The organism is Mycobacterium appelbergii, assembly GCF_032883035.1.
GTDB classification, from domain to species: domain Bacteria; phylum Actinomycetota; class Actinomycetes; order Mycobacteriales; family Mycobacteriaceae; genus Mycobacterium; species Mycobacterium appelbergii.
Window position 1 is genome coordinate 1 of sequence record NZ_JAMQTH010000003.1, and the last position, 230686, is coordinate 230686.

The following is a 230686-nucleotide window of genomic DNA, read 5'->3' on the forward strand; positions in this document are numbered from 1 at the left end:
TGCTGCCCTGAACACGAAACGCCATCGAACAACACCCCTAAACAAATCAGGTGTTGCAGCGACCGCTTGATTCTGCGCTCCGATTTTGTCCCTCTGTGCAGTCTCGGCGAACTACGGCGAGGGCGAGCCCATCGATACGGGAGGCGGGAACACCGGCGTCTCCACGGGCGGCCAGGCCGCAAGGTCATCGCGCGCGGTGGACACCGCGATCAACGCATACACCAGCGCCGCGATCGCGGCCGGAAACAACAGTGTCGCCGCGATCTGCAACGGGGTATGCCCGAAAAAGACCGGCGGCGCCTCCACGACGTAATGCACCCGGTGTTCAGGTGTGACGGGGGCGCCCGCCACGTCAATGCTGCCGAAACGCCAGTGCGCCAACGCCGCACCCACCCCGGTCGCCGCCGCTGCGGCCGCCGCACTCCCCACGGCCAGTGCCCCTACCAGCACCGGACCGCGGTGCGCCTGCCACTGCCACAACGCCACGCCCGAAATCACCGCGAGCACCGCCAGCAACCCGACCAACATGAACGCCGCAGTGAAGAAGTGATCGGACTCGCTGCCGAGGTAGACGTGCACGCGTTCACCGCTGCGCGTCAGCGCCACCACACCGTGAATCGGCGGCGCCAGCCATGACCACAGTGCGCCGACAACCGCGCCGGCCACCGCCAGTGCCGCTACCACGATGAGCGCCGCACGGAAGCGTGAAATACGCGGCCCGGCCACAACATTGACGTGAGCCGACCCGAGGTCGGGTGTGTTCTGCTCTTCGCCCGAGAGGCTCATCGGGGCATTCTGCTCTTCGCCCGAGAGGCTCATCGCCGCACATCCAGGTCCGTCGAATCCACCTGACCATGCCGCGAGCACTTCGCCCACCACCCGGTGGGACGCACCTGCACGATCATCCTGCGGCCGCACTCGGCGCAGTACCTCGGCGGCTCCAGGCCGAGCTGCGCCGCGGTCGGCACCGTGCTGCCTGCCGGACCGCCGGTATAGACGTTGTAGGCACCGGCACCGACGGGTGCGGGCAACGCCGGCATTTCGCTAATCATCACCACCTGTTCTACAGGGTGGCGTTGAGTGCCTTGATCGGCATCTGCAGATCATCGAGCAACTCCAGGTCCGCCTCGGCCGGGCGACCCAGCGTGGTCAGGTAGTTCCCGACGATGACAGCGTTTATACCGCCCAGAATGCCCTGCTTGGCACCCAGATCGCCCAGCGTGATCTCACGACCACCGGCAAATCGCAGCATGGTCCGCGGCAGCGCCAGCCGGAAACCGGCGACGGCTTTGAGCGCTTCCGAGGCGGGCAGCACCTCGAGATCGCCGAACGGAGTGCCGGGCCGCGGATTGAGGAAGTTCAGGGGAACCTCGTGGGGATCGAGTTCGGCCAGGTTCGCGGCGAACTCCGCGCGCTGCTCCAGCGTCTCCCCCATACCGAGGATCCCGCCGCAACACACCTCCATGCCGGCCTCGCGAACCATGCGCAGCGTGTCCCAGCGCTCTTCCCAGCTGTGGGTGGTCACCACATTGGTGAAGAACGAGCGGGCCGTCTCCAAGTTGTGGTTGTAGCGGTGCACGCCCATTGCCGACAACCGCTCGACCTGATCCTCGGTGAGCATGCCCAGCGAGCAGGCGATCTGGATGTCGACCTCGTTGCGGATGGCTTCGATGCCTGCCGCGACCTGAGCCAGCAGCCGCTCGTCGGGCCCGCGGACCGCCGCCACGATGCAGAACTCGGTGGCCCCTGTCTTGGCGGTCTGCTTGGCGGCCTCCACCAGGCTCGGGATATCCAGCCAGGCACTGCGCACCGGTGAGGCGAAAAGACCTGACTGCGAACAGAAGTGGCAATCCTCGGGGCAGCCGCCGGTCTTGAGGCTGATGATGCCCTCGACCTCGACGTCCGGACCGCACCACTTCATTCGGACCTCGTGCGCCAGCGACAGCAGTTCGTCGAGCCGGTCGTCCGACAGCTGCAGCACCTGAAACGTCTGGTCCTGGTCGAGGCCGACGCCGCGCTCCAGAACCTGTTCGCGGGCCACACCCAGAATGTCGCTCACCCGTGCTCCTCCGTGTCGTCTGTTCGTCGAACAAGCGCCGACAATTGAACACCGTTCAGGTTAGGGTAAGGGCGTGCAACTCCACAAACCCGACGTGGTGGACGCGGCGATGACGATCCTGGACAACTACGGCATCGGCGATCTGACCATGCGGCGGCTGGGCCGCGAACTCAAGGTCAGCCCCGGAGCGCTGTATTGGCACTTCGCCAACAAGCAGGAACTGCTCGGCGCCGTGGCGGACCGGATTCTGGAGCCTGCGGGGGCCCCCGGCACTGCCTCGGGGTGGCGTGACCGTATCCACGCGATCTGCACGACGCTGCGCGATGCGCTGCTGTCCTATACCGACGGTGCCGAACTGGTGTCCTCGAGCCTGGCGGCCGGGCAGTCCGAATCTGCGACGAGAATCGTCGGTCTGCTCGCGGCGGCGGCCACCGATGCGGGCGTGCACACCGAAGACGCCGAACTCGCCGCGCGCACCGTCATCTACTACGTGCTCGGCTTCACTGTCGACGAACAGTCCCGGCTGCAGTGGGATGCCGCCGGTGCGCTGGGCGACGACCAGTCCGTGCTGATCAGCGACACCTCCCGCCAGTTCGCCTTCGGGTTGCGGCTTCTCGTGGATGGGCTCGCCGCGCAGGGCCGGACCGGGCATGCGGCGGTACGCGAGGAGTCGCCGAAACCTCGCTCCTGAGTTCATGTTCGACGCGCGATGAGATGTTCGGCGCGCTTGTCGCCCTCCCAACGGCGGAGTCCGACGATACTGCCGACGATCTCCGCCGGACGGCCCGCGATCCGCATCGCCGTCGCGAGGTGCCCGGGGGCTATCCGGCGGGCCAGGGTGACGTGCGGGGTCCACTGACCGGGCGCCGTGTGCGGCATGGCCGCCGGTGTCGACAAGGGCAGCACCAGTCGATGCACGTCGGCCTGCACAGCGAGCAGCTCGGCCGTCGGCATCAACAGTCGCGCCAGCACCCCGGCGGAGCGACCGAAGACCAGTGTGGCGCCGAGCCTGCACGGCAACGGGAAACGGTCGAGCACCGGTGCCAGCACCGAGTCGGCCCCGGCATCAATGTGCTCTGCGACGGTCAGTGTCGCGTGCGGCCGACTGGCCGGCGCCTGGCTGGGTATCCCGGCCTCGCGCAACGCATCCCAGAGGTGCCGGACGGCCGCCTCGGTGTCCGCGTCGAAGACGAGCTCGACCGAGTGCACCATTTTCAGAGGCCTTCGATCCAACCGCGGTCGAACGCTTCGGCGCTCATCACCTCGAAGTCAGCCGCGCTGCGGACGGCCGCGCCGGCCGGCAGGACCGCACGCACCGGCGCCAGCTCGGCCAGCGCCGAACGGTTGCCCTGCTCGGCGACACCCGGCTCATCCGGCCACGCGCCGATCACCAGGCCGGCACACGGAACGCCGTGCGCAGCAAGTGCTTCCAACGTCAATTCGGTATGATTCAGCGTGCCCAACCCGGCCGAGACCACCACCAATACCGGGGCGGGGAGTTCTGCCGCGACGTCGCGCAACGTCACGCCGTCAGTCCCCATTTTCACGAGCAGACCACCGGCACCCTCCACCAGCGTCAGTCGCCGGGGTGTGTCCACCGTCCGCAGCGACGCCACCAACTCGGCGCGGGTGGGCAGCGCCATCCCCGCGCGGGCCGCGGCCGCGACGGGCGCAAGTGGTTCGGGATAACGCCAGCCGCCGTGCAGTTCGGTCACGCCGGACAATCGGCGCACCTCGCCGAGATCGTTGTCACCGTCGATGGTTCCGGTCTGCACAGGCTTGCACACTGCCACGTCGCGACCTGCCGACCTGGCCGCACAGGCCACCGCCGCGGTCGTCACCGTCTTACCGACGCCCGTGTCCGTGCCCGTCACGACCAGGACGGTCATGCGCGGGCCGTGGCGAGCACTTCGGTCAGCACGCGGCGGGCCAGCTCCATCTCGTCACCGGTCAACGATGCCCGGGCGGTCAGGCGCAGGCGCGACGTTCCGGCGGGCACAGTCGGCGGCCGGAAGCAGCCCACCCGCACACCGCGATCGAGGCAGTCCGCGGCCGCAGCCACGGCAACATCTGGTTCACCGAGTATCACCGACACCACGGCAGATTCGGGTTGTGCTGTGACACCGCACATTTCGGCAAGGGCGGCGGCGTGACCGAGCACAGCTTGAGCCCGGTTCGGCTCGGCGATCAACACCCGCAGTGCCGCCGAGGCGGCACCGACCGCCGCCGGTGCCAAACCGGTATCGAAGATGAACGGCCGGGCAGCGTCGATCAGGTGTGCGCGGACCGCCTCCGGCCCCAGCACCACACCGCCCTGACTGCCCAGCGCCTTGGACAGCGTCGTCGTCATCACCACATCCGGCGCGCCCGCCAGGCCGACCTCATGAAGCAGGCCCTGCCCGCCGACGCCACGCACCCCGAGACCGTGCGCCTCGTCCACCACCAGCAGCGCGCCGTGGCGCCGGCACACCGCGTGCAGCTCCACCAGCGGCGCCAGGACGCCGTCGGCGCTGAACACCGATTCGGTCACCACCACTGCACGTTCCTCGGTGCGCCCGCTCAGCGCAGCCTCCACGGCGGCGATGTCGCGGTGCGGGGTGACGGCAACCCGAGCTCGTGACAACCGGCAGGCATCGACGAGCGACGCGTGCGTCAGTGCGTCGGACACCACCAGCGAGCCCGGACCCGACAGCGCTACCACCGCCCCCATGTTCGCGGTATAGCCCGACGAGAACACCAGGGCCGACTCGGCGCCGACAAATGCGGCCAACGTCCGCTCGAAGGACTCGTGCAACTCGGTGTTGCCGGTGACCAGGCGCGAGCCGCCGGCGCCCGCACCCCAGGTACGCAGCGCTTCGACGCCCCCGTCGAGCACATCCCGGTGTTGCGACAGGCCCAGGTAGTCGTTGGACGCCAGGTCCAGCTCTGTGCCCACCGGCGGGCGCGCGCGCAGTTCACGGCGCAGCCCGGCCTCACGACGCCGCTGTTCGACACCGGCCAGCCAGGCCAGTGGTGAAAGACCGGTACGTGTCACGGGTGCTCCTGCCGGGTCAATAGTGAAGGCTCGGCGAACTGACGCCGAGTATTGAACACGTCGGCGGTGCCGACAATTGAACACCGTTCAGGTTAGTGCACGGGCCACGCCGACCATCGCGGCGGTGATCTGTGCGATCTCGTCAGGCGTGCAGATGTACGGCGGCATGGCGTAGATGAGCTTGCCGAACGGGCGCAGCCAGACGCGGTGGCGCAGGGCGGCGGCCGTCGCCACCCGCATGTCGACGGGTCGTTCCATCTCGATGACGCCGATCGCACCGAGAACCCGCACATCGGCGACCCCCGGCAGGTCCCCGGCCGGTTCCAGGCCCGCCCGTAGCCCGGCCTCGATCGTGCGCACCTGGGTACGCCAGTCGCTGTTCACCAGCAGTTCGACAGCCGCCACGCCGACCGCGCAGGCCAGCGCGTTGGCCATGAACGTGGGTCCGTGCATCAGTGCGCCCGGATCCCCCGCGCTGATGGTCGAAGCGATGCTGGCCGTGCACAAGGTCGCGGCCAGCGTGATGTAGCCGCCGGTGAGTGCCTTGCCGACGCACATGATGTCCGGGCTGACCCCGGCATGGTCAGCGGCAAAGAGCTCACCGGTGCGACCGAAGCCGGTGGCGATCTCGTCGAAGATCAGCAGCACGTCGTGACGATCGCAGGCCGCGCGCAGGTCCGACAGATAACGCGGATCGTGGAACCGCATTCCCCCGGCACCCTGCACCACGGGTTCGACGATCACTGCGGCCAGTTCGTCGGCATGCTCGGCCAGCTGCCGCTCGAACGCGGCGCTGTATGCCGGGTCGTAGCCGCCGGGCACCTGCGGGGCGAATTCCTGGGCCACCAGCACATCGGTCCACAGTGCGTGCATGCCACCGTCGGGGTCACACACGCTCATCGGGGTGAACGTGTCGCCGTGATATCCGCCACGCCAGGTCATCAGGCGGTGCTTGCTTTCGCGCCCCGAACTGCGCCAGTACTGCAGCGCCATCTTGACCGCCACCTCGACCGACACCGAGCCGGAGTCGCTGAAGAAGACGGTTTCCAAACCGGCCGGCGTCAGCTCGACGAGCAACTGCGCAAGACGCGCCGCCGGTTCGTGCGTCAATCCGCCGAACATGACGTGGTTCATGGTGGCCAGCTGGCGGTTGATGGCACGGTCCAGGACCGGATGCCCATGCCCGTGTACTGCCGTCCACCAAGACGCCATCGCGTCCAGCACCGGTATCTCCGCGTCGGCGCCGCTGCTCACGGGGTCGATCACGGTCAGCCACGCACCCTTGGCCCCGACCGCAACCACCGGTGGCAGCGCTTCAGCTCCGATGGTGCTGTAGGGGTGCCAGACGTGGGCGGTATCGATGGCACTGATCTGCGCTGGGGTCAGCTCCGCCACAGACGGGCAGCCTAGCCCTTTGCTCACAGACACCGCCGAAGGCATCCAGAATGTGAGCTTGGCAGGGTTCTTAGGTAAATTGACCTCCGACCATGATGACCCTCGCCCCTGCCCGGCCGGCGCCAGTCACCGATAATTCGCCCGCCGCCCCTGCCGCCATGGGGACCCGTAGTTCGGGTTTCTACAGGCATGACCTCGACGGCCTCCGCGGTATCGCTATCGCGCTGGTGGCGGTGTTTCACGTCTGGTTTGGCCGGGTTTCCGGTGGCGTCGATGTCTTCCTGGCGTTGTCGGGGTTCTTCTTCGGCGGCAAGTTGCTGCGCGCCGCGCTGACTCCGGGAGCCTCGCTACGGCCGGTTCCCGAGGTGCTCCGGTTGGTCCGGCGATTGTTGCCGGCGCTCGTCGTCGTGCTTGCCGCTGCCGCCGTGCTGACCATCCTGATCCAACCGGAAACGCGGTGGGAAGCGTTTGCTGACCAGAGCCTGGCGAGCCTCGGCTACTACCAGAACTGGGAGCTTGCCAACACTGCCGCCGATTACCTTCGCGCCGGTGAGGCAGTCAGCCCGTTGCAGCACATCTGGTCGATGTCTGTGCAAGGGCAGTTCTATATCGCGTTTCTTGCCCTGATCTTCGGTTTCGCGATCTTGGCCCGCAAGCTGTTCGGCCGGCATCTGCGGTCCGCGTTCATCGTGGTGCTGGGCGCGCTCACCATCGCGTCGTTCGTGTACGCGATCGTCGCGCACAACACCGATCAGGCCACCGCGTACTACAACAGTTTCGCCCGCGCCTGGGAATTGCTGCTCGGCGCACTCATCGGCGCTCTGGTGCCGTTCGTGCGATGGCCGAATTGGTTGCGCAACATCGTTGCGGTGGTGGCACTGGCGGCGATCGTGTCGTGCGGCGCGCTGATCGACGGCGTCAAGGAGTTCCCGGGGCCGTGGACGCTCGTTCCGGTCGGCGCCACGATCCTGTTCATCCTGTCCGCTGCGAACCGGATGTCCGACCCGGGCACCGCGCAGCGACTACCGCTGCCCAACCGCCTACTCGCCACCGCACCGTTCGTGTCATTGGGCGCGATGGCCTACTCGCTGTACCTGTGGCACTGGCCATTGCTCATCTTCTGGCTGTCGTACTCGGGGCATTCGAATGCCAACTTCCTCGAGGGTGCGATCGTCCTGCTGGTGTCGGGCGTGTTGGCCTGGCTGACAACGCGCTACATCGAGGAGCCGCTGCGGGTGCAGAAGCTGGCCGCACCGGTGGCCGCCGTCCCGTTGCGGGTCCGGCTACGCCGACCGACCATCGTGCTCGGTTCGGTGGTGGCCCTGCTCGGCGTGGCGTTGACGGCCACCTCGTTCACCTGGCGGGAGCACGTCACCGTGCAACGGGCCAGCGGCAAGGAACTCTCCGGGCTCTCGGCACGTGACTATCCCGGAGCCCGTGCGCTGATCAACCATGTGCGCGTCCCCAAGCTGCCGATGCGACCGACCGTGCTGGAGGCCAAGAATGACGTTCCAGCCTCCACGACCGAGGGATGCATCAGCGATTTCGCTGATGTGAGCGTGATCAACTGCACCTACGGCGACAAGGCCGCGACGCGCACCATCGCGCTTGCCGGTGGCTCCCACGCCGAACACTGGATCACCGCACTGGATCTGCTCGGCCGGCTGCACAACTTCAAGGTGGTCACTTACCTGAAGATGGGTTGCCCGCTGACCACCGAAGAAGTGCCTCTGGTGATGGGCGACAACCGTCCGTACCCCAAGTGTCACCAGTGGAACAACGTGGTGATGGCCAAACTGATCGCCGACCATCCCGATTATGTGTTCACCACGTCCACCCGCCCGTGGAACATCAAGCCGGGCGATGTCATGCCGGGAACGTACCTGGGGATCTGGGAGCAGCTGTCCGAGAACAACATTCCGATTCTTGCCATGCGTGACACGCCATGGTTGGTACGCAACGGCAAGCCGTACTTCCCGGCGGACTGCCTGGCCAACGGCGGGGACGCCGTCTCGTGCGGCATCGACCGGTCCAAGGTACTCTCCGACCACAACCCCACACTGGATTTCGTCGCGCGGTTCCCACTACTGAAGCCACTCGACATGAGTGATGCGGTCTGCCGTAAGGACTACTGCCGCGTGGTGGAGGGAAATGTGTTGCTGTATCACGACTCTCACCATCTGTCCACGACTTACATGCGCACCATGACCAATGAGCTCGGCCGGCAAATGGCCGCAACCACCGGCTGGTGGTGAGGCCATGACGTCCCAGTCCTCCCCGACCTCCAGAACTCTGTCGACGGTATGGCCGGGTGAGGCTTATCCCCTGGGTTCAACCTACGACGGTGCAGGCACCAACTTCTCGCTGTTCTCCGAGGTCGCCGAACGGGTCGAGCTGTGCCTGATCGCCAAAGACGGCACCGAAGAGCGGATCAACCTCGACGAGGTCGACGGTTACGTGTGGCATGCCTATCTGCCGACGGTTACGCCGGGCCAACGGTACGGGTACCGCGTGCACGGCCCGTGGGATCCCGGTGCCGGGCACCGCTGCGATCCGAGCAAGTTGTTGCTCGACCCGTACGGCAAGTCGTTCCACGGCGACTTCGACTTCGGCCAGGCGCTGTTCTCCTACGACATGGACGCGGAGCCACCGGGGAGCGGAACGCCACCGCAGGTCGACTCGCTGGGTCACACCATGACCAGCGTGGTGATCAACCCGTTCTTTCAGTGGGGTTCCGACCGCGCGCCCAAAACCCCCTACCACGACACCGTCATCTATGAGGCGCACGTCAAGGGCATGACCCAGACCCATCCGGGGATTCCCGACGAGCTCCGCGGCACCTATGCCGGCCTGGGTCATCCGCTGATCATCGAGCACCTCAAGTCGCTGAACGTCACCGCGATCGAGTTGATGCCGGTGCATCAGTTCATGCACGACCACCGACTACTGGACCTGGGACTGCGGAACTATTGGGGCTACAACTCCGTCGGCTTCTTCGCGCCGCACTTTCAGTACGCCGCGAACAGGCATGCGGGCGGTGCCGTCGCCGAGTTCAAGACCATGGTCAAGGCATTTCACGACGCCGGCATCGAGGTGATCCTCGACGTCGTCTACAACCACACCGCCGAAGGCAACCACCTCGGGCCCACCATCAACTTCCGCGGTATCGACAACGCCGCCTACTACCGTCTGCTCGACGGTCAGCTTGAGTTCTACAAGGACTTCACCGGGACCGGCAACAGCCTCAATGCGCGGCACCCCCACACCCTGCAGCTGATCATGGATTCCCTGCGGTACTGGGTACTGGAGATGCATGTCGACGGATTCCGCTTCGACCTGGCCTCCACCCTGGCCCGCGAGTTCTACGACGTGGATCGGCTGTCGGCATTCTTCGATCTCGTACAGCAGGATCCCGTGGTCAGCCAGGTGAAGCTGATCGCCGAACCGTGGGATGTCGGCGAGGGGGGCTACCAGGTCGGCAACTTCCCAGGTTTGTGGACCGAGTGGAACGGGAAGTATCGCGATACTGTGCGCGATTACTGGCGGGGCGAGCCCGCGACCCTGGGCGAGTTCGCCTCCCGGTTGACCGGGTCGTCGGACCTCTACGAGGCGACCGGACGCCGGCCCTCTGCGAGCATCAACTTCGTCACCTGCCACGACGGGTTCACGCTCAACGACCTGGTGTCGTACAACGAGAAACACAATGAGGCCAACGGCGAGGACAACCACGACGGGGAAAGTCACAACCGGTCCTGGAACTGCGGTGTGGAGGGTCCCAGCGATGACCCGGACATCCTGGCGTTACGGGCCAAACAGATGCGCAACATCATGGGCACGTTGATGCTGTCCCAGGGCACCCCGATGATCGCCCACGGCGACGAGATGGGCCGCACCCAGCTGGGAAACAACAATGTGTACTGCCAGGATTCAGAACTGTCCTGGATGGATTGGTCGCTGTGCGAGACGAACGCGGATCTGCTCGCGTTCACCCGCAAGGTGATCGAGTTCCGCAAGCACCATCCGGTCTTCCAGCGCAGGCGGTTCTTCGAAGGCAAGCCGATCCGCAGCGGCGACCAGGTCCGCGACATCGCCTGGCTGACCCCGGCCGGGATCGAGATGACGCCGGAGGACTGGGGCACCGGACTGGGCAACTGCGTGGCAGTGTTCCTCAACGGTGAAGCGATCCCCACCCCTGATGCCCGCGGCGAACGCGTGGTCGACGACTCGTTCCTGTTGTGCTTCAACTCAAATGACCACCCACAGGATTTCGTCACACCCAACGGCGACTATGCGACCGAATGGACCGGCGCCCTGGACACCGCCGACCCGACGGGCGACACCGAACTCGTGGTCGCCGCCGGCGAGAAGCTCAACCTGCAGGCCCGTTCGCTGCTCGTGCTCCGCAAGACGGCCTGACATGACCAGCCCGGTGCTCGCGACCTACCGGCTGCAGATGCGCGCGGACTGCTGCACTTTCGACGATGCGCTGAACCTTGTGGATTACCTCGACGATCTCGGGGTGTCGCATCTGTACCTGTCGCCGATTCTCACTGCCGCGGCAGGATCCACCCACGGCTACGATGTCACCGATCCCACCACCGTCTCGGCGGCCCTCGGCGGACCTGAAGGACTGCAGAGGCTTTCAACTGCCGCACGCGCCCGTGGCATGGGTTTGATCGTTGATATCGTGCCCAACCACGTCGGCGTCGCGGATCCGCGGCAGAACGACTGGTGGTGGGACCTGCTCACCCACGGCCGGCGCTCGTCATACTCCTCCTTTTTTGACATCGACTGGGACCTCGACGACGGCCGAATCGTGTTGCCGGTTCTCGGTTCCGACGACGATGTCGAAGACCTCACCGTCGACGGTGACGTACTCCGACTGGGTGATCTGGTGCTGCCGATCGCGCCGGGGACCGGGGTGGGCACCGGCTCTGAGGTACACGACCGGCAGCATTACCGGTTGATCGGATGGCGCCGCGGCATCTGTGGCTACCGTCGGTTCTTCTCCATCACCTCGCTGGCTGCCCTGCGCCAGGAGGACCGCGCTGTTTTCGATGCGACACACGTCGAGGTCAAACGCTGGTTCGACGAGGGGCTGGTCGACGGAGTCCGTATCGACCATCCGGACGGATTGTCCGATCCCGGTGGTTATCTGAAGTGGCTGCGCGAGCTGGTCGGACCGTCGGCATGGATCGTGGTGGAAAAGATTCTCGCCGCCGACGAAGCGCTGGATGCCTCGCTTCCGGTGGACGGCACCACCGGTTACGACGCACTGCGCGAAATCGGCGGACTGTTCGTCGACCCGGCGGGTAGGCACGTGCTCACTCAACTCTGCGACGACGTCGATCCCGGCGATGAACGAGACCTGAAAGCGTCCACGGTCACCCGCACTCTGGGCAGCGAACTGGACAGACTGTGCCGGGTGATCTCCGCTGCGACCACGTCGGAGGATCCGCGCCTTCCCGCCGCCGTGGCCGCCCTGGTGAGCCGGATCGGGGTGTACCGCTGCGACTACCCTGCGCTGGCCACCATCCTTCCGCTTGCGCTGGCCGAAACCGCTACCGCAGCACCGGAGTTGAGCGACACGTTGGCGATCGTCGCCGGTGCGCTGTCCACCGAACCGGAATCGATGGCACGGTTCAATCAGTTGTGCGGTGCGGCCACCGCAAAGACGGTCGAGGACTGCCTGTTCTATCGGGACCCACGGCTGGTCTCGCTCAACGAAGTCGGCGGCGAACCTGCGCGATTCGGCGTCAGCCCGGCAGAGTTTCATCAGCGGGCCGCGTCCCGGGAACGCTGGTGGCCACGGGCGATGACAACGCTATCGACGCACGACACCAAGCGTGGTGAGGATGTGCGGGCGCGCGTCGGTGTGCTGTCCCAGGTGCCGAAGTTGTGGGCCGAGTCCGTCGGACAGTGGATGAAACTCACCCCCGCACCGGACACCGCAACCACATTGTTCCTGTTGCAGAACATATTCGGCGTATGGCCTGCCGACGGTACGGTGACCGCCGAGCTCCGCGACCGGCTGCACGCGTATGCCGAGAAGGCCATCAGGGAAGCAGCCACCCACACCTCGTGGAACGAGCCCGACACCACCTTCGAGGACGCCGTGCACGGCTGGCTGGACTCAGTACTGGATGGACCGGTCGCCGCCGAGCTGACCGCGCTGGTCGACCGCCTCGGCCCGCACGCACGCAACGACAGCCTGGGCCAGAAGCTGCTCCACATGACCGCCCCCGGGGTGCCGGACGTCTACCAGGGCACCGAATTACCCGAAGACAGTCTGGTCGACCCTGACAACCGGCGGCCCGTGGATTACGGCGCCCGCCGTATCGCCCTGCGGGAGTTGACCGATCCGAAAATGCGGGTGACCGCTGCCGCACTCCGACTGCGCCGCAGACACCCGCACACTTTCCTGAGCGGCGGGTACACACCGCTGCCGGCCGGCGGCACCGCCGCAGCCCACCTGATCTCCTACCGTCGCGGCCCCGACGTCGTGGTGGCCGCCACCCGGTTGAGCGTCTCGCTGGCCGAAACCGGCTGGGCCGATACGGCACTGGCCCTGCCCGACGGACAATGGACCGACCGGCTCACCGACCGCCACTGGCGCGGAACGGTATCGGCCGTCGACTTGTTCCGTGAGCTTCCGGTCGCGCTGCTGGAGCGCAACCGTGACTGAATTCGCGGTTTGGGCCCCCGAGCCCGAACGGGTGCGGGTCGACGTGGACGCGACATTGCATGACATGAGCCGATCTGATGACGGCTGGTGGCACGCGCAACTGGACTGCCCCGCCGACGCCCGGTACGGATTCGTACTGGACGACGATCCGCAGGTGCTGCCGGACCCGCGCTCAGCCCGCCAGCCCGACGGCGTCCACGAACGCTCACAGCTGTGGAGTCCGGCCCCGGGCGCCTGGACCGACGCCGACTGGGCCGGCCGCTCCGTCGCAGGCGCGGTGATCTACGAATTGCACATCGGGACCTTCACCACGGAGGGCACGTTTGACTCCGCCATTGAAAAGCTCGACTATCTGGTCGGTCTGGGCGTGGACTTCGTCGAGTTGATGCCGGTCAACGCATTCAGCGGACAGTACGGCTGGGGCTATGACGGGGTGCTGTGGTACGCGGTACACGAACCCTACGGCGGCCCCGACGGGCTCATCCGGCTGATCGATGCGTGCCACGCGCGCGGACTCGGCGTGTTGATCGATGCGGTGTTCAACCACCTGGGCCCGTCCGGCAATTATCTGCCCCGCTTCGGCCCGTACCTGTCGGCCGGCACCAATCCGTGGGGCGCCTCGATCAATCTGTCCGACCCCGACGCCGACGAAGTACGCACCTACATCATCGAGTGTGCGTTGCGCTGGATGCGGGATTTCCACGCCGACGGCCTCCGCCTGGATGCCGTGCACGCGCTCATGGACAACACGGCGATTCACATTCTGGAGGAGCTCGCCACCGCCACCGATGCGCTGGCCGCCCAACTCGGCAGACCGCTGTCCTTGATCGCCGAGAGCGATCTCAACGATCCGAGATTGATCACCCCCCGAGACTGCGGCGGTTACGGATTGACCGCCCAATGGGACGACGACATCCACCACGCGATCCACACCGCGGTGTCCGGCGAAAGACAGGGGTACTACGCTGATTTCGGCTCGCTGGAAACACTCGCCACCACTCTGCGGCACGGCTTCTTCCACGCCGGCACCTATTCGTCGTTCCGGCACCGCAGGCACGGCAGGCCACTGGACACCGCCACGATCCCCGCGACCCGCCTGCTGGCGTACACCCTGACCCACGACCAGGTGGGCAATCGCGCCGTGGGCGACCGTCCTTCGCAGCGGCTGGATTTCGGTCAACTCGCCGTCAAAGCTGCACTGGCCCTCGGGTCGCCCTATACCGCAATGCTTTTCATGGGTGAGGAGTGGGGTTCTTCATCGCCGTTCCAGTTCTTCAGCTCCCACCCCGAGCCCGAGTTGGCCCGCGCCACGGCCGAAGGCCGCAAAGCCGAATTCGCCGAGCACGGTTGGGATGCCGACGAGATCCCCGATCCGCAGGACCCGGCGACATTTCAGCGGTCCAAGCTGAATTGGGATGAGGTCGAAGGGGGCGAACACGGTCAACTGCTGCAGACCTACCGAAGTCTGATCGAGCTGCGGCGCAACGAGCCCGACCTGGCCGATCCGTGGCTGGACCACCTGCGAATCGACTTCGACGAGCAGGCAGGCTGGATAGTGATGCACCGCGGCGCGTTCGACATCGTGTGCAACCTCGGTGAGACTGCCGTCTCCGTCCCGGTCACCGGCGAGCTGGTGCTGGCCTGGGATTCACCCGACATAGGTCCCGGCGCAACGACACTGGCCGCGCATTCTTTCGCAATTCTGCGTGGTGTCAATCCGCTGTCCACAGGATCGGGGCCTGTGGATAACGCATTACCCGGATAGCCGGATTCGTGCTCATGATGCGGTGATGAATCGTGATGAGCACCCACCCATCCCGCCGATCGAATCGGCCACCGACCCGGTGCGCTCCGCGGCCGACATGCGCGAGCGGTGGCGCGCCCTGATGGGCGAATTGAGGTTCGGCGAGCGGTTGCTGTGGGTCGGTTTCGTCGGTGCCGACGGCCGCATGTACAAAACCATGAGTCAGGTTCCGTTGCGGACCAAACCTCAGCCGGGCCTCACCGAGTACGTCATGTCGCGGCTGACCCGGGTGTTGGCCGGACTGGGTCCCGGCACTACAGTGGCGCTGCTCCTCACTCGCCCGGGGCATGGTCCGGTGTCGAATCTGGACCGAGACTGGGTGTCGCTGCTGGCGCGGGTCGCAGGAGAATACGGCGTGCCACTGCAACCCATCTTCCGCGCCAACGACGACGCAGTGATCGAGGTCGAGCCCAAGCTCAAGCTTGCAGGCTGACGTTGTGTCGGTATCTTCGACGGATGCCGATCGTCGAGGTCACCTACCGCCCGGGCATCCCCACAGAGACGTTGCGAGCTCTGGCCGCGCAATTGCCGAATGAGGTCTCGGTGGCAGTGGCCAGCGAAGTTGAGCCATATGACGGCAATCTGCAGCCCGGTGATGTCGAGGTGCGCTTCCGCGAACTCGGACCAATGGACGTCTCCGGTATGGACGTCGTCGTCGAGATCCGCTCGAAGCTCGCCGTCGACCGCGAACGCGATGCGCAAGCGCGCATCGACAGGCTCTGCACGCGACTGGTCGAAATCACGCGGCTGCACCGCGTCGGTGTCTACCTCACGATGCCCGCAGCAGTGTGGTCACAGACCTGATCGGCGCGGCTCCCCTACGTCAGATACCGGTAGGTCGGCGAACCGGGTTCGAGCAACTCGACGTGAATGTCGGACTGTTCCATGCGGGCCAGTAGGCCCTCCAGATCCGCCGCCGAACTCAGCTGCACGCCGCACAACGCCTCGCCGGTCTCGCGGTTGTTGCGCTTGACGTACTCGAACAAGGTGATGTCGTCACCCGGCCCGAGGACCTCGTCTAGGAACCGGCGCAGTGCCCCCGGTTCCTGCGGGAAGTCGACCAGGAAGTAGTGCTTGAGGCCCAGGTGCACCAGGGACCGCTCGACGACCTCGTTGTATCTGGAGACGTCGTTGTTGCCACCGGAGATCAGGCACACCACGGTGGAGCCCGGTTCGATATCGGCCTCCAGCAGGGCCGCCACCGACAGGGCGCCGGCCGGCTCGGCGATGATGCCTTCGTTCTGGTACAGGTCGAGCATCGCGGTGCACACTGCGCCCTCGTCGGCCGTGGTGATCGACACCATGTTCCCCGCCGCGGCCAGGGCGGCATACGGCCGGGCGCCGGCACGGGCCACCGCCGCACCGTCGACGAACTGGTCGACGTGCTCCAACGTCACCGGCTCGCCCGCGGCCAGTGCGGCGATCATCGATGCCGCACCGGCAGGCTCCACGCCGAGCACGGAGGTGTTGGTGGTGCGTTCGGCAAGGTAGGTGGTGATCCCCGCGATGCAGCCACCGCCGCCGACCGGGACGATCACCAGGTCGGGCTCGTTGTCGAGCTGGTCAAGCAGCTCGGCTGCAATGGTGCCCTGCCCTGCCATCGTGCGTGGATCGTCATAGGGCGGAACCAGCGTGGCGCCCGTGCGGGCAACGTCATCGAGGGCGGCGGCGGCGGCCAGGTCATAGGTGGCCCCGACCGCGATGAGCTCGATGAACTCGCGACCGTGATAGCGGATCCGGTCGCGCTTCTGTTTGGGCGTCTTGGCCGGCACATACACGCGACCGTGGATTCCCATCGACCGGCAGGCCAACGCAAAGCCCTGGGCGTGGTTGCCCGCCGAGGAACACACCACACCGGCGGCTTTTTCCTCCGCCGACAGCTGAGCCATCAGATTGAACGCACCGCGCAGCTTGTAGGACCGCACTGCCTGCAGGTCTTCGCGCTTGAGATAGACCGTGGCCCCGGTGGCTTCGGACAACCGCTCGCAGATCTGCAGCGGGCTGCGGGTGACCACCCCGGAAATTCGCCCAGCAGCCTCATCGATGTCTGCCGCGCACAGCGGCATCGATGTGTGGGGGCTAAGTTCGGCAGTCACCGATCAATGGTGCCACCGGCCAGCGCTTTCACTTCACCGGGGTCAGCACAAACACCGGGATCGGCCGGTCGGTCTTGGTCTGATACTCGGCGTAGTCGGGAAACGCCGCGACTGCCCGCTCCCACCAGGACGCCTTCTCCTCGCCGAACACCTCACGCGCCTCATAATCCCCGGCTGCGGCCCCGTCCTGGAGCTCCACCCGGGGATTCTTCTTGACGTTGTAGTACCAGACCGGGTTCTTGGGGGCGCCACCCAGCGACGCCACCACCGCATACTCGCCGCCATGCTCGACGCGCATCAACGGTGTCTTGCGGATCTTGCCGGTCTTGGCGCCGACGGTCGTCAACAGGATCACCGGCCGACCGTTCAGCTCGGTGCCCTCGGTGCCACCGGACTTCATATAGGTCTCGGCATTCTCCCGGGCCCAGTCCGACGTGCTTGGCTCATAGTCTCCGGTCAACGGCATAACGTCAGCGTAGAACGCCGGTGGCCCGCCGGGCGGTGATTAGCCGGGACCGGTAGGGGGAACATAGTGGTATGTACCACCGTGCACGGCGAGTGTGGTCATCAGCGTTGATTCTGATGCTCGTCGTGTCCGCCTGCTCCACTACCAACGGAGACCTGCTCAACACCAACACCGTCGAGGTCACCCTCAACGGTGAACAGGTGCCGATCGACAACGGCGTCCAGTGCCACCAGTTGGAGTGGATGTGGACCATCGAAAGCGTCCAGCAGGAGCCCGGCTTCACCGCCATCGTCGAAACCGGTGATTCGCTGACCGGGAAGATCGTGCGTTTGCGCGGCCTGGATGGATTCACCGGCAGCGCCATCGGAGACTCCGGCGATGACATCAAGGTCGACATCGACGGGTTCACCTACATCATCAGCGGCACAGCACATGGCTCCTATGCGGATCATCCCGTCAAACAGACCACAGCGGACTTCCGGATCCGCGCTGATTGCTGAGCCGTATCCGGTGTTTCGGGTAGCCGAAATCTTTCTTGCGAGCTATCGTTAACACATGACCACCGCCGGAAACTTTCGCTCGACCGTTTCCCGGGCTGAGCATGGCATTCCCATCGCCGGGGTGCCCTGGCCGGCATACAAGCTGATCGCGCTGGCGATCGGCGTCTTGGTCCTGCTCATCGTCGGCGTTGCGACCATGAGCATCGCTCCGGCGGTATTGTCGGGGGCCGCAGCCGCGACGATCGCATGGCTGGTGCTCGGCACGGCGTCCTCATCGCACTCTTCGGACCGTTAGACCCCGGCCACCACGCTCCGCAATCTCTCCAGATCCGCGGTGACTGCTGCCGCGTCCGCCTCGAATTCATCGTCGGTCATGCCTGGTCGTTGTCGAATGGTGAAGACGACTTCGCAGTTCGCGACACCACTGGGAATCACCCGCATCGGGTTGTACACCGCATCCCCGGAAGGCAGCCGGACCACGTGGTCGAGTACTCCGAACGGGTTCACCTCAGTGAACTCGACACCAACCTGCCCCATGGGCGAATCTGCCACCCAACCCTGGGGCGTCTCGCGTACCGCGCCCTCGGCCAGTCCCGCGGCCCAGTCGGCCAGGTGACGTGGGTCGGCGGCGTACGAGTACACCGCTTCTGCGGAGGCTTCGATCCAGACACTGACATGGCGGCTGCGCACAACTGCCAGGGTAGGCGATTCCGCACCGAGGTTCGCCTCTGTCTCGTGATCGCAAGGGCGGTAAACGTTTTGGGCGAAACGTTCAGCCTCTGAGCAGGAGTATGGTCTGGCCCATGGGCATTTCGGCAAGCGGGTTGACCCCCGTCGAGGAGACCGCGTTCCTCACCTTGTACGCCCGCGCTCTGGACAGCCGCTGGGCACGTCCGATCCTCGGTGACAATCTCGCTGACCAGGTCGTCGGCGCCGTGGACTACGACTTCGCCGGCCTGGGTGTGCAAACGAGCGTGACGTGCCAAACGGCGTTGCGCGCCAAGATGCTCGACGACCGGGTGCGGGCATTCAGCCAGACGCATGCAGATGCCGTGGTGGTCGACCTCGGCGGCGGCCTGGACAGCGGGTTCTACCGCGTCGACCCGCCAGACACCGTGGACTGGTACAGCGTCGACCTGCCGGGGATCAGCGCGCTGCGCGAACGAACGCTGCCCGCACATCCGCGGTCCCACACAGTGGCGGCGTCGCTGACAGATCCGGACTGGACCGCGGAGATTCCCTCCGACCGCCCCACCATTCTGATCGCCGATGGATTGTTCGCCTTCCTGTCCGAGCCGATGATCGTCGGGATCCTCACCCGGATCACCGAGCACTTCCACAGCGGGGAACTGGCTTTCAACGACTACGGGCGGATCGGCTGGGTGAGCCGGGCAGCGATCAAGCTCTACCCGCAGAAGATGTTCAAAGACGTCGGTAGCCAATGGGGCTACCCCGGTTTCGAGGATGCACATCATCCCGAGAGCTGGAATCCGCGGCTGCGGCTGATCGAGGAAGCCAGCCTCACCCACGCGCCGGAAGTCGATCGCTTTCCCGGCTGGGTGCGGATCGCCAGCCGGTTGAGCGGGCTCACCAAGGCCACCGCCCGCAAGGCCCGGATCCTGCGTTACAGCTTCTGAGGACGTCACGATGCCCGACCTCGTCCCTCGGATCGGCGCACCTGACCCCCATCCGGGCGTGCTGGCCGAAGAACTGCTCCCGGCGTTGACTCAGGCAGGTAACGCCTGGTGAATCCCGCAGGTACAGGCGTCGATCGACGGGCATGTGCAGCGCATACCCCATTGGATGATCTCCCTGGCCCGGGCCAGCGAATCCATCTGGGCGTCGATCTCGGTGAGCTTGGTTTCCGCCAGCGCCCGCGCCGCGGGCCTGCCCGGGCGGTCATCGCCTATCAGGACCGTGATCTCCTCGAGCGTGAATCCCGCGGCCTTACACAACCGGATCACTTCCAGCCGCACCAGAATCGATTCCTGGTAGCGGCGTTGACCGCCCAGCCGCTCCGGCGGCGGCAACAGCCCGACCTGCTCGTAGTACCGCAGCGTCGTCTGCGCAACGCCGGCCCGGCGCGCCACGTCACCGATGGTCAACCGTGTGGTCAACGCCGCCTCCTGATCCGAGACTTGACTTAGAGCCAACTCTAAGTCGTTGACTGGACCCATGCCACTCACCGAAGCCGAGCTCGAGCCGCTGCGCCGCTCCCGTTACGCGATGCTGCGCACCTACCGCCGTGACGGCACACCGGTCGACACACCGATCTGGTTTGTGCTGGAGGACCGAACCGCACTGTTTCGCACGAAGGTCGGACCAAAGACCCGCAGGCTCCTTACACGACCCGACGTTGAACTCGTCGCATGCGACTACCGCGGCAGGGTCCGCGACGCAACAACCGTGACCGGCCGGGCCACGGTGCTCTCCGGTGATGACGCGCAGCGCGCCGACCGCGCACTGCATCGCCGGTACAGATGGCAGTGGAACATCGTGCCGCTACTGAAGATTCCCGGCGTCACGAATGTGCACCGGGATCTCCCGCTGCGTGAGAAGCTGCGACGCGCCGTGGCCCGCGATCTCTGGCCCGACAGCGCGATCGTGCGCATCGACCTCGATGACGAACCCCGCCCCCACGGCGATCAGCCCAGGCAGCCCGGGCCCAGCAACGCCTTGAGATCACCCATCAACGCCGACGATGGTGTCACCCGCAGCGACTGATCCAATTCCAGCGTCGTGATCCGTTCGCCGCTGATGAGCCGCAAATGCACCTGCGAGGTTCCCGGATGGTTGGCGAGCACCGATTTGAGTGCACTGACCTTGTCGATCGTGCATTGCCGGGTCGGCAAGCTCACCGCCAAGGGGCGGTCCACCTGGGCACTGGAGAAGTCCGGCACCACGAGTTCGTGGGCGATGAGCGCAATCCGATCGTCGCGTGCGGCGACCTTCGCCTTGACCAGCACCACCACGTCGTCGGCGATCTCGCCGCCGAACAACGAATAGGTCTGCGGGAAGAACAGCACTTCGATGCCACCGGTGAGGTCTTCCAATTGCGCTGAAGCCCAGGGCAACCCGTTCTTGTTGACCCGCCGGTTCACCGACGCCAGGATGCCGCCGACGAGCACCTGGGCATCGTTGGCGACATCGCCGTCGAGAATCGCCGGAATCTGGGTGTCGACCTGGGCGGCCAGCAGATGTGCGATGCCATTGAGCGGATGGCCGGACACATACAGGCCGAGCATCTCACGCTCGAGCGCAAGCTTGTGCTTGTCCTCCCACTCCTCCTCGGGCACCTTGATGGTGAATGCAGAATCCGCGGCGTTCTCGTCGCCGCCATCTCCCCCACCGAACAGGTCGAACTGGCCCATCGCCTCGGCCTTCTTGGTGCCGAGCACCGAGTCGACCGCATCGGTGTGCACCAGGAACAGCCCCTTACGCGGATGCCCCAGGGAATCGAACGCGCCCGCTTTGACCAGCGACTCGGTGACCTTCTTGTTGCAGGCCGCGATGTCGATCTTATTGAGGTAGTCCGAGAAGTCGGTGTACTTACCTTTCTCGGTACGCGAATTGATCAGCGACGAAACCACATTGGCGCCGACGTTGCGCACAGCGCCCAACCCGAACCGGATGTCGGTACCGACAGAGGCGAAGTTCAGTACGGACTCGTTCACATCGGGCGGGAGCACCGTGATCCCGAGCCGGCGGCAGTCGGCCAGGTAGACCGCTGCCTTGTCCTTGTCGTCACCGACCGAGGTCAACAGCCCGGCCATGTACTCGGCCGGGTAATTCGCCTTGAGATAGGCGGTCCAGTACGACACCAGCCCGTAGCCCGCCGCGTGCGACTTGTTGAACGCGTAGCCGGCGAACGGAAGAATGGTGTCCCACAAGGCCTTCACCGCAGCCTCGGAGAACCCGTTGGCGGTCATGCCCTCTTTGAAGCCCTTGTACTCGGCCTCCAGCACTTCCAGTTTCTTCTTGCCCATGGCCTTACGCAACGCATCGGCCTTACCCATCGAGTAGGAGGCGACCTTCTGCGCGATGAGCATGATCTGCTCTTGGTAGACGATCAGGCCGTAGGTCTCCGACAAGATTTCCTTGAGCGGCTCCTCCAGTTGGGGGTGGATCGGCTTGATCGCCTGGCGCGCATTCTTCCGATCGGCGTAGTCGTTGTGCGCGTTCATGCCCATGGGGCCGGGCCGGTACAGCGCGAGCACCGCCACGATGTCGTTGAACCCGGTGGGCTGCATGCGACGCAGCAGGTCGCGCATCGGCCCGCCGTCGAGCTGGAACACCCCGAGCGTGTCACCGCGGGACAGCAACTCGTAGGCGGCCGGATCGTCGAGCGGCAGTGTCTCCAGGTCGAGGTCGATACCCCGGTTGGCTTTGATGTTCTCCAGGCAGTCGCCGATGATGGTCAGGTTGCGCAGGCCCAGGAAGTCCATCTTCAGCAGGCCGATGGCCTCACACGACGGATAGTCCCAGCCGGTGATGATCGCGCCGTCCTGGGGCCTGCGCCACAGCGGGATGGAGTCGACGAGCGGTTCGGAGCTCATGATCACCGCGCAGGCGTGCACGCCCGCGTTGCGGACCAGGCCCTCCAGCCCGAGCGCGGTCTGGTAGATGGTGCGCACGTCGGGATCGGTGTCGATCAGCGTGCGGACCTCGGCGGCCTCCTTGTACCGCTCGTGGTTCGGGTCGGTGATACCCGAGACCGGGATGTCTTTGGCCATGATCGGCGGCGGCAGCGCCTTGGTGATCCGGTCGGCCATCGCGAACCCGGGCTGCCCGTAGTGCACACGAGCCGAGTCTTTCAGCGCCGCTTTGGTTTTGATCGTGCCGAAGGTGATGACCTGGGCGACCCGGTCACTGCCCCACTTGTTGGCCGCATACCGCAGCATCTCGCCGCGGCGGCGGTCGTCGAAGTCGATGTCGATATCGGGAGCCGACGGTCGTTCCGGGTTCAGGAAGCGCTCGAACAGCAGCCCGTGCGGGATGGGATCGATGTTGGTGATGCCAAGGGCGTAGGCGACCAGGGACCCCGCCGCCGAGCCACGGCCAGGGCCGACCCGGATCTCGACCGAACGCGCGTAGTTGATCAGATCGGCGACGATGAGGAAGTAGGACGGAAAACCCTTGTCGCAGATGACCTTGATCTCGTACGCCGCACGCTCGGTGTACTCGGTGGGCACGTCCGCACCACGGAAGCGCCGCTCAAGTCCCGCCTGCACCTCGTGAGCCAGCCACGAACCCTGGTCGTGTCCGTCCGGCACCGGGAAGATCGGCATCCGGTCCCGCGGTTCCCACACGTCGGCGTAGGACTGCACCCGCTCGGCGATCAGCAGCGTGGAATCGCAGGCTCCGGGGACCTGGTCGTCCCACAGTGCCCGCATCTCCTGCGCAGTCTTGATGAAGTAACCGTCACCGTCGAACTTGAACCGGTTCGGGTCCGAGAGCGTCTTGCCGGTCTGGATGCACAGCAGTGCCTCGTGGTTCTGCGAGGCCTCGCGCGTCACGTAGTGGCAGTCGTTGGTCGCCAACGGGGGGATACCGAGCTTCTGACCGATCTCCAGCAAACCGGCGCGGACCCGGCGCTCGATATCGAGACCGTGGTCCATGAGTTCGAGGAAGAAGTTCTCCGGTCCGAAGATCTCCCGCCACTTCGCGGCCGCCTCCAGTGCCTCTTGGTCATGGCCGAGCCGCAGGCGCGTCTGCACCTCACCGGACGGGCAGCCGGTCGTCGCGATGATGCCCTCGGCATGTTCGGCGATGATCTCGGCGTCCATCCGCGACCATTTGCCGAGCTGCCCCTCGAACGAGGCCAGCGAGGACAACTTGAAGAGGTTGCGCAGTCCGGTCGCGTTCTCGGCGACCATCGTCATGTGGGTGTAGGCGCCGCTACCCGAGACGTCGTCGCCCTTCTGGCTCGGGTCGCCCCACTGGATCCGCTTGGTGTCAAAGCGGGACGCAGGGGCAATGTACGCCTCCACCCCGATGATCGGTTTGATGCCGACCTTGGTCGCCGAGTTGTAGAACTCGCTGGCACCGAACATATTGCCGTGGTCTGTCATGCCGATCGCCGGCATCTCCAGCCGCTGCGCCTCGGCCAGCATCGGAGTGATCTTCGCGGCACCGTCCAGCATCGAATATTCGGTGTGGTTATGCAGGTGTACGAAGGAGGCGCTCATAGGTTGGCCAGTCTATTGCGACCCGCTGACACTCCCCCGGCGTGTCGAAGCGCGTGTCTCCGGACCGGCTGTCGGGCGGGGGCCCGGCGCCGTAGATGTGGTCACCGCGATGACGATTCGGGCCCGATCAGATCGACAGTCTGCGGAGACGATTTCCCCGTCTTCTTCCGGAGGGCGGCAACCGTCATGATGACCAGCGCGACCCAGATCAGGGCGAAGCCGATCCAACGCCCCACCGGCATCGGTTCGTGCCCGATGAACACACCCCAGGCCATCTGCAGACCGGGGTTCAGGTAGAACAACAGCCCCAGCGTCACCAACGGCAAACGTTGCGCCGCCGTGGCGAACAGCAGCAGGGGCACCGCGGTCACCGGGCCGGCCAACAGCAACAACGTCGTGTGCCAGGGCCCCTGATCGAGGAAATGTCCCCGGCCGAGCACCTCGAGCGTGATGACATAGCCCGCGGCCAACGGCAATGCGAGCAACGTCTCGACCGCCACACTGACCCGCGGGTCTGCCTGAACCACCTTCTTGATCAGTCCGTAGACGCCGAAGGACAGTGCCAGGACGAGCGCGATATAGGGCGGTTCACCGACCTCCGCGGTCAGGATCGCCGCAGCGACCACCGCGATGACGAGCGCGACCGCCTGCCACCGGTTGATGCGCTCCCGGAACACCAGCACGCCGAGTGCCACGCTGACCAACGGGTTGATGAAATAGCCGAGCGCCGCGTCCACGACATGGCCGGTGGTCACGGCGAAAATGTAGGTACCCCAGTTGATGGAGATGAGCGCCGCCGCGGCCGCCAGCTGCAGCCAGGTGCGCAGCGTCAGCCGCCGCAGATCACCCAGGCGACGTGCCACCGCCAGCACGAGCAGCAGGAACACCGCACTCCAGACGATGCGGTGCGCCAGGATCTCCACGGCACCCGCAGGCATGAGCAGCAGGAAGAATCCCGGGCACAGGCCCCACCAGATGTACGCGCCTGCGCCGTAGAGCACTCCGGACCGGTACGCGCTCACGACTAGTGTCTGCGCAGCACGTCGAGTGCGGCTTGCAGATCGGCCGGGTACGGACTGGTGATCTCGACCCGACGCCCGTCGGCAGGATGGGTGAACGCCAACGACCGCGCATGCAACCATTGGCGTTCCAGCCCAAGCCTTTTCGACAAGGTCGGATCCGCCCCGTAGGTCGGGTCGCCGCAACACGGGTGGTGCAACGCCGCGAAGTGCACCCGGATCTGGTGCGTGCGCCCGGTTTCCAGCGTGACATCGAGCAGGCTGGCCGCCTGGAACGCCTCAAGCGTGTCGTAATGGGTGATGCTGTGCCTGCCATCCTCGACGACCGCGAACTTCCAGTCATGCCCCCGATGACGTCCGATGGGCGCGTCGATCGTGCCGCTGGACGGGTCCGGGTGCCCCTGCACCAGCGCGTGGTAGCGCTTGTCGACCGTCCGCTGCTTGAACGCGCGCTTGAGCACCGTGTACGCCCGCTCCGACAGCGCCACCACCATGACCCCGGAGGTGCCGACGTCCAACCGGTGCACGATGCCCTGCCGTTCGTGAATCCCGGACGTGCTGATCCGGAATCCGGCAGCGGCCAGTCCACCCAGAACCGTCGGACCGTGCCAGCCGACGGTGGCGTGCGCCGCGACACCAGGCGGCTTGTCGACCGCGACGATGTCGTCGTCGGCGTACAGGATGTCCATGCCCTCGATGTCCACCGGCGTGTTCTCCACGGGCGCCGGAGGTGGAGGCAACCGCACCTCCAGCCAGGCTCCGGCGACCAGCTTGTCGGATTTGCCCGCCGGTGCGCCGTCGAGATCCACGCAACCGTCCTCGGCCAGCGCCGCCGCCGCGGTGCGGGACAAGCCCAGAAGCCGCGCCAATCCAGCGTCAACCCGCATTTCCGCCAGTCCTTCGGGGACCGGCATCGACCGCGTGGTCACTATGACGGATCGGCTTTACGGCCGACCGTGCTCGTTTCGTCGGAGTCCCCGGCCGGCGCCGGCTTCTCGGCCGACTCCTCCTGCGCGGGGTCCGCCGCCGGTGCGTCGGGCGTTTCCGTGTCCCCCCGGCCGCCTGCGGGCGACGGTGTCTCCGGCCTGCGCCGGCCGACGGTATCGAAGTCGAAGCCGAACAACGACAACGCCACCAACAGGATCGCGCCACCCACCACCGACGGATCGGCCACATTGAACACCGGCCACCAGCCGACGGAGAAGAAATCCACCACGTGGCCGCGCAGTGGGCCGGGTGCGCGGAAGAACCGGTCGACCAGGTTGCCGGTCGCACCGCCGAGAATCATGCCCAGACCGATGGCCCACCAGGGAGACACCAGCCGGCGACCCATCCAGATGATGCCGATCACCACCCCGGTCGCGACGAGCGTCAACATCCACGTGTAGCCGGTCGCCATCGAGAAGGCTGCACCGGAGTTGCGTACCAGGGTCCAGGTGACGGTGTCGCCGATGATCGATACCGGCTGGCCCGGCGTCAGCAGCCGCACCGCGAGCACTTTCGTCACGATGTCGACGAGCAGCACCACACCGGCGACCGTGAGCAGCAGACGTAGCCGGCGCCGGGTTGGGGCCGGGGATTTTGCGTCCCCTGTGGCGTCGGTTACCGGCTGCGCCGGGGTGGGCGTTTCATCAGTCACTCCCCCATCATCCCAAAGTGCCCATGCGGGACAATCTCGCAGGTGAGTCCAACTCCGAACCGGCCCGTGCGGCTCGTCGTGATCTCCACCGGCGGCACCATCGCGACCAGCACCGACAGCACCGGCGTCCGCCGCCCGACCCGTAGCGCGGCAGACCTCACCGCAGGCCTCGACGTCGACGCCGATCTGCAGGTCGTCGACCTGATGGCGGCCGACAGTGCCGAGCTGACCCCCGCCGACTGGGTCCGCATCTCCGCAGCCGCCGCGACGGCCGCGGAGAGGGCCGACGGTGTGGTGATCACCCACGGCACCGACACGATGGAAGAAACCGCGCTGTGGTTGGAGCTCTCCTACTCCGGCGCGACGCCCGTCGTCCTGACGGGGTCTCAACGCAGCTCGGATTCACCCGATGCCGACGGCCCACGCAACCTGCGCGACGCGCTGGCCGTCGCGGCCGACGGGCGAGCCCGTGAGCTCGGGGTACTGGTGTGCTTCGCCGGCACGGTGTGGCAGCCACTGGGGTTGCGTAAAGCGTCCACGGTCGACCTCACGGGTTTCACCGGGACGGCACTCGGCGCGGTCACCGCAGGCGGGTTCGAGGCCCGGACCCCCAAGACGCGGCCTACCGTCGGGGCGCTCACCGCGACGGACCCGCCCCGCGTCGACATCGTCTCCGCGTACCCGGGCAGTGACGCCGTCGCGTTGGATGCGTCCGTGAGGGTCGGGGCTCGGGCGATCGTGGTGGAGGCGATGGGCGCGGGCAACGCGGGCGCCGCACTGATCGACGGCGTGCGCAGGCACTGCGCGGACGGGGTGGTCATCGCGGTCTCCAGCCGGGTTCCCGAGGGTCCGGTCAGCGCCGGCTACGGTCCGGGACAGCACTTGGTGGAGGCCGGTGCGGTGCTGTTGCCGCGGCTGCGACCGGCCCAGGCCCGCGTGCTGTTGATGGCCGCGCTGGCATCCGGGCGACCGGTGCGCGACGTCGTCTATCAGTACGGTTGACGCATTCGGTTCAATGGGAAGCATGCTGTACCGCACCGCACTGGCCATCGCGGCAGGCGCACTGGCTCTGACCGCCGCCGCGCCCGCGGCTGCCGAGCCGCCGGCAGGCGCCGACGACATCGACGCATATCCCATCGCTGCGGGCCACTACACCTCACCGACCGACTTCTACGGCATCTTCTTCAAGACCCCGGACGGCCGGTCGTGCGGAATCGGGCCCAACGGTGGCCCGGTCGGCTGCGATGCGGTGCCGGTCGACGCCCCGCCTGGCACCAACCAGACGGTCGTCAACAGCGGCACCCCGGCCACCTACCGCCACTCCGACACCGAGTCGTTCACCCGCGACGTCGATGTGCTTCCCGAGGGCCACCGGTTGGAGAACTGGGGCGCGACGTGCGGTGTCGGACACCAGGGCACGGTCACCTGCAAGACATACGGGCAGCACGGCTTCACTCTCTCAAGCGTCTACGGCGTGCTCTGGTAGTCGGCCAGCTCTTCGAGATAGTCCGCCCAGTCCAGGCTGTCGACCGGGTTGCCGCGCAGCATGCCCGCCGTATCCGCCGGGAACGTCCGTGCCACACCGGGTCCGGTGGCCCGTGTCTCGAACCGCACGGTCATCACGCCGTGACCGGCCCCTTGGATCCAGCCGTGCCCGAGGTCTGGATGCACCACATCGTCGCCGATCCGCCACATCGTCGGCGTCACGGTGGCGGCATCGACCTTCCGGTCCGCTTCTGATATCTCGTGGAGCTGCTCGACGTCCTGCAGCTGTTCCAAATCGGGAAACAGCGACTCCTGCCGGGTATCGGACAATCCGGAAAAGCCCACGCCCACAAGACGAATGGGACCCACTTCGACAGGGTCGAGCAGCAAGCGACGGGCGGTGCCGATGAGTGTGGCGGCCTCGGTGGTGGCGTACGCCAGGGTGGCCGACCGGGTCAAGGTGCTCATGTCGGACTTCTTGAGCTTGACGGTCACCGTGCGCGCGCCGCGCCCGTCTTTCTCCAACCGTCGATGCGCATGTTCTCCGATCGGACCGATCGCGTCCTGCAACTGGGCCAGGGTGGTCAGATCTTCGGCGAACGTCGACTCGGCGCTGATCTGCTTGGCTTCGGCACGCTCGGCTACCGGCCGGTCGTCGATACCGCGAGCCAGTTGGTGCAGCGCAGGTCCGACGGTGGCGCCGAGCACGCTCGCGACTTCGGTCTCCGACAACGCCGCGAAGGCGCCGACCGTCTCGATACCCAACCGGTGCAGCTTCTCCTCGGCCACCGGCCCGATGCCCCACAGCCGACGGACCGGGAGCCCATGGAGCAACACGGACTCCTCCGCACGGCGCACCACGCGGATCCCGTCGGGTTTGGCCAGCCCAGAGGCGATCTTGGCGATCTGCTTGCCCGAGCCTGCGCCGACCGACGCCACCAGCCCCGTCTGCTCCCGCACCTTGGCCCGCAGCTGTTGGCAGAACACCTCGACGTCGGCAGCCGTGGCGCCGACGAGTTCGGCGGGCTCACCGAAGGCCTCGTCGAAGGACAGCTGCTCGAGCAGCGGCACGACACTGCGCACGGTGTCCAGCGCCCGACGGCTGGCCAACCCGTAGACCACACCACGCGGCGGCAACACCACGGCGGAGGCTCCGACCAGCCTGCGGGCCTGATGCATCGGCATCGCCGAGCGGGCACCGTAGCGGCGTGCCTCGTAGCTGGCCCCGGCCACCACACCGCGGCCTCCGAGCCCACCGACGAGGACCGGACGGCCACGCAGGGTGGGACGGGTCAGCTGTTCGACGGAGGCGAAGAACGCGTCCATGTCGAGATGCAGCACCCAGCGCACACTGAAGATGCTATTGGCCGTGACATCCTGGACAGATGGCGACGCAGGTGAATGAGGTACCGATCAGAGATGCTTCGATCCGGCTCGGCCAGTTTCTCAAGTTGGCCGACCTGATCGACACCGGCGCGGATGCCAAGTCGGTGATCGCCGAGGGCCTGGTGACGGTCAACGGGGAAGTCGACGAACGCCGGGGTCGCCAACTGCAGCCCGGTGACGAGGTTTCGCTGGCCGGTCGCACCGCACGGGTCGTGAGTCAGGTCCCACGCCGAACGTGAGCTCGTGTTCGAAACAGACGTGACATCTCGCCATCGTGCTCACGTTCGACGCAGCTCAGGCCTTGGCGATCGCCACCCGCACGCCGTCACCGATCTCGGCCCCATCCGCCACCTCGGTGAATTCGAAACTGGTGGCCAGGATTTCGCCTGCGATGAGGTCACGGTGTGTGCGGGCCCATTGCTCGTACTGCGTCGGTACGGCGATCTGCACATCGATCCGGTCGGAGACCTCCAGTCCGGTGGATTTACGCAACTCCTGCAACTCGCGGATGCGGTCCTTGGCCCAGCCTTCGGCTTCCAACTCCTCGGTGACCGCACCGTCGAGCACCACCAGACCGGCGCCGTCGGGCAGCGCCGCGGTCCATTCGGGATCCGCCGCGACCAGCTTCGACGTGTACTCCTGCGGCTGCAGCACCGCGGGCCCCGCGCTCAGCGTGCCGTCGGGATTGACCACGCCGTCTCCCGCTTTGACCGCCTTGATCGCCGCCTGCACATCCTTGCCCAGCCGCGGCCCGGCGACCCTGGCATTGACAGCCAGGTCGAACCTGCCGTAGCGCGCGATATCGCCGGTGAGCTCCACCTGCTTGACGTTGAGTTCATCGGCAACCAGATCGGTGAAGGGCGCGAGAGTCCCCGGATTTTCCACTGCCACCGTCAGTTTCGGCAACGGCAGCCGGACCCGCAGCTTCTTCGCCTTGCGCAGCGAAGAACCCACCGAGCACACTTCCCGCACCTGATCCATAGCGGCCACCAGCTCGGGGTCCTTCGGCAGCACACCGGCCTCGGGCCAGTCGGTGAGGTGCACCGAACGCTCACCGGTCAGGCCGCGCCAGATCACCTCGGTGACCAGCGGCAGCAGCGGCGCCGCCAGCCTGCTCGTCACCTCCAGCACCGTGTGCATTGTGTCGATGGCATCGAGGTCTTCCTCCCAGAACCGCGAACGTGACCGCCGCACATACCAATTGGTGAGCGCTTCGGTGAACTGGCGCAGCTCGTCGCAGGCTCCCGAAATGTCACAGGCGTCCAGTGATGCCGTCAGGTCGTCGCGCAGCTGGGCCAGTTTGGCCAAGATGTAGCGGTCCAGCACATTGGCAGAATCGGTACGCCAGGTGCCCTTCTTCGGCGCGTAGAGGGCCAGGAAGCTGTAGGCGTTCCACAACGGCAGCAGCACCTGCCGCACGCCTTCACGGATGCTCTGCTCGGTCACGACGAGGTTGCCGCCGCGCAGGATGGGCGAGGCCATCAGGAACCAGCGCATGGCATCGGAACCGTCGCGGTCGAACACCTCGGTCACATCCGGGTAGTTGCGCAGCGACTTGCTCATCTTCTGGCCGTCGTTGCCCAGCACGATGCCGTGGGCCACACAGGTTTTGAATGCCGGACGGTCGAACAGCGCGGTGGCCAGCACGTGCATCGTGTAGAACCAGCCACGGGTCTGGCCGATGTACTCGACGATGAAATCACCGGGGAAATGGGTGTCGAACCACTCCGTGTTCTCGAACGGGTAGTGCACCTGGGCGTACGGCATGGATCCGGAGTCGAACCACACATCGAAGATGTCCTCGATGCGACGCATCGTCGAGCGACCGGTCGGGTCGTCGGGGTTGGGCCGGGTCAACTCGTCGATGTAGGGCCGGTGCAGGTCATCGGGCCGCACACCGAAATCACGCTCCAGCTCGTCGAGGCTGCCGTACACATCGACGCGCGGGTATTGGGGGTCATCGGATTTCCACACCGGGATAGGGGTGCCCCAGTACCGGTTTCGTGACACCGACCAGTCCCGCGCATTGGACAGCCATTTACCGAACTGCCCGTCCTTGACGTGCTCGGGGTACCAGGTGATCTGCTGGTTGAGTTCGACCATCCGGTCGCGGAACTCGGTGACTTTCACGAACCACGACGACACCGCACGGTAGATCAGCGGATTCCGGCACCGCCAGCAGTGCGGATAAGAGTGCTCATAGGTTTCGTGGCGCAGCAGGACGGAACCGTTGGCCGCTGCGGGTCCGTCGCCGTTCTTGAGGTCGCGGATGATCTGCGGGTTGGCCTCGAAGACATGCTGACCTTCATAGTCGGGCACCGTCGCGTCGAATCGGCCCTTCGAGTCCACCGGGGTGACGGCGACAATGTCAGCTGCATCGGCGGTCGCCTTGTCGTCCTCGCCGTAGGCCGGGGCCATGTGCACCATGCCGGTACCGTCTTCGGTGCTGACGAAGTCGGCGGGCAACACCTGGAAAGCGTTGTGGGAGTCCATGAAATACGGGAATGGCGGCAGATACCGCGTCCCCAGCAGGTCACGGCCGGTGTAGGTGCCGACCACCTCGGGCTCCTCCCCGAGTTCACGGGCGTAGGCACCCAGCCGGGCCTGCGCCAGGACGTACCGGCGCCCGTCGACACCCTTGACCTGGACGTAGGTGACGTCAGGGTTGACCGCGACGGCCTGGTTCGACGGGAGCGTCCACGGCGTCGTGGTCCAGATCAGCAGATGGGCTCCCTTGACCGGCCCGTCGGTCGCGGTGAATCCGACCGTCAATGCCGGATCCTGCCGGCTCTGGTAGACGTCGTCATCCATGCGCAGCTCGTGGTTGGACAGCGGGGTCTCGTCGTTCCAGCAGTACGGCAACACGCGATTGCCCTCGTAGGCCAGCCCCTTGTCCCACAACTGCTTGAACGCCCAGATGACGGACTCCATGAAGCTGAGATCCAGTGTCTTGTAGTCGTTGTCGAAATCGACCCACCGGGCCTGCCGGGTGACATACGCCCGCCATTCGTTGGTGTACCTCAATACCGAGGATCGGCAGGCATCGTTGAACTTCTCGATGCCCATCTCTTCGATCTGCGCCTTGTCGAGGATGCCGAGTTGTCGCTGCACTTCGAGCTCGGCCGGCAGGCCGTGAGTGTCCCAGCCGAAGCGGCGCTCGACTTTGTACCCGCGCATGGTCCGGTATCGCGGCACGATGTCCTTGACGTAGCCGGTGAGCAGATGCCCGTAGTGAGGCAGGCCGTTCGCGAAGGGCGGGCCGTCATAGAAGACGTACTCCTCGGCGCCTTCGCGGTGGGCGATGCTGGCCCGGAAGGTGTCGTCGGAGGCCCAATAGTCCAGTACCTCGAGCTCGCGCTCGGGAAAATTCGGGGCGGCCGGCTTGGGATAGGCGGTCACTGCTGTCGTCTCCTGTGCCTAGATCGCGGCCCCGGTATCCGGAACCACAGCTGTTCAGGCACGGGGACGACGTCGCGCCGGTGCGCGAGCGCCGCGGTACCACCCCGCTTGCACGCAGCGTCTGCGTGCCGCTCAACTCTCAGGCGATGACGGGCCCACCCGTTCGGTTCTACTGGGCTCCGGAGAAATCCGTCAGCCGTTCTTCCGAAGACTCCCCGGTGATGGCCGGATCAGCGCCGATACGACAAGTCTAATAAGTCGTGCAAATCAGTACGGTCGCGCTACCCGGAGGTCACCTCGATCAGAGCGAGCGGGAACTGCTCGCTCAACTCTTCGACGGTGTTCCAGTCGAAGCTGCGGGCGTCGAAGGTCCAGTCGAGGCGTATCCCGGCGACCGGTCCCGCGTCTGTGTAGGCGTACAGGGACAGCGGGTGTGCGCCATCCTCGGCCGGACGGGCGGCCGACTTCTGATAGGAGAACCGCACGTCAGCGCGCGGACATTCGACGTGCCCGCGGGCATCGACCGCGTCGCGCGTCGCCGCCAGCAGCTCCGGACCCGAGAGGTCGCGTCGAGAATCGCAGCGCAGGCCGACCCGGAAACCTTCATTGTCCGGTGTGTTGTCGACATCGACCGTGAGAACTCCGTTGCCCATCGTCCGCGCGACGCTGCGCGCCAGCGCGGCCAACAGGATTTCTTCGGCCGTGGCTCCCATCGCCTCCTGCGCGCCGGCGAGTTCGGCGGCGAGTACGTCGTCCAGTTTGCTGGACAGCCTCGCGATATCGGTCGGCCGAGCCGGTGTGACAGCCGAGTAATCGGCGAACCAGCAGGTCACACAGGAGGAATCCGCCAGCACGGGAGCAGCCATGAACCAACGATAGCGACTGTGTCCCAGAATTGGGAGAACAGTCCCAAAAGTCTGACACGCATGTCAATTAAGGAATGGCATCCTTTAGATCAATGAGTGAGGCCCAAACCGGACATTCAGGTTTATGGTGTGACAGTGCCACGTACCGATGAGAACGGCAGGCAGCTCAAAGCACTACTCGACTACCTGCTCGACGGTGAGATCGACGCCAAGACGATCTACTCTGCCCTCGGCGTGTCCAGCAGTACCTATTACCGGCGCATCAAGGAAGTCGACTATCCCAATGCCGAAGAATTACGGCAGGTGGCCGATCGCTTCCACCTGAGCTATCCGGATCTGCAGATCCGGTTCGGGTTGATGAGCCGCCAAGAGGTCTGGCACTACATGGAGTCGGCTCCAGTGACGGTGGCGGCCGTCGATACCACCACCCGGGTCAGCCGACCGAAGAAGCTCTCCGAGCTCAGCCCCCGCCTCGATACCCCACCACTTTGATCCCATGTCCGTAGCAATACTCATCGCCATCACCCTGGGCTGCGTCCTCTGGAGCCTGTGGATCCGGCGCGTCACCTGGAGTTGCCGGTGGGAGGTGGCGGCGACCCTCAACGTCGCCCTGCAGGGCCTGGCCGTGCTGCTCATGTCACCGCTGGCATCCGAGACCATCGGGCCCGTCTTGTACCACCTGACCGGCAAATGGAACCTCGAGGACTACATCGGACACGACTGCTACATCGTGGCGGCCTCGGCTGTGGTCTACAACGCGCTCGGCCGGTTGCAGGACGACAACAGCCTGCAGCGCTCGTTCAAGCAGTACGTCGAGCTTCCCGCCACGGTGTGCATCCCGCTGCTGCTGGCGGCCTTCTGGCTGGGTAACGGTGCTGCGGTCTACCGCGCGGACTTCTTCCAGGTGCCCACCGATTTCTGGCTCGCCGTCTATTGGACCCTGCTCTGCGGCACTCTGGTCTATCTGCTCGGCTACGGCATGCGAGCCATGCTGATCCTGCGCAGGGATCCGAGATCCCGGCGCATCGCCAACATCTATCTGTTCGCCTCCATCGCAGGCATCCTGGCGTGCACCGTGCGCATCGTCACGGCGTTTGTGCCTGCGCTACAACCGATCGAGAACGGGCGGCTGGTCTGGATCCTCGCCTGCACCTGCGGCGCCGTGTTCGCACTGGCCTCCGCACATTCCTGGCGCATCAAAACCCGGTGGCTCACGCCGACGCGGCGCTGAGGGGCTTTTGCGCAAATACGATCATCGGGTGTTCAGGAATCTGACGAAGGTCGCGGCGACCGCTTGCGTGCACGTCGGCGCCGTTCTGCTCATCGCGTCCGCGGGATTCCTGACGAACCAACCTGTGGCGTACGCGGATTCGTGCCCTGACGTCGAGGTCGTGTTCGCTCGCGGGACCGGCGGTCCGCCCGGCGTCGGCGCCGCCGGGCAGGCTTTCGTCGATTCGCTGCGGGAGCAGGTGCCGACCAAGACCATCGGGGTCTACGCGGTCGACTATCCCGCCGGCATCGATTTCAACAATTCCTCGACCTTGGGCGCCGATGATGCGCGCGCACACCTGCAGGCCATGGTGGCCGACTGTCCCGATACCGAATTGGTGCTCGGCGGGTTCTCACAGGGAGCAAACGTGATCGAACTCGTCACCGGCACCGAGAGCGCCGCGTGGGGTTACGCCGCACCCCTGTCCCCCGCAATCGCCGATCATGTTGCCGCGGTCGTGTTGCTCGGCAATCCATCCCGCAAATCCGGTGGCCCGTTCACGCAACGGAACCCGCTCTACGGACCCAAGAGCGTCGACCTCTGCGCGCTCGGGGATCCCATCTGCTCGAACGGTGTCAACATCCCGATACACGGTGCGTACGTACAGGTGGGTGCGACGACGAAAGCAGCGACGTTCGTCGCCGACCGGCTGTAGGCAGACCACCCACAAGCAGAGAGCCTCCGTCTGCGCATCGGGCAACCGGTAAGCTCCGTTCTGCCTACGCTCGGCTACTGGAGTTTCCGGGCAGCAGCTTTTCGAGAGGGCGCCAATGAGTCAGTCATCCATCCCAGCCGTGTTGCGTGAGCGGGCGAGTCTGCAACCCAACGACGTCGCCTTTACCTTCCTCGACTACGAGCAGGACTGGAACGGCGTCGAAGAGACGGTCACCTGGGCCCAGCTGTACCGAAGGACTCTGAACCTGGCCCAGGTTCTCGGCGCCAAGGCCACCGTCGGGGACCGCGCGGTGATCCTGGCGCCCCAGAGCCTCGACTACCTCATCGCTTTCCTGGCCTCGCTGGAGGCAGGCATCATCGCGGTGCCGCTCTCGGTGCCACACGGCGGGGCCCACGACGAGCGCACCACGTCGGTGATCGAAGACACTGTCCCGACGGTCGTCCTGACCACTTCCTCGGTATCGGCAGCAGTTAGCGAGTATGCCAACGCAAACGGCAATCAGTCCGTCGTGATCGAGGTGGACAAACTCGACCTCGATCAGAAAGGGGCGCGCCCCGCCCGGGTACGGCGCCCCGAGACCGCCTACCTGCAGTACACGTCCGGCTCGACACGCCGCCCCGCCGGAGTGGAGATCTCCCACGGCAACCTGTCGACGAACTTCGAGCAGATGATGGCCGGATTCTTCGCCGAACACGGCAACGTCGCCCCGCCGGACACTACGTTCGTATCCTGGTTGCCCTTCTATCACGACATGGGCCTGATGCTCGGCATCTGTGTGCCTATCCTCGGTGGCATTCGCACGGTTCTGACCAGCCCGGTCGCCTTCCTGCAGCGGCCGGCCCGCTGGATGCAGCTACTCGCGTCTCATCCCCGAACCGTCTCTGCCGGACCGAATTTCGCATTCGAGTTGGCGCTCGGACGCACCTCGGACGAGGACATGGCCGGTCTGGATCTCGGCAACGTGATGTATCTGCTGAGCGGCGCGGAACGGGTCCACGCGGCGACCGTACATCGCTTCACCGAACGCTTTGCCTCCCTGAAATTCCCCGCCGCGGCCATCCGGCCGTCATACGGTCTCGCCGAGGCTGTGGTGTACGTGGCGACGCGCAAACAGAACGAACCACCACACATCGTCAATTTCGATCCGGACAAATTGTCCGCAGGCCAGGCTGTTGCCACCGGAAACTCAAGTGGCAGTCCGCTTGTCGCTTACGGCACACCCACGTCCCCGGTGGTCCGGGTCGTCGACCCGGACACCCGAACCGAACGACCGGATGGTGCCACGGGTGAGATCTGGGTGCACGGCAACAATGTGGCACTCGGCTATTGGCAGAAACCCGACGACAGTGACCGCCTGTTCCGGGCCACCATCGAAAACCCCTCTGAGGGAACACCGGAAGGTCCGTGGTTGCGCACCGGCGACCTGGGTTTCGTCGCCGACGGCGAGCTCTACATCATGGGTCGCATCAAGGATCTGTTGATCGTGTACGGCCGCAATCATTCTCCCGATGACATCGAGGCGACGGTACAGGAGATCAGCCGTGGCCGGGTGGCGGCCATCTCCGTGCCGGATGACCGGACAGAACACCTGGTCGTCATCATCGAACACAAGAAGCGCGGAGACTCCGATGTGGAAGTGCTGGAACGACTCGATTCCGTCAAACGTGAAGTGACTTCGGCGATTTCGAAGTCGCACGGCCTCAAAGTCACCGACCTGGTGATGGTCCCGCCCGGGTCCATCCCGATCACCACCAGCGGCAAGGTGCGACGCGCGTCGTGCGTCGAGCAGTACCGCCAGGATCAGTTCGCACGGCTGGACGCCTGAGACGAGCGGGGCGCGTTCCCGGAGAATTCAGCTAGACGGCGACGTTCTGCGTGTGGGCAGCGCCCTGCCTGCCATCGGCGACGCGGACATACACCGAGCGCATGGCCTCGATGTACTTGCCGACTGATTCTCGGGCCTCCGTGTTCCCTGGGAACAACGCGGTCACCACGGTTTCATTCTGCAGTCGCGTCACCCACATCGAAACCTGGTGTGACGCACGGCCTTCGTTGTAGATCTGGAAGTTCAGATCAGAGCTGGCGACGGTGGACAGTGGTGCGATGCTGGCATCCAGGAACGACATCACGAAATTGCCTGGACGCGGGCTCTTGACACCCAGATCGGGTGGTGCCAACTGGATGACCTTGTCGAACGGCACCTTCGCGAGCCGGGTATCCGAATCGAACGAATCCTGCGCGGCCCGGGCCGCGTCACTGAACGACGTCGACGGGACCGGAACGCTGACCGGGACAAGGCCTGTGAACCAGCCGGTGGTGACCAGTTCCGTCGGAGTCCGGCGGGTGTCGGTGGGGGTGATCACAGAGAAGGAGTCCGAGCCGGTGAGTTCCCGTTTGGCCAGTGCTGCACACGCGAACACGCCGCCACTGAAGCGGGCGCCGCCCGCAACACATGCGGATTCGAACCGCTCGGTCTGGTGCGCGTCGAGCAATGTGGCGGTCAACGTGTCACCGTCACATGGCACCGACAGGTCGCCGAGTGACAACGGAAATGCCGGCAGGGTCCCGTCATTGTTCGCCGCGAAGTCGAGCCACGCCTGAATCTCCGGCGACTCCGCCGTCAGCGCTGCCGTGTATTCGCGTTGCTGCACGCAGTATTCCTCGTAGCTGCCCGCCTGCGGCAGTTGCACGGGCGCGGCGCCCTGCACCAGCGCGCCGTACATCAGGTAGATCTCGCCGAACAGGACGCCCATGATCATCGGATCGATGTACAGGTGCGCGATGCTGGCGTAGAAGGCGAAGTGGTCCTCACGCTGGATCACCCCGAAGCGGAAGCCGTCCCAGTGCCGCGGATCCGGTGTCGCGAGAATGTGTTCACGCAGTTCGGCCGCGCTCAGTTCACCGTGCCGCTGCGGTGCCACCGCGATGTCCGCGGGATCGGCGATGGTGCGCCGGACGATGCGCTCGGGATCCTCGAAGTCGAACCAACTGCGGTAGGTGTCGTGGCGGCGCAGGTGGGAGTTGAGGACGTACGTCATCGCCCGAATGTCGCACTTGCCGGGCACTTCCCAGGTGAAGATCATCAGCCGGGACATGTCTTGGCCACGCGCGGCATGGTCAGCGAATCTGCGCAGGTGCTGGGTCTGCTGATAGCTGGGTGGGACGACACTGACCGGCGCCTGTTTCGCCTTGGCGCAGGACGCCGGTTTGGCGTGCCAGCACACCACGGCACCCGTGGCCGGTTCCCACTCGCCAATGGTCGCTATCCCAAACACACATCCTCCTTCGAACACTCGTCCGTTCGAGCGGCGCACCAGCTTGCTGAATCCGCGGCCGTCCCCCGGGACGTGAGGCACTCACTGTGTCACACCTAACCAGAGGACCACCGGAGTTCGGAACGTACCGACTGGGTCTCAGGCCGAAGGCGGGCATGCTGCCAATACCGTTTCGCCGCAGGGTCAGGTGGGCAGACCCTGGTTCGCGGCATCGACACGGTAGAGGTTGGCCCACTCATCGGAGCGGCCATCGGCCTGGGCTTCCAACGCCGGTCCCGGCGCCAGCTGTGGATCCAGCTGCAGAGCCGACATGATGGCACCGGTCACGCCCGTGAAATCGCTGCATAGCACGGGATACGCGACCTCGATGGGGGTGATGTCCTCCTCGACGAACCAGCTGCGCCAACCTTCCTCCTGCGCCCGCAACATGCGCACCAGGTGAGCGATCGCCCCGGCGTGATACTGCGCGTGTGCGTCGCGGATGGGCTCTGGCTTGCCACGCCACACCTGCGTCTGCACCGCACGCCAGAAAGACACGGCCTGCGACACCACATCGGGCCGATGCACATGCACGTAAACCGGTTCCTCGCCGATCACATCGCGAATCGCCGCCCGCAAGCCGTCGCCGGACCGATCCGGAAGATCCTTGGCGCGGTTGAGAAGCAACGCGGTCTGATTCCACATCAGCTTGCCGCCCCAGACACCGTTTGGTGTTCTACCCACCGTCCGGACGTAATCACGCCAGATCTGGGCCGGGGCAAGGTCTGGCGTCCCCGGATCGAACGGGTCGAGCAGACGCAGGATCGAGTCGTCTTCGACGCCGGCGAACCATTCGCGTGGTTGTGGGGCCCGACTGGTCCACGGCTGATACTGAAAGAACTCCGCAGGTTCACCGGCAAGCCCGGTGGAGCGCAGCGACTCGACGAGCAGGGTGCTGCCGCTGCGTTGGGAGGCCAGAACCAGATATGCCGTAGGGCTATCCGCCACAACGAACCACTACAACCGGGTGGGTGACGTCCATCGTTCCACGATCGTCGTCGCCGACATCAATGCGCGATATGCACAGGTCTTCGCCGAACACTCGTCTCCTCCGTCCGCATCGGCACCGTGCGCGCCTCCCCCGCAAGCGCGAGGGACGAACCGCAAGACAGTAACCTAGGCCAGCCGCCGCGGTGTTCTCTACCCCCGAGAGCAGATGTTCCGCCATCACTATCCGCGCGGCCGACACGTCGCGGACACCGAATCGGAATTCTCGAAGGCACTCCGGCAGCGTCGCGGAGGGACGAGGGTACCGTGCTTGCTCATGTGGGTCACGGTGCTGGTCATGGCCATCGCGGTGATCTTTGAGCCGATTCGGATCGGACTCGCTGTGCTGATGCTCAATCGGCCGCGGCCACTGCTGCAACTCCTGGCATTCCTGTGCGGTGGTTTCACCATGGGCATGGGTGTAGGCCTCATAGTGTTGTTCATCCTGCGCTCAACACCGCTGGCGTCAGGGCGTTTCACCGTTCCCTCGGTGCAGATCACCGTTGGCGTGATCGCCCTGCTCATCGCGGCCGCAATGGCTTCGGCTCCGTCGGTACACAAGCTTCTGCGGCGACGGGTGCCTGCCGCCGCAGAGCCGGCCGCGATGGCGTGCGAGGCGAATTCGACGCCGCCCCGCGACACCATCTCGATCCGAACTCGTCGCATCCTGCAGGGAGACTCGCTGTGGATCGCGTGGGCCAGCGGTCTCGGAACAGCTTTGCCCTCAGCCAATTTCATGGGCGCGATGGCCGTGATCCTGGCATCTGGTGAAGCCCCCATCGCCCAGGCCCAGGCACTGCTGCTGTTCAACGTCGTTGCCTTCACCCTGGTCGAGATTCCATTGGTCGGATACCTCGCCGCGCCCCAGAGAACCCAGGCTCTGCTGTCCTCCCTCCACGAATGGCTGCAGAAGCGACCGCGGCGCGATATGGCTCTGATCGTCGCCGCGGGAGGATTTCTGATGCTGGCGATAGGGATTGTGCAGATGTGACAGGCGTTGTCAGATCCGGCGCGCAGCTGCGCTACTCGGGCGGACGATGTCGACGAAGGCTCGATCCTGGCGCCCGCACGGGTTACGATCACGGGTGAGAATTCCGGGCGATGCACCTGCCCGCAGCCAGGAGGATGCGTGAACAAACTGTTCGTCGCCGCCGTCGCCGCCGGCATGGTTGGCTCGGTGACCGCGTTCGGCAGTGGGGTGGCCTCTGCCGAGACCGCATTCATCGTCCCGGGAACAGCACCGTCGCCGTATCCGGCGTTGCGGGCGCTGTACCACTTCGACCCGGCGACGCGAACAGCCATCGGCGCCAACTATTACGACAGCGCCGCCGCGACCCGCGAAGTGGTTCCATACCCGGGCAGCCTGTGGCCGATCACCGGTGAGAACTCCTTGACTCTCGGGCAGTCGGTCGACCAGGGCACCAACAATCTCGACGCCCGAATCCGAAGCACCGACGGCAATGTCACTGCGAGCGGGTTGTCGCAAGGCGTGCTGGCTCTCAACGCCGAGCAGGCGCGCCTCGCCAACGACCCCACCGCTCCGCCGCCGGACGAGCTGACCTTCGTCAAGGCCGGAAACCCTGATCACCTGTTCACCAAATGGTTCCGGCCAGGTACCACCGTCCCCGTCCTCGGTTACACCGTCCCGGCGCAGGTCGACAGTCAATACGACACGGTCGATGTCGTGGCGCAGTACGACATCTTCAGCGATCCGTTGGATCGACCGGGAAACCTCCTGGCACTGGCGAATGCGATCGTGGCCGGCGGCTCGGGCCATACCGCGACCGCGTTCTCCGACCCTGCCGGTATCGCGCCGCAGAACGTCACGGTGAGCACCAACAGCAGAGGCGCGACCACCACCACATATTTCATTCCGGCAGAGCAACTTCCGCTGGTCGAATACTTGAGCGAGGGTGGAATGTCGCCCGAGATGGCCGGCGCCCTCAACCGGTATCTGACGCCGATGGTCAACCGTGCCTACGGTCCGCCGCCCCCTCCCGTCCAGCCGGGACTGCGACTGCCGGACATCAACGGTTTCAACGCGATTCCGATCTCCGCTCCGCTGAACGCCGTTTCCACCGCAGCCAACGCCGTCAACATCGCCGGCCAGGTCCGTCGTCTGCTGCCCAAAAAGGGGATTCAGCTACCGAAGAACGGGATCCCGCTACTGCCGAAGGGCAAGAAGAAGCGGTAACGCGGGACCGCGGATCAGGTCTTGGCCACGCTGTCGTGGCCCGATGTGGCGACCTCCTGTCGTGATGGCCACCAGTTGGCATCACCCACCAGCGTCGCTGCGGCGGGAACCGTGATCGTCCGTACCAGAAATGTGTCGATCAGCAGCCCCACGCCGACCACGAAGCCCGATTGCACCATGGTGCTGATACTGCTGAACACAAGACCGAACATGGTGGCCGCGAAGATCAGCCCGGCCGCGGTGATCACCCCGCCGGTGGCCCCTACCGTTCTGATCACGCCGAGTCGGATACCTGGTCCAGATTCTTCCCGGATCCGCGATATCAACAGCATGTTGTAGTCGGCTCCGACGGCCACCAGAATGATGAACGTCAAACCCGGTACGCTCCAATGTAATTCCTGCCCCAATAGGAACTGGAAGAAGAGCGCGCCGATTCCCAGGGCCGCCAGGTAGGAAATCACGACCGACATGATCAGATAGATCGGTGCGATGATCGCCCGCAGCAGCGTCACCAGGATCAGCAACACCACCAGGATGGTCACCACCACGATGAAGCGGATGTCGTGGTTGTAATAGTCGCGGGTGTCTCGAAGTACGACAGGGAACCCGACCACCGACACCGAGGCATCCGCAAGTTCGGTATTCGGTTGGGCATCGCGGGCGGTGTCCATGATGTCGTTCACCTGATCCATCGCCTCGACGCTGAACGGATTCAAATCGGTCTGCAGGAGGTAGCGCACCGAATGCCCGTCGGGTGAGATGAACAGCTTCGCGGCTTTCTTGAAATCTTCGATACCGAAAGACGATGGCGGGACGTAGAAGCCGGCCATGGCCGGCGTCGCGGCATCCTGCTTGAGCGACATCAGGAAGGCCGAGGCCTCCGCCAGTCCGCCACCCATCTTCAGCGTCTCGTCCACCAACTGCCCGACGCCGTCGGCAACCTGTCTGCCGGCGTCGGCCAACTTGTCGGCGCCGTCTTGCACGCTGTCGAGTCGAGACTGGAGTCCGGTCGTGTTGAGCCCAAGCGAACGCATCGCGCTGGATGTCGTGTCGATCGCCCGGCGCAACCCCGCCGTCGTCGATGCCAACGACTGGGCGGCCTGTGTGGACTGCAGCTGCCGGCCCAGCTCAGCCAGCCGATCGAAGGTTCCGTCGGTGCGCGCCACCGACAATCGCACCAATTGGTCGCGCGCAGTCACACAACCGGGGTCGGCATTGCATACGGGACTCTGGTTCAACGCGTTGAGCACCGGTAACATCCAGTCGAGATTCCTGGACAGGTTTGTCACGTTCAACCCGACCGACTCACCGAGCTCCCGCATACTCGCGACGAACTTGGTCGCGTTGTCGATATCCTCGAGCGTCTTGCTACCGCCCACCGTGTTCTGGACGGCCGAGAGCGTGTTGAGAAGCCCCTGCGCCCTGTTGATCGCCTGACTGACCTGACCGCGGACAGTGCTGAGATTGTCGGCCAGTGCGTCTGCGCCGGCGTTGAGTCTGTTGAGATCGCTGGTCCGCTCGACGATCTGCTGCGATCCTGTGCCGAGCTGCTTGCCCACCTCGCCGGCTTGATAGGACACTTTCGCCTGCTCCAGCGGCGCCCCCGTCGGACGGGTGATGCCCCGGACAGGACCCATGCTCGGTAACTGGCTGACCCGCTGGGCCATCTGTTCGAGGTCGGCGAGCGCCTGGGGTTCGCGAAGATCTTTGGTGGAACTGATGACCAGGTACTGCGGAATGATCGAGTTCAGCGGAAAGTGCTGTTCGAGGGCCGCATATCCTTGCGAGCTGGTTGCGTTGGCGGGCAATGCCTTACGGTCATCGTAGTTGTACTTCGTCACCAGGACAAACCCCGACAGTATGGCCAGGATGACCAGGCTCGCCACCAGGTGGATCGCAGGCCTGCGCACGATCCGGATTCCGGAACGGCGCCAGAAACGGCTGGTGAGGTCGCGTCGCGGCGCAATCCAACCGCGGCGGCCGACGATCACCAGGACCGCGGGAAGCAGCGTGACCGCGCCCAGGAACGCCACCGTGATCGCGATCGCCAGGGCGGGCCCGACCGATGAGAACAACCCGAGCTTGGTGAAGGACATGCCGAGGAACGTCACCGCGACAGTCGCCGCGGATGCCGCGATCACCTTGCCGATCGATGTCAGGGCCTTCCGGACCGCTTCGTCGGATACATCGCCGAGGCGTAGATAGTCGTGGTAGCGACTGATCAGGAAGACGGCGTAATCGGTTCCGGCGCCGACCATCATGCCACTCATGAACACGATCGTCTGGTTGGCGATACCCAGACCCAACAAGGCGGCGCCTGCCACCACGGCCTGTGCCACCACCACCGCGACGCCGATCGACACCAGTGGCACCACCATGGTCACCGGGTTGCGATAGATCATCAGCAGGATGAACAGCACCAAGACGGTGATCGCGAATTCGATCACCTTGAGATCGCGCGCCCCCACCACATTCAGATCGGCCACCGTCGCCGCGGGCCCGGTCATGTGCGGTGTCAGCGTGGTGTTGACGACCTCGCGGTCGACCACCTCGGCGACCCGCGCATACGCCTCCTTGGACTGGGGTGTTCCCAGAGTGCCGGGCAAGGTGATCGGCAGCAACCAGGCCTTGTTGTCCTTGCTCGTCATCACCTCGCGCAGCGGTGGTGCGCTCAAGAAGTCCTGCAGTTTGGCCACGTCACCGGTGTCGCGGTGCAGTGCCTCCACCAGGTTCCGGTACATCGCCTCGTCGGAGGGGTTCAAACCGTCCTCGTTGCTCAGCACCACCACAACGAAGCTGTCAGTACCCGCCTGTTGGAAGGCGGTCAGCATCTGCTTGCTGGCGACCATTGCCGGCGCGTCATCGGGAAGGATTGCCACCGGCCGTCTTTCGGCCATCTCCTTCAACGTCGGAAATACGGCGGGCAGGCAGACTGCCATCGCGAGCCACAGCGCGATCACCACCCATGGAAAGCGCACGATGACGTCGCCGAGCCGGGCGAAGACATTGCTGTCGGCGCCGACCGTGTCCGATCGCCGCGGATATCGAAACCGCCTGGTAACCGTGCTGACTCTCAAAATAGTTCGCCGACGCGCCGTTTCACACAGTCGCCCCGTCAGCGGACGGATTGCAGGGCGGGATCACGTCGATTACTGGACAACATCCACTCTGGATCGCCGGTGACGCGGTCACAGACTTGTCTGAGCGCGCTCACGTACCGTCCGACGGATTGTCGGGCCACCGGATTCTTGGGGAACACGACAGTCGCGAACGTCTCGGCGAACCGCCCGACGAGTGTGCTCAGTGGGTATGTCACCCGACCATCGCTGAGCGTGGCAATCTTGACGCCGTCCTGGAGATTGGTGAGCAGCGGGGCCATCGGACCCGAACTCGCGTCGAAGAAGTTCAGCATCGGGAAGAGCGGCTGCGGCGGAACGAGTCCCGGTGCCAGCTCTGCGACGCGCTCGAACGGCACGAGTGCGGCCGATCTGCCCGAGTCGAAGTCATGTTGTGCTGCGCGGATGCTGTCGGTGAACGAAGCGCCTGCCGCGGGCACGACGACGGGTATCAGGCCGGTGAACCAACCCTGGGTCGTCAATTCCTCCGGGGTTCGGGTGTCGATCGGTGTCAGTCCGTGGTAGGTCTCGAGCCCGGTCAGTTCGTACAGGGCGTGAGCCACCAACGCGAACAGGCCGCCGATGAACCGTGATCCGGCAGCCACACAGATGTCTTCGAACCGCTCGGTCTGCTGTTCATCCATCAGCTTGACCGAGATGAGATCACCGCCGACCGAATCAGATCCGTCATCGAGCGGCAGTGGGAACACCGGGAATGTGCCGTTGTTGTGCTCGGCAAAGGACAACCAAGTCTGCACTTCTGGTGTATCGATGGTCAGTGACGAGGCGAACTCACGCTGCCGCACGCAGTACTGGTCGTAACTGCCCGGCTCTGGCAGTTGCAGCGGCGGGGCGCCGGACACCAGTGTCGAGTACATCGCCTGGAACTCCAGCAGGCCCACACCGACGAACTGTCCGTCGACGTGGAGGTGGTCGATGCTCGACCAGAACGTGAAGCTGCCCTCACGTTGGATGACGCCGAACCGAAAGCAGTCCCACTGCAACGAGTCCGGGGTGGCCACGACCTGGCGGCGCAGCTCATCGGCGTCTGCCGAACCGTGGCGCCGTGGCGCGAATTCGATCTCGGCGGCATCGGTCATGGTGTGCCGCACGATGGTGTCCGCATCCTGGTAGTCGAACCAGCTCCGATACGTACTGTGCCTGCGCAGATGAGCATTGATCACATACGTCATCGCCCGGATATCGCAACGGCCCGGCATATCGCAGGCCGCGATGAACAGTCGCGAGTGGTCGACACCCCGGCCGGCCTGCTGGACGAAACTCCGCAGGTGCCGGGCCTGGATGTAGCTGGCAGGCACGGCACTCTCCGGCGCCTCCCCCGCCTTGGCCAGTGCTGCGTCAGACGGCTGCCAGGTGACCAGGGATCCCGGTGCGGGCGCCCACTCTTCGATCGATGCAATCTCTACTGGACCTAACAGCACGTTCTTCTCCTGAGGGTCGGTCCCGGCCGAAGGACCGCCCTGGATTCTCTGGCGGCGTGGATCATGATGCCGCCATGGCGGATTCGTGGTCAGTCAGCTTCTCACACAGGTGATCGGCCAATCCCCTGATGGTGGTGATATCCATCGAGTTGATGCGGACACCGGTCTGCGCCTCGATGCGGGTACGCAGTTCGAGGTTGCCCAGCGAGTCCAAACCGTATTCCGGCAGCGGACGGTCGGGATCCACCCCGCGACGGAGCAACAGACTCACCTGCTCGGAGATCACCCGCCGAAGGTGAGTCGGCCATTCCTCCGCCGGCATGGCGTTGAGCTCCGCACGCAGTTTGGACCCCTGCGGACCGGCCTTCGCCGACGACTTGAACATCTCGGCGAACGGTGTCCGTTCAGCGAACGCCACCAGCCACGGAGCTCCCATGATCGGCGCGTATCCGGTGTACCCACGCCGGTAGCGCAGCAATGTCTCGAAGGCATAGGCCCCCTCGTCGGGCGCGATCGAATTGTCTCCCGCGGCCATCACGACACCACGGCCGATCTCGGCCCACGCGCCCCAGGCGATCGTCGTGGCGGGCAGACCCTGCGACCTGCGCCAGTAGGTGAACGCGTCCACCCAGCTGTTGGCCGCGGCATAGGCACCCTGCCCGGGCGAACCGACAAGCGGCGCCGCCGAGGAGAACATGCAGAACCAGTCGAGCGGTTGGGAAGCGGTGGCCGTGTGCAGATTCCACGCGCCGTACACCTTGGGTGCCCAGTCCCGTTCGATGATGTCGTCGGTGATGTTGGTCAGGGTGGCGTCTTCGACCACCGCGGCCGCATGAACGACACCGCGCAGCGGTAGCCCGGTGGCCGTTGCAGCCTGGACGAGGCGTTCCGCCGTGCCGTCCTCGGCGATATCCCCGGATGCAACCACGATGTCGCCGCCGGAGGCGCGAATCAACTCGATGATCTCGAGCGCATCGGTGCCCGGCTCGCTGCGCGAGTTGAGAACGATTCGACCGCAGCCTGCCGCCGCCATCTTCTCGGCGAGGAACAGCCCCAGACCACCGAGACCGCCCGTGAGGATATAGGCACCGTCGGCCCGGAACACCGGAACCTCCTGAGGCAGAACGACGACGTCGCTCTGCCCGGCGCGGGGAACGTCGAGCAGCAGCTTGCCGGTGTGCTGTGCACCGCCCATCGCGCGGATCGCGGTGGCGGCATCGGCGAGCGGATAGTGGGTACTGCGCGGCATCGGCAGGTGGCCGTCCGCGGTCAACTGGAAAACCTTCTCCAGCAGCGCCGACATGATGGCGGGATGCGTCACCGACATCAACGCCAGATCGACCCCGTAGAAGGTCAGATTGCGCCGGAACGGGAACAGACCGACCCTGGTGTCGCCGTAGATATCCCGCTTTCCGATCTCGACAAACCGGCCGTTGAAGGCCAGCAGTTCGATGCCCGCGCGCTGCAATGGACCGACCACGGAATTGAGCACGATGTCGACGCCGTATCCGTCGGTGTCACGACGGATCTCTTCAGCGAACGAGACCGACCGCGAGTCGTAGACATGCTCGATTCCCCAGTCGCGCAGCAACTGCCGACGCTGATCGCTGCCGGCGGTGGCATAGATCTCGGCGCCGGCCGCCTTCGCGATCGCGATCGCGGCCTGCCCGACGCCACCGGTGCCCGAATGAATCAGCACCTTGTCGGCCGCGGTGATGCGCGCCAGATCGTGCAGGCCGTACCACGCGGTGGCCGCTGCCGTGGCCACCGCCGCTGCCTGAGCCTCTGTCAAGGCGTCGGGAAGGGTGACGGCCAGATCGGCATCGCAGGTGACAAACGTGCCCCAACAGCCGTTTCCGGACACACCGCCGACGCGGTCGCCGACTTTGTGCCTGGTCACGCCAGGGCCGACCGCCGTCACCACGCCCGCGAAATCGGTGCCCAGCTCCGGCAGGCGCCCTTCGAAGCTCGGACACTGCCCGAATGCGACGAGAACGTCGGCGAAGTTGATGCTGGACGTGCTGACCGCCACTTCGATCTGGTCAGGGCCGGGCTCTTCCCGATCGAACGACACCAACTCGAGCGACTCGAGGTCACCCGGGTTGCGGACATGCAACCGCATACCCGCCCGGTCGTTGTCGATCACCTTGTTCAGGCGCTCGTCGGCCTGCAGCGGCGCCGGGCACAGCCGCGCGACATACGACTTCCCGTTCCGCCAGGCGGTTTCGTCCTCTGCAGAATCACTGAGCACCTGCTTGGCGACCAGGTCGGCATCGGTCTCGGCGTCGATGTCGACCTGGGTGACCCGACTGTGCGGGTACTCCATCGCAATGACGCGCACCAGTCCGCGCAGGGGTGCCTGGTCCATGTTGACGAGGTCGCCATCGGTCACGTGCTGTGCATTGCGGGTCAGTACGACCAGTCGAGGCAGCTCATCGTGGGCATTGACCAGCGACTGCGCGATGTGCACGAGATCGTGCACCGACTGCCGGCCGCGACGGCATGCCTGCCCGTCGACCGCCACCGAGGCCGGGCCCGCCAGGATCACCACACCGGCCAGAGGCTGCTCCAGCAGTGCGGTGAGCCGGCTTACGGTCTCCTGCCGCCCGGCAGCGGTCCACGACGCCACGGTGCACTCGGCGCCATTTGTTTTCAGCGCCGCAGCAATATCGGCGCTCAACGGATCTCCGTCACCTCGGTCGATCAGCAACCACGCACCCGCCTCGGCAGGTTCGGGATGTTTCAGATCCCGCTGGAGCCAGTCGATCGCCAGCAACCGTTCGTTGAGCACCTGAGAAGCGCGTCCCCCCTCTGACATTCCTGTACCGAGAAGCAGGCCGTCGACCTCGACCAGGACCGTGCCGAACTCGTCGAGAACCTCGAGATCGGCCTCCACGCCGGAGGGGTCGACGCTCGTCACCCGAATGAGGCAGAACGCCGCGTGCCGGGTTGTGTTGTGCAGCCGCAGCCGACGTGCTCCGAGCGGCAACAACAAGCCGCCGTTGGCCACCGCCTGCACGCCTGCATCAGCCACCACCGCCTGGAAGCACGCGTCCAGTACCGCCGGGTGCGCACCGTAGCCGCCCTGTTGAGAACGCAGCGGACCTGGCAGCGCGACCTCGGCGAAAACGGTTCCGCTGCCGCTCACGTGAGCCACCGAGAGCCCCGCGAACGCCGCACCGTGGTGGACACCGGCTGCCGCGAAAGCGGACCGAAGATCCTCACCCTCAACGGAATTGGGGTGAGCGGCCCGCAGGCTCTCGACATCGCGGACCGGCGCTTCACCAGCAGTGCCCGCATGCAGGCTCGCGGTCGCGCGTTTGGTGAGCTCACCGGCGCGGTAGGTCTGCACGGCAAGCTCGACCACGCCTTCGGAGATCACGGTCGCGGCGGCGGACACCGGCGTCTCCTCGTCCAGCAGCAGCATTTCCTCGAAGGTGATGTCGTGGACTTCACCGGCGTCGCCGAGCACCGTGTGCGCGGCCGCCAAGGCCATCTCGCAGTATGCGGCGCCAGGCAGGACCGCGATGTTGTGCACCTGGTGGTCACCGAGCCACGGCTGAGCGTCGGTACCGACCTCGCCCTGCCACACATGGCGTTCGGGCTCTTCGGGCAGCACGACGTGCGAGCCCAACAGCGGATGCACCACCACGCTGGCGGATCCACGGCCCTTCTCCAGGTTGCCGCGATCCAGCAACAGCGTGCGATGGGTCCACGTGGGAAGCGGCGCATCGGTCACCCGACCGGTCGGGTACAGGACCGAGAAATCGATCGCCGCGCCCGCGCAGTGCAGGTCCGAGAGCAATCCGCGCATCCCGAACGGGAGATCCTGTTCACGCCGCATCGCGGCGAGCACCGTCAGTGGAGTATCGAGGCTGCGGGCGGTCTGGTCGACCGCGTGGTTGAGAACGGGATGCGGTGACAGCTCGGCGAATACGCGATGTCCGTCCTCGAGTGCGGCCTGGACTGCGGCCGCGAATCGCACGGTGTGGCGCAGGTTGTCGGCCCAGTACCAGCCATCCAGTTCGCTGACGTCGCGCGGGTCGTAGGACGTCGCCGAGTAATACGGCACCGTGGGCGCGCCCGGGCTGAGCTCCTCCAACTGCTCGGCCAACTCGTCGAGTATGGGATCGACCTGAGCAGAGTGCGACGCCACATCGACGGCGATCTCGCGCGCCATCACGTCGCGTTCCGCCCAGGCGGCGACGAGCTTACGGATCGACTCCGCATCGCCGCCGAGGACCGTCGACTGCGGTGATGCGACCACCGCGAGGCTCACATCAGCGATTCCGCGTGCCGCAAGTTCGGAAAGGACCTGCGCCGCAGGCAATTCGACTGACGCCATGGCGCCGCCGCCGGCCAGCGTCAGCATCAGCTTCGAGCGGCGGCAGATGACGCGAACGCCGTCTTCCATCGACAAGGCACCGGATACGACCGCGGCCGCCACCTCGCCCATGGAGTGTCCGATGACGGCGCCCGGCACGACGCCGTAGGCCCTCATGGTCATGGCGAGGGCGACCTGCATGGCGAAGATCGTGGGCTGGATGCGATCGATGCCCTTGACCATGTCCGCGGCCGACATCGCTTCGGTGACCGAGAATCCGGATTCGCCCTCGATGAGCGGTTCGAGTTGCGCGACGGTAGCCGCGAAGACGGGTTCCTTCGCGAGCAGTTCGCCCCCCATGCCCGCCCACTGGGAGCCCTGCCCGGAGAAGACCCACACCGGTCCACGGTCATCCTGCCCGACCGCCGGCGCAGACACGGAGTTTCCGTCCGCAATCTCGTTCAGTGCGGCCATCAGGTCGGCCGCCCCGGCGGCGTTGACGACGGCACGCACCGCGCGATGTCCACGGCGGCGGGACAACGTGTAGCCCAGATCGGCCAGCGCAGGGCCGTTTTCGCGACCGACGCCCTCGGCTTTTGCCCAGTCCGCCAGCAGTCGCGCGGTGCGCTGCAGCTCGTCGGCGGAACTTGCCGACAGTGGGAAGACCATCGGTTCGACGGTCTCCGGCGCAGTGTGAGCAGTCTCTGCCGGGGACTGTTCCGGAGCCTGTTCGACGATGGCGTGCACGTTGGTACCGGACAGACCGTAGGACGATACCGCCGCGCGGCGCGGCCGGCCGTCGGTGGCCGGCCATTGCGTGGCTGCCTGCGGGATGAACAGGTCGGTCTTGATCGCGGCCATTTCGTCGGGCAGCGCGGTGAAGTGCAGATTCTGCGGCACGATGCCGTGTTGGACCGCCAGCACCGCCTTGATCAAACCCAAAGTGCCTGCAGCGGACTGCAAGTGTCCGAAGTTCGATTTGATCGAGGTCAGGGCACACGGTCCGGCTGTCCCGTATACCGCTGCGACACCGGCATATTCGAGTGGATCACCGACAGGTGTTCCGGTGCCGTGGGCCTCCACCATGCCGACGGTCGCCGCATCGATGTCGGCGATCTCCAGGGCTGCCCGGTAGACACGCTCCTGCGCGTCCCGCGACGGGGTCGCGATGTTGACCGTGCGACCGTCCTGATTGCTCGCGGTGCCGCGGATCACGCCCAGGACCCGGTCGCCGTCGCGCTGGGCATCCGACAACCGTTTGAGCACCACGACGACGGAGCCCTCGGAAGAGACGAACCCGTCGGCGCCTATGTCGAACGCGCGGCACCGCCCGGTCGGCGACAACATGCCCGCCGCCGAACCGGAAGCCGCTTTACGTGGCTCCAGCAACACCGAGACTCCGCCTGCCAGGGCCAGGTCACTCTCCCCGACGAGCAGGCTGTTGCAGGCCAGATGCACCGCGGTCAATCCAGACGAACATGCGGTGTCGACGGTCACCGCGGGCCCGTGGGCCCCCAGCGCATACGCGATCCGCCCCGAGGCCAGGGAAAAGCTCGTGCCCGTGAAGCCGTACGGACCCTCCAGCGATCCGGTATCGGCTGCGAGGTACGCGTAGTCGTTGTGCGTCACACCGGCGAACACGCCAGTTTTGGAACCGGCCAACGACGTGGGAGCGAAACCGGCACGCTCGACGGCCTCCCAGGCGGTCTCCAGTAGGAGTCGGTGCTGGGGATCGATGGCGAGGGCCTCGCGCTCGGCGATCCCGAAGAACTCGGCATCGAAGCCGCCGACATCGTCGAGGAAGGCGCCCCACTTCGATACCGAACGACCAGCCACGCCGGGTTCCGGGTCGTAGTACTGCTCGGCGTCCCACCTGTCCCGCGGGACTTCGGTGACCAGGTCATCACCCCGTAGGAGCGCGTCCCACAGCTGCTCCGGTGAGGTGATCCCGCCGGGAAGCCGGCAGGCCATGCCGATCACGGCAATCGGGGTGGCTGAAGGATCGGCCAAGTCGGCTCACCTCTCTCAATCTGGTCGATGGGCAAAGCATCGATCAATAAACAAAAGCGCGACGATGAATAGGCACTGGGTCAACGTCGATGCACGCTACCGGATCCCCGCGTCCGATCGGAGTCGTTGCTAACTCGCGTCGGTAGCGTAGTGCTTCGACCAACGACGATGTTGGAAACATTCGATCGCAGAAAAGCGCCCGACCGCTTACCACAGCGTTCATTTCCGTGATGCAGCGCGGCGCCCGAATCAAAACCCCAGCCGCGCAAAGCTTGCCGCCTACCGTCTTCACTACGGCGAAAAGGCTTGTCAGACAACATTATAAAGCCTCTCGATATCGATGCGTGGACCTTCGTCCAGCTGCACCCACGATCAGCATCCCGCCCGCTTCGCGACAATACCCGCTGTGGGCGCGCAATTGTTGCCCAGCTTCGGCCACCATTTCCGGCCCTGTCCGCAGCATCTTCATAGTCATTCGATAGATAGTTAGCTGGCCAATGGTGCGCAAACGTCGTGGTACGTCGGGAAAATCGCAACGACATTCAACTGAACCGTCATTTCATTAAGCCGACGAATCAATCCGATGCGTCCCTACAGCTAATTCGACGCACGGAGTCCCAGTGACATGACCTGTAGACATCCGACACCTTCCGCGCGGTTCGCTACCCGGTGCAGCATTGCCGGTTCCGGGTGCGCCTGCCACCCATGCCGACCGGTCCGTTCGCAGACCACGCTGCGGATCCAGTCGCCAGGTTCAGAATTGACGCCAACGGCAAATTGAACACGATTAACGAGACGCCCGTCCGATTTGGTTTCAGCAATCCAGCCCACGCCGGCCGGCCAACGTGACGCAGATCACATTGTCCCATCGCCGGATGGCATCCAGCGCGCTTCGAAAAGTTGCTGAAAGTGGCCGATGGTGCGCTATTTGCTATCCGACAGCAGGGCTGGGGAGCCCGTACGGGGGTGCGCCCAGATCAGGGACCGACTCGAAGCCACGGCGGCGGGCGCGGGCGATATCGCGGCGGATCAGGGCGTGGAGTCCGACGAACGCGGCCATGTCGAGCACCATGGGGGTCAGTAGACGGTTGTGGACGAATCCGATGGCCAGACCACTGGCCGGGTCCGCCCAGCCGACCGAACCGCCCAGCCCGACGTGGCCGAAGCCTGCCATCACCCCGAACGGCACGGAGTGGTATCCGAGATGGAACGCCAACGGCACTACCAGGTTTCGGTCAGGGCGGAGCTGCGGCCGACCTGTCAGGCCTGCGGCGGTCTCAGGACGCAAGAACTCGGCACCGCCCAGCACTCCCTTGTTGGCGATCGCCCCGTACATCCGGGCCAATCCCCGGGCGGTTGCCACCCCGTTGACGGCGGGCGCCTCGGCGTCCAGGAACGGGGTGTCGCCCTGCACCAGGGACATCGCCCCGGGGAAGTACATCGAGCCGAACGCACCGGAGAACTCCCACGCCGCCACCTTCGGCGCGACGAAGTCGAACAGCTGGTTGGGCCAGGTGCGCTGCGGTGCCAGAATCTGCGCGGGCCGGGTCGCGGCATCTGCCGGCGGCCGACCCAGATGAATGCCGTCCGTGCCCAGCGGCTCCGCCAACTCCGTGCGGAACAACTTGCGCATGTCCTGGCCGGTCACGGCGCGGGCCAGACCCGACAGCAGCCAGCCGTAGGTCAAAGCGTGGTAGGCAGGTTTACCGAACAGCAGCGAACTCACCGGGGCGGCCGCGACGCGGGCCTCCATCGACCGGTGGTCCATGAGGTCGGCTTTTCCGACGCCGTTGAGCTGCGACAAGCCGGCCTCGTGCGCCATCATCTGGCGAACCGTGATGCCGGCCTTGCCGTTGGCCCCGAACTCGGGCCAGTACGCACAGACCGGGGTGTCGTAGTCGATCAGGCCGCGGTCGACCAGCCGGTGAATGACCGTGGACGCCATTCCCTTGGTCGCCGAGAACACCATTGCAGCGGTATCTGCCGTCCAGTACTCGGTTCCGGCCCGGTCGCGGTAACCGGTCCACACGTCGACAACCGGCTCCCCATCGAGGTAGATCGCCATGGCGCCACCGCCGAACCGGCGCCCCGGAAAGAGCTGAGAGAATCCGCGCAGGGTGCAGGCGAAGCCGGCGCCGGCGGCGCCTTGGACACCATGCGGAAGCGCCGCGCTGCGGTTCCGTCCGGGTACGACTGTCACAGATTTGAATTTACCTGGAACCCCGGCAAATTATCCCTGCGTTATCTATCTGTTAGCTCCGGCCGGAGCTCACCCGAGCGGCTTCTCGTCCACCTTGAAGTCGACATTGACCCTGGCGTCTGTACCGGAACCCTCCACCGCCCTGACCGTCGCGGTAACCCCGATCTTGCTGCCGTCCTTGGCTGTAAGTACGCACCGCTGTGTGGTGCCGACTTTGCCGGCAATACCGTCCTTGCAGTCCACCGACTTGGCCTTCTTGCCCGCCGCGGCTTCCAGCTTCTGCTTAGCCAGGGTTTGCAACTTTGCCTTGGCAACGGTGGGCTGGCTACCAACGTCCGCCTGGCTGCCACAGCCGGTCAGCACTGCGCCGGCGACCACTGCACAGGCAGCGAGACGGTGCACCTTCGACTTCACCTCCGCCATGAGAAACCGTTGCCTTTCGGTTATCAGTTGGCCGCGTCCAGAATCTGTTGCGCGGCCAAGGCAGGGGTGAGTTCCCCGTCGCGGACGCGGCGCTCGACCTCGTCGCGGACCCTGCGGACCTCGGGGTGCGACAGTAACCGGTCCAGGACGGTGTCGCGCACCATCGACCAGGTCCACTCCACCTGCTGGGCACGTCGTCTGGCCTCGAACTCCCCCGCCTCGGTCAGCACTTCCCGATGCTTGAGCACTGTCTGCCACAGCTCGGCCAGGCCGCTTCCCTCCAGCGCGCTCATTGTGAGAACCGGTGGACGCCAGAGAGTTTCACGCGGATAGATCAGCCGGATCGCACCTGCCAGCTCCCGTGCAGCCTTCTTGGCCTCCGTCGCGTGCTCGCCGTCGGCCTTGTTGACGACCACGATGTCGGCAAGCTCCAGGACGCCCTTCTTGATGCCCTGCAGCTGGTCTCCGGTGCGTGCCAGTGTGAGGAATACGAAGGTATCCACCATGTTGGACACCGCGACCTCGGACTGTCCCACCCCGACCGTCTCGACCAGGATGATGTCGTAACCCGCGGCTTCGAGTAGCACGATCGTCTCGCGCGTGGCCTTGGCCACCCCGCCGAGAGTGCCTGAGGTCGGCGACGGCCGGATGTAGGCATCCGGGTGCACCGCCAGGCGGGACATCCGCGTCTTGTCGCCGAGGATCGACCCTCCGGTTCGGGTCGAGGACGGGTCGACCGCGAGCACCGCGACGCGGTGTCCCGCCTCGATGAGGTGCATCCCGAGCGCTTCGATCGTGGTCGACTTGCCAACTCCCGGGACCCCGGTGATACCGACGTGCATCGCCTGTGGTCGGCCTCCGGCCTCCGGCGACCTGCCTGCACCGGGCATCAGCTCCAGCAGCAGCGCCTGCGCCTGATCCCGATGGTCGGCCCGGGTCGACTCCACCATCGTGATGGCCCGCGCCAGGGCGGCACGATCGCCTGCGCGGATGGCCGACGCGATTTCTCCGACGGTGGCGGCCACTAGCTCAGCTGGTATCCGAGCCGCTGCGCCAACGTGTGCAGCAGACCGATCGCGGCGTCGGCGATCACCGTGCCGGGCGGGAAGATCGCCGTCGCCCCGGCCGCATAGAGCTCATCGAAATCGCCGGGTGGGATGACGCCGCCGACCACGATCGTGATGTCGGGGCGGCCCACCGCCGCCAGCGCATCGCGCAGGGCGGGCACCAGGGTCAGGTGCCCGGCAGCCAGGGAGGACACCCCGACAACGTGCACATCGTTGTCGGCGGCCTGCCGCGCCACCTCTTCCGGGGTGGAGAACAACGAGCCCACGTCCACGTCGAAGCCGATGTCGGCGAACGCGGTGGCGATCACCTTCTGCCCGCGGTCGTGCCCGTCCTGACCCATCTTGGCCACCAGGATGCGGGGCCGACGGCCGTCCGCCTCGGCGAACTTGCTCACAAGCTCCGTCGCACTTGCGATATTGCTGCCCTTTCCCACTTCGTCGCGGTAGACCCCCGAGATGGTACGGATCTCAGCCTGGTGGCGCCCGTAGACCTTCTCCAACGCATCGGAGATCTCCCCGACGGTGGCCTTGGCCCGTGCCGCGTTGATGGCCAGGGCCAGCAGATTGTTGCCGAGCCCATCCTCTCCTGCGGGGCCGGTCGCCTCGGCAGCGCGGCTCAACTCGGCGAGCGCGTCCTGCGTGGCGGCTTCGTCGCGATCGGCCCGCAGTTGCTCGAGTTTGGCGAGCTGCTCGGCACGCACCCGGCTGTTCTCGACCTTGAGGACCTCGATCTCCTGGTCCTCGGCGACCTGATACCGGTTGACGCCGATCACCGTCTGCGCCCCGGAGTCGATACGCGCCTGGGTCCGTGCGGCCGCCTCCTCGATGCGCAACTTGGGGATGCCGTCGCTGATGGCCTGCGCCATCCCGCCGTGCTCGGCGACCTCGGCGATGTGAGCGCGAGCCCGCTGCGCGAGTTGATGGGTGAGCCATTCGACGTAGTACGAACCGCCCCACGGGTCGATCGGGCGGGTCGTGCCCGACTCCTGCTGCAGCAACAACTGGGTGTTGCGCGCGATCCGGGCCGAGAAGTCCGTCGGCAGCGCGAGCGCCTCGTCGAGCGCGTTGGTGTGCAACGACTGGGTGTGCCCCTGAGTCGCGGCCATCGCCTCGATGCAGGTGCGGGCCACGTTGTTGAACGGATCCTGTGCCGTCAGCGACCAACCCGAGGTCTGGGAGTGGGTACGCAGTGACAGCGACTTCTCGTTCTCGGGCTCGAACTGCGCGACGAGCTCACTCCACAGCAGCCGACCCGCGCGCAGCTTGGCCACCTCCATGAAGAAGTTCATGCCGATCCCCCAGAAGAAGGACAGCCGAGGCGCGAACTTGTCGATGTCCAGACCCGCGGCCAGGCCCGCCCTGATGTACTCGACACCATCGGCCAACGTGTAGGCGAGCTCCAAATCTGCTGTGGCACCGGCCTCTTGGATGTGGTAGCCGGAGATCGAGATGGAGTTGAACTTCGGCATCTTGGTACTCGTGTAGCCGAAGATGTCGGAGATCACCCGCATCGACGGCTTGGGCGGATAGATGTAGGTGTTGCGGACCATGAACTCTTTGAGGATGTCGTTCTGGATGGTGCCCGCGAGCTTCTCCGGCGGCACCCCCTGCTCCTCGGCCGCCACCACGTAGAGGGCCAGGATGGGCAGCACCGCACCATTCATCGTCATCGACACCGACACCGTCGACAGGTCGATCCCGTCGAACAGTTGCCGCATGTCCAGAATCGAATCGATGGCCACCCCGGCCATGCCGACATCGCCTGCCACCCGCGGATGGTCCGAGTCGTAGCCGCGGTGGGTGGCGAGGTCGAACGCCACGGACAGGCCCTTCTGGCCTGCGGCGAGGTTACGTCGGTAGAACGCGTTGGATTCCGCGGCGGTGGAGAATCCGGCGTACTGGCGGATGGTCCACGGCTGGTTGACATACATCGTGGGATACGGCCCGCGGACGAACGGTGGCGCACCGGGAAAGCTGTCCAGCGGATATCCCTCGTCGAGGGCGGTGTCGCGGTCGGCGCCGATGTAGACCGGCTTGACGTCGATGCCCTCCGGTGTGGCCCAGTCCAGTTGGTCGGGGGTGTAACCGTGGGCCGCGGCCGCGGCGGAGACGTGTTCCTCGACCTGGGCCGCCGTCGGGGGCGCTACCGCGCTGTCTGGTTTCAGCGGCACGTCCGCGAAACTCGTGATCTCAATTCCTGCTGTTGCGGTCATATCAGGCTCCCAGTCCGGTAAGCAGGTTCGACAGGGCTTCCACTGCATTGATTTTGGCGGTCAGGTAACCATCTGGTTTCGAATCTACATCTGCCACAGCCTTTTCGGGTCCGGCCAGCAGAACCTCGCCGATACCCGCGGCACGTGCCGCTGCGATCACGTTCGAGCTGTCGGTGCCGTAGCGGGCATCGGTGCCGCACAGCACCGCGACGGCCGGTGAGCCGGCCTCGGATACCGCTTCGGCGACATCGGCAGCACCGACCGGTCCGGGGTTGACCGCCTCGATACCGCCTGAGGCCAGCAGGTTGGCCGCGAAGGTGGTGCGGATGTTGTGCTCGGCCAGCGGACCCAGCGGCAGCAGCAGCACCCGCGGGCGGGCTCCGGTGCTGGCCAGGAAGGCATCCGAACGATCGCGGAGCTCTTCGAAGCCGGTGGCGTACCGGGCGACCGGGCGATCGGCACCATTGGGCGGCAGAGGCTTCTCGGCAAGATTCGGGTACTCGTTGACACCGGTGACGGCCGTGCGGCGGTGCGCAATGTCGTCGGCACGGCGTTGGGCGACCTCGGCGATCTGAGCGGTGACATGGTCACGGGCCGCCAGGAAACCCCCGCGCGACTCGATCTCCTGAAAATGCGACCAGGCCTGCTGTGCCAATTGCGCGGTGAGATCCTCGGCGAACCACGATCCGCCTGCCGGGTCCAACACCTCCCCGATGTGGGACTCCTCCAACAGCAACAGTTGGGTGTTACGGGCGATCCGCCGCGCGAAACTCGCTGACGTGCCCTCCAATCCGCCCGGAATCGCCACATCGAACGGCAGCACCTGCACGGTGTCGGCGCCGCCGACGCCCGCGGAGAACGCGGCCAGGGTGGTGCGCAGCATGTTCACCCAGGGGTCACGCTGCGTCATCATCGGCAGCGAGGTCACTGCGTGCACGGTGGCACCGCCGGCATCACGAGCGCTCGGTCCACCGGCCACCTCGGCCACCCGCGCCCACAGTTGACGTGCTGCGCGCAGCTTCGCGATCGTGATGAACTGCTCATCATCTGCGGCGTACCGGAAACTGATCTGCCGCAACGCATCCGGAACCGACAGGCCGCCGCCCACGAGGGTGCGCAGGTAGGCAACGCCCGCCGCGGTCGACGCCGCAAGCTCCCAGGCCGCGCCGGCACCCAGGTTGTGGAAGGCCAGGCCGTCGACGGTGATGGTCCGCACGCCGCCGGCATAGCCGGTCAGCTTTTTCGCAGTGGCGACCAGATCCGCGTCTTCGGGCGCCGACCCGCCTGACAGCGGGGCGGTCAACGGATCCGCACCGAGGTCGACGGACAACCGCGAGCGCTGATCGGCGTCGAGGTCTGCCAGCAGTGCCAGCACCGCATCGGCAGTGGCACCGAAATCGGATGAGTCGCCGGTGTTCTCGATGATCACCGGCACCAGATCCAGGAACACGCCGTCGAACACGCGGTCCAGATCCGCCGGCGCGACTCCCCCGTCACCTCCGACGCGGAGCGTGAGCGCGCTGACCCCCTCGGTCAGCGCCACCAGTACGGCACCGTTGACGGTATCGGCGCGCGAGCCGGGGACGACCGGGAACCCCTCGACCACTTTCCATCCGGACTTGACGTCGCGCAGGGCGTCGCCGCCACGTACGTACGGCCACCGGCCGGGCAGTGGCGGCTCCGGCTGTGCATCCAAGCTGGTGTACAGCGGCCGGATCGCGAAACCCTCGTAGGTGGCGGAATCGAGCAGTCGCTCCGGTTCGTCCGGCAGCTCCGCCGGATCGCGTCGACTGCTCTTGGCCAGAACCCCGGCGACAGCCCTGCGCCATTGCTGACGGTCTGATTCGACCGCACTGGACCCCTGTAAGGACACCGGCATCTCCTGTTATCGCAGCGTGTGACCTACCCACTCGACCCTCAGGCTAAATGATCGCCATCACGGCGTCGGTCGCCGGGCGGCCGACTTGCGTACTGACGGAAAGAAGCTGTTAACCGACTGCCCGTAGTCTTGCTAAGCGTGAAACCCGTCGTCAGCACGCTGCGTACGGTGCGCGCTGCGGTAATCGCAACGGCATCGCAGCTCCCTGCGCGCCGGATCGTGGCCATCCTGACCGGGATTGTGATTCTCCTCGCAGTTGCGTTACTGATCCCGCTGCCGTCGGCGATGCAGTTGCGCGATTGGGCCACTTCGGTGGGCCCGTGGTTTCCCCTGGCATTCCTGGCAGCTCACACCGTGGTGACCGTCTTCCCGTTCCCCCGCACCGCGTTCACCCTGGCGGCGGGCCTGCTGTTCGGACCGGCGCTTGGCGTGACGATCGCAGTGGTGGCCAGCACCATCAGTGCGGTGATCGCGCTGCTGCTGATCCGTGCGGCCGGCTGGCAGCTCAACCGTCTGGTGCGTCATCCCCGCGTCGATTCGCTCGACACCCGGCTACGCCAACGCGGCTGGCCGGTGATCCTGTCAACACGGATGATCCCGGCCGTTCCGTTCTCGGTACTCAACTATGCCGCCGGTGCGACCGCCGTCCGGGTGGTGCCCTACACCCTGGCCACGGCCGCGGGCCTGCTGCCGGGGACCGCCGCGGTGGTCATCCTCGGCGATGCGTTGACCGGCAACATCAGCCCGCTGCTGTTCGTGGTGTCGTTGTGCACGGCGGCCCTCGGGATCGCAGGCCTGATCTTCGAGGTGCGCAGCCATCGCCGCGACGAGCGCGCGAACCGGGCCGACGACACCACCGAAGAACCCGTAATCACCAGCTGAGCCCCCATTCGGCAGCACCCGGACCTTCAGGGTTGCGAGATGTAAACATCTGTTTACAATAGTAAACGTGAGTTCACCTCTCGATGATCGGACAGCACGGGCACGGATCCGCGACGAAGCGCTGCGACTGTTCGCCGAACACGGCGCCGACGCCGTCACGATGCGAGACATCGCAGCCGCCGCCGACGTGTCCCCCGCGCTGGTGGTGCGGCACTACGGCTCCAAGGACGGGCTCGTGGCGGCCGTCGACGACCACGCGGTGCGGACCCTCGAAGCAGTGCTGACCGCGGTGACCGAGCAGACCGCGGTGGTCGGCCTTGGACCGTCGGCGGTGCCGACGATGCTCGAGGGGCTGGCCAGCCACCTCCCACCCGACTCCCCCGTCCCGGGTTACCTCGGCCGGTTGCTGACCACGGGCGGCCCGGTCGGATCGGCAGTGTTCGACCGGCTGTACGGCATCAGCCGCACAGCGCTGGACGCCATGGTCGCAGCGGGTGTCGCCAGCCCCGGCGAGGATCCGGCCATGCGGGCCGCATTCCTGCTGGTCAACGATCTGGCGGTGCTGACGCTGCGGGCGCGCCTCACCGAGACCCTCGGCGTCGACCCCCTCTCGGACGCCGGCATGAAGCGCTGGGCCACAGAGGTTTTCGCGATCTATCGCGATGGACTCAAGTCATGATGAAAGGAGATCCACATGTCCGCTGAAAACACATTCGCCGACATCGGCGCGCGAATCCTGCGCAACCGATGGCTCATGCGCGCACCGATCTGGCTCTACCGCGCCGGGGCCGGCGCGCTGCTAGGCTCCCGGGTGCTCATGCTCGAGCACATCGGCCGCAAGTCCGGCACGCGCCGTTATGTCGTCCTGGAGGTCATCGACCATCCGACGCCTGACACCTACGTCGTCGCCTCCGGATTCGGCAGTCGAGCACAATGGTTCCGCAACATCGAGGCCGACCCGCACATCCGGGTCTGGGCGGCAAGCCGTAAACCCCGCCATGGCACCGCACGCATCCTGTCCCAGGACGAAGCCGATCGCACGCTCGCCGTCTACCGCAACCGGCGCCCGAAGGCCTGGGAACAGTTCAAGCCCATCCTCGAAGACACTCTCGGACAACCGATCACCGACACCGACACCCCGCTGCCGATGGTCGCGCTGCAACTGAGCTGATGATCCCTCCGACGCTGGCCTGGCTGCCGGTGCTGCTGTTCATCAAGATCCTGGTCTGTTTTCTGCTGCCGGAGCGATCAACCGCCGCACCTGGTGCAGCAGTTGGCGGATTTCGGTGATCGAGGGTTGCAGCTCGTAGGCGTGGTGGTGGCAGGCACGGCTCAGGTCATGCCACGCCCGTTTCGCATGTTCACCCGTCTCGGGACCCCGTAATGCACCGAGCACCACCAGTTTCGACCGCGTCGTCGGCCGCGGCCCGGGTGTGCCCGACCACGGGGCACTCTGATCGTCCAGCCAGTCCTCGAGGGCGCAGCGGGTGAGCAGGGCCGCGGTGCGGGCACCGCGCGCGCCGAGGTTGATCGAACCGTCGAGCAGTTGGCCTGCATAGTCGAGAAGTTCGGACCGGTGCGTCACGGCAGCACCTTGCGTAGATCCTCGACGGCCAACCGGGCCTGCTTCACGGCGAGTTTGAAGTCCGCCAGGCCGCGGTGGATGCCTTTGGTGACGATCACCATCGTCGCCTTGCGGGCCGTGCCGCCCGTGAGCCATTTGTCCAACGCCGCGCTGTCGGAAGGGTTCAGCGCCAACAGGAGGCGTTGGCGGGTACTGGTGGCCTCATCCCAGGCCGCCTCGACCGCGCCGGGTGTCTGGCCGACGGCGAGTGACTTGGCGGCGAACACATCCCACGCGGTATGTTCCAGTGCTTCGCGACACAACACCGGGATGGCGGCACGTTTGATCGCGTCTGGCACAGCATCGTCGGCCGCGATGACATACGCGTCTTCCAGCAGGCGCGTGGCCGGGCGGCTCGCCTCGGCCACGGTGACCGCCGATTCTGCTCCGCGGGTGACGGCGATGATGTGGGCAGGCGCCCGGGACCGCCGGATCGCGGCGGGCAACCGATCGTCGTGGGTAAACACAATCACCTGCCGATCGGCAGCCAACTCGGTGAGTACCTGCAGGAACCCCTCGATCTTCGACGGGTCCATCGCCTGAATCGGGTCATCGAGCACCAGGAAGCGGAACGGGCTCTCGGGTGACGTCGCCCTCGGGATGAAGATCGCCAACGCCAGCGCCTGCAGTTCGCCCTGACTCATCACGCCGAACGCCTCGGTGTCCGAGCCGTCAACGGCGGCTTCCAGAATCACCCGGCGGCTGGTCTTCTGGCCCTCCAGCCGGATCTTGCCTAGTCCCACATTGCTCTCCTGGCGCAGTGTCGACCAGATCTGCCTGGCCTGATCGGCCAGGGGCGCGATGCGCTGGTTGCGGAGCTCACCGGCGTTGGCCTGCAACCACTTCTGTGCCTCGGTCACGATCTTGAGTTGTGGATCGGCCTTGGCGGCCGCCTCGGCTTTGGTCACCCAGTCGGCGAGTTGAACGGCGATCGGCACCCAGGCGTCGTCACGGGCCCGGATCAGGGTCGATGCCTCGTGCCGCAGCGCGGCATACGCTTCGCGCAGCGGTGGCAGGTGCTTCCTCACGTGGTCGGCCAGGGCCAGGTCACCATCGGCGGGCATCGCGGCGAATCGTTGGTGTGCCTTCTGCGCGGCGGCCAGCATGGTCAGTTCGGCGGCGCTTGCCGGCGGTGTTCCGATATTGTGCACGGCGGTGACGACCGCTGACCGGGCCTGACGAGTGGCCGCACGCGCTGCGGTGAGAGCCCGGGCGGCACTCTGGTCGCGCTCCAAGGCAGCGCGCGCAGCCGCCGCCCACTTCTCGTCGAGGGTGCCGTGGGTACACACCGGACAGGGCTGGGAGCCATGGCGGTTACGGAACTGCAGCCCCTGCTCAAGAAGTCGGGCGCGGTCGGCGACGAGGGCATCCGCGCGGGCAGCCTCGGACCGCTCCCTGGACGCCGCCGAACGCAGTGCAGCGCAGTGAAGTTCGAGTTGCTCGCCGGTCGGCACGGTCAGCTGGGCCGCTTGCCGCCACGCCGGTGCCACCGCGATCGACGAGCCCTGTGCGATCAGTGGGCGGACCGCGTCAAGGTCCGGCTTGGCCTTCTTCAACTGGGTCAAAGCCTTCGCCGCGCGCTCGTCATCGTGCTGCTCGAGTCTGGATCTGAGGGCGTCCTTGGCTTTCTTCACCTCGGCGCCGGGTTGCTTGAGGCGTTTCACCTCGACATCCAGTCGGGCCACCGCCTCCGTCAACTGTTCGAGTCCGAGCAACTTGTAGAGCTGGTCATAGAAGTCGCTGGGCCTGCCCTCCAGGATCCCGCCGAGTTCGTCGTAACTCAGCAGCGGCCGGTACATCTCCAGCGCCGCAGCCCATCCCAACGCCCCGACGTCCTCGCGCTTCTGACCGTTGCGCTGCACCCACTGCTGTAGTTGGTCCACCTCGACTTCGGCACCGGGGGGCCAGTCCACCCCGATGGTCGACGTTCCCGCACCCTGCTCGGTCAGCCCGACCCGAATCTCGGCGGGATCGCCGACGTGCAGATTGCGCCAATTGCTGGACCACACCGCGGCTTTGCCGTGCCATCGGGAATTCCTTCCGGTCAGGGCCAACTCGAGTGCCTCGGCCAGTGTCGATTTTCCGGATCCGTTCCGTCCGGCGATGACGACGAGGCCCGGGCCGGGCGGGATCGGCAGCCTCGCCCTTGGTCCGATCCCGCGAAAGCCCTGCACCGTGATGTCTTTCAGATACGCACCGACCGGTTCGACGCCGGCATCGTGGGCAGTGGTCAGCGACGCGATCACTGTCGGGGACGTCTCATGGTCCCCGAGCACGTCGGTGAGATCGCCCGCACTTTCCAGGGCCGCGAGGACGACCAGACGAGCCTGCTCACTCAGTGCGACGTCTGCGTCGGCACGGGCCAGGACATAGTTCTTCAGCCGGTCGTCAGGCATGTTGCTTCTTTCGGGCGCGATCGTTGCAATCAGTAGAACTTGATTTCGACGTCCGCGTCAGCGAAATGTGAGAACGACCGACAACACATCGACACCCGACAGCACCCATCGGGCTGCAACGGCCGACCGTGGGCCGTGAGCTGGTCTGCATTTTGTTCTCCGTTCGCAGTGCGGAACGGGACAACGTAGCGCGGACCTATGACAAAGCTGAACCCGGCGCCCGGGTATCAACCGCTACGGCGCGCGGTGCACCCCACCTTGCAGCTCATTCGGCAGTGGTGCGCCCAATTCCGGTGCGGCCGGCTGGGATCCGAGCGGCGGAGTGGTCGAGCGCGCCTCAGCCTCGGCCTTCGCCACCGCCCTCGCGATCTCCGGATCGGTCTCGGTGTTGAACCAGTCGGCGACCTCGTCCGAGTCGTCCTCAGGCTTCGGCAGGTCCTCCTCCACCGGCGACGGGGTGTAGCGGAACACGCCGTCCTCGCCGGGAGCACCCAGCATCCTGGTGAAGCCCTGCAGCGCCGACCCGAAGTCGCTGGGCACCAGCCACACCTTGTTGGCCTCGCCCTTGGCCATCTGGGGCAGTGTCTGCAGGTACTGGTAGGCCAGCATCTCCGGGGTCGGACGGCCCGCCTTGATCGCGGCGAACGTCTTCTCGATGGCCTTGGCCTGGCCCTGGGCCTGCAGGTACTGGGCGGCCCGCTCACCCTGGGCGCGCAGCATCCGGGACTGCCGGTCGGCCTCGGCGGACAGGATCGCGGCCTGCTTGGCGCCCTCGGCCGCCAGGATCTGTGACTGCTTCTGGCCTTCGGCCTGCTTGATCGACGACTCGCGGACACCTTCTGCGGTCAGGATCATGGCCCGTTTCTCGCGGTCGGCCTTCATCTGCTTTTCCATCGACTCCTGGATCGACGGCGGCGGGTCGATGCTGCGTAGTTCGACCCGCGCCACCCGTAGACCCCAGCGGCCGGTCGCCTCGTCGAGCACGCCCCGCAATTGACCGTTGATCGAGTCGCGCGAGGTCAGTGTCTGCTCCAGCGTCATGCCGCCGACCACGTTGCGCAGGGTGGTTGTGGTCAACTGCTCCACACCCACGATGTAGTTGCTGATCGAGTACACCGCCGCCTGCGGGTTGGTGACCTGGAAATAGACCACGGTGTCGATGTTGAGCGTCAGGTTGTCCTCGGTGATCACCGGCTGCGGCGGAAAGGACACCACCCGCTCACGCAGGTCGACGCGGGCACGGACCCGGTCGATGAACGGTATGAGCAACGTCAACTGACCGCTCACGGTCCGGCTGTAGCGGCCCAGGCGCTCGATGACCGCGGCCTCGGCCTGCGGTATCAGAGCAACCGACTTGGCCACCACCACAATCGCGAACAGCACCAGCACGGCGAGCAGGACGAGGCCGGCTACGGCACCTTCCATCACGGATCTCCTAGCGTCAGGGGGTTCGCCACACCACCGCGGTGGCGCCGTCAATGCGCATCACGGTGACATGTTCGCCCGGTTCGAAAACATCGTCGTCGTTCATCGGCCGCGCCGTCCAGACTTCGCCGTCGAGCTTGACCTGCCCCTCGTGGCGGGCCACCCGGTCGAGAACCAGGGCAGGCTTGCCCTCAAGTGCCTTGATCGGCTCGGGAAGGCCCTTGCCGGCTTCGAATCGCCGCCGCAGCGCGGGCCTGACCAGGATCAGCAGCAGCACCGAGACCACGAGGAACACCGCCCCGTCGGCCCAGATCGGCCAGTCCAGCAGCCAACTGGAGCCCGTGGCAGCCAGCGCCCCGCCCGCCAACATCAGCAGGAACATGTCGCCGGTCAGCGCCTCGGCCCCGGCAAGCCCCAGTGCCAGGATGAGCCAGATCAGCGGGACGGGCATACGCACCACCCTAGCGAATACGGCCCCATCGGCGGCTGACAACTACACTGCCAGCATTATGTGGTGTCCAAGTGCAACGTTGGCGGTATGGGCGAACTCCTGGCTCGCTGGCGCCGCCGCGCCCGACGATGTTCTCGACGCGCTATCGCAGTGGGCGCCAATGCATTCTGTGACCGCATACGACTCGGTCGCTGCGACGCGCACGGGGTTGCCATGGCCCGAGTTGGAGGATTCCGGCTCGATGTCGCTGCTGCAGACACTGCGTACGGCGGTCGGGAGGTCGAGGACCACGCCGTCGATCACCGTCGTGCAGCCGGTTCCCGGTGATGTCCGTGGGTTGCCCGCCGGCACCCAGTTCCAGCGGGACGCAGTGACCGTCGGCGAGGCGGTGATGGTGACACATGAGGCATTGGACGGGGTCGGGCTGGTCCCCGAGCTCGAGTACTACGAACTCGACGAGGACGAAGAGGACTCGACGTTCGATCCCGAGCCGCGGGCACTGTCATGGACGGTGTACTCGGTGCCCACCACGCCCGCGGTCGAGCACATCGACCTCGGCGCTGCGGAATACGAGCTGCGTGCGGCTGTCCGCTCAGCCGCCGATGCACTCGGCAGGCTTCGGGCCGGGGCAAGTTTCGACATCGACGATCCCCGCGGAATGGTCGAGCAGATACTCGACACCACCCGGTTGCACCGCATCCCCGATCATGCGCCTGCCCGCGCGGTTCGGGTGCTGGAGAACGCGGCACATGTCGACGCGATCATCACCGTGAGCGCCGGGCTGATGCCGATCGGCCTGCAGACGTCATCGGAAGTCCAGCTCGCCGGGGACACCCTGCGGCCGCTGGCTCAGGTGGTGCGCTCGGCACGGTTGGCCGCGCTCGGGGCGATCCTGCGCTCAGCCTGGCCCCAATAGCGGTGGCCCGGTGGTTCAGACGGTGGTGTTCTCGCCGCAGCACCGTGGCGAGCACAGCGCGCCGTTCACACTGAACCCGTAGCCGGGCACCGGATTCGGCCCCGCGACGCGCTGCGGCTCGGCGCCCGTACGCAGTTCGTCGATCAACCCGGCCGCCAGCCTGGCGAACCGAGGATCCGCGTTCGGGGTGGTGGCCCTGGCGAGGGTCACGCCGGCCTGCTCCGCCTGCAGCCGTAGCTCGTAGTCCAGATCCCACACCACTTCGATGTGATCGGCGACGAACCCGATCGGACACACGATGACCGCACGGGTCCCTTGACCGCCGAGTGCGTCGAGGTGATCGGCGATGTCGGGCTCCAACCAGGGAATCTGTGGCGGACCCGAGCGGGACTGCCACACCTGATCGAAGTCGTCGTATCCCGCGGCGGCAGCGACCAACCGCGTCGCGTAGTCGACCTGGCGGCTGTAGAGACGCGGTCCGTGCCGCTCGTCGGCCGCGATCGGCACCGAATGAGCGGTGAACACCAAGCGTGCGTCGGCCCGCACGTCGGCGGGCAGTGTCTGGGCAGCCGCGCCGATCGCATCGGCGAACATCTCCACCAGTAGGGGATGGTCGAAGTACTGCCGTAGCTTGACCAACTCGGGTGCATCCGCACCGGCTGCGGCCCGGGCGCGGGCGATGTCTTCCACGTACTGGGTGCAACTGGAGTAGCCGCCCCAGGCCGATGTGGTGAAGACCGCTGCACGACGAATCCCGTTGTCACGCATGGTTGCAACCGCATCCTCGACGTACGGGACCCAGTTCCGGTTGCCGAAGTACACCGGGAGCTCAGGCAACTCGGCACGCAACTGCTCGATCAGCGCCCGGTTGATGCCGTTGATCGGCGACACTCCCCCGAAATGCAGGTAGTGCCCGGCCACCTCATCGAGGCGTTCGGGCGGTATCCCGCGGCCTCGGGTGACATTCTCCAGAAACGGTCGCACCTGCTCCGGGCCTTCCGGACCCCCGAACGACAGCAGCAGGACGGCGTCGAAATCCATCAGCTCGCCTCCCCTCTACCGCGAAACCGCATTCCAGCAGGGTTTGTGCGAGTGCACACCTGCCGGAATGCGGTTTCGGCGAAAAACACGTCAGAGCAACTGCGTGCTGGCGCCACCGTCGGCGTAGATGATCGAGCCGGTGGTGGCGGGCAGCCAGTCCGAGAGCAGTGCGCACACCGTCTTGGCGACCGGTGTCGGATCCTTCATGTTCCAGCCGATCGGCGCACGCTGATCCCAGCCCTCTTCGAGCAGCTGCATCTGCGCACCGGCCTCGTCCCCGAGCGCGCCACCGACGATCGCACTCATCGCCAGGGTGCGGATCGGGCCTGCGGCAACGAGATTCGAACGGACACCGAACTGGCCGGCCTCACGGGCGACGAACCGGTTGACGGATTCGAGCGCGCTCTTGGCGACGGTCATCCAGTTGTAGGCAGGCATGGCGCGGGTCGGATCGAAGTCCATGCCGACGATGCCGCCGCCCGGGTTCATGATCGGCAGCAGCGCCTTGGCGAGCGATGCGTAGGAGTAGGCCGAGATGTGGATGCCCTTGGCGACATCGGCATACGGCGCGTCGAAGAACGGGTTGACCCCCATACCGGTCTGCGGCATGAAGCCGATCGAGTGCACCACACCGTCGAGCTTGTTGCCCTCACCGATGGTTTCGGTGACGCGGCCGGCCAGTGTCGACAGGTGCTCTTCGTTCTGCACGTCGAGTTCCAACAGCGGAGCCGGGTTGGGCAGTCGATCGGCGATACGCTGGATCAGCTTCATCCGGTCGAAGCCCGTCAGCACCAGCTCGGCGCCGGCTTCCTGGGCCTGCTTGGCGATGTGGAACGCGATCGACGAGTCGGTGATGATCCCGGTGACCAGGATGCGCTTACCGTCGAGAATGCCTGCCATGTGTGGTTTCTCCTCTAGCCGTGTCTTGTTAGTGGCCCATGCCCATGCCGCCGTCGACCGGAATGACCGCGCCGGCGATATAGCTCGCATCCTCGGAAGCCAGGAAGCTGACCGCCCCGGCGACCTCGGCGGCGGTACCGACCCGCTTGGCCGGGATGAAGTCCAAGGCTCCCTGCTGGATCCGCTCATCGAGTGCCCTGGTCATCTCGGTGTCGATGTAGCCGGGGGCGACGACGTTCGCGGTGACACCCGCCTTGGACAGTTCGCGCGAGATCGAGCGGGCCATGCCGATCAGACCGGCCTTGGCGGCCGCGTAGTTGGCCTGGTTGCCGATTCCCCACATACCGGACACCGATCCGATGAAGATGATGCGGCCGAATCGCTTGCGCTGCATGCTGCGCGAGGCCCGCTGGGCCACCCGGAAGGCACCGGTGAGGTTGGCGTTGATGACGTTCTCGAACCGCTCCTCGGTCATCCGCATCAGGAACGCGTCCTGCGAGATCCCCGCGTTGGACACCAGCACCTCGACCGGCCCCTGGTGCTCCTCAACCTCGGTGAAGGCGCGATCGACGGCAGCACTGTCGGTGACGTCGCACTGGACACCGAACAGGCCCTCAGGTGCGCCCGAGCCGCGGTGGGTGACGGCCACCTTGTGGCCGTCGGCGGCCAGACGCTGGGCGATGGACAGGCCGATGCCCCGGTTTCCACCGGTCACGAGCACCGAACGGGATACGAAAGCAGGCTTGCCCACATTGGCCTCGACGGCCGCGTCCGCAGTCATGTCCGCCAACTTAACGTGTCGCCTGCGATTCGCCGAAATCGACACCAGGGCTGTAGGGCGGGCGAATATGCGACCCTGGCGTAGATTTCGGCGCTCACTCAGCCAGGCAGCCTGCGGTTGATCAAGAGCGCGGCGCCCCCGGCCAGCGCCAGCACCAGCGCGCCGAGACGCAACCAGCCCATGCTGGCGTCGCCCTTGATCGTCTCGTACCCGATCTGCTGTTGCAGCGAGGTGAAAACCGCCTTGAGCTGCTCCAGGCTGTTCGCGGTGAAGGCATCACCACCGGAGAGTTGCGCGATCTTCTTCAGCATGTCGTCGTCGACCGGGACGGGCTGCCGCTGATCGTTGATCTCGACGTAGCCGTATGGCGTACCGAACGACACGGTCGAGATCGGCACCCCCTGATCGTGTGCGGTCCGCGCAGCGGTGAATGCGCCCTTGGGGTTGTCCGGATTCGACGGCACGGTCTCCTTGCCGTCCGACATCAGCACGATGCGCGCAGGGGGCGGCTCGTCACCGCCGCCGATCACCGCGCCGACGGTGGCGATCGCCTGCAACGCGGTGAAGATGCCCTCACCGGTGGCGGTGCGATCGGCCAGCTGCAGCTTGTCCAGGCCGTTCTTGGTCGCCTCACGGTTCGTGGTGGGTTGCACGAGCACGGTCGCGGTGCCGGCGTAGGCGATCAGCCCGAGGTTGATGCCCGGAGTCAACTGATCGGCGAATTGCTTGGCCGCTTCCTGGGCTGCCACGAGGCGGCTGGGCTCCACATCGGTGGCTCGCATCGACTGAGACACGTCGATCACCAGCATCACCACCGCGCGGTTGCGGGGAATCCGGACGTCATTGGTGGGGCCCGCCATGGCGATCGTCAGCAGCACCATCGAGGCAACCAGCAGAATCGCAGGCAGATGCCGCCAGCGGGTGGGCTGTTTGGGCGCCACACTCTCCAGCAGCTCCATGTTGGCGAACCGCAGGATCCGCTGCTTGCGCGCACGCTGTACTGCGATGTAGAGGCCGATCAGGCCCACCACGACAAGGAGGAAAAGGAACCACCACGCGTGCGCAAAGCCCGACAGGCTCATGGGTCCGAGTAACGGTAAAGTCATGTGCTACTTATCATTTCAGTTGCTGTCGTCATCGCACTACATTGGCTTCGCGCAAGCGTTCATCGGGCAATACCGTCCTACCGGCCCGCCATGGCGCCGCGCCGACGGCTCGCGACGAACCGCACCACATCGGCGATCCAGTCCCGGTCGGTGCGCAGGCTCAACAACGGCGCGCCGCAACGCCGCAGGGTACGTGCCACTTCTGCTCGATGCGCCGCGGCGGCCTGCTCGAAATCACTACGCAGTTGCGCGTCAACGGTGAACTCACGGGTCACGCCGGTCTCGGTGTCCTGCAAGATCACGTCGCCGACCTCGGGCAACTCGACATCCCGCGGATCGAGCACCTCGATGCCGAGCACCTCGTGCCGCCCGGCGATCGCCCGCAGCGGACGCATCCAGTTGATCGGGCCGAGGAAGTCGCTGATGATCACCGCCATACCCCGTCTGCGCTCGGGGCGTCGAAGCGCATCGATCGCCCCGGCGAGATCACCACGCACGCCCATCGGGGCCCGCGGCGTGGTGGCAATCGCCCGCAACAGTTCCTGCTCGTGCACCCGGCCGCTCAAAGCCGGGACCCGTTTCATCGACTCTCCGTTGGAGATCAGCGCTCCGAGCCGGTTACCGCCACCGCTGTTGAGGAACGCGATCGCCGCGGCCGCGGCCACCGCAAGGTCCCGCTTCTCGCAACCGGTGGTGCCGAAGTCCAGGCTTGCCGACATGTCGACCACCAGCCAGGTCTCCAACTCGCGGTCGGCGATCATCTGCCGGACGTGCGGATGGGTGGTGCGCGCGGTGACCGACCAGTCCATCCGGCGCACGTCGTCACCGGGTTGGTACATCCGCGATTCGCCCGGCTCCGACCCCGGACCGGGCATCAGGCCGAGATGGTCCCCGTGCAGCACACCGTCGAGCTTGCGGCGGACCGTGAGCTCAAGCTTGCGCAACGCGGCAGACAGCGCGGGGTCACGGATCTCGCCGCGCTTCAACGAGGGCAGATCGACTGCGCGGCCTCCGGTGCCGGTCACCGACCGCTGGCCGCCGCCGCGGCCGGCACCACGGGCGGTACCGAATGCCCTTGCTGCGGAAGCGCACTCACCTGCGGCAGCGCCACCGTCTGCATGATCCGGTTGATCACGGTCTCCGCGGTGATCTCATCGGCGAGAGCGTCGTAGGTGAGCACCAGGCGGTGTCGCAGCACATCGGGGATCACCTCGACGACATCCTGAGGAACGACGTAGTCGCGGCCGCGCACCAGCGCGAGCGCCCGGGCAGCCGCGATGATGCCCAGCGATGCGCGCGGGGACGCACCGTAGGCAATCCACGCCTTGGCGTCGGGCATACCGAATTTGTCCGGCTCGCGGGTGGCGGTGACGATGCGCACCACATAGTCGACGAGCGCGTGGTGGACGAAGTTGTTGGCGGCCACATCCTGCAGTCGCAACAGGTCACCGGTGTTGAGGATCTGCTTGGGTTCCGGCGGCTTGACCCCCATCCGGTAGATGATCTCCCGCTCTTCCTCCGGCGACGGGTAGTCGACGTTGAGTTTGAACAGGAAGCGGTCACGCTGCGCCTCGGGCAGTGCGTAGACGCCCTCCTGTTCGATCGGGTTCTGCGTGGCCATCACCAGGAACGGGGTGGGCAGCGGGAAGGTCTTGCCACCGATCGAGATCTTGCGCTCGGCCATCACCTCGAGCAGCGCCGACTGGACCTTGGCGGGCGCACGGTTGATCTCGTCGGCGAGCAGGAAGTTCACCACCACCGGGCCGAGTTCGATGTCGAACTCCTCCTTGCCCTGGCGGTAGATCCGCGTACCGACGACGTCGGTGGGCACCAGGTCAGGGGTGAACTGGATGCGGGTGAAGGTGCCGCCGACCACCTTGGCGAAGGTTTCCACCGCCAGCGTCTTGGCGACACCGGGCACGCCTTCGAGCAGGACATGACCTTTGGCCAACAGGCCGACGAGCATCCGTTCGACCAGCTGATCCTGGCCCACGATGATCCGCTTGACCTCGAAGATAGCCCGTTCCAGGGTGTGCACCTCGGCCTGCAGGGCGCCGTTGTTCACGGGCTGCGGCGCTGCCGGCGCTGCGTGGGAACCGGGAGGAAATCCCGGCGCCGGGCTCGAGCCGGAATACCCTCCGGTGCCCTGCGGCGGTCCACTCGGTGACGTCATCAACTTCCTCCCACATTGTTCATCTTCAAACGCTGGTCGTAACCGGGCCATCACGTGCCCGTGGTCAACTATTCCAGGCACTACGGAATACGTCGACGCTGCCCGGGAGAGTTCAGCTTCCCCTCAGGATTCGATGATGCGAGCCGCGTAGGGCTGAATCCCCGCCGTGCGCACCGGGCTGACCGTCACTTTGTCGGCGCTACCGGAGGCCTCAAGCATCTTCCCGCCACCGAGATACATCGCCACATGCTGGCTACCGCCGGGCCCCCAGAACAGCAGGTCCCCGCGCTTGGCCTGCGCCACCGGTATCTTGCGGCCGGTGTTGTACTGGTCGCCCGAATACTTGGGGATCAGCACACCCACCCCGGCGTAGGCGAACTGTGTCAGACCCGAGCAGTCGAAGCCCACGGTGTTGGCACCGGAGTCGATGCCGGTGCTCGGACCGCTCGGCTTACCGCCACCCCAGGAGTACGGCACACCCATCTGCGACCCGCCGCGTCGAATCGCGTACTCGATGGCCTGTGGCCCGCGGACGCTGCCTGCGGCCACACCGCTGGGCGCCTCACTGACCAGTCCCAGACTGGCCAGGAACTTGCGACCCAGCCCCATGGTGACCTCGGTGGCCTGCGCAGTGGCCGCCAGTGACGCGTTGGCAACGGCGAGCGGATCGCCCGGCGCACCCGAGCTGATCAGCTTGGGCAGGGTCGGATCCCACTGCCCGTCGTCTGGAGCGGCGCCGGCAGGCGCCACCAAACCCAATGCCGTGACCGCCAGCACCGCAACGGCCGTCAGACAACGTAGGACAAATTGACGCAAAGTAACCACCATCAATATTCGATGAGTCGGGTGACGTAGGGAGTCATGCCACTGGTGCGCACCGGCGAGACCTTGACGTGCGAGCCGGTATAGGGCGCTTCCAGCATCTGGCCGTTCCCGAGGTACATCGCCACGTGCTGGCTGGCGTTCGGCCCGTAGAAAATCATGTCGCCGCGGCGCATCTGCGAGGACGGGATCTTTCGACCCGCGTTGTACTGCGACCCCGAGTAATGGTCCAGTTTGATGCCGACGCCGGCGAAGCCGTAGAGCATCAGGCCTGAACAGTCGAAACCGACCGTGCCCGCGCCGGAATCGATCCCTCGGCTGGGCCCTGCAGCGTTGCCACCGCCCCACGAGTAGGGCACGCCCATCTGCGACCCCATCCGTTGAATCACGTATTCGGAAGCCTGCCGGCCGTACACCCGCGGTATCGCACCGTTGGTGAACCCGCTGGGCGTGGGCAGGATGCCGAGCTTCTGCAGGAACGTCCGGCCCATGTTCTGCGTCACCTGCGCGGAGGTCGTGCCAATGCCGAGAATGGTGTTGATGATGGCGACCGGATCGCCGCTGACGAATGCACTCGGGATCGCGGGCAGCGTGGGATCCCAAGCAGTATCCCAATTCTGGCCCGACTGAACAGGAGCTCCGGGTGCCCGATCCCAGTCCCCTCCCGCTGCCTGCGAGGGCGCAGGCGCGGGCTTTGCGGCCGCCGGGGCCGACATCGGGCGGACTTGATCGAGCTTGGCCTGCGCGGCGGTGCGTGCTGCGGTGAGGCGATCCAGCTCCCCCTGCTGGGCCGCGAAGTTCTGCTGGGCCGACTTGAGCGCCGCGACGGCAGCGTCCTGACTGCCCTGGGCATCGCTGGCGGCCTGGTCGGCCTTCTGCCTGGCCAGGCGCGCCGTCGATTCCCGGTTGACCTGTTCAGTGCGAGCCCGTTGCAGACCGTCCATGACCGCGTCGGTGCTGGTCGCCAGCACCTGTCCGGCGGCGGCGGTGTCGATGGCGTCGGCGGGATCGGCCGCGGTGAGGTAGGAATCCGACGGGCCGTTGACGTACGTGGCGGCGGCGAACCTGTCGAACCGCTTCTGTGCGGCCGTGATGGCGAGATTGGAGTCTTTGAGACCCTGCTGGCTCAGCTCGACCTCATGCTGCGCGGCAGCGACCGCATCGCGCGCGTTCTCGACGTCGACGATCGCCTTGTTGACGCTTTCCTGCTGCGTCTGGATGCTCGCACCCAACTCCTGCAACTTCTGGTTGGTGTTGGCGACATCGGCTACCAGGGCCGCGATGTTGTCCGCGCCGCCGGGGTCGGCGAGAACAGGGCCGCTTCCGAACGTCGCTGTCACCAGGAGCATCCCGAACGTCGCCGTCACGGCGCACAACCGGCCGCACAGCTGGGTGGAACGATCTGCTCCTCGCGTCCGCGAAGCCTGATCTGCTCCTCGCGTCCGCGAAGCCTGATCTGCTCCTCGCGTCCGCCAAGCGCGAACGAAGCGTCTCATTCGACTCAAGTCTCCTATGGCTCAACGAGGGCGTACCGGCAGATTTGCTCGGCGCCTTTGCGCAGAAGTCACATGAAGCACAACTACAACAATGGGTACCTTTTGCACCGTACGTCACAGATGAACCTAAAGAAACTTTAGTCACAAATTACAATCCTGTAATTGCGAATAGTGTTATCGATTAGTGATATTGAGCGAAATTCCGAACGAATGTTCGAGGGATTATTTCGGCTCCGCAACCGCGTTGTCGGCAGCCTCCGAGGCGGCGGTTTGTTTGCTACGAACCTGCAGCATGCGGGTCAGGACCGCCGCTGCGGCGACGCCCACCACCAGGAAGATCGTCAACCCCATCCAGGGGAAATCCGGCGTCGTTATCTGGTCCACGAAATTCTTCGACGATTGCACCGGATCGCCGGTCTTGGCCATGTCCTGGCCGGCCTCCAAAGTCACCCGATCGAGCGACGGGCTATAAGTGCCTGCGAATGACGGACTGATCGCGAGCACCGTCGATCCCGGGTGGACCTGACCGACCTCGGTGGCGATATCACGGAGCGGGGTGTCGATGGCGGGATTGCGCGGCAACACCACGATCTTGAGGTCGACACCCTCCTGCCGCGCGTCGCTGACCACCTGGCGCAACGGTTCGACGACAGGCGCCGGTGCGCTCACACCGTCGTCTGCGACGTCGGTCTGCACAGCCTGCATGCACTGGCGGATCGCATCGGGTTGGGCGGGATCGATCCCTACGGTGTCGCAAACCTCGACCGGGATATAGGCCGGCAGGAACGGGATGACGTGCGGTCCGGTCACAGGGGCACGGTACAGCTACCGAGGTGCCGGAACGAAGCGACACGAACGGAGAACACGCCGCGGGCCCCGTTGTCCGCGGCGGCAAAACGGGGGCATGACGCATGCGGTTGGCGTCGTGGACGCAACCGTAGAAGACTGAGCCCCGACCCTACAGTGCTTTGTAGGACAAGCGTACTGTTAAGGTTAGAACGCCGTCGACACAGCCCGTCGCGGCGAGATCGAGCCGGGAGTTGATGTGAGCAGCAAAGATTCGGTGAATTCGTTTGGAGCCCGCGACGCGCTGACAGTCGGGGACAACAGCTATGAGATCTATCGTCTGGATGCGGTACCCGGTACCGAGAAACTTCCCTACAGCCTCAAGGTGCTCGCCGAGAATCTGCTGCGCACCGAGGACGGCGCCAATATCACCAAGGACCACATCGAGGCGATCGCGAACTGGGATCCCTCCGCCGACCCGAGCACCGAGATCCAGTTCACGCCGGCCCGCGTGATCATGCAGGACTTCACCGGCGTCCCGTGTGTGGTCGATCTGGCCACCATGCGAGAGGCGGTCGGAGAACTCGGCGGTGACCTCGAACAGGTGAACCCGCTCGCCCCCGCCGAACTGGTCATCGACCACTCCGTCATCATCGACGTGTTCGGGCGGGCCGACGCCTTCGAGCGCAACGTCGAGATCGAGTACGGCCGCAACGGCGAGCGCTATCAATTCCTGCGTTGGGGCCAGGGCGCATTCGACGACTTCAAGGTGGTGCCCCCGGGTACCGGCATCGTGCACCAGGTCAACATCGAATACCTGGCCCGGACGGTCATGGTGCGCGACGGCGTGGCCTACCCGGACACCTGCGTGGGCACCGACAGCCACACCACGATGGTCAACGGCCTCGGCGTGCTGGGCTGGGGCGTCGGCGGTATCGAGGCCGAGGCCGCGATGCTGGGCCAGCCGGTCTCGATGCTCATCCCCCGCGTGGTCGGATTCAAACTCACCGGCGAGATCAAGCCGGGCGTGACCGCCACCGACGTGGTGCTGACCGTGACCGACATGCTGCGCAAGCACGGCGTGGTGGGCAAGTTTGTCGAGTTCTACGGCAAGGGCGTGGCCGAGGTGCCGCTGGCCAACCGCGCCACGCTGGGCAACATGAGCCCCGAATTCGGTTCTACCGCAGCAATTTTCCCGATCGACGACGTCACCATCGACTATCTGCGGATGACCGGGCGCCCGGAGGATCAGCTCGCGCTCGTTGAGGCGTACGCCAAGGCGCAGGGTATGTGGCACAACCCGGACCGCGAACCCGTGTTCTCCGAGTACCTCGAACTGGATCTGGGCGACGTGGTTCCGTCGATCGCCGGGCCGAAGCGGCCGCAGGATCGCATCGAACTCTCCGATGCCAAGAACGCATTCCGCAAGGACATCCACAACTACGTCGAGGAAAACCACCCGGCTCCCGAGACCAAGCTCGACGAAGCCGTCGAAGAATCGTTCCCGGCCAGCGACCCGGTCTCGCTGTCGTTCGCCGATGACGGAGCGGTCGACGTGCGCCCCTCGGCCGCCAACGGCGCCGCGGGCAGGCCGAGCAAGCCGGTGACCGTCCGTTCCGAGGAACTCGGCGAGTTCGTGCTGGACCACGGCGCGGTGGTGATCGCCGCGATCACCTCGTGCACCAACACCTCGAACCCGTCGGTGATGCTGGGCGCCGCCCTGCTCGCCAAGAACGCCGTCGAAAAGGGACTGACCTCCAAGCCGTGGGTGAAGACATCCCTGGCCCCCGGTTCACAGGTCGTCACCGACTACTACGACCGTGCCGGACTGCGGCCGTACCTGGAGAAGCTCGGCTTCTATCTCGTCGGTTACGGCTGCACCACGTGTATCGGCAACAGCGGCCCGCTGGCCGAGGAGATCTCGGCGGCGATCAACGACAACGACCTGGCGGTCACCGCGGCACTGTCGGGCAACCGCAACTTCGAAGGTCGCATCTCCCCCGACGTCAAGATGAACTACCTGGCCTCGCCGCCGCTGGTGATCGCCTACGCCCTGGCGGGGACCATGGACTTCGACTTCGAGACCGACCCGCTCGGCCAGGATGGCGAGGGCAACGACGTGTTCCTCAAAGACATCTGGCCGTCGCAGAAGGACATCTCCGAGACCATCGCCTCGGCGATCAACCAGGAGATGTTCATCAAGAACTATGCCGATGTCTTCAAGGGCGACGAGCGCTGGCGCAACCTGCCGACCCCGGACGGCAAGACGTTCGACTGGGATCCCAAGTCGACCTATGTGCGCAAGCCTCCGTACTTCGACGGAATGCCGGCCGAGCCCACTGCGGTGACCGACATCGCCGGCGCGAGAGTCCTGGCGCTGCTGGGTGACTCGGTGACCACCGACCACATCAGCCCAGCCGGCTCGATCAAGCCCGGCACTCCGGCCGCGCAGTACCTCGACGCCAACGGCATCGACCGCAAGGACTACAACTCCTTCGGGTCGCGACGCGGCAACCACGAGGTGATGATCCGCGGCACCTTCGCCAACATCCGGCTGCGCAACCAGTTGCTCGACGACGTGTCCGGCGGCTACACGCGCGACTTCACCCAGGATGGTGGTCCGCAGGCGTTCATCTACGACGCTTCGCAGAACTACCAGGCGGCCGGTATCCCACTGGTGGTCTTGGGCGGCAAAGAGTACGGCTCGGGCTCCTCGCGGGACTGGGCTGCCAAGGGCACCACGTTGCTGGGCGTGCGCGCGGTGATCACCGAGTCGTTCGAACGCATCCACCGCTCGAACCTCATTGGCATGGGCGTCATTCCGCTGCAGTTCCCGGAGGGCGAATCTGCGTCGAGTCTCAAATTGGACGGCACCGAGACCTACGACATCACCGGTATCACCGAACTGAACTCGGGCAAGACGCCGAAGACGGTGCATGTCACCGCCACGAAGTCCGACGGTTCGAAGGTGGAGTTCGACGCGGTCGTGCGCATCGACACCCCCGGCGAGGCCGACTACTACCGCAACGGCGGCATCTTGCAGTACGTACTGCGCAACATGCTGAAGTCGAAGTAGTCCTGGCCGGACCGGACGAGGCAGCCACGGCAATGAAACCAGCGCGTGCGCGAGGAGTGGTCAATTGCCCAGGGTGACCGACGATCATCTCGCCGCCAGGCGCCGTCAGATTCTCGACGGTGCCCGGCGCTGCTTCGCGCAATACGGTTACGAGAGTGCGACCGTGCGACGGCTCGAACAGACAATCGGGCTGTCGCGCGGCGCAATCTTCCATCATTTCCGCGACAAGGACACGCTGTTCTTCGAGTTGGCCCGCGAGGACGCCGAACGCATGGCCGAGGTGGCCTCGCGGGAAGGTCTCATCCAGGTGATGCGCGACATGCTCGCCGCACCCGAACAGTTCGACTGGTTGGCCACCCGCCTCGAGATCGCCCGCAAACTGCGTAACGATCCGGACTTCCACCGCGGGTGGGCCGAGCGGTCCGCCGAACTGTCAACGGCGACAACCGAACGCCTGCGCCGTCAGAAGCAGGCCGGCCGACTGCGCGACGATGTGCCGAGCGCGGTGCTACACATCTATCTGGACCTGGTACTCGACGGCCTGGTGGCCCGACTCGCCTCCGGCGAGGACCCGAAGGATCTCAGCGCGGTGCTCGACCTCGTCGAAGCTTCGGTGCGCCAACAGCGGCAGGCAACCACCGAGCAGTGACGGTCGCGGTCGCCTAGGACCGCGACCGGGTGCGGTGATTGGGACCGCCACGACTGCGCATGGTGGTTCCCGATTCGCGCAACAAGCTGTGGATCGAGCCGTAGGAACGGCCCGTTCTGGCGACGAGCGACCGAATGCTGGCGCCACCTTCATAAGCGGAACGCAACTCGTCCAACAGCTCGTCGCGAGTTTTGTTCATTTCCTTCATCGACATCTCCCCGCTTTGGATCTCCCGACGCATACCCAGACTAGGAACCGCTGACACACCCTTGGGCGGATTTGTCCAACGTCTTATATTTACGAGCCCGAAGATCCGGCGGTTCTTGTGTTTTCGCGTCAGGCGAGTTCGATGAGGTCCCGGTACTCCGCCGACCAGAAGTCCTCGGTGCCGTCGGGCAGCAGCACCACCCGCTGCGGATTGAGTGCCTCAGCCGCCCCCGGATCGTGTGTCACCAGCACGACCGCGCCGAGATAACTGCGTAGCGCGTCGAGAACCTGTTCGCGCGACGCCGGGTCGAGGTTGTTGGTCGGCTCGTCCAGCAACAACACATTGGCCGTCGAGGCAACCAGACCGGCCAGCGCCAGCCGGGTCTTCTCACCACCCGAGAGGGTGCCTGCCTGCTGGTCGAGTTGCGGGCCGGTGAACATGAACGCACCCAGCAGCCCGCGCAGATCCTGCTCCCCGGTGTCCGGGGCGGCGTGACGGATGTTCTCCCACACCGTGGCGTGATCGTCGAGGGTGTCGTGTTCCTGGGCGAAGTAGCCCACCTTGAGCCCGTGGCCGGGTTCCAGCGCACCGGCGTCTGCGGTTTCCGCTCCGGCGAGCAGTCGCAGCAGGGTGGTCTTGCCTGCACCGTTGAGACCGAGCACCACCACCCGCGAACCGCGGTCGATCGCCAGATCGACCCCGGTGAAGATCTCCAGCGAGCCGTAGTTCTTGGTCAGGCCCTTGGCCACCAGCGGGGTCTTACCGCACGGGGCCGGCGTCGGGAACTTGATCCGCGCCACCTTGTCGGCCACCCGCTCCGCATCCAGCGATGCGATCATTCGGTCGGCGCGACGCAACATGTTCTGCGCGGCAACGGCTTTGGTGGCCTTCGCCCCCATCTTCGCGGCCTGGGTGCGCAATGCCGAGGCCTTACGTTCGGCGTTGGCGCGCTCCCGGCGGCGACGTTGTTCATCGGTCGCGCGGGCGTCGAGATACTTCTGCCAGCCCATGTTGTAAACGTCGGCCTCGCCGCGCACCGCATCGAGGAACCACACCCGGTTGACCACATCGGCGAGCAGGTCGACGTTGTGGCTGATGACGACCAGGCCGCCGGTGTGGTTCTGCAGGAAGGTCCGCAGCCAGCCGACCGAATCCGCGTCGAGGTGGTTGGTGGGCTCGTCGAGCAACAGCGTGGTGGCCGAACCCGAACCCGTGTCGGACGCGGCGAAAAGGATCCGGGCCAGCTCGACGCGGCGACGCTGGCCACCGGAGAGGGTCCGCAGCGGCTGGGTCAGCACGCGATCCGGTAAGCCGAGGCTGGCGCAGATGCGACCGGCCTCACTCTCGGCGGCGTAACCGCCGAGCGAGGAGAACCGCTCCTCGAGCTGACCGTAGCGGCGCACGGCCTTGTCCCGCGCGGCATCGTCGGCGACCTCGGCCATCAGTACCTGTTGCTTCTCCAGGTCGGCCAGCAGCGTGTCGAGGCCGCGGGCCGAGAGCACCCGGTCGCGGGCCAACACATCGAGATCGCCTTCTTTGGGATCCTGTGGGAGGTAACCGATCTCACCGGTGCGCGCGATGCTGCCTGCGTAGGGCTCCCCTTCGCCGGCGAGGATGCGCATCGTCGTGGTCTTGCCTGCGCCGTTGCGCCCGACCAGCCCGATGCGGTCCCCCGGCTGCACGCGCAGTGCGGCACCGTCGGTGGACAGCAGCGTGCGCGCGCCGGCGCGGACCTCCAGGTCCGTTGCGGTGATCACGCTGCCGTCCTCCCTTGTTCGTCTTATTTGTCGTCTGTGAAGACCGCGGGCCGCTTTTCCGCGCGCGCAGCCACAGCTTCCTCGAAATTCGCGGTGAGCAGGCGCACGAAGAGTTGTCCCAGGCCTTCGGCCTGCATGTGCCCTTCCAGACTAGCGGCGTCCAGTCCACTCCAAAGTGTGCGCTTGGTCAACTCGATTCCCGGCCGGGAGAACGCGGCCATGCCTTCGGCCATCTCATAACAGGTCGCAAGCAGCGTGTTCTCGGGCACCGAATGCGACACCAGACCGATGCGCTGGGCCTCGTCGGCGTCCACGTCGCGGCCGGTCAGCATGATCTCGAAAGCCCGCGAAGCCCCGATCGCCCTCGGTAGCAGGTAAGAGAGGCCCAGTTCGCTGGCGGTCAGCCCGTTGTTGATCCCGGCGGCGCGGAAATAGGCGCCGTCGGCGGCTACCCGGATATCGCAGGCCAGCGCCAGGCAGAGCCCACCGCCGATCGCCGCACCGTTCACCGCGGCGATGACGGGCTGGTGCAGCCGCCGCAACGCCAGGATCACGTCGTCGAGCAACTCCATCGAACGCAGTGCGAACGTGGGCCTGGTCAGCCCGTCCACATGAGGCACCGATCCCGCCGACTTGTGGTCGGCTCCCGAAGAGAAGCCGCGGCCTGCCCCGGTCAGCACCACCACCCGCACCGAGTTGTCGGATCGGAGCTCGTCGAGCACGTGCTTGAGCGGCACCATGACGTCGAAGGCCATCGAGTTCATCCGCTCGGGACGGTTCAGGGTTACCAGCGCCACACCCGGCCGCGGACGTTCGACCAGAACAAATCGATTGTGGTCAGTCACGGCAAGCACGCTATCGCGTGCTTGCCGATACCGAGTGCAGCGCTACTGCTGCTCGGTGCCGTCCTGCGCCGCGATTGCGGCGTCGACGTCGAAATCCCTGACCTTCTGAACCAGGTCCTCCAGCGCCGCCGGCGGCAGGGCGCCTGCCTGGTTGAACACCAGCTTGCCCTTCTTGAACGCCATCAGCGTCGGAATCGACCGGATCTCCGCGGCGGCGGCCAGTGCCTGCTCAGCCTCGGTATCGACCTTCGCGTGCACCACGTCGGGATGCTTGTCGGCCGACGCCGCGAACGTCGGCGCGAAAGCCTTGCACGGCCCGCACCAGGACGCCCAGAAGTCCACCAACACGATGTCGTTGTCGGTGATGGTGTCGTTGAATTGTTCAGCGGTGATGTCTTGCGTACTCACGTCTCTCCTAACACTGCGGTTTACCTGCTTGTTCCCAATATGTGGTCAATGCAACCGGGCCAAGGCAGTTTCAGCGTCATACCCGGCGAACCCTTCGAGCGATCCGTCGCGCAGCCGGTTCACCCAGGCCGGGTCCGACAGTAGTGCCCGGCCGATCGCGACGATGTCGAACTCGCCGGCGGCGAAGTGTGCGAGCAACTCGTCAACGGACGCCGGTTGGATGTGACCGCCCGCGCGTGCACTCGTGAACTCGGTCTGCAGCCCCACCGAGCCGACCGTGATCACCGGACGTCCGGTCACCTGCTTCGTCCAACCCGCGAGGCTGAGCCCGGAGTCGGGGAACGCGGGTTTGTAATGTCTGCGGGTGGAGGGGTGAAAGACGTCGACGCCCGCCTGCATCAACGGCGCCAACAGCGCGTGCAATTCAGACGGATCGTCGGCGATCGATGCGGTGTAGTCGTTCTGCTTCCACTGCGAGAAGCGGAAGATGATCGGATAGTCGGCCCCGACGGCCGCCCGCACCGCCGCCACCACCTCGGCCGGAAACCGGGTGCGGCCTGCGATATCGCCGCCGTAGCCGTCTGCCCGCAAATTCGTCCTCGCCCAAAGAAACTGGTCGAGCAGATACCCATGTGCGCCGTGCAGTTCGACCGCGTCGAAACCGGCGTCGCGCGCATTGCGGGCCGCCTGGGCGAACGAGTCCGCCACCCCGGCCAGCTCGTCGGCGCGCAGCGCCCGCCCACGTGGCTCACCGGTGCTGTCCACCCCGGACGGACTCACGGGGCTGACACCGTCGGCGTCATCGCGCCTGACACCCTGATGCCACAACTGCGCTGCAATCGTCGCACCGTGGCTGTGCACCGCGTCGGTGACTGCGCGCCAGCCGGCCAGCACCTTCTCGCCGGCGATGGTGGGGATGCTCGCCGGCCAACCGGCCTCGGGCGGCGCCAGTCGGACGCCCTCGGTGATGATCAGCCCCACACCGCCTGCGGCGCGGCGCGCGTAGTACGCCGCGACGTCGGGTCCCGGGATGCCACCCGGTGAAGCCGTGCGTGTCATCGGGGCCATCGCGAAACGGTTGGGGACGGTCAGCGAGCCGATGGTCAGCGGACTGAAGAGATCATCACGCGTTGGGTTCACAACTGGCTGCAACACCAGCTCCAACGGTGAGATTCCGTTCTGCTCAGCGCGGGTTTTTCGGTGTCGACGACTGTCGAATATGATAGATACGATTGCGTAGCTACGTATCCGTATCTATAGTGCGGGTGTGCGGAGACAGCGCGATGACCTGAAAGCCGACTGCCGGGCCGCCGTACTTGCCGAAGTCGCCAGTACCGGCCTCGCCGGTCTGACCGTCGAAGGGATCGCACGGCGCGCGTCCGCTGCCAAAACGTCGATCTACCGACACTGGGCGACAGCCGAGGAGCTCTTACTCGACGCATTGAGCGAGGCGTATCCGATCGAGACCCCTGCCGTGGAGGGGGGAAACCTGCGTGGCGACCTGTTGCAGTCACTCGATCAACTCGCCGCATGGCTGAGGGGACCGACCGCGCCGGTGGTGGCGGCCATCCTCGCTGAACGCCGGCGGCGACCCGATCTGGTCGAGGCGCTGTACCGCACGGTGTTCGAGCCCAACGGACAGCGCTTCACCCAGACCGTCATCGAGCACTACGCCGCCCGCGGCGAGATCGACGCCACGTACCTCACCCCGATCGTCTGCGATATCGGGGAGGCGCTGGTGATCAAGCATCAGATCGACACCGGAGAGGTTCCCGACCAGCGCATTCGCGCAGCGATCGTCGACCAGGCGATCCTGCCCGCCCTCGGATGCCCCGACTACGCAGGAGAGATATGACGATTCCGGTAACCGCCGACTGGGCGGCTTGCACCGCCACCTCGCAGACCATCCTGACCACGCACCTGTGGACCGCTCCCCCGCTACGCCGCGGCTCACCAATCCACGACAAGGCGTTCGACGCGCTGCGCGCCCTGAAGGCCGATCTGACCCGGTTCCTGCCCTGGTTCTCCCATCCCCGGCTGTCGGTACCTGAACTGCGTCCGCCATCGAAAGATGAAACACATTGGGACTTCAGTCTTCTCGACCCCTTCGTGGAAGACTTCATGGACGCCGCCGAGGGCAGACCCGTCGTCGCCAACTTCGCCACCATCCCGGCCTGGATGTTCACCGAACCGGTATCGGTACCCGATGACCCGGATGCGATCGTGTGGGACTACGAGCGGGGCACGGAACTACGCGACTCCACCTTCACCGAAGTGGTCGACTACTTCTTCCGGCTCGCCAGCTGGTACATCGCAGGCGGATTCACCGACGAACTCGGCCGGTGGCACGAGTCCGGACATCGCTACCGGTTCGCCTACTGGGAAGTGCTGTGCGAACCTGACCTGCGCGGGCTGTCACCGGAGACCTACACCGCGCTCTACGACGCCGCGGTGCGGCGCCTGCAGCCACTCGACCCGCAGATGAAATTCGTCGGCCTGTCACTGACCCACAAGCACCACGATCCCGAATACTTCTGGACCTTCCTCGACCCTGCCAACCACCACACCGGCACGGCACCGGACGCGATGTCGTTCCACTTCTACGCGCACTCGGAGATGGTCGACCCATACTCGGCCGAGGCGAATCCACCGCAAAGCCACTGCCGTGACATCTATTTCGCGCAGGCCGACGGTTTCATCGAGCAGGTCCGACTCATCGATTCGATCCGGCGCAGGCTCGCGCCGGAGACCAAAACATTCGTCAACGAAGTCGGCACCTTTCCCGCCGACGTCATGAACCCACAACCCGACATCCCCGACGAATACTGGGCCCTGAGCGCGTCGGTGCAGTCCTACCTCTGGGCACAACTGGTGACGTTGGGCGTCGATCTCGTCGGCATCGCCGAGTTCATGGACTATCCCGGCATGATCCCGGGCACCACGCTGATCAACTGGGACACCGGTGAACCCAACCGCCGCTACCGTGCCCTCGAACTCCTGCTGCGTAACTTCGGACCGGGCGATGCACTCGTCGCAACGACAACAGGACAACCTGGCGTCGGGGACTCCCGGATCCACGCCCAGGGCTTTGTCGGGCCGGGCGGGTCTCGAAAACTTCTGCTCATCAACAAGACCAACACACGGGTCGAGATCGCGTTGGCGCCGCACAGCACGATCGCGCTCGGCCCGTACGACGTCGAGGTGGTGCCGTGTCAGACCGCCGAGACCACGTCATGACGCCCGTTGATGCGGTCTTCCCGACTCGAACCGCCAGATCGCATGCTCGAGCGCTACCGCGTTCCAGCCGTTGGCGTCCGCGACGTCACGCACCAACTCCGCTGCCCGGGTGGCACTGATCTCGCTGACCTCCCGGGCGACATAACCGACCACCGTCTGCTCTGCCGTCGTCCCCGGTATCTGGGCCAGCATCAACGTGTAATCCCAGGTGAATCCCGACCGCTGGCCCGGTGCCGCACACCACACGACTCTGGCCTGCTCCCGGCCAAGTTGATCCGCGGCGACCGCCCGTAACTCCTCGGCCGTCCGGATACCGAGTGCCACCAGCGCGTGCGCCACACTCGCCACGGCGACCGACCTCAGCGGAGCCCCGGCAGCGGTCGAGGTCGGCCGCCGGTTACCGATCTGCGTCGCCCACGGGTCGGGCCCGCCGAGTTCGGCAATGGTGGCCAACAGTTCGCCGAGGCCGTCGGTGTCGGCATCGGAGGCCTGCGCGGCCCGGTAACCGCGATAGCGGGCGATCACCTTGTCCACCGTCGCACGCCGCGCCCCAGGCGAGTAGATCGCGTCGAGCACGCACAGCGCCAACGAGTTCGGATGTCCGGTTGACTCGAACCAGCGTGTCGGATCACCAAGATCGCGCTCACAAGCGGCCCGCAACAGTTCAACGTCGGCATGCATGGCAGTTCCCCTTCCGTCGTGCGGAGACCTTTCCGGCTCCGTCGTGCGGAAGCTAACAACGCCGGCCGACAGGATCTCTCCGAAACGACGCGCGCATCGGGAGTTATCCACAGGCGAGACCGTGACTACACGGCCGTAATGACGCTCAGACGAACGCTAAACAGTGAAACCGAGGGCCCGGAGTTGCTCGCGGCCGTCGTCGGTGATCTTGTCCGGACCCCACGGCGGGTTCCACACCCAGTTGATCTTGATCTCCTTGACCAGTCCTGCGCCCACCAGCGCGCTACGGGACTGGTCCTCGATCACGTCGGTCAGGGGACACGCCGCAGAGGTCAGAGTCATGTCGATCAGCGCGACCTTCCCCTCATCGCCCTGCTCCACGTTGAGCCCGTAGACCAGTCCGAGGTCGACGACATTGATGCCGAGTTCGGGGTCCACCACATCGTGCATGGCCTCTTCAACCTCGGCCAGCAATTGGTCATCTTCTGGCGCTGTGGTGTCGCTCATCCTGCTCCTCCTCACTGGCCTGGGCCAGCGCGTCTTTGAATGCCATCCAACCCAGCAGCGCGCACTTCACCCGTGCCGGGTACTTGGCGACACCGGCGAATGCGATGCCGTCTCCCAGTACATCTTCGTCCCCCTCAACGTTGCCGCGCGAGGAAATCATCTCCGTGAAGGCCGCCACCGTCTTGAGCGCATCACCGACGCTCTGGCCGATCACCTGATCGGTGAGCACCGACGTGGCGGCCTGGCTGATCGAACAACCCTGCCCGTCATAGGAGATGTCGGCGACCGTCTCGCCATCTTCGGACAGCGCCAACCGCAGCGTCACCTCGTCTCCGCAGGTGGGATTGACGTGATGCACCTGTGCGGCGAACGGCTCCCGCAGTCCGCGATGGTGGGGGTGCTTGTAGTGGTCCAGGATCACTTCCTGGTACATCTGTTCCATTCTCACGCGAAAAACTCCACTGCACGTTTCACGCCTGCGATCAGACGGTCGACCTCGTCGAGCGTGTTGTACACCGCGAATGACGCCCGCGCGGTGGCGGTGATACCGAACCGGCGGTGCAACGGCGCCGCGCAGTGATGCCCAACGCGGACCGCGACACCCTCGTCGTCGAGCACCTGCCCGACGTCGTGGGCGTGGATGCCGTCGACGACGAAACTCACCGGCGAACCCCGGTGCTTTAGCGCCGTCGGACCGATGATCCGCACGCCGGGGATCTCCGACAAGCCGGTCAGCGCGGCCTCGACCAACTGGGCCTCGTGCGCCTCGACCGCCGACATGTCCAGTGCACTCAGATACCGTGCGGCCGCCGCCAAACCGACCACCTGAGAAGTCATCGGGGTACCCGCTTCAAAGCGCTGCGGCGCGGGCGCGAAAGTGGTCTTCTCCATCGTGACGGTCTCGATCATCGAGCCACCGGTCAGGAAGGGCGGCATCGCGTTCAGTAGATCGCGCCGGCCGTAGAGCACACCGATTCCGGTGGGGCCCAACATCTTGTGCCCCGAGAATGCCGCGAAATCGACATCGAGCGCATGAAAGTCGACCGGCTGGTGCGGCACCGACTGGCAGGCATCGAGCACGGTCAGTGCACCGACCGCCTTCGCCCGCGCGACCAGCTCCGCCACATCGGCGATCGCGCCGGTGACATTCGAATGATGACTGAATGCCACGACTTTCACGTTGTCGTCGAGCTGCAGGGAATCCAGGTCGATCCGACCGGCGTCCGGTCCTTCTGACGTGATGCCGTACCAACGCAGGGTGGCACCGGTGCGCCGCGCCAACTCCTGCCACGGAATCAGATTGGCGTGATGCTCGATCTCGGTCGTGACGATGACGTCGCCTGGGCCGAGCGCGTGGCCATCGAAGCGCTTGTCAGCCAACACATAAGAGACCAGGTTGAGCGCCTCGGTGGCGTTCTTGGTGAACACCAATTCGTCGCCGTCGGCACCGACGAACGCGGCGATGTCTGCGCGACCCTGCTCGTAGGCATCGGTGGATTCCTCCATCAACTGGTGCGCGCCGCGATGCACCGCGCCGTTGGAGGTGATCAGGAAATCCCGTTCGGCGTCGAGCACCGCCAGCGGTTTCTGCGAGGTGGCCCCGGAATCCAGGTAGGCCAACTGCTTTCCGCCGCGCATCACCCGGCCCAGAATCGGGAAATCTGTCCGGACCCTCGCCACCTCAGCGGGATCCAATGCCCGTACCGAGGTAGTCATGTCATGCCCCGACAGTTTGGGTGAAGCGCACGTATCCGTTCTCTTCAAGTTCATCGGCCAACTCGGGGCCGCCCGATGCCACGATCCGGCCGCCGACGAAGACATGCACGAACTGCGGCTGGATGTAGCGCAGGATGCGGGTGTAGTGCGTGATCAGCAGGACGCCGCCGTGGCTTTCCTCGGCGTAGCGGTTGACGCCCTCACTGACCACCCGGAGCGCGTCGACGTCCAGACCGGAGTCGGTCTCGTCGAGGATCGCGATCTTGGGCTTGAGCAGAGACAGCTGCAGGATCTCGTGGCGCTTCTTCTCGCCGCCGGAGAATCCCTCGTTGACGCTGCGTTCACCGAACGCCGGGTCGATGTCGAGGTCGTCCATGGCGGACTTGACTTCCTTGACCCAGTGGCGCAGCTTCGGCGCCTCGCCACGGACCGCGGTCGCCGCGGTGCGCAGGAAGTTCGACATCGATACACCGGGCACCTCGACCGGGTACTGCATCGCCAGGAAGAGGCCCGCACGCGCGCGCTCGTCGATGCTCATCTCCAGCACGTCCTGGCCGTCGAGCGTGATCGAGCCCGACGTGACGGCGTACTTGGGGTGGCCGGCCACGGCATAGGACAACGTGGACTTGCCGGAACCGTTGGGGCCCATCAATGCGTGGGTCTCCCCCGAGTTCACGGTGAGGTCGACGCCCTTGAGGATCGGGATCGCCTCGCCCGCCTCGGTCGCGGCAACGCTGACGTGCAGATCCTTGATTTCCAGTGTGCTCATCAGTGATTGATTCCTTCAGTTAGCTCAAGTTCGTGTTCGATGGCGGCGGTGAGACGTTCGCGCACGGCGGGCACGGTGATCTTCTGGATGATCTCTCCGAAGAATCCGCGCACCACCAGACGCCGCGCCTGATCCTCGGGAATACCGCGGGCCTGCAGGTAGAACAGCTGCTCGTCATCGAATCGGCCGGTGGCGCTGGCATGCCCCGCGCCGATGATCTCCCCGGTCTCGATCTCCAGGTTGGGAACCGAGTCGGCCCGTGCCCCGTCGGTGAGCACCAGGTTGCGGTTCACCTCGTAGGTGTCGGTGCCCTCGGCTTCGGCACGGATCAGCACGTCGCCGATCCACACAGTGTGGGTATCGGGCTTGTTCGAGTCCGGATCCCCTTGCAGCGCACCCTTGTACGTCACATGCGAGCGGCACTTCGGCTGCGCATGGTCGACGAGTAGCCGCGATTCGAAATGCTGCCCGTCGTCGGCGAAGTACAGACCGAGCAACTCCGCGTCGCCACCGGGTGCATTGAACCGGACGCGTCCGGTCAACCGCGCGACGTCGCCACCGAGGGTGACCGCGAAGTGCCGCAACACCGCATCCTTGCCGAGCGTCGCGTGATGCATGCTCACATGCACCGCGTCGTCGGCCCAGTCCGCGATCGACACCACTTTCAGTTGTGCGCTGTCGCCGATCACGAATTCGATGTTGTCGGCGTACGTCCCGCTGCCGCGGTGGTCGATGACCACCACAGCCTCGGCGAGTTCAGCGATCTGAATCTGCAGATGGCCGTAGGCGGTGGCCCCTTCGCCGGGACCGTTGATGGTGATCTCGATCGGTTCCTCGACCTGGGTATCGCGGCCAACGGTCACGATCGTGGCGTGGCCGAACGACGAAAATGCCTGGGCCGCAACCCGGTCGGCCGGTACGCCGCCCTGACCGAGCCGATTGTCGCCGCGTTCCACCGTCTCGATCGTCACGCCGGGGCGCTCGGACACCTCGATCAGGGCACTGCCGGTGACAGGGGCCGAGCCGTTGTGCAGCCCGCGCAGACGCTTCAGCGGGGTGAACCGCCAGATCTCGTCGCGACCGCCGGGCACCTCGAAGGCATCGACGTCGAACGACGTGAACACCTCACCCTTGTTCTGGCCTTCGACCGCCGTCGTCAGGTTATGGGCACCCATCAGATTTTTCCCCGTCGCTTCGCTCGCCCCATCAGCCGACCGCGCCTTCCATCTGCAGCTCGATCAGCCGGTTGAGCTCCAGCGCGTACTCCATCGGCAGTTCCTTGGCGATGGGCTCGACGAACCCGCGCACCACCATCGCCATGGCCTCGTCCTCGGTGAGCCCGCGGCTCATCAGGTAGAACAGCTGATCCGCGCTGACCTTGGACACCGTGGCCTCGTGGCCCATCGTGACGTCGTCCTCACGGATGTCGACGTACGGGTAGGTGTCGGAGCGGCTGATCGTATCGACAAGCAGCGCATCACATTTCACGCTGGAGCGCGATCCGTGTGCCCCCTTGTTGATCTGGATCAGGCCGCGGTAGGACGACCGGCCGCCACCACGGGCCACTGACTTCGACACGATGTTGGACGACGTATTCGGTGCCAGATGCAGCATTTTGGCACCGGTGTCCTGATGCTGGCCCTCGCCGGCGAATGCCACCGAGAGCACCTCGCCCTTGGCGTGCTCGCCGGTCATCCACACAGCGGGGTACTTCATCGTGACCTTGGAGCCGATGTTGCCGTCGATCCACTCCATGGTGGCACCTGCCTCGGCGCGGGCGCGCTTGGTGACCAGGTTGTAGACGTTGTTCGACCAGTTCTGGATGGTCGTGTAGCGGCACCGACCACCGGGCTTGACGATGATCTCCACGACCGCCGAGTGCAGCGAGTCGCTCTTGTAGATCGGCGCCGTACAGCCTTCGACGTAGTGCACATAGGCACCCTCGTCGACAATGATCAGCGTCCGCTCGAACTGGCCCATGTTCTCGGTGTTGATCCGGAAGTAGGCCTGCAGCGGGATGTCGACGTGCACGCCCGGCGGCACGTAGATGAACGAACCACCCGACCACACCGCGGTGTTGAGCGCCGAGAACTTGTTGTCCCCGGCCGGGATCACCGTGCCGAAGTACTGCTTGAAGAGCTCGGGGTGCTCCTTGAGCGCGGTGTCGGTGTCCAGGAAGATGACGCCGAGGGCCTCCAGATCCTCACGGATGGAGTGGTAGACGACCTCGGATTCGTACTGCGCCGCGACACCGGACACCAGGCGCTGCTTCTCGGCCTCCGGGATGCCCAGCTTGTCGTAGGTGTTCTTGATATCGGCGGGCAGGTCATCCCACGTCGCGGCCTGCTTCTCGCTGGAGCGCACGAAGTACTTGATGTTGTCGAAGTGGATGCCCTCGAGGTTGGAACCCCAGTTCGGCATCGGCTTCTTGTCGAACGTGCGCAGTGCCTTCAGCCGGCTTTCCAGCATCCAGTCCGGTTCGCTCTTCTTGGCGGAGATATCACGCACGACCGCTTCGGATAGGCCACGCTGCGCGCTGGCTCCCGCGACGTCCGAATCCGACCAGCCATAGCCGTACTTGCCCAGCGAGGCGATCGTCTCTTCCTGGGTCAGTTGCGTTTCGGGCGTGATGGTCATGTCGCCGCTCCTTGGTTGATCGTGGTTTCGGTTCGGTCGCGGGCTGAGCTCCGAACATCTGCTGAGTTGTCGAGATCGAGTGGAACGTGGGTGGTACAGGCACAATCCCCGTTGACGATGGTGGCCAGCCGCTGCACGTGGGTGCCCAGGATCTCGGCGAACGCTTCGCTCTCCGTCTCGCACAGCTCCGGGAACTCCTCGGCCACGTGCGACACCGGGCAGTGATGCTGACAGATCTGAACTCCGTGGATCGGCCCGCTCACCGGTGTCGTGGTGGTCGCATAGCCGGCCCGGGTCAGCGCTGCCGCCACCCGGTCCGCGGTTTGTGCAACGTCGCCCTGGCCCTCGGTTACTCCCGCCAGGATGGTGTCGATGCGACGCCGCGCGAAAGTGCGGACCGCATCCTTGCCACCGATCTCCCGCAATTGCCGGATCGCGGCCACCGCGAGGTCGTCATAGGTGTGGTCGAGCTTGGCCCGACCGGCAGCGGTCAGCTGGTAACGCTTGGCAGGCCGCCCACGCCCACTGTGCTGCCACGAGGCGGCGGCGCTGGCCTGCGCGTCGCCGGCTTCGATGAGGGCGTCGAGGTGCCGGCGCACACCGGCCGCCGAGATGCCGAGCCGCTCGCCGATCTGGCCGGCGGTGACGGGGCCCTGCAGCAGTAGCCTGATGATCGTGCGCCGGGTCTGGCCATCGGACACCGGCACGACCTCGTCGCCGACAGGAGCCGACGAACCGGCCGCGGCCGCGTTCGTAGTCCCTCGACGCATTTTCACAACACCATTGTGACGGAATTAAGCCGCGGGTTCTAGCAAGGGCACCCTTACGTGACGGGGGCCATAACCACCCTGCGGTTACGCTGCTCTGATGGCTACCCGCCTGTCGTCCTTCAGCTCGTCGATCGCCCGGTGGCACGGTGACGAACGCACGGTGGGAACGCCACTCAACGCCGCTGAAGTCGTCGCGATGCGGCGCACCAGGTTGTTCGGCGCCACGGGCACCGTCCTGATGGCAATCGGCGCGCTCGGTGCAGGCGCCCGTCCCGTGGTCCAGGATCCGACATTCGGCGTGCGGCTGCTCAACCTGCCCTCCCGTATCCAGACAGTGTCGCTGACCATGACCACCACCGGTGCGGTGATGATGGCGCTGGCCTGGCTGATGCTCGGCCGGTTCGCGCTGGGCCCCCGACGCATGTCGCGCAGCCAGATGGACCGCACCCTGCTGCTGTGGGCGATACCGCTGCTCATCGCCCCACCGATGTACAGCAAGGACGTCTACTCCTACCTGGCCCAGAGCGAGATCTCGCTGCTCGGGCTCGACCCGTTTCGGGTCGGTCCGGCGACCGGACTGGGTCTCGACCACGTCTTCACACTGTCTGTGCCAAGCCTCTGGCGCGAAACCCCTGCGCCCTACGGACCGCTGTTCCTGTGGATCGGCAAAGGCGTATCGGCCCTGACCGGGGAAAACATCGTCGCCGCCGTGATGTGCCACCGGCTGATCGTGCTGCTCGGCGTCGGCATGATCGTGTGGGCCACTCCCCGACTGGCCCGCCGCTGCGGCGTGGCCGAGGTGAGCGCGTTGTGGCTGGGCCCGTGCAATCCGCTGTTGTTCATGCACCTGGTGGCAGGCATCCACAACGAGGCGCTGATGCTGGGCCTGATGCTCGCAGGCACCGAGTTCGCACTACGCGGGATCGATGCGTCGCGGCCGCTGCTGCCCCGGCCGCTGTCCTGGCCCCGCGGTCACGACGACTGGGAACGCTGGCTACCGATGGCAATGCTGCTGCTCGGGGCCGTGCTGATCACCATGTCCAGCCAGGTCAAACTCCCGTCCCTGCTGGCACTCGGCTTCGTCGCGATGGCACTTGCCTGGCGCTGGGGCGGAACCCTCAAGGCGTTCCTGCTGGCAAGCACGTCGCTGGGGGTGGTGTCGCTGGCAGTCATGGCGATCATCGGGTGGGCCAGCGGCCTCGGGTTCGGCTGGATCTTCACCCTGGGCACCGCGAACGTCGTACGCAGCTGGATGTCACCGCCGACGCTGCTGGCCCTCGGCACCGGGCAGGTCGGCATCCTGCTGGGGCTAGGTGATCACACCACCGCGGTACTGGCGCTCACCCGCGCGATCGGCGTGACGATTATCGCGATACTGGTCACCTGGCTACTGATCGCGGTACTGCGCGGACGCCTGCACCCGGTCGGCGGGCTCGGCGTGGCCCTGGGCGCCACCGTGCTGCTGGCCCCGGTGGTGCAGCCCTGGTACCTGCTGTGGGCCATCATTCCGCTGGCCGCCTGGGCCACCCGACCCGGATTCCGCGGCGCCACGATCGCGGTCACGCTCGTCGTCGGCATTTTCGGACCGACAGCGAACGGCGACCGATTCACCCTGTTCCAAATCATCATGGCCACCCTCGCCAGCGCCGTCATCGTGCTGATCTTGATCGGTCTGACCTACTACCGGCTGCCGTGGCGCAAGCTGCCCGAAACCCCACCGGAACCACCGGCAGCACCGGCCAAGCCGCCCGACGCCTACGCTGAATCCCCGTGACCTCGCGTTCCGGCACCGACGACCCCTCGCGCAAGCGCTCGTCGGAACCCATCGGCTCCTCGCGCAAGCGCTCGTCGGAACCCATCGGCTCCTCGCGCAAGCGCTCGTCGGAACCCCCCGTGTTACTACGCAGCGTCACCAAGCACTACGGCTCGACGACTGCGGTCTCCAACCTCGACCTCGATGTGCAGCAGTCCGAGGTACTGGCGCTGCTCGGGCCGAACGGCGCCGGTAAAACCACCACGGTCGAGATGTGCGAGGGCTTCATCCGACCCGACGGGGGCGAGATCAGGATCCTCGGGCTCGACCCGGTTGGCGACAACGCCCAATTGCGTGAACGGATCGGGGTCATGCTGCAGGGCGGCGGTGGCTACCCGGCTGCGCGCGCCGGCGAGATGCTCGACCTCGTTGCGTCCTACGCAGCCAACCCGCTGGATCCGGCGTGGCTGATGGACACCCTGGGTCTGACCGACTCTGCCCGCACCACCTACCGCCGGTTGTCCGGTGGCCAGCAGCAGCGACTGGCGCTGGCCTGTGCCGTGGTCGGCAGACCCGAGTTGGTCTTCCTGGACGAACCAACCGCCGGCATGGACGCGCATGCCCGAATTGTGGTGTGGGAATTGATCGATGCGCTACGCCGCGACGGTGTGACGGTGGTGTTGACCACCCATCAGCTCACCGAGGCCGAGGAACTCGCCGACCGCATCATGATCATCGATCACGGTGTGCCGGTTGCCACCGGCACACCAGCCGAACTGATGCGCAGCGGTGCGGAGAACCAGTTGCGGTTCAGTGCACCCCGCATGCTCGACCTGTCGCTGCTGGTGTCCGCACTGCCGGAGAACTACAAGGCAACCGAGACTGCGCCGGGCGTGTACCTGGTCGAGGGCCATATCGATCCGCAGGTGCTCGCGACCGTGACCGCCTGGTGTGCCCGGCTCAACGTGTTGGCCACCGATATGCAGGTGGAGCAGCGGAGCCTGGAGGATGTCTTCCTCGACCTGACCGGACGGGAGCTGCGGGGATGAGCGGATACGGCGGAGCGCGCAACGCACCGGACAATCGGTTCGCGGCCGGCACCTTTGCCCCCGACCCACGGCCGGCTGCCGTACCGAAGATGCTGGCCGCACAGTTCGGGCTGGAACTACGCCTGCTGCTGCGCAATGGCGAGCAGCTGTTGCTGACCATGTTCATTCCGATCACGCTGCTGGTCGGCCTGACGCTGATGCCGCTCGGCTCGTTCGGCGATGACCGGGCCGGGACATTCGCCCCCGCCATCATGGCGTTGGCGGTGATCTCCACAGCATTCACCGGCCAGGCCATCGCGGTGGCCTTCGACCGACGGTACGGCGCACTCAAACGGCTCGGCGCGACCGCGTTGCCGGTCTGGGGAATCATCGCAGGCAAGTCACTGGCCGTGGTGACCGTGGTCTTTCTGCAGTCGATCCTGTTGGGCGCCATCGGTATTGCGCTGGGATGGCGACCACAGCTGGCCGGCCTGGCGATGGGTGCGGTGATCATTGCGCTGGGCACAGCCGTGTTCGCTGCACTGGGACTGCTGCTCGGCGGCACCCTGCGCTCCGAGATCGTGCTCGCGCTGGCCAACCTGCTGTGGTTCATCTTCGCCGGGTTCGGCGCACTCACCCTGGAGGGTCAGGCTGTACCCACGGCAGTGGCCTGGGCTGCGCGGCTGACCCCGTCGGGTGCGCTGACCGAAGCGCTGTCTCAGGCGATGACGGTCTCGGTGGACTGGTTCGGTCTGGCCGTGCTCGCGGTATGGGGCGCGGTCGCAGCGGTGTGCGCGCTGCGGTGGTTCCGCTTCACCTGACGCCCGCCCGCCGCGGAGCGGCATCCCGCCCGCGGAACTGCGTTCCCGGTTGTAAAGGCCGCGTGGTAGCGACCGGGAATGCAGTTCCGCGGGAGTGGCAGCCCTACTACAACCCGTAGTTGCCCGTCCTCTACGATCAGGCCGTGTCCGTCGGACGGGTTTTTCTGCGATTGGTCGACCTGCTGCCCCTGCCCAGCCAACGGGCGCAGCGCATCATCGCGTTCCTGGTGATCCTGACCCAGGGCGGAATCGCCGTCACCGGCGCCATCGTCCGCGTCACCGCCTCCGGGCTGGGCTGCCCCACCTGGCCGCAGTGCTTCCCCGGCAGCTTCACCCCGGTCCCCCACGCCGAGGTCGCCGTCGTGCACCAGGCGGTCGAATTCGGCAACCGCATGGTCACGTTCCTCGTCGTGCTGACCGCGATCGCTGCGGTGCTGGCCGTAACCCGGGCGCGACGCCGACGCGAAGTGCTGATCTACGCGTGGCTGATGCCCGCCTCCACGGTGGTGCAGGCGATCATCGGCGGCATCACCGTGCTCACCGGACTGCTGTGGTGGACCGTGGCCATCCACCTCCTGGCATCGATGTCGATGGTGTGGCTCGCGGTGCTGCTGTACGTGAAGATCGGCCAGCCCGATGACGGCGTCAGCGCCCCGGCGGCGCCGAAACCCTTGCGCCTGTTGACCGCATTGAGCGGCGTCGTACTGGCCGCGGTGCTTGTCACCGGAACCCTGGTCACCGGGGCCGGACCGCATGCCGGGGACAAGAGCCTGGACCGGGTGGTGCCGCGCCTGCAGGTGGAGGTCACCACCCTGGTGCACATGCACTCGTCGCTGCTGGTGGCCTACCTGTCGCTGGTGGTCGCGCTGGGCTTCGCGCTCACCGCAGTACGGGCCGACCGGCCGATCATGGTCAGGCTTACGGTGCTGATCGTCCTTGTGGCCGCCCAGGGCACGGTCGGGGCCGTGCAGTTCTTCACCGGGGTGCCCGCCGCGCTGGTGGCCGTCCACGTCGCAGGCGCGGCCGCGTGCACGGCGGCGACCGCGGCGCTATGGGCGTCGATGCGTGAGCGCACAGCATCCTCCGCCGAATTCCTAGCTGCTCATCCTGTTTCCTGATCACAAAACTCGCCCAGCTGCACAAAAATTCGCCGTAAGGCTGTGATTATTGTGAACAATTCACAAAATTCGCCTAGGCTGTGCGCATGGCACCCGGCTTGAGCGCTCACACGCGGCGGGCGGCGATCGCGGCGCGTATCGACACCGACCGCGAGGTGGATTTCGCCAGCCTCGCAGACGAGTTCGGGGTCTCGGAGATGACAATCCGCCGCGACATCGAACGATTGGAAGACCAGGGCGTCGCACGGCGGGTGCTCGGCGGGGCGATCGCGTTCGGTGGCAAGTCGACCGAACCGTCTTTCGCCGCACGGGCTGCCGAGTCCGCAGACGAGAAACTGCACATCGCGCGCGCCGTCGCGGACCTGTTGACTCCGCAGGAAACGGTGATCCTCGACAGCGGCAGCACCGTGTTGGCCGTGGCGCGCGCCATCAAGGGACGCAACCTCGGTCTGACGGTCATCACGCCCAGTGTGCTCGTGGCCGTCGAACTCGCCGACGAGGCCGATACGACGATCCTGCTCACCGGCGGCAAAGTACGTCCCGGCGAATTGAGCCTGATCGGTGCCGAGGCCGAAGACTTCTATCTGCGTTACAACTGCGACACCTACGTGATGGGCATCGCAGGTGTCGACGGCCGGCGGGGGGCCTCGGAGTACCACCGCGAGGAAGGCAACGTGAAACAGGCGGCGATGCGCTCGGCCGACCGCGTGATCGTGGCCGCCGACGCCACCAAACTGGGCCGGGTGCAATTGATCAATGTCGCTCCGGTAACCGCGATTTCGACCCTGGTCACCGACGGCTCACCGACCCATCCCACGCTCGAGACGCTACGCGCGGCCGGTGTCGAGGTGGTGTGTGTCAACGCAGCGCGGTCAACACCAGCGCGCTGAGAGCACCCCGCTGCCCGCGCCGGGGCGCCGCACCTGTGCACCGGCCTCCTGCGCGATCAGTGCACCTGCAGCCCAGTCGTGTTCAGCGAGGTCGTCCTCGACGAACGCATCAAGACTGCCCTGCGCCACCAGACACAGATCTATGGCCGCAGCCCCGAATCGACGCATATCGGTGTAGTCACTCAACAGCGAACCGAGGTCGCGCAGCTGACGCCGCCGATGGCCGGGATCGTAGGACAGCCCGGTACCAAGCAGCCGCACCGTGGAATCTGGCACCGGAAGCGGCAATTCGGCACGGATTCCCGCTGAGTCGATGCGCGCGCCCGCATTGGCCGCGGCGCTCCAGGTGGTGCCCAGCGCCGGCGCGCTGACCGCGCCCGCCAACCAGCGGCCGTCGTCGATGCGCCGTACCGCGACCGAAGTCGCGAAGTACGGGATACGCCGCGTGAAGTTGGTGGTGCCATCCAACGGATCGATCACCCATTGCAGCTCACCGATACCGCGCTGCTCGGGAAGCTCTTCTCCGAGCACGGAATCGTCGGGCCGAGCGTCGAGAAGCACCGCACGCACCGCCTCTTCAGCGGCGCGATCCACCGCGGTGACGACGTCGCCCGCCGAGCTCTTGGTGGCGACCTGGAGTGGCTCACCCAGCCGGCGCAGGCATACGCCTGCTCCGTGCCGGGCCGCGTCCACCGCAAGTCGGCGCAGTTCCTCGGTCACAGCGAGGTGCGGAATTTTTTGACGGCGTCCATCAACTCGGTAGCCCGTGACGCCACGGCGCGATTCTCGAACACACCGTCCTGCTTGAAGTACGTTCCGACGATCGCGCCGTCGGCGATGCTCAACTGCTCGGCCGCATTGTGGGCCCGCACACCGGTGTTGACGAACACGGGTACCGCCCCGGCAGCATTCTTCACCACTTGCAGCGCCTGTGAATCGGTCGATGCGCCCGCCGTCAACCCCGAGACACAGATCGCATCGGGCTTGGTGGCGAAGACCGTGGTCGCGGTGATCGATGCGAGATCCCGGTTGACCAGATACGCCGCCGACTCCGGGACGATGTTGAACAACAGCTTCACCCCGTCGCCGCCGACGCGGTGACGGTGCCGCGTCACCGCGCCGACGTTGGTGTTCCACAAGCCGAAGTCGCTGGCGTAGACGCCGGTGAAGATCTCACGCACCCACTGCGCGCCGGTCGCGACCGCCAGGTCGATCGACGCGCGGCCGTCCCACAACACATTCACGCCGTAGGGCACCGAGAACTCCGGCAGCAGTTCGCCGATGACGCGCGCCATCGTGATCGCGGTGATCGGTTCCGTCTCGGTCAGGTACGGCAGGCTGAATTCGTTGGACACCATGACTCCGTCAACACCGCCCTCCTGCAGCGCGGCGAGCTCACCCTTGGCCCGGTCGACCACCGCACGGATCCCGGCAGCCGAGTCGAAGCCGGGGTCACCCGGCAGCGCAGCCAGGTGAAGCATCGCGATCACAGGCTTACGCACTCCGAACACGTCATCGAGCCAACTCGTCATGGGAACCTCTCGGTCGTCCGTCTTCTGAAGCCGGTGTTATTTAATAACAGTCAACGTATCGATTTCTGTGAGATTACGTGACTCCGGCACATAACGTGTGAGAATCTAACAGACAAGCGCTACTGTGATGGCCACCGCAGCCGCGAGCACCACATCACCCACACAACCGGAAAGGGACGGAATGCCGCAGTTCACGATCGGCGTCGACATCGGCACCACGGGCACCAAAACGGTCCTGATCGATGTCGAGAACGCCCGAATCGTGGCTCAGGCCTCACGAGAGAGCACGCTGTACGCGGACGCTCCCGGACAGGCCGAGGCGGACCCCGCGCAATGGCTTGCCAACACGCACGCCACCATTCGCCAGGTCCTTGCCGAGTCGGGGGTCTCCCCCGCCGACATCCGTGCGCTGTCCACCACCGGAATGGTTCCTGCGGTGGTGCCCATCGACAGCACCGGCACGCCGGTACGCCGCGCGATGCTCCAGAACGATGCGCGTGCCACCGTGGAGATCGACGAACTCAAGACGGTGATCGACGACGCCGGCACACTGGCCGCGACCGGTTCGGCGATCACCCAGCAGTCGGTCGCGCCCACCGCAATGTGGCTGCGCCGCCACGAGCCCGACACCTGGAAAGCCACCGAACATCTCGTCGGATCGTATGACTGGGTGCTCATGGCGCTGGGCGCCACACCGCACGTCGAACTGAACTGGGCGATCGAATCGGGCTTCGGCACCATCGCCGGCCGCGCGTTCGGCCCGATGTTCACCGCTGCCGATCTGGCCCCCGAACTGGTGCCGCCGATCCGCGCACCGGGTACCGAGGTCGGGCAGCTCAGCGCCGAGGCCGCCGAGACCACGGGATTGCCGCGTGGACTGCCTCTGCACGTCGGAGGTGCCGATCACGTGCTGTCCGCATACGCCGCCGGCATCAACACCGCCGGTGATTGGCTTGTGAAACTCGGTGGCGCAGGCGATATCCTGGCCGCCACCGACCGGCCGGTGATCGACGCCCGGCTCTACCTCGACGCGCATCCGGTGCCCGGACAATGGCTGCCCAACGGCTGCATGGCGACCAGCGGCAGCCTGATCCGGTGGTTCCAGGCGCTGTCCGGCGGTATTGACCTGCTCCAACTCGACGAGGAGGCCGCCGACCGCGCACCGGCCGAAGTACTGTGCCTGCCCTACTTTCTGGGCGAGAAGAGCCCGCTGCACGACACCGACCTGCGGGGCGCGTTCGTCGGCCTGGACCTCGCGCACAACCGGGCCGACATGTACCGCGCGGTGTTGGAAGCGATCGCGTTCGGCTTCAAGCATCACACCGAGGTATTCGCCTCGATGGGGGTGCCGCTGGAGCGCGCACTCGTCACCAACGGCGGCAGTCGCTCCGTGCTGTGGAAGCAGATCCTCGCCGACGTGCTCGGCACCCCGCTGTCACCGATCATCGGTCATCCCGGCGCATCGCTGGGGGCGGCCGTGATCGCGGCGGTCGGAGTGGGCATCCTCGACGACTGGGAAAGCACCGAGCGGTTCCGCACTCTCGGCGACGCGGTCACCCCGGATCCCCGCAACGTCGAGCGCTACCGCGACGCCTACACCGAATGGCGCACGCTCGGCGAAGTCCTCACCCCCGTTTCCCACCGACTCGCACGAAAGGCCCGCTCATGACCCAGAACACCCGTACCGCCGTTGTCACCGGCGCAGGCTCCGGCATCGGCCGGGCGATCGCCACCACACTGTCCGAGCGCGGATGGCGGGTGGTGGTCACCGACGTCGACTCCGCGGCCGCCGAGCAGACGCTGGCCGGGCTCACCGGCGATGGACACGAGACAACGACGCTCGACGTGACCGATCCGGCGCGCGCCACCGCGGTGGCCGACGACGTCGCCGACCGGCTCGGCCTGCACGCCTGGGTCAGCAATGCCGGCATCTCGGCGATGGCCAGCTTTGTCGACGTGTCGCCCGAACAGCTCGATCGCAGCCTCCAGATCAACCTCAAGGGCGTCTTCTTCTGCGGGCAGGCCGCTGCCCGCGCAATGATCCGCACAGGCGCCCGCGGCACCATCGTCAACACCGCATCGATGGCGGCCAAGCAGGGCCGGGTGCCGTTCCTGGCCGACTACGTAGCCTCGAAGTTCGGCGTGCTGGGCCTGACCCAGGCGATGGCCTATGAGCTTGCCGCACATGGCATCACGGTCAACAGTGTGTGCCCCGGCTTTGTGGCCACCCCGATGCAGTCGCGTGAATTGGAATGGGAGGCGAGTCTCAGCAGCTCGACGCCGGACGGCGTGCGCCAGTCCTGGATCGACGCCACCCCCCTTGGCCGACTGCAAACGCCCGACGACGTCGCCCGTGCGGTGACGTTCCTGGTCTCCGAGGATGCCCGGTTCATCACCGGAGAAGCACTGTCTGTCAACGGCGGCGCATACATGGACTGACCGGACCGATGGATCTCATACCGCACGAGTCAAATCAGGAGAGTGAGAACAGATGAAAATTCCGACGTTCCGCCGGCGCCGCTGGGTGTCGGCGATCGCTGTCACCGCCGGGCTCGTGCTCGCGGGCTGCGCCGGCACTGGTGGCTCGGGCAATGAGCAGGCATCATCCGGCCTTGGCGACGTACCCACCGACACCAACGCGACCGTACGGGTGTTGATGGAGAACGTTCCCGATACCGACATCGTGAAAACTCTTGTCGGACAGTTCAATCAGAAGTACCCGGGTGTCGAGGTCCAGATCGAGACCATGACGTTCGACCAGATGCGTGACCGGCTGGTGTCGTCGTTCCAGTCCGCTGAACCCGCCTACGATCTGATCGTGGTGGACAACCCGTGGATGGACGATTTCGCGGCGGCCGGCTTCCTGGAACCGTTGGGCGACCGGATCGCCTCGACCACCGATTACCGGCCGGATGACTTCTTCCCGTCACTGACCGCGATCACCGACGTCGACGGAACCACGTACGGTGTGCCGTTCTACAACTACGCCCTGGGTTACATCTACAACACCAAGGATCTGGCCGGTGCCGGTCTGTCGGTGCCCCGGGATCTGGACGCTCTGGTGTCCACCTCGCAGCGGCTCAAGACTGCTGACGGTGCCGGCATCGCCATGCAGCCCCAGCGCGGCTACAAGATCTTCGAAGAATGGGCGAACTGGCTGTTCGCGGCAGGCGGCTCGATCTACGACAAGGACGGTAAGCCCACGCTGAACACCGAGCAGGCTGCCCGGGCGCTCAACGCCTACATCGACACATACCGCACGGCCGCCCCGGCCAACAGCCTGTCGTGGGGTTTCGACGAGGCATTCCGTTCGGTCTCGGGTGGTAAGGCCGCCTCCATGATCGGCTACAACTGGAACCTGCCCGCGCTCAACGACCCGGCAGGTGCCTCCGGCCCGCTGGCCGGCCAGTTCGAACTCGCCGCCATTCCCGGTGGTAAGTCGGCACTGGGCCTGTGGAGCTGGGCGATTCCGGCCAACTCAGGCGCCCCTGACGCCGCGTGGGCGTTCGCATCATGGGTCACCTCCCCCGATGTCGACGCGCAGCGCGTGGCCGACGGCGGTGCGGTGATCCGGCAGAGCTCGCTGACCGACGAGAAGGTACTGGCCGACGGATACGGTGCGGATTACTACAAGACGGTCGGCGAGATCCTCCAGAACGCCGCCCCGCTGTCCGAAGGCAAGGGCGGTGAGGAGATGATCCAGGCCGTGGGCACCGAGTTGAACGATGCCGCCGCGGGCAACAAGAGCGTCGCCGATGCGCTGCGCGACGCCCAGGCTGCAGTGGAGCGGATCCAGCAGTGACAGTGGGGAATCCGACGGTCAACATCGCAGAGGTGCACAGATGAAGTTCAAATACGGCATGCTCATGCCGCTGCTGGCCCTCTTCGGTGTGGCCGTCGGATTCCCGCTCTGTTATGCGGCCTACCTTGCCGTCACCGATTACAAACTCACCGACCGGCAACCACCCGCGTTCGTCGGCATCTCCAACTTCACGGGCGCACTGTCCAATCCGGCCTTCTGGGAAGCCTTCGCCACCACCGCGGGTTACGTCGTGATCGCGGTCTGCGGTGAGCTGGTGATCGGTTTCGCCCTCGCCCTGGCGCTGCATCAACAGCGGTGGGCCAAAGACCTGTCCCGCGCAATTGTGCTGGCGCCCATGTTCATCACCCCGATCGCAGTCGGGCTGATCTTCCGGTTCCTGCTCAACGACCAGATCGGCGCCGTGCCTGCGCTCTTGCACGCGGTCGGTGCCGACTACGATTTCTTCGGTGCCGGACGGGCCCTGTTCACCCTGGCATTCATCGACATCTGGCAGTGGACACCGTTCATGGTGCTGCTGATCCTGGCCGGGCTGGAATCGATGCCCAAACAACCCATGGAAGCCGCCCGCGTCGATGGTGCGGGGCCGGTCTACCGGTTGCGCCGGGTCCTGATCCCGATGCTCGCGCCGGTGCTCACGGTGGCCGTGCTGCTGCGCGGCCTGGACGCGCTGCGGGTGTTCGAGTATGTCTACGCCACGACGCGCGGTGGTCCCGGCACCGAGACCCAGACCTTGCAGTACTACATGTATCTCGAAGGCATCCAGTTCTTCCGACTCGCCCAGGCCAGCGCCATGGCCTTCATCGTGCTGGTGCTGGTACTGGCAGTGATCGTGGTGGCGTTCCGCGCGATGGAGCGCAATCGGGAAGGAGACACCGCCCGATGAGCCGTCCCGGCGCTCTGGAGATCATCCGCAAGGCGGTACTGACCGCGGCGTTCGTGTTCGTCCTGTTCCCGATCATCTGGGTGGCACTGGCGAGTTTCAAGACGCCCGCCCAGATGTCCGAACCGTTCCTGATCGCCTTCGCCCCGACGATGGACAACTGGCGTGCCGTGCTGCACTCGGGTGTGTTCGCCGCCGCAGGCCGCAGTGCCCTGGTCGGCGTCATCACCGTGAGCATCAGCCTGGTCGTCGGCAGCATGGGCGCCTACGTGATCGCCAAATATCGGGCAGGCGGTTCGTTGACCCGGTTCGGCATGCTGGCCGCCCAGGTCGTTCCGCCCGCGGTGATGGTGTTTCCGTTCCTCACTATGGCGCACGCGCTGCGGCTGACCGACACCGTGTTCCCGGTGATCTTCGCGCACCTGAGCTTCGTGCTGCCGTTGGTGACGTGGTTTCTGATCGGTTTCTTCGAGGCGGTGCCCTCGTCCCTGGAGGAACAGGCCCGCGTCGACGGATTCACCCGTTGGCAGGCCTTCAGGTTGGTGGTGTTGCCCCAGGTGTTCCCCGGCATCGGCGCCGCGGCCATCTTCGGTTTCACGCTGTCGTGGAACGACCTGTTCTACGGGCTGATCCTGGCGCCGGGTAACGCCGCGATCCTGCCGGTGGCGATCGCCAACTTCAACACCTTCCGCGGCGTCCAGATCGGCACCATGAGCGCCGCGATCATGATCGCGATCATCCCGGTCGTGATCGCCAGCTTCTTCATCCAGCGACGCTTGGTCCAGGGGATCAGCGGCGGCGCGGTCAAGTACTAGACAAGCGAGGTTGTACACGCATGGCATCGGTGACGTTCTCCAAGGTCGGCAAGGCGTTCGGGTCGACGACGGTGGTAGCCGACCTCGACCTGGACCTCGCGGACGGCAGCATGACCGTCCTGGTCGGGCCGTCCGGCTGCGGCAAGACCACTTCGCTGCGGATGCTGGCCGGGCTCGAACCGGTGACCTCAGGCAGCATCCACATCGGCGACCGCGACGTCACCGGGCTGGACCCCAAGGAACGCGACATCGCGATGGTGTTCCAGAACTACGCGCTGTACCCCCACCTGACGGTGCGGGAGAACATCGCCTTTCCCTTGCGGGCCAAGCGGATCGACCGCGGTGAGGCACTCAGGCGGGCAGACGGCATCGCAGAGTCACTCGGGTTGGGGTCGCTGGTCTCACGCAAGCCCAAGGACCTGTCCGGTGGTCAACAGCAGCGGGTGGCGATCGGCAGGGCGATCATCCGCGAACCCTCGGTATTCCTGTTCGATGAACCACTGAGCAACCTCGATGCCAAGCTGCGCGTCGAGACCCGCACCGAGCTGCTGCGCCTGCAGCGCCGGCTCGGCATCACCTCGCTGTATGTCACCCACGATCAAGAAGAGGCCATGACGCTGTCGGACCGCATCGTGGTGATGCGCGACGGCCACGTCGCACAGGCCGGGCCCCCGGAGGAGGTGTACCAGCGGCCGGCCGACACGTTCGTGGCGACGTTCGTGGGCAGCCCCAAGATGAACCTGATCGACGGCGCCGTCATCGCCGGTGAACTGCGGACCGAATCGGGCGTACGCATCGCTGTCGACGGACCCGACGCGACCGCGGTGACACTCGGCGTGCGGCCCGACGACCTGATCCTGAAGCCGAGCGCCACGGGCAGCGCGACCGTTGAGCTGATCGAACTGCTCGGCCCCCGCGCGATCGTCACGGTTCGCGCCGCCGACCAGCAGTTGACGAGCGTGGTGGAGGCCGCAGCACTCGACGACATCACCTGGGGCAGCACGGTGGACCTCGCGACGCGCGAAGTTCACCGCTTCGATGCGAAGACCGGAGTTCGGCTGGCCGGCTGAGCCGCACCTGAAGTTATTGGCGTCGATGCGCAAGCGGTCCCAGCCCGAAACGATCCAGAGCTGACTCGACTCCGAGTGCGAACCGCCGCTCGGCTTCGTCACGGTCGGCCTCTCCGAGTTGCCGGAAACCCAGCGACGGCTCGACGAGCTCCAGTTCCAGCAACCGTGGGTCGTCGGGTCCGCCGATGACGTCGACCCGCGCATACAGCAGGTCTTCCGCGGCCATGCCGAAACGCTGCGTCACCGCGTGGACGGCCAGCCTGCCGAGCCGCCAGACCGCGTCATCGGGATCCGCGGGCGACAGCGACTCCTCGGCATAGGTGCCCGATTCGTCGAAGTCGGGTTCCTGCCCTGCAGGCGGCAGGATCGGCCCCTTGGTGAACGCGTGGGACTCTTCGCCGTTGAGGAAGACCAGCGCCGTCTCACCGTCGGCGATGCGCGGATCGTACGGCTGCACGAGCACCGCCCGTCCCTGCGCCTGAAGTCCCGCGGCGTGCGCCAGGGCGGCGTCGGCGTCGGTGAAGCGCTGCGCACCCGCGGAACCGGCGCCCACAGCCGGTTTCACCACGACTTCCCCGGTGGGCACCCGCACCGGCGCGTCGACCTCGAAGTACTGCGTGGGCACCACCGGCACCCGCAGCTGCTCCAAGTCGACGAGGTAGCGCTTGTCGGTGTTCCACGCCACCAGTTCCGGCGGATTGAGCAGGTTGCGCACCGAACGCGTCCACGCCAGGAATTCCTCGAGCCGGTCCACGTAATCCCACGTGGCCCGCAGGACCACCAGATCCGCGTCGGCGGCCGCCGGATCATCCCAGGCCAACCAGCGCACGTGCAGACCCCGGTGACGAAGCGCCCGCACCAGTCCGTCGTCGTCGCCGTCGCCCTGCGGCAACGACGGACAACCTGCGAACACGATGCGGGGATGGAACACGTCAGGACGCGCAAGCTTCACGTGTGGATGATAGGTGGCGTGTATGTCATCGAAGTCGCCGAGACCGGCGGGCCTGAAGTCCTGAATTACGTCGAGCGCGCCGAGCCCACTGCCGGGCCCGGCGAGGTGCTGATCAAAGCCGAGGCGATCGGCGTCAACTTCATCGACACCTATTTCCGGTCCGGCCTCTACCCGCGCGAGTTGCCGTTCGTCGTCGGCAACGAGGTGTGCGGCACGGTGGTCGCCATCGGTGACGACGTCGCCGCGCTTTCGGTGGGTGACCGGGTGGTGACCGCGAACGCGACCGGCGCCTACGCGGAATTCTGTGTCGCACCGGCTGATTTCGTGGCCTACGTGCCTGACGGCGTCGCGCCGGATGCGGTGGCCTCGGCACTGCTGAAAGGCATGACGGCGCACTATCTGATCAAGTCCATCTATGCGGTTCAACCGTCGGACACGGTGCTGGTGCATGCCGGGGCCGGTGGCGTCGGGCTGATTCTCACGCAGTGGGCCACCAGCATGGGAACCCGTGTCATCACCACCGCCTCCACTGCCGAGAAGGCCGAACTGTCCCGGCAGGCCGGCGCCGTCGAAGTCCTCGAATACCCCGAGGATCCGGCGGAGTTCAGCGCGAAGATCCGTGATCTCACCGGCGGTCTCGGCGTGGCAGCGGTGTACGACGGGGTGGGAGCGTCGACGTTCGACGCCAGCTTGGCCAGCCTCGCGGTGCGCGGCACGCTGGCACTGTTCGGCGCGGCCAGCGGACCGGTGCCCCCGGTCGACCCGCAGCGGCTCAACTCGGCAGGCTCGGTCTTCCTGACCCGCCCGACGCTGGCTCACTACACCCGCACGGCCGACGAATTTTCCTGGCGGGCGGGTGAGTTGATCAACGCCATCGCCGACGGTTCGATCACCATCACCGTTGGCGGCCGTTACGCGCTGGCCGAGGCCGCTCGTGCCCACACCGACCTGCAGGGTCGCAAAACCGTCGGGTCTGTCGTGCTGATGCCCTGAGGGGCGCGGAGCAGAACCTGGATCAGAACAACGTCGGCAGCGCCAGCGCGGAATCGACGGCCAGTGCGCAGAACACCACCGCCAGATAGTTGTTCGACTGCAGGAACAATCGCAGTGGCTTCACCGGCTCGCCACGCTTGACCCCCGAGTAGAGCTGGTGGGCCATTACGAGGAACCACACTCCGGCCAGCAGCGCGACCGCGGCGTACAGCCAGCCGGTGGCCAACGCGAGGGCCAGCGTGGTGAGCACGGTGAGCCAGGTGTAGATCAAGATCTGCTTGGTCACCTGGCGTTCGGTCGCCACGACAGGCAACATCGGCACGCCGGCCGCCTTGTAGTCGTCCTTGTAACGCATGGCCAGTGCCCAGGTGTGTGGCGGCGTCCAGAAGAAGATGATCGCGAACATCACCAACGCCGGCCACTGGATGGTCCCGGTGACCGCCGACCATCCGATCATCACCGGCATGCAGCCCGCGGCCCCGCCCCACACCACGTTCTGCGAGGTCCGGCGCTTGAGCAGCAAGGTGTAGACGAAGACGTAGAAAAGGATCGTCACCACCGCGAGGACGCCGGAGAGCAGGTTGGCGGTCCACCACAGCCAGCAGAACGAGGCCACCGACAGCACCAGCCCGAAGATCAGCGCATGCCGGGTCGGCACCGTCGCACGCGCCAACGGGCGGCGCGCGGTGCGCTTCATCACCTTGTCGATGTCGGCGTCGGCCACGCAGTTCAAGGTGTTGGCGCCTGCTGCCGCGAGCATCCCGCCGACCAGCGTATTGAGGATCAACAGGGGGTCGACGGTCCCGCGATCGGCCAACAACATCGCCGGAATCGCGGTGACCAGCAACAGCTCGATCACACGCGGCTTGGTCAGCGCAAGATAGGCCAAAAAGATGCTGCGAAGGTGACTCGGCGCCCCGCTGATCTGCCAGCGCTCGCGAATGCTCACGCAATTACTCCTAGGGTGGCGTCACGCGGCTTCTACTACACACGATGGTAGACGGCCTCCGGACCTGTCCTGCACCGCAGGGTCGTTTCCGGTGACCGTCCGAGAGGAACGGGGCCGTATCGTGCGCCAACCAGTCTGCGTCGGATGAGTTACCCGCACTAGGGTGTTTGAAGTAACAGCAAGTCAACCGCGGAACAGCAGAAATTAGGAGTGAGCTCTTGACCACCGCAGAAGAGATCACCGCTCGCACCCAGCCCAATCTTCCGGAGGACTGGTCCGACCTCGACAGCGCCGCGGTCAACACCGCACGGATACTCGCCGCGGATGCGGTCCAGAAGGTCGGCAACGGCCATCCGGGCACAGCGATGAGCCTGGCTCCCCTGGCCTACACGCTGTTCCAGCGGCAACTGCGCCACGATCCCAGTGACGTCCACTGGCTGGGCCGCGACCGGTTCATCCTGTCCGCGGGGCATTCCAGCCTCACCCTCTACATCCAGCTGTATCTCGGCGGGTTCGGGCTGGAACTCAACGACATCGAATCGCTGCGGACCTGGAAGTCCAAGACTCCGGGCCACCCGGAGTTCCGCCACACCAGGGGCGTGGAGATCACCACCGGACCGCTGGGCCAGGGTCTGGCGTCCTCGGTCGGTATGGCGATGGCCGCCCGGTACGAGCGCGGCCTGTTCGATCCGGACGCCGCACCGGGCACCAGCCCGTTCGACCACCACATCTTCGTGATCGCCTCCGACGGCGACATCGAGGAAGGTGTGACCAGTGAGGCGTCGTCCTTGGCAGGCACCCAACAGTTGGGCAACCTGATCGTGTTCTATGACCGCAACCAGATCTCCATCGAGGACGACACGGACATCGCACTGAGCGAGGACGTGCCCGCTCGCTACCGCGCCTACGGGTGGCATGTGCAGGAGGTCGAGGGCGGCGAGAACGTCGCCGGTATCGAAGAGGCCATCGAAGCCGCCAAGGCCGTCACCGACAAGCCGTCGTTCATCGCGCTGCGCACGGTCATCGGCTATCCGGCGCCGAACCTGATGAACACCGGCAAGGCCCATGGGGCGGCGCTCGGTGCCGAGGAGGTCGCCGCGGTCAAGAAGATCCTGGGCTTCGATCCGGACCAGTCGTTCGAGGTGCGCGATGAGGTCATCGAGCACACCCGCAAGCTGGTGGCACGCGGCAAGGAGGCCCACGAGAAGTGGCAGACCGACTTCGACGCCTGGGCTGAGCGCGAGCCTGACCGTAAGGCACTCCTGGAGCGGCTCACCGCCGGTGAGCTGCCCGATGGCTGGGATGCTGACCTGACCACGTGGGAACCGGGCTCCAAACCCCTGGCGACCCGCGCCGCGTTCGGCCAGGTGCTCAACGACGTCGCGCCGAAGCTTCCCGAACTGTGGGGTGGCTCAGCGGATCTCGCAGGCAGCAACAACACCACGATCAAGGGTGTCAAGTCGTTCGGGCCCGCGTCGATCTCCACCAAGGAGTTCACGGCCGATCCGTACGGACGGGTGCTGCACTTCGGGGTACGCGAGCATGCGATGGGCTCGATCCTGTCCGGAATCGTGCTGCACGGGCCTACCCGCGCATTCGGTGGAACGTTCCTGCAGTTCTCCGACTACATGCGACCCGCGGTGCGGCTGGCGTCTTTGATGAACATCGACACCATCTACGTGTGGACCCACGACTCGATCGGACTCGGCGAAGACGGTCCCACCCACCAGCCGATCGAGCATCTCGCCGCACTGCGGGCCATCCCGAACCTGTCGGTGGTACGGCCGGGTGATCCGAACGAGACCGCTTACGCGTGGCGCACGGTCCTGGCCCGCGGCGCCGCAAGTGGCCCGGTCGGTTTCATCCTGACCAGGCAGGGTATCCCGGTGCTGGAGGGCACCAGCGCCGACGGTGTCGCCCGCGGCGGCTATGTGCTCGGCGGTACACCCGACGAGACGCCGGACGTGATCCTCATCGGCACCGGCTCGGAGCTGCAGCTCGCCGTCGAGGCGCGGAACATCCTGGCCGACAAGGGCGTTAACGCAAGTGTGGTCTCGATGCCGTGCGTCGAGTGGTTCGAATCGCAGCCCCAGGAGTACCGCGACAGCGTGCTTCCGCCTGCGGTTTCGGCACGAGTTGCCGTGGAAGCGGCGGTCGCCCAGAGTTGGTACAAGCTCGTCGGGGACACCGGCGAGATCGTGTCAATCGAGCACTACGGCGAGTCCGCGGATGACAAGACGCTGTTCCGCGAATTCGGCTTCACCGCAGAGGCTGTGGCGGCCGCGGCGCAGCGATCACTGGAAAACTAGAAGAGAAGGCGAATGATGACTCAGAACCCGAATCTCGCGGCGCTGAGTGCCGCAGGCGTATCGGTCTGGCTCGATGACCTGTCACGTGAGCGACTTCAGACCGGCAATCTGGCAGAGCTGATCTCGACCAGGAGCGTGGTCGGTGTGACCACCAACCCGTCGATCTTCCAGGCGGCGCTGTCGAAGGGCACCGCCTACGACGCCCAGGTCAAAGAGCTCGCCGAGCGTGGCGCCGATGTCGACGCCACGATCCGCACCGTCACCACCGACGATGTCCGCAATGCATGCGATGTGTTGGCCAAGCAGTACGAGGCCTCCGGCGGCGTTGACGGTCGGGTCTCGATCGAGGTCGACCCCCGGTTGGCGCACGACACCGACAAAACGATCCTGCAGGCGATCGAGCTGTGGAAAATCGTCGACCGGCCGAACCTGCTCATCAAGATTCCCGCGACGCTGGCCGGTCTCCCGGCGATCACCGCGGTGATCGCCGAGGGCATCTCGGTGAACGTGACGCTGATCTTCTCGGTGGAGCGGCACCGGGCGGTGATGGACGCGTACCTGACCGGTCTTGAGAAGGCTCGCGAGGCGGGCCACGACCTGTCCAAGATCCACTCCGTCGCGTCGTTCTTCGTATCGCGCGTGGACACGGAGATCGACAAGCGGCTGGACAAGATCGGCACTCCCGAGGCCCTCGAGCTGCGCGGTAAGGCCGGGGTGGCCAACGCCCGCCTGGCCTATGCCGCGTACGAGGAGAACTTCGTCGGCGGAACGCGTTTCGAACCGCTCAAGGCGGCCGGCGCGCTCGTGCAGCGTCCGCTGTGGGCATCCACCGGGGTGAAGAACCCGGATTACTCCGACACCCTCTACGTCACCGAGCTGGTCGCACCCAACACGGTGAACACCATGCCCGAAAAGACGATCGAGGCCGTAGCGGACCACGGCGTGGTCACCGGCGACACCGTGACCGGTACCGCCGCCGCTGCCCAGGAGGTCTTCGACAAGCTGGCCGCGGCGGGCATCGATCTGCCCGACGTGTTCAAGGTCCTCGAGGATGAGGGCGTCGACAAGTTCGAGAAGTCCTGGCAGGAACTGCTCGACGCAACGCAGGGTCAACTCGACGCCGCCAAGAAATGACACCGGTCAGCGACCGGTCGAAGACGGCCGACTGGCACAACACACTGCGCGACAAGCGCGACAAGCGCATGCCGCGCATCGCCGGGCCGTGCAGTGTGGTCATCTTCGGCGTCACGGGCGACCTGGCACGCAAGAAGCTGATGCCGGCCATTTACGACCTGGCCAACCGCGGTCTACTGCCTGCATCGTTTGCGCTCGTCGGGTTCGCCCGCCGAGATTGGGCCGACGAAGATTTCGGCAAGGTCGTCTACGACGCGGTCAAGCAGCATGCCCGCACGCCGTTCCGCCAGGAGGTCTGGGACCGTCTCGCCGAGGGGTTCCGGTTCGTTCCGGGCACATTCGATGACGAGGCGGCGTTCGAACGGCTGTCCGCGACCCTGCAGAAGCTCGACGTCGAGCGCGGCACCGGTGGCAATCACGCGTTCTACCTGTCGATTCCGCCGAACGCGTTCCCGGTGGTGTGTGAACAGCTGCGCAAGTCCGGACTCGCCCAATCGCAGGGCGGAAGCTGGAGCCGGGTCGTGATCGAGAAACCCTTCGGTCATGATCTGGCCAGTGCGCGGGAGCTCAATGGCGTGGTCAACAGCGTGTTCCCCGAGGAATCGGTGTTTCGCATCGACCATTACCTGGGCAAAGAAACCGTGCAGAACATCCTGGCGCTGCGGTTCGCCAACGAGTTGTACGAGCCGGTCTGGAACAACCAGTACGTCGACCACGTGCAGATCACCATGGCCGAGGACATCGGCCTCGGCGGCCGCGCCGGCTACTACGACGGCATCGGTGCGGCGCGCGACGTGATCCAGAACCACCTGCTGCAACTACTTGCCCTGACCGCCCTCGAGGAACCGATCAACTTCGGTCCGCACGAACTGCAGACCGAGAAGATCAAGATCCTCTCCGCTGTGAAACTGGTTGAGCCGCTGGATGAGACGACAGCACGGGGCCAGTACGCGGCAGGCTGGCAGGGCGGTCAGAAAGTGGTGGGGCTGCTCGACGAAGAAGGTTTCGCCAAGGATTCCACCACCGAGACCTACGCCGCGATCACCCTCGAGGTGGACAGCCGCCGGTGGGCCGGCGTGCCGTTCTACCTCCGGACCGGAAAACGCCTGGGCCGCAGGGTGACGGAGATCGCCCTGGTGTTCAAGCGGGCACCGCACCTGCCGTTCGATGCCACGATGACCGAGGAACTCGGCAAGAACGCCTTGGTGATCCGGGTGCAACCGGACGAGGGCATCACGCTGCGTTTCGGGTCGAAGGTGCCCGGCACCGCGATGGAGGTCCGTGACGTCAACATGGACTTCTCGTACGGTTCGGCCTTCGCCGAGGACTCACCCGAAGCATACGAACGGCTCATCCTCGATGTCCTGCTCGGTGAACCCTCACTGTTCCCGGTGAATGCAGAAGTCGAACTATCTTGGGAGATCTTGGATCCCGTGCTCGATCACTGGGCCGACAACGGCAAGCCCGAACCTTACGAATCCGGCACCTGGGGCCCGGAATCAGCTGACGAGATGCTGCGCCGCACCGGCCGGGAATGGAGGCGGCCGTGATTGTCGACCTGCCCGATACCACCACCAACGACGTCAACAAGAAGATCACCGGCCTGCGTGAGGAAGGCGGGGCCCTCACCCTCAGCCGGGTCCTCACGCTGGTCATCGCACCGCATTCCGAGGATATCGTCGAGGATTCGATCGGTGCCGCGAACTTCGCGAGCCGCGAGCACCCGTGCCGGGTGATCGTCGTGGTTCCCGGTGACAGGTCAGCCGCCGAACCGCGGTTGGACGCGCAGCTGCGGGTGGGCCACGACGCCGGGGCCGGCGAGGTGGTGGTACTCCGACTGGCCGGCGAGCTCGCCGATCACGCGAGCAGCGTCGTACTGCCCTTCCTGCTGCCCGACACCCCGGTGGTGGCCTGGTGGCCCGCCGTGTCACCGGCAGTCCCGGCGCAGGACCCATTGGGCAAGTTGGCGATCCGTCGGATCACCGATGCGACCAACGGCGCCGATCCGCTGGCCTGCATCAAAAGCCGGTTGGAGGGTTACACCGCGGGCGATACCGACCTGGCCTGGAGCCGCGTCACCTATTGGCGCGCGCTGCTGGCATCGGCGATGGACCAGCCGCCACACGAACCGATCACCTCGGCGCTGGTCTCCGGGCTCAAGGACGAGCCTGCACTCGACATCCTGGCCGGCTGGTTGGCCAGCCGTATCGACGGACCGGTGCAACGCGTGGTGGGCGAGTTGAAGATCGAGCTCAAGCGCCCCAGCGAAACGGTGGTCCTGGAGCGGCCACAGACCGGCATCACTGCGAAACTGACCCGCACCGGGAAGCCGGATTCACTACTGCCGCTGGCGCGTCGGGAAGCGAAGGAATGTCTGGCTGAGGATCTCCGCCGGTTGGATGCCGACGAGATCTACCGTGATGCGTTGCAGGGCATCGGCAAGGTGCGGTACGGATGAACGCGATCATCGAACGCCATACCGACACCGCGGCGCTGGTGGCCGCCGCGGGTGACCGGTTGGTCGAGACCATCAAGTCGGCGATCGAGGCCAGGGGCCGCGCCCTGATCGTGGTGACCGGCGGTGGCACGGGTGTCAGTCTGCTCAAACGTGTCGGCGAGCAAGCAGGTTCGATCGACTGGTCCAAGGTGCAGTTGTTCTGGGGCGACGACCGCTACGTCTCCGCCGATGACGATGAGCGCAACGAGAAGCAGGCCCGCGAGGCGCTGCTCGACCACATCGATATCCCCGCTGCGAATATCCATGCGATGGCAGCCGCCGACGCCGGCTTCGGGGATGACCTGGACGCCGCGGCGCAGGCCTACGAACAGGTGTTGGCCGGGGTCACCGAACCCGGCCGACCAGGTCCGGCATTCGATGTGCACCTGCTCGGTATGGGTGGCGAGGGGCACATCAATTCGCTGTTCCCCGGTACCCCGGCGGTACGCGAGCGCACGCGCCTCGTGGTCGGCGTTCCGGACTCCCCCAAACCGCCGCCTCGGCGGCTCTCGTTGACACTGCCCGCGATCCAGAACTCGCGCGAGGTGTGGCTGGTGGTGTCGGGTGCCGCCAAGGCCGAGGCGGTCGCCGCCGCGGTCGGGGGGGCCGATCCGGTCGACGTACCGGCGGCGGGTGCGATCGGTCGGGAACGGACCGTCTGGTTGCTCGACGAGGCGGCGGCGGGAAACCTGTAGCGGTATCGCCGCATTTGGTTCCCCACCGGCCATACTGTCTGTCATGGCAGACAAAGGGGACGGCCGTGCCCGCCCGGTATCTGGACGGCAGCGCATCAAGACACTGACGCAGGCCGCCCTCAACGCCGATATGACCGTCGAACAGGTCGACACGCTGCTCAGCGATCTGGGTAACACCCTGGTTGATCTCAACAAGTCGACCAGCGGCCTGGACGAGACCTTGGTCCGCTTCAACGACACCATCACCCGTATCGACGAGCTCGCTCCCCGGCTGATCGGTGTGGTGGAACGACTGGAAGCCATCGTGGACCGGGTCGAGGCCATGGTCGGGATCGGCGAAGCCGTGATGTCCCCCATCGCGGTGACCGAGACTGCCGTGCGCAATGCGGTCAATGCAATTCGGCAGCGGGCTCACCTGTAGAAAGCCGCCCGTCGGCGAGCCGAAGCGTACGGGCGCAGTGGTGTGCCGCCAGGTCGGGATCGTGGGTGATGACCAGCACCGCTAATCCGCGGTTCATCTCAAGGCCCACCAGGTCCATGATCATCGCGCCTGCGGCGGGATCGAGTGCCGAGGTGATCTCGTCGCAGACCAACACTTTCGGTGCGTAAGCGAGGGCGCGGGCAATCGCGACACGCTGACGTTGTCCGCCGGAGAGCATGTGCGGATAGCGCGATGCGTAGTCGGTGGCCAGCCCCACCCGTGCCAACACCTCGGCCACCGCGGTGTCACTTCCGGCGCTGCGCAACGCGCGACGCAGGGTCGCACCGACGGTACGTTTGGGGTTGAGCGTCGCGAGCGGATCCTGCGGTACGAGTTGAATCGCCAGCTTCTCGGCGCGCGTTCGGCGGCGAAGTGGTTGTGCCACTGGCATTCCGCCGATGGCGAGGTTGCTGCTGTCGGCGACCACCTGCCCGGTGAGGGCCCGTGCCAGCGTCGATTTCCCGGCGCCGGAGTCGCCCATCAATGCGACCGCGGTACCGGATCGGAGCGACAGATTCACCTCGTCGAGCACCCGGTGCGCCCCGAACGTGACTGTCAGATCACGCACCTCAAGGACACCCGGTCCGGGCTGCCCAGGTCGCGGTACGGGCTCGGTTACCACATGTGTTGGAGCCGAGCCGAGTTCGACGAGGTGGTCGGCCACCAGCTGCGCGACCGGGGCCGCATGCGCGGTCAGCAGGACCGCGACGCGCCGGGTGACGGCCCATTCGCGGATGGCCGTGACGATGTCGGCACGCAGTTGTTGGTGCAGGCCGGCGAAGGGCTCGTCGAGAATCAACACCGGCGTCACCCGAGACATCGCCCGGGCCAGCGCTACCCGTCGCTGCTGCCCACCGGACAACCGCGCGGCCCGACGCGTCGCCAGGCCGCGCTCCAGGCCGGTCAGGTCCAGCAGCTCGGACACCGACGGCGCGTCCGGGTGAGCGAGTTCGGTCAGCAGGCTCTCGACCGTCGCGGCGGGGTTGAGCGCCGATCCGGGATCCTGCCCGACATAGCTGACCTGTGTCCGCCTGAATTCCCGCAGACCGCGGCGATGCAGCCCCGCGACGTCGACACCGCCGATGCGCGGGCCACCGGACAGCCCCATGCCTGTGGGGAGGTCGCCGACGAGGCTTCGGCACACCAGTGATTTGCCGCCGCCCGATGGCGCCACCAGAGCTGTCACCGTCGAAGGCTCAAGATTCAGATCCACCGGCCCCGCCAGCACCCGACCCGATTCTGCGGTGACGGTGAGGCCCCGGGCGACAAGCACGCTCACCGCTGCCTCCCGGGCTGGGAGTTGCCGCCCAGAACAGCGACGTTGACCGACACCGCGAGCACCGCGATGGCCAGCGCGGGGGCGACGACGGAGGCCGGGTTGAGCAGCAGTCCCGATGCATTCTCGCGGACCATGACAGCCCAGTTCGACGGTCCCACAGCCGGAATGAGTTGCAGGAAAGCCGCCGTGCTCACCACATAGATGGCTTCGACGTAGCGCAGGCCCAGTTGGGTCGCGATGGTTTCGCGCAGGTTGGGCAGCACCTGTCCGAACACCAGGTACGGCAGCGACTCCCCCGCCGCCTCGGCCACCTGCACGTAACCGCTGCCTGCCACCGGCGCGGCGGCCCCGGCGAGCACACGGGTGGTGTACGGCGTGCCGATCACCACTGCCAGCACGACCAGCGCCCAGATTCCGCCCTGCGGCCACGACACCAGCACCAGCAGCATCAGCAGAACCGGGGGAATCAGCATGGTGACATCGGTGAGCCAGCCGACCGTCGCGCCCCAGCGCGGCCGCAATGCGACGAACGCGCCCAGCGTGGCCGCCAGCACCGTCACCCCCACCGCGATCACCGCGGCGATCAGCGCCAGTGTCGTGCCGCCCGCGGCAAGCTTTGTCAGTACGTCCTCGCTGCGCGCGTCGGTGCCCAGCCAATGTGAGGGCGACGGGGCTGCGAACGGGACACCGGAGCCCCGGCCTTGGCCCCCTGACGCGGTGACGGTGCCGACGGCGATCACCGCCAACACGATCACCGCAGGCATGACACGCACCCACCGCTGCCGGGTCATCGGGTCCGGGCATTCGCCCAGGCCCGCACGGCGTCGGCGACAAGCAACATCAACAGGATCACCAAGCCGGTGCAGGCGACTACCGCGGCGACGACGTTGACGTCACGGGTACCGACCGACCCTGCCACCACCGCGCCGAAACCCGGGAAATTGAACAGCGATTCGACGACCACGGCACCCCCGACGAGCATTCCGACCGTCGTGGCCAGCGACGCGATCATCGTCGGCAGTGCGCGCGGCGCGATGTACCGGAGAAACAGCGCGGTCTCGCCGACACCGTCGAGTTCGGCGGCACGAATGTACGGGACCGCGCGCGCCTCCCTGATGGCAGCGACGAATACCCTGGCGTTCCAACCGATCTGCGGTAGCGCCAGCGCGACGACGGGAAGTACGTACATCGATGCGTCACGGGGCGCTCCGGTGGAATTCTGCACAGTCACCGCGGGCAGCATGTCTAGGGCGAGCGCGAACACCAGGATCGCGATCGTCGCCACGACGAACTCCGGCAGTGCGATCACCGCGACTGTCGCGACCGAAGCGATCCGCCCGAAGACCGGGCGGTCACCGCTGGTCCACCAGACGGCCAGCGCAGTGGCCACCACGATGGTCACCAGGAGGGCCGCCCCGGTCAGGACCAACGAGTTGGGCGCCTTGGCGGCCAGCAGATCTCCCACCGATTCCCCACGCAGTGTGGTACCGAAGTCTCCGCGCAGCATTCCCGACAACCACTCCCAGAACCGGGCCACCACCGGACGGTCCAAACCCAGTTCGCGTTCATGCGCACGCACCTGCTCCTCGGTGGCATCCCTGCCGAGCAGAGACCGCACGCCGTTGCCGGGCAGCAGCGCCATCGCCAGCACCACCGCGAACAAAGCGACCACGAGCATCGCGAGCCGGTTGAGCAGGGCGGCGGATAGCCGCGCAGCCTGGCCTAGGTGGCGAGCCACGTCTTCTCAAGCTGAGCTCGTCCCCAGCCGGGCAATTCGGGAAGACCCTGCACGTGCGACCGGGCCACGTCGATACCGTCGGCCATCCCCCACAGCACATACCCGCCGCGGTCGAACTGGATCTGCTGGAGTTCGGCGCTCGCATCCCGGTAAGCATCGGACTCCGGGGCGGCGGCGAGTCCGGCGTGGTACGCCGCGTCGAACTCCGGGTCCTTGAAAGCGGTCTCGTTGCTCGTGGATTCGGAATTGAGTACCTTGCTGGCGAAGAACATGACCGAGTCATTGGTGGTCCAGCTGGCGGTGGTCAACGGTGCCGACGGCTTCGCCCAGTAGTTGTCGTAGAAGTCGGCCGACTCCTTGACCTCGACGGCGATGTCGAGTCCGATGTCGCGCAATTGGGTCGCGAACAGCTGCGCCGCCTCGACCTCGTTGAACACTTCGCGCTTGGTGATCAGTGGATAGCTGCGGGTGGTGTCGAAACGCGCTTCCGAGAGCAGTTGCCTGGCGCGCACCACATCACGGCTGCGCTGCGGTCGATCGGCGTACGTCGGATCTCCTGTCCCGAGCACATCGTTGCCGACGCTGCCGTAGCTGGAGAGGATCTGCTCGACCATCGCCTGCCGGTCGACGCCAAGGCGAATCGCCTCACGGACCCGAGGATCAGCGAACGGTCCATCGGAAGTCCGGATGGCCACCGGCATCGACAGGTCGTTGGGCCTGCGGACCAGGGTGAGATCGGGTCGGGCCGACGCGCCGCGTGCGGCAAGCGATCCGACACTTGAGGCCACGTCGATCTCACCACCCATGATCGCGTTGGCCAACGCATCGGTGGACTCGAACCGTGTCACCACGATGCGGTCCAGCAGGGGCTTGTCGCCATGCCAGGCGTCGTTGCGCACCAGCGTGGCGTTGCCGTCCCGATAGCTGCCCGCCTCCATCCGGAATGGGCCCGTGCCGACGAAATCCGAGCGGTCGGTGGTGCCCTCTTTCACGGTGAACGTCATCATCCGCAGGAGCAGCGGAAGCTGACTGTTGGGCGTCGGGACGCGCATGGCCACCGAGCGGGGGCCCGACGCCTCGATCGAACCCAGATCGACCGGCACCTTCCATGGGGTCAGTTCGCCGAGGGTTCTCAGTGACCACGCGACATCCGCGGGCCGGACGGGACTGCCGTCGTGGAAGGTCGCCCCTTCGGCCAGGGTGAACGTCCACGCTTGCTGCTGCTGGTCGGCGGTCCAGGACGCTGCCAGTCGTCCAGCCACGTTCGGCGATTTCGCCGGAACCGTGAGCGGGTCATAGACCAGGGACATGATCAGCATGTCGGAGTCGTTGGCAAGTAACCCGAACGGATCCGACACCACGTTCGAGGCCTGGCCGAGCGCACCGATGCGCAATGTTCCACCCATTTTGGGTTCGCCGGCGGCCGGCCCGGCTTTCGGCGTGTCGGCCCCGCAAGCGGCCAGTGTCATCGCCGCTCCCAGTCCCAGCGACACGCCCAGTCCCAGCGACACGCCGAAAAACGACCTGCGGTCCAGCTGTGGCACCTGAACTCCCCCTCCACGTTCCCACTCGCGCACTGCCAGCTTAAGTTCGGCTAACCTTCCCATGCACCGGGGGTGATCGCCATGCCGACCGGCGGGTTATACGGTGTGTCCGATGACGGTCGCCACGGCGGGACGCGAGCTCACCCGGCTGGCCGGGCCGATCGCGCTGACACAGCTCGCGCAGGTTGCGTTGACCACCACCGATCTGGTGATGATGGGGCCGCTGGGCGTGGCCGCGCTGGCCGCAGGCGGGTTGTCGATCACTCTTTTCAATCAATTGCGCACCATGGGTGTCGGACTGCTGACATCGGTGGGCAATCTGGTGTCGTCGGCCGTGAGCCGGGCCGAGCACGCGCAGTCCGACGACAGTTCGGCCATCGACGACGTCCGTGGCCTGGTCCGCGCGAGCCTGCTGGTCGCCACCGTGGCAGGAATCATCGGTGGCCTGCTGCTGGTCGGTCTCGGCTATGTGCTGCGGTGGCTGGGGCAAGACGCTGCCGTTCTCGACGGCACCCTGCCGATGCTTGCGGCACTCGCCCCGGGTCTGGTGCCCTGCTTGTGGTTTCAGGTGGTCCGCCAGTACACCGTGGGGATGCGCAGACCCAAGGCGCTGCTGCTGATCACACTGGCGTCGGTTGCCCTCAACGTCGCGCTCAACGCCGTCCTCATCTACGGTCCGGGACCGCTGCCCGCACTCGGCCTGCCCGGCATCGGCGCGGCGACCTCGGTGGTGTACCTGCTGACGTTCGTCGCGTTTGCCACGATGGTCCGGGCCGACCCCGAACTGTCGCCGTACTTCAGCCTGGCGATGCACCGCGCGCCACTGCCCGCGGTGCGCGAGATCCTGCGCCTTGGCGTGCCCATCGCAGGCACCTACGGCAGCGAGGCCGGGTTGTTCTCGGTCACCGCGATCGTCATCGGCACGTTCGGCGCGCCTGCACTGGCAGCCCATGCGGTCGTGAATCAGTTGAGCTACATCGTGTTCCAGGTGTCCGTCGGCATTTCACACGGGGCGTCCATCCTGCTCAGCCGACTGGTAGAACTCGGCGAGGCCGCTCGAACGCGTCTGATTGCGCGCCTCGCGTACGGGCAGGGCGCGTGCGTCGCCGCCCTTGTCGCCGCGATCTACGCGGCAGTCCCCACCCCGGTGCTCGGACTGTTCATGGACACCAGTGACCGGGCCGCCCTCGCGATCGCCACGTCGCTCCTCGTGGTGGCGGCGTTTCAGCAGTTCGTGGACTCCGCCCAGAACATCGGAATCGGGCTGCTGCGCGGCCTGCACGACACCTCGTCGAGTTTCCTGATCACGATCGTGGGCTACTGGGTGGTCGGCTTTCCCGTCGGACTGCTACTGGCCTACGCCGCCGGCCTCAAGACGATTGGTATGTGGCTGGGATTGTCCGCGGGCCTGACGACGGCCGCAATCATGCTTTTTGTCACCTTCCGCCGCCGTCTGGCCGCCGCAACGGCCGAGCCGTGATCGGCTACGTCAGCCGCTGTTGCGCAGCGCGGTGGCCAACCCGCTCATCGTCAGCAGAATGCCGCGCTGCACAAGCTCTTCGGTGTCGCCCGACCGGTAGCGCCGTAACAGTTCGACCTGCAGATGGTTCAGCGGCTCCAGGTACGGGAATCGGTTGAACACCGAGCGGGCCAGTGCCGGGTTGTCGGCCAGCAGATCCCGACCGGTGATCAACCGGTGCATCCGGATCGTCCGCTCGTATTCGTCGACGATCTTGTCGAACACCCGCGCCCGCAGATCCTCGTCATCGACCAGTTCGGCGTATCGCGCGGCCAGCCCCATATCCGCTTTCGCGAGCACCTGCGCCATGTTGGAGAGCACCGTCGCGAAAAACGGCCAGCGTTCATGGAGATCCTGCAGCACCTTCAGCCGCGCATCGTCCTCGGCGATCCACTGCTCCAATGCCGTCCCGGTGCCGTACCAACCGGGCAGCATCACCCGCGATTGACTCCACGCCAGCACCCAGGGGATGGCGCGCAGGTCGGCAATGGACGTCGTGGGTTTACGCGAGGTGGGACGACTCCCGATGTTGAGGGCGCCGATCTCACTGACCGGAGTTGACGCCTTGAAGTACTCAACGAAACCCGGTGTCTGGTGGACCAATTCGGCATAAGCCTGCTGCGCCAGGGCAGCAACCTCGTCGAGCACCCGGTAGGCGGGCCCGGCCTCGTCCCCGAGTCCTTCCACGTCCAGCAGGGTCGATTCCAACGTGGCGGCCAGCAGGGTCTCGAGATTGCGGTGGGCGATCCGCGGCTCGGCGTACTTGGCCGCGATCACCTCGCCCTGCTCGGTGATCCGCAGTGAACCTTTCACCGCACCGGGCGGTTGGGCCAGGATCGCGTCGTAGCTCGGCCCACCACCACGGCCCACGGTGCCGCCGCGGCCGTGGAAGAGCCGCAGTCGAATTCCGGTCTTGAGGGCGGACTCCACCAGGTCCAGCTCAGCCCGGTACAACGCCCAGTTCGCGGCGAGGTAACCGCCGTCCTTGTTGGAGTCGGAGTACCCAAGCATCACTTCCTGGTGCTGACCACGCGCGGCCACCATCGCCCGGTACACGGGCAGCTCGAGCGCCGCCTCCAGAATCGACGACCCGCGCTGCAGGTCCTCGATGGTCTCGAAGAGCGGCACGATGCCGATCGGTGCGTACACCTCAGAATCCGATACCGCGCCGGCGACATCCAGCAGACCGGCCTCCTTGAGCAGGACCGCCGCCTCAAGCATGTCCGAAACCGACTGGCACATCGAGATGATGTAGTTGGGCACGGCCTGTGGCCCCAACACTTTGACCGCATGCGCCGCCGCGGAGACGATTTCTAGTTCCTTGCGGGCCAGCTCCGAGAGTTCGGCGCCCCCGCCGATCAAGGGGCGGCGCGTGGCAATCTCTGCGGCCAGCAGGGCAACCCGCTCCGACTCGGACAGTGCGATGTAGTCGGGGTGCACCCCGGCCCAGGCCAGCAACTCGCCCACGACCTGCTCGTGGACCTCGGAGTTCTGCCGCATGTCCAGGCCTGACAGGTGAAAGCCGAAGACCCGCACCGACTCTCGTAGCCGTGCCAGGCGATCATCGGCCAGCACAGCACTGCCGTTGCCGCGCAGCGAAGCGTCCACGACATCCAGATCGGCCAGGAGTTCAGCCGGCGTCTGATACCGCCGCAGACCGAGGTCGAGTTCAAGTTCCGGCTGCTGATCGAGGATCTCCCGCGCAGTGGCGGTGAGCCGGGCGTGGATCACCCGCACTGCCCGCCGGTAGGGCTCATCGGCGCGGGCGGGTTCGTGGCAGGCGTCGGCGAGTGCGCCGAGTTCGGTGCTGATCCGGACCAGCCGCGCCGACATCGACAGCTCTTCCTCCAGCGCGGTGATCTCGGTGAAGTAGTGCGCCAGTGCGACATACGCCGCGCGTCCGGTCGCCAGCCGCACCACCTCGGAGGTGACGTTCGGATTGCCGTCGCGGTCGCCCCCTATCCACGAACCTGGCCGCAGGATCGGTTCCTGAAGCAGGCCGCGCGCGCTGGGCCACCGCGCCTGTAGCGCCGTGCGGACCTCCGCATTGACCTGCGGGATGACCTCGAGGAATGCGGCCGGGTAGTACCGCAGACCGGTTTCGATCTCGTCGGAGATCTTCAGTCTCGCCAACCGGACCAATGCGGTCTGCCACAGCGTCAGAATGTGCCTGCGCAACTCGACTTCGATGTCGCGCCCGTCCTCGGTGCGGGTGAGGCCGTGCAGGCGCAGTCGCATCAGTTCGGTGATGCGGTGCTGGGTGTCGAAGACGGTCCGGCGACGGGTTTCGGTCGGATGCGCGGTGATGACGGGTGACACCAAGGCACCCGACAGTGCGTCAGCCACCGCAGCTGAGTCCAATTCAGCGGCCGAGATCGCATGATCGAGCTTGCGATAGGTCGCGGCCAGACTGCTGTCCTGTGGTGGCTCCCCCGCCGCCACGTGCACCGCGCGGCGTCGCTCCCGGTGGATGTCCTCGGCGACGTTGGCCAGCAGCGCGAAGTGGGTGAACGCCCTGATCACCGGGATGGCGTCGGCGATGTCGACCCCGGTGAACATCCCGGCCAGCTCGGCGCGGTCGAGTTCTGAGCGGCGTACCTGGAACGATCCCACCCGGGCCCGCTCGACGAGGTCGAACACCGCCTCGCCGTTCTGCTCGCGCACGGTGTCGCCGAGGATCGCGCCGAGCAGCCGGATGTCCTCCCGCATCGGCTCCGTCGCCTCGCGGCCACTCTCAGTGCGCTGGACGGAGCCGACCGGTTCGAGTTCGATGTCGCTGGGTTCGGCCATGGGTCAAGTATCGACGAGCCGGGGCAGGTCAGCGAATCAGCTGTACTTGATCTCCAGGGCGACGCCGATGATCGACACCAGCCAGATTCCGGTCACAAACAGGGTAAGCCGATCCAGGTTCTTCTCGACGACCGTGGACCCGGACAGGCTGGATTGGACGCCGCCACCGAACAGGGTCGACAGACCGCCACCCTTGGCGCGGTGCAGCAGGACCAGGAGCACAACCAGGACACTGGTCACGACCAGGGTGATCTGCAGGGCCAATTCCATGGCCGCAAGACTACTGGATCAGCGTCCCAGCGGTGGTCGCGGGGTTACGGCAGCGGCCCTCCGGCCGCGATCGCCGACAGGGTCGCGAACTGCTCCCCTTCCAGCGACGCCCCGCCCACCAGCGCACCGTCCACATCGCCCTGAGCGACGATCTCGCCGACGTTCTTGGCGTTGACCGACCCGCCGTAGAGCACCCGCACCCCCGCTGCAGCCTCGGGCGAGGCCAGGTTCCCGAGCTCGTCCCGGATCGCCTTGCAGACCTCCTGCGCATCGGCGGCACTGGCGACCCGGCCGGTGCCGATGGCCCACACCGGCTCGTAGGCGATCACGACCTTGCCGATCTGCTCTTTCGACAAACCGGCCAGTGAGCCGCGGAGCATCTCCACGTTGTGCTCCACGTGGTTGCCGGCCTCGCGGACCTCCAGTTGCTCCCCGATGCAGATGATCGGGATGATGCCGTGCTTGAACGCAGCCGCCGCTTTGGCCGCCACCAACGCATCGTCCTCGTGGTGGTACGTGCGCCGTTCCGAATGCCCGACCACGGCGAACGAGCAGCCCAACTTGGCCAGGAACGCGCCGCTGATCTCGCCGGTGTAAGCACCCGAGTCGTGCTGTGACACATCCTGGGCGCCGTAGGTGAGCCGCAGCTTGTCCCCGTCGACGAGGGTCTGCACGCTGCGCAGGTCGGTGAACGGCGGGATAACCGTTACATCCACCTTGTCGAAGTACTTGTCCGGCAAGGCGAATGCGATCTTCTGAACCAGAGCGATGGCCTCGAAGTGATTGAGGTTCATCTTCCAGTTACCGGCTATCAATGGCTTTCGTGCGGCTTTCGACACGGAACCTCTCTCAACTCAGGACTTCGATGCCGGGCAGGGTCTTGCCCTCAAGGTATTCCAGCGATGCCCCACCGCCGGTGGAGATGTGCGAAAACCCATCCTCGGGCAGGCCGAGTTGACGCACCGCGGCGGCGGAATCGCCGCCACCGACGACGCTGAATGCGCCCTTGCCCGTAGCGGTGACGATGGCCTCGGCGACACCCTTGGTGCCTGCCGCGAAAGCCGGGAACTCGAAAACCCCCATCGGGCCGTTCCAGAACACGGTCTTGGCGTTCGACAGCAGCGTGGTGAACCGCTTGACCGATTCCGGCCCGATATCCAGACCCATCATGGCATCGGGAATCTGATCGGCAGCCACCGTCTCCGAAGCCGCATCCGCGGCGAACTTGTCGGCGACCACGATGTCCACCGGAAGATGGATCACATCGCCGTAGTCCTCAAGCAGCTTGCGGCAGGTTTCCAGCATCTCCTCCTGACACAGCGAGGTACCGACCGAAACTCCTTGCGCGGCAAGGAAGGTGAAGCACATGCCGCCGCCGATGATGATGCTGTCGGCTTTGGTGGCCAGGTTCTCGATGACCGCAAGCTTGTCCGAGACCTTCGAACCGCCCAGCACCACCGCATAGGGACGCTCGGTCGAACTCGTGAGCTGCTCGAGCACTTTCACCTCGGCGGCCACCAGCGTGCCCGCGTAATGCGGCAGCAGCGTCGCGATGTCATACACCGAGGCCTGCTTGCGGTGCACCACCCCGAACCCGTCAGAGACGAACGCGCCCGGCGACCCGTCGGGACCTTCCACGAGCGCGGCCAACGCCTTGGCCAGGGCCAAGCGCTCGCCGTCGTCCTTGCTGGTCTCGCGCGGATCGAACCGGATGTTCTCCAACAGCAGCACATCACCGTCGGTCAGCCCCTCGGCGCGCGCCAGCGCGTCGGTGCCGACCACATCACCGGCCAACTGCACATGCCGGCCCAGCTGGTCTGCCAGCGCCCCCGCGACCGGGGCCAGCGAGAACTGGGGGTCCGGGCCGCCCTTGGGCCGACCCAGGTGTGCGGTGACGACGACCTTGGCGCCGGCCTCGGCCAGTGCTTTGAGGGTCGGGACCGAGGCGATGATGCGACCCGGATCAGAAATGTTGCCCTGATCGTCGAGTGGGACATTGAGGTCGGAGCGCACCAGCACGCCCCGACCCTCTACACCCTCGGCCAACAGGTCGGCGAGTGTCTTGACAGCCATCGCGACTACAGCGACTTACCGACGAGCGCGACCAGATCGGCGAGGCGGTTGGAGTAGCCCCACTCGTTGTCATACCAGGACACGACCTTGGCCTGATTGTCGATCACCTTGGTCAGACCCGAGTCGAACAGCGAACTGTGCGGGTCGGTGACGATGTCGCTGGACACGATCGGCGCGTCGTAGTACTTGAGAATGCCCTTGAGTGGACCCTCCGCGGCGGCCTTGAACGCGGCGTTGATCTCCTCGGCGGGCGCCGACTTCTTGAGCTCGGCGGTCAGATCGGTAACCGAACCGGTGGGGATCGGCACCCGCAACGCATACCCGTCGAGCTTGCCTTTCAGTTCGGGCAACACCAGGCCGATGGCCTTGGCCGCGCCGGTCGACGTCGGCACGATGTTGATCGCCGCAGCCCGGGCGCGACGCAGATCCTTGTGCGGGCCGTCCTGCAGGTTCTGATCCTGGGTGTAGGCGTGAATGGTCGTCATCAGGCCCTTGACGATGCCGAACTCATCATTGAGCACCTTGGCCAGCGGGCCCAGGCAGTTCGTGGTGCACGACGCATTCGAGATGATGTTCTGGCTGCCGTCGTACTTGTCATCATTGACGCCGAGCACGATGGTGATGTCCTCGTCAGAGGCCGGCGCGGAAATGATGACCTTCTTGGCGCCGGCGTCCAGGTGGCCCTGTGCCTTGGCGCGCGCAGTGAAGATGCCGGTGGATTCCACGACCACGTCCACGCCCAGGTCACCCCAGGGAAGCGCCGCCGGGCCTTCCTTGACCTCCAGCGCCTTGATCTTGTGATCACCGATGACGATGGTGTCCTCACCCTCAAGGCTCACATCCTGCGGCAACCGGCCCAAGATCGAGTCGAACTTCAGCAGGTGAGCCAGGGTGGCATTGTCGGTCAGATCATTGACCGCCACGATCTCGACGTCGGTATTCTTGCCCTCGGCCTGCTGCGTCGCCAGGGCCCGGTAGAAATTGCGTCCGATGCGGCCGAAACCGTTAACGCCTACCCGGATGGTCACGTGTCACTCCTAATTGTCGAGGGCCAGTCGCCGGTGAACTGCTTGCCGTCAGCCTAGTAGGACTGTTGCCGGTTGGCGCGGGCCGGTCAACGCACCGCCAGGGCCTGGTCGGTGAACGGGTTGCCGAGCCATTTGCGACGGATCCGTTGCAACGTCCCGTCGTGCTCCAATTCGGCTTGTGCCGTGACGATTCGGTCCAACAGCGCGCCGGATGACCGGGCGACGGCGATCGCGATCTTGTCGGCGGACAGTCCGCGTTGCACGACCTCGACCCCGGCGATCGGCCTGACCAACTCCGTGAGGACCGGCGCCAGCGCCATCACCGCATCGGCTCCGCCGGCAGCCAGGTCTGCCAGCGCGGCGCGGACGTTGCCGGGCTCATACACCCTCACCTGGCCGACACGGCCCTCGGCGAGAAGTTTCTCGGCCATCTGCTGGCCGGTGCCGCCGCGTTGCACCGCGACGGTCAGACCCGCGAGGTCATCGACGGAGCGCACCTGGGGAAGCCGGCCGCCGTCGACCGCCAGGGCCTGACCGGAGACCAGGTACGGCCGCGCGCATGCTACGGCGTTACGCGCCGCGTCCACTTCGGTCAGCTCGGTGACCGAAGCCACGCAATCGCACGCCCCGGCGTCGAGTGCCGCGAAGATCTCATCGCGGCCCGCGCAGGTTAACTCGACGAATTCAGCTGTGTCACCGAGCTGTTCGGCGATCGCAGTGATCAGGGCGATGTCCAGTCCGGCGCCGGTGTCGTCAAACGGTGGATCGGTAACCGCCAGGCCGGCCCGCAGGGTGCTCACAGACTCACCGTAACCGGAACGTGCGGCTCAGCATATGGCTGTGGCGGTCCGCCTACTGAAGCTTCCCGGGAACCGTCGGGCCGGCCCGACTGTCCTGAGTGGCGTGACGGTGCCCACGAAACATGTTGGCGGATCACAAGATTGCGGTTCAATCTCGGCCACCCAGCGCAGCCCTCCCGGCAGCGTCAGCCGGGCACGCCGCTGCCCGGCCGGAGCTTACGCGTCGTCGAGAAGGTCTGGCGTCACGGCCGATTCGGTGTCAGGGATGCCGTCCTGCTTGGCTTTACGGTCTGCCATCGACAACAGCCGCCTGATGCGCCCGGCCACAGCATCTTTGGTCATCGGCGGATCCGCGAGCCGCCCCAACTCCTCCAGCGAAGCCTGCCGGTGCTCCACACGGAGTGTGCCCGCAGCGGCCAGATGATCCGGTACCCCGTCGCCGAGGATGGCCAGCGCACGTTCCACCCTGGCGGCCGCTGCCACCGCGGCACGCGCCGAACGGCGCAGATTCGCATCATCGAAGTTGGCCAGCCGGTTGGCGGTGGCCCGCACTTCGCGACGCATCCGGCGCTCTTCCCAGGTCAGCCGGGTGTCCTGGGCACCCATCCGGGTCAGCAGCGCTCCGATCGCCTCACCATCGCGCACCACGACCCGGTCCGCGCCCCGTACCTCTCTGGCCTTGGCGCTCACGCCGAGCCGCCGAGCCGCGCCTACCAGGGCCAGCGCCGCCTCCGGCCCCGGACAGCTGACCTCCAGCGCCGACGAGCGTCCCGGTTCGGTGAGCGAGCCGTGCGCCAGAAACGCTCCCCGCCAGGCAGCCTCCGCGTCGGCCACAGTCCCGCCGACCACCTGCGCGGGCAACCCACGCACCGGACGCCCGCGCAGATCGAGCAGACCCGTCTGCCGGGCGAGTGCTTCGCCGTCATTGGCAACGCGCACCACATAGCGGGTGTTCTTTCGGATCCCGCTGGCCGAAAGCACATGCACCACCGCGTTGTAGCCGTACAGATCGTAAATGTCCTTGCGCAGCCGGCGCGCGATGATGCCGAGATCCACCTCGGCCTCCACCACGACCCGGCCGGCGACGATGTGCAGCCCTCCGGCAAAGCGCAACAGGGACGCCACCTCGGCTCGGCGAGCACTCACGGTGTTGACCGCAAGCCGACTCAGCTCGTCTTTCACCTCGGCTGTCATCGCCACGGATCGTCCCCTCTCGATCTGTTCGGTGTCGGCGCCTGACGCTGGGCGTCGGCCGACCTGGCAGCAGGTGCGGGAACAGTGGGCTCCTGCATCGTCCGATCAGGCTCCATCGCCCGCATGCGGACGCCCTCCAAGGCCGCGGCCAACCTCGCCGGGTCATGTAAAGGTGTACCAGGTCTGGAGACGTCAGCAAACTCGACGCGGGCCTCCAGGATGTTTGCCGTACGACTGAGTTGCTCCCGCTCGCGGTCGCTCGGCACCCGACTGGCGTCCACGATGATGTCATGGACGGTGAACTCAGGTGCGTGCTGGGCCAGCACATGGATGTGCCGCTCGGCTGAAAAGCCCGCGGTCTCGCCCGGTTCCGCGGCCAAGTTCAGCACCAGCGCGCGCCGCGCCGGGGTGGCCTTCAACGCGGCCGCCAATTCCGGCACAAGTACATGTGGAATGACGCTCGTGAACCATGATCCGGGACCGAGCACCACCAGGTCAGCGTGCATGATCGCCTCGACTGCCTGGCGCGTGGCCGGCGGATTTCCCGGCAGCAACCGGACGCGCCGCACCTTACCGACCGTCGTCGCGATGGCCACCTGTCCGCGGATCACCCGGCTCATCCGGGGGTCCGATTCGAGCCCCGCGACGTCGGCCTCGATCTGCAGCGCGATCGGACACATCGGCAGTACCCGCCCTTTCACGCCGAGGATGCGCCCCAACTCGTCGAGCGCGGCGACCGGCTCGGCCAACACCTCATTGAGGCCGGCGAGCAGCAGATTCCCGATCGGATGGCCGGCCAGCGCGCCACTGCCCCCGAACCGGTGCTGAATGATGGTTGCCCACAGTCTTCCATGCGGGCTGTCAGATGCCAACGCGGCCAAAGCCATTCGCAGATCGCCCGGTGGTACCACATCGAGTTCCCCGCGCAACCGCCCCGACGAACCACCGTCATCGGCGACGGTGACCACAGCGGTGACATGCGGGGTTAGCCGACGAGCAGCCGACAATGTGGCGTAGAGCCCGTGCCCGCCCCCGAGCGCAACGATCCGCGGGCTCATTCGCGGCCCAGATCCCGGTGCAGCACCCGCACCGTCAACCCGTCACTACCCTCCAACCGATCCGCCAGCGCTTCGGCGATCGCCACACTGCGATGTTTGCCGCCGGTGCAACCAATGGCGACGGTCATATAGCGTTTCCCCTCCCGACGGTATCCATCGATCACCACATCCAACAGCCGATGGTAGGTGTCGAGGAACTCCAGCGCCCCCGGCTGACCGAGGACATATTCACGGACATCCGGATGCTGACCGCTGTGCGGACGCAACGCGTCGACCCAGTGCGGATTGGGCAGAAACCGCACATCCATCACGGTGTCGGCGTCCATCGGCAACCCGTACTTGTAACCGAATGACTCCACCGTGACATTGGTGTACGCAACGGTTTCGCCACCGAAAGCCCGCTCGATACTCTCGCGCAGCGCCGGTACGGGCAGCTTCGAGGTATCGATGACGAGGTCCGCGACCGCACGGATCGGCGCCAGCAGCGCCCGCTCGGCGGCGATCCCCTCGGCCAGCGTCTGGTTGCCCTGCAACGGGTGACTGCGCCTGTTCTGCTCATAACGCCGCACCAGAATGTCGTCGGAAGCTTCCAGAAACAACACCCGCGGCGTGATGTTCTTGGTGGCCAGATCATTGCGCACCCAGTCGAGATCACCGGTGAAACCACGCGAGCGCACATCCATCACCACCGCCAACTGGGTGATGCGGGACCCGGCCGCCAAACCCAGCTCCACCATGCGCGCGATCAACTCCGGCGGCAGGTTGTCGGCGACATACCAGCCCAGGTCCTCCAGCACTTTGGCAGCAGTGCCACGTCCCGCACCCGACAACCCGGTCACCAGGACGACATCGATATCGGATTCGCTTTCCGCCCCGCCGGCCAGGCCATTGCCCGGGCCGTTCTCATGCAGCCCCCCGGTCATGCGTCGACCGCCTGCCACCCGCAAACGCTCATCCACGACCCTGTCATCCCGAGACCCTGTGTCGATCATCCTCGATATCGCTTGCGGCCGCCCCTGAATCGGAAGGGCCGATGTGCTCGATCGGCGGCCCGCCCGCCTGCTCGATTGGCGGCCCGCCCGCCTGCTCGATTGGCGGCCCGCCGCCGAGCGCCTCGAGTACAGCCCTCGCCGTCGCCACCCCGATACCCGGCACGGCCGTGATCTCCTCCACTGTGGCCTCCTTGAGCCGGGCCACCGATCCGAAATGCGTCACCAACGCTTTGCGTCGATGCTCACCCAACCCGCGTACCGAATCGAGCGCGGACGCGGTCATTCGTTTGGAGCGTTTGCTGCGGTGATAACTGATGGCGAACCGGTGCGCCTCATCGCGCACGCGCTGCAACAGGTACAACCCCTCACTGTTGCGCGGGAAGATCACCGGATCCGGTTCGGCCGGGACCCACACCTCTTCGAGCCGTTTGGCCAATCCGATCACCGCGACGTCGTCGACGCCGAGTTCCTTGAGAACGGCCGCCGCGGCGTTGACCTGAGGCGCCCCGCCGTCCACCACGAACAGATTGGGTGGGTAGGCGAAGCGGCGCGGACGTTGCTCCGCAACTGTTTCCGTGTGTTCGCGGTCAGCCACGTGCCGCTGAAACCGACGTCGGGTCACCTCGGCGATCGACGCCACGTCATCGGAGCGCCCCTCTCCGGCTGCCTCCCGGATCGCGTAGTGGCGATAGTCGGATTTGCGTGGCAACCCGTCCTCGAACACCACCAGGGAAGCCACCACATCAGTGCCCTGGACATGGCTGATATCGACGCACTCGATCCGCAGCGGCGCATCCGCCAACCCGAGGCAGTCCTGAATACTCTGCAGTGCTTCCGATCTCGCGTTGAAGTCACCGGCCCGCCTGAGCTTGTGCTGCGCAAGCGCCTCGTACGCATTGCGCTGCACCGTCTCGGCGAGGGCCCGCTTGTCGCCGCGCACCGGGACGCGCACCGCCACCCGTGACCCGCGCAGTCCCGACAGCCAGGTCGCCAGCTCGTCGGCGTTCGGCGGCAGCACCGGGACCAACACCTGCCGTGGCACCGGATTGGAAGCCTCGTCAGCCGCACCGCCGAGTTCGGCCTGATCACCGTAGAACTGCGTCAGGAACTGCTCGACCAGGTGTTCCTGACCGGATTGCTCTGGATCGCCGGATTTCTCGACTATCCAGCCCCGTTGACCGCGAACCCGGCCGCCACGGACGTGAAAGACCTGGACGGCCGCCTCCAAATCGTCGTCTGCGAATGCCACCACATCGGCGTCGGTGCCGTCCCCGAGTACCACGGCCTGCTTTTCCAGCGCCCGCTTGAGCGCAGAGATATTGTCCCGCAGCCTAGCCGCCCGCTCGAAATCCAGCTGTTCGGCAGCAGCGGTCATCTGCTGTTCCATATCGCGAGCCAACCGGTCGGTCTTGCCCGCAAGAAAATCACAGAAGTCCATCACGATCTGACGATGTTCGGCGGCGCTGACCCTTCCCGTGCACGGCGCCGAGCACTTGTCGATGTAACCGAGCAGGCAGGGCCGGTCGATTTGATTGTGCCGCTTGAACACTCCCGCCGAGCAGGTACGGGCCGGAAACACCCGGGTCAACAGGTCGAGGGTTTCCCGGATCGCCCAGGCGTGGGAATACGGCCCGAAATACCGCACCCCTTTGCGCCGCGGCCCGCGGTACACCATCAACCGCGGATACTCCTCGTTGAGAGTGACGGCCAGCACGGGATAGGTCTTGTCGTCGCGGTAGCGGATGTTGAAACGTGGATCGAACTCCTTGATCCAGTTGTACTCCAGCTGCAACGCCTCGACTTCGGTGTTGACCACCGTCCACTCGACACTGCCCGCCGTCATCACCATCTGTCTGGTGCGCGGAGCCAAACCCGACACGTCCGCGAAATACGACGTCAACCTGCTTCGTAGGCTCTTGGCCTTACCGACGTAGATGACACGTCCGTGCGGATCGCGAAACCGGTAGACACCCGGCTGCACAGGTATCGATCCGGGCGCCGGCCGGTACGTCGCTGGATCAGGCACGGTTTCCAGGTTACTGCCGCGATCCGACGGATCTCCGCTACCGTCGAAGGCGTGCGGATGCTGGCGTCCACGCGATCGATCATCGCCCTGCTCAGTGGTGTCGTCATGGTCCTCGGCGCGTGTGGTGACAACTCGCCAGGTCCGGCCGAGGCCGGCGCAGGCCCCTGCGAAATAGTGTCCAACGGCACTCCGACCCCCAAAACACCGGCTGCCTCACCACCGTCGACTCCGCCGCCAGGGCCGACGTCCACGGCGGCGGCACCGCCGAGCCAGTCCACCAATCCCGAAGTCGCGACCGGCTACCGCAGCGACATGGTCGCGGTGCACACCGCGCGATATGCCGTCGCCACCGCCAACCCGCTCGCCACCGAGGCCGCCTGCCTGGTGCTGCGCGACGGTGGCACCGCCGCCGACGCGCTGGTGACTGCACAGGCGGTGCTGGGCCTGGTCGAGCCACAGTCCTCCGGTATCGGTGGCGGCGGCTTCCTGCTGTACTTCGACGCCGCGAGCGGCTCGGTGCGGGCCTACGACGGCCGGGAGACCGCACCGGCCGCCGCGACCGAGAACTATTTGCGCTGGATCTCCGACACCGACCGCACGGCGCCGAAACCGGACGCCAGGGCATCGGGCCGTTCGATCGGGGTCCCCGGCATCGTGCGACTGCTCGAGGACGTCCACCGCGAGTTCGGCAGGAAACCCTGGCGCGAATTGTTCGACCCCGCCGTGTCCATGGCGGACCGCGGCTTCGACATCAGCCCGCGCCTGGCCGCCGCGATCACCGATGCCGCTCCCCAACTGCGGCTCGACGCCGCAGCATCCGCCTACCTGCTGAACCGGGACAACAGCCCGAAACCCGTCGGTACCCGCCTGACCAACCCCGCGTACTCGAAAACACTGGGCGCCATCGCATCCGACGGCGCCAAGGCCTTCTACACCGGCGACATCGCCCATGCCATCGTGGCCTCGGCCACCGACACCCACGGTGGACGCACACCGGGCGTGATCACCGAACAGGACCTCGCCGGCTACACCGTCAAACAACGAGAACCGCTGTGCAGCACCTACCGCGGCCGGGAGATCTGCGGTATGCCACCCCCGTCGTCCGGGGGGATCGCGGTGGCCGCCACCCTCGGCGTGCTCGAGCATTTTCCGATGAGCAACCACAAGCCCACCGATGTCGACCGCAACGGTGGCCGCCCCGCAGTCCTGGGCGTCCACCTGATTTCCGAAGCCGAGCGGTTGGCCTACGCCGACCGCGATCGCTACGTCGCCGACACCGATTTCGTCCCGTTGCCCGGCGGCTCACCCGACACCCTGCTCGGCACTGCGTATCTGACCGGGCGGGCAGCGTTGATATCCGAACAACAGACGATGGGCACCGCTGCACCCGGGGATTTCGGCGGCCCCTCCGAGTCCGTGAGCCCACAACCCGAGCACGGCACCAGCCACATCAGCGTCGTCGACAGCTACGGCAACGCGGCGTCACTGACCACCACGATCGAGTCCGCATTCGGCTCATTCCACATGGTGGACGGATTTCTGCTGAACAACCAGCTCACCGACTTCGCCGCGGAACCGCTGAGCCCAGAAGGCGTTCCCGTGGCCAACCGCGTCGAGCCGGGCAAGCGGCCCCGCAGCACGATGGCCCCGACCTTGATCTTCGACAAGGCCGGTCCCGGACGCGGACCGCTCTACGCGGTGCTCGGGTCCCCCGGCGGCTCGGTGATCATCCAGTTCGTGGTGAAAACCGTTGTCGGCATCACCGATTGGGGGCTGGATGCTCAACAGGCCGTGTCAATGGTCGATTTCGGTGCCGCCAACACGCCCAAAACGAATGTCGGCGGTGAGCATCCCGCCATCGACATCTCCGGCGACGGAGCCCACGATCGGTTGGTCCAGGGTCTGCGCCGGCTCGGCCACCAGGTGGATCTGGCCGACCAGTCCAGTGGGCTTTCCGCGATCGTGCGCACCGAACCTGGCTGGACGGGCGGGGCAGACCCGCGCCGCGAGGGTCTGGTGATGGGCGACCCGACGTGACCGCACCGCCGAACCCGCAGGTGGCGCGGCTGACCGACGCCGACTGGCGGGTGTTCTCCACGGTGCGCCTGCGGGCGCTGTGGGATTCCCTCGGCTCCGACGATCCGCAGTACCTGCGCGAATCGGCATTCACCTCAGCGCAATGGCGTCGAAGATTGCGGGAACAGGCCCAGTTCGCCGCGATTGTCGACGGGGCAGCAGTCGGCCTGATCGGCGCCCAGCAGGAGAACCCGCAGACCGTCTACCTGTACTCGCTCTGGCTCGATCCGGGTGCCCGCGGTCGCGGACTCGCGCATGGCCTGATCACCGCTGCCGTGGAATGGGCCACGACACGTCGGGCGCACACGGTCAGGCTGCGGGTCGCCGCCGACAACACCGTGGCCCGAGCAATTTACGAGAGCGTCGGGTTCACCATCACCAACTCGGAAACAGCGGCCGCCCACGGGGAATTGGCGATGACGCTGACGGTCAGCTGAGGTCGGGCCGATACCGTTCGAACAACGTGCGCAGCCGGTCCATCGCGTCGACCGCGCGGTCCTTGTCGACGGCCTGGATCGCCATCACCGGGATGTACTCATCGTCCGGAAGATCGACCCGGGCCCAGCGCGCGCCCTGCGGAAACGACAGCCCGACGACCTCGGACCACGGGATGAGCTTGTAGCCGAGAAGGTTCCGCACCGCCACCCCCGCGGCGCCGGCCCGCAACCGCGGCCGGGCGAACATCAACACCGCCCCGGCGATGATCACGCCCAGCAGCGCGATCGCGACCTGATCGGCAGTCTGAAAGATCACGCCGGTCGATTTGATCTTCAACAGCGCCCCGACGGTGACATGCAGCGCAACGATGATCAGTGCGGCCCCGTACGCGAAAATCGGTGTGCGGTGCGGCCGGACCTCAACCTCCCAGGTGGCGTCTGACATCGTGCCGGTCATGCGCGGACGCGCAGGTCTCGCAATGTCAGGGCCGTGGACAACGCCGCTGCAGCCGCCTGTGCGCCCTTGTCCTCGACAGAGGTGGGCAGACCCGCCCGGTCCAGCGCCTGCTGCTCGTTGTCGGTGGTCAGCACCCCATTGGCAACCGGCGTCGAGGCGTCCAGCGACACTCGCGTCAGCCCCTGGGTGACCGCATCACACACGTAATCGAAATGTGGTGTCTGCCCACGGATCACCACACCGAGCGCCACCACCGCATCATGGGTGGCAGCCAAAGCCTGTGCCACCACCGGGATTTCGATCGCACCCAGTACGCGGACCACGGTCGGCTCGGGGATTCCGGCGTCGGCGGCGACCTTACGCGCGCCGTCGAGCAGCGCGTCGCAGATCGTCGTGTGCCACGTGCTCGCCACGATCGCCAATTTCACACTGGCGGCATCCATCTGTGGCAGATCCGGAACTCCGGCGCCTCCACTCATTTGGGGACCCCGTCGGAGTCCGTCGGGGTCGGTGGGCGCCGGTCCCCCAACAGGTAGACCGCCTCGTCGTAATCGTCCATGCTCAGCGCTTCGTCATAGTCATCGAGACCGACCAGGTCATGTCCCATCCGGTCCCGCTTCGTCATCAGGTACCGAATGTTCTCGGCATTGGCCCGCACCGGCAGCGGTACCCGCTCGATGATGTGCAGGCCGTAGCCGTCCAGACCCACCCGCTTGGCCGGATTGTTGGTCAGCAGCCGCATCGACCGGATACCCAGGTCCACCAGGATCTGGGCGCCGATACCGTAATCGCGTGCATCGGCGGGCAGTCCGAGTTTGAGGTTCGCGTCGACGGTGTCCTCACCGGCATCCTGCAGTTGATAGGCCTGCAATTTGTGCATCAGGCCGATCCCGCGACCCTCATGCCCACGCATGTAGAGGACCACGCCACGACCCTCGCGGGCCACCATGGCCATCGCCGCGTCAAGTTGCGGACCGCAGTCACAGCGTCGGGATCCGAACACATCACCGGTCAGACATTCGGAGTGCACCCGCACCAGTACGTCGTGGCCGTCTGCGCCGTTTTCCGCGGTCGCCCCGTTGATGTCGCCACGGACCAATGCGACGTGCTCGACATCCTCATAGATGCTCTTGTAGCCCACCGCGCGGAATACCCCGTGGTTGGTCGGAATCCGGGCCTCGGCGATGCGCTCGATGTGCTTCTCGTGCTTGCGGCGCCACTCGATCAGGTCGGCGATCGAGATCAGAGCCAGGTCGTGGTCATCGGCGAACACCCGCAACTCGTCAGTGCGGGCCATGTCGCCTTCGTCCTTCTGGCTGACGATTTCGCAGATCGCGCCCGCCGGCTGCAGTCCGGCCAACCGGGCCAGGTCGACAGCGGCCTCGGTATGACCGGGGCGGCGGAGAACCCCACCGTCCTTGGCCCGCAGCGGCACCACGTGACCGGGTTTGGTGAAGTCGTCGGCAATCGCGCCAGGATCAGCCAGGGCCCGCATGGTGGTCGCCCGGTCCGACGCCGAAATACCGGTTCCCACACCTTTTCTCGCGTCAACCGTGACGGTGTAGGCGGTGCCGTGTTTGTCCTGGTTCACCGCATACATCGGTAGCAGGCCCAGCCGGTCGCAGATGTCGCCGTCCAGCGGAACACACAGATAGCCCGACGTGTACCGGACCATGAACGCGACCAGTTCGGGAGTTGCCTTCTCGGCAGCGAAGATGAGGTCGCCCTCGTTCTCCCGGTCTTCATCGTCGATCACCACCACGGCCTTGCCCGCCGCGATATCGGCTATCGCCCTTTCGACGGAGTCGAGCCTGGTCATGTGCGCCACCTTGCTTGTTCCAGTGCCAGGTCCCCCTGGCGGAACCATCGTCTTCGACTCCAGTATGAACCACCGAAACCCAGCGGTTATTGCCAGCTCTTACTGACCGGGGCCGGTCATCAAGCGCTCGACGTACTTCGCAATGATGTCCACCTCCAGGTTGACGGTCGCGCCGACCGGGGCGTGCCCCACGGTGGTGAGTTCGCGCGTGGTGGGGATCAGCGATACCTCGAACCAGTCATTTCCGATGGCCGAGACGGTCAGTGACACCCCGTCGACGGTGATCGACCCTTTCTCCACCACATACCGGGACAGCGCAGGCGGCAGCCCGATCCTGACCACCTCCCAATGCTCGGAAGGCGTGCGGGAAATCACACTGCCGGTGCCGTCTACGTGGCCTTGGACGATGTGACCACCCAGCCGACTGTTGACTGCGGCGGCGCGTTCCAGATTCACCCGGTTACCCACGTCGAGCGTCTGCAGGCTGGACCGATTGAGGGTCTCGGCCATGACATCGGCGGTGAACGCGCCGTCGGGGAGCACGTCCACCACCGTCAGGCAGACCCCGTTCACCGCGATCGAATCACCATGACCGGCGTCAGCGGTGACCACCGGCCCGCGGATGGTCAACCTCGCGGCGTCGGCCAGGTCTTTTCTGTCGACCAGGACGCCCAACTCTTCAACGATTCCGGTGAACACGTCGACCAGAGTATTCAGTCGCCGGGGACTTGCATAAAACAGTTATCCGCCGTCAGCATCTACGATGCTGTCATGCAGACGCGCTCACGCTTCGCAGTCCAGTCATTGCTCGCAATTCTTTTCGTCGCCGCCCTGACCGCGGGGTGTTCCTCGTCGTCGGAAAAGTCGGACACCCCGCTACCCGAGGCCGCCCCCCTTCTCCAGGAGGCCGCCGCGACCACCAAGAGCCAGCAGAGCGTGCATCTGCTGTTGACGGTGCAGGGCAAGATCGACGGTCTGCCCGTCGAGAAGCTCGACGGTGACCTGACCAACGCCCCCGCTGTGGCCGCCCAGGGCACCGCGGACCTGATCGCCTTCGGCCAGAAGATCGCCGACGCGAAGTTCGTGGTCGTCGACGGTGACCTGTACGCCGCGCTCACCCCCGGTGATCCGCTGTCCAATTACGGACCGGCAGCCAACATCTACGACATGTCGGCGATCCTGAACCCCGACACCGGCCTGGCCAATCTGCTGGCGAACTTCTCCGACCCGAAGGCCGACGGTCGCGAAACGATCAACGACACCGAAGCGGTCCGCGTGACCGGAAACGTGAGTGCGGACGCGGTCAACAAGATCGCCCCGCAACTCAAGGCCAGCGGTCCGGTCCCGGGCACCGCATGGATCACCGAGGACGGCGATCACACGCTGCTGCAGGCAAAGCTGGAGCCCACGCCCGGCAACAGTGTCACCATGACGCTCTCGGACTGGGGTAAGCAGGTCACCGTCACCAAGCCCGCTCCCTGATGCGGGTCGCTGACGCGGTGACATCCCGCGGGAACCGCAAGATCGCGATCAGCGCAGGCAGTCTCGCGGTGCTGCTCGGCGCTCTCGACACCTATGTCGTGATCACGATCATCGTCGACATCATGCAAGACGTCGGCATCGCGATCAACCAGATTCAGAAGGTCACGCCGATCATCACCGGCTACCTGCTGGGCTACATCGCCGCCATGCCGCTGCTGGGCCGCGCGTCGGACCGGTTCGGCCGCAAGATGCTCATCCAGGTGGGTCTGGCGGGGTTCGCGATCGGATCGGTCGTCACCGCGCTGTCCACCGACCTGACGATTCTGGTCATCGGCAGGCTGATCCAGGGCTCGGCCAGCGGCGCCCTACTGCCCGTCACGCTGGCGCTGGCCGCGGACCTGTGGTCGGCCCGTAACCGGGCCGGGGTACTCGGCGGGGTCGGCGCTGCACAGGAGTTGGGCGCGGTGCTCGGCCCGATGTACGGCATCGCGCTGGTATGGCTGTTCAACCATTGGCAGGCGGTGTTCTGGGTCAACGTGCCGCTGGCGGTCATCGCCATGGTGATGATCCACTTCAGCCTGCCGCCCAAGGACAAGGACAAACCGCCGGAGAAGGTCGACGTCGTCGGCGGTGTGCTGCTCGCGATCGCACTTGGCCTGGCCGTCGTGGGGCTGTACAACCCCGAACCCGACGGCAAACAGGTACTGCCCAGCTGGGGCCTGCCCGTGCTGGCTGGTGCACTGGTGGCAGCGGTGGCCTTCTTCGCCTGGGAGAAGGTCGCCAAGACCCGGCTGATCGATCCGGCCGGCGTGCGCTTCCGGCCGTTCCTGGCGGCGCTGGCCGCCTCGTTGTGCGCAGGCGCGGCGCTGATGGTGACGCTGGTCAACGTTGAACTGTTCGGGCAGGGCGTGCTCGGCCAGGACCAGAACCACGCGGCATTCCTGCTGCTGCGCTTCCTGATAGCCCTACCCATCGGCGCCCTGATCGGCGGCTGGCTGGCTACCAAATTCGGTGACCGACTCGTCGTGTTCGTCGGTTTGATCATCGCGGCCTGCGGGTTCCTGCTCGTATCGCACTGGTCGGTCAATGTGCTGGCCGACCGGCACGACTTGGGCCTGTTCACCCTGCCCGTGCTCGACACCGACCTGGCGATCGTGGGTCTGGGCCTTGGCCTGGTGATCGGTCCGCTGACCTCGGCGACGCTGCGGGCGGTGCCCGCAGCGGAGCACGGCATCGCCTCGGCCGCGGTGGTGGTGTCCCGCATGATCGGCATGTTGATCGGCATCGCGGCGCTGGGCGCCTGGGGTTTCTACCGGTTCAACCAGCATCTGGCAACGCTGGCAGCCGCCGCCAACTCAGCCTCCATGTCGCTGGCCGAGAAACTGACCGCACAGGCGGTGCGGTATCGCGAGGCCTACGTGATGATGTACGGCGACATCTTCCTCAGCGCGGCCATCGTGTGTATCGTCGGCGCGCTGCTGGGCCTGCTGATCAGCGGGCGCCACGAGCATCCGGACGACGACCCGCACAGGCAGCCCGACGGCGACGACACCGCGACCGAGCTGATCGGCGCGCCGCGGCAGACGCCACCGGAACACGACCCGTCCGAGACGGTCCGCCTGCCCCGCGAGGAGCCCCCGGGACGTCACCGCGCCCCGGGTGACGCCTGACTCAGCAGCGTTCGACGCCCCGACGCAGGCGCGGCGGCTCCTGGCGGGGAGCCGGGCGTCGGCTGGGCAGCACGCTGCGAATCGGCGTACACATCAACGATCGGACGGTGCGGGGTGCCTGTGAGAGGTTCAGCCAGTCCTGCATAGTGCTCACGCTCGTGTTCCTTCGCTCGGTCCATGGGCGCAACTCAACGGCGAACGCGCGCTTTCTGGTACGAGTGTACCGAGCGGGGCGGTCTCAGCCTGGCACGAGACTGAGCAGCACATCGGGACCGATGGGCTCGATCCCGTCGAACTGCCAGCGTTGCGCATGGGTGATGCTGGGCACACCGATGTCGTCGACGGCGCTGATCGGTCCGCCCAGCAGGATCGGCGCGACATACGCCACGATGCGGTCGACCACCCCGGCCCGCAGAAACGCACCGGCCAACGTCGGCCCGCCTTCCAGAAGCACATCGGTGCGGTCGGTCAGCGACTTGATCACTTCGTGAGGATCATGGGTGCGGATCACCATCGTGCGTGAATCGTCGTTGAGCACCTTGGCATCCGGGGACACCTCACGATGCCCCACCACGACGCGCAACGGCTGACGCTGCGCCAGACTGCCGTCGGCCAGACGCGCGGTCAGTGTCGGGTCGTCGACGAACACGGTGCCGGTACCCACCACGATCGCGTCAGCCGCCGCGCGCCTGCGATGCACGTCGCTGCGCGCAGGGGCGCTGGTGATCCATTGACTGGAGCCATCGGCGGCCGCGCTGCGCCCGTCCACGCTCGTGGCGAACTTCCAGGTGACATGCGGCAAACCCGTGCGCTGCTTGTGCAGCCATTCGCGTAACGGGCCGCGGGAAACCTCGTCGGTCAGCACCCCGCCGGTGACCTGAATTCCGTGCTCGGCCAACCTCTCCGAGCCACCTGTGGCGACCGGGTTCGGATCGGCGACGGCATAGATCACCGTTGAAACACCCGCCGCCACAAGCGCATCCACGCACGGCGGGGTGCGGCCGTGGTGGTTGCACGGTTCGAGTGTGACGACGGCGGTGCCGCCGGTCGCGCGTTGCCCGGCCCGCCGCAGCGCCACCACTTCGGCGTGGGGCCCGCCCGTCGGTGCCGTCGCGCCCACACCGGCCACTTCGCCGTCGCGGTCCAGGATCACCGCCCCCACCGGCGGATTGGGATACGTCGCACCTTTGACCCGCTGAGCCTGCTCGATGGCAAGCCGCATCATCGCCCCAGGTTCAGCGGTCATAGCGTGAGGTGTGCAGACGCGTTCGCGGCCTGCTGACGCAAGGAGATCACCGCGGCAGCCGGATCGGCCGCGCTGTACACCGCCGAGCCCGCCACGAAGCAGTCCACCCCGGCTTCGGCGGCCTCGGCGATGGTGTCGGCGTTGATCCCGCCGTCGATCTCGACCACCACCGTGAGCTCACCCGAATCCACCAGGCGGCGGGCGGTGCCGACCTTCGCCAGCACCTCCGGGATGAACTTCTGCCCGCCGAAACCCGGTTCCACCGACATCACCAGCAAGGTGTCGAACTCCCGCAGGATCTCCAGGTAAGGCTCCAACGGGGTGCCCGGTTTCACCGCGAGCCCGGCCTTGGCGCCTGCCGCGCGGATATCCCGCGCGACGCCGATCGGGTTCTGCGTCGCCTCGGCATGGAAGGTGACGTTGTAGGCGCCGGCTTCGGCGTACGGCGGGGCCCAGCGTTCGGGCGCATCGATCATGAGATGGCAATCCATCGGAAGATCGGTGGCCTTGAGCAGTGATTCGACCACCGGCAGACCGAGCGTCAGATTCGGCACGAAATGGTTGTCCATGACGTCGACGTGCAACCAGTCGGCGCCGCTCACCGCGGCGACCTCATCGGCGAGCCGGGCGAAGTCCGCGGACAGGATGGACGGCGCGATAAGGGGTTCTGCCATGGCGCTCAGCCTACTTTCAGGGCGGCCGCGAACATCGCATCGGTACCGTGCCGATGCGGCCACAACTGCACGTAGGGCCCGTCGCCGAGACCGCCCGTGGGAGCAAACCACGGCCTGATGTCCAGCGCGGTCACCGGATGGCGACGCAGTGCGTCCGCCACCACGCCGACCGTCTCGACGAGGTGCGGCGAGCACGTCGCGTACAACACCACCCCACCCGGGCGCGTCAGCCCGATCGCCGCTGCGAGTAGTTCGCGTTGCAGTTTGGCCAGGCCGGGCACATCGGCGGGCTGACGGCGCCAACGCGCCTCCGGGCGGCGGCGCAGCGCCCCGAGCCCGGTGCACGGGGCATCCACGAGGACCCGGTCGAAGCCAGGCTCCAGCCCTGACTCGCGGCCGTCGAAGCGGTGGACCTCGACGTTGAGCCCGCGGGTGTTCTCCTCGACCAGCTGGGCGCGCCGTTCGGCGGGCTCTACCGCGGTGACGCGCGCTCCCGAGGCCGCACCGATCGCGGCCAGCAACGCTGTCTTGCCGCCGGGTCCGGCGCACAGGTCGAGCCAACGCCCACCGTCGGCCCCGTCCAGCTCGGCCAACGTCAGCGCCCGCGCAACCAGCTGGCTGCCCTCGTCCTGGACCTGGGCCGACCCGTCGCGAAGCGCCTGCAGCTGCCCGGGGTCACCGCCCTGCAGATACACCGCATAGGGCGAATACCGCCCGACCGTGCCACCGGTCTGGTCGGCCAGCTGCTCGGCGGTAAGCGCCGAGGGGCGGGCGGCGAGATGCACGGCGGGTCGCTCGTCGTCGCTGGCCAGCAGAGCCTCGAGCTGGCCGGCTTCGGCGCCCAGCGCGTCGGTGAAGGCCTGGGCGATCCAGCGTGGGTGGGCATGGACGAAGGCCGCGTGCCCGACCGGGTCGACATCTGGGCTCGGCGCCAGTTCGTCGGTCCAGGACTTCTCGTCGCGCGAGGAGATGGTACGGAGCACCCCGTTGACGAAACCTGCTCGCGCCGTGTCGAATTCGATGCCGGCCTGTTCAACCGTGGTGGATACGGCAGCATGTGGTTCCACTCTGGTGCGCAGCAATTGATAGGTGCCAAGACGCAACAGGTCGAGCAGTACCGGATCGATCCGCTCGGGCGGACGTCCGGCAGCGTGTGCGATGACGGCATCGAGCAGACCGCGCGAGCGGCAGGTGCCGTAGGTCAGCTCCGTCGCGAAAGCCGCGTCCCGACCCTCGATTCCGCGTTCCCGCAACATCGCGGGCAAGGCCAGGTTCGCGTAGGCATCCCGTTCGGACACCGCGCGGAGCACGTCAAAGGCGGCCTGCCTGGCCGGGTCCAGGGGTTTACGGCGGGGCGCGCGCTTCCGCGTCGGCTTCGTCACGAGGCCCGCACCGAATCGTCGAGACGGGCGCCACGGGCCCAGTCGGCGGCATTCATCAGTTTCTTCCCTGGAGGCTGAATCTGGCCGAGTTGCACCGGCTGCGAGCCCGTACCCACCCGGACCACATTGCGGTCCACTCGGATATCCCCCGGCGGCAAGGGATCCCCCGACCCGTCGACCGTGACGGGGCCGATCTTGACGCGCATATCGCCGATCATCGTCCACGCTCCCGGATTCGGTGTGACCGCACGGATACGGCGGTCGACGACATGAGCAGGCAGATCCCAACGCACGCGCGCTGCCTCCACTGTGATCTTCGGTGCGACCGTGACACCGTCCGCCGGCTGCGGCACCGCGGTCAGTGACCCGTCGGCGATGCCGTCGAGCGTCGAAGCCAACAGCACGGCACCCGAATCGGCAAGCCGGCCAAGAAGATCACCCGCAGTGTCGGTGTCGCGGACGGTTTCGGTGACCACGCCGTAGACCGGGCCGGAATCCAGCGCGGGCTCGATCTGAAACGTCGTCGCGCCAGTCACCTGGTCGCCTGCTGCGATGGCCGCCTGCACCGGCGCGGCCCCACGCCAGGCAGGCAGCAGCGAGAAATGCAGGTTGACCCAGCCGTGCCGCGGCACCGCCAACAGCCGCCGGCTCAACAACGCACCATAGGCCACCACCGCGCAGCATTCCGGGGCCAGGTCGGTCAATTCGGCGACGAACTCGTCCTCGTTGGGCCGCGACGGGCGCAGCACCGGAATGTCATGGTCGAGGGCCAGCCGCGCCACCGGTGACGGGGCCGGCTTACCCCGCCGCCCGGCGGCGGCATCCGGACGGGTCAGCACCGCGACGACATCGTGACGCGGTGACTCGATCAACCGACGTAACGACGGCAAGGCGGGTTCCGGAGTGCCGGCAAAGACGAGACGCACGGCGTCAGTCTAGGGAAGCCGGGCCGCAGGCCGGAATCACCCGATGTGCAGCGGGTCGATCTGCACGCGTGACGGTTCCTGATCGTGCCGTGCACTGAGCACCGCGGTGGCGCGGCGCAGCGCGGCAGTCAAGGACAGTCCCCCGTCGCGCGGTACCCGGACCAGCATTCGGCTCACCGGGGCGTCGGCAGCCACCCCCGGCGGCCGACGGGCTCCCGGCGGCAACTCGACGGGCCCGAGCGGTTCGGCGAACTCGGGTAACTGGGCGGTGTCCAACAGTGCGGTGACGGCGGCTGCGGTGCCGTCGACGGCGGCCATGTGCACGGCCGGTGGCAGACCGACCTCGCCGCGGCCGTCGAGTTCGGTATCGGCGTGCCCGACCGGGTCCCAGCGAATCAGCGCCTGCACCGTGGGAATCGCCGATTCGGCCACCACCGCGACCACTCCACCGTCGCTGCGGGGACGCACGAGGGCGGCGGCGGCCATCCAGCGCCGCAGCGCGTCCTCGGCAGCCCGAAGATCCTGCCTGCCCAGCAGGGCCCACCCGTCGAGCAGCAGGGCCGCGCCGTAACCGCCGTCGGCGGCCGGTTCGGCGCCCGGCGTGGCAACCACGAGGGCCGGTCCGTCACCCACGGCCGCCACCACGGCATCCCCACCCGAGGTGATCACGGTGGTGCCCGGAAAGGCCCGGCCGAGCTCTTCGGCGGTACGGCGAGCGCCGACCACCACCGCGCGGACCGCGTCGGAGCCGCAGCGCGCGCAGCGCAGCGCGGGCTCGGCGCGCCCGCACCACCGGCATTCCGCCGCCGCGCTGTCCCGCTCCGGCAGCGACAGCGGTCCGGTGCAGTGCCTGCAGCGCGTGATCGTGCGGCAGCGCCCGCAGGCCAGCGCCGGGATGTACCCACGCCTTGGCACCTGGATCAGAACGGGCCGTTCGGCCTGCAACGCGGTGCGGGCAGCCTGCAAGGCCATCGAGGGCAGGCGCGCGGTGCGGGCCGCCGGGTCACGCTCCTGGGCGTAGCCGCTGTCCTCGAGTCCGATCACCCGGGGGGCGGCCGCGCGCACCACCGGACGGGTGGCGACCAGGTCGTGCGCCCATCGCGTCCGCACCAGGGCCTGCCCCTCGGCAGTGCGGGCATAACCGCCGATCACTGCCGCGCAACGCAACTGGTGGGCACGCAGCATCGCCACCTCACGGGCGTGCGGGTACGGCGCCCGCGGTTCGGCAAGGTTGTCGTCACCGTCGTCCCAGACCACCACCAGGCCGAGGTCGGCGACCGGGGCGAACACCGCGCTGCGGGTTCCGATCACCAGGCGCGCGTGACCGCGCAACACCGCCAGCCAGCGTCGGTAGCGCTGGGCAGGGCCCAGTCCCGCCGACAGCGCCACCACCCGCGACTCGCACACTTGGCTGACCGCTGCTGCGTGCAGCGCGTCCACATCGCGTTGATCGGGCATGATCGCGAGCACGCCGTGTCCGGCGTTGACCGTGACCGCGGCGGCTTCGGCCAGCCGGTCGGCCCACCGTTCGCCGGGCAGCGCCTGCCACACCGCACGGGCCGCGCGCCCTTCGCCCAGAGCGGTCAGAAACTGTTCCCCACGCCCGTATCTGGCCCAGCCGCCCGGGTCGACGGCCGCCACGTCAAGCGGTTCGGGTTCGGGCGGGGTCTGCTTCTCCACCGTGGCGTGCCGGGGTGGGACCGCGAGCCGCAGCACATCGGGTCGCGTACCGGCGTAGCGGGCGGCGACCGCATCGACGAGCCGCCGCACGTCGGCGGTGAGAACAGGTTCGGCCGAGACCACCTTGTCCAACCAGCCGAGCTTGCCGACATGGTCGGTGTCGGATCGGCGTTCCAGGATGAACGCGTCGACCAGACGGCCGTGGAAACGCACCTTCGCCCGAACTCCGGGTTGCGCGTCGTCGGACTGTTGCGCCGACACCAGATAGTCGAACTCACGGTCGAGGTGCGGCACCGACAGCATGGGCAGCACCCGCGCGATGGGCTCGTGCTCCGCGGGCTGCCGGATGGTCGTCACGGCGCAGGTTTAGCAGACGTGTGCGACGGAGCCGCGCCGGCGGCGACATCCGACACCGGAGCCGCGGCACGGCCGAAGAACATGCCCGCGGTGATCAACAGCAGCGATGCCGCATACGCCCACCAGATCGGCACTGCAAGGAGTTGATCGCCACGCATGAACTCGCTGATCCCGATCATCGCGTCCGACACCGCGAAACACACCGCACCCAAGGCGGTCCAGGGCGTCGGTAGCCGAGCCAGCAGCGCGGTACACACCATCGCGCCGAGCACCGCGATATATGCCGTGACCGGCACAGCCATTCCCTGCTCGACGAGCCGCGGCCAGAACCATCCGAGCAAGGCCAGGCACGCCACGACGGTCAGCGCAACGGCGATCAGCCGGGGTGTGGAGCGCCGCACCAACGGCAGCAACGCCGCCAGAAAGCACAGGTGCGCGATCAAGAACGCTGCCAGGCCGAACACGAACGAGGGCGCCCACCACGGCATCGCCAGCAGGAAGTCACCCGCGGCGGAGAACACCAGCGCCCCGATCAGCCAGCGCCGCTCCCGCGGGATCGGATGGCTGAGCGCGGCCCCGGCCAACAGCACCGCGGCCAGTGCCTTGACCGCGGGTTGTCCGAAGAACTGTCCGGTGAGATCGGTGCCTGCGGGCAACCGCAGCGCGGTGACGATCAGGAACACGCCGTAGCAGGCGCCGACCGCCGCGGCAGCCACCCACAACCGCACCGTCGAGCGACGTGCGTACGGTGTCGGGGTGTCTGTTGCTGATGAGAAGCCGGCTGTCGATGCCATTCTGCAGAAGGTACTGCAGGTCCTGCCGTTCCAACTGTCGACCGCCGACGGTGTCGAGGAGGCGCGCCGGCGGTTCAGTGAACTGCCGCGCCAGGAGATCCACCCCGAGTTGCAGGTCGACGATCGGGTGATCGACGGCCCGGCCGGGCCCGTCACGGTACGGGTTTATCGTCCGCCGACACGCGACGGCGCAGTGCTGCCGATCGTGGTGTTCGTGCACGGTGGCGGTTGGTCGGTCGGCGACCTCGACAGCTACGACAGCACCGCGCGCCGCCACGCGGTAGGAGCCGAGGCGGTGGTGGTGTCGGTGGATTACCGGTTGGCGCCCGAACATCCTTACCCGGCCGCAGTCGAGGACGTCTGGGCAGCTGTGCAGTGGACGGCAACCCACGCCGCCGAGGTCGGTGGGGACGCCGACCGGATCGCCGTGGCCGGAGATTCGGCGGGCGGCAATCTCGCCGCAGTGGTCGCGCAGGTGGCCCGGGACGCGGGCGGCCCATCACTACGGTTCCAGCTGCTCTGGTATCCGGCCACCACCTGGGACACCACCTTGCCGTCGTTCACCGAGAACGCCGACGCACCGATCCTGCCTCTCGACGCGGTCAAAGGCTTCTCCCGCTGGTACGCGGGCCACGTCGACCTCACCGATCCCCCGGCCACCCTGGTGCCGGCGCGCGCGGCAGACCTGTCCGGGCTCGCGCCCGCCTACATCGCCGTCGCGGGCCACGACCCGCTGCGCGACGACGGCGCCCGCTACGCCGAACTGCTGACTGCGGCCGGCGTGCCGGTGCAACTGCACAACGCCGAAACCCTGGTGCACGGCTACCTGGGATATGCCGGTGTCGTCCCCGCCGCGACCGCGGCGTTCGACCGCGGGCTGGCGGCGCTGCGCGAGGCCTTGTCGCCCGCACCGAAAGTCCACTGAGGGACAAATTCGGCGCGGATTTTGTCCCTCAGCGCGATCTCGGGGACTTGCCCGCGAGCTACGGTGACGCTAGGACGAAACACGGCGTCCGTGTCGCCGGGCGCAGGCGGGAGGCGTCATGCCCGACTACCACACCCTCATCGTCGGTGCCGGATTCTCCGGCATCGGCACTGCGATCAAACTCGACAAGGCCGGAATCGACGACTACCTGATCGTCGAGGCCGGCAACGGTGCGGGCGGCACCTGGTACTGGAACCGCTATCCCGGTATCGCCGTCGATATTCCGTCGTTCTCCTACCAGTTCTCCTTTGAACAGTCCCGGGACTGGTCGCGCACCTACGCCCCGGGCCGCGAGCTGCGTGCCTATGCCGACCGGTGCGTGGACAAATACGATCTGCGGTCGCGGATCCGGTTCAACTCGAAGGTGCTGGGCGCTGCGTTCGACGAGGACGAGAGCCTGTGGCGGGTGCGGTTGGATTCCGGCGCCGAGCTCACGGCCCGGTATCTCGTCAACGCCAGCGGTGTCCTGACGATCCCGAAACTGCCCGATATCGACGGCGTCGACACGTTCGCCGGCGTCACCATGCACACCGCGCGGTGGGACCACGGCCAGGAGCTGGCAGGCAAGCGCGTCGCGATCATCGGTACGGGCGCCTCCGCGGTCCAGGTGATCCCGGAGATCGCCCCGATCGTCAAGCAGCTCACCGTTTTTCAGCGCACACCCATCTGGTGCTTCCCCAAATTCGATGTACCGCTACCACGGGTGGCGCGCTGGGCGATGCGCATCCCGGGCGGCAGAACGGCGCACCGCCTGATCAGCCAGGCCTTTGTCGAGTTCATGTTTCCGCTTGCCGCGCAGTACTTCACCGTCAATCCGTTCGCCAAGCGGGCACACCTCGCCTGCGAGGCATATCTGCGCCGTGAGGTCCACGATCCGGTGGTCCGCGACAAGCTGACGCCGCGGTACGCGGTCGGCTGCAAGCGGCCCGGCTTCCACAACACCTACCTGTCCACCTTCAACCGGGACAACGTCCTGCTGGTGACCGAGCCGATCGAAAAGATCACCGGTTCGGGCGTCGCCACCGCCGATGGCGAAACCCATGACGTCGACGTGCTCATCCTGGCCACCGGATTCAAGGTGATGGACGTCGACGCCCTGCCGTTCGAGGTCACAGGGGCGGGCGGACAGTCGCTGAGCACCTTCTGGGAGCAGCGCCGGATGCAGGCCTACGAGGGTGTCAGTGTCCCCGGATTCCCCAACTTCTTCAGCGTGATGGGGCCGTACGGGTATGTCGGGTCGTCATACTTCGCGCTGATCGAGGCGCAGACCCGTCACCTCGTCCGGTGCATCCAGCGCGCCGACCGCAGCGGGGCCCGCCGCGTCGAGGTGCGACAGGACGCCAACGACCGCTACTTCGCCGAAATGATGCGCAGGCGGCACCGGCAGATTTTCTGGCAGGACAGCTGCGCGCTGGCCAACAGCTATTACTTCGACCGCAACGGCGATGTGCCGCTGCGGCCGACGACCACCCTGGAGGCCTACTGGCGCAGCCGCCGCTTCCCGCTCGACGATTACGCGTTCAGCTCGTAGGGCACCACTCGCCCAGATCAGCGCAATGGTCGATTCGCGCGCCGAACATCGACCATTGCGTTGATCTCGCGGCAGAGGTGCGGGAAGGCTAGACGGAGGCTTTCAGGTCGTCGACCTTGTTGGTCTGCTCCCACGGCAGTTCGACATCGGTGCGGCCGAAGTGCCCGTAGGCCGCGGTCTGCGCGTAGATCGGCCGCAGCAGGTCCAGATCGCGGATGATCGCGCCGGGTCGCAGGTCGAACACGCTGCTGATGGCCTTCTCGATGCGCTCCGGGTCCACGGTCTCGGTGCCGAAGGTCTCGACGAACAGGCCGACCGGGGCCGCTTTGCCGATCGCGTAGGCGACCTGAACCTCGACACGCTCGGCCAGGCCTGCTGCTACGACGTTCTTTGCCACCCAGCGCATCGCGTACGCGGCGGAGCGGTCCACCTTGGACGGATCCTTGCCGGAGAACGCGCCACCGCCGTGACGGGCCCAGCCGCCGTAGGTGTCGACGATGATCTTGCGGCCGGTCAGCCCGGCGTCGCCCATCGGGCCACCGAGCACGAACTTGCCCGTCGGGTTGACCAACAGACGGTAGTCGGAGGTGTCCAGGGTGTCGTGCCCGAGGTCGTTGAGCACCGTGTTGACGACCTTTTCCCGGATATCCGGGGTCAGCGTCCCGTTGAGGTCGATGCCGTCGGCGTGCTGCGTCGACAACACGACGGTGTCGAGGCGGACCGGTGTGGCGCCGTCGTACTGGACCGTGACCTGGGTCTTGCCGTCCGGGCGTAGGTAGTCGACGACGCCGCTCTTGCGGACCTCGGTGAGCCGGCGGGCCAGACGGTGGGCCAGCGCGATGGGCAGCGGCATGAGCTCGGGGGTGTCTTTGATGGCGTAGCCGAACATCAGGCCCTGATCGCCTGCGCCCTGGGCGTCCAGCGGATCACCGGCACCCTCGACCCGCGCCTCGTGCGCGGTGTCGACGCCCTGAGCGATATCGGGCGACTGGGCGCCGATCGCGATGTTGACGCCACAGGAGGCGCCGTCGAAACCCTTGGTGGACGAGTCGTAACCGATGTCCAGGATGCGGTCGCGCACGATCTTCGGGATGTCGGCGTAGGCGGAGGTGGTCACCTCCCCGGCGACGTGCACCTGGCCGGTGGTGACCATGGTCTCGACCGCTACCCGCGACTTCGGATCCTGCTCAAGCAGCGCATCGAGCACAGAATCGCTGATCGCATCACAGATTTTGTCGGGGTGTCCTTCGGTTACCGACTCACTGGTAAACAGGCGACCTTTGCTCACGCTCCGCATCCTTTCCGTTCGAAAGCTATCGAAATTTACTTAGTCAGGCGAATCATATATCTACCCTGTAGCACTCAAGCGCCTGGGACGCCGACGCGCAAGCCTTTCACGCAACATGATGCGTGTGTCGGATCACCCGTCACGGTTCTGCAGGAACGCCACGATCGAGTCCACGATACGGGTGGCCATCAACGTCTTCGAACCGTGTTCGAGGGCGGTTTCGGTTCCGTCGGAGCTCAGCAACCATCCATCGTTGTGGTCGACCTCGAATGCCCGGTTCTCCCCCACCGCATTGACCACCAGCAGGTCGCAACCCTTGCGTTTGAGCTTCGCCCTGGCGTGGAACAGGACATCGCCGTTGGCGTCTCCGGTCTCGGCGGCGAACCCGACGATCGCCCGCATGTTGGGCAACTGACCGTCGGTACGCGACCGGACGGTGCCGGCCAGCACGTCGTCGTTGCGGACCAGGTCGATCGAGCTCGGCTCGGAGGCGCCTTTTTTGATCTTGGCGGTGGACACCTGGGCGGGCCGGAAATCGGCGACGGCCGCGGCCATCACCAACACATGGACATCGGGAGCGTGTTTGGACACCGCATCCTGCAGTTGTGTCGCCGAGCCGATGCGCACGACCTCGACGCCGGCGGGGTCGATCAACCCTGCGGTATTGCCGGCGATCAACGTCACCTCGGCGCCACGCTGAGCCATCACCCGGGCCATCGCGTAACCCTGCTTGCCAGAGCTGCGGTTGCCGATGAACCGCACCGGATCGATCGGCTCGCGGGTGCCGCCCGCAGTGACGAGCACCTTGACACCCGACAGGTCGAACGGCAGGGCATCGCCGCGATCGAGCAGCAGCTGGGCCAGCGTGGTGATCTCCTCGGCTTCGGGCAGCCTGCCCGCCCCGCTGTCAGCACCCGTCAGCCGCCCCGATGCGGGTTCCAGCACCACCGCACCGCGCTTACGCAACGTTGCGACGTTCTCGCTGGTCGCCGGGTGGAGCCACATCTCGGTATGCATGGCAGGCGCGAACAGCACCGGACACCGCGCGGTCAGCAGGGTCGCGGTGAGCAGATCGTCGGCGCGACCGGCCACCGCGCGGGCCAGCAGGTCCGCGGTGGCCGGGGCGACGACCACGAGGTCGGCTTCCTGGCCGATGCGGACGTGCGGCACCTCGTGGACGTCCTGGAAGACGCCCGTGTGCACGGGGTTGCCGGACAGGGCTTCGAATGTGGCGGCACCGACGAAGCGCAGTGCCGATTCGGTGGGGACGACCCGCACCGAATGGCCGGCCTCGGTGAGTTGGCGGACAACCGTGCACGCCTTATAGGCGGCAATACCGCCGGCCACCCCGACAACGATCCGCTTGCGCGCGCTCACGAGCCGGCCCGGGCCTGGTTATTCGCCCTCGGTGTGCTCGAGGAGGTCCTCGTGGATCTCCCGCATCGCGATCGACAGGGGCTTCTCCTGGAGACCGGGCTCGACCAGCGGGCCGACGTACTCCAAGATGCCGTCCCCGAGCTGGTTGTAGTAATCGTTGATCTGGCGGGCGCGCTTGGCGGCGTAGATCACCAAGGCGTACTTGCTCGACGCACGGTCAAGCAGTTCGTCGATCGGCGGGTTGGTGATGCCCAGCGGCGTGTCATAGGCGCTGACGCTGGACGAATCGACGTCCGCAGCAGCCGGCTGCGCATCGGCGGGCGTGGTGCTCACGAAAAAGTCTCCTGGCGGTTATGGCATGAATGCGTTGTGAAATACGGGTGGGTGGCTCGCCGATCCGATCTGCTCGGCCGCGGCGTTTCGAGTCATCTACCGCACCACCAGCAAGGATACCAATTCAGCGCATGCCGAATCCAACTGGCGGTTTACCACGACCTGGTCGAAGTCGCCCTTGGCAGCCATTTCAGCCCTCGCCGTCTCCAGCCGCCTGGCCATGACCTCGGGCGTCTCGGTACCGCGCCCGGACAATCTGCTCACCAATTCGTCCCAGCTCGGCGGTGCGAGGAAGACGGAGATCACCTCCGGCATCGCCTGCTTGACCGCCTTCGCGCCGGCCAGGTCAACCTCGATGAGAACCGGGCGACCGGCCCGGGTGGCGTCTCGCACCGGCTGAGCAGGTGTTCCGGAACGGTGCAGGCCACCGTGGATGTCCGCCCACTCCAGGAGCGCGCCGTCGTCGATCAGCTGCTGAAACTGGGGCGCGGTGACAAACGTGTAATCGACACCGTCGACCTCACCGGGCCGCGGGGCCCTCGTGGTGACGGAGACGGAGAAATACAGGTCGGGAAGTCGCTCGCGCAGACAGCGGATCACGCTGGACTTCCCGACGGCAGAGGGGCCGGACAACACAACGACTGGAGCCGTGGAAACGGCCTCATCCGCTGCGCTGCGTCCGACCCCTCGGCCGACGCTCAATCTGTGCGCCTCAGGACTGGTCGAACTTTTCCAGCAGAGCCTTGCGCTGACGGTCGCCGAGGCCGCGCAAACGACGCGTCGGGGCGATCTCCAGCTCGGTCATGATTTCCTGCGCCTTGACCTTGCCGACCTTGGGCAGGGCCTCCAGCAGCGCGGAGACCTTCATCTTGCCCAAGACCTCGTCGGTCTCGGCGTCGGTGAGCACCTGCTTGAGGTTGGTGCCGCCGCGCTTGAGCCGGTCTTTGAGTTCAGCTCGCGCTCGACGTGCGGCAGCAGCCTTCTCCAACGCTGCCGCGCGCTGTTCGTCGGTCAACTGGGGAAGGGCCACGGGTTCCTCCGTCTCCTGGCAGTTTTACATCGGCCATCACTTGTTTTTATCGGCTGGAGGAGTAACCAGCCAGCGACGACGACCGTACCCACGCAACCTGATGAAAGCTAACCCCACCCCCTGGTTACGGCGCTAAAAGCCCAGCGTGTAGTGGGCTCGCACACTCCATGGGCGACAGCCCCGCAGCCGGTCGATACCGGCCGGAAACGCAGGAATACGGTGGATATGCCTGCTAGTCAATGGTTTTCAGCTGCGTCGTAGTGGTTCACCTGGCCGGGCAGCCGCGATGTGATGCCCGGCGAAGAACGCCCGCACCACGGTGTTCAGAAAATTTTCGCTGGTCACGGCGTGTCGGGCGTGTCGGGACGTTGACGCACCCGTCAGACGAAGACGTTCGGCGACGCCTAATGCCCACCCACGCCATTCAAAGCCGATACACAGCTTAGCTAAATAACCTGCGTCAGTCGGGACTGCTGGGGTCATTTGACCCGCTCGAAGGGAAACTGAACATGGGCATCAAGCGCTTGACCTGCGCATCTGCCGTAGCCATCGCATTGGGAGCGACCGCCTTGGCCACCGGCGCCGGCCCTGCCGCGGCACAACCCGGCCGCCCGTCGTGTGACTTCGGCAACTGCCAGGGCCCCGGCGGTCCGGGCGGCCCCGGCGGACACGGCGGACACGGGCCTGATCGCGGCCCTGGGGCGCCCGGTGGACCCGACCGTGGACCAGGTGAGCCCGGCGGGCCCGGTGGACCGGGTGGACCCGACCGCGGCCCAGGTGGAGGCCCTGGCTGGCCAGGTGGGCACGACCGCGGCCCCGGCGGACCCGACCGCGGCAACAACTGGGGCCCACCGCCACCGAATCTCGCCTGGCGAGGTATCGATCAAGGTCGGTTCGACCACCAACCGTTCAACTACAACGGCCAGTGGGTGAGCCCGTTCTTCAACCCCGACTTCAACAACTGGGGCTTCTGGCTCTTCGGCATCTGGATTCCGCTGTAAACAGCGCGCATTGGGCTGCTCCGGACTCAATCAACCTGTGTGCAGGACGAATTCACCGCGCTTGGGCACAGTCAGGCCAGGTATGCGACGGCGTCGCGCATCCGTTCGGCGGCTTGACGCAGATCCGCCACGGCCGGTCCGGATCGCAGTACCTCGCGGGAGACCGCGGGCAGCAGCCGCTTGGCGCCACCGAGGCCGCCCAGTGCCTCGGGACGGCCGCCTTGGGCGCCCACACCGGGCACCAGCACCGGCCCACCGAGTGCACTGAGGTCCGGGGGGTCGGACACCGTCGCGCCGACGACCACACCGACCGAACCCAGGGATTGACCGGCCGCCAGATTCGCCGCCGCGACATCGTCGACGATCGACTGGGCGACGCTGCGCCCGCCCACCGTGGCCCGTTGCACACTCGCGCCCTCCGGATTGGACGTGGCCGCCAGGACGAATACGCCACGTCCGTGGGCGGCCGCGGTGTCGAGCAGCGGTAGCAACGAGCCGAACCCGAGGTACGGCGAGGCGGTGACGGCATCTGCTGCCAGCGGAGAATCTCCGGCCCAGGCGGCGGCATAGGCGGCCATCGTCGAACCGATGTCCCCCCGTTTGGCGTCGGCCAGCACCAGTACCCCGGCCTCCCGCAACGCGGCGATGGTTCCCTCGAGTACCGCAAAACCCGCCGCTCCGTAGGCCTCGAAGAACGCCACCTGGGGTTTGACGATCGCGAAGCCGGCGAACGCCGCGACACAGATGTCGCAGAACTCGCGCAAGCCGTCCGCGTCGGTGCCGAGCCCCCAGGCCCGCATCAGTTCCGGATGCGGGTCGATGCCCGGGCACAGGGGGCCCCTGGCAGACACCGCGTCGGCCAACCGCTGTCCGAACCCGTCCATTCTCAGCTCAATTCCAGCTCACTGTGCAGTTCCTGCAACGACATCACCCCGATATCACCGCGAATTGCCGCCTCGATGCCCTGCACGGCCGCCGAGGCGCCCTGCACGGTCGTGACACACGGGATGTTCATCGACACCGCCGCCGACCGGATCTCGTAGCCGTCGACGCGTGGCCCGGAGTTGCCGTACGGGGTGTTGATCACCATGTTGATCTCACCGGCGCGGATGGCGTCGACAGCTGAGGGCAGCGGATCGTCTCCCACGGGTTCCTCAGAGTGCTTGCGCGCCTCATCACATGGAATACCGTTGCGCCGCAACATTTCCGCGGTGCCCTCGGTGGCCAGTACCCGGAATCCGAGATCGGCGAGCCGCTTGACCGGAAAGACCAGTGAGCGCTTGTCCCGGTTGGCGACCGAGACGAAGACCGTGCCCGCCGTCGGCAGCGAGCCGTACGCGGCGGTCTGGCTCTTGGCAAAGGCCGTGCCGAAGTCACGGTCGATACCCATCACCTCGCCGGTCGACTTCATCTCCGGCCCCAGCAGTGAGTCGATCTGCGCACCATCGGTTCTGCGGAACCGGTTGAACGGCAACACCGCCTCCTTCACCGCGACCGGCGCGTTGCGCGAAACATGCGCACCGTCGCCGGTGCGGGCCAGGATGCCCTCGTCGCGCAGTTCGGCGATCGTGGCGCCCAGCATCACCCGTGCACAGGCCTTCGCCAGCGGCACCGCGGTCGCCTTGGATACGAAGGGCACGGTCCGACTGGCGCGGGGATTGGCTTCCAGCACGTAGAGCACGTCGTCCTTGAGCGCGTACTGCACGTTGAGCAAGCCGACGACCCCGATGCCGTGCGCAATGGCCTCGGTGGCCTGGCGCACCGACTCGATATCGCTGCGGCCCAAGGTGACCGGTGGTAGCGCACAGGCCGAGTCGCCGGAGTGGATGCCGGCCTCCTCGATGTGCTCCATGATGCCGCCGATGTACACCTCGGTGCCGTCGCACAACGCGTCGACGTCGATTTCGATCGCGTCCTCCAGAAACCGGTCGACGAGCACCGGATGTTCCGGGGACAGCTCAGTGGCGCGGGTGATGTAGCCCCGCAGGGTCTCTTCGTCGTAGACGATCTCCATCCCCCGGCCGCCGAGCACGTACGACGGCCGTACCAGCACCGGATATCCGATGTCTGCGGCGATCCGGCGGGCCTGGTCGAAGCTGGTGGCGGTGCCGAAACGGGGTGCAGGCAGACCGGCGCCGGTCAGCACTTCGCCGAAGGCACCGCGGTCCTCGGCGAGGTCGATGGCCTTCGGGCTGGTGCCGACGATCGGGACGCCGGCGTCCTCGAGGCGTTGGGCCAGCCCCAGCGGCGTCTGTCCGCCGAGTTGCACGATGACGCCGACCACACCGGGACCTCCTGCGCCCGAATCGGATTCGGCGTGGTAGATCTCCAGCACATCCTCGAACGTCAGCGGTTCGAAGTACAACCGGTCGGCGGTGTCATAGTCGGTGGACACCGTCTCGGGGTTGCAGTTGACCATCACGGTCTCGAAACCGGCCTCGGTCAGCGTGGTCGCAGCGTGCACACAGCTGTAGTCGAACTCGATGCCCTGCCCGATCCGGTTGGGACCCGAGCCGAGGATGAGCACCTTGGGCCGCTCGGCCTGCGGGGCGACCTCGGTTTCGGCGCCAGGATCCAATTCGTAACTGCTGTAGTGGTACGGCGTCTTGGCGTCGAACTCGGCCGCGCAGGTGTCCACGGTCTTGTACACCGGGTGGATGCCGAGCCGCCGGCGCAGCGCGCGTACGCCGGCCTCCCCCGCCAGCTCCGGCCGGAGCGCCGAGACCTGCCGGTCCGAGAGTCCGCTGTGCTTGGCGCGTCGCAACAGCTCCGCGTCGAGCACCGGGGCGTCGAGCAACTCGGAGCGCAGTGTGACCAGACCGGCGATCTGCTCGACGAACCACGGGTCCACACCGGAGGCCTCGGCCACCTGCTCGACGCCGGCGCCGAGGCGCAACGCCTGCTCGATGTCGTAGAGCCTGCCGTCGGTCGGCGTGCGCAGATTCGTGAGCAACTCGTCGACAGAAGCATCTGAATCCGGAGCGGTCCAGAATCCGGCGCGGCTGGTTTCCAGCGACCGCATGACCTTGCCGAGCGCCTCGATGAAGTTGCGGCCCAACGACATCGCCTCGCCGACGGATTTCATGGTGGTGGTAAGGGTCTGATCGGCCCCGGGGAACTTCTCGAACGCGAACCGCGGCGCCTTGACCACGACATAGTCCAGCGTCGGCTCGAAGCAGGCCGGTGTTTCCTTGGTGATGTCGTTGAGGATCTCGTCGAGGGTGTAGCCGATGGCCAGCTTGGCGGCGATCTTGGCGATCGGGAATCCGGTGGCCTTCGAAGCCAGCGCCGAGGAACGCGACACCCGTGGGTTCATCTCGATGACGATGAGCCGGCCGTCGCGCGGATTGACCGCGAACTGGATGTTGCAGCCGCCGGTGTCGACACCCACTTCACGCAGGATCGCAATGCCCAGATCCCGCATCGTCTGGTACTCGCGATCGGTCAGGGTCATCGCGGGGGCCACCGTCACCGAATCCCCGGTGTGCACCCCCATGGGATCCACGTTCTCGATCGAGCACACCACAACCACATTGTCGCGGCCGTCGCGCATCAGCTCGAGCTCGAATTCTTTCCATCCGTAGATGGATTCCTCGATCAGGACGTTCGCCGACGGAGATGCGGCAAGCCCCTCTCCGGCCATCCGTTCGACATCCTCGGCCGAGTACGCCATACCGGAGCCCAGCCCGCCCATCGTGAACGAGGGCCGAACGACCACCGGCAGTCCCAGGTCCGTGACGGTCTCGCGGACCTCGTCCATGGTGAAACAGACGCGGCTGCGGGCGGATTCGCCGCCGACCTTGGCGACAATATCCTTGAACTTCTGCCGGTCCTCGCCGCGCTGGATGGCCTCGAAGTCGGCGCCGATGAGTTCGACGCCATAGCGTTCCAGTGCACCGCTGTCGTGCAGTGCCACAGCGGTGTTCAGTGCAGTCTGGCCGCCGAGCGTGGCCAGCAGCGCGTCAATCTTGTTGCCACGCGCGGCCTGCTGGGCGATGACCTTCTCGACGAACGTCGCGGTGATGGGTTCGACGTAGGTGTGGTCGGCGAACTCCGGATCGGTCATGATCGTCGCCGGATTCGAGTTGACCAGGCTCACCTGAAGCCCCTCGGCGCGCAGCACCCGACAGGCCTGCGTCCCGGAGTAATCGAACTCACAGGCCTGGCCGATCACGATGGGACCGGAACCGATGACCAGCACATGGTTGAGATCAGAGCGACGTGGCATTACTTCTCCCCCGACATGAGGTCGACGAACTGGTCGAACAGATAGTTGGCATCGTGTGGTCCGGCCGCGGCCTCGGGGTGATACTGCACCGAGAACGCCCGTCCGTCGGCAAGCCGGATACCCTCCACCACACCGTCGTTGGCGCAGGTGTGGCTGACCTCGGCGGGTCCGAACGGGGTATCGAACTGCTCACCGGCCTCGCCTTCGAGCGCGAAACCGTGATTCTGTGCGGTGATCGCCACCCGCTTGGTGATGTGGTCGATGACCGGGATGTTGATGCCGCGGTGGCCGAACACCATCTTGTAGGTGGACCGGCCCAGCGCCCGTCCGAGGATCTGATTGCCGAAGCAGATGCCGAACAGCGGGATCCCCGCGCCGAGGACCTCGCGGGTGACGCCGACGATGTGGTCCGCCGTCGCCGGGTCGCCCGGCCCGTTGGACAGGAACACTCCGTCGGGTTTCAGATCGGCGATCTGGTCGAATGTCACCGACGAGGGCAGCACGTGGCTGCGGACGCCGCGGCGCGCGAAGTTGCGTGGCGTGTTGGTCTTGATACCGAGATCGATCGCGGCCACGGTGAACCGTTGTGAACCCTCGGGTTCCACAATGTAGGAGGCGTCGGTGCTGACTTCGCCTGCCAGGTCGGCGCCCAACATGGACGCCTGGCTGCGCACCCGCTCCAGCAGTGCGTCGACCGGTACATCGGCCGACTCTCCGGAGAACACCCCGGCCTTCATGGATCCGCGGGTACGCAGGTGACGCACCACGGCCCTGGTGTCGATGCCTGCGATCCCGACGACGCCCTGATGTACCAGTTCCTCGTCCAGCGTCCCGCTGGCCCGCCAGTTCGACGCCCGCGGCGAGGGGTCGCGCACCGCATAGCCCGCGACCCAGATCTTGTCGGCGCGGCTCTCGCCGTCCTCGCGGTTCCACCCGGTGTTGCCGATCTGCGGCGCGGTCGCCACCACGATCTGACCGTGGTAGCTCGGGTCGGTGAGTGTCTCCTGGTAACCCGACATGCCGGTGGAGAACACCGCCTCGCCCAGTGTCTGGCCGATTGCCCCGAACGTGGTCCCGGTGAAGACGCGACCGTCCTCAAGCACCAGGACAGCTCTACTCGTCATGCCTTCTCCTCCAACCAACGGTCGTACTCAGCGCGGTTATCCGCCCGGAAACCGGTATCGATCTCAGCGCCCGACGGCAGCTTCCACCGGATCGCCAGAATGCCTTCATGGGTAAGTGCCTTACCCGCGATACCGCGCTCGGTCCGGATCGCGGTGATCGACTCATCAGGCATCCATATCGGGCCGGCTCCACTGCGCTGCAACATGATTCCCTCGCGGTAGCGGGTCAGCACCGCCTTCGCACGGAAGCCGAGATCACCGGCAGCCACCTTGTCGTTCCAGTGCGGGACCAGGGTGCTGCCCACGTAAAGCCCCTTGGTGGCCTCGACCAACACCGGGCCCACGGTGTCGGGCAGCGGCGGCAGCGTGCCGATCAGTTCGGCCTGGCGCTGGGCACGGTGCAGCCAGCCGCGCATCATCTGACGGATGAGGAAAGCGATCAACAGGGCCAGCAGCGCGGCCATCACCAGGGAGGCGATCAGAGTCGGGGTGTTCACAGGCCCGTCCCGCCCGCCGACAGAATCTTCCCGTCCTGCGCCGTGATCCTGCCCCGCAACAGGGTGGCCGTGACCCTGGCGGGCAGCTCCATCGATTCGAACGGCGTGTTCTCCGACCGGCTGGCCAGGTCGCTGCCCGTCACCGTCCAGTTGGATTCCGGGTCCACCACCGTGAGGTTCGCCGGTTCACCGACCTCCAGTGGCCGGCCCTGATCGGGTAGGCCGACGATCGCCGCAGGGGATTCACTCATCACCCGGGCGACGTCGCGCCACGACAGCAGACCCGGGCGCACCATGGTTTCCACCACCACCGACAGCGCAGTTTCCAGGCCAAGCATGCCTGGGCGGGCGACCGCGAATTCGCAGCACTTCTCGTGTTCGGCATGAGGTGCGTGGTCTGTGGCCACACAGTCGATGACACCGTCGGCCAAGGCCTGCCGCAGCGCGCGCGCGTCACTGGCTTCGCGCAGCGGGGGGTTGACGCGGTTGCGGCCGTTGTAGTCGGCCAACCTGGCGTCGTCGAGCAGCAAGTGGTGCGGGGTCACTTCCGCCGTGATCGAGATGCCTTGTTCCTTGGCCCATTTCAGCAGTTCGACGGTGCCGGCGGTGGAGGCGTGGCAGATGTGCACCCGGGCACCGGCATCACGGGCCAGGATCGCGTCGCGCGCCACGATCGACTCTTCGGCCGACCGTGGCCAGCCCGCGAGCCCGAGCCGGGCAGCGTTGGGGCCTTCGTGCGCGATCGCACCGACGGTCAGCCGCGGCTCTTCGGCGTGCTGGGCAATGAGGACGCCGAGCCCGGTGGCGTACTCCAGTGCCCGCCGCATCACCAACGGGTCGTGCACGCACAGGCCGTCATCGGAGAACATCCGGACCTGGCCCACTCCGGCGGCCATGAGGCCCATCTCGGTGAGTTGCGAACCGCCGAGGCCCACCGTGACCGCACCGACGGGATGCACGTCGACCAACCCGACCTGCTGACCGCGGTTCCAGACGTGGTCGGTGACCACGGCGGTATCGGCGACCGGGTCGGTATTGGCCATCGCGAAGACGGCCGTGTACCCACCCAGTGCTGCTGCGGCCGAACCGGTCTCGATGTCCTCGGCGTACTCCCGGCCGGGCTCCCGCAGGTGGGTGTGCAGATCGACGAACCCCGGCAGCAGAATCTGGCCGGTCGCGTCGATCACCTCAGCGCCCTCGGGAATTGCGAACCCCGAACCGATCTCGACGATCTGTCCCTGATCGACGAGGACATCGACCCGATCGCCCTCGCCGTAGAGCTGCACCCCACGAATGAGCACCTGCTGGATCATGCGGTGATCGCCCCTCCCTCGCCTGCCCCGACCAGCAGATGGAACAGCACAGCCATCCGCACGTGGACACCATTTGAAACCTGTTGCAGCACTGCCGATTGCGAGGAATCTGCCACCGGGAAAGCGATCTCCATGCCCCGTACCATCGGACCCGGGTGCAGTACCACGGCCCGATCCGGCAGCATCGCCTGGCGCTTCTCGGACAGCCCGTAGCGCACGGAGTATTCCCGCGCCGACGGGAAGAAGCCGCCGTTCATGCGTTCGGCCTGCACCCGCAGCATCAGAATCGCGTCGGCGGCGGGAAGTTCCGCGTCGAGGTCGTGTGTCACCGACACAGGCCAGTCGGTAACCCCCACCGGCAGCAGGGTGGGCGGCGCCACCAGCACCACCTCGGCCCCCAGCGTGGACAGCAGGGTCACATTGGAACGCGCGACCCGGCTGTGCAGGACGTCGCCGACGATCACCACCCGTCTGCCTTCGATGGAGCCGAGACGCTGGCGGATGGTCAGCGCGTCGAGCAGCGCCTGAGTCGGATGCTCATGGGTGCCGTCGCCGGCATTGATCACGCTTGGGCCGCCGCCTTCGTCTTCGACCGTCCACTCGGCGAGCTGCTGGGCGGCTCCCGAGGCCGGATGGCGGATGATCAACGCATCAGCACCCGCGGCCCGCAGGGTCAGCGCGGTGTCGCGCAGCGATTCCCCTTTGCTCACCGAGGATCCGGACGCGCTGACGTTGATCACGTCGGCGCTCATCCATTTGCCGGCGACCTCGAACGACACCCGGGTGCGTGTCGAGTTTTCGTAGAACATGGTGATCACCGTGCGGCCCCGCAGCGTGGGCAGCTTCTTGACCTCACGTCCCAACAGCGCCTCCCGGAACCGGTCGGCATCGTCGAGGATCGCATTGGCGTCATCGCGGGACAGGTCCGCCGCGGAGAGAAGGTGACGTGTCATTTGGCAATCACCACCGCATCGCGGTCGTCGTGCTCGGTGAGCAGCACGTGGACGCTTTCACTACGTGAGGTCGGGACGTTTTTCCCGACATAGTCGGCACGGACAGGTAGCTCCCGGTGGCCGCGGTCGACCAGCACCGCGAGCTGCACGCTGCGTGGCCGACCGATGTCGCGCAGCGCGTCGAGCGCCGAACGCACCGAGCGTCCGGAGAACAGCACGTCGTCGACCAGGATGACCACGGCGTCGTCGATACCACCCGCCGGGATCGAGGTGGTTGCGAGCGGACGCGGCGGCTTGAAGTTCAGATCGTCGCGATAGAGCGTGATGTCGAGGGCTCCGTGGGGCACCAAGATGCCGGCGAATTCGTTGATCTTGTCGGCAAGCCGGGTGGCCAACGTCACACCCCGGGTGGGGATACCGAGCAATACGACAGGTGCCCGTTCCGCGGGATCGTCCAACGCGGTCTTCTCGATGATCTGATGCGCGATACGGGAAATGGTTCGGCCGACATCCGCCGCGGACAGCAATTCCCGATCGGTATTTGAAGAGCCCATGAAGAGACTCTGACCTCCTTCTCCGCCTCGCGGGACGGATCGTTAAAGGATGTCGAACTGCCGGGCAGCTTAACAGAGCCGGACTACGCTGGCGAAAATGACCGGTCCCACGAATTCCGAGTTCGACTTCGACGCCCTCTACCGGGGAGAGAGTCCGGCCCCGGGTGTGCCGCCCATCACCACGCCGCCGTGGGATACCAAGGCCCCGAAGGAGAATGTCGTCGCCTGGGCGGAAGCCGGCCTGGTGCACGGCGACGTCCTGGACATCGGGTGCGGGCTCGGCGACAACGCCATCTACCTGGCGCAGCAGGGCTTCACCGTAACCGGCCTCGACCTCTCCCCGACCGCGCTGATCACCGCCGAGCGGCGCGCCGCCGACGCCAAGGTGAGCGTCAGGTTCGCCGTCGCCGACGCCACCCGACTCGACGGCTACGACGGCGCGTTCGACACCGTGGTCGACAGCGGGATGTATCACTGCCTCGATGAGGCAGGCAAGCGCAGTTACGCCGCGGCCGTTCACCGCGCCACCCGGCCCGGCGCCACCCTGTTGCTCGGCGCCTTCTCTGACGCGAATCTCGAGCAGGCCGACTGGGGTGCGCCGACCGTGTCCGAGGAGATCCTGCGCAGCACGCTGGGCGATGCCGGCTGGACCATCACCTCGCTCACCTCGGAGGTCACCCGGCTGCCACACACTGGCTCAATTCGCGGCTCCGCCGGCGATGGGCAGGAGGCGACCTTCTGGCTGCTGGAAGCACAGCGCGGCTGACTACCCTGGCCGGGTGAACCTCGACGGCAATCAAGCATCCATTCGAGACGCGATCGACGCCGGCCTGCTTGCCGGCGCGGTCACGCTGGTCTGGCAGGCGGGCAAAGTGTTGCAGGTCAACGAGTTGGGCCGGCGCGATGTCGACGCCGGACTGCCGATGCAACGGGACACGGTCTTCCGGATCGCGTCGATGACCAAGCCTGTCACCGTGGCCGCCGCCATGGCGCTGGCCGAGGAAGGCAAGCTGGCCCTGGCCGATCCAGTGACCAAGTGGCTGCCCGAACTGTCCGACATGCGGGTGCTGCTCGAACCGGGTGGCCCGCTGGACCGCACCGAACCGGCCCGCCGACCGATCACGTTCGACGACCTGATGACCCATCGCAGCGGGTTGGCGTACGTGTTCTCGGTGCTGGGGCCGCTGGCCTCGGCGTACGGGAAGCTGTCGTTACGCCAGGACCAGGACCGCTGGCTCGCCGAGGTGTCCAGGTTGCCGCTGGCGCATCAACCCGGGGATCGACTCACCTACAGTCACGCCACCGATGTGCTGGGGATCGCGCTGTCCCGGATCGAGGGCAAGCCGCTCTCCCAGGTGCTCGCCGAACGCATCTTCGCGCCGTTGGGCATGACCGACACCGGGTTCTCGGTGGATCCCGCAGGCAGGCGGCGCGCCGCGACGATGTACAAGCTGACGGACGGCAATACGCTGACCCACGACGTGATGGGGCCGCCGCCGATCACCGATCCCCCGTTCTGCACCGGCGGGGCAGGCCTGTTCTCGACGGTCGACGACTATCTCAGATTCGCCCGGATGCTGTTGGGCGGCGGCACGGTCGACGGGGTGCGGGTGCTCTCGGAGGAATCGGTCCGGCTGATGCGCACCGACCGGCTCACCGCCGAGCAGAAGCGGTATCCCTTTCTGGGCTCGCCGTTCTGGGTGGGCCGCGGGTTCGGCCTGAACCTGTCGGTGGTCACCGATCCGGCTCGGTCACGTCAGTTGTTCGGACCGGGCGGGCTCGGGACGTTCAGCTGGCCCGGCGCTTACGGCACCTGGTGGCAGGCCGATCCGTCGGCGGATCTCATCCTGATCTACCTGGTCCAGAATCACCCGGAACTGTCGGTCGACGCCGCCGCGATCGCCGGGAACACCTCGTTGGCGAAACTGCAAGCGGCCCAACCGCGTTTCGTCCGCCGTACCTATCAGGCACTGGATCTCTGAGCTCGGGGTGGCCATGACCCGGATACCCTCAGATCCATGACGCAGCCCACTGCACTCATCAGCGGCGCAGGCATCGCGGGGCCGGCTCTCGCCCACTGGTTGGCCGACTCCGGCTATCGCGTCATCATCGCCGAGCTGGCGCCTGGGATCCGGCCGGGCGGACAGACCGTCGACCTGCGCGGCGCGGGCCGCGAGGTGGTCACCCGGATGGGATTGATGGACGAGATGCGGAGCCGGTCGCTGCACCAGCGTGGCATCGCCTGGATACGCGCCGACGACCGTCGCCGCGCCGAGATGCCGGTGGAGGCATTCGGCGGCAACGGTGTGGTGTCCCAGCCGCGCCCGACACCGTCGGCCTGGACGGCTGGTATCTGATGTATCAGGAACCGGGACTGAACGCGTCGATGCGGCCGTACCATGACCCGGCACTGTGCAAGGCCGGGTTGGCATTTCGCTCCGAGCCGATCGACTATGACCGCCGTTCCTGCAGGTACACATGCCGACCGTGTCACGCGGGCGGGTGCCCTGGTCGGTGACGCCGGATACTGTGCGTCCCCACTGTCCGGGATGGGAACCAGCCTGGCGTTGGTGGGTGCCTACGTTCTGGCCGGCGAGCTGGGGCCCGCGGATTCTTTTGAACCCGAAGGCCTCTCAGCCGCGCTGTCGCGCTACGAAGCAACCATGGCGCCCTACATCGAGCGGTGCAGGCAATTACCCAACGGCGTCGACGGCTACCTGCCCAAGTCCGGCAGCGATATCGCCGTCACGGCCCAGGTGATGAAGTGGATGCAGCGCCGACCGTTCAAGTCCTTCGCCGAACGCAAGTGGTTCACCGTCGCAGATGCCATCGAGTTGCCGCAGTACCGACGGTAAAGACATTCACCCGGCGCGCGACAACGCTTGGCGCGCATAGGCCCGCACATCGGCGTCGCCGTCGTCCAGGGCGCCCGTCAACGCTTCCCGGGCGGCGGTCTCCGAGTCGGCCCACCTGCTCAGGCTCAGCACCGCGGCCTTGCGGACATCGAGGTGCTTATCGCTCAATGCCTGCGACAGGGTCGGCACCGCGACGGCGGGGGCCGCCCCGGCCAATGCCCGCGCCGCCCCCTGCCGGATCTGCCACGCCGATTCGGTGAGCGCCTTCTGCACACTGACCACGTCGTCCCCGGCACAACCGACGGTCGCCAACGACGCCAGCGCGGCAGCCCGCACCAACGGGTCCGGGTCGATCAGTAACGCCCGCACGGCTCCGACACCGGAGCGCAGCGTGGCCAGCCCGTTGGCGGCCGCGATGCGCACTTCGCGGTTCTCGTCGCCACCGGCGGCCGCCACCCCGTCCTCGTCGTCGACCGACACCAGTGCCCGCACTGCTTCGATCCGCACCCGGTGATCGGCGTCGGCCAACGCGGCCCGGTAGGCCGCACCGGCTTCCACGCGCCGTGCACTGAGCAGGTAGACGGCCACGGCCCGGACCACCGGGTCCGGTGAGTCGAGACGGACCGCGAATGCTGCGGGCTCCGGTAAAACCTCGACGAGTTCCCGCACCGCATCAGCGGTTTCGAGTCGCACTGCCGCATCGGTGTCGTCGAGTGCCGCGACCAGCTCGGCCTGGTAGCCGTCGGGCAGATGTTCGACCAACGTCGCGACCGCGGTGCGCCGTACCCCGGCGTCGTCATCTGCCAGGTAACCCGCCAGGTCAGGCAGGGCCGGCTCCTCGAGCGCCAGCACGGCCGCGATGCGCGGCGAGGGCGGCTGCGCCGACGATTCCGCGCGCAGCCGCGAACGCTGCGCCTCGGGTGCGCGGCCAGCACGCAGGTCCGGCTGGTGGACGTGGGTCACCGGGTCCTCAGAGGGAAGGTGGTCCAACTCGGGCACCGGCACGAAATACGGTGCCACGGGCCGCTTGACGAACTGCATGGTGCCGTCATCGTCCTTGTACAGGTTCAGGTGGTAGCGCCACTGCTCGTCGTCGCGGGCGGGCAGGTCGGCGCGCTCATGGTAGAGGCCCCACCGCGATTCGGTACGGGTCAGCGATGACCGTGCCGCCATCTCCGCGCAATCACGGATGAACGACACCTCCGCGGCGCGCATCAGTTCGTGGGGCGTTCGTGCGCCGATGCCCTCGACCTCGGCGGTCATCCGCTCAAAGGTCTGCACGGCGATCGACAACTTCGTCGCGGTCTTGGGCGGTGCCACATAGTCATTGACGAACCGGCGCAACTTGAACTCGACCTGCGGTTGCGGCGGGCCCTCCGGATGGCGCAACGGCCGGTAGATCAAGTCGTGCGCCTCGCGCAACTGATCTTCGGGTAGCTCTGTCGGGGCCGCCACATCGGTCAGCGTGGACGCCGCATGCTCGCCGGCGAGATCCCCGTAGACGAACGCGCCGATCATGTAGTTGTGCGGCACACAGGCCAGGTCACCCGCGGCGTACAGACCGGGAACGGTGGTGCGGGCGTGCTCGTCGACCCACACCCCGGACGCGGAGTGTCCTGAGCACAGACCGATCTCCGAGATGTGCATCTCGATGTCATGGGTCCGGTAGTCGTGACCACGGTTCGCGTGAAAGGTGCCGCGGGTCGGACGCTCGGTGGTGTGCAGGATGTTCTCCAGCGCAGTGACCGTCTCGTCAGGCAGATGGCTGACCTTCAGGTAGATGGGCCCGCGGGCCGACTCGATCTCCTGCTTCACCTCGGCCATCATCTGACCGGACCAGTAGTCGGAGTCGACGAAACGCTCCCCCAGTGCATTCACCTGGTACCCGCCGAAGGGGTTGGCAACATAGGCGCAGGCCGGCCCGTTGTCGTCCTTGATCAGCGGATTGACTTGGAAGCACTCGATTCCGGACAGCTCCGCGCCTGCGTGGTAGGCCATCGCGTATCCGTCGCCTGCGTTGGTCGGGTTCTCATAGGTGCCGTACAGGTAGCCCGATGCCGGTAGGCCCAGTCGACCACATGCCCCGGTCGAGAGAATCACCGCTTTGGCCGCGACCGTGACGAATTCGCCTGTCCGCGTGTTGAAGGCGGCCGCCCCGACGGCCCGGCCCTGATAGGTCAGTACGCGGACCGGCATGAACCGGTTCTCGATGCGGATCTTCTCGCGCATCGAACGCTGTCGCAGCACGCGGTACAGCGCCTTCTTGACGTCTTTGCCCTCCGGCATCGGCAGCACATAGGAGCCCGACCGGTGTACCCGGCGTACCGCGTACTCGCCGTGCTCGTCCTTCTCGAATTTGACGCCGTACCGCTCCAACCGCTGAACCATTGCAAACCCGCGGGTGGCCGTCTGATAGATGGTCCGCTGGTTGACGATTCCGTCGTTGGCCCGGGTGATTTCGGCGACGTAGTCTTCCGGCTCTGCCTTACCGGGTATGACGGCGTTGTTGACCCCGTCCATGCCCATGGCCAGGGCGCCCGAATGCCGTACGTGCGCCTTCTCCAGTAGCAGCACCTGGGCGCCGTTCTCGGCAGCCGTGAGCGCGGCCATGGTTCCCGCGGTGCCCCCGCCGATCACCAGGACATCGCAGTCGATGCGGGTGGCATCGGTGAGGGCGGGTACGGCGATCGGTTCTGTCATGACTGCTCCAGTGCGGCAATGATTTCGGCGCGCAACGCCGAGCGGGCGGAATCGGTACGGGGTTGCGGCACCTCGATGAGTGCGCGCAACGGCTGGCCGGCGCGGCCCAGCACCGCCACACGATCGCCGAGAATCAGCGCTTCGTCGACATCGTGGGTGACGAAGACGATCGTGGTCGGATGGGCACGCCAGGTGTCGATCAGCAACCGCTGCATGGCGGCACGGGTCTGGGTGTCGAGCGCGGCGAACGGTTCGTCCATCATCACCGCGCGGGGGGCGCCGGCCAGTCCGCGCGCCAACTGCACCCGTTGCCGCATCCCGCCGGACAGGTTCTTGGGCAGGAAATCGGCGAAACCGGACAGGCCCACCTCGGTGATCCACCGGTCGGCACGGTCCCGGCGACTGTTGCGCGGCTCACCCCGAAGCTGCAAGGCCAGTTCGATGTTGGAGCGGACGGTTCGCCACGGCAACAACGCACTGTCCTGGAACACCATGCCGCGGTCGCGGGAGGTGGTCCGCACCGGTTGACCGTCGGCGAGTACCCGGCCGGCGTCCGGTCGCAACAATCCGGTCAGCGCCCGCAACAGCGTGGACTTACCGCAGCCCGACGGTCCCGTGAGCACCAGGATCTCACCCGGCTCCACTGTGAGGCTCAGACTGTCGATCACGGGAGTACCGGTGTAGGACAGCCGGATCCCGTCAAGTTCCAATCGCATCCCGGCGTCGAGGCGGGTATCGGTCGTTGCCACGCTCATCGCACACTCTCCTCGGCCCGCGGTAGCCATCGGGTGGCGCGCCTGCCGATGAGTTCGACCGCCGCCGCGGTGCCGAACCCGAGGACTCCGATGGTGATGATCCCGACGAACACATCCGGATAGTTCAGCACCGTGTAGGCCTGCCAGGTGCGGTATCCCACACCGAGCCGACCCGAGATCATCTCCGCGGAGATGACGCAGATCCAGGCCACGCCCATGCCTACCGAGAGCCCGCCGAACAGGCCGGGCAGGATCCCGGGTAACACCACGCGCCGCAGGACATCGACGCGGCCACCGCCCAGGGTTCGGACCGAGTCCTCCCAGATGGTGGGCAGCGCCCGCACCGCATGCCGGACACTGACCATGATCGGGAAGTAGGCGGCCAGGAACGTGATGAACACGATCCCGGCTTCGTCGGAGGGGAACAGCAGGATCGCCACCGGCACGATCGCAATCGCCGGGATCGGCCGCGCCAACTCGGTGAGCGGACTGAACACGTCGGCGAAAGCCGTTGAGCGACCGAGCAGAATCCCGGTCACCACACCGATGACGGCGGCGAGACCGAAGCCGGTGAGGATGCGGATCAACGACTGGCCGAGGTCCAGCCAGTACTCCGGCGTGCCGAAGCGGTTCGCCAGCGCCGCGGCCACCTCGGTGACCGTCGGCAAGGTGTCGAACCGCAGCCCGAACCGCACGTCGTTGGCAGTCAGCAACTGCCACAGCACGATCGCGCTGACCACCGAGGCCAGCCGCACGAGCCGGTGCGGCCACGGCGATGCCACGCGGCGCGCCTCACTCGGTGCAGGGGCTTCGACGACGACGGCGGAGACGGCGTCGGTGGTGGTCATACCGCACCTGCCAGTGCCTGCTGGTAGTCGACGACGGCACTGTCGGGATGCGCACCGGTGTACCGGTCGGCTCCCGCGGGTGTGCCGAACGGCAGGTAGTTGTCACCGTCACGCACCCACACCGCCTTGTCCGCGAACCAGCGGGTGCCCAGTTCGGCATCGGGGACGTAGGCCGCCCGCACCTTGGCGCCGCGGCCATCGGCTTCCCGGATCGCCTTGAGCAGGCAGGTCGGCGTCGCGGCGGCGGTCGTGGTGTCTGATCCGTCCAGCCAGAGTTCGCCGGCGGTGGCCGGGTTGTCGACGGCGGTCCCGCACACCGTGTCGGTGCCGCCCAGTGCCGACGGATTGGCGGTCGATTTCACCGCCGAGTCGTAGTCCTGGCCACGCGCGGCGAAAGCGGCACGCAGCGGACCGTCCTGCACGAATCCCGTGACGTCGAGATCGGCGAAGTTGTCAATCGACTTCAGATACGGCACATCACCTTTGAGCGCGTTCACCAGATCGGGCTTGAGCGTGGTGTCGAACGAGGTGCCGCCGGGGCCGTTGTAGAGATAGACCACCTCCTGAGGCAGCCCACTGGCGTCCGCGACGATGCGTGCCGCTTCCAACGGCTCGGTGTTGAGGAATTCAGTGGCATCGAGTTGGGCCTGCAGGAACGCGTCGAGCACTTCCGGATGCTCGGCCGCGTACGCGCGCCGCACCACCACCCCGTGCAGGGTCGGATAGTCCAACTCGGCGCCGTCATACAGCAGCTTCGCCTTGCCCTGCTGGACCAACAGACCCGGCCACGCGACGAACTGTGAAACTGCTTGTACCTGTCCGGATTCCAGGGCAGATGCGCCCACTTGTGGCTGCTGGTTGAGCACCTCGACCCCGGTCTTGGCATCGATACCCGCCTTGCCCAACGCCTGTACCAGCATGCCGTGCCCTGCCGATCCCACACTCGCCGAGACCTTCTTGCCTGCCAGGTCCGCAAGGGTCCGAGCCGGCGAATTCGGCTCGACGACAACCATGTTCAGCGCACCCTTGGGGTTGTAGCCGGTCACCGAGACGATTTCGGTGCGGGCCCGCTCGTTGGCCTGCGTTTTCGATCCGTTGATCAGCATGGGGTAATCGCCCATCGACCCGATGTCGATCTTCTCGGCCACCATCTGCGCGGTGATCGGCGCACCGGTGTCGTAGTCCTGCCACGTCACGTTGTACTTGGTGCCGGTGCTCGCGGTGATGTCGGCCAACCTGCGTTCCAGGTAACCCTGAGCGCGTAGCAGGGTGCCCGCGGTGACGGTGTTGATGGTCTTGGACTGGTAGCCGACGACGACGTCGACGGTGTCTGCCGATTTCGTCGCGGAGTCCAGCGAGCATCCGGCCGTGCTCAAGACGAGCCCGACGGCCAGTGCGATCAACGGTGTTTTCACGGCATCCTCTATCTGATGAGGTAGGGCATGTTGACGTTGACGGCACCGGTGGGACAGCGGGCGGCACACGGCCCGCAGTACCAGCACTCGTCGACGTGCATGTAGGCCTTGCCGTTCTCGGGGTTGATCGCCAGGGAATCCAGCGGGCACACGTCGACGCACAAGGTGCAGCCTTCGATACACAGGGATTCGTCGATGGTCACCGGGACGTCGGCGCGCTGATTGACCAGTGTCATGTATCGCTCCTTGTGAGGTTGCCGCGCATGGTGATCCGATCACCGCGCATCCTGATGTACTCCAGGTCGACGGGTCTGCCGTCGTCCAGACTGGTGAGCCGTTCAGCCATCAGCAGTGCCGCACCGTCGGGCACGGCGAGGGTGGCCGCTGAATGCGGATCGGCCGAAACTGCTTCCAGGGCAATGGTTGCCGTGCCGAGTCGCTGGCCAGTGACTTGTTCTATGAGCGTGAAGACATCATTGGTCTCCAGCGGGTAGGCCATCACCTGCTCGCCGATGTCGGGCACCAGGTACGTCAGGTCCAGGGACAACGGCAGCTCGGCGAGGTAACGCAACCGCTCGATGAACACCACCTGGGCCCCCGGTTCCAGGTTCAGCTTGCGTGCGACGGCGGGCGGGGCCGCCAGTTGCAGCACGGCGCGAACCTCGTTGCGGACCTCGCCGTAGTCCTTGAACGTCTCCTTCAATCCGACGAGCGCGTCGAGGCCGTGATCGTACTTGCGCACCGTGACGTGGGTGCCGACCTTGGTGCCGCGGTCGATCAGCCCCTCGTTCTTGAGCACCCCGAGGGCTTCGCGCACGGTGTTGCGGGAAACGAAGAACTCGGCGGCCAGTTCGCCTTCGGCGGGCAGCCCCTGCGCATAGGCACCGTCAAAGATCTGGTGGCGCAACACATCGGCCACCTGGCGCGCCTGATCAGCGCGAGGGCGACGGATGGGGGTCGGTTCAGGCGGTGGCACCCAAACACGGTAAGGGCCTGTCGCACGCCGCTGCAGTGTGGCGAAATCAGCTTCGGCGCAGGTTAACTGATTGCGCCGCCCACCGGCGACCAGTACCAGGTCAAACCATGCCCGCACCAGGCATTGCGCCACCTGTGCGAGACAAAGAATTTACAATCCGGGTGAGTCGATTGCTGCCGGACAGCGGTTCCCGGCCCCGCAGCACCTTGTGAGCCAACCCGGAATTATGTGTTTGAACTGCCCGGTGACCGGCCATATCTCCTTAGATGAACACTGTTGAGTCGCCGACGGTGTCGGGAGGAACCGTGAAGAAGATGTTGCAGCGTGCCGCGATCGTCGCCGTCGCTGCGCTGGCACCCATGACCTTCACCGCGGCGGTGACGCCTGCGGTCAGCGTTGCCGCCTGCGAGGGTGGCTCCTGGTGGGACCCGGTCGCGAACAGATGTCAGCCGCCGCCGGTGCCCAACTGCCCGAACGGCTGGTGGGATCCCGCGGCAAACACCTGCCGACCGCCGGTATCCACCACCCCGCTCGACTGTGACAACGGGTGGTGGTGGGATCCGGTGGCGAACGTGTGCCGCCCGCCGCTGATGCCGCCGGCGTAGTCCACGTCCAGATCAACGCAATGGTCGATCCCCATGCGGCGAATCGACCATTGCGTTGATCTGGATGAGGCCCCGCACGGCGCCGGTCAGGACTCGGCGGTGTCGGTGCCCCGGACGGCCTGGGAGGCCGCCTTGATCTGCGGGGTCACCAGCATCACCTGGCCCAGCACGCCGTTGACGAACCCGGGCGACTCGTCGGTGGACAGTTCCTTGGCCAGCTCGACGGCCTCGTCGACGGCGACGGGTTCGGGAACGTCCTGGGCGTGCAGCAGTTCCCACACCGCGACCCGCAGGACGGCGCGGTCCACGGCGGGCAGCCGTTCCAGCGTCCAGCCCTGCAGATGCGCCGAGATGAGGTCGTCGATGTGTGCGGCGTGTTCGGTAACCCCCCGTGCCACCGCCACCGTGTACGGATTGAGCGGCGACACATCGTCCTGGTCCTCTGCCAGCGCGACGCGCCCATCGGCGACCGCCTCCGGCGTCAGGCCACGCGCTTCGGCTTCGAACAGCAGATCCACCGCGCGTTTGCGGGCCTGATGCCGCCCGCGGTCGCCACGACGATCAGCCATTAACGCGGCCGAGGTAACTGCCGTCGCGGGTGTCGACCTTGAGCTTGTCGCCGGTGTTGATGAACAGCGGAACCTGGATCTCCGCGCCGGTCTCCATGGTCGCAGGCTTGGTGCCCGCGCTGGAACGATCGCCCTGGAGGCCGGGCTCGGTGTGGCTGACCACGAGTTCGACCGACACCGGCATTTCCAGGTACAGCGCGGCACCGTCGTGGAAGGCGATCTGGACCGGCAGGCTCTCGAGCAGGAAACCCGCCGCCCGGCCGACGAGGTCTTCCGAGAGCGGGTGCTGCTCGAAGTCCTCGGAATCCATGAACACGAAATCGCTGCCGTCGCGGTACAGGTAGGTGGCATCGCGCCGGTCGACCGTGGCGGTCTCGACCTTCACACCGGCGTTGTAGGTCTTGTCGACCACCTTGCCGGAGACCACATTTTTCAGTTTCGTCCGCACAAAGGCAGGACCCTTACCGGGCTTCACGTGCTGAAATTCGGTGATCTGCCATAGTTGGCCGTCAATCTGGAGGACGAGCCCATTCTTGAAGTCGGCAGTCGATGCCATGGTCGGTATAGCTCCTAGCGTGTGTCACAGGATGGCCAGTTCTTTGGGGAACCGGGTAAGCAGTTCGGCCGCGGGCCGGCCGGAGGCGCTTTCGCCGCCGCTCACGACCAGCGTGTCCTCAATACGGACGCCGCCGCGGTCTGGCAGGTAGACACCTGGCTCAACGGTCACCGCAGAGCCAGCAAGCAGTGTACCGGCGGCAGCACCGTTGATTCCGGGCGCTTCGTGGATCTGCAAGCCGACCCCGTGTCCGAGCCCGTGGCCGAAGTTCTCGGCGTATCCGGCATCGGCGATGACCTGGCGTGATGCCGCGTCGACCGTATTGAGCACCACACCGGGTGCCAGCGCCTCCCGGCCGGCGCGCTGGGCGGTGGCCACCAGGTCATAGATGTCGCGCTGCCACTGGGCAGCCTGGCCCAGCACGAAGGTGCGGGTCATGTCCGAGTGATAGCCGGCGACCAGCGCGCCGAAGTCGATCTTCACGAAATCACCGGTAGCGAGTACCGCATCGGTGGGCCGGTGGTGCGGTATGGCCGAGTTGGGGCCGGCGGCGACGATGGTCTCGAAGGACGGCCCGTCGGCGCCATGGTCGAGCATCAGGTCCTCCAGATCGCGACGCACTTCCTTCTCGGTGCGCCCCGGCCGCAGCCCGCCGCGTTCCACGAGGTCGGCCAGTGCCGCGTCGGCAGCCTCGCAGGCGAGCCGCAAGAGCGCGATCTCGCCGATGTCCTTGACCTCGCGCAATTCCTCCACCGTGCCTGCCGCGCGCACCAGTTCCACCCGGTTGCCTGCCGCCGTGGTGAGCGCGGTGAACGCATCGACCGTCACCACGTGGCTCTCGAAGCCCAGCCGGCGGACGCCCTCGGCCGCCGCCCGCCGCGCCAGATGCTGTCCACAGGCCCGCTCGATCACCACTTCGGCGTCGGGAGACTGCTGCGCGGCCTGGGTGCGATAGCGCCCATCGGTGGCCAGTACCGGCGTGGCGTCCTCCGTGCGAATCAGCAGCGCCGCATTCGAACCGGTGAATCCCGACAGGTAACGCACGTTGACCAGGTCGGTTACCAACATCGCGTCCAGGTCCGCAGCGACAAGCCTGCCCCGCAGGCGGTCCCTGCGCTGGGAAATAGTCACAGTCGCTGACGCTACTCGCTACGCTGTGCCCCCATGAGTAAGTGGTTATTGCGCGGAATCGTGTTCACAGCCGTGATGGTCATCGTGCGCTTGCTGCAGGGGGCACTGATCAACGCGTCTCCTGGCAATGCCATGTGGTTCAGCATCGGATTGGTCACCCTGTTCGTCATCGCCGTGTTCATCTGGGGTTACGCCGACGGACACGGCGACGCGCGGGCACACGAAGACCCGGACCGCCGCGCCGATCTGGCGATGACCTGGCTGCTGGCCGGGTTGTTCGCCGGCATCGTCAGCGGGGCGGTGACCTGGTTCATCGGGTTGTTCTACAAGAGCGTGTATGTCGAGGCGCTGCTGAACGAGATCACCACATTCGCCGCGTTCACCGCGTTGCTGGTGTTCGTGGCCGGCGTCGCCGGGGTCACCCTGGGCCGCTGGCTGGTGGACCGCAAGACTCCCCAGGTGCAGCGCCACCACGGCGCCCACGTCGATGACGGCCGCGCCGACACCGACGTGTTCGCCGCGGTCGGCGCCAACGGTTCCGACAACACGGCAGGCGCCGAAGGCCCCTCCGACACTGCCCAGACGGCGCCGGTGGAGTACCCCGACCAGCCGCGGCAGTAGCGAGCTCAGTTCAAGGGCTCAGTTCAACAGGGTGGCGCGGGATCCTTGATCATCGGGGTCGCGCGCCACTTCCGCGTATGCGGCCGCCAGCAGTGACGGATCGGGCCCTTCCAGCCGGCCCGGCTTGCCGAGCCCGTCGAGCACCACGAACCGCAATACTCCCGACCGGTTCTTCTTGTCACCGGCCATGTACTCCAGCAGTTGCGGCAACGCATCGCCGTCGTAGCTGACCGGCAAGCCGAGTGCGGTCAGGATCGAGCGGTGCCGGTCGGCTGTCCCGTCGTCGAGTCGGCCGGCCAGCCGGCCGAGTTCGGCCGCGAACACCAACCCCACCGAGACCGCCGCGCCGTGGCGCCACTTGTAGCGCTCCCGCCGTTCGATGGCGTGCGCCAAGGTGTGGCCGTAGTTGAGGATCTCGCGCAGCTGGGACTCTTTCTCGTCGGCTGCCACGACCTCGGCCTTGACGGCGATGGCCCGACGGATCAACTCCGGCAATACGGCGCCAGTGGGGTCGAGTGCGACCTCCGGATCGGCTTCGATCAAATCGAGAATCACCGGGTCCGCGATGAATCCGGCTTTCACAATCTCGGCCATACCCGCCACAATCTCGTTGCGCGGCAACGTTTCCAGCGTCGCGAGGTCGACCAGCACGGCGGCGGGTTGGTGAAACGCGCCGACCAGGTTCTTGCCTGCGTCGGTGTTGATGCCGGTCTTCCCGCCGACTGCCGCGTCCACCATGCCGAGCAGGGTGGTGGGCACGTGCACAATGTCGACGCCACGTAGCCAGGTGGCGGCGGCGAAGCCCGAGACGTCGGTGGCCGCTCCCCCGCCGAGGCTGACCACGGCGTCCCTGCGCCCGATCCCGATGCGGCCCAAGACTTCCCAGATGAAGCCGACCACCGGCAGCTCCTTGCCCGCCTCGGCATCCGGAATCTCAATGCGGTGCGCATCGATTCCGTTGTCGGACAGGTGACTTCGGATGGCTTCGGCCGTCTGGGCCAGCACCGGCTGGTACAGGATGGCGACCTTGTGTCTACCTTCGAGCGCACGCCCCAACTCGGCGAGCAACCCGGTACCGATGATCACCGGGTAGGGCCGGTCCACCAGTACGTCGACGATTACCGGGTCAGTCATTGTGTCGCTCCGCGTTGCGCGCGGCCAGGGCCGCGGGGGTGGGTTTGGCTGTCGAATCGGCTTTGGAATCCGCTGTGGCAGTGGTGCTGCGCTCCGAATTCTGTTTCGGCACCGGGCCGCGTCGCCACGGCGGGCGCCGACGACGCCGCGGCTTACCGGCCCCGGGTTTCTGCGGCTGGGGATTCTCCAGCCGCGACACGATGGTGCGCACCACCGCGCCGGGGTTGCGGCGATTGGTGTTGATCCGCACCGTGGCCACACGACGGTAGATCGGGACCCGTTCAGACATCAGCGCGCGGAACTTCTCCGCGCGATCGCCTCCGGCCAGCAGTGGCCGCACCGCGGTTCCGCTGGTCCGGCGCACACCCTCGGCGGCGTTGATCTCCAGGTAGACCACCGTGTGCCCGGCCAGTGCCTCCCGCACCCCGGGTGTGGTGACGGCTCCGCCGCCCAGCGACAGCACACCGTCGTGAGACGCCAGCGCCGCGCGGATGACCTCCTCCTCGATACGGCGGAATTCCTGCTCACCGTCGGTGGCGAAGATGTCGGCGATGGTGCGTCCTGTGGTCTCCTCGATCGCGATGTCGGTGTCGAGCATCGTCAACTCGAGCGCCTTGGCCAACCGGCGGCCGATCGTCGACTTGCCCGAGCCGGGCAGGCCGATCAGTACCGCCCGGGGTGCCATCAGCCCAGGGCCCGCGCGGCCGGCTCGTGCGCGCCATCCGGCGGGTTCTCGCCGCGCGCGCGGATCGCGCGCAGGTAGGCATCGACATTGGTGCGGGTCTCCGCCAATGAATCTCCGCCGAACTTCTCCAGCACGGCCCGCGCGAGCACCAGCGCGACCATGGTCTCGACGACCACGGCTGCCGCAGGCACCGCGCACACGTCGGAACGCTGGTGAATGGCGACCGCCTCGTCGCCGGTGGCCATGTCGACGGTGGCCAGTGCCCGCGGGACCGTCGAGATGGGCTTCATCGCCGCGCGCACGCGCAGCGGTTGGCCGTTGGTCATACCGCCTTCGAGACCACCGGCCCGGTTGGTGGAACGCACCACACCGTCAGGGCCCGGGTAGATCTCATCGTGGGCGACGCTGCCGCGGCGCCGGGCAGTTTCGAAACCGTCGCCGATCTCGACGCCCTTGATCGCCTGGATGCCCATGACCGCGCCGGCGAGCTGGCTGTCGAGTCGGCTGTCGCCGCTGGTGAACGACCCCAGTCCCACGGGCAAGCCTTCGACGACGACCTCCACGACGCCGCCGAGGGTGTCGCCGTCCTTCTTGGCGGCTTCGATCTCGGCGATCATCGACGACTCCGCGTCCTTGTCGTACGCGCGGACGGGGCTGTCGTCGATCGCGGTCAGATCGGCCGCCCGCGGTGACGGACCGTCATAGGCCGTCGAGGCGCCGATCGAGATGACGTGCGAGATCACCTCGACACCGAGGGCCTGTTTGAGGAACGCCCGGGCGATTGTGCCCGCGGCGACGCGGGCAGCGGTTTCCCGGGCGCTGGCGCGTTCCAGCACCGGGCGGGCATCGTCGAAGCCGTACTTGAGCATCCCGGCATAGTCGGCATGGCCGGGGCGTGGCCGGGTCAGCGGCGCGTTGCGTGCGACATCGAGGTCTGCGGGGTCGACGGGGTCGGCGGCCATCACCGTCTCCCACTTGGGCCACTCGGTGTTACCGATCTCGATGGCGATCGGTCCACCCAGCGTGAGGCCGTGACGCACCCCGGCCAGCATGGAGACCTGATCCTGCTCGAATTTCATCCGCGCACCGCGGCCGTAGCCGAGCCGCCGACGCTTCAGCTGAGCGCCGATGTCGTCCGATGTGACGTGCACACCTGCGACCATGCCTTCGAGCATGGCCACCAGGGCACGACCGTGGGATTCACCAGCTGTGGTCCAACGCAACACGGTTGCCATTGTCCCACGTCGGATTTTGCCGCTGGTAATCCGTGGTCATCGCGATGGCGGTCACAGCGCCACCAGCGCCACCGCGGCGGCACTTGCCGCGCACATCGACGGTCCGTGCGGCACGGTCGGTACGCCACGCCACGCGGCGCCCAGCGCGACAGCGGCAGTGAGTAGCGGTGCACCCAGTGCCGCCAACACCCATACGTCGACGCCGAACGCTCCGGTCAGCGCGCCGACCCCGACGGCGAGTTTCACGTCGCCTGCGCCCATCGCGCCCGGCGAGACCAGATGCACAACGAGGTACAGGGCCGCCAGTGCCCCCGCCCCGGCCATCGCGGCGCCGCCCCGACCGGTGAGTGCGGCAGTGCCGAGGATGACGACAGCGCCGGGCACCGTCAGCCAGTTCGGCAACCGTCGCTGGGCGATGTCATAACCGGTCAGCGCGGCCAGCCACGCCAGCGCGGCGATGCCGCCGAGTCCCCCCACTCATCGAGGCTAAGGGCGCCCGGTCGCCGCCGCCCGCACCAATTCGAGATCAACCATCGGAGAGCGCAGCGGCCATCACGTCCCTTGGGGCCTGCCGGCCGGTGAACTGCTCGACCTGCGCGAAAGCCTGGTGCAGCAGCATCTGCAGACCACTGATCACCTGCCCCCCTGCTGCCTCGACGGCTGCCGCGAGCGGTGTCGGCCACGGGTTGTAGATGACGTCCAGCAGCCGCGGCGCCACCGCCAGCGACGGCGCGTACGCAGCGGCAGCCTCGGCGGGAATGGTGCTGACGACCACGTCGGCGTCCCCCACGATCGCGCCGAGCTCAGGCCCGCCGATATCGCGCCAGGTGCCCTGCACCGCACACCGGCCTGCGAGCTCCACCAACGGGGCCGCCTTGTCCCGGTTTCGGGCGAGCACGGTGATCCGTTGCACCCCAAGGGTTGCCAATCCGACCACGACCGCCGGAGCGGTGCCCCCCGAGCCCACCACAACCGCGTGACCGTGGGCCGACCCCAACGCGCCGACGACGCCATCGACGTCGGTGTTGTCCGCCCGCCAACCGCCATGGACCCGGACCAGGGTGTTGGCCGAACCCACGAGTTGCGCCCGGTCGGTGTGCTGATCGGCGAACTGCAACGCGGCGAACTTGCCGGGCATGGTCACCGACAGGCCCACCCATTCCGGGCCGAGCCCGCTCACCAGGGCAGGCAGCTGCTCGGCGGTGCACTCGATGCGGTCATAGGTCCAGTCCGTCAAGCCCAGCGCCCGGTATGCGGCCAGGTGCAGTTGCGGGGACTGCGAATGCGCGATCGGCGATCCGAGGACCGCGGCCCGCCTGGCGGGCACAGCGGCGGGCCGCCTATCGGGCACTGTCCAGGACACCGTTGTGTTGCGCCTGTTCGATGTTCGCCAGGTGTTGTTCGTAGTCCCGCGTGAACAGGGTGGTGCCCTGCAGATCGACGGTGACGAAGTACAACCAGTCCCCGGCCGCCGGGTGCTCCGCGGCGACCAGGGCGTCGGCGCCCGGTGAGCAGATCGGGGTCTGCGGGAGGCCCTCACGCACGTAGGTGTTCCACGGTGTCATCTGGCCGCGGTCACCGTCGGTGGTCGCGACTTCCTGCCGGTCCAGTGGATAGTTCACGGTCGAGTCGAATTCGAGGGTGCGGTGTTCGGCGAGACGGTTGTAGATCACCCGGGCCACTTTGGCGAAATCCTGCGGCTTGGCCTCACGCTGCACGAGGGAGGCCACGGTGAGGATCTGGTACGGCGACATGTGCATCGCCGCCGCGGTGTCGAGAAGTCCACCCTGGGTGTAGAGCACGGCGCTGGCGCCGATCAGCGTGGACAGGATGTCCTGCGCGGGGGCCGCCGGGTCGACGTTCCAGGTGCCCGGTGCGATCAGACCTTCGAGACGGCGGTGATCCTTGCCCATCGCGCCGACCGGTCCGGCAGCCCAATCCGGCACGGCCAACGCGGCAGGCGGCGCGGTGCCCGCGACCGCGCGCAGGTCATCGGGGGATACGCAACGCTGCTCGCCGTCGAGTTCCACACACGACGCCTGCGATATCAGGGTGAAGATGCCCTCGGTGACGTCGTTCGTCTTGACATCGGCGATGTCGTCGAGCTGGCGTCCTTCGGGAATGGTCAACTTCCCCACCCGGTTCTGCGGATCAGCAAGCCGCTCAACGGCGTTCGCTGCAGAGATCTCGGTTCGCATCTTGTAGAACCCGGGCTGGATGGCCGAGATTGCTTCGTTGCCCTGTGCGGCGTCGACGAACACCTTCGCGGTGGCGATGACCTTGTGGTCCTGCAGGGTCTTACCGATCGCGGTGGTGGAGTCGCCGTCGCGAACCTGGATGACCACGTCGGCCACCCCATCTCCGGCGTAGTCACTGCCGGTGCCGGACATGCTGTGCCACAGCTTGGAGCCCAGGAAGACGGCACCGACAGCCACCACCACGAGCAGTGCCAGCGATAAGCCCCTGGTGATGCGTCGCTTCCGGTTGCTGCGGGCCTGCCGTACCCGGTCGGCGCGACTCATCCCGCGTCGCGGTGGACCCACCGCAACGGGTTGCGCCCGATCGGCACCCCACTTCTCAGCCATCCGTGCCCTCTCTGCGCGCCGCCAGGGCCGCGCGCCGCTGGTCCAACCAGCTCTGCAGAATGCCGACCGCAGCTGCCTGGTCGATCACCGACTTCTGCCCCTTCGCGCGAATCCCCGCCTCCCGCAGCGACCGCTGCGCGGAAACAGTAGTGAGCCGCTCATCGGCCAGTCGCACCGGTATCGGCGTGATCCGGCGGGCCAACAGGCCTGCCATGTCGATGGCGTCATGGGCCGAGGATCCGGCACGGTCTGCCAAGGTACGCGGCAGGCCGACGACGACCTCGACGGCTTCGTATTCGCCGATCAGCGCCGCCAACCGCCGCAGGTGTTTGCCAGAGCGGTCCCGTCGGTCCCGCGGCACGGTCTCGACCGGCGTGGCCAGAATGCCGTCGGGGTCGCTGCTTGCCACCCCGATGCGAACGGTGCCCACGTCGATGCCGATCCTGCGACCCCGTCCCGGGTCGTCCTCACCTGGGCGATCCGGCATCCGCTCCTCGACAGCTGGGAACTCGGCCACGGGTTAACTCCGGTCTAACTCAGCGCGCAGCGCGGCCAATGCCGCGTCGATACCCGCCGCCCCCTTACCGGAACCTTGTGCCAGATCGGCCTTTCCACCGCCGCGCCCGTTGACCGCAGCGCCCAGTTGCTTCACCAGATCGTTGGCGCGCAACCCGAGGTCCTGGGCAGCAGGGTTGACGGCCACCACGAACGGAACCGAATCGTTGTCACCTTCGGCGATCAGCGCGACCACCCCGGGGTCACTGCCGAGCTTGCCGCGGATGTCGCCGACGAGGCTGCGCAGATCACCCGCGGACATGCCACCCGCCATTCGCTGCGCCACCACACGGACCTTACCGATGACCTCGGCGCCGGCGGCCGCATTCGCCGCGGCGGCCCTGGCGTTGGCCAGGCGGGCGCGGTCCAACTCTTTCTCGGCAGCTTTGAGCCGGTCGACCAGGTTGGCGACGCGGGCGGGAACCTCGTCCGACGGCACTTTCAGTGACGACGCGAGGCCGGCCATCAACGCGCGTTCTTTGGCGAGGTGCCGGAATGACTCCAGCCCGACGTAGGCCTCCACCCGACGTACTCCGGATCCGACCGAGGACTCCCCCAGAATCGTCACCGGGCCGATCTGCGCCGAGTTGTGCACGTGCGTTCCACCGCACAGTTCCAGCGAGAACGGGCCGCCGATCTCGACGACGCGCACCTCGTCGGGATAGTTCTCACCGAACAGCGCCATCGCCCCCATGGCCTTGGCCTTGTCCAACTCGGTGTTGAAGGTGTGCACCTGATAGTCGGCCTCGACGGCCTGGTTGGTCACCTCTTCTATCTGCGAGCGCTGATCCTCGCTCAACGCACCCTGCCAGCTGAAGTCGAACCGCAGATATCCGGGGCGGTTCAGCGATCCCGCCTGGACGGCGTTGGGCCCCAGCACCTCTCGCAGCGCCGCGTGCACCATGTGGGTGCCCGAGTGGCCCTGGGTGGCGCCGCGACGCCACTTCGGGTCGACGGCGGCGGCGACGGTGTCACCCTCGACGAATTCGCCGGACTCGACATTGACGCGGTGCGCCCACAGTGTCTTGGCGATCTTCTGCACATCGGTGACCGCCGCCCTGGCAGTCTCGGAGGAGCCTGTCCCGTTGATGGCGCCCTCATCGGCGATCTGACCGCCGGACTCGGCGTAGAAGGGCGTGCGGTCCAGGATCAGCTCGACTCTCCCGGCGGCACCCCCGTCGCCTCCATGGGTTACCACCGGCACCCGCTTGCCATCCACGAAAATCCCGAGAATCCGTGCCTCGGAAGTCAATTCGTCGAATCCGGTGAATTCGGTAGGACCCCCGTCGACCAGTTCGCGATAAGCAGACAGGTCGGTGTGTGCCTGTTTGCGGGCCGCCGCGTCAGCCTTGGCGCGCTGCCGTTGTTCGGTCATCAACGTCCGGAAACCGGCCTCATCCACCGACAAACCGGCCTCGGCGGCCATCTCGAGGGTCAGTTCGATGGGGAACCCGTACGTGTCGTGCAGGGTGAACGCGTCAGATCCGGACAACACGGTCGCTCCGGAGCGCTTCGTCGCGTCCGCGGCGTCCTCGAACAGCCGTGACCCCGACGCCAAGGTGCGGTTGAAAGCGGTCTCCTCCGCCACCGCGATGCGCTGGATCCGGTCGAAGTCCTCGACCAGTTCCGGGTACGACGGTCCCATGGCGTCCCGAACGGTCGCCATCAGGTCGGCCATGATGGGTTGCTCGACCCCGAGCAGCTTGGCCGCGCGGATGATGCGTCTCAGCAACCGCCGCAGCACGTACCCGCGCCCCTCGTTGCCCGGGCTGATCCCGTCACCGATGATGATCGCCGCGGTGCGGGTGTGATCGGCGATGATGCGGTACCGCACGTCGTCGTCGTGATTGCCTGCACCGTAGGCACGGGGCGCTACGGCGGCCACGCGGTCGATGACCGGCCGGAGAAGGTCGATTTCGTAGACGTTGTCCACACCTTGCAGCAGGCACGCCACGCGTTCGATGCCCATGCCGGTGTCGATGTTCTTGCGCGGCAGCGGGCCGAGGATTTCGAAGTCCTCCTTGGAGGTGCCCTCGCCGCGCTCGTTCTGCATGAAAACGAGGTTCCAGATCTCGATGTACCGGTCCTCGTTGGCCTCCGGCCCGCCCTCGACGCCGTAATCGGGGCCGCGGTCGTAGTAGATCTCGGACGAGGGCCCGCACGGCCCGGGGATGCCCATCGACCAGTAGTTGTCGGCCATGCCGCGACGCTGGATCCGCTCGATCGGCAGACCGGCCACCTCGCGCCACAACTCGATGGCTTCGTCGTCATCGAGATAGACGGTCGCCCACAGTTTTTCGGGATCGAAACCGTAACCACCCTCGGCGACCGGATTGGTCAGCAAGGTCCAGGCAAGCTCGATGGCCCCGCGCTTGAAGTAGTCACCGAAGGAGAAGTTGCCCGCCATCTGGAAGAACGTGTTGTGGCGGGTGGTGATGCCCACCTCATCGATATCCGGCGTCCGGATGCACTTCTGGATGCTCACGGCACGGTCCCACGGCGGCGTACGCGCACCGAGGAAGTACGGCACGAATTGCACCATGCCCGCATTCACGAACAGCAGATTGGGATCGTCGAGGATCACCGAAGCACTGGGCACCTCGGTGTGACCCGCCTTCACGTAGTGATCGAGGAAGCGCTTCCTGATCTCGTGTGTCTGCACGTCGTTGATGTCCTCGCGTTGTGGGTGGATATTGATGGGTCGGCGGTGAGCCGCACTAATTCGACCGCCTCACATTACCGGTCAGCGTCCGGCCCCTGCCGCACCTGCACCGTTGCGGCCGCCAGAAAGCTCAGGCGCACCGAACGCTGCGGGTTGTCCCGGTTGAGGTCCACGAGCACCACGCTCTGCCAGGTTCCCAGCAGGGGACGGCCGGCCTGCACCGGCATCGTCACCGAAGGCGACACCAGGGCCGGTAGCACATGATCGGCGCCGTGACCGGGCGAACCGTGGGCATGCCGGTAGCGGTCGTCGCGCGGCAACAACCGTTCCAGGGCATCGACCAGGTCGCAGTCGGAGCCGGCCCCGGTCTCGATGATCGCCACCCCCGCCGTGGCGTGCGGCACGAACACGTTGCACAGGCCGTCCCGGCGTGAGCCACAGAACTCGCGCACCGCGTCCGTGAGATCGACGACGCGGCGACGCGAGGTGTCGACATCGATCACTTCGGTGTCCATATCCCCAGCCTACGAGGCCCGTCCCACCCCATTGCCAGCCGCGGAACGGCGGAGGAAGGTAGGGGATGAACCGGTGGCGCCACCGGGGCGCCGCCCCAGAGAAGGAGGGGGTGGATCGTGTTCGCACGCTCTACCACGATCACGACGGCGCACACCGAGGCCATCAACGCCGGTATCGCCCACATCCGTGATGAGGTCATGCCTGCTCTGGAGGACGTCGACGGGTGTGTCGGCCTGTCACTGATCGTGGATCGGGAATCCGGTCGGTGCATCGCCACCTCGGCCTGGCGGTCGCAGGAGGCGATGCAGGCCAGTGCCGCCCAGGTCGCGCCGATCCGCCATCGCGCGGTGGAGGTATTCGCCGGCAGCGCCACGCTCGACGAGTGGGAGATCGCGATGGTGCACCGGCACCAGCCGGCCGGCCAGAGCGCGTGTGTGCGGGCCACCTGGCTGCAGGCACGCCCCAGCCAGTACGACCGCGCCATCGACTTCTACCGCACTTCGGTGGTGCCCTCCCTGGCAGAGCTCGACGGCTTCTGCAGCGCCAGCCTGATGCTGGATCGGACCTCCGGCCGGGCCGTGTCCTCGGTCACCTTCGACAGCCAGGACGCAATGGACCGCAATCGGGATCAAGCCCGATCGTTGCGCACCGCCCGGCTGCGGGACCTGGGCGCAGACCAACTCGACGTCGGCGAGTTCGAATTGGTACTCGCACACCTGCGGGTACCGGAAATGGTCTGACCGACGGTCCCGGCCCATGATGGCCGGGACCACTGCAGCGGTTACAGGGTCGGTAGCAGCGCGTCGAGGCGTTCGTAGCCCTCGGTCATGCCCCGCTCCATGCCCGAGGACAGCAGGGCGTCACGGGCCTCGGTGTTCGGGCAGATCGACCGGCCGCGCAGCCGGCCCTTGGTGCCGCCGAGGTCCTCGAACCGCATGAATTCGATGTTGACCATGTCCGGAGCACCTTCGAACTCGAACGTCTGGATGATGAGCTCACCGGGACGCACCGTGTGGAACACACCGTTGAACCGGTATTCACCGTTGTCGTCGCGGTGGAGGTAGCGGTATCCCCCGCCGGTGCGGAAGTCCCAGTGCTCGATCTCCATCTCCATGCCGTGCGGGCCGAGCCACTGCTTGACCAGGTCCGGTTCGGCGTGGGCGCGGAACAGGGCGTTCACCGGAGCGTCGAAGTCCCGGGTGAACTCCATGGCCAGCGTGTCGACGGGGACGGTGAGGTTCAGTGCGTGGGTCATTTCTCTTCCTCCTGTGCGGTTTCGGTCATCGTCACCAGCAGGTCGTCAAGCCGGCGGTAGCTGCGTTCGGCGTTGAGCCGATAGCGGTCGATCCATGCGGTCAGCCTCTCCAGCGCAGCGGCGTCGAGGTGCACCGGCCTGCGCTGCGCATCACGGGTCCGGGTGACCAGATGCGCCAGTTCGAGCACCTGAATGTGTTTGGATACAGCCTGTTTCGTGATGCCGAACGGCGCCGCCAGCTCGTTGACGGTGGCCGGGCCACGGGACAGCCGCGCCACGATCGCTCGTCGCACAGGGTCGGCGAGTGCCAGAAAGGCGCGATCCAGCTCTTCATCGTCCTCACCGGGTTCCATTGTCAACCTATTGCTTGATCAATCATTTGGTTGATTACCAAGGTAGAACGTCACGACGCCGCGGTCAAGGGGATTTTCAGCGCCGACGGCGGATGATGGCGCGCAGCTTGTCCAGCCTGGTGCCGATCTCCCGTTCGGCGCCGCGGGCGGTCGGCTGATAGTAGTCGACGCCGACCAATTCGTCCGGTGGATACTGTTGTGGCACAACACCATCGGGATGGTCATGGGAGTAGCGGTAACCGACGGCGTTGCCCAGCTTGGCGGCGCCAGAGTAGTGACCGTCCCGCAGATGCGGCGGCACCAGTCCCGCCTTACCCGCGCGAATGTCATTCATCGCCGCACCCAGTGCATTGGTCACGGCGTTGGATTTCGGTGCGGTGGCGAGGTGCACCGTCGCGTGAGCCAAGGTCAGCTGTGCTTCCGGCATCCCGATGAGCTGCACCGTCTGCGCCGCGGCCACCGCGGTCTGCAGCGCACCCGGGTCGGCCATGCCGATGTCCTCGCTGGCCAGGATCATCAGCCGGCGGGCCACGAACCGCGGGTCCTCCCCCGCCACGAGCATCCGAGCCAGATAGTGCAGCGCGGCATCGACATCGGAGCCCCGGATCGATTTGATGAAGGCACTGACCACGTCGTAGTGCTGGTCGCCGTCGCGGTCATATCGGACGGCGGCCTTGTCCAGTGACTGCTCGATCGTCTCGACGGTGACGCGCTCGCCGGGTTCTGAGGCGACCTCCAGCGCGGTCAAGGCTCGCCTCGCATCACCGGCCGAGAGTTGCACCATCAGGTCGACGGCGTCGTCGGTCACCTCCACCGCACCGCCCAGACCCCGCGGGTCGGTGATGGCCCGTCGCAACACTGTGCCGATGTCCTCGGCGGTCAGCGGCTGCAACTGCAGGATCAGCGATCGCGACAGCAGGGGCGCCACCACCGAGAACGACGGATTCTCGGTCGTCGCGGCGACCAGCAACACCACCCGGTTCTCCACCGCGGCGAGCAACGCGTCCTGTTGAGTCTTCGAGAACCGGTGCACCTCGTCGATGAACAGCACGGTCTGCTCGCCGTGCATGGCCGACCGCCGGGCCACGTCGATGACCGCGCGCACCTCTTTGACGCCGGCCGACAATGCCGAAAGCGCCTCGAACCGGCGCCCGGTCGACTGGGAGATCAGCGATGCCAGCGTGGTCTTGCCGGTGCCCGGCGGGCCGTAGAGGATGACCGACGCCGCACCGGAGCCCTCGACCAGCCTGCGCAGCGGTGAGCCGGGCTGCAGCAGGTGCGACTGCCCGACGACTTCGTCCAGACCGGCCGGACGCATCCGCACCGCCAGCGGGGCCGACGCCGGAATTTCCAGGCCGGACCCCGCCCCATCGCCGGGTAGATCGAACAAGCTGTCGGACACGCTTCACACATACCACGCCGACACGACTACAGGCGGCAGGGCCGGGCGGCTATGCAGGCGCGGTCACGAAGTCGATGAGCTCTTCGACACGGCCGATCAGCGCGGGCTCGAGGTCGTTCCAGTCCCGGACACGGCCGCGAATCCGCTGCCAGGCCCTGGCGATATCGGCCTGCTCGGCGTGTGGCCAGCCCAGCGCATCACAGATGCCGTGCTTCCAGTCGGTGCCGCGGCCGATGACGGGCCAGGCCTCGATTCCGAGCCGGGCCGGCTTGACGGCCTGCCAGATGTCGATGAACGGGTGCCCCACCACGAGTGTGTGTTCGCCGCCGGGGCCCCGCCGAACCGCATCGGCGATGCGGGCCTCCTTCGACCCGCTGACCAGATGGTCGACGAGTACGCCGAGGCGGCGTCCCGGCTCCGGCGCGAACTCCTCGACGATGGCGGCCAGGTCGTCGACACCGCCGAGATACTCGACGACGACGCCCTCGATGCGCAGGTCGGCGCCCCACACCTGTTCGACCAGCTCCGCATCGTGACGACCCTCGACGTAGATCCGGCTGGCCAGCGCCACCCTGGCCTTGGCACCCGGTACCGCGACCGAACCCGATGCCGTACGCGCCGGTGCGACCGCCCGCTTCGGGACGGTCAGGATGACGGGTTTGCCGTCGACCAGGAATCCCGGCCCCATCGGGAAGGACCGGACACGGCCGTTGCGATCCTCCAGGTCCACCCTCGCCTGCTCGATGCGCACCACTGCGCCCACAAAACCACTCTGCGCGTCCTCGACCACCAAGCCCTTGTCCGCAGACTGCTCAGTGGAACGGATCCTCTTCGGGGTGTGCGGGTTTCGGGCCAGGATGTCAGGGCCGTAGCGATCGTTCACCCGGGCGATCCTAGGAACGCCGAGAGCGCGCCGAGTTTGCGACATGCCATCGTGACCGTGCTGTTAGCAACGGCGGTCGGATCGGGACATCCCCACGTGCCCCCAGCAGGCAGTTCGGCGGGCACTGGTTCAATTCAGCAGGAGACAACTGATCGAAGGGATGGGGCTGCCCGCCATGTGGAGCACGGTGCTGGTGTTGGCTGTCGTGGCGGCAGCCGATCCTCTACGCATCGGTGTGGTCGCCTACATGCTGTCGCGACCCCGGCCGATGCGACTGCTGCTCCCGTTTTTCGCGGTCGGATTCGCCGCGAACATCGCGGTGGGGGCTGCGGTGGTGTTCGTCTTCAAGGAAGCCGACGGCGGCCGGACGATGCCGCCCCTGGCCGAGATCGCCATCGGCCTGGTGGCGGGGTTGATCGCGCTGCTAGCCGCGACCGGCCTGCTGGAGAGGTTGTTCAACCGGATCCGGGGACGGCGTGCGGTAGTTGCTGTCGGTACAGGTACGACCACCACGCCCGCTCCACCGACGCTGGACTCCCTGCCCGTCATCTCGAAACTGCCGAACGGGATCAAGGCCGCGCTTCGCGGCGAGTCCGCGTGGGCGGCTGCACTGCTCGGCCTGAGCAACGGTTTCCCCACCCCGTATTACCTGGCCGCGATGGCGGCGGCACTCACCTCGGGTGCGGCGGTCGGCGAGAAGATGGCCGCCCTGGTCGCCTTCAATGTGGTGGCATTCGCCGCGGCGCTGCTACCCATCCTCAGTTTCTGGATCGCTCCGGAGGCGACGCGTTCAGGTGTGGAGCGAATCTACGCCGCGATGAAGAGCCACCAGCGGCTGGTGATAGCCGTGATCGCGGGTGCGGTCGGCGTGTTCTTTGTCGGCCTGGGCATCAGCCATCTCTGAGATGATGCCGCGGTCAGGTGCGGGCCGGGGCGCTCCTCACACGGCGGTAGACCGCCAGCACGAGCACACCTGCCATCGTGATCCCGATCAGATTCACGGCGAGCTGCAGCGCGGATTTGCCGGCGACGTCCCAGTCCCCGACCGTCGCGGCCACGACTGCGAAACCGGCTGCGGGCACCGTCGTCACCGAGATGAACACGCCAACCAGTGCCGCTGATTTCGCCGACACCAACGACAACATTCCCGCCGCGCCGGCCAACAGTGCGACGACGAACGAGAACGGGCCCACCTGGAAGATGAAGTCCACCTGGTTGAGTTCCCTGGTGCTGGACAACGTCACCCAGCCGAGCCCTTCGAAGGCCAGCGTGGCGAGCGCAGTCACCGCCATCGCCAGCGGGAAACCGATCAGCAGCGCTGCGGCGGCGCGGCGCGCCAGCGACATCCGGCGTTGCACCAGGGCCACCGCGAGGGCCGCGAGCGGGCCGAATTCCGGGCCCACCACCATGGCGCCCACCACGGTGACCGGGGAATCGGTCACCACGCCGATCGCGGCGAGCAGGCACGCGATACACAGGAACATCAGATAGGTGACACTCAGGCTGGACTCGTCGCGGGTCCGCGAGACCAACTCGTCCCAGATCACCGCGTCGGCGCCATCCCCCTTGGCCTCGTCCTCGGCGTGATAGGCGGTGCTGGAGAGCACCGTATCCAGCACCTCCATGGTGATGGCGCCGAAATGGTGCACGTCAAGGGATTTCAGCCGTTCCACCACATCGTTGGCGGCCTCCCTGGCGATATCGGCGGTGATCTCGTCGCCGACGGGTTCCACCGCGGCGCCAGGGTGCACGATGATGTGGGTGACGCCGGGTTCGCGGTCCAGCACGTTGAGCACCGGCTCGCGCAGGTCGGCCGGCGCGATCACGCGTAGATGCAGCACGGGCCGAGAGTAGCGTTCCGAGTGTGGCCGACTGGACTGACGTGGCCCGCATCGCGGCGGGTCTTCCCGAGACCAACGAGGCGACGCCACGCGCCTGGCGGGTGCGCAAAAAGCTGGTGGTGTGGGAGCGCCCGCTACGCAAGGCCGACTACATGGCGCTGGGCGACGCCGCACCTGACGGGGACATTCTCGGAGCCCGGGTCCCCGACGAAGGGGTGAAATTTGCCCTGATCGCCGACAAGCCTGCGGTCTACTTCACCACTCCACACTTCGACGGCTATCCCTCCGTGCTGGCGCGGCTCGGGGCGATCGACGTGCCCGAACTGACCGAGCTGATCACCGAGGCATGGCTGGTTCAGGCGCCCCGGACTCTGGCGAAGGCGTTTCTGGCTGACCGCTAGCCCTGGTCAGTCCGGACGACGAGCTCGTCGGGCGCGACCAGGTGCCCCCGTTCACAACGGATCTCCACGGTGGCCTCTGCGCCGCAGCCCTCGTGCGCCAGGCGCAATCGGGAACGGGTCGGCACATGCCTGCGCCCCCACTCGAACATCGCCCACACCACGGGCATGAAATCGGTGCCGGCCTGGGTCAGCACATACTCGTCACGGCTGCGCTGGCCCGGTTCCTGATAAGGCCTGCGCTCCAGCAGACCGGCGTCGACGAGGTCGGTCAGTCGCGCCGATGCGGCGGCCTTGGTCACGCCGACCCGGCGCCAGAAGTCCTCGAATCGCGTGGTGCCGTAATAGGCCTCACGCATGATCAGCATCGCCGATTTGGCTCCGACCAGCGCCATCGTCTTCTCGATCGGGCAATGCCCCACCGCCGACCAGGCGTCCCGGTCGGCCAGCGCGCCCTGCAGCATGCCCAACGGAATCAACCTCCTACCTGAGTTGTTATAACTATACCCAGGTGCTATATCTGGGTACAGATCAGAATACTCAGCGGTGAGCAGCAGGAGGCAGAGATGACCGGATATGCAGGCCGGGACGCAGTCATCGTGGGGGCCGTCCGTACCCCCGTCGGCAAGGGCAAGGCCAACGGAGCGCTGCACGGCGTGCTGCCGGCAGACCTGCTCGCGCACAGTCTGCGGGAACTGGTCGAGCGCACCGGCGTCGACCCCGTCCAGATCGACGACGTGATTGCGGGCGCGGTGACCCAGGTAGGCGACCAGGCCGTCAACATCGCCCGCAATGCGTTGCTCGGCGCCGGTTTCCCGGAAACGGTTCCCGGCACAACGGTGGACCGACAGTGCGGAAGTTCGCAACAGGCCATCAGTTTCGCCGCACAGGGTGTGCTCGCAGGGGCCTATGACATCGTCATCGCCGCTGGTGTGGAATCCATGTCCCGGGTCCCGATGGGCACCTCGGTGCTACCCGGCAGTGATCCGTTCGGCCTGGCATTTGCCGAACGGTACGCGGACGGTCTGGTACCGCAAGGCATCAGCGCAGAACTGATCGCCGCCAAGTGGGATCTGTCTCGCGCCCAGCTCGACGAATTCTCGGCCGGTAGCCATGAAAAAGCCGCCCGCGCAACCAAGGACGGCCTGTTCGACAGCGAGCTGGCCGCGATCGCGGGGCTGTCCACCGACGAGATCATCCGGCCAGGGACCTCGGTTCAGACCCTGGCGGGGCTCAAACCGGCGTTCTACAACGAGGCCTATTCGGCCCGCTTCCCACAGATCAACTGGGAGATCACCCCGGGTAATTCCTCGCCGCTGTCCGACGGCAGCGCGGCGGTGATGATCACCAGCGGCGAGACGGCCAAGCGGCTGGGTCTGAAGCCGTTGGCCCGAATTCACACCACGACCGTGGTGGGGTCCGATCCCCTCTACATGTTGACCGGTGTTATCCCGGCGACCGAGAAAGTCTTGGCGCGTGCGGGTTTGACGCTGTCGGATATCGATCTATTCGAGGTGAACGAGGCGTTCGCGCCGGTCGTGCTGGCGTGGGCCAAGGAACTGGGCGGGGCCGCGGGTTCGGACTTGCTCGCCCGCACCAACGTCAACGGCGGCGCCATCGCCATCGGTCACCCCTTGGGCGCCAGCGGAGCACGGATCATGACCACCCTGGTCAATGCGCTGGAGCAGCGCGGCGGCCGCTACGGGTTGCAGACGATGTGTGAGGGCGGCGGGATGGCCAACGCCACGATCATCGAGCGGCTGTAGCCGACTACATTGCCGCGGAACTGCATTCCCGGTCGTTAAATTGCGACGGCAACGACCGGGAATGCAGTTCCGGTGAAAGGGGCGCTGCTATGACAAGAATCCTGGTGACAACCGCCAACGGCGATACGGGACGCCCGATGGTCGAGTATCTGCTCAAGAACGGCCTACAGGTGCGGGCCATGGTCCGCACAGAGGACGTTCGGGCCCAACGCCTTCGCGACGAGGGTGCCGAAGTCATCGTCGGCGACTCGCTCACGTTCCGCGATGTCCGCGCAGCGGTCGACGGCGTGCAGCGCGCCTACTTCAACTTCCCGGTCGGGGAAGGCCTCGTCGAATCGGCGGTCATGTTCGCCCAGGCCGCCAGAGAGCAAGGTCTCGAACTGATCGTCAACATGTCGCAGATCCAGTCGCGCCCCCAGGCCCGGAGTAAGGCGACGCAGAACCACTGGCTCTCCGAGCAGGTCTTCGACTGGTCAGGCGTTCCCACCACCCACCTGAGGGTCACCTTTTTCATGGAATGGCTGACGTACATCGCCGAGTTGATCAGACAGGGCCGCTACGTCATGCCCTTTGACGCCGACAGCCGCTTCGCCCCGATCTCGGGACGGGACATCGCATTGACCGCCGCCACCATCCTGACCGAACCCGCGGATCATGGCGGCCGCAGGTACACATTGACAGGGCCCGTCGAGTACAGCCACCGGGAACTGGCCGCCGAGGTCAGCCGCGTCCTCGCCAAGGACGTCCACTTCGAGCGAACCACTGTGACGACGTTCCTCGACCTGCTCGGCATGCCCGACGACACGGCCAAGCTCCGGCACTTCGAGGCAGTGACCATCGACCAGCAAGAGGGACGCCTCGCCGGCGTCACCGACGCAGCGCCGACAATAATCGGACACCGTCTCAGCACAGTCGAGGAGTTCATCAACGAACACCGCTCACTGTTTGAGTAGATCTCCGCTCGAACGTGGGCTTGTGTGCGACATTCCTGCGAAAGTTCGCACACAAGCCCACGTTCGGCGCAACTAAGTCCGGATCAGCTCGAAAAGTGGGATCGCCCGGGTGGTGTTGGCCTGATATTCGGCGAACACCGGCGCCGCCTCGGCGACCTTCGGGTAGGTGGCATCCCGTTCGTCGTCAGGCAACTCGCGAGCCGTCACGTCATAGGACTCGGTCCCGATCTCGATATGCGCCGTCGGGTTGGCCCGCAAGTTGTGCACCCACGCGGGATCCTTCGGAGCGCCCGCATACGACCCGATGATGAGTGTCTTGCCGTCGATGGTCAGGTACGCCAGCGGCGACAGCCGGGATTTTCCCGATTTGGCGCCCGTGGTGTGCAGCAGCAGCAGATCCCCACCGAAGTCGGGGGCCTTGCCGCCGTTGGCACGGAACTTCTCGACCATGTCGCGGTTGAACTCTTCCAGGGCGCCGGCGTCGGCCAGCAGCTTTTCTTTGTCGATCTCTGTCATTCCTGGACCAGCCTCTCGATCGCGACGTCTATTCCTGTGGGGTGTCCGCGCGTATGCGCTTCAGCTCGAAAAGCGGGATGACGCGGTCGGTCTTGGCCTGGTACTCGCCGAAATTCGGTGCCTGCGCCGCGATCTTCTCGTAGAGCGGATCGCGCTCGGCGCGCGGAAGCTCGTGGGCGGTGGCGTCGTAGAAGTCGGTGCCGATCTCCACGTGCACATCAGGATGCGCACGCAGGTTGTGTACCCAGGCCGGGTCGTTCGGTGCGCCGCCCTTGGACCCCACGATGAGGAGCCGACCATCGATGGTGAACGCCGCCAGGGGGTTCAGCCGGGATTCGCCGGACTTCGCACCCGTGTTGTGCAGCAACACGATGTCGGTGTTCTCGAACAACGGTCCGCCGACCTTGCCGTCGTTGGCCCGGAACTCCGCCACGACGTCGCGGTTCATCGCGTGGAAATCGATTTCAGTCACGCCTTCTGGAGCTTCTCCGGCTTCGCATCTATTCCCGATTCCTTGCGCTGCTGCGCAGTGATCGGTGCAGGCGCGTCGGTCAGCGGGTCCACGCCGCCACCTGACTTCGGGAACGCGATGACCTCTCGGATCGAGTCCACGCCGGCCAGCAGCGCCGCGATGCGGTCCCAGCCGAACGCGATGCCGCCGTGCGGAGGAGCACCAAAGGCGAAGGCGTCCAAGAGGAATCCGAACTTGTCCTGAGCCTCGTCGTGGTCGATGCCCATCATCGCGAACACCCGCTCCTGAATGTCGCGACGATGGATACGGATCGATCCGCCGCCGATCTCGTTGCCGTTGCAGACGATGTCGTAGGCATCGGACAGCGCATTGCCCGGGTCGGTGTCGAAGGTGCCCTCCGATTCGGGCTTCGGCGCGGTGAAGGCATGGTGCACGGCTGTCCAGGCACCCGATCCCACCGCGACGTCGCCGGAGGCCACCGCCTCGTCGGCCGTCTCGAACATCGGGAAGTCCACCACCCAGGTGAACGCCCATGCGTTCGGGTCGATCAGGTCCAGGCGCTTGGCGATCTCGATACGGGTGGCGCCCAGCAGCGCGCGAGCGGACCGCGCCGGGCCCGCCGCGAAGAACACGCAATCGCCCGGCTTGGCGCCGACATGCGCGGCCAGGCCGTCCCGCTCGGCATCGGTGAGGTTCTTGGCCACCGGGCCGCCCAGCGTGCCATCCTCGCCCACCAGCACGTAGGCCAGACCCTTGTGTCCGCGCTGCTTGGCGAACTCCTGCCAGCCATCCAGCGTGCGCCGCGGTTGCGATGCACCGCCGGGCATGACGAGTGCGCCCACGTACGGCGCCTGGAACACCCGGAAGGTCGTGTCCTTGAAATACTCGGTGCATTCGACAAGTTCCAGTTCGAAGCGCAGATCGGGCTTGTCGGAACCGAACCGACGCATGGCATCGGCGTAATTGATCCGGGGCAGCGGGGTCGGCAGGTCATAACCGATCGTGGACCAGACCGCCCGCAGCACCTCCTCGGAGATTGCGATGACATCGTCGGCGTCGACGAAGCTCATCTCCATGTCCAGCTGGGTGAACTCCGGCTGGCGGTCCGCGCGGAAATCCTCATCCCGATAGCACCGGGCGATCTGGTAGTAGCGCTCCATCCCGGCAACCATGAGCAACTGCTTGAACAACTGGGGACTCTGCGGCAGGGCATAGAACGACCCCGGCTGCAGCCGGGCGGGCACCAGGAAGTCGCGTGCGCCTTCGGGCGTCGACCGCGTCATCGTCGGGGTTTCGATCTCGACGAAATCGTGCGCCGCCAACACTCCGCGGGCAGCGGCATTGACCTTGGAGCGCAAGCGGATTGCGTTACCGGGCCCTTCGCGGCGCAGATCGAGGTAACGGTACTTCAGGCGCGCTTCTTCGCCCGCGGTCTCGTCGAGCTGGAAGGGCAGGGGGGCACTCTCTCCCAGCACCGTCAGCGAGTTCGCGTTGACCTCGATCTCCCCGGTGGCGATCTCCGCGTTGGCGTTTCCTTCCGGACGGACCTCGACGACCCCGGTCACGGCCACGCAGAATTCGGCGCGCAGCCGGTGTGCCTGCTCGAGCACGGCCGCGTCGCGGAACACCACCTGCGACACCCCCGACGCGTCGCGCAGATCGATGAAGATCACGCCTCCGTGGTCACGGCGTCGTGCCACCCATCCCGCCAGCGTTACCGTCTGACCGGCATCGGCGGACCGCAACGAACCGGCGGCATGACTGCGCAGCACGAAAACTCCTTGTGACCGAGGTATGGAACGAATGCCAAGTGTAGAGGGGTCCAGATCGCCGGTAACTTGGCGATAGTGAACTCCCCCATCGCCGTCATCGGTCCGGGTGCGATCGGATCGACCGTCGCCGCACTGTTGCATGCCGCGGGCCATCCGGTGCTGCTGTGCGGTCGCACCGCTCGCGAGTCCGTCGAGGTGCGGCCCGACGACCATGATCCGATCGTGGTGCCCGGGCCGGTGCACACCGATCCGGCGACGGTCGACGGCCCCGTCGACGTGGTGCTACTGGCCGTCAAAGACACCCAGTACGCCCAGGCTGCCGGATGGCTGAGCCGGCTGTGCGATGAGAACACCGTGGTCTGCGCCTTGCAGAACGGCGTGGAGCAGGTCGAACGCCTGAGACCGTACTGCCCTTCTGCGGCGGTGGTCCCCGCGGTGATCTGGTTCTCCGCCGAGACCCAGCCCCAGGGGTGGATCTGGCTTCGCACCGACGTCCGCATCGTGCTGCCCGAGACGGACGCGGCCCGCACCCTGGTGCGACTGTTGAGCGTGCCGGGGTTGACGGTGCAGACCGACCCCGACTACCTGACCGAGGCGTGGCGCAAACTACTGCTCAACGCGGTGTTCGGGCTGCTGGTCCTGACCGGGCGGCGCGCAGGGATGTTCCACCGCGACGACGTCGCCGCGCTTGCCCGCGACTATCTCGTCGAATGCGCTGCCGTGGGTCGGGCCGACGGGGCCGACCTGCGTGACGCCGACGTCGACAAGATCACCGGTCTGCTCGCCGGGATTTCTCCGGATATGGGCACGTCGATCCTGGCCGATCGGCAAGCGGGTCGGCCGCTGGAATGGGATATCCGCAACGGGGTGATCCGCCGTAAAGCAGCAGCGCACGGACTGCCCACCCCGATCAGCGATGTGGTGGTGCCGCTCCTGGCGGCGGCCGGCGACGGGCCGGGATGAGTTTCCAGTAGACACCCTGACCTAGGGTGTCTACTCATGGCCCGGACATACGAGTGTGAGCGCGTCGATTTGGACTTCATCACCCATGCGCCGTTCCGCTTCGTCAGCACGGTCGACCTCGCGATCACCCCTGAGCAACTGTTCGAGGTGCTCGCCGACGAGACATCATGGCCACACTGGGCGACGGTGATCACCAAGGTGGAGTGGACCAGTCCGGAACCGCGCGGCATCGGCACCACCCGCACCGTCAGCATGCGCGGGAACATTGTCGGCGATGAGGAATTTCTGGCGTGGGAGCCGTTCTCCCACATGGCCTTCCGATTCAACACCAGCACGTCCGACGCCATCTCGGCGTTCGCCGAGGACTACCGCGTCGTCCCCACCGTGGACGGGTGTCACCTGACCTGGGTGATGGCGATGAAGCCCAGCGGAATCGCGGGCCGGATCGGCATGACGCTGGGCCAACCCGTGATGGCGTGGTTGTTCCAGCGTTTCCTGCATAATCTCCGCCGCTACACCGACGCTCAATACGCCACCGCCGACTAGTACAGGCCGCTCTCAGAGCAGATTGCGGATCTGCATGGCCATGGCCAACGTCAGGCGGGTCCGCGGATCGTGTAGATCGGCGCCGGTGAGCTCGGAAATCCGGGCCAGCCGGTGCTTCATCGTGTTGTAGTGGATGTACATCGTGCGCGCTGCCTCGGCGGCATTGCCGTACCCGAGATATGCCTCGAGAGTCAGGCATAGATCGGAGGAGTCGCGCTGGTCCTGCCCGACGAGGGCGCCGACGTTTCGATCGACGAAGTCGACCAGCATGGCGCGGGGTACGGCGAGAAGCAGCCGCTCGAGTTCAAGTTCGTCGAAGCGGGCGGTCTGCATCTCAGTGTGGACGGCGATTCGGAGTGCGTCGCGGGCGGTGCTGTGGCTCGCGGCGAGTTGTGCCGGGTTATCGGCCGCCGATCCCACCGCCACCGTGACGTCGGTCGCGCCGACGTCCACCAACGCGGCGCGCCAACGGGCCGCGAGCAGGTCCATGTAATAGTGCGGAGCGACGTCGGGCAGTGCGACGAGCGCGACGACCTCACCGCCCCGCGGCCACGCCAGCGAACCGTTCGGCAGGGCGGCGCTGGCCGCCTTCTGCACGGCCGCGTCGGTGAGCTCGCCGGAGCAGCGGGTCAGCAGGATCACCCGCTGACCAGCCAGATCCCATCCGAACAACCTGGTGCGTTGCTGCAGGGTGGGTTCGTCGAAGCTGCTGCCCGAGACGAGTTCTTCGAGAAACAGCACCCGTAGCCGTCGGTCCAGCTCCACTCCGGCCAGTACCTGCGCGACGTGCATACCGGCGGCGAAGCAGGACTGCCGGATCAGCCGACGTTGGCCGAGACTGGGCTCGGAGTCGCCGTCGACGAGGATCCGGCCTCGCGGGGTTCCAGCGACAGTGATCGGAAAGATCCACGGGGTCGAGGGTTCAGTCGGATCCAGGGTCGCGCCGGCCAACGTGTCTCCGTCCCCGTCAGGAGTGGCGTGTCCGAGAGGTTGTCCGGCCTCGTCGACGATGAGGACCTTACGATCCAGCGCGCCGGCCAGGGTCCGGGCGATCTCCTCCAGGCCGCCGCCCGCGAGGGCGACACCGGTGAGACGCTCGCGGATCGCCTCCGCACCAATAGGTTCGGCGTCGTAGTCGGCAAGTACCACCGCCAGCACCGCGCCGATGATCTGTTTGAACGATGTCCCGTCGGGCAGCACTATGACCGGGAAGCCCAGCCGGTCTGCCTCCTCGCTGAGCCGGTCGGGAAGATGGCCGAGATAGCGCACCGGGGTAATCGCCAACGCGGCCAGGCCGCGTTCGGTCAGCGTGGCCAGCATCTCGACGAGCCGCTCGGGATGTTCACGCACCGGGTAGGCGCTGGTGAGCAACAGCTCCCCCGGCGCGACATACGCCTCGATATCGGGAACTTCCATGACGTTCACGCCGGTCACGCTTCTGTCCAGTCCGCCGGCGCCGCCGAAGACGAAGGCGCCCTGCAGCGCGGGCAAGGTCAGCAGGTCGTTCACCGTGACGTTACTTATCTCGCGCTCCTTGTCCGATTAGGACATCGTCTGTCGAAATCGTTTGCCGATCTGGACGCTGCGTTCGGCGGCCTGCCGCACTTACAGTTCACAGCATGTCAGGCGCTTTTGGACAGGGTTCCACTCGCCACCACGCAATTATTTGTATCGGTACACCCGTCCATCTCGGACAGCTCGCGCCGCCTCCCGCGTCCTGGGTTCAGGCATGACGGTCACGGATTTCCTGGTGCTGCCACGTCTGTACCGGGACTCCGTCACGCTGATGGCGCTGGCCGCCTCGGCTGAGAGGCTGCCTGGCGTGACACGGGTCGGCGCAGTGCTCGGCACGCCGGCGAACATGCAGGTCCTGACTCAGTCCGACATGCTCCCGCCGCACGTCGATGCCGCGCCCGACGATCTCGTCATCGTCGTCCGTGCCGATGACGCGGCCGCGGCGGCACGGGCGCTGGAGACTGTGCAGAACGGGCTGCACGGCGTCGATCATGGTGAGACGCCGGCACATTCCACCGTCCCGCGCACGGTGTCCGAGGCCGTCGCCCATCGGACGGATCTCACAATCGCGGCAGTGTCCACACCCGGCACCTACGCGCCCGTTGTCGCCGAACAGGCGCTGCGCCGCGGCCTGCACGTGTTCTGCTTCTCCGACAACGTGACGCTGTGCGACGAGGTGCGCCTGAAGAAGCTGGCGCTCGAATCAGGTCTGTTGATGATGGGCCCGGACTGCGGCACCGCCATCATCGACGGCGTTGCGCTCGGATTCGCCAACGCCGTCCGGCCTGGGCCGGTTTCTATCGTCGCCGCATCGGGCACCGGAGCACAGGAGGTCTCGTGTCTGCTCGACGCCGTCGGCTGCGGCACCTCACAGCTCATCGGTGTCGGCGGCCGTGACCTCACCGCGGAGGTCGGCGGCCTGATGAGCGCGCATGCCGTGGATCTGCTTCGCGACGATCCCCGCACCGAAGTCGTGGTGCTGGTATCCAAGCCGCCCGCACCCCAAGTGGCAGAACAGATTCTGGCCCAGCTCGCTGCGCTCGGCAAACCTTCCGTGGCGTGCCTGTTGGGGGTTCCCGACGACGACGGACCCGTCCGGGTGCGCGGCACGCTGGAAGGTGGCGCACAAGCGGCGGCCGAGTTGCTGGGCACCTCACTGGATCTCACCGATGACGTGCCCGTGTCGATACCGGAGAACACTCCCCGCGGCGTACTCGGCCTGTACACCGGCGGAACACTGGCGGCCGAGGCTGGATTCATTCTCAGCCGGGCCGGTGTGCCTGCCGAAGTCATCGACCTGGGCGGCGATGAACACACCGCAGGGCGCCCGCATCCGATGATCGACCCATCCGGGCGCACCGACCGGATCATCGCCGCAGCGGAACGACACGACATCGGGATACTTCTGGTCGACGTCGTCCTCGGCCACGGTGCGGCCGCAGATCCGGCCACTCCCCTGGCCGCCGCGGTGCACCGGGCGCGCGGCATCGCCTCCGCCGACAGTCGCACCCTCATCGTAATCGGTTCGGTCTGCGGTACCCGCGACGATCCCCAGGGAATCGACGGCCAACGCCGCATCCTGCGTGATGCGGGTGTGGTGCTTCATGATTCAAATGCCATGGCCGCCCGCCATGCCGTCGCCTTGCTGGCCGCAACTGTGCGGGAACTCGCATGATCACCGGCGGCGTAAGGGTACTCAACGCGGGGCTCCCACTCATAGTGCAGAGCCTCGTACCCGAGGACGTCCTACAACTCGATTGGCGACCACCGGCATTCGGGGACCTTGCCGCAGCCCGCGCCATGCTCGCGTTGGACACCGCGGCGACGCATGCCGCCAACCGGGCGGCTATCGTCGCCGTCCACGACACGCGACCTCAACTGATCCGGATCCGTTCCGCCCATGCCGAGATACCGGCCCTGGCTGCGGGACGAGCCCTGCTGCACGCCGGGCCGCCGATCGAGATCGCCCGGATGTGCGGGCCCATGCTGGGTGCCCTCGTCGGCGCGGCGATCCACGAGGGATGGGCGAACGACTCCATACAGGCCAACGCCATGCTGCGCGGTGGCGAGATCACTGTCGCCCCATGCCATCAGCACGGCGCTGTCGGGCCGATGGCCGGGGTCATCTCACCGTCGATGCCCGTTCTGGTCGTGGAGGACGCCGGGCGGACCGCTTTCGCCACCCTCAACGAGGGCCTCGGCAAGGTCCTCCGGTATGGCGCCTTCGACAACGCGGTCCTCTACCGACTGGCCTGGATGCGGGAGGTCCTGGGTCCGACGTTGGACCGGGCCCTGGCCGCAGACGGTCCGGTCGATGTGACGTCCCTGATCGGTCAGGCCCTCGCGATGGGCGATGAGGGGCACAACCGCAATGTCGCCGCAACGAGCTTGCTGACCCGGCGGCTGGCACCGGCCTTGGCGGGCCTGCCCTCCGGAGCCGAAGTGCTCCGGTTTCTGGCAGGAAACGATCACTTCGCGCTCAACCTGTCGATGGCCTCGGCGAAGCTGGCGATGGACGCCGCGGTCGGATGGCCCGGCTCAACACTGGTCACGGCGATGTGCCGCAACGGTGTCGAGTTCGGATTACGGATGGCCGGCACCGGTGACCGGTGGTTCACCGCACCAGTCGGTCCAGCGGACGGACTGTTCTTCCCCGGCTACGGCATCGACGACGCCAACCCCGATCTCGGTGACTCTGCCATCACCGAGACCCTGGGTCTCGGCGGCTTCGCGATGGCCGCCTCACCGGCCATCACCCAGTTCGTCGGCGGCACCCCCGCCGACGCGCAGGAAATGACCAGGTCGATGCGGCGAATCACGCTGGGCCCGCACCCCGCCTATCCTCTGCCGCCGGCGAACTTCGCTGGCTCGCCGAGCGGCATCGATGTCCTCAAAGTCCTTGATACCGGTGTCCTTCCGGTGATCAACACCGGTATCGCTCACCGCGAGGCCGGAGTGGGTCAGATCGGCGCAGGGATCGTCACGGCGCCAAGCGCGGTGTTCACCGCCGCCATCGTTTCGCTGGCACCGGAAGCTGGTCGGTCGTGAGACATGCTGCGATGAAACGCGTCGCGCTTATCGCCATCGGCGGCAACGCCCTGGTCCTCGACGGTGAGCCCGGATCAATTCCGCGGCAGCAGGAGCGTGCGGTTCAGTTCGCCGAGCAAATCGCCGAACTGATCGTCGAGGGCTGGACGGTGGTGGTCAGTCACGGCAACGGCCCGCAGGTCGGGTTCATCCTGCGCCGCGGCGAGTTGATCGCGCCCGAGGCCACCATCGAGGGGTTGCCGGATCTGCCGCTGTGGCTGGCCGTCGCCGATTCGCAGGGCGGAATCGGGCACATCATCGCGACCGCGATCGACAGTGCTCTGCATCGCCGGGGTTTGAAGGCACGCGCAGCCGCGCTGATAACACACGCCCAGGTCGACGCGGACGACCCGGCATTCGCGCTCCCGACGAAACCCATCGGTTCCCAGATGACAATGGCGGTCGCCCAACGGCGCACCGCCGAGGAGGGGTGGACGGTCAGCGAGACCTCACCCGGCGTCTATCGCCGCGTCGTGGCAAGCCCGCGACCCCAGGCGATCCTGGAGGCCGAACACGTCCGCACGCTGACCGCGGCGGGTGCCGTCGTCATCGCCTGCGGCGGCGGTGGCGTACCCGTCGTACGCGGCGAAAGCGGCTGGCGCAGCGCCGATGCCGTTATCGACAAGGACCGCGCGTCAGCCGTCCTCGCCGCCACCGTGGGCATCGAGGTGCTGGTCCTGGTCACCGGCGTCGACCAGGTGTATGTCGGGTACGGCACCCCGGTCCAGCACGCGTTGGGCAGGATCACCGCCGAGGAGGCCCGCAAGTACCTGGACGCGGGCGAGTTCCCGGCCGGGTCAATGGGCCCCAAGGTGGAGTCGGCCCTGCAGTTCCTCGACGATGGCGGCACAGAGGCGATCATCACCTCCCTGCCACTCCTGCGGGAAGCCCTGGCGGGCACCGCAGGCACGCACGTCGTCAGGCAGTCGATGCCATGATATCTGTTGCGGCTCAACCATATCCGTTCATCTTCCCAGCGGGGCGGACGGCACTGATGTGCATCGACTTCCAGCGTGACTTCCTGGAACCCGGCGGTTTCGGCGAGTCGCTCGGCAACGACGTGATACGGCTGCGCAGCGCGATCGCGCCGACCGCGGCAGTGCTGGCGCGTTTCCGTGCGCATGGCTGGCCGGTGGTGCACACCCGCGAAGGTCACCGACCAGACCTCAGTGATCTGTTCCCCGCCAAGCACGATCGGGGCCGACCGTCGCTGCGCATCGGTGCCGACGGCCCGATGGGGCGGCTGTTAGTTCGTGGCTCGGCCGGGCACGACATCATTCCCGAACTCACCCCGGTTCCCGGCGAGGTCGTCGTGGACAAGCCGGGTAAGGGTGCCTTCTACGCAACCGACCTGGAGACGATTCTGCGCGCCCGTGAGATCACCCACCTGGTGTTCACGGGGGTGACCACCGAGGTGTGCGTGCAGAGCACCACCCGGGAGGCCAATGATCGCGGGTTCGAGTGCCTGGTCCTGTCGGACTGCACCGCGTCCTATGTTCCCGAGTTCCACGATTCGGCCCTGGCCATGATCTCGGCCCAGGGCGGAATCGTCGGCTGGGTCACCGATCACGCGGAATTATTGTGCGCCATAGCCCAATCCGACCTCGACCCCCAGGAGTGCAGATCATGACGAAGCCCAACACTGCATCACCTGCGGTGTCGCTGCCGACACTCGGGCGGGTCCGCTGGTGGACAAGCGGGGACTGGAACGGATTCTTCGGCCTGGGCACAGGCGTACTGCTCAATGTCGTGGTGCTCACCGGACTGTGCCTGACCGTCGTGCAGATCCCACCCGAGACGGTTTACGGTCGCATCCTGCCTGCACTCGGGATCGCGTTGCCGCTCGGCAACATCTGGTACACGATCCTGGCCAGACGTCTGGCCAAGCGGGAGAACCGGACTGATGTGACAGCACTGCCCTACGGGCCGAGTGTGCCGCACACCTTCATCGTGGTGTTCGTCGTGATGCTGCCGGTGCTGTTGCAGTCGGGGGATCCGATGAAGGCCTGGCGCGCCGGATTGGCCTGGGCGTTCATCATCGGCTGTATCGTGTTGCTCGGCGCGCTGTTCGGCCCATGGATCCGCCGGATCACCCCGCGCGCGGCGATGCTCGGCGCCCTGGCCGGTATCTCGATCACGTTCATCTCGATGTCACCGTCGGCGCAGATGTGGCAGGCGCCGTGGGTGGCATTCGTGGCCCTGGCTTTCATCCTGGTCGGCTGGCTTGGCGGCCGCAGGATGCCGTTCGGCGCACCCGCCGGGCTGCTCGCGGTACTGCTGTCGACGGCGGTCGCGTGGATCGCCGTCGCACTCGGCTGGTCGGGGATCCTCGACCCCAGCGCAGTGTCGGAATCGTTGAGCGGCATCGCAGTACACCTACCCTTCCCGACCGGTGATGTCGCGACCGGCCTACAGGACATTGCACCGCTGCTGGCCTCGGCGATCCCGCTCGGCATCTATAACTTCACCGAGGCCATGAGCAACGTAGAGTCGGCGTCCGCCGCAGGTGACCGTTACTCGACGCGGCAGGTACTCACCGCCGACGGACTGGGTGCAATCATCGGATCCTTCCTGGGTTCACCGTTCCCCCCTGCGGTCTACGTCGGCCATCCGGGCTGGAAACAGGTCGGCGCCCGGATCGGGTATTCGCTTGCGACGGGTGTGGTGGTCGGGGTGGTCTGCTTCACCGGCATGGTCGGTGTGCTGCTCGCGGTCTTCCCGATGCAGGCGTTATTCCCCATGCTGCTCTACATCGGTCTCATCATCGGGGCGCAGGCGTTCGACGTCAGCCCCCGCCGCTACGCCCCCGCCATCGTGTTGGCCATCGTTCCGAGCCTCGCTGAATGGGCGACCGGACTGATCGACAACTCCCTCGCGGCAGCAGGCACCGATGCCGCGACTGTCGGGATCAGCACCCTGGCAGGCAACGGGGTGATCTACGACGGTCTCAAGCTGTTCGGTCAGGGAGCCGTGCTGGTGGGAATCCTGCTGGGCGCCATCGCCTGTTTCGTGATCGACCGCAGGATGTACGCGGCCGCCGTCACCGCCACCCTGGCCGCAGCGCTGGCGTTCATCGGGCTGATCAACGCCTATGAGTTCGGCTTCAACGCCTCACCTCAGGTGACCGTCGGCTACCTGTTCCTGGCGCTGATCCTGGCCGGCTTCGGCTGGTACGCACGCAACGACACGCGCACCGAACTCGACGACAGCCTGCTGTTCGTCAACGGCACGTTGATGCGGGGGCTGGAACTGCACGACAACCTCGCGGGTGCGGAGTTCCTGGAGGAGACGGCTACCGCCGACGGCTACCGGGTGCACAGCATCGATGACGTCCACCCGGGGATGTATCAGGCCGACGACGGCGAGGGTGCCAGCATCACCGGGGAGTTGTACCAGGTGCCGCTGGACGTGTTGCTCCGCGTCATCGAGGGCGAACCGGACGGGCTCTACCGCGGGCCGGTCGAACTGTCCGACGGCCGGGTCGTGCCAGGCATCCTGTACCGCCGCGACCGCGCCGAACGCCACCGCGACATCACCGAGTACGGCGGCTGGCGCGAATACCGCGGGCAGACCGAGACGATCGCCGGCCAAGTGCTTTCGGCCGAGAAGTGAGTGAAAGGCATTACGTGCACATCAAATCAGTGGTGAGAACCAACGCTTACGCGGATTCGATGTCCCTGATGGGGCTGTCCGCGAAGGTCAATGACCTGCCCTACGTCATCAAGGCGGTGATCGGCATGGCCACCGAGCTCAACAAGGGGGTCATGGGTGATGTCGGCCTTCTCACTCCCGAGGTCGAAGCGGCCACGTCGCGCGACCAGGTGCTGGTGGTCCAGTGCGCAACGGAAGCGGACTGCGACCGAGCCCTGGCAGAGGTTGACATCATCCGGGCCAACACCGAGGCGGCTGGTGGGGGCGACAGTGTATTCCGCACTGCGCGTGAAGCATTCGCGCAGACACCGGGTGCGAACATGGTCCTGATCTCCGTTCCCGGTGAGTACGCGGCGGCCGAGGCGCGGCAGGCCCTGTCCGCGGGCAAGAACGTGATGATCTTCTCCGACAACGTGTCGGTCTCCGATGAACTCGAACTGAAGACGTTCGGCCATGAACACGGACTGCTGGTGATGGGCCCGGACTGCGGGACGGCGATCATCAACAACGTCGGACTGTGCTTCGCGAATGCGGTGCGGCCGGGGAACATCGGGATCGTCGCGGCCTCGGGCACCGGGAGCCAGGAACTCAGTGTCCGGGTGGATGCCCTTGGCGCAGGGATCAGCCAGTTGATCGGCGTCGGTGGGCGCGACCTCTCCGAGGACATCGGCGGTGTGATGATGCGCGACGGACTGGCCATGCTCGACGCCGACCCGGACACCGCGGTGATTGTCGTGTTGTCGAAGCCGCCCGCGGATGCTGTCGCGACCCGGGTGCTGGACGCGGTGACTGCCGTGTCGACGCCGGTTGTGGTGTGCTTCATCGGTTCACCGCACGACGGCAGTGTTGACAACGGTCGGGTAACGGTCGCGACGAACACCCGCGACGCCGCCCTGGCCGCAGTCCGGCTGGCCACCGGCAATCCGTCACTGACCGACACCACCTCCTACGACTTCCCCTACTCCGACATCCACACCGGCTGGGCGCCCGGGCAGCGATTCATCCGTGGGCTGTTCTGTGGCGGCACCGTCTGCGACGAAATCTTCCATGTGATCCGGGCGGCCCACGAGGACACGTTCACGAACATTGCGAAGACGCCGGCCAACCTCCTCTCGCCCGGCGAATCCAGCCGCGGGCATACCCTCATCGATCTCGGAGCCGATGAGTTCACCCGGGGCCGGCCACATCCGATGATCGATCCCACGCTGCGCAACAGCCGGATCGTTGCCGAGGCAACCGATCCCAAAACCGCGGTGATCGCACTCGACTTTGAGCTCGGCCGGGGCTCGCACCCGGCACCTGTTTCCGCTGCCGTTTCCGCGATCCAACAGGCGAGGAAGGTTGCGGCCGAGTCCGGCCGCACCCTGGAGTTCATCGCATATGTGCTGGGCACCGACACCGACCCCCAAGGAAAGGCCGATCAAATCAGCGCGCTGGATGACCTCGGTGTGCGAGTCGTCGCCAGTGTCATCGATCTCGGCGAGCAGGCATTGAAGCTCATTCCCCAGAGGCAGGAGAGCATGGCGTGACCAACACCCTTTTCCAGGACCAGCTGCGGGTGATCAACGTCGGTATACCCACCTTTCACGCCGACCTGCAGCAGCAGTATGCCCACTCTGCACAAGTGAACTGGTCACCGCCCCGGCGCTACCCCCCCGAGGTTCTCGATGCGCTGGCGGTACTGCAACGACCCGAGAACGCCGCCCGGATTGCTGCCGCCAACCAGCTGGCGGTAGAGCGGATCGTCAACTCCCACCCGGTGCTGGTCGGCTTCGGCCCCGCACTCGAGGTGGTGCCAGGGATGACCAGGACGACGATCCTGCACGCTGGCCCCCCAGTCGCCTTCGGAGACATGTGCGGTGCGATGCGGGGTGCGGTCACCGGAGCCATCGTGTTCGAGGGTCTGGCCGCCGATGTCGAGGAGGCTGCCGAGGTCGCCGCGTCCGGCGGGGTCACGCTCGCCCCATGCCACCAACACGACTGCGTCGGCTCGATGTCGGGCGTCACCTCGGCGTCGATGTACATGCAGATCGTGCGCAACAAGACCTACGGCAACGTCTCCTACACCAACCTGGCCGAGCAGTTGGCGCGGATCCTCAGCATGGGCGCCAACGACCAGACTGTCATCGACCGGCTGGTGTGGATGCGCGACGTGCTCGGCCCGATGCTCGCCGAGGCGATGCAGTTCGCCGGGGAGATCGATCTGCGCGAACTCCTCGCTCAGGCCCTGCAGATGGGCGACGAGTCGCACAACCGCAACATCGCCGGGACGGCCCTGTTGTTCCAGAAGCTGGCACCGCTCCTGCTGCAAACTCACTTCACGACCGAGCAGAAGAAACAGGTGTTCGACTTCATCGACGCAGGCACCTACTTCTCCGGGCCGACGTGGATGGCGTTGTGCAAGAACGCGATGGATGCCGCCCACGGCATCATCGACAGCAGCATCGTGACGACGATGTGCCGCAACGGCGTCGAGTTCGGGGTGCGAGTCTCGGCCTTCGACGGGTTCCGTTGGTTCACCGGGCCGGCGCAGAAGATCAGCGGGCCGATGATGGCGGGGTACAGCGAAGCCGATGCCGGACTCGACATCGGTGACAGCGCCATCACCGAGACCTACGGGATCGGCGGGTTCGCGATGGCGGCGTCCCCTGCGATCGTTCCGCTGGTCGGCGGCACCGTCGAAGATTCGATGAACTGCTCGCGCGACATGCTGGAGATCACCACAACGACCAATCCGCATATCACCATCCCGGTCCTCAACTTCCGCGGGATAGCCACCGGCATCGACGTCATCAAGGTAATCGAGACCGGCACCCTGCCGATCATCAACACCGCGATGGCGCACAAGGATCCGGGCGTCGGCATGATCGGAGCAGGGTTCGTCCATCCCCCGATGGAGGTCTTCGAGAAAGCGATCGTCGAACTCGCCACGCGTTTCGGGCAATAACCGACCGATGGAGTTGGCACGTGCGCGGATGGCCGACGAGACATGGCTGCCGTTCCTCACGGGGCAGTTCGGTGACGCGGTGGTCGACAGCACCTACCGGCACGCGGTCAACATTCGTCTCGCCAGCGGTGACCTGCTCTGGGTCGCTGCGGACGGGGCGACACTCGTACCCAATGCGCTCCTGACAGATGCCGTCGACTTCGCTCCGATTCGGGCGGGTCAAGTCGTACGGGCGACCGGTGCTGACGATCTGGCCCTCGGAACAGTCACCATCGACCTGCAGGGCTGCCACACGTTCAGCTGTCGGGTGGCAGCGTATGACCCGGTCCCCACACAGGTCCGGATCGGCTTGGAGTCGGCAGCCAGAGTTCTCGACCGTCACGCAGTCGCAGGTGGGCTGTTCTCTCGGACGCAGACGGCTGTCGATGTTCTCGGCAAAGCCATCCACGCTCGGCTGCTCACCGGCGCGGCGGGTCTGCAAGCCTCCGTGGCAGCGCAGGACCTGACAGTCGCGGTCGCATCGGCGCGGGCCATGATCGGACTGGGCATCGGTTCGACACCGTCCGGGGACGACTACCTGTTGGGCTGCCTGGCGGTGTTGTTCCTGCACGTCCGAATGCGGAGGTTCGGGCGGGAACTTGCCCGTGGGCTGCGGCCCTGGTGCGACGACACGACGCCGGTGAGCCGAAGCTACTTGCTCGCCGCATGCGACGGCCGGTTTCACGTCGACCTGACAACCGCGATCACCGCGATCTTCCTGGGCAAGGAGGACAGGATCCGTGGGGCCGTTCTGCGAGTGATCGCATTAGGGGCAACTTCCGGGACGGACTCCACAGTTGGGGTCCTGGATACGGTCAAGACGCTGGTAGCGCAGTCGCCCACCGAATCGGTACCTGTCAGTACAGCCCGTCCCACGCCGCGCGCCTGAGCGCGTCGGGATCCTCGACCGTCTCATCGCGGGCGGAGCGAATCACCCGGGTCTGCCGACGGTGGGTGTCGTAGAACGGCCAGTCCGCCACCTCGGCCGTCGCGAATTCCAGCCAGGTGCGCTGCATGCGCCTCCCCACCGACGGCTGCACGCGCCGGCCGAGGGGGTGGATTTTGCGGCCGAGATAGGACGAATAACTGTGCTGGATGTGGACGATCTCGCTGCCGTGGGTGGCGCCAAGACCAAGCGCCCGCAACGTCCAGGTGGTGTGGTCGAACCGGTACACGTGGGTTGACGCGTGCGCGCTGTAAGCGTCGGCGAACGCCCATGTGGGAGCACCGAACATGACGTCGGAGCCGATCGCGATCAGCGCACTGCGGCGCGGGAATGCCTGGTAGGCGGCGAGCACCCGGGCCTCTACCGCGGGCGCGGTGCGGGCGAAGTACGCGTGGACGGCGGGTCGGGTGGTCGGCAGCATCGGCGGCTTGCCCCAGGCGAACATGGACGCCTCATGGCTGTTGGTGCCGATGATCAACGGAACCGGGGCCACCGCACCGGCGCGGGCGGCCTCTATCGGGTGCAACGGCAGGAGATCGACGCCGTGTGTCAGCCCATAGGCCAGCGTCGGCGTGCGTTGTGCGCTTTCCAGCTGCAACTGGCCGGCCGCGCGTCGCAACTGCCGCTGCGGCAGCACTTTGGCCTGCTGAGCTCCGACGCCGAGCACCTGAAGAAAGCGGTGAGCCTGACGGGCGCGGGTCTCCCGGTCGGCGATGAGCGGTAACGCCGGGCTCTGCGCGATGGCGCGCGCGAACAACCCGGCGGCTGCGGGGCTGGCCAGCAGCGCCAACACCGATGTCGCACCGGCAGACTCGCCGAAGACCGTCACGCGCTGCGGGTCTCCCCCGAATGCGGCGATGTTGTCGCGCACCCACCGCAGCGCGGCAATCTGGTCACGTAGGCACAGATTGTCGTCGAAGCCGTCACCGAGGTCACCGAGTTCGAATCCACCGAACACCCCGAGCCGATAGGTGACGTTGACGACCACCACATTGCCGTTGGCGGCCAGCCTCGAACCGTTGTACAGCTGCAGCTGGCCGGCGCCGTAGACGAAGGCACCGCCGGGGATCCACACCATCACCGGCAGTGCGGCGCTGGTATCGGGCGACCACACCGTCACCGTCAGGCACGCCTCATCACGGATATTGGGATCGTCGCGGCCGCCGCCCACGAACGACCGGCCCTGCGGCGGCAAAGGCCCGTGCTCCACTGCGTCGAGCACACCCGACCACGGTGGCACCGGCTGCGGAGCGACGAAGCGCCGCGCCCCCACGGGCTGCTGGGCGTAGGCGACGCCACGCCAGACACCGACACCGCCTTCGACGGTGCCCCGCAGCCGACCCAGCGAAGTGTCGACGATGGTCGAATGTTCCGCGACGACGGCCACGAGTGAATCGTAGTGTGGGAAGCTGAACGGGCTGTCGAGTACGACCTACCGGCCAATGCGATGGAGCGACGCGATGACCTTCAACGAGGGAATGCAGATCGACACGAGCACCACCTCGAGCAGTGGTGGGGGTCGTGGTCCCGGCCGGGGAATGGCGATCGGCGGCGGGCTCGGCGGTCTGCTGGTGGTCGTGGTGGCCCTGTTCCTGGGCATCGATCCCGGCACGATCATGCCCCAACAGCAGCAAATGGGCACCCAGGGTGCCGAGGCCCAAGGATTCGACTTGAGCCAGTGCAAGACCGGCGCCGACGCCAACGACATCGTCCAGTGCCGGGTCGTGGCGACCGGCAACTCGGTGGACGGCGTGTGGAGCCAGCTGATCAAGGGCTACGAACGCCCCCACGTCCGCCTGTTCACGGGCCAGGTCCAGACCGGATGCGGCCCCGCCACCAGCGACGTGGGTCCGTTCTACTGCCCGGTGGACCAGACCGCGTACTTCGACACCGATTTCTTCGACGTGCTGAAGACCCAGTTCGGTTCCAGTGGTGGACCGTTGGCGCAGGAGTACGTCGTCGCCCACGAGTTCGGGCACCACGTCCAGAATCTGCTCGGCGTGTTGGGCCGCGCACAGCAGGACCCCGAGGGCGCGACGGGTGGCGGGGTGCGCACCGAACTGCAGGCCGATTGCTACGCCGGAGTGTGGGCACACTACGCGTCGGTCACCAGACAGGAAAGCACCGGAGTTCCCTTCCTGGAACCCTTGAGCGACAAGGACATCGCCGACGCGCTCTCGGCAGCATCCTCGGTGGGTGACGACCGTATCCAGAAGCAGGCCACCGGCCGGATCAACCCCGAAGCGTGGACCCACGGATCCTCCGAGCAGCGGCAGAAGTGGTTCACCGTCGGATACCAGACGGGTGATCCGAACAAGTGCGACACCTTCGCCACCAACGACCTTGGGTAGCGCGATCGAACCCGACACCAAGGACTGGACCTGGGTGCTTGACCGCCCCTGCCCGGAATGCGGATTCGACGCGGCAACCCTCACGTGCACCGACGTTGCCCAACGTATCCGTGAGGACGCCGCAGCATGGGTACCTCGGTTGCACAAGCCTGGCGTCACCGTGCGCAGCCACGCCGGCAGATGGTCGACGCTGGAGTACGGCTGCCACATCCGCGACGTGCACCGCATCTTCGAGCATCGGGTCCGGCTCATGCTCACCGAGACCGACCCACAGTTCCCGAGCTGGGATCAGGACGCCACCGCGCTCGCCGACGACTACGCATCCCAGGACCCGCTCACGGTGGCCGGTGAGCTGTCCGACGCGGCCTCCGGTGTCGCGGACATCTACGACGCAGTTCGCGACGGAGGGTGGTCACGACGGGGCCTGCGCAGCAACGGCAGTGAGTTCACCGTGGCGTCGATCGCGCTGTATCACCTGCACGACGTCGTCCATCATGCCCACGACGTAACCGCCGGCCATTGACCTAATTGAACACATATCGCTAATGTGTTCAAATGCGCGAGCCGGGCCGAACGGTGTCCCCCGCGTTGCTTGCCGCCACGACTGAAACGCTACGGCGCCTCGGCCCAAGACAATTCAGCCTCACCGCGGTGGCGGACGCCGCCGGGGTCTCGCGCGGCACGGTGCACAACGCACTGGGCAGCCGCGACAATGCGATCAAGACGGCGCTGGAGCACCTGGCGTCGGCTTTCATCGAATCGATGGCCACGGAGGTCGAGCGCGAGAACGCCCTGGCCGATCAGGTCGCGGCCGCCGCCGTCGTGATATGCGCACACCGGCGCCGATCCGACTCGATAACCCCCCGCGGTGTCAACGAGAGCATCCTCGTGCTCCTGCTGCGCAATGTGGGTGATGACCTGATGCAACGGTCGATCGCGCTGTGGAAGCCACTGGTGCGTACAGCCCAGCAGCGCGGCGAGGTCGGTGCCGGTGTGACGCCCGCACGGGCCGGGGAATGGATTGTGCGTCTGCTGTTCAGTTTCGAGCTGTTACCGCCGATGGGCGTGAACCTGAACAATCCCCGTGCAGTGAAGCGCTTCGTGGCCGACCACATCGTCAGCGGACTGGGAAGGGCACCATGACCGAACCCGACTATGAAGTGGCCATCATCGGTGCGGGGCCCGGCGGGATCGCGGCCGCGCATCTGCTGCGCCGGCGGGGCATCGATGACTTCGTCATCATCGAACGCGGCGAGGACTTCGGCGGCACCTGGCGCGACAACCACTATCCCGGCCTCGCAGTCGACATCCCTACGCTGTGGTACCAGCTGTCCTTCGCACCGAATCCGCACTGGACCCGGTTGTTCGCGCCCGGCCCGGAGATCTGCCGATATCTGCAGAGCACCGCGGCCGGCCTCGGCCTGTACGAACATCTGCACGCCAACGCTGAAGTGACCCGGCAACGATGGGACGAGGAGCGAGGCATCTGGCGATTACAGATCCGGGACCGGCCGACGGTCACGGCCCGATTCGTGATCAGCTCGGTGGGCGGATACGTCAACGCCAAGCCGACCGTCGACATCGAGGGTATCGACGATTTCGCCGGAACCATCCTGCGGCCCAACGCCTGGGACGACAGTTTCGACGCCCGCGGCAAGCGGATCGCGGTGATCGGGACCGGATCATCCGGGGTCCAGATCGCCGCCGCGTTGGCAGCCGAGGCCGCCAATCTGGATGTCTACCAACGCACTCCAGCCTGGATACTGCCCAAAATCGATTTCGACATCCCGCCTCTGATGCGCCGCGTGCTGCGACTGCCCGGGATTCAGCGTGCGATCGACGCCGCAGGCCGAATGACGATGGACGCGTTCATGGTGGCGCCCATCGTGCACATTTTCTCGCGACTGCCCGACACGGTGTTGATCCGGATCATGCCGCTCTACGACGCCTGGTGCCGGCTGCTCTACCGCATGCTGCTGCGCGCCGTCGTCCGGGATCCGGTGACACGGCGGCGATTGGTGCCGCACTACGGAATCCTGGCCAAACGTCCGGTGATCTCCAGCGCCTTCCTGCCTGCGCTCAACAACCCGAACACCAACCTCGTCACCGCCCCGATCGTGCGGATCACGCCGACCGGCGTCGTCACAGCCGACGGCGTCGACCACCCGGCCGATCTGTTGGTGCTGGCGACCGGTTACGAGCTGTGGACTGATCCGGAAACCTATCGGACAGGAACCATCCGGGGGGCCAATGGTTTCGACTTGGCCGAGTACTACCACGCGCACGGACTACGCAGCTATGGCGGCACCGCACACCCGCGGTTGCCCAACCGCTGGGAGATCGTGGGGCCACTGGGCTTCGTAGGATTCGCCTGGCCCGACTTCGTCGAGACGATGGCCGCACACGCGGTGCGCATCATCGATGAGGCCCGGCACCGCGGCGCAGGCGTGGTCGAGGTCAGCCGGGAGGCGTACAACGCGTGGAATCGACGGATGCACCATGACGGCCGGGTCGCGCACCTCTACTTCACCGCCTGCTCACCCGGCCTGAATACCTACTTCGTGAATTCGCAGGACGACACGGTGTATCACCGGCCGCAGACGATCACCGGATCCCGGAGATTCGCTCGTCATTCACCACTGTCGGACTACCAGTTCGCCTCGGCTCCAGCATATTCCGCGTCATCACGTCAGGAGCAAACCGCATGAGCAACGCTGAGGCCCCACTGGCCGGACGAGTCGCCTACGTGACGGGCGCCGCCCGCGGTCAGGGTCGGTCACACTGCGTCAGGTTGGCTCGGGCCGGCGCGGACATCATCGCGATCGATGCCTGCGCCCCGGTGGCGGAGCACAACGGCTATCCCGCCGCCACCCCGGAGGACCTCGCCGAGACGGTGGCACTGGTCGAAGGTGAGGGGCACAAGATCCTCGCCGAGCGGATCGACGTCCGCGACGCGGCTGGCCAGCGCCGGGTTGTCGCCGAGGCGGTCGGGCAGTTCGGGCGCCTCGACATCGTCGTCGCCAATGCCGGCGTACTCAATTGGGGCCGCCTGTGGGAGATCTCGGCGAAACAGTGGCAGGACATCCTGGATGTCAACCTCACCGGGGTTTTCAACACTGTGCAGGCGGTGGTGCCGCCGATGATCGAGGCAGGCAACGGCGGATCGATCATCACCATCAGCTCCGCCGCCGGGATCAAAGCGGTGCCCGGCTGCGGCCATTACTGCGCCAGTAAGTTCGGCGTCGTCGGGCTCACCAACGCCTTGGCGGTCGAGTTGGGCGAGTTCGGAATACGGGTGAATTCGATTCACCCGTATGGCACCGACACTCCGATGGGCAACGATGTGTCGATGTACCAGGTGTTCGCCGATCATCCGCATTACATTCACAGCTTCTCCCCCGGCGCGCTACCCACCGATTCGCTGGCTCCCCCGGGCACCATTTCCGACCTTGTGGTGTGGCTGGCCGGCGACACATCGTCGTTGGTGACCGCCGCCCAGATTCCCGCCGACAAGGGGTATTTGAAGATCTGACCCAGGAGGTGAGGCTTACAGCCGTGAGTGCGCCGAGATGCCGGTATCCGTCGTGCGCAGCGGGCGGATCAGCGCATCCTGACTGAACGACGCGAGCAGCTCGCCCTTTTCGGTGTGCACCGCACCGCGCACATACGACATGTCGGCACCGACCTGGGTGCTCTCATGGCTGTAGAGGATCCAGCCGTCCCACCGGACCGGTTCATGGAAGCTCACGGTGACGGTCATCGGTGCCGTTGAAACGGTCAGGTGTGCCTGCGCGGTGCCGATGCCCTCATGTGCCCGCATGGTCGTGGAGATCCCCAGATGACCGGTGAAGTACGCGATCAGCGCCTTGGCGAGATCATCGCGGGACGGGATGGGGTCGTAGTGCAACCACGCGTACAGCTCAGGCGGACCGACCTCGTCGGGGCTGTTCACGTCGACCACGTCGACGAGCCGCAGTTCGCGGCCGGTCATCGGCATCCTTGCGAGATTGGCGGCAGCGGGGCCCGCGACCTCCGGACGTGGCAGGTGGTGACGGATGACATCGCCGGAGGGCACATCGGTGAACACCGTGATGGTGATGCAGCGCTTGCCGTTCTGCGAGGCGGCGACCACGGCCGTCGCGGTCGAACGTCCTTCACTGATCACATCGACGTCGAGTTCGACGGGCGGGCCGACCATCACCGCGCGGGAGAACACGGCATGAGCCGAGCGTACCGACTTGTCCGGGAAGCGTTTTGCGACAGCCACGATCGCGGCCGCCACGATCTGGGTACCCTCCACCACCTGACGCTCGTCGGCGCCCGCGATACCGGTCTGCGCGAGGAAACGGTTGTCCCCCACCGGCTCGGCGTCGAAAAGCTCGAGCAGCATCTCCACCGTCCAGTCCGTGGACTCCGCTGTCGACTCCGGCGATTCGGTTGTCATGTCGTTCCTCTCTGGTCAGGCATTGATGACGGCGTCGGCGAATTCGGAAAGTGTCTGGGGCGCGGCGAGATCAGCGAACCACACGTAGAAGCGTTCGACACCCTGGGCGGACAACCCGGTGAAGTGCTCCCGCAGCTCTTCGGCCTCGCCGCAGACCAGGCCGCTACCCAGGTGCCCGAACAGCCGGGTGCTGCGTTCGGTGACCGTCGCGCGGTCGGCGCCGTGGCCGACGAAACCGACCATCTGCTGCAGCGAGACCCGCGCCGATCCCACGGTCGGCAGCAGCCGGGGCAGCCGGTCCAGTTGATGTGACGGAATGTTCCACCAGTCGGCGTGGGTGCGCACCAGTTCCATCGTGCGCTTACCAGTTCCGCCGAGCAGCAAGGGAATCCGGTGTGTGGGCGGCGGTTGCTGGGCGAGTTCTCCCTCACCCCAGTACCGGGTCAGCAAGTCCAGGTCCCGCGCCAACCGGTCGGCCCGGCCCGAGGCATCGTCGCCACTCTCGATGCCGAACCGCTCGAACTCCTGGGGCCATGAACCCGAACCCAATCCGAGTTCGAACCGCCCGCCGCACGCATCGGAGAGCGTGACGGCCTGCTTGGCCAGCACCGCGGGATGGCGGAACGCGTCGCACAACACCAGGTGCCCGATCCGGAGGCGTTCGGTGCGCGCCGCCACCCACGTCGCGACGGTCATTGCCTCCCAGATGCTTTGGTGCGTCGCGCCGGGCGGCTCCAGATGGTCGATGAACGCGATGCCGTCGAACCCATTGGCCTCGGCCACGCGCGCACGCTCGACAATGTCGCCGATTCCCAACCGCACCTGCGGCAGGAACAGAAACCATTCGGTCATCGGTGCCACACAATAATCACAAGCCGCCTATTGCTTCTACAGAAACGGTAACGTCATTCTCCTGAGTGGAGCATGACGGAGGTGGGAGCGCAATGGCCAGGCCGGCCGGACGACCGCCAGAGGCAGCACGCGAGGACCGGACCAGCCGGTTCATGAAATCGGCGCTGGCAATCCTCGGCGATACCGGTCGCACCGACTTCACGGTGCTGGAAGTCGTCGAGCGTTCGAAGACGTCGCTGCGATCGTTCTACCAGCTCTTTTCTACCAAAGACGAGTTGCTGCTCGCGCTCATCGACAAGATCATGGCCGAGTCGACCCAGCGGTGGCGCGACGACACCGCCGGCCTGGGCGGTCCGGAGGCGCTGCGCCTGCTGATCGACCGGATCACCGCGCCGGCGTCGTCGAGCACCCAGGACAGCATCAACCGGGGCCTGACCTTCTACAACGACCACCTCGCCGAGTCGTTGCCGCGCGAGTACGCACGCGTACTGAAGCCGCTGCACGACCTCTTCCAGGACATTCTTCGGCGCGGCATCGCCGAGCGCAGCTTCCGGCCGAATGCGGATGTGGAGACCTCGGCCGCACTCATCATGCAGTCCGTGCTTGGCGCCATGCCGCTGCGCTCCCTCGCGGTAGAACTCAACGGCACCCCGATCGACGGCAGGCACATCTACGAGTTCTGCGTATGCGGTCTCACCAACCCGGCCCAAGCGCGCTGACCTGCGCTTTACCGGCTTTTCGAGTACGCCACCCGGCCGGCTGTCTGCCCTGGTCAGACCGTGGTAACGTCATTACCGGTTTGGACAAACACCACTCTCCCAGGAGGCGAACATGCCGTCGCGCATCCTCGACTATCCGGTGTTCGACGCCGACAATCACTTCTACGAGCCCAAGGAAGCGCTCACGCAATTCCTGCCGGACAACCGCAAGGGCGTCATCGACTACATCGATGTCCGCGGCCGGACCAAGATCATGGTCCGCAACCACATCAGCGACTACATCCCCAATCCGACGTTCGAGGTGGTCGCCCGCCCAGGCGCGCAGGAGGAATACTTCCGCCACGGCAGCGGCGGCAAGAGCTACCGCGAGGTGATGGGCAAGCCGATGAAGGCCATCGCCGCCTTCCGCAACCCCGAAGCCCGCATGGAGGTCATGGACTCCCTCGGCCTGGATTACACGATCATGTTTCCGACGCTGGCCAGCCTGGTCGAGGAACGACTGAAAGACGATCCGGATCTGATCCACGACATCATCCACGCGCTGAACCAGTGGATGTATGAGACCTGGCAGTTCAACTACTCCGACCGGATCTTCTCCACCCCGGTCATCACGTTGCCCAACGTCGACCGGGCACTGGAAGAACTGGAGTGGTGCCTGGAGCGCGGCGCCAAGACCGTCCTGGTCCGGCCCGCGCCGGTGCCCGGCTACCGCGGCACCCGCTCGATGGGCCTGCCAGAGTTCGACCCGTTCTGGGAGGCCTGCGTGAAAGCCGGTATCCCCGTGGCGATGCACGCCTCCGACAGCGGTTACGCCCAGTACCTCAACGACTGGGAGCCCGCAGACGAGTTCCTGCCGTTCAAGCCGACCTCGTTCCGGATGGTCGCGATGGGTAAGCGCCCAATCGAGGACACCATGGCCGCACTGGTCTGCCACGGTGCGCTCACCCGTAACCCGGATCTGCGGATCCTGTCCGTCGAGAACGGTGCCTCGTGGGTGCCGTACCTGTTCTATCAGTTCAAAGACGTGTATTCGAAGATGCCGCAGGAGTTCCCGGAAGACCCGATCGAGGCCTTCAAACGCTGCGTGTATGTCGCCCCGTTCTGGGAGGACAACTTCAAGCAGATGGCCGACCTGTGCGGCATCGACCGGGTGATCTTCGGATCGGACTGGCCCCACCCGGAAGGTCTTTCCGATCCGATCAACCTGGTCGACGACCTCGAGGACCACGGCCTCGACGAGGATGGCGTTCGAAAGGTCATGGGCGGCAACCTGGTCGACCTGTTCAAGGTTCCCAACCAGATTGTGCACAAGCCTGACGTGCCGGCCATGACGTTTGCCTGACCACCTCCCGCCCCGATACGAAGAGGCTGAGCCCATTTCATGACTGACGTGGCAAACCCCGAACAGATGCTGTTCGCCTCGACGGCGCAGGCGTTCCTGGACAAGGAAGTTCCGCTGAGCCGGGTGCGTCAATTGCACGCGGACGGCGCCGCTTTCGATCCGGCATGGTGGCGCCGCGCCGCCGAGCTCGGCTGGGCGGGCCTTGTGGTGCCCGAGGAACTCGGCGGCGGCAGCCCGTCCGGGGACGGAGTCAGTGACCTGGCTCTACTGGCCGAGCAGGCGGGTCGCACCGTCGCGCCCGGCCCCCTACACCCGGTCAGTGTGGTGTTGGCCGGACTGGTGGAAGCGCCCGAAAACCGTGAAATGACAATAGAATCGCTGGTTGCCGGCGAGGAGGTGGCGTCGTGGGCTGTCTACGAGCCGGGCAGACCCTGGGCACCGCTGGAGCCTGGGTTGACCGCTACCGCGACTGCAGGCGGCTACCGGCTCGACGGCGTCAAGGACCGAGTCGAGTCCGGTGATGCCGCGACGCTGCTGCTGGTGACCGCGGTCTGTGACGGCGCGGTGCGCCAGTTCCTGGTGCCCGCAGGCACCCCCGGTCTGAGCGTCGAGCCGCAGCGTTCGTTGGACCTGGTGAAGCGGTATGCACGAATCCGATTCGACGGGGTCGAGGTCGGGGCCGACGCAGTCGTGGGCTCGGCCGGGCAGACCGCCGCGGTGATCGAACGACAGCGCCAGGTGGCGCTGGTCCTGCAGTGCGCCGAGACCGTGGGCATTCTCGATGCCGTCCTCACGATGACCAACCAGTGGCTCCTTGACCGTCACAGCTTCGGCAGACCGCTGGCGTCCTACCAGGCCCTCAAGCACCGATTCGCCGATATGAAGATGTGGTTCGAAGCCGCCAGGGCCACTACGGCCGGCGCTGCGGGCGCGGTCGGAAAGCGGTCCCCGGAGGCCACGAAGCTGGTCAGCGTCGCGAAAGCGTATGTGTGCGAACGTGCTCCGGTGATGCTGCAGGACTGTGTGCAGTTGCACGGCGGCATCGGCGTCACCTGGGAGCACGATCTGCATCTGTATCTTCGCCGGGCTGCGCTGAACCGGGCGATGTTCGGCTCCCCCGAAGAACACCACCGCGCCGTGTACGCGTTGAGCCGCAAACAGCAACTGCAGGAGGCAGGTGCATGACCGAGACAACGATCTCCACAGGCACCGAAGAGTCGGTGGCCGATTTCGCGGCCCGCGCCAGGACATGGCTCGCGGAGAACATGCCCGGTATCGATCCGGACAACCCGCCGTTCTCAGTGCGTGCCGAGGAGGCATCCTGGGAGCGGGCCAAGGAGCTCCAGAAACGGCTCTACGCAGGCGGTTTCGCAGGGATATGTTTCCCCCGCGAGTACGGCGGGCTCGGATTGGACTTCGCGTACCAGCAGGCGTTCAACGACGAATGCCGCCGCTATGAAATGCCGTTGATTCTGAACACCCCGTCGCTCACCATCTGCGCGGCAACCATCCTGGACATGGGTAGCGAGGAACAGAAACGCCACCGTATCTCGGCCGCCATCCGAGGCGACGAGATCCTGGTGCAGTTGCTGAGTGAACCGAGCGGCGGTTCTGATCTGGCCGGGGTGATCACCCGCGCCGACCGCACCGGCGACAAGTGGATCATCAACGGCGCCAAGACCTGGAGCACCAGTGCGTTCGCCGGGGACTACGGCCTGATGCTGGCCCGCACCGATTGGACCGTGCCCAAGCATGAGGGTCTGACGATGTTCCTCGTCCCGCTGGATGCACCGGGAATCACCATGCGGCGCATCAAGGAAGTCAACGGCAACGAGGAATTCTGTGAGGAGTTCTTCGACGGCCTCGAACTCGGCGACGACGCCGTCGTCGGCGAGGTCAACAACGGCTGGACGGTGGCCACCCGCCAACTGCACCATGAGCGGCGCGCGGTCGGCGGTGGATCTGAGTTCGCCAGCGGTACCGGGGCCGAGAACGCCAATGAGATGCCGCCTGACCACGCCGGTGTGGCCGACGCCACCGGCCAGGGTGAGGATCCGCGGATACAGGACCTCGCAGGCCGGGCGCTGGCCCGCCGGGTGGTGAAGCAACAACTCATCGACCACGTGTCCCGGTCGATCGCCAACGGGTCGTTGCCGCCGAACGCTGGCACCCTGATCCGGCTGTTCCACGCGGAGACCACCGAACTGGAAGTCGACACCGCGCTGGCGATTGCCGGCACCGTGGGCGTCGTCGACGAGGGCACGGCGGAGAACCCTGATCTGGACGGCCTGCTGGAGATCGGCGTGCGCTATCTCTCCCGGCAGACCGGCTCGCTGGGCGGGGGCAGCTCGGAGATGGCCCGCAATGTCATCGCCGAGCGGGTACTCGGGTTCCCACGGGAACTCGCCGCCGACCGCGGCGTGCCGTTCAACCAGGTCAAGCGCTAGCCTTCTGGTCGCCTTCTCCCGCGTCTTCTCCCGCGCCTTCTTCGGGCGAGCAGACAGCTGTGTACCCCTTTTCACCACTTTGCGGGTACGCAACTGTCTGCTCGCCGGGGGGGGGGGGGGGGGAAATGACGGGTGTTGCGTGTTGGACGGCGCCCGGCACCGCTCAGAACAACGTCGGCTGCGCTGGCGCCGCGGCCTGCTCGGCGGCCGCCGGGACGAGCATCCTCGGGGAGCCCGCCAATGCATGCTTGGCGATCAACGGCCGTACCCGGGAGCGGAGCATGTCGCGGTAGTCGGCAGGCAGATACGCCCCACGCCGGTACAGCGTGCGGTATTGCCCGACCAACTCCGGATGAGAACGCCCGAGCCAGGACATGAACCAGCCTCTGGTCGAGCCCCGCAGATGCAGCCCGAAGACCGTGACACCGGTGGCTCCCGCCTCGGCGATCCGGCCGAGCAGCGCGTCGAGTTGTCCGACGGAGTCGGTCAGATACGGCAGCACCGGCGCCACCATCACGTGACAGTCCAGACCGGCGTCGCGAATCGCGGCGATCAGACCCAGCCGCGCCTGTGGCGACGGAGTCCCCGGCTCGATGTCATGGTGCAGGTCGGCGTCACAGACGGCCAGCGACACCGCCACGCTGACGCCCACCCGGTGCGACGCCTCGGCGATCAGTCCGAGATCACGGCGCAGCAGTGTTCCTTTGGTGAGAATCGAAAACGAGGTCTGCGAATCGGCGAGGGCGCCGATGATGCCCGGCATCAGCGCATAACGGCCCTCGGCCCGCTGATACGGGTCGGTGTTGGTGCCCAGCGCCACAGTTTCATGCGTCCAGGACGGCCGGCGCAGCTCACGGCGCAAGACCTCGGCGACATTGGTCTTGACCACGATCTGAGTGTCGAAATCGTGGCCGGGATCCAGCTCGAGATACTCGTGGGTGGGACGGGCGAAGCAGTACCGGCAGGCGTGGCTGCACCCCCGGAAACCGTTGACCGTGTAGCGGAACGGCAGCGCCGAAGCGGCGGGCACCTTATTGAGCGCCGACTTGCACAGCACCTCATGAAAAGTCACGCCCTCGAATTGCGGTGACCGCACACTGCGGACGAAGCCGACGCGCTGCAGACCGGGCAGGGCGCCGTCATCGACACCCACGGCCTGCCCGTCCCAGCGCATGCCCACATCGAACATCCGTTCGATACTGATGTCAAGGTAATTCCACTTATGTCGAGCTGGCGTTGCCCGGTTCCAGCGCGAGCCGCACCTGCGACTCGATGGCCGCAACGACCGGCCGCGGCAAGTGCACGCGGCCACGGCCATCGAGATCGACGACGATCTGTTGCACCTTGCGCAAGTACGACGTCTTCTCACCAGGCTGGTCGGTCGCTTGGGCATGGCTGTAGAGCTTGGCCGCGGTATCCAGGTCGGAACGATCGTCGTCGGCCAGATAACTGGTTCCGGTGGCTTTGCCGTCGCGCTCGCACCGCGCCCACTGCCTGCGCAGGGTGTCGACAGTCGCACGGTAGCGACCGGCGAAGGCCGCGTCATCCGGGTAGGTGTCGGTGGCGAGCGCCTGCGCTTCCTCCAGTGCGGTGTGGAAATCCATGACGTGATCGCGCGTGATGTCCGTGACGCCCGGATAGCGTAGATACAGTGCCGGATCGAGCTCGTAGGTTCCGTACTCCGACAACACCCGCCGGTGCACGACACGGGCGGCCTCCCACAAGCGAACGTCGGCAGCGGGTGATGCGCTCGGCCCGTCCGGCGCCTGCCCCGCAGACGGTTCCGACCGATGTTTGCCGGCCTCGGATGTTGCCGTCCGAGGCGAATCGGCGCGGCGGCCGGCCGGCTTCATCTCCGGGTGGGTACGTGGCTTCCCCGGAACCGCGCGCTGCAGCCGCCGCATGATCTGGGCGGCAACGGGATCGGTCTCCAGCAGTGCGACGTAGTAGGTGGTCTCGTCGCGGAAGGTCAACTGCAGGTACCGCACGCCTTGGACGCGTAGGTCTTTCTGGGCAGGGGCGATGAAGGTGTCGGGTGACTGGTCGGCCGACAGCGCGACGTCGGTGAGTTCGGTCAGCGGGCGCACGTCGTCTTCGCTGCTCTCGGTACCGATGAGGATCTGCCCGTCGACCAGGCCCAGCCGCACGGCGGCCCGGTGCCCGGACAGCGGCCCCGTCAAACCCAGTGTGAACGAGCTGGTGACCAAACCGCCGATCAGGAACACGATGACCAGCGGAGCAACGCCCGCCAGGACGAGGATGAGGAACAGCGGCACCGCCCCGAGCAGCAGGGCCGCACAGATGCCTCTGCGGATTCGGACGGCGGTGTCGAGGTATTCGGTGCGCGAAATCAGCGCGAGATC

The 230686-nt window shown here is 66.4% G+C and carries 209 protein-coding genes and 2 pseudogenes (1 of these 211 cut by a window edge); 83 read left to right on the plus strand and 128 right to left on the minus strand.

The genetic code is table 11. From position 1 onward, the window contains the following. Nucleotides 1–111 precede the first annotated feature (111 nt). From M1247_RS07325 to bioB, 3 genes are read right to left on the minus strand one after another with little or no spacing between them, the layout of a single operon-like run. Nucleotides 112–819, minus strand: coding sequence for a DUF2567 domain-containing protein (locus M1247_RS07325; RefSeq protein WP_317155639.1), 708 nt, complete (start codon nucleotides 817–819; stop codon nucleotides 112–114). Further along, a complete protein-coding gene (bsaP, locus tag M1247_RS07330) occupies nucleotides 816–1052 on the minus strand; it encodes a biotin synthase auxiliary protein BsaP (protein ID WP_317155640.1) in 237 nt (78 codons plus the stop codon). Before bsaP ends, M1247_RS07325 begins: the two co-directional genes overlap by 4 nt. Before the next feature lie 11 nt (nucleotides 1053–1063). After that, complete coding sequence (gene bioB / locus M1247_RS07335) at nucleotides 1064–2059, minus strand: biotin synthase BioB (RefSeq protein ID WP_317155641.1); 996 nt, start codon at nucleotides 2057–2059, stop codon at nucleotides 1064–1066. Between the two features lie 73 nt (nucleotides 2060–2132). Between bioB and M1247_RS07340 the strand changes: the two genes are divergently transcribed. Next, entirely contained in the window at nucleotides 2133–2750 is a 618-nt protein-coding gene (locus M1247_RS07340) for a TetR/AcrR family transcriptional regulator C-terminal domain-containing protein (protein ID WP_317155642.1), read from the plus strand. Nucleotides 2751–2752: 2 nt separating this feature from the next. Here M1247_RS07340 and M1247_RS07345 read toward each other — a convergent pair whose 3' ends face one another. The 4 genes from M1247_RS07345 to M1247_RS07360 all read right to left on the minus strand — a co-directional run bounded on the left by M1247_RS07345 (nucleotide 2753) and on the right by M1247_RS07360 (nucleotide 6488). Continuing rightward, nucleotides 2753–3271 carry a 2'-5' RNA ligase family protein gene (locus M1247_RS07345; RefSeq protein WP_317155643.1) on the minus strand — a complete coding sequence of 173 codons (519 nt, stop codon included), beginning with the start codon at nucleotides 3269–3271 and terminating at the stop codon, nucleotides 2753–2755. A 2-nt stretch (nucleotides 3272–3273) separates the two neighbouring features. After that, nucleotides 3274–3948 (minus strand): dethiobiotin synthase, encoded by a 675-nt coding sequence (gene bioD, locus M1247_RS07350; protein WP_317155644.1) that lies wholly within the window; start codon nucleotides 3946–3948, stop codon nucleotides 3274–3276. Continuing rightward, nucleotides 3945–5093, minus strand: coding sequence for an 8-amino-7-oxononanoate synthase (locus M1247_RS07355; protein WP_317155645.1), 1149 nt, complete (start codon nucleotides 5091–5093; stop codon nucleotides 3945–3947). Before M1247_RS07355 ends, bioD begins: the two co-directional genes overlap by 4 nt. An 87-nt stretch (nucleotides 5094–5180) precedes the next feature. After that, nucleotides 5181–6488 carry an adenosylmethionine--8-amino-7-oxononanoate transaminase gene (locus M1247_RS07360; RefSeq protein WP_410506829.1) on the minus strand — a complete coding sequence of 436 codons (1308 nt, stop codon included), beginning with the start codon at nucleotides 6486–6488 and terminating at the stop codon, nucleotides 5181–5183. Between the two features lie 92 nt (nucleotides 6489–6580). Between M1247_RS07360 and M1247_RS07365 the strand changes: the two genes are divergently transcribed. Genes M1247_RS07365 through M1247_RS07390 form a run of 6 tightly spaced genes read left to right on the plus strand, consistent with a single transcriptional unit; the run spans nucleotide 6581 to nucleotide 15781 of the window. Further along, nucleotides 6581–8743, plus strand: coding sequence for an acetyltransferase SucT (locus M1247_RS07365; protein WP_317155647.1), 2163 nt, complete (start codon nucleotides 6581–6583; stop codon nucleotides 8741–8743). A 4-nt stretch (nucleotides 8744–8747) separates the two neighbouring features. Further along, nucleotides 8748–10904, plus strand: a complete 2157-nt coding sequence (gene glgX / locus M1247_RS07370) for a glycogen debranching protein GlgX (protein ID WP_317155648.1) — start codon at nucleotides 8748–8750, stop codon at nucleotides 10902–10904. Between the two features lies 1 nt (nucleotide 10905). After that, nucleotides 10906–13173 (plus strand): malto-oligosyltrehalose synthase, encoded by a 2268-nt coding sequence (gene treY / locus M1247_RS07375; protein WP_317155649.1) that lies wholly within the window; start codon nucleotides 10906–10908, stop codon nucleotides 13171–13173. Further along, a complete protein-coding gene (gene treZ, locus M1247_RS07380; RefSeq protein WP_317155650.1) occupies nucleotides 13166–14938 on the plus strand; it encodes a malto-oligosyltrehalose trehalohydrolase in 1773 nt (590 codons plus the stop codon). Before treY ends, treZ begins: the two co-directional genes overlap by 8 nt. 25 nt (nucleotides 14939–14963) lie before the next feature. Continuing rightward, nucleotides 14964–15410 carry a hypothetical protein gene (locus tag M1247_RS07385; RefSeq protein WP_317155651.1) on the plus strand — a complete coding sequence of 149 codons (447 nt, stop codon included), beginning with the start codon at nucleotides 14964–14966 and terminating at the stop codon, nucleotides 15408–15410. A 23-nt stretch (nucleotides 15411–15433) separates the two neighbouring features. Further along, nucleotides 15434–15781 carry a hypothetical protein gene (locus M1247_RS07390; RefSeq protein ID WP_317155652.1) on the plus strand — a complete coding sequence of 116 codons (348 nt, stop codon included), beginning with the start codon at nucleotides 15434–15436 and terminating at the stop codon, nucleotides 15779–15781. A 14-nt stretch (nucleotides 15782–15795) separates the two neighbouring features. Here the strand turns inward: M1247_RS07390 and ilvA are convergent, their stop codons facing one another. Further along, nucleotides 15796–17073: a threonine ammonia-lyase IlvA gene (ilvA, locus tag M1247_RS07395; protein ID WP_317155653.1), complete on the minus strand. Its 1278-nt coding sequence runs from the start codon at nucleotides 17071–17073 to the stop codon at nucleotides 15796–15798. A gap of 28 nt (nucleotides 17074–17101) precedes the next feature. Further along, the gene (locus M1247_RS07400) at nucleotides 17102–17539 is read right to left on the minus strand and encodes a nitroreductase family deazaflavin-dependent oxidoreductase (RefSeq protein ID WP_317155654.1); all 438 of its coding nucleotides are present in this window, start codon (nucleotides 17537–17539) and stop codon (nucleotides 17102–17104) included. A 116-nt stretch (nucleotides 17540–17655) separates the two neighbouring features. Between M1247_RS07400 and M1247_RS07405 the strand changes: the two genes are divergently transcribed. Both M1247_RS07405 and M1247_RS07410 read left to right on the plus strand, forming a co-directional pair. Next, nucleotides 17656–18039 carry a lipoprotein LpqH gene (locus tag M1247_RS07405; RefSeq protein WP_317155655.1) on the plus strand — a complete coding sequence of 128 codons (384 nt, stop codon included), beginning with the start codon at nucleotides 17656–17658 and terminating at the stop codon, nucleotides 18037–18039. A gap of 55 nt (nucleotides 18040–18094) precedes the next feature. Further along, the gene (locus tag M1247_RS07410) at nucleotides 18095–18334 is read left to right on the plus strand and encodes a hypothetical protein (protein WP_317155656.1); all 240 of its coding nucleotides are present in this window, start codon (nucleotides 18095–18097) and stop codon (nucleotides 18332–18334) included. Here M1247_RS07410 and M1247_RS07415 read toward each other — a convergent pair. Continuing rightward, nucleotides 18331–18729 (minus strand): SRPBCC family protein, encoded by a 399-nt coding sequence (locus tag M1247_RS07415; RefSeq protein WP_317155657.1) that lies wholly within the window; start codon nucleotides 18727–18729, stop codon nucleotides 18331–18333. The genes M1247_RS07410 and M1247_RS07415 overlap by 4 nt on opposite strands. Nucleotides 18730–18842: 113 nt before the next feature. On the opposite strand from M1247_RS07415, the gene M1247_RS07420 reads away from it, so the two are divergent. Next, on the plus strand, nucleotides 18843–19676 hold the full coding sequence (locus M1247_RS07420) for a class I SAM-dependent methyltransferase (RefSeq protein ID WP_317155658.1): 834 nt from the start codon (nucleotides 18843–18845) through the stop codon (nucleotides 19674–19676). A 90-nt stretch (nucleotides 19677–19766) separates the two neighbouring features. On the opposite strand, the gene M1247_RS07425 is transcribed toward M1247_RS07420, so the two are convergent. After that, complete coding sequence (locus M1247_RS07425; protein WP_317155659.1) at nucleotides 19767–20156, minus strand: MerR family transcriptional regulator; 390 nt, start codon at nucleotides 20154–20156, stop codon at nucleotides 19767–19769. A gap of 58 nt (nucleotides 20157–20214) precedes the next feature. On the opposite strand from M1247_RS07425, the pseudogene M1247_RS07430 reads away from it, so the two are divergent. Further along, a pseudogene (locus M1247_RS07430) lies at nucleotides 20215–20652 on the plus strand (PPOX class F420-dependent oxidoreductase); the annotation flags it as partial. A 32-nt stretch (nucleotides 20653–20684) separates the two neighbouring features. Here M1247_RS07430 and dnaE read toward each other — a convergent pair. From dnaE to lspA, 4 genes are all read right to left on the minus strand, one after another. Continuing rightward, nucleotides 20685–24227 carry a DNA polymerase III subunit alpha gene (gene dnaE / locus M1247_RS07435; protein WP_317155660.1) on the minus strand — a complete coding sequence of 1181 codons (3543 nt, stop codon included), beginning with the start codon at nucleotides 24225–24227 and terminating at the stop codon, nucleotides 20685–20687. A gap of 101 nt (nucleotides 24228–24328) precedes the next feature. Further along, on the minus strand, nucleotides 24329–25228 hold the full coding sequence (gene rarD / locus M1247_RS07440; RefSeq protein WP_317156149.1) for an EamA family transporter RarD: 900 nt from the start codon (nucleotides 25226–25228) through the stop codon (nucleotides 24329–24331). A gap of 23 nt (nucleotides 25229–25251) precedes the next feature. Then, nucleotides 25252–26160, minus strand: coding sequence for an RluA family pseudouridine synthase (locus tag M1247_RS07445; RefSeq protein WP_458695191.1), 909 nt, complete (start codon nucleotides 26158–26160; stop codon nucleotides 25252–25254). A 14-nt stretch (nucleotides 26161–26174) separates the two neighbouring features. Further along, nucleotides 26175–26885, minus strand: coding sequence for a signal peptidase II (gene lspA, locus M1247_RS07450; RefSeq protein WP_458695192.1), 711 nt, complete (start codon nucleotides 26883–26885; stop codon nucleotides 26175–26177). A 42-nt stretch (nucleotides 26886–26927) separates the two neighbouring features. Here lspA and M1247_RS07455 point away from each other — a divergent pair, with 42 nt between their 5' ends. Both M1247_RS07455 and M1247_RS07460 read left to right on the plus strand, forming a co-directional pair. After that, nucleotides 26928–27887 carry an asparaginase gene (locus tag M1247_RS07455; RefSeq protein ID WP_317155662.1) on the plus strand — a complete coding sequence of 320 codons (960 nt, stop codon included), beginning with the start codon at nucleotides 26928–26930 and terminating at the stop codon, nucleotides 27885–27887. Between the two features lie 22 nt (nucleotides 27888–27909). Next, nucleotides 27910–28371: a hypothetical protein gene (locus M1247_RS07460; protein ID WP_410506830.1), complete on the plus strand. Its 462-nt coding sequence runs from the start codon at nucleotides 27910–27912 to the stop codon at nucleotides 28369–28371. Here the strand turns inward: M1247_RS07460 and M1247_RS07465 are convergent. Continuing rightward, a complete protein-coding gene (locus M1247_RS07465) occupies nucleotides 28353–29696 on the minus strand; it encodes a DNA polymerase IV (protein ID WP_458695206.1) in 1344 nt (447 codons plus the stop codon). The two genes, M1247_RS07460 and M1247_RS07465, sit on opposite strands and share 19 nt — an antisense overlap. Before the next feature lie 59 nt (nucleotides 29697–29755). Here M1247_RS07465 and M1247_RS07470 point away from each other — a divergent pair, with 59 nt between their 5' ends. Continuing rightward, nucleotides 29756–29995 carry an RNA-binding S4 domain-containing protein gene (locus M1247_RS07470; RefSeq protein WP_317155665.1) on the plus strand — a complete coding sequence of 80 codons (240 nt, stop codon included), beginning with the start codon at nucleotides 29756–29758 and terminating at the stop codon, nucleotides 29993–29995. Nucleotides 29996–30050: 55 nt separating this feature from the next. Here the strand turns inward: M1247_RS07470 and ileS are convergent, their stop codons facing one another. Continuing rightward, nucleotides 30051–33155 carry an isoleucine--tRNA ligase gene (gene ileS / locus M1247_RS07475; protein ID WP_317155666.1) on the minus strand — a complete coding sequence of 1035 codons (3105 nt, stop codon included), beginning with the start codon at nucleotides 33153–33155 and terminating at the stop codon, nucleotides 30051–30053. A gap of 281 nt (nucleotides 33156–33436) precedes the next feature. Beyond that, nucleotides 33437–34021 carry a hypothetical protein gene (locus tag M1247_RS07480; RefSeq protein WP_317155667.1) on the minus strand — a complete coding sequence of 195 codons (585 nt, stop codon included), beginning with the start codon at nucleotides 34019–34021 and terminating at the stop codon, nucleotides 33437–33439. Nucleotides 34022–34156: 135 nt separating this feature from the next. Here M1247_RS07480 and M1247_RS07485 point away from each other — a divergent pair, with 135 nt between their 5' ends. The 4 genes from M1247_RS07485 (at nucleotide 34157) to M1247_RS07500 (ending at nucleotide 37792) form a co-directional block, all read left to right on the plus strand. Then, entirely contained in the window at nucleotides 34157–34513 is a 357-nt protein-coding gene (locus M1247_RS07485; protein ID WP_317155668.1) for an XRE family transcriptional regulator, read from the plus strand. A 4-nt stretch (nucleotides 34514–34517) separates the two neighbouring features. Next, nucleotides 34518–35252 (plus strand): hypothetical protein, encoded by a 735-nt coding sequence (locus tag M1247_RS07490; RefSeq protein ID WP_317155669.1) that lies wholly within the window; start codon nucleotides 34518–34520, stop codon nucleotides 35250–35252. A gap of 28 nt (nucleotides 35253–35280) precedes the next feature. Further along, nucleotides 35281–35946, plus strand: a complete 666-nt coding sequence (locus M1247_RS07495) for a cutinase family protein (protein ID WP_317155670.1) — start codon at nucleotides 35281–35283, stop codon at nucleotides 35944–35946. Between the two features lie 115 nt (nucleotides 35947–36061). Further along, nucleotides 36062–37792, plus strand: a complete 1731-nt coding sequence (locus M1247_RS07500) for an AMP-binding protein (RefSeq protein ID WP_317155671.1) — start codon at nucleotides 36062–36064, stop codon at nucleotides 37790–37792. Between the two features lie 31 nt (nucleotides 37793–37823). Here the strand turns inward: M1247_RS07500 and M1247_RS07505 are convergent, their stop codons facing one another. Both M1247_RS07505 and stf0 read right to left on the minus strand, forming a co-directional pair. Beyond that, nucleotides 37824–39242 carry a condensation domain-containing protein gene (locus M1247_RS07505; RefSeq protein WP_317155672.1) on the minus strand — a complete coding sequence of 473 codons (1419 nt, stop codon included), beginning with the start codon at nucleotides 39240–39242 and terminating at the stop codon, nucleotides 37824–37826. 183 nt (nucleotides 39243–39425) lie between these two features. Beyond that, nucleotides 39426–40229 carry a trehalose 2-sulfotransferase gene (stf0, locus tag M1247_RS07510; protein ID WP_317155673.1) on the minus strand — a complete coding sequence of 268 codons (804 nt, stop codon included), beginning with the start codon at nucleotides 40227–40229 and terminating at the stop codon, nucleotides 39426–39428. A gap of 316 nt (nucleotides 40230–40545) precedes the next feature. Between stf0 and M1247_RS07515 the strand changes: the two genes are divergently transcribed. Together M1247_RS07515 and M1247_RS07520 are read left to right on the plus strand one after the other, a co-directional pair. Continuing rightward, on the plus strand, nucleotides 40546–41259 hold the full coding sequence (locus M1247_RS07515; RefSeq protein WP_317155674.1) for a GAP family protein: 714 nt from the start codon (nucleotides 40546–40548) through the stop codon (nucleotides 41257–41259). 138 nt (nucleotides 41260–41397) lie between these two features. Further along, nucleotides 41398–42462: a PE-PPE domain-containing protein gene (locus M1247_RS07520; RefSeq protein WP_410506831.1), complete on the plus strand. Its 1065-nt coding sequence runs from the start codon at nucleotides 41398–41400 to the stop codon at nucleotides 42460–42462. A 14-nt stretch (nucleotides 42463–42476) separates the two neighbouring features. Here M1247_RS07520 and M1247_RS07525 read toward each other — a convergent pair whose 3' ends face one another. The 8 genes from M1247_RS07525 to mutA all read right to left on the minus strand — a co-directional run bounded on the left by M1247_RS07525 (nucleotide 42477) and on the right by mutA (nucleotide 61136). Further along, nucleotides 42477–45440 carry an MMPL/RND family transporter gene (locus tag M1247_RS07525; RefSeq protein WP_317156151.1) on the minus strand — a complete coding sequence of 988 codons (2964 nt, stop codon included), beginning with the start codon at nucleotides 45438–45440 and terminating at the stop codon, nucleotides 42477–42479. A gap of 137 nt (nucleotides 45441–45577) precedes the next feature. Then, entirely contained in the window at nucleotides 45578–47020 is a 1443-nt protein-coding gene (locus M1247_RS07530) for a condensation domain-containing protein (protein ID WP_317155675.1), read from the minus strand. A gap of 61 nt (nucleotides 47021–47081) precedes the next feature. Next, on the minus strand, nucleotides 47082–53354 hold the full coding sequence (gene pks2 / locus M1247_RS07535) for a sulfolipid-1 biosynthesis phthioceranic/hydroxyphthioceranic acid synthase (protein WP_317155676.1): 6273 nt from the start codon (nucleotides 53352–53354) through the stop codon (nucleotides 47082–47084). Between the two features lie 931 nt (nucleotides 53355–54285). Beyond that, nucleotides 54286–55554: an esterase/beta-lactamase LipL gene (gene lipL / locus M1247_RS07540; RefSeq protein ID WP_317155677.1), complete on the minus strand. Its 1269-nt coding sequence runs from the start codon at nucleotides 55552–55554 to the stop codon at nucleotides 54286–54288. A gap of 69 nt (nucleotides 55555–55623) precedes the next feature. Next, entirely contained in the window at nucleotides 55624–55977 is a 354-nt protein-coding gene (locus M1247_RS07545) for a DUF4333 domain-containing protein (protein WP_317155678.1), read from the minus strand. A gap of 23 nt (nucleotides 55978–56000) precedes the next feature. Further along, on the minus strand, nucleotides 56001–57002 hold the full coding sequence (gene meaB, locus M1247_RS07550) for a methylmalonyl Co-A mutase-associated GTPase MeaB (protein WP_458695193.1): 1002 nt from the start codon (nucleotides 57000–57002) through the stop codon (nucleotides 56001–56003). Next, nucleotides 57002–59257, minus strand: coding sequence for a methylmalonyl-CoA mutase (gene scpA, locus M1247_RS07555; RefSeq protein WP_317155679.1), 2256 nt, complete (start codon nucleotides 59255–59257; stop codon nucleotides 57002–57004). The genes meaB and scpA overlap by 1 nt, the downstream gene beginning before the upstream one ends. Before the next feature lies 1 nt (nucleotide 59258). Further along, nucleotides 59259–61136: a methylmalonyl-CoA mutase small subunit gene (gene mutA, locus M1247_RS07560; RefSeq protein ID WP_317155680.1), complete on the minus strand. Its 1878-nt coding sequence runs from the start codon at nucleotides 61134–61136 to the stop codon at nucleotides 59259–59261. 138 nt (nucleotides 61137–61274) lie between these two features. Here mutA and M1247_RS07565 point away from each other — a divergent pair, with 138 nt between their 5' ends. From M1247_RS07565 to M1247_RS07575, 3 genes are all read left to right on the plus strand, one after another. Beyond that, complete coding sequence (locus M1247_RS07565; protein WP_317155681.1) at nucleotides 61275–62018, plus strand: TVP38/TMEM64 family protein; 744 nt, start codon at nucleotides 61275–61277, stop codon at nucleotides 62016–62018. 67 nt (nucleotides 62019–62085) lie between these two features. Continuing rightward, nucleotides 62086–62697 carry a TetR/AcrR family transcriptional regulator gene (locus tag M1247_RS07570; RefSeq protein WP_317155682.1) on the plus strand — a complete coding sequence of 204 codons (612 nt, stop codon included), beginning with the start codon at nucleotides 62086–62088 and terminating at the stop codon, nucleotides 62695–62697. A 15-nt stretch (nucleotides 62698–62712) separates the two neighbouring features. Beyond that, nucleotides 62713–63189: a nitroreductase family deazaflavin-dependent oxidoreductase gene (locus M1247_RS07575; protein WP_317155683.1), complete on the plus strand. Its 477-nt coding sequence runs from the start codon at nucleotides 62713–62715 to the stop codon at nucleotides 63187–63189. A 42-nt stretch (nucleotides 63190–63231) separates the two neighbouring features. Here M1247_RS07575 and M1247_RS07580 read toward each other — a convergent pair whose 3' ends face one another. The 4 genes from M1247_RS07580 to M1247_RS07595 form a co-directional block, all read right to left on the minus strand. Then, nucleotides 63232–63603, minus strand: coding sequence for a hypothetical protein (locus M1247_RS07580; RefSeq protein WP_317155684.1), 372 nt, complete (start codon nucleotides 63601–63603; stop codon nucleotides 63232–63234). Further along, entirely contained in the window at nucleotides 63600–66038 is a 2439-nt protein-coding gene (locus M1247_RS07585; RefSeq protein ID WP_317155685.1) for an AAA family ATPase, read from the minus strand. The genes M1247_RS07580 and M1247_RS07585 overlap by 4 nt, the downstream gene beginning before the upstream one ends. A gap of 234 nt (nucleotides 66039–66272) precedes the next feature. Then, on the minus strand, nucleotides 66273–67463 hold the full coding sequence (locus M1247_RS07590; protein ID WP_317155686.1) for an SPFH domain-containing protein: 1191 nt from the start codon (nucleotides 67461–67463) through the stop codon (nucleotides 66273–66275). A gap of 16 nt (nucleotides 67464–67479) precedes the next feature. Next, a complete protein-coding gene (locus M1247_RS07595) occupies nucleotides 67480–67914 on the minus strand; it encodes an NfeD family protein (protein WP_317155687.1) in 435 nt (144 codons plus the stop codon). Nucleotides 67915–67972: 58 nt separating this feature from the next. Between M1247_RS07595 and M1247_RS07600 the strand changes: the two genes are divergently transcribed. Then, on the plus strand, nucleotides 67973–68830 hold the full coding sequence (locus M1247_RS07600; protein ID WP_317155688.1) for an Rv1486c family protein: 858 nt from the start codon (nucleotides 67973–67975) through the stop codon (nucleotides 68828–68830). A 15-nt stretch (nucleotides 68831–68845) separates the two neighbouring features. On the opposite strand, the gene M1247_RS07605 is transcribed toward M1247_RS07600, so the two are convergent. From M1247_RS07605 to M1247_RS07645, 9 genes are all read right to left on the minus strand, one after another. Next, nucleotides 68846–69871 (minus strand): ferrochelatase, encoded by a 1026-nt coding sequence (locus M1247_RS07605; protein WP_317155689.1) that lies wholly within the window; start codon nucleotides 69869–69871, stop codon nucleotides 68846–68848. Between the two features lie 90 nt (nucleotides 69872–69961). Further along, nucleotides 69962–70771 (minus strand): NADH-dependent enoyl-ACP reductase InhA, encoded by an 810-nt coding sequence (gene inhA, locus M1247_RS07610; protein WP_317155690.1) that lies wholly within the window; start codon nucleotides 70769–70771, stop codon nucleotides 69962–69964. 28 nt (nucleotides 70772–70799) lie between these two features. Then, nucleotides 70800–71552: a 3-oxoacyl-ACP reductase FabG1 gene (gene fabG1, locus M1247_RS07615; RefSeq protein ID WP_317155691.1), complete on the minus strand. Its 753-nt coding sequence runs from the start codon at nucleotides 71550–71552 to the stop codon at nucleotides 70800–70802. A gap of 98 nt (nucleotides 71553–71650) precedes the next feature. After that, nucleotides 71651–72658, minus strand: coding sequence for a VWA domain-containing protein (locus M1247_RS07620; protein WP_317155692.1), 1008 nt, complete (start codon nucleotides 72656–72658; stop codon nucleotides 71651–71653). 77 nt (nucleotides 72659–72735) lie between these two features. Further along, on the minus strand, nucleotides 72736–73683 hold the full coding sequence (locus M1247_RS07625) for a DUF58 domain-containing protein (protein WP_317155693.1): 948 nt from the start codon (nucleotides 73681–73683) through the stop codon (nucleotides 72736–72738). Next, nucleotides 73680–74831, minus strand: coding sequence for a chaperone MoxR1 (gene moxR1, locus M1247_RS07630; protein WP_317155694.1), 1152 nt, complete (start codon nucleotides 74829–74831; stop codon nucleotides 73680–73682). The genes M1247_RS07625 and moxR1 overlap by 4 nt, the downstream gene beginning before the upstream one ends. A 123-nt stretch (nucleotides 74832–74954) precedes the next feature. After that, on the minus strand, nucleotides 74955–75659 hold the full coding sequence (gene ripB, locus M1247_RS07635; RefSeq protein WP_317155695.1) for an NlpC/P60 family peptidoglycan endopeptidase RipB: 705 nt from the start codon (nucleotides 75657–75659) through the stop codon (nucleotides 74955–74957). Next, a complete protein-coding gene (gene ripA / locus M1247_RS07640) occupies nucleotides 75659–77029 on the minus strand; it encodes an NlpC/P60 family peptidoglycan endopeptidase RipA (RefSeq protein ID WP_410506832.1) in 1371 nt (456 codons plus the stop codon). Before ripA ends, ripB begins: the two co-directional genes overlap by 1 nt. Before the next feature lie 342 nt (nucleotides 77030–77371). Continuing rightward, entirely contained in the window at nucleotides 77372–77959 is a 588-nt protein-coding gene (locus tag M1247_RS07645) for an Rv1476 family membrane protein (RefSeq protein ID WP_317155696.1), read from the minus strand. Nucleotides 77960–78194: 235 nt separating this feature from the next. Here M1247_RS07645 and M1247_RS07650 point away from each other — a divergent pair, with 235 nt between their 5' ends. Continuing rightward, nucleotides 78195–81011: an aconitate hydratase gene (locus M1247_RS07650; RefSeq protein ID WP_317155697.1), complete on the plus strand. Its 2817-nt coding sequence runs from the start codon at nucleotides 78195–78197 to the stop codon at nucleotides 81009–81011. Nucleotides 81012–81075: 64 nt separating this feature from the next. After that, nucleotides 81076–81660 carry a TetR/AcrR family transcriptional regulator gene (locus tag M1247_RS07655; protein WP_317155698.1) on the plus strand — a complete coding sequence of 195 codons (585 nt, stop codon included), beginning with the start codon at nucleotides 81076–81078 and terminating at the stop codon, nucleotides 81658–81660. 13 nt (nucleotides 81661–81673) lie between these two features. On the opposite strand, the gene M1247_RS07660 is transcribed toward M1247_RS07655, so the two are convergent. The 5 genes from M1247_RS07660 to M1247_RS07680 form a co-directional block, all read right to left on the minus strand. Beyond that, nucleotides 81674–81868 (minus strand): helix-turn-helix domain-containing protein, encoded by a 195-nt coding sequence (locus M1247_RS07660; protein WP_317155699.1) that lies wholly within the window; start codon nucleotides 81866–81868, stop codon nucleotides 81674–81676. Nucleotides 81869–81996: 128 nt separating this feature from the next. Further along, nucleotides 81997–83625 (minus strand): ABC-F family ATP-binding cassette domain-containing protein, encoded by a 1629-nt coding sequence (locus tag M1247_RS07665; RefSeq protein ID WP_317155700.1) that lies wholly within the window; start codon nucleotides 83623–83625, stop codon nucleotides 81997–81999. 23 nt (nucleotides 83626–83648) lie between these two features. After that, nucleotides 83649–84479, minus strand: coding sequence for an enoyl-CoA hydratase (locus M1247_RS07670; RefSeq protein ID WP_317155701.1), 831 nt, complete (start codon nucleotides 84477–84479; stop codon nucleotides 83649–83651). 33 nt (nucleotides 84480–84512) lie between these two features. Further along, nucleotides 84513–84878 (minus strand): thioredoxin, encoded by a 366-nt coding sequence (gene trxA, locus M1247_RS07675; RefSeq protein WP_317155702.1) that lies wholly within the window; start codon nucleotides 84876–84878, stop codon nucleotides 84513–84515. 45 nt (nucleotides 84879–84923) lie between these two features. Beyond that, nucleotides 84924–86030 carry an oxidoreductase gene (locus M1247_RS07680; RefSeq protein ID WP_317156154.1) on the minus strand — a complete coding sequence of 369 codons (1107 nt, stop codon included), beginning with the start codon at nucleotides 86028–86030 and terminating at the stop codon, nucleotides 84924–84926. A 115-nt stretch (nucleotides 86031–86145) separates the two neighbouring features. Between M1247_RS07680 and M1247_RS07685 the strand changes: the two genes are divergently transcribed. Continuing rightward, a complete protein-coding gene (locus M1247_RS07685; protein ID WP_317155703.1) occupies nucleotides 86146–86733 on the plus strand; it encodes a TetR/AcrR family transcriptional regulator in 588 nt (195 codons plus the stop codon). Further along, the gene (locus M1247_RS07690; RefSeq protein WP_317155704.1) at nucleotides 86730–88115 is read left to right on the plus strand and encodes a hypothetical protein; all 1386 of its coding nucleotides are present in this window, start codon (nucleotides 86730–86732) and stop codon (nucleotides 88113–88115) included. Before M1247_RS07685 ends, M1247_RS07690 begins: the two co-directional genes overlap by 4 nt. Here M1247_RS07690 and M1247_RS07695 read toward each other — a convergent pair. The 8 genes from M1247_RS07695 to M1247_RS07730 all read right to left on the minus strand — a co-directional run bounded on the left by M1247_RS07695 (nucleotide 88110) and on the right by M1247_RS07730 (nucleotide 95195). Continuing rightward, complete coding sequence (locus tag M1247_RS07695; protein ID WP_317155705.1) at nucleotides 88110–88796, minus strand: DUF8548 family protein; 687 nt, start codon at nucleotides 88794–88796, stop codon at nucleotides 88110–88112. The genes M1247_RS07690 and M1247_RS07695 overlap by 6 nt on opposite strands. Before the next feature lie 156 nt (nucleotides 88797–88952). Continuing rightward, nucleotides 88953–89303: a metal-sulfur cluster assembly factor gene (locus tag M1247_RS07700; protein WP_317155706.1), complete on the minus strand. Its 351-nt coding sequence runs from the start codon at nucleotides 89301–89303 to the stop codon at nucleotides 88953–88955. Then, on the minus strand, nucleotides 89275–89751 hold the full coding sequence (sufU, locus tag M1247_RS07705) for a Fe-S cluster assembly sulfur transfer protein SufU (protein WP_458695194.1): 477 nt from the start codon (nucleotides 89749–89751) through the stop codon (nucleotides 89275–89277). The genes M1247_RS07700 and sufU overlap by 29 nt, the downstream gene beginning before the upstream one ends. Then, complete coding sequence (locus tag M1247_RS07710) at nucleotides 89748–91019, minus strand: cysteine desulfurase (protein WP_317155707.1); 1272 nt, start codon at nucleotides 91017–91019, stop codon at nucleotides 89748–89750. Before M1247_RS07710 ends, sufU begins: the two co-directional genes overlap by 4 nt. A 1-nt stretch (nucleotide 91020) precedes the next feature. Then, on the minus strand, nucleotides 91021–91788 hold the full coding sequence (gene sufC / locus M1247_RS07715; RefSeq protein WP_317155708.1) for a Fe-S cluster assembly ATPase SufC: 768 nt from the start codon (nucleotides 91786–91788) through the stop codon (nucleotides 91021–91023). Continuing rightward, nucleotides 91788–92963 (minus strand): Fe-S cluster assembly protein SufD, encoded by a 1176-nt coding sequence (gene sufD, locus M1247_RS07720; RefSeq protein WP_317155709.1) that lies wholly within the window; start codon nucleotides 92961–92963, stop codon nucleotides 91788–91790. Before sufD ends, sufC begins: the two co-directional genes overlap by 1 nt. 31 nt (nucleotides 92964–92994) lie before the next feature. Further along, nucleotides 92995–94425, minus strand: a complete 1431-nt coding sequence (gene sufB, locus M1247_RS07725; RefSeq protein WP_317155710.1) for a Fe-S cluster assembly protein SufB — start codon at nucleotides 94423–94425, stop codon at nucleotides 92995–92997. Continuing rightward, nucleotides 94422–95195: a helix-turn-helix transcriptional regulator gene (locus tag M1247_RS07730; RefSeq protein WP_317156156.1), complete on the minus strand. Its 774-nt coding sequence runs from the start codon at nucleotides 95193–95195 to the stop codon at nucleotides 94422–94424. Before M1247_RS07730 ends, sufB begins: the two co-directional genes overlap by 4 nt. Before the next feature lie 97 nt (nucleotides 95196–95292). Here M1247_RS07730 and mptB point away from each other — a divergent pair, with 97 nt between their 5' ends. The 5 genes from mptB to M1247_RS07755 all read left to right on the plus strand — a co-directional run bounded on the left by mptB (nucleotide 95293) and on the right by M1247_RS07755 (nucleotide 100805). Next, complete coding sequence (mptB, locus tag M1247_RS07735) at nucleotides 95293–96969, plus strand: polyprenol phosphomannose-dependent alpha 1,6 mannosyltransferase MptB (RefSeq protein WP_317155711.1); 1677 nt, start codon at nucleotides 95293–95295, stop codon at nucleotides 96967–96969. Between the two features lie 119 nt (nucleotides 96970–97088). Next, entirely contained in the window at nucleotides 97089–97997 is a 909-nt protein-coding gene (locus tag M1247_RS07740; RefSeq protein ID WP_317156157.1) for an ABC transporter ATP-binding protein, read from the plus strand. Next, nucleotides 97994–98797, plus strand: coding sequence for an ABC transporter permease (locus M1247_RS07745; protein WP_317155712.1), 804 nt, complete (start codon nucleotides 97994–97996; stop codon nucleotides 98795–98797). The genes M1247_RS07740 and M1247_RS07745 overlap by 4 nt, the downstream gene beginning before the upstream one ends. A 143-nt stretch (nucleotides 98798–98940) precedes the next feature. Continuing rightward, nucleotides 98941–99915 carry a COX15/CtaA family protein gene (locus M1247_RS07750; protein WP_458695195.1) on the plus strand — a complete coding sequence of 325 codons (975 nt, stop codon included), beginning with the start codon at nucleotides 98941–98943 and terminating at the stop codon, nucleotides 99913–99915. 86 nt (nucleotides 99916–100001) lie between these two features. Continuing rightward, on the plus strand, nucleotides 100002–100805 hold the full coding sequence (locus M1247_RS07755) for a DeoR/GlpR family DNA-binding transcription regulator (protein WP_317155713.1): 804 nt from the start codon (nucleotides 100002–100004) through the stop codon (nucleotides 100803–100805). On the opposite strand, the gene M1247_RS07760 is transcribed toward M1247_RS07755, so the two are convergent. After that, nucleotides 100788–101525 (minus strand): inositol monophosphatase family protein, encoded by a 738-nt coding sequence (locus M1247_RS07760; RefSeq protein WP_317155714.1) that lies wholly within the window; start codon nucleotides 101523–101525, stop codon nucleotides 100788–100790. The genes M1247_RS07755 and M1247_RS07760 overlap by 18 nt on opposite strands. Further along, complete coding sequence (locus M1247_RS07765) at nucleotides 101522–102337, minus strand: BtpA/SgcQ family protein (protein WP_317155715.1); 816 nt, start codon at nucleotides 102335–102337, stop codon at nucleotides 101522–101524. Before M1247_RS07765 ends, M1247_RS07760 begins: the two co-directional genes overlap by 4 nt. A 181-nt stretch (nucleotides 102338–102518) precedes the next feature. Here M1247_RS07765 and M1247_RS07770 point away from each other — a divergent pair, with 181 nt between their 5' ends. Genes M1247_RS07770 through M1247_RS07795 form a run of 6 tightly spaced genes read left to right on the plus strand, consistent with a single transcriptional unit; the run spans nucleotide 102519 to nucleotide 108925 of the window. Then, nucleotides 102519–104006 (plus strand): FGGY-family carbohydrate kinase, encoded by a 1488-nt coding sequence (locus tag M1247_RS07770; protein WP_317155716.1) that lies wholly within the window; start codon nucleotides 102519–102521, stop codon nucleotides 104004–104006. After that, nucleotides 104003–104776 carry an SDR family NAD(P)-dependent oxidoreductase gene (locus tag M1247_RS07775; protein WP_317155717.1) on the plus strand — a complete coding sequence of 258 codons (774 nt, stop codon included), beginning with the start codon at nucleotides 104003–104005 and terminating at the stop codon, nucleotides 104774–104776. The genes M1247_RS07770 and M1247_RS07775 overlap by 4 nt, the downstream gene beginning before the upstream one ends. Nucleotides 104777–104828: 52 nt before the next feature. Further along, nucleotides 104829–106139, plus strand: coding sequence for an ABC transporter substrate-binding protein (locus tag M1247_RS07780; RefSeq protein ID WP_317155718.1), 1311 nt, complete (start codon nucleotides 104829–104831; stop codon nucleotides 106137–106139). Between the two features lie 40 nt (nucleotides 106140–106179). Then, on the plus strand, nucleotides 106180–107043 hold the full coding sequence (locus M1247_RS07785; protein ID WP_317155719.1) for a carbohydrate ABC transporter permease: 864 nt from the start codon (nucleotides 106180–106182) through the stop codon (nucleotides 107041–107043). Then, complete coding sequence (locus M1247_RS07790) at nucleotides 107040–107855, plus strand: carbohydrate ABC transporter permease (RefSeq protein ID WP_317155720.1); 816 nt, start codon at nucleotides 107040–107042, stop codon at nucleotides 107853–107855. The genes M1247_RS07785 and M1247_RS07790 overlap by 4 nt, the downstream gene beginning before the upstream one ends. A 20-nt stretch (nucleotides 107856–107875) precedes the next feature. Continuing rightward, nucleotides 107876–108925, plus strand: a complete 1050-nt coding sequence (locus tag M1247_RS07795; RefSeq protein ID WP_317155721.1) for an ABC transporter ATP-binding protein — start codon at nucleotides 107876–107878, stop codon at nucleotides 108923–108925. A gap of 13 nt (nucleotides 108926–108938) precedes the next feature. Here M1247_RS07795 and M1247_RS07800 read toward each other — a convergent pair whose 3' ends face one another. Beyond that, nucleotides 108939–109877, minus strand: a complete 939-nt coding sequence (locus M1247_RS07800) for an ATP-grasp domain-containing protein (RefSeq protein WP_317155722.1) — start codon at nucleotides 109875–109877, stop codon at nucleotides 108939–108941. An 18-nt stretch (nucleotides 109878–109895) separates the two neighbouring features. Here M1247_RS07800 and M1247_RS07805 point away from each other — a divergent pair, with 18 nt between their 5' ends. Next, on the plus strand, nucleotides 109896–110870 hold the full coding sequence (locus M1247_RS07805; protein ID WP_317155723.1) for a quinone oxidoreductase family protein: 975 nt from the start codon (nucleotides 109896–109898) through the stop codon (nucleotides 110868–110870). A gap of 22 nt (nucleotides 110871–110892) precedes the next feature. On the opposite strand, the gene M1247_RS07810 is transcribed toward M1247_RS07805, so the two are convergent. Next, nucleotides 110893–111819 (minus strand): heme o synthase, encoded by a 927-nt coding sequence (locus tag M1247_RS07810; RefSeq protein ID WP_317155724.1) that lies wholly within the window; start codon nucleotides 111817–111819, stop codon nucleotides 110893–110895. A gap of 218 nt (nucleotides 111820–112037) precedes the next feature. On the opposite strand from M1247_RS07810, the gene tkt reads away from it, so the two are divergent. From tkt to M1247_RS07840, 6 genes are read left to right on the plus strand one after another with little or no spacing between them, the layout of a single operon-like run. Continuing rightward, nucleotides 112038–114128: a transketolase gene (tkt, locus tag M1247_RS07815; RefSeq protein ID WP_317155725.1), complete on the plus strand. Its 2091-nt coding sequence runs from the start codon at nucleotides 112038–112040 to the stop codon at nucleotides 114126–114128. A 15-nt stretch (nucleotides 114129–114143) separates the two neighbouring features. Further along, nucleotides 114144–115262, plus strand: a complete 1119-nt coding sequence (gene tal / locus M1247_RS07820) for a transaldolase (RefSeq protein ID WP_458695207.1) — start codon at nucleotides 114144–114146, stop codon at nucleotides 115260–115262. Next, nucleotides 115259–116812, plus strand: a complete 1554-nt coding sequence (gene zwf, locus M1247_RS07825) for a glucose-6-phosphate dehydrogenase (protein WP_317155727.1) — start codon at nucleotides 115259–115261, stop codon at nucleotides 116810–116812. Before tal ends, zwf begins: the two co-directional genes overlap by 4 nt. Beyond that, the gene (gene opcA, locus M1247_RS07830; protein WP_317155728.1) at nucleotides 116809–117720 is read left to right on the plus strand and encodes a glucose-6-phosphate dehydrogenase assembly protein OpcA; all 912 of its coding nucleotides are present in this window, start codon (nucleotides 116809–116811) and stop codon (nucleotides 117718–117720) included. Before zwf ends, opcA begins: the two co-directional genes overlap by 4 nt. Beyond that, nucleotides 117717–118454 (plus strand): 6-phosphogluconolactonase, encoded by a 738-nt coding sequence (pgl, locus tag M1247_RS07835; RefSeq protein ID WP_317155729.1) that lies wholly within the window; start codon nucleotides 117717–117719, stop codon nucleotides 118452–118454. Before opcA ends, pgl begins: the two co-directional genes overlap by 4 nt. 43 nt (nucleotides 118455–118497) lie before the next feature. After that, nucleotides 118498–118875 carry an ATPase gene (locus M1247_RS07840; RefSeq protein ID WP_317155730.1) on the plus strand — a complete coding sequence of 126 codons (378 nt, stop codon included), beginning with the start codon at nucleotides 118498–118500 and terminating at the stop codon, nucleotides 118873–118875. Here M1247_RS07840 and M1247_RS07845 read toward each other — a convergent pair. Genes M1247_RS07845 through M1247_RS07860 form a run of 4 tightly spaced genes read right to left on the minus strand, consistent with a single transcriptional unit; the run spans nucleotide 118844 to nucleotide 123496 of the window. Then, entirely contained in the window at nucleotides 118844–120214 is a 1371-nt protein-coding gene (locus M1247_RS07845) for an ABC transporter ATP-binding protein (protein WP_317155731.1), read from the minus strand. The two genes, M1247_RS07840 and M1247_RS07845, sit on opposite strands and share 32 nt — an antisense overlap. Next, nucleotides 120211–120978, minus strand: coding sequence for an ABC transporter permease subunit (locus M1247_RS07850; protein WP_317155732.1), 768 nt, complete (start codon nucleotides 120976–120978; stop codon nucleotides 120211–120213). Before M1247_RS07850 ends, M1247_RS07845 begins: the two co-directional genes overlap by 4 nt. 23 nt (nucleotides 120979–121001) lie before the next feature. Beyond that, nucleotides 121002–121952 carry an ABC transporter permease gene (locus M1247_RS07855; protein ID WP_317155733.1) on the minus strand — a complete coding sequence of 317 codons (951 nt, stop codon included), beginning with the start codon at nucleotides 121950–121952 and terminating at the stop codon, nucleotides 121002–121004. Continuing rightward, on the minus strand, nucleotides 121937–123496 hold the full coding sequence (locus tag M1247_RS07860) for an ABC transporter substrate-binding protein (RefSeq protein ID WP_317155734.1): 1560 nt from the start codon (nucleotides 123494–123496) through the stop codon (nucleotides 121937–121939). The genes M1247_RS07855 and M1247_RS07860 overlap by 16 nt, the downstream gene beginning before the upstream one ends. A 112-nt stretch (nucleotides 123497–123608) precedes the next feature. Here M1247_RS07860 and M1247_RS07865 point away from each other — a divergent pair, with 112 nt between their 5' ends. Beyond that, nucleotides 123609–124976 carry an MATE family efflux transporter gene (locus M1247_RS07865; protein WP_317155735.1) on the plus strand — a complete coding sequence of 456 codons (1368 nt, stop codon included), beginning with the start codon at nucleotides 123609–123611 and terminating at the stop codon, nucleotides 124974–124976. A 9-nt stretch (nucleotides 124977–124985) separates the two neighbouring features. Here M1247_RS07865 and ppc read toward each other — a convergent pair whose 3' ends face one another. The 10 genes from ppc to uvrC all read right to left on the minus strand — a co-directional run bounded on the left by ppc (nucleotide 124986) and on the right by uvrC (nucleotide 137246). Next, entirely contained in the window at nucleotides 124986–127805 is a 2820-nt protein-coding gene (ppc, locus tag M1247_RS07870) for a phosphoenolpyruvate carboxylase (protein WP_317155736.1), read from the minus strand. A gap of 36 nt (nucleotides 127806–127841) precedes the next feature. Then, complete coding sequence (secG, locus tag M1247_RS07875; protein ID WP_317155737.1) at nucleotides 127842–128075, minus strand: preprotein translocase subunit SecG; 234 nt, start codon at nucleotides 128073–128075, stop codon at nucleotides 127842–127844. 44 nt (nucleotides 128076–128119) lie between these two features. Next, nucleotides 128120–128914 (minus strand): triose-phosphate isomerase, encoded by a 795-nt coding sequence (tpiA, locus tag M1247_RS07880; protein ID WP_317155738.1) that lies wholly within the window; start codon nucleotides 128912–128914, stop codon nucleotides 128120–128122. Nucleotides 128915–128924: 10 nt separating this feature from the next. Then, a complete protein-coding gene (locus M1247_RS07885) occupies nucleotides 128925–130148 on the minus strand; it encodes a phosphoglycerate kinase (RefSeq protein WP_317155739.1) in 1224 nt (407 codons plus the stop codon). A gap of 5 nt (nucleotides 130149–130153) precedes the next feature. After that, entirely contained in the window at nucleotides 130154–131176 is a 1023-nt protein-coding gene (gene gap, locus M1247_RS07890) for a type I glyceraldehyde-3-phosphate dehydrogenase (RefSeq protein WP_317155740.1), read from the minus strand. Between the two features lie 86 nt (nucleotides 131177–131262). Further along, entirely contained in the window at nucleotides 131263–131976 is a 714-nt protein-coding gene (locus tag M1247_RS07895) for an ABC transporter substrate-binding protein (protein ID WP_317155741.1), read from the minus strand. Between the two features lie 216 nt (nucleotides 131977–132192). Further along, nucleotides 132193–133170: a DNA-binding protein WhiA gene (gene whiA / locus M1247_RS07900; RefSeq protein WP_317155742.1), complete on the minus strand. Its 978-nt coding sequence runs from the start codon at nucleotides 133168–133170 to the stop codon at nucleotides 132193–132195. Then, entirely contained in the window at nucleotides 133167–134228 is a 1062-nt protein-coding gene (gene yvcK / locus M1247_RS07905) for a uridine diphosphate-N-acetylglucosamine-binding protein YvcK (protein WP_317155743.1), read from the minus strand. Before yvcK ends, whiA begins: the two co-directional genes overlap by 4 nt. After that, nucleotides 134225–135151, minus strand: a complete 927-nt coding sequence (gene rapZ / locus M1247_RS07910; RefSeq protein WP_317156159.1) for an RNase adapter RapZ — start codon at nucleotides 135149–135151, stop codon at nucleotides 134225–134227. The genes yvcK and rapZ overlap by 4 nt, the downstream gene beginning before the upstream one ends. A 43-nt stretch (nucleotides 135152–135194) precedes the next feature. Next, the gene (gene uvrC / locus M1247_RS07915) at nucleotides 135195–137246 is read right to left on the minus strand and encodes an excinuclease ABC subunit UvrC (protein WP_317155744.1); all 2052 of its coding nucleotides are present in this window, start codon (nucleotides 137244–137246) and stop codon (nucleotides 135195–135197) included. A gap of 57 nt (nucleotides 137247–137303) precedes the next feature. On the opposite strand from uvrC, the gene ggt reads away from it, so the two are divergent. Together ggt and M1247_RS07925 are read left to right on the plus strand one after the other, a co-directional pair. Beyond that, on the plus strand, nucleotides 137304–139283 hold the full coding sequence (ggt, locus tag M1247_RS07920; RefSeq protein ID WP_317156160.1) for a gamma-glutamyltransferase: 1980 nt from the start codon (nucleotides 137304–137306) through the stop codon (nucleotides 139281–139283). Continuing rightward, a complete protein-coding gene (locus M1247_RS07925; protein ID WP_317155745.1) occupies nucleotides 139280–139759 on the plus strand; it encodes a GNAT family N-acetyltransferase in 480 nt (159 codons plus the stop codon). Before ggt ends, M1247_RS07925 begins: the two co-directional genes overlap by 4 nt. Here the strand turns inward: M1247_RS07925 and M1247_RS07930 are convergent. The 4 genes from M1247_RS07930 to M1247_RS07945 all read right to left on the minus strand — a co-directional run bounded on the left by M1247_RS07930 (nucleotide 139752) and on the right by M1247_RS07945 (nucleotide 142734). Next, the gene (locus M1247_RS07930; protein WP_317155746.1) at nucleotides 139752–140204 is read right to left on the minus strand and encodes a PH domain-containing protein; all 453 of its coding nucleotides are present in this window, start codon (nucleotides 140202–140204) and stop codon (nucleotides 139752–139754) included. The genes M1247_RS07925 and M1247_RS07930 overlap by 8 nt on opposite strands. Nucleotides 140205–140212: 8 nt before the next feature. Beyond that, nucleotides 140213–140695, minus strand: a complete 483-nt coding sequence (gene ribH, locus M1247_RS07935) for a 6,7-dimethyl-8-ribityllumazine synthase (protein ID WP_317155747.1) — start codon at nucleotides 140693–140695, stop codon at nucleotides 140213–140215. Then, on the minus strand, nucleotides 140692–142035 hold the full coding sequence (locus M1247_RS07940) for a bifunctional 3,4-dihydroxy-2-butanone-4-phosphate synthase/GTP cyclohydrolase II (protein ID WP_317155748.1): 1344 nt from the start codon (nucleotides 142033–142035) through the stop codon (nucleotides 140692–140694). Before M1247_RS07940 ends, ribH begins: the two co-directional genes overlap by 4 nt. Nucleotides 142036–142134: 99 nt before the next feature. Further along, the gene (locus M1247_RS07945; RefSeq protein WP_317155749.1) at nucleotides 142135–142734 is read right to left on the minus strand and encodes a riboflavin synthase; all 600 of its coding nucleotides are present in this window, start codon (nucleotides 142732–142734) and stop codon (nucleotides 142135–142137) included. A 72-nt stretch (nucleotides 142735–142806) separates the two neighbouring features. Between M1247_RS07945 and M1247_RS07950 the strand changes: the two genes are divergently transcribed. Next, nucleotides 142807–143517, plus strand: a complete 711-nt coding sequence (locus tag M1247_RS07950) for an LppX_LprAFG lipoprotein (protein WP_317155750.1) — start codon at nucleotides 142807–142809, stop codon at nucleotides 143515–143517. Continuing rightward, entirely contained in the window at nucleotides 143517–145187 is a 1671-nt protein-coding gene (locus M1247_RS07955) for an MFS transporter (protein WP_317155751.1), read from the plus strand. Before M1247_RS07950 ends, M1247_RS07955 begins: the two co-directional genes overlap by 1 nt. A 1-nt stretch (nucleotide 145188) precedes the next feature. Here the strand turns inward: M1247_RS07955 and M1247_RS07960 are convergent, their stop codons facing one another. The 7 genes from M1247_RS07960 to M1247_RS07990 form a co-directional block, all read right to left on the minus strand. After that, on the minus strand, nucleotides 145189–145341 hold the full coding sequence (locus tag M1247_RS07960) for a hypothetical protein (RefSeq protein ID WP_317155752.1): 153 nt from the start codon (nucleotides 145339–145341) through the stop codon (nucleotides 145189–145191). 84 nt (nucleotides 145342–145425) lie between these two features. Then, nucleotides 145426–146433, minus strand: coding sequence for a bifunctional diaminohydroxyphosphoribosylaminopyrimidine deaminase/5-amino-6-(5-phosphoribosylamino)uracil reductase RibD (ribD, locus tag M1247_RS07965; protein WP_317155753.1), 1008 nt, complete (start codon nucleotides 146431–146433; stop codon nucleotides 145426–145428). After that, nucleotides 146430–147107, minus strand: a complete 678-nt coding sequence (rpe, locus tag M1247_RS07970; protein WP_317155754.1) for a ribulose-phosphate 3-epimerase — start codon at nucleotides 147105–147107, stop codon at nucleotides 146430–146432. The genes ribD and rpe overlap by 4 nt, the downstream gene beginning before the upstream one ends. Before the next feature lie 5 nt (nucleotides 147108–147112). Next, nucleotides 147113–148489, minus strand: a complete 1377-nt coding sequence (locus tag M1247_RS07975; RefSeq protein WP_317155755.1) for an RsmB/NOP family class I SAM-dependent RNA methyltransferase — start codon at nucleotides 148487–148489, stop codon at nucleotides 147113–147115. After that, entirely contained in the window at nucleotides 148486–149415 is a 930-nt protein-coding gene (gene fmt / locus M1247_RS07980) for a methionyl-tRNA formyltransferase (RefSeq protein ID WP_317155756.1), read from the minus strand. Before fmt ends, M1247_RS07975 begins: the two co-directional genes overlap by 4 nt. 36 nt (nucleotides 149416–149451) lie before the next feature. After that, the gene (locus tag M1247_RS07985; RefSeq protein WP_317155757.1) at nucleotides 149452–151452 is read right to left on the minus strand and encodes a primosomal protein N'; all 2001 of its coding nucleotides are present in this window, start codon (nucleotides 151450–151452) and stop codon (nucleotides 149452–149454) included. Next, nucleotides 151449–152246: a lysoplasmalogenase gene (locus M1247_RS07990; protein ID WP_317155758.1), complete on the minus strand. Its 798-nt coding sequence runs from the start codon at nucleotides 152244–152246 to the stop codon at nucleotides 151449–151451. The genes M1247_RS07985 and M1247_RS07990 overlap by 4 nt, the downstream gene beginning before the upstream one ends. On the opposite strand from M1247_RS07990, the gene M1247_RS07995 reads away from it, so the two are divergent. Further along, nucleotides 152209–153171, plus strand: coding sequence for an alpha/beta hydrolase (locus M1247_RS07995; protein ID WP_317155759.1), 963 nt, complete (start codon nucleotides 152209–152211; stop codon nucleotides 153169–153171). The genes M1247_RS07990 and M1247_RS07995 overlap by 38 nt on opposite strands. A 118-nt stretch (nucleotides 153172–153289) precedes the next feature. Next, nucleotides 153290–154762, plus strand: a complete 1473-nt coding sequence (locus tag M1247_RS08000; protein ID WP_317155760.1) for a flavin-containing monooxygenase — start codon at nucleotides 153290–153292, stop codon at nucleotides 154760–154762. A gap of 88 nt (nucleotides 154763–154850) precedes the next feature. Here the strand turns inward: M1247_RS08000 and metK are convergent, their stop codons facing one another. The 5 genes from metK to mihF form a co-directional block, all read right to left on the minus strand. Beyond that, nucleotides 154851–156050, minus strand: coding sequence for a methionine adenosyltransferase (gene metK / locus M1247_RS08005; RefSeq protein ID WP_317155761.1), 1200 nt, complete (start codon nucleotides 156048–156050; stop codon nucleotides 154851–154853). Between the two features lie 132 nt (nucleotides 156051–156182). Then, the gene (gene coaBC, locus M1247_RS08010; protein WP_317155762.1) at nucleotides 156183–157427 is read right to left on the minus strand and encodes a bifunctional phosphopantothenoylcysteine decarboxylase/phosphopantothenate--cysteine ligase CoaBC; all 1245 of its coding nucleotides are present in this window, start codon (nucleotides 157425–157427) and stop codon (nucleotides 156183–156185) included. Between the two features lie 18 nt (nucleotides 157428–157445). Beyond that, a complete protein-coding gene (rpoZ, locus tag M1247_RS08015) occupies nucleotides 157446–157760 on the minus strand; it encodes a DNA-directed RNA polymerase subunit omega (protein WP_317155763.1) in 315 nt (104 codons plus the stop codon). A 96-nt stretch (nucleotides 157761–157856) separates the two neighbouring features. Beyond that, the gene (gene gmk / locus M1247_RS08020; RefSeq protein WP_317155764.1) at nucleotides 157857–158462 is read right to left on the minus strand and encodes a guanylate kinase; all 606 of its coding nucleotides are present in this window, start codon (nucleotides 158460–158462) and stop codon (nucleotides 157857–157859) included. Nucleotides 158463–158472: 10 nt separating this feature from the next. Continuing rightward, a complete protein-coding gene (gene mihF, locus M1247_RS08025) occupies nucleotides 158473–158790 on the minus strand; it encodes an integration host factor, actinobacterial type (RefSeq protein WP_003894434.1) in 318 nt (105 codons plus the stop codon). A gap of 509 nt (nucleotides 158791–159299) precedes the next feature. On the opposite strand from mihF, the gene M1247_RS08030 reads away from it, so the two are divergent. Then, on the plus strand, nucleotides 159300–159791 hold the full coding sequence (locus M1247_RS08030; RefSeq protein ID WP_317155765.1) for a hypothetical protein: 492 nt from the start codon (nucleotides 159300–159302) through the stop codon (nucleotides 159789–159791). A gap of 71 nt (nucleotides 159792–159862) precedes the next feature. Here M1247_RS08030 and pyrF read toward each other — a convergent pair whose 3' ends face one another. The 7 genes from pyrF to pyrR are packed head-to-tail and all read right to left on the minus strand — an operon-like array spanning nucleotide 159863 to nucleotide 168460. Then, nucleotides 159863–160675: an orotidine-5'-phosphate decarboxylase gene (pyrF, locus tag M1247_RS08035; protein ID WP_317155766.1), complete on the minus strand. Its 813-nt coding sequence runs from the start codon at nucleotides 160673–160675 to the stop codon at nucleotides 159863–159865. Nucleotides 160676–160677: 2 nt separating this feature from the next. Continuing rightward, nucleotides 160678–164019, minus strand: coding sequence for a carbamoyl-phosphate synthase large subunit (gene carB, locus M1247_RS08040; protein WP_317155767.1), 3342 nt, complete (start codon nucleotides 164017–164019; stop codon nucleotides 160678–160680). Next, nucleotides 164019–165143, minus strand: coding sequence for a glutamine-hydrolyzing carbamoyl-phosphate synthase small subunit (carA, locus tag M1247_RS08045; RefSeq protein ID WP_317155768.1), 1125 nt, complete (start codon nucleotides 165141–165143; stop codon nucleotides 164019–164021). Before carA ends, carB begins: the two co-directional genes overlap by 1 nt. Next, entirely contained in the window at nucleotides 165140–165640 is a 501-nt protein-coding gene (locus M1247_RS08050; protein WP_317155769.1) for a PH-like domain-containing protein, read from the minus strand. Before M1247_RS08050 ends, carA begins: the two co-directional genes overlap by 4 nt. Beyond that, nucleotides 165637–166953, minus strand: coding sequence for a dihydroorotase (locus M1247_RS08055; RefSeq protein ID WP_317155770.1), 1317 nt, complete (start codon nucleotides 166951–166953; stop codon nucleotides 165637–165639). Before M1247_RS08055 ends, M1247_RS08050 begins: the two co-directional genes overlap by 4 nt. Then, a complete protein-coding gene (locus tag M1247_RS08060; protein ID WP_317155771.1) occupies nucleotides 166950–167906 on the minus strand; it encodes an aspartate carbamoyltransferase catalytic subunit in 957 nt (318 codons plus the stop codon). Before M1247_RS08060 ends, M1247_RS08055 begins: the two co-directional genes overlap by 4 nt. Next, nucleotides 167903–168460: a bifunctional pyr operon transcriptional regulator/uracil phosphoribosyltransferase PyrR gene (pyrR, locus tag M1247_RS08065; protein WP_317155772.1), complete on the minus strand. Its 558-nt coding sequence runs from the start codon at nucleotides 168458–168460 to the stop codon at nucleotides 167903–167905. Before pyrR ends, M1247_RS08060 begins: the two co-directional genes overlap by 4 nt. Nucleotides 168461–168557: 97 nt before the next feature. Between pyrR and M1247_RS08070 the strand changes: the two genes are divergently transcribed. From M1247_RS08070 to M1247_RS36405, 3 genes and pseudogenes are all read left to right on the plus strand, one after another. Next, nucleotides 168558–169226 (plus strand): class I SAM-dependent methyltransferase, encoded by a 669-nt coding sequence (locus M1247_RS08070; protein ID WP_317155773.1) that lies wholly within the window; start codon nucleotides 168558–168560, stop codon nucleotides 169224–169226. A gap of 13 nt (nucleotides 169227–169239) precedes the next feature. Beyond that, on the plus strand, nucleotides 169240–170442 hold the full coding sequence (locus M1247_RS08075; RefSeq protein WP_317155774.1) for a serine hydrolase domain-containing protein: 1203 nt from the start codon (nucleotides 169240–169242) through the stop codon (nucleotides 170440–170442). Nucleotides 170443–170478: 36 nt separating this feature from the next. Continuing rightward, nucleotides 170479–171315: pseudogene (locus M1247_RS36405) on the plus strand (Rossmann-fold NAD(P)-binding domain-containing protein). Between the two features lie 6 nt (nucleotides 171316–171321). On the opposite strand, the gene M1247_RS08090 reads toward M1247_RS36405, so the two are convergent. The 6 genes from M1247_RS08090 to M1247_RS08115 are packed head-to-tail and all read right to left on the minus strand — an operon-like array spanning nucleotide 171322 to nucleotide 178009. Further along, nucleotides 171322–174015, minus strand: coding sequence for a fumarate reductase/succinate dehydrogenase flavoprotein subunit (locus M1247_RS08090; RefSeq protein ID WP_317155776.1), 2694 nt, complete (start codon nucleotides 174013–174015; stop codon nucleotides 171322–171324). Continuing rightward, on the minus strand, nucleotides 174012–174770 hold the full coding sequence (locus tag M1247_RS08095) for an ABC transporter ATP-binding protein (protein WP_317155777.1): 759 nt from the start codon (nucleotides 174768–174770) through the stop codon (nucleotides 174012–174014). The genes M1247_RS08090 and M1247_RS08095 overlap by 4 nt, the downstream gene beginning before the upstream one ends. Further along, on the minus strand, nucleotides 174767–175618 hold the full coding sequence (locus tag M1247_RS08100; RefSeq protein WP_317155778.1) for an ABC transporter permease: 852 nt from the start codon (nucleotides 175616–175618) through the stop codon (nucleotides 174767–174769). The genes M1247_RS08095 and M1247_RS08100 overlap by 4 nt, the downstream gene beginning before the upstream one ends. Continuing rightward, entirely contained in the window at nucleotides 175615–177033 is a 1419-nt protein-coding gene (locus tag M1247_RS08105; RefSeq protein WP_410506833.1) for an ABC transporter substrate-binding protein, read from the minus strand. Before M1247_RS08105 ends, M1247_RS08100 begins: the two co-directional genes overlap by 4 nt. 8 nt (nucleotides 177034–177041) lie before the next feature. After that, on the minus strand, nucleotides 177042–177269 hold the full coding sequence (locus M1247_RS08110; RefSeq protein WP_317155779.1) for a 4Fe-4S dicluster domain-containing protein: 228 nt from the start codon (nucleotides 177267–177269) through the stop codon (nucleotides 177042–177044). Further along, on the minus strand, nucleotides 177266–178009 hold the full coding sequence (locus tag M1247_RS08115) for a GntR family transcriptional regulator (RefSeq protein ID WP_317155780.1): 744 nt from the start codon (nucleotides 178007–178009) through the stop codon (nucleotides 177266–177268). The genes M1247_RS08110 and M1247_RS08115 overlap by 4 nt, the downstream gene beginning before the upstream one ends. A gap of 266 nt (nucleotides 178010–178275) precedes the next feature. On the opposite strand from M1247_RS08115, the gene M1247_RS08120 reads away from it, so the two are divergent. Then, a complete protein-coding gene (locus M1247_RS08120; RefSeq protein WP_410506834.1) occupies nucleotides 178276–178614 on the plus strand; it encodes a hypothetical protein in 339 nt (112 codons plus the stop codon). An 86-nt stretch (nucleotides 178615–178700) separates the two neighbouring features. Here M1247_RS08120 and nusB read toward each other — a convergent pair whose 3' ends face one another. The 3 genes from nusB to M1247_RS08135 are packed head-to-tail and all read right to left on the minus strand — an operon-like array spanning nucleotide 178701 to nucleotide 180870. Then, nucleotides 178701–179183 carry a transcription antitermination factor NusB gene (gene nusB, locus M1247_RS08125; RefSeq protein ID WP_317155781.1) on the minus strand — a complete coding sequence of 161 codons (483 nt, stop codon included), beginning with the start codon at nucleotides 179181–179183 and terminating at the stop codon, nucleotides 178701–178703. Beyond that, the gene (gene efp / locus M1247_RS08130) at nucleotides 179176–179739 is read right to left on the minus strand and encodes an elongation factor P (protein WP_317155782.1); all 564 of its coding nucleotides are present in this window, start codon (nucleotides 179737–179739) and stop codon (nucleotides 179176–179178) included. The genes nusB and efp overlap by 8 nt, the downstream gene beginning before the upstream one ends. A 24-nt stretch (nucleotides 179740–179763) precedes the next feature. Continuing rightward, nucleotides 179764–180870 (minus strand): M24 family metallopeptidase, encoded by a 1107-nt coding sequence (locus M1247_RS08135; protein ID WP_317155783.1) that lies wholly within the window; start codon nucleotides 180868–180870, stop codon nucleotides 179764–179766. A gap of 33 nt (nucleotides 180871–180903) precedes the next feature. Between M1247_RS08135 and M1247_RS08140 the strand changes: the two genes are divergently transcribed. Next, complete coding sequence (locus M1247_RS08140; protein WP_317155784.1) at nucleotides 180904–181491, plus strand: B-4DMT family transporter; 588 nt, start codon at nucleotides 180904–180906, stop codon at nucleotides 181489–181491. Nucleotides 181492–181509: 18 nt separating this feature from the next. Here M1247_RS08140 and aroB read toward each other — a convergent pair whose 3' ends face one another. The 9 genes from aroB to M1247_RS08185 all read right to left on the minus strand — a co-directional run bounded on the left by aroB (nucleotide 181510) and on the right by M1247_RS08185 (nucleotide 190862). After that, nucleotides 181510–182625 carry a 3-dehydroquinate synthase gene (gene aroB / locus M1247_RS08145; RefSeq protein WP_317155785.1) on the minus strand — a complete coding sequence of 372 codons (1116 nt, stop codon included), beginning with the start codon at nucleotides 182623–182625 and terminating at the stop codon, nucleotides 181510–181512. Further along, the gene (locus tag M1247_RS08150) at nucleotides 182618–183310 is read right to left on the minus strand and encodes a shikimate kinase (protein WP_458695197.1); all 693 of its coding nucleotides are present in this window, start codon (nucleotides 183308–183310) and stop codon (nucleotides 182618–182620) included. Before M1247_RS08150 ends, aroB begins: the two co-directional genes overlap by 8 nt. Further along, nucleotides 183310–184536: a chorismate synthase gene (aroC, locus tag M1247_RS08155; RefSeq protein ID WP_317156163.1), complete on the minus strand. Its 1227-nt coding sequence runs from the start codon at nucleotides 184534–184536 to the stop codon at nucleotides 183310–183312. Before aroC ends, M1247_RS08150 begins: the two co-directional genes overlap by 1 nt. Before the next feature lie 60 nt (nucleotides 184537–184596). Next, nucleotides 184597–185022, minus strand: coding sequence for a prepilin peptidase (locus M1247_RS08160; RefSeq protein ID WP_317155786.1), 426 nt, complete (start codon nucleotides 185020–185022; stop codon nucleotides 184597–184599). A 49-nt stretch (nucleotides 185023–185071) separates the two neighbouring features. Further along, complete coding sequence (locus tag M1247_RS08165) at nucleotides 185072–185896, minus strand: shikimate dehydrogenase (protein ID WP_317155787.1); 825 nt, start codon at nucleotides 185894–185896, stop codon at nucleotides 185072–185074. Then, the gene (locus M1247_RS08170) at nucleotides 185886–187130 is read right to left on the minus strand and encodes an endolytic transglycosylase MltG (RefSeq protein ID WP_317155788.1); all 1245 of its coding nucleotides are present in this window, start codon (nucleotides 187128–187130) and stop codon (nucleotides 185886–185888) included. The genes M1247_RS08165 and M1247_RS08170 overlap by 11 nt, the downstream gene beginning before the upstream one ends. Further along, the gene (ruvX, locus tag M1247_RS08175; RefSeq protein ID WP_317156164.1) at nucleotides 187123–187617 is read right to left on the minus strand and encodes a Holliday junction resolvase RuvX; all 495 of its coding nucleotides are present in this window, start codon (nucleotides 187615–187617) and stop codon (nucleotides 187123–187125) included. The genes M1247_RS08170 and ruvX overlap by 8 nt, the downstream gene beginning before the upstream one ends. Nucleotides 187618–187650: 33 nt before the next feature. Continuing rightward, nucleotides 187651–190347, minus strand: a complete 2697-nt coding sequence (gene alaS, locus M1247_RS08180) for an alanine--tRNA ligase (RefSeq protein WP_317155789.1) — start codon at nucleotides 190345–190347, stop codon at nucleotides 187651–187653. Nucleotides 190348–190421: 74 nt separating this feature from the next. Next, nucleotides 190422–190862 (minus strand): secondary thiamine-phosphate synthase enzyme YjbQ, encoded by a 441-nt coding sequence (locus M1247_RS08185; protein ID WP_458695198.1) that lies wholly within the window; start codon nucleotides 190860–190862, stop codon nucleotides 190422–190424. A gap of 117 nt (nucleotides 190863–190979) precedes the next feature. Between M1247_RS08185 and M1247_RS08190 the strand changes: the two genes are divergently transcribed. Continuing rightward, nucleotides 190980–191603, plus strand: coding sequence for a hypothetical protein (locus tag M1247_RS08190; RefSeq protein ID WP_317155790.1), 624 nt, complete (start codon nucleotides 190980–190982; stop codon nucleotides 191601–191603). A 41-nt stretch (nucleotides 191604–191644) separates the two neighbouring features. Here M1247_RS08190 and M1247_RS08195 read toward each other — a convergent pair whose 3' ends face one another. The 4 genes from M1247_RS08195 to M1247_RS08210 all read right to left on the minus strand — a co-directional run bounded on the left by M1247_RS08195 (nucleotide 191645) and on the right by M1247_RS08210 (nucleotide 194756). Then, nucleotides 191645–192118, minus strand: a complete 474-nt coding sequence (locus tag M1247_RS08195; protein ID WP_317155791.1) for an SRPBCC family protein — start codon at nucleotides 192116–192118, stop codon at nucleotides 191645–191647. Beyond that, complete coding sequence (locus M1247_RS08200) at nucleotides 192115–192471, minus strand: ArsR/SmtB family transcription factor (protein WP_317155792.1); 357 nt, start codon at nucleotides 192469–192471, stop codon at nucleotides 192115–192117. The genes M1247_RS08195 and M1247_RS08200 overlap by 4 nt, the downstream gene beginning before the upstream one ends. 76 nt (nucleotides 192472–192547) lie before the next feature. Next, nucleotides 192548–193873, minus strand: a complete 1326-nt coding sequence (locus M1247_RS08205; protein WP_317155793.1) for a replication-associated recombination protein A — start codon at nucleotides 193871–193873, stop codon at nucleotides 192548–192550. 49 nt (nucleotides 193874–193922) lie between these two features. After that, complete coding sequence (locus M1247_RS08210) at nucleotides 193923–194756, minus strand: DUF3097 domain-containing protein (RefSeq protein WP_317155794.1); 834 nt, start codon at nucleotides 194754–194756, stop codon at nucleotides 193923–193925. A 160-nt stretch (nucleotides 194757–194916) separates the two neighbouring features. On the opposite strand from M1247_RS08210, the gene M1247_RS08215 reads away from it, so the two are divergent. Then, nucleotides 194917–195660, plus strand: a complete 744-nt coding sequence (locus M1247_RS08215) for a GAP family protein (RefSeq protein WP_317155795.1) — start codon at nucleotides 194917–194919, stop codon at nucleotides 195658–195660. A gap of 13 nt (nucleotides 195661–195673) precedes the next feature. Here the strand turns inward: M1247_RS08215 and M1247_RS08220 are convergent, their stop codons facing one another. Next, nucleotides 195674–196597, minus strand: coding sequence for a DUF389 domain-containing protein (locus M1247_RS08220; protein WP_317155796.1), 924 nt, complete (start codon nucleotides 196595–196597; stop codon nucleotides 195674–195676). A 23-nt stretch (nucleotides 196598–196620) separates the two neighbouring features. On the opposite strand from M1247_RS08220, the gene M1247_RS08225 reads away from it, so the two are divergent. After that, on the plus strand, nucleotides 196621–196998 hold the full coding sequence (locus M1247_RS08225) for an MmcQ/YjbR family DNA-binding protein (RefSeq protein WP_317155797.1): 378 nt from the start codon (nucleotides 196621–196623) through the stop codon (nucleotides 196996–196998). On the opposite strand, the gene M1247_RS08230 is transcribed toward M1247_RS08225, so the two are convergent. After that, entirely contained in the window at nucleotides 196995–197465 is a 471-nt protein-coding gene (locus M1247_RS08230) for a winged helix-turn-helix transcriptional regulator (protein ID WP_317155798.1), read from the minus strand. The genes M1247_RS08225 and M1247_RS08230 overlap by 4 nt on opposite strands. A 96-nt stretch (nucleotides 197466–197561) precedes the next feature. On the opposite strand from M1247_RS08230, the gene M1247_RS08235 reads away from it, so the two are divergent. Together M1247_RS08235 and M1247_RS08240 are read left to right on the plus strand one after the other, a co-directional pair. Further along, nucleotides 197562–198761 carry a thiolase family protein gene (locus M1247_RS08235; RefSeq protein ID WP_317155799.1) on the plus strand — a complete coding sequence of 400 codons (1200 nt, stop codon included), beginning with the start codon at nucleotides 197562–197564 and terminating at the stop codon, nucleotides 198759–198761. An 89-nt stretch (nucleotides 198762–198850) separates the two neighbouring features. Further along, on the plus strand, nucleotides 198851–199714 hold the full coding sequence (locus tag M1247_RS08240) for an NmrA family NAD(P)-binding protein (RefSeq protein ID WP_317155800.1): 864 nt from the start codon (nucleotides 198851–198853) through the stop codon (nucleotides 199712–199714). A 72-nt stretch (nucleotides 199715–199786) separates the two neighbouring features. Here the strand turns inward: M1247_RS08240 and M1247_RS08245 are convergent, their stop codons facing one another. The 3 genes from M1247_RS08245 to aspS are packed head-to-tail and all read right to left on the minus strand — an operon-like array spanning nucleotide 199787 to nucleotide 202474. Continuing rightward, nucleotides 199787–200230, minus strand: a complete 444-nt coding sequence (locus M1247_RS08245; protein WP_317155801.1) for a nitroreductase family deazaflavin-dependent oxidoreductase — start codon at nucleotides 200228–200230, stop codon at nucleotides 199787–199789. Between the two features lie 28 nt (nucleotides 200231–200258). After that, nucleotides 200259–200678, minus strand: coding sequence for a nitroreductase family deazaflavin-dependent oxidoreductase (locus M1247_RS08250; protein ID WP_317156166.1), 420 nt, complete (start codon nucleotides 200676–200678; stop codon nucleotides 200259–200261). A 20-nt stretch (nucleotides 200679–200698) separates the two neighbouring features. Beyond that, nucleotides 200699–202474, minus strand: a complete 1776-nt coding sequence (aspS, locus tag M1247_RS08255) for an aspartate--tRNA ligase (RefSeq protein ID WP_317155802.1) — start codon at nucleotides 202472–202474, stop codon at nucleotides 200699–200701. A gap of 75 nt (nucleotides 202475–202549) precedes the next feature. Between aspS and M1247_RS08260 the strand changes: the two genes are divergently transcribed. Together M1247_RS08260 and M1247_RS08265 are read left to right on the plus strand one after the other, a co-directional pair. Further along, a complete protein-coding gene (locus tag M1247_RS08260) occupies nucleotides 202550–203437 on the plus strand; it encodes an oxidoreductase (protein WP_317155803.1) in 888 nt (295 codons plus the stop codon). 36 nt (nucleotides 203438–203473) lie between these two features. Continuing rightward, on the plus strand, nucleotides 203474–203983 hold the full coding sequence (locus M1247_RS08265) for an SRPBCC family protein (RefSeq protein ID WP_317155804.1): 510 nt from the start codon (nucleotides 203474–203476) through the stop codon (nucleotides 203981–203983). 12 nt (nucleotides 203984–203995) lie between these two features. Here M1247_RS08265 and M1247_RS08270 read toward each other — a convergent pair whose 3' ends face one another. Beyond that, nucleotides 203996–205492 carry a PucR family transcriptional regulator gene (locus M1247_RS08270; RefSeq protein WP_317155805.1) on the minus strand — a complete coding sequence of 499 codons (1497 nt, stop codon included), beginning with the start codon at nucleotides 205490–205492 and terminating at the stop codon, nucleotides 203996–203998. Nucleotides 205493–205712: 220 nt separating this feature from the next. Here M1247_RS08270 and M1247_RS08275 point away from each other — a divergent pair, with 220 nt between their 5' ends. The 8 genes from M1247_RS08275 to M1247_RS08310 are packed head-to-tail and all read left to right on the plus strand — an operon-like array spanning nucleotide 205713 to nucleotide 216111. Next, entirely contained in the window at nucleotides 205713–207173 is a 1461-nt protein-coding gene (locus tag M1247_RS08275; protein WP_317155806.1) for an AllF/FdrA family protein, read from the plus strand. Further along, complete coding sequence (locus M1247_RS08280; protein ID WP_317155807.1) at nucleotides 207170–208546, plus strand: YlbE family protein; 1377 nt, start codon at nucleotides 207170–207172, stop codon at nucleotides 208544–208546. Before M1247_RS08275 ends, M1247_RS08280 begins: the two co-directional genes overlap by 4 nt. Further along, complete coding sequence (locus M1247_RS08285; RefSeq protein WP_317155808.1) at nucleotides 208543–209523, plus strand: carbamate kinase; 981 nt, start codon at nucleotides 208543–208545, stop codon at nucleotides 209521–209523. The genes M1247_RS08280 and M1247_RS08285 overlap by 4 nt, the downstream gene beginning before the upstream one ends. Nucleotides 209524–209579: 56 nt before the next feature. Then, nucleotides 209580–210215 carry a cysteine hydrolase family protein gene (locus M1247_RS08290; RefSeq protein WP_410506835.1) on the plus strand — a complete coding sequence of 212 codons (636 nt, stop codon included), beginning with the start codon at nucleotides 209580–209582 and terminating at the stop codon, nucleotides 210213–210215. Further along, nucleotides 210212–212197 carry an allophanate hydrolase-related protein gene (locus tag M1247_RS08295; RefSeq protein WP_317155810.1) on the plus strand — a complete coding sequence of 662 codons (1986 nt, stop codon included), beginning with the start codon at nucleotides 210212–210214 and terminating at the stop codon, nucleotides 212195–212197. Before M1247_RS08290 ends, M1247_RS08295 begins: the two co-directional genes overlap by 4 nt. Before the next feature lie 32 nt (nucleotides 212198–212229). Further along, complete coding sequence (gene fdrA / locus M1247_RS08300) at nucleotides 212230–213765, plus strand: acyl-CoA synthetase FdrA (protein WP_317155811.1); 1536 nt, start codon at nucleotides 212230–212232, stop codon at nucleotides 213763–213765. After that, the gene (locus M1247_RS08305; RefSeq protein WP_317155812.1) at nucleotides 213762–215183 is read left to right on the plus strand and encodes a YlbE family protein; all 1422 of its coding nucleotides are present in this window, start codon (nucleotides 213762–213764) and stop codon (nucleotides 215181–215183) included. The genes fdrA and M1247_RS08305 overlap by 4 nt, the downstream gene beginning before the upstream one ends. Before the next feature lie 7 nt (nucleotides 215184–215190). Further along, a complete protein-coding gene (locus M1247_RS08310) occupies nucleotides 215191–216111 on the plus strand; it encodes an oxamate carbamoyltransferase subunit AllH family protein (protein WP_317155813.1) in 921 nt (306 codons plus the stop codon). Here M1247_RS08310 and M1247_RS08315 read toward each other — a convergent pair. Next, the gene (locus M1247_RS08315; RefSeq protein WP_317155814.1) at nucleotides 216080–217555 is read right to left on the minus strand and encodes a carboxylesterase/lipase family protein; all 1476 of its coding nucleotides are present in this window, start codon (nucleotides 217553–217555) and stop codon (nucleotides 216080–216082) included. The genes M1247_RS08310 and M1247_RS08315 overlap by 32 nt on opposite strands. Before the next feature lie 73 nt (nucleotides 217556–217628). On the opposite strand from M1247_RS08315, the gene ypfJ reads away from it, so the two are divergent. The 5 genes from ypfJ to M1247_RS08340 are packed head-to-tail and all read left to right on the plus strand — an operon-like array spanning nucleotide 217629 to nucleotide 222051. Beyond that, nucleotides 217629–218519 carry a KPN_02809 family neutral zinc metallopeptidase gene (ypfJ, locus tag M1247_RS08320; protein WP_317155815.1) on the plus strand — a complete coding sequence of 297 codons (891 nt, stop codon included), beginning with the start codon at nucleotides 217629–217631 and terminating at the stop codon, nucleotides 218517–218519. After that, nucleotides 218512–219042: a DinB family protein gene (locus tag M1247_RS08325; RefSeq protein ID WP_317155816.1), complete on the plus strand. Its 531-nt coding sequence runs from the start codon at nucleotides 218512–218514 to the stop codon at nucleotides 219040–219042. Before ypfJ ends, M1247_RS08325 begins: the two co-directional genes overlap by 8 nt. 32 nt (nucleotides 219043–219074) lie before the next feature. Continuing rightward, a complete protein-coding gene (locus M1247_RS08330) occupies nucleotides 219075–219662 on the plus strand; it encodes a TetR/AcrR family transcriptional regulator (protein WP_317155817.1) in 588 nt (195 codons plus the stop codon). After that, nucleotides 219659–221227 carry a flavin-containing monooxygenase gene (locus M1247_RS08335; RefSeq protein ID WP_317155818.1) on the plus strand — a complete coding sequence of 523 codons (1569 nt, stop codon included), beginning with the start codon at nucleotides 219659–219661 and terminating at the stop codon, nucleotides 221225–221227. The genes M1247_RS08330 and M1247_RS08335 overlap by 4 nt, the downstream gene beginning before the upstream one ends. After that, nucleotides 221224–222051, plus strand: a complete 828-nt coding sequence (locus M1247_RS08340; protein WP_317155819.1) for a mycofactocin-coupled SDR family oxidoreductase — start codon at nucleotides 221224–221226, stop codon at nucleotides 222049–222051. The genes M1247_RS08335 and M1247_RS08340 overlap by 4 nt, the downstream gene beginning before the upstream one ends. A 15-nt stretch (nucleotides 222052–222066) precedes the next feature. On the opposite strand, the gene M1247_RS08345 is transcribed toward M1247_RS08340, so the two are convergent. Beyond that, nucleotides 222067–222963 carry an acyl-CoA thioesterase gene (locus M1247_RS08345; protein ID WP_317155820.1) on the minus strand — a complete coding sequence of 299 codons (897 nt, stop codon included), beginning with the start codon at nucleotides 222961–222963 and terminating at the stop codon, nucleotides 222067–222069. Between the two features lie 15 nt (nucleotides 222964–222978). Continuing rightward, nucleotides 222979–223815 (minus strand): LLM class flavin-dependent oxidoreductase, encoded by an 837-nt coding sequence (locus M1247_RS08350; protein ID WP_317155821.1) that lies wholly within the window; start codon nucleotides 223813–223815, stop codon nucleotides 222979–222981. A 92-nt stretch (nucleotides 223816–223907) separates the two neighbouring features. Between M1247_RS08350 and M1247_RS08355 the strand changes: the two genes are divergently transcribed. From M1247_RS08355 to M1247_RS08370, 4 genes are all read left to right on the plus strand, one after another. Further along, nucleotides 223908–224534 (plus strand): TetR/AcrR family transcriptional regulator, encoded by a 627-nt coding sequence (locus M1247_RS08355; RefSeq protein WP_317155822.1) that lies wholly within the window; start codon nucleotides 223908–223910, stop codon nucleotides 224532–224534. A gap of 112 nt (nucleotides 224535–224646) precedes the next feature. Continuing rightward, complete coding sequence (locus tag M1247_RS08360; protein ID WP_317155823.1) at nucleotides 224647–225876, plus strand: amidohydrolase family protein; 1230 nt, start codon at nucleotides 224647–224649, stop codon at nucleotides 225874–225876. Nucleotides 225877–225915: 39 nt separating this feature from the next. After that, entirely contained in the window at nucleotides 225916–227061 is a 1146-nt protein-coding gene (locus M1247_RS08365; RefSeq protein ID WP_317155824.1) for an acyl-CoA dehydrogenase family protein, read from the plus strand. Beyond that, complete coding sequence (locus M1247_RS08370; protein ID WP_317155825.1) at nucleotides 227058–228323, plus strand: acyl-CoA dehydrogenase family protein; 1266 nt, start codon at nucleotides 227058–227060, stop codon at nucleotides 228321–228323. The genes M1247_RS08365 and M1247_RS08370 overlap by 4 nt, the downstream gene beginning before the upstream one ends. Before the next feature lie 163 nt (nucleotides 228324–228486). Here the strand turns inward: M1247_RS08370 and M1247_RS08375 are convergent, their stop codons facing one another. Together M1247_RS08375 and M1247_RS08380 are read right to left on the minus strand one after the other, a co-directional pair. Continuing rightward, nucleotides 228487–229497 carry an Rv2578c family radical SAM protein gene (locus M1247_RS08375; RefSeq protein WP_317156167.1) on the minus strand — a complete coding sequence of 337 codons (1011 nt, stop codon included), beginning with the start codon at nucleotides 229495–229497 and terminating at the stop codon, nucleotides 228487–228489. Between the two features lie 46 nt (nucleotides 229498–229543). After that, nucleotides 229544–230686, minus strand: partial view of a hypothetical protein gene (locus tag M1247_RS08380; protein WP_317155826.1) — the 3' portion only. 27 nt of this gene lie beyond the right edge of the window; only the last 1143 of its 1170 coding nucleotides appear in the window; its start codon lies off the right edge, out of view; it ends in the stop codon at nucleotides 229544–229546.

Excerpts from the sequence above, each read along its gene's own strand:
- M1247_RS07420 (WP_317155658.1), top strand. The coding sequence starts at position 18,843 with ATGGGCATTTCGGCAAGCGGGTTGACCCCCGTCGAGGAGACCGCGTTC.
- ribD (WP_317155753.1), bottom strand. The coding sequence starts at position 146,433 with ATGACCGCTGAACCTGGGGCGATGATGCGGCTTGCCATCGAGCAGGCT.
- secG (WP_317155737.1), bottom strand. The coding sequence starts at position 128,075 with ATGGAATTGGCCCTGCAGATCACCCTGGTCGTGACCAGTGTCCTGGTT.
- scpA (WP_317155679.1), bottom strand. The coding sequence starts at position 59,257 with ATGACCGCAACAGCAGGAATTGAGATCACGAGTTTCGCGGACGTGCCG.
- M1247_RS07445 (WP_458695191.1), bottom strand. The coding sequence starts at position 26,160 with ATGCCGGTCCCCGAAGGACTGGCGGAAATGCGGGTTGACGCTGGATTG.
- M1247_RS07600 (WP_317155688.1), top strand. The coding sequence starts at position 67,973 with ATGTGGTGTCCAAGTGCAACGTTGGCGGTATGGGCGAACTCCTGGCTC.
- M1247_RS07790 (WP_317155720.1), top strand. The coding sequence starts at position 107,040 with ATGAGCCGTCCCGGCGCTCTGGAGATCATCCGCAAGGCGGTACTGACC.
- ggt (WP_317156160.1), top strand. The coding sequence starts at position 137,304 with ATGCTGGCGTCCACGCGATCGATCATCGCCCTGCTCAGTGGTGTCGTC.
- M1247_RS07690 (WP_317155704.1), top strand. The coding sequence starts at position 86,730 with ATGACGATTCCGGTAACCGCCGACTGGGCGGCTTGCACCGCCACCTCG.
- M1247_RS08060 (WP_317155771.1), bottom strand. The coding sequence starts at position 167,906 with ATGACACGTCACCTTCTCTCCGCGGCGGACCTGTCCCGCGATGACGCC.
- pyrR (WP_317155772.1), bottom strand. The coding sequence starts at position 168,460 with ATGGGCTCTTCAAATACCGATCGGGAATTGCTGTCCGCGGCGGATGTC.
- fabG1 (WP_317155691.1), bottom strand. The coding sequence starts at position 71,552 with ATGACTGCGGACGCGGCCGTCGAGGCCAATGTGGGCAAGCCTGCTTTC.
- efp (WP_317155782.1), bottom strand. The coding sequence starts at position 179,739 with ATGGCATCGACTGCCGACTTCAAGAATGGGCTCGTCCTCCAGATTGAC.
- pyrF (WP_317155766.1), bottom strand. The coding sequence starts at position 160,675 with ATGGACGGGTTCGGACAGCGGTTGGCCGACGCGGTGTCTGCCAGGGGC.
- M1247_RS08120 (WP_410506834.1), top strand. The coding sequence starts at position 178,276 with ATGAACACTGTTGAGTCGCCGACGGTGTCGGGAGGAACCGTGAAGAAG.
- ppc (WP_317155736.1), bottom strand. The coding sequence starts at position 127,805 with ATGGCCGAACCCAGCGACATCGAACTCGAACCGGTCGGCTCCGTCCAG.
- M1247_RS08350 (WP_317155821.1), bottom strand. The coding sequence starts at position 223,815 with ATGACCGAATGGTTTCTGTTCCTGCCGCAGGTGCGGTTGGGAATCGGC.
- M1247_RS07590 (WP_317155686.1), bottom strand. The coding sequence starts at position 67,463 with ATGGAAGGTGCCGTAGCCGGCCTCGTCCTGCTCGCCGTGCTGGTGCTG.
- M1247_RS08345 (WP_317155820.1), bottom strand. The coding sequence starts at position 222,963 with ATGACAACCGAATCGCCGGAGTCGACAGCGGAGTCCACGGACTGGACG.
- bsaP (WP_317155640.1), bottom strand. The coding sequence starts at position 1,052 with ATGATTAGCGAAATGCCGGCGTTGCCCGCACCCGTCGGTGCCGGTGCC.
- M1247_RS07405 (WP_317155655.1), top strand. The coding sequence starts at position 17,656 with ATGCTCGTCGTGTCCGCCTGCTCCACTACCAACGGAGACCTGCTCAAC.
- ypfJ (WP_317155815.1), top strand. The coding sequence starts at position 217,629 with ATGACCTTCAACGAGGGAATGCAGATCGACACGAGCACCACCTCGAGC.
- M1247_RS07365 (WP_317155647.1), top strand. The coding sequence starts at position 6,581 with ATGATGACCCTCGCCCCTGCCCGGCCGGCGCCAGTCACCGATAATTCG.
- M1247_RS08275 (WP_317155806.1), top strand. The coding sequence starts at position 205,713 with ATGACGGTCACGGATTTCCTGGTGCTGCCACGTCTGTACCGGGACTCC.
- rpe (WP_317155754.1), bottom strand. The coding sequence starts at position 147,107 with ATGGCAGAACCCCTTATCGCGCCGTCCATCCTGTCCGCGGACTTCGCC.
- mptB (WP_317155711.1), top strand. The coding sequence starts at position 95,293 with ATGGCTACCCGCCTGTCGTCCTTCAGCTCGTCGATCGCCCGGTGGCAC.
- M1247_RS08290 (WP_410506835.1), top strand. The coding sequence starts at position 209,580 with ATGTGCATCGACTTCCAGCGTGACTTCCTGGAACCCGGCGGTTTCGGC.
- M1247_RS08095 (WP_317155777.1), bottom strand. The coding sequence starts at position 174,770 with ATGAGCGTGGCAACGACCGATACCCGCCTCGACGCCGGGATGCGATTG.
- M1247_RS08185 (WP_458695198.1), bottom strand. The coding sequence starts at position 190,862 with ATGGACACCGAAGTGATCGATGTCGACACCTCGCGTCGCCGCGTCGTC.
- M1247_RS08030 (WP_317155765.1), top strand. The coding sequence starts at position 159,300 with ATGGGCATCAAGCGCTTGACCTGCGCATCTGCCGTAGCCATCGCATTG.
- M1247_RS07480 (WP_317155667.1), bottom strand. The coding sequence starts at position 34,021 with ATGGCTGCTCCCGTGCTGGCGGATTCCTCCTGTGTGACCTGCTGGTTC.
- M1247_RS07885 (WP_317155739.1), bottom strand. The coding sequence starts at position 130,148 with ATGGCTGTCAAGACACTCGCCGACCTGTTGGCCGAGGGTGTAGAGGGT.
- M1247_RS07400 (WP_317155654.1), bottom strand. The coding sequence starts at position 17,539 with ATGCCGTTGACCGGAGACTATGAGCCAAGCACGTCGGACTGGGCCCGG.
- carA (WP_317155768.1), bottom strand. The coding sequence starts at position 165,143 with ATGACGAGTAGAGCTGTCCTGGTGCTTGAGGACGGTCGCGTCTTCACC.
- M1247_RS07490 (WP_317155669.1), top strand. The coding sequence starts at position 34,518 with ATGTCCGTAGCAATACTCATCGCCATCACCCTGGGCTGCGTCCTCTGG.
- M1247_RS07345 (WP_317155643.1), bottom strand. The coding sequence starts at position 3,271 with ATGGTGCACTCGGTCGAGCTCGTCTTCGACGCGGACACCGAGGCGGCC.
- M1247_RS07765 (WP_317155715.1), bottom strand. The coding sequence starts at position 102,337 with ATGACGAGTTGGCTCGATGACGTGTTCGGAGTGCGTAAGCCTGTGATC.
- nusB (WP_317155781.1), bottom strand. The coding sequence starts at position 179,183 with ATGGCTGATCGTCGTGGCGACCGCGGGCGGCATCAGGCCCGCAAACGC.
- sufC (WP_317155708.1), bottom strand. The coding sequence starts at position 91,788 with ATGAGCACACTGGAAATCAAGGATCTGCACGTCAGCGTTGCCGCGACC.
- M1247_RS07955 (WP_317155751.1), top strand. The coding sequence starts at position 143,517 with ATGCGGGTCGCTGACGCGGTGACATCCCGCGGGAACCGCAAGATCGCG.
- M1247_RS07585 (WP_317155685.1), bottom strand. The coding sequence starts at position 66,038 with ATGCCTGACGACCGGCTGAAGAACTATGTCCTGGCCCGTGCCGACGCA.
- M1247_RS07775 (WP_317155717.1), top strand. The coding sequence starts at position 104,003 with ATGACCCAGAACACCCGTACCGCCGTTGTCACCGGCGCAGGCTCCGGC.
- M1247_RS08110 (WP_317155779.1), bottom strand. The coding sequence starts at position 177,269 with ATGACACTGGTCAATCAGCGCGCCGACGTCCCGGTGACCATCGACGAA.
- M1247_RS08375 (WP_317156167.1), bottom strand. The coding sequence starts at position 229,497 with ATGCGCTGGGACGGGCAGGCCGTGGGTGTCGATGACGGCGCCCTGCCC.
- M1247_RS07515 (WP_317155674.1), top strand. The coding sequence starts at position 40,546 with ATGTGGGTCACGGTGCTGGTCATGGCCATCGCGGTGATCTTTGAGCCG.
- M1247_RS08200 (WP_317155792.1), bottom strand. The coding sequence starts at position 192,471 with ATGGAACCCGGTGAGGACGATGAAGAGCTGGATCGCGCCTTTCTGGCA.
- M1247_RS08100 (WP_317155778.1), bottom strand. The coding sequence starts at position 175,618 with ATGACCACCACCGACGCCGTCTCCGCCGTCGTCGTCGAAGCCCCTGCA.
- M1247_RS08370 (WP_317155825.1), top strand. The coding sequence starts at position 227,058 with ATGACCGAGACAACGATCTCCACAGGCACCGAAGAGTCGGTGGCCGAT.
- M1247_RS07410 (WP_317155656.1), top strand. The coding sequence starts at position 18,095 with ATGACCACCGCCGGAAACTTTCGCTCGACCGTTTCCCGGGCTGAGCAT.
- M1247_RS07385 (WP_317155651.1), top strand. The coding sequence starts at position 14,964 with ATGAATCGTGATGAGCACCCACCCATCCCGCCGATCGAATCGGCCACC.
- M1247_RS08310 (WP_317155813.1), top strand. The coding sequence starts at position 215,191 with ATGGAGTTGGCACGTGCGCGGATGGCCGACGAGACATGGCTGCCGTTC.
- zwf (WP_317155727.1), top strand. The coding sequence starts at position 115,259 with ATGACACCGGTCAGCGACCGGTCGAAGACGGCCGACTGGCACAACACA.
- M1247_RS07595 (WP_317155687.1), bottom strand. The coding sequence starts at position 67,914 with ATGCCCGTCCCGCTGATCTGGCTCATCCTGGCACTGGGGCTTGCCGGG.
- M1247_RS08000 (WP_317155760.1), top strand. The coding sequence starts at position 153,290 with ATGCCCGACTACCACACCCTCATCGTCGGTGCCGGATTCTCCGGCATC.
- M1247_RS08280 (WP_317155807.1), top strand. The coding sequence starts at position 207,170 with ATGATCACCGGCGGCGTAAGGGTACTCAACGCGGGGCTCCCACTCATA.
- M1247_RS07605 (WP_317155689.1), bottom strand. The coding sequence starts at position 69,871 with ATGGATTTCGACGCCGTCCTGCTGCTGTCGTTCGGGGGTCCGGAAGGC.
- sufB (WP_317155710.1), bottom strand. The coding sequence starts at position 94,425 with ATGACCATCACGCCCGAAACGCAACTGACCCAGGAAGAGACGATCGCC.
- M1247_RS08340 (WP_317155819.1), top strand. The coding sequence starts at position 221,224 with ATGAGCAACGCTGAGGCCCCACTGGCCGGACGAGTCGCCTACGTGACG.
- M1247_RS07795 (WP_317155721.1), top strand. The coding sequence starts at position 107,876 with ATGGCATCGGTGACGTTCTCCAAGGTCGGCAAGGCGTTCGGGTCGACG.
- M1247_RS07730 (WP_317156156.1), bottom strand. The coding sequence starts at position 95,195 with ATGCGTCGAGGGACTACGAACGCGGCCGCGGCCGGTTCGTCGGCTCCT.
- M1247_RS07785 (WP_317155719.1), top strand. The coding sequence starts at position 106,180 with ATGAAGTTCAAATACGGCATGCTCATGCCGCTGCTGGCCCTCTTCGGT.
- dnaE (WP_317155660.1), bottom strand. The coding sequence starts at position 24,227 with ATGAGCGCCTCCTTCGTACACCTGCATAACCACACCGAATATTCGATG.
- M1247_RS07990 (WP_317155758.1), bottom strand. The coding sequence starts at position 152,246 with ATGGCATCGACAGCCGGCTTCTCATCAGCAACAGACACCCCGACACCG.
- M1247_RS08360 (WP_317155823.1), top strand. The coding sequence starts at position 224,647 with ATGCCGTCGCGCATCCTCGACTATCCGGTGTTCGACGCCGACAATCAC.
- pgl (WP_317155729.1), top strand. The coding sequence starts at position 117,717 with ATGAACGCGATCATCGAACGCCATACCGACACCGCGGCGCTGGTGGCC.
- M1247_RS07500 (WP_317155671.1), top strand. The coding sequence starts at position 36,062 with ATGAGTCAGTCATCCATCCCAGCCGTGTTGCGTGAGCGGGCGAGTCTG.
- M1247_RS07390 (WP_317155652.1), top strand. The coding sequence starts at position 15,434 with ATGCCGATCGTCGAGGTCACCTACCGCCCGGGCATCCCCACAGAGACG.
- M1247_RS07940 (WP_317155748.1), bottom strand. The coding sequence starts at position 142,035 with ATGACCAGGCTCGACTCCGTCGAAAGGGCGATAGCCGATATCGCGGCG.
- M1247_RS07695 (WP_317155705.1), bottom strand. The coding sequence starts at position 88,796 with ATGCATGCCGACGTTGAACTGTTGCGGGCCGCTTGTGAGCGCGATCTT.
- aroB (WP_317155785.1), bottom strand. The coding sequence starts at position 182,625 with ATGACTGACCCGGTAATCGTCGACGTACTGGTGGACCGGCCCTACCCG.
- mutA (WP_317155680.1), bottom strand. The coding sequence starts at position 61,136 with ATGCCGGTGTCCTTACAGGGGTCCAGTGCGGTCGAATCAGACCGTCAG.
- M1247_RS08365 (WP_317155824.1), top strand. The coding sequence starts at position 225,916 with ATGACTGACGTGGCAAACCCCGAACAGATGCTGTTCGCCTCGACGGCG.
- M1247_RS08090 (WP_317155776.1), bottom strand. The coding sequence starts at position 174,015 with ATGACAGAACCGATCGCCGTACCCGCCCTCACCGATGCCACCCGCATC.
- M1247_RS07545 (WP_317155678.1), bottom strand. The coding sequence starts at position 55,977 with ATGGCGGAGGTGAAGTCGAAGGTGCACCGTCTCGCTGCCTGTGCAGTG.
- M1247_RS08170 (WP_317155788.1), bottom strand. The coding sequence starts at position 187,130 with ATGGCTGAGAAGTGGGGTGCCGATCGGGCGCAACCCGTTGCGGTGGGT.
- ribH (WP_317155747.1), bottom strand. The coding sequence starts at position 140,695 with ATGAGTGGAGGCGCCGGAGTTCCGGATCTGCCACAGATGGATGCCGCC.
- M1247_RS07755 (WP_317155713.1), top strand. The coding sequence starts at position 100,002 with ATGGCACCCGGCTTGAGCGCTCACACGCGGCGGGCGGCGATCGCGGCG.
- M1247_RS08140 (WP_317155784.1), top strand. The coding sequence starts at position 180,904 with ATGAGTAAGTGGTTATTGCGCGGAATCGTGTTCACAGCCGTGATGGTC.
- inhA (WP_317155690.1), bottom strand. The coding sequence starts at position 70,771 with ATGGCAGGCATTCTCGACGGTAAGCGCATCCTGGTCACCGGGATCATC.
- bioD (WP_317155644.1), bottom strand. The coding sequence starts at position 3,948 with ATGACCGTCCTGGTCGTGACGGGCACGGACACGGGCGTCGGTAAGACG.
- ruvX (WP_317156164.1), bottom strand. The coding sequence starts at position 187,617 with ATGCCGGATCGCCCAGGTGAGGACGACCCGGGACGGGGTCGCAGGATC.
- M1247_RS07465 (WP_458695206.1), bottom strand. The coding sequence starts at position 29,696 with ATGGACGCGTTCTTCGCCTCCGTCGAACAGCTGACCCGTCCCACCCTG.
- M1247_RS07770 (WP_317155716.1), top strand. The coding sequence starts at position 102,519 with ATGCCGCAGTTCACGATCGGCGTCGACATCGGCACCACGGGCACCAAA.
- M1247_RS07575 (WP_317155683.1), top strand. The coding sequence starts at position 62,713 with ATGTCCGCTGAAAACACATTCGCCGACATCGGCGCGCGAATCCTGCGC.
- M1247_RS07460 (WP_410506830.1), top strand. The coding sequence starts at position 27,910 with ATGCTGTACCGCACCGCACTGGCCATCGCGGCAGGCGCACTGGCTCTG.
- tal (WP_458695207.1), top strand. The coding sequence starts at position 114,144 with ATGACTCAGAACCCGAATCTCGCGGCGCTGAGTGCCGCAGGCGTATCG.
- ripB (WP_317155695.1), bottom strand. The coding sequence starts at position 75,659 with ATGGTGGTTACTTTGCGTCAATTTGTCCTACGTTGTCTGACGGCCGTT.
- whiA (WP_317155742.1), bottom strand. The coding sequence starts at position 133,170 with ATGACAGCCGAGGTGAAAGACGAGCTGAGTCGGCTTGCGGTCAACACC.
- M1247_RS07710 (WP_317155707.1), bottom strand. The coding sequence starts at position 91,019 with ATGACTACCTCGGTACGGGCATTGGATCCCGCTGAGGTGGCGAGGGTC.
- M1247_RS08235 (WP_317155799.1), top strand. The coding sequence starts at position 197,562 with ATGACCGGATATGCAGGCCGGGACGCAGTCATCGTGGGGGCCGTCCGT.
- M1247_RS08335 (WP_317155818.1), top strand. The coding sequence starts at position 219,659 with ATGACCGAACCCGACTATGAAGTGGCCATCATCGGTGCGGGGCCCGGC.
- moxR1 (WP_317155694.1), bottom strand. The coding sequence starts at position 74,831 with ATGACGTCACCGAGTGGACCGCCGCAGGGCACCGGAGGGTATTCCGGC.
- M1247_RS07780 (WP_317155718.1), top strand. The coding sequence starts at position 104,829 with ATGAAAATTCCGACGTTCCGCCGGCGCCGCTGGGTGTCGGCGATCGCT.
- M1247_RS07930 (WP_317155746.1), bottom strand. The coding sequence starts at position 140,204 with ATGTCAGACGCCACCTGGGAGGTTGAGGTCCGGCCGCACCGCACACCG.
- M1247_RS08355 (WP_317155822.1), top strand. The coding sequence starts at position 223,908 with ATGGCCAGGCCGGCCGGACGACCGCCAGAGGCAGCACGCGAGGACCGG.
- M1247_RS07865 (WP_317155735.1), top strand. The coding sequence starts at position 123,609 with ATGACGGTCGCCACGGCGGGACGCGAGCTCACCCGGCTGGCCGGGCCG.
- M1247_RS08330 (WP_317155817.1), top strand. The coding sequence starts at position 219,075 with ATGCGCGAGCCGGGCCGAACGGTGTCCCCCGCGTTGCTTGCCGCCACG.
- M1247_RS08195 (WP_317155791.1), bottom strand. The coding sequence starts at position 192,118 with ATGACCCACGCACTGAACCTCACCGTCCCCGTCGACACGCTGGCCATG.
- M1247_RS07850 (WP_317155732.1), bottom strand. The coding sequence starts at position 120,978 with ATGCCTGCGGTGATCGTGTTGGCGGTGATCGCCGTCGGCACCGTCACC.
- rapZ (WP_317156159.1), bottom strand. The coding sequence starts at position 135,151 with ATGACCGGGGGGCTGCATGAGAACGGCCCGGGCAATGGCCTGGCCGGC.
- M1247_RS07470 (WP_317155665.1), top strand. The coding sequence starts at position 29,756 with ATGGCGACGCAGGTGAATGAGGTACCGATCAGAGATGCTTCGATCCGG.
- M1247_RS07840 (WP_317155730.1), top strand. The coding sequence starts at position 118,498 with ATGGCAGACAAAGGGGACGGCCGTGCCCGCCCGGTATCTGGACGGCAG.
- sufD (WP_317155709.1), bottom strand. The coding sequence starts at position 92,963 with ATGGGTGCCCATAACCTGACGACGGCGGTCGAAGGCCAGAACAAGGGT.
- M1247_RS08245 (WP_317155801.1), bottom strand. The coding sequence starts at position 200,230 with ATGACAGAGATCGACAAAGAAAAGCTGCTGGCCGACGCCGGCGCCCTG.
- M1247_RS08250 (WP_317156166.1), bottom strand. The coding sequence starts at position 200,678 with ATGAACCGCGACGTCGTGGCGGAGTTCCGGGCCAACGACGGCAAGGTC.
- M1247_RS07325 (WP_317155639.1), bottom strand. The coding sequence starts at position 819 with ATGAGCCTCTCGGGCGAAGAGCAGAATGCCCCGATGAGCCTCTCGGGC.
- M1247_RS08215 (WP_317155795.1), top strand. The coding sequence starts at position 194,917 with ATGGGGCTGCCCGCCATGTGGAGCACGGTGCTGGTGTTGGCTGTCGTG.
- M1247_RS08295 (WP_317155810.1), top strand. The coding sequence starts at position 210,212 with ATGACGAAGCCCAACACTGCATCACCTGCGGTGTCGCTGCCGACACTC.
- M1247_RS07660 (WP_317155699.1), bottom strand. The coding sequence starts at position 81,868 with ATGAAGGAAATGAACAAAACTCGCGACGAGCTGTTGGACGAGTTGCGT.
- M1247_RS07745 (WP_317155712.1), top strand. The coding sequence starts at position 97,994 with ATGAGCGGATACGGCGGAGCGCGCAACGCACCGGACAATCGGTTCGCG.
- M1247_RS08055 (WP_317155770.1), bottom strand. The coding sequence starts at position 166,953 with ATGATCCAGCAGGTGCTCATTCGTGGGGTGCAGCTCTACGGCGAGGGC.
- carB (WP_317155767.1), bottom strand. The coding sequence starts at position 164,019 with ATGCCACGTCGCTCTGATCTCAACCATGTGCTGGTCATCGGTTCCGGT.
- treY (WP_317155649.1), top strand. The coding sequence starts at position 10,906 with ATGACCAGCCCGGTGCTCGCGACCTACCGGCTGCAGATGCGCGCGGAC.
- yvcK (WP_317155743.1), bottom strand. The coding sequence starts at position 134,228 with ATGAGCCCGCGGATCGTTGCGCTCGGGGGCGGGCACGGGCTCTACGCC.
- M1247_RS08240 (WP_317155800.1), top strand. The coding sequence starts at position 198,851 with ATGACAAGAATCCTGGTGACAACCGCCAACGGCGATACGGGACGCCCG.
- glgX (WP_317155648.1), top strand. The coding sequence starts at position 8,748 with ATGACGTCCCAGTCCTCCCCGACCTCCAGAACTCTGTCGACGGTATGG.
- M1247_RS08265 (WP_317155804.1), top strand. The coding sequence starts at position 203,474 with ATGGCCCGGACATACGAGTGTGAGCGCGTCGATTTGGACTTCATCACC.
- M1247_RS08150 (WP_458695197.1), bottom strand. The coding sequence starts at position 183,310 with ATGGCACCCCGGGCGGTACTGATCGGCCTGCCCGGCTCGGGCAAGTCG.
- M1247_RS07700 (WP_317155706.1), bottom strand. The coding sequence starts at position 89,303 with ATGAGCGACACCACAGCGCCAGAAGATGACCAATTGCTGGCCGAGGTT.
- M1247_RS07620 (WP_317155692.1), bottom strand. The coding sequence starts at position 72,658 with ATGACTTTACCGTTACTCGGACCCATGAGCCTGTCGGGCTTTGCGCAC.
- M1247_RS07950 (WP_317155750.1), top strand. The coding sequence starts at position 142,807 with ATGCAGACGCGCTCACGCTTCGCAGTCCAGTCATTGCTCGCAATTCTT.
- M1247_RS08070 (WP_317155773.1), top strand. The coding sequence starts at position 168,558 with ATGACCGGTCCCACGAATTCCGAGTTCGACTTCGACGCCCTCTACCGG.